Here is a 197,092-nt window from a genome sequence, read left to right on the forward strand (position 1 = left end):
CGCGCCGATCAAATACGAAATCGACAAAGACAGCGATTGCCTGTTCGTTGACCGTTTCATGGCCACCCCGATGTTCTACCCGGCCAACTACGGTTACATCCCGAACACCCTGGCTGACGACGGTGATCCGCTGGACGTGCTGGTCGTAACCCCTTACCCGGTTGCTCCAGGTTCGGTGATCCGCGCGCGTCCAGTCGGCATCCTGAACATGACCGACGACGGCGGCGGCGATGCCAAAGTCATCGCAGTTCCACACGACAAGCTGTCCCAGCTGTACGTGGACGTGAAGGAATACACCGACCTGCCAGCCCTGCTGATCCAGCAGATCGAGCACTTCTTCGCGAACTACAAAGATCTCGAAAAAGGCAAATGGGTGAAAATCGAAGGCTGGGACGGTGCAGACGCCGCCCGCGCCGCGATCACCAAGTCGGTTGCTGCCTACAAAGGCTAAGCCTCGCGACCTGCGACACGCTTGAAGAAAACCCCGGTTGATCCGGGGTTTTTTGTGCCTGCCCGGCAGAGGCTTAAACAGCCTGTTTATGGCGGCCTACAGAAAGGTTTTAGTCTGTGTAATTTCCCACAAGCACGCCTTACATCCCGTCGCAAAATTTGCCCTTATTTTGAACGCAAGGTTTATTCAAACCGCTCTAGGCCGGTCGTAGACTCGTGTTTATGAGAAAGAACACTAGCGGTCCAAGATTCAAGGCACTCCTGGAAGCTGCGAACATCACCACCACGGGATTCGCAAAGTTCTGGGGCACGGAAGCCCAAAACGTTCATAACTGGTACACCCGGGGCGTACCCGCGTACCGCATGGAAGAAGTCGCGCGCCTGCTGTCCGTCAACAGCCAATGGCTGAAGACCGGCGAAGGCCCGAAAGACGCCCCGCACCTGCATACGGAGTCGGGCGACATCCTCGATGCCCATGCCATTCGCGGCGTCTACACGGTGCTAGAAACCAACGACATCGAATTGCCGCTCTACAAAGAAACCCCGGTCGCCCCCGGCTCCGACAAAACCCATGTCATAAAAGACCCGGAGCAAACCATCCGCCTGCCCCGCAGTCACCTCGAAACACTGGAAATCCGCTACACCGACGCCATTTGCACCCACATGATCGGCAACAGCATGGCCGAGAAAATCGAAGACGGCTCCACCCTCGCCATCGACCGCGGCCTCACCCAGGTGGTTGACGGCGAAATCTACGCCATTGAGCACGACGGCATGTTGCGTATCAAATACCTGCACCGCATGCCCGGCAACGCCCTGCGCCTGCGCAGCCACAACAGCGCCGAATACCCGGACGAGATCTTCCGGGCCTCACAGATCGAAGAGCAGAGGATTCATGTGTTGGGGTGGGTGTTCTGGTGGTCGACGCTGGGCAAGCGGCGGCCGGTGGTGCCGTTTCTCTGATCCTCCATCACTCCCGGCCCCAGCACAGAACGTTGTAGGAGCGGGCTTGCCCGAGAAGAGGACCGGATACCCGGTACAAACCTCTGTTTTCTGCCGCAGAAATCGCTCTATTCCGCACTTGAGACTGGGAATCCCCAACAAAACTCAGTATCCTGCGCCCCACATTCGCGCATCGACCCGCCAAGCGGCCCAGATGACGCCTGACGCGGCAGACCACTGTCTGACCAAGTCCCACAGCCGGACGCAAGATCCGGATGTACGTTTTGAAGGCTGGCGCGGTTTACCAAAAATAAACCAAGCCAGTCCCCGAGAAGCCGGCCACAAGCCGGCTTTTTAATGCCTGAAAGAAACCCAGATCTACCGTCCAGAAATCTTCCTTGTTACCGTAACGGCAAAACTCATTACGGTGCTCCATCATGGCCTCCCCCAAAATTCATAATGATGACGGTAAGAAGCCGCACTTCTCTGATCCGGATCAGTTACTGCTGGACGCAGAGTTACGTTGCAAAGAGGATGTGGCGCTTATCGCCGCAGTCAACGAACGTCTTGTCACCCCTCAGCGAGTCAAGATAAGCCTGGATGACTTGTAACGTTGAATCCCGTCGAGCTGCAGTTTCGCGGGAGGTGATCCCGCAATCGGGCAACAGGCTGCTGCCCAACTCAATTGTGCAACAGCCCGTTGCACAATCCCGTCACGGATAGCTAAACGACTTCACCAACGTCAATTCCCCCACCGCCCGCATCGGCACGATGAAAGTCTCCATTTTCTCGCTAGGCGTCCCCTCCTCCGTAATCACCGTCACCTGCGCGGTGGTCAACGGCTGCACCGCCTCTTCCCCACCCTCATCATCACCGCGATACCCACCGCCAAAATAATTCACATACACCAGATACTGCCCCTTGATCGGCGCCGGCATGGCGAAGATTTCCGGGCCGTATCCGGTGGTCACGTCGACATCCAGAGCAGCGCCATTGGGGGCAACGCGATCGCCATACCAGATGTGCGCGCCATCAGGCGTGACCAAGTGCAGGTCGAGGTCAGTGCCATCGCTGTCCCACGCCAGCAACACCCGCAGTTTTGCCGGAGTAGCGCCGCCACTGGTGTTGAGGAACTGCGTGCGGTGCCGTTGCTGGCCGTCCGGGCTGCGGACTTCGACGCTGTTGCTGCCGTTGGGAAAGGAGAACGGGCGGTCGAAGCGGCCGCTGTCGTCGATTTTCAGCGGCATGCTGACGCCGTTGACGATCAGGCGGCCGGGCTCTCTGTTTTTCGGTGTGGCTTTGATTTCCCCGCTGATGCGGGCGGTGTTGGCCTGGCTGAGCGGGGTGTTCACCGAGGAGGCCGGGTAGTTGACGGTCTGGCGAAAGCTCTCGCCCTCGCCTTCAGGCGCGCCGCTGCGCCAGCCGCCGACCGGGGTGTCGAGTTTGACGCCGTCAGCGGCGATCACCGGCGAAACCGCGGTAAATACGCAGAGCAACAGCAAGACCTGTGGATAACGGAGTGTCATGGTCTATTCCAGCAAAAGGTGACGGGCGAGCCCTTCGATATAGGTTTCATCCTGGCCGTTGGGGTGTGCTTCAAAGGCCAGGTGCAGGTATTCGTGAGTCAGGTCGAGGCGGTCCTGCAAGGACACCACGCCGCGCACATAGATGCGCTGGCGTTCGCGGTCGACGAAGGGGCGGCCGAAGGCGAGTTTGCAGACGGCGAAGGTGCTGACTTCGTTGTAGCCGGTTTCGCTTTCCAGCCTGGGACGCCAGCCGCGCCGCTGTTTTTGCAGCCAGTCTTGGGCAGCAGGTAGCGCTTCGCAGGACGCCACCGGGTTGTCCCAACGGCTCAGGCTGGCGCGCGGGTAGGCGTGCAGCAGAATCGCGTCGTAACGCTGGCCGGCATTGGCTTGTTCGACCGCTTGTTGCCAGGCCAGTTTGTCCGGGCCGGGCTGATCGGAGTGATAGGTGACGGTGCTGCCGGCCAACACCAGATCCGCCGTCCATGCGGCGATGTTGCGGGATTCGGCGGAAGCAGGACGCGGGGCGACGCGTTGGCGTGTACTGCTGTCGTCGATGCTCAAACATTCGCCGTTACGCGTGGCGTTCTGCAGCAGATACGTGCGGATTGCCACGGCCAATGCTTTGGCCGCTTCGTGCGGTTCTGGTTTGGCTTCACGCTCCAGCACCCGGGCGACGTACTCTTCACGATCCAGCCGCGCCACAAGCATGTCGTTGAGCAGAAACAGCTCGCCGTCGCTGTGGATATCCAGCGCATTGCCGTTGGCGAATTCGACGCGGTAATCACCCTGCAACGGGCCGGAGGTCACCGCTCGATTACCGGCCAGAACCCGCGAAACCGGATATCGCGAGAACAGTCCGACTTCGACACAACGCCCTGCTTCCGCCGGCCACGATGTGGGCAACACCGTCGCCAACGCCGAACCGTAACGCCGCAAAACCATCTGACTGGTGCCCCGGCCACCGGCCCAGATCGGCGAGCCGTCCGCCGTCCATCCAGCGAATCCACCCTGGCGTGATTGAGGGTCCTGATCGCCGAGCCAGCTCCAGGTCTTCACCCGCAAGCGTCCGCCGAGCTCACCGACGACATTGCCGTCCGCCGCGTTCAGCACCACGTCGAGCAGCACACGACGCATCTGATCCTGAGCCGGCAGCCAAGACAGAACCTTCAGCAAGTCAGCCACGGACACCCGAGTAGCCGGCTGCACCGATGGCAGGTCCAGCAACCACGACGGCGCCTGTCGCGCCTGCCAATAGGTTCTCCAATCGCCAGCGGTGATGCCCAACCGCGCCGGCTCGAAATACAGCCCGCAGGATTTCACCAGCGCCTGATCACGCTCGATCTTGCCGCCAGCGGTGCAGCAATAGACTTCTTCCTTCGACTGCCCGCGACATTCATAAGCAGGCTCCCGCGCACCGGTATCCACCAACCACGCATAAACGAACAGCTTCCACAGACTGCCCAGCGGCGTATCCAGCGACGAAGACATTGGCTCGCGCGCCGTCAATTGCGAGGTATTCAGCGACAGCAGTTCGCCCTTGTAAGCCACGCGCAACGGCTCATCCTGCGCCATCGCCAGCGCAGGAATCACACACATCAGCAGCCAGACCAGCGGCCGGATCATGTCAGTTGACCGTGACCTGACCAAGGGCCGCTTTCGCTTCGCGGGCCTGATGCTGCGGCGCGTAAACCTGAGTGAAACGCACCGGCGGCAGGTTGAACTGGCCCTTCTGCGAGAACCGAACCAGATGGCGCAGACGCAATTCACCGCTCAGTGCATCCACCGGAACCGCGTAGGCCAGTTGGCCCGGTTCGAACCGCGCCTTCTCCAGCGCGGTCGGCTCGGTGCCGTCCTTGCCCTGCAACTTGATGCCCCACGTGGTGCGCTCGACATCGGCGCCCGGCGGCAACGGCACTTCGAGCATGCCGTAGCGCAACGGTTTTGGTGCCTTGCTGGTGAGGATCACCTCGTCCAGATACAGACTGTCGCTCGACAACGGCTTGCTGCCGACCGGCTCCAGTTTGAAAGTGAAGGCTTCGTCACCCGGTACCAGACGCGACAGGCGACGAGTGATGGTCACCGCCATCGGATCGACCGCCGGTTGTTGAGTCTGGAAGCTCAGCGCGGCACGCAATGGACGCTCCTGAGTGCCCGATACCGACAACACGCTCGGCACCGGCGCAGCACCCTGCCACGTCCAGAACATCTCGCCGGTCGCGCCATAGTTTTTCTTCCAGCCTTCGCCCGGTGCCAGCGCGATGGTCGGCGATGCCTGGGCGATGCTGCGTTGCAGCCAGGTCAGCGCCAGCGCACGTTCGAGGGTCGATTGCTGCGGCAACAGGCGTTGCAGCAGCGCGTTCGCACGAGCCTGATCGAACGGTTGCAGCGAAAGGTTCAGCGCCTCGGCAAACGGCTGCGAGCTGACCGACAAGCGCTGTTGCGCAGCGCCCAGCTGACGATTGAATGCATCCGGCAAAGCAACTTTCGACTGGGTCGCCAGCGATGCGGTCAAGACCCGCGCCGCCGCCAGACCCAGCGCCGAATCCGGATCGCCCATCACCAGACTGTCTTCGCCGTCGTCCATCAGGGTTTCGGCATTGCCTTCCCCGGCCTTGGCCAGATCGTCCAGCAAACCGCTGAGCAGCGTGTTGACCGGCAGATGCATCTGCTTGGCGAACGACAGAATCAGCGCCCGTTGCAGCAATGGCGTGTTCGGCGCCTGCTTGGCGTAGACCTCCAGCACCCGCTGCCAGTGCTCCGGCGGCAAGGTCAGATCCAGCACCTGACTGGCGTTCCAGTCGGCGTAATAGGCGTAAGCGGTGAGGAACGCATCCGGCTCGCCATCGAAGCCCCACCAGGTGAAACTCGCCGACGGCCCGGCCATTTGCACCAGGCGCAGACGGCTGTTCTGCATGATCAGGCGCAAGCGATCGCGGATCTGCGGGCTCGACGCCAGCGACGGATAAGCGATGCTCAGCGGCAGCAAACGGCTGGCGGTCTGCTCGACGCCGCCGTACGGATAGCTGAGCAGATCGTCGAGGGCCGAACGGAACAGCGCTTGCGGGCTGTCGTCCAGACGCAGGCGAATGTCGGTGGCGTCCGCCGGCAGGCTCAACGGCGTATCGCCGCTGGCCACGTCGAGACTCTGGGTCTGCGTCACTTGCCAGCCTTCGCCGGTGGCGGTCAGGCGCACCGCGAGGGCGTCGGCGGTCTTGCCGTCCTGCACCAGCTCGGCGGTCCATTCGCCGGTGGCCAATGCGAAGGCTGGCAGCGGCAGGTAGTTGATGCCGTTGTTGAGGGTCACCGGCAGGCGTTGTTCGGCGCCGGCGTAGTGCGTCACCAGTTCAGCCTTGACCGGTTTCTCGGCCTGGCTGAAGGCAAACACACCGAGTTGCGGCTGATCGCCCTTGCGGAATTTGCTCGGCCCGCTCCACTTCAGGTACAGCGGTTTTTCCGAACGGACGAACTGCTTCTTCTGCCCGACCTGACCGTCATCGGCAATCGCCCGCGCAGTGATGCGCCAGCGGGTCAGCGAGTCCGGCATCTTGAACGTGAAACGTGTCTTGCCGTCGGCATCGGTCAGCAATTCCGGTTGCCATGCTGCGGTGTCGACATCTTCGCGACGCGGCCGCTCCAGCACTTTCACCCCACGCTCGCTGCGGTTGGCCTTGCCCGGTGCGCCGGGGCTGCCCGGCAAGGCCACGTCGTAGCTGATGAACGACAGGCTGGCGCTGGTGCGCACGTTGTTGCGACGCGGGTGGTAGAAGAACTGGTCGATGGTCGGCGCGACTTCCGGTTGCAACGCGTAGACCATTTCATCAACCACGCTGACCGTCAGGTGCGCCGGCACTGCCTTGCCGGCGAACTGCGTAGTGAGGTCGACCGTCACGGTATCGCCCGGCTGATAGGTGTCTTTGTCGGTTTTGATCGCCACGTCGATCTGCGGCGCAACAACCTTGATCCCGGCATTCTGGAAGCTGTACTGACCGCCCTTGGTGTAGAGCACCGAGAACGTCAGGTTCGGCGCGAAGGTGTCCTTCACCGGAATACGTGCGCGGTATTGGGTGTCGCTGAGTTTTTCCAGTTTCAGCCAGTCGCCGCCCTTGGCCAGCAGCGCGGTGGCTTCGACCTTGTCGCGCTCCAGCGACAGCAGTGCATCACTGACTGGTTCGGGGAAGGTGATCAGCGCCAGCGCTTCGTCGCCGGCCTTGTATTCGGGTTTGTCGAGGACGATTTCCACAGTGCCCGGCACAGCCTTGACGCCATCGCCGGTGACCGAATGACCGGTCGCACCCAGCACTCGGCCGTGCTGATCTTTCAGCGACAGGTTGTAGGTGCCCGGGCGATCAAACGTCACGCTGAAGCCTTTGTCCTTCGCCGCCAGTTTGCCTTCGCCGGTGGTCTGGTCTTCCAGACGCACCCAGCTGTAGCTGCTCGGCACCACGGCCTGAGCCTGTTGGCTGCCGCCCTCGTTGGCGAAGCTGAACGCGACCTTGTCACCGACCGCGCTGAAACGCTGCGGCGCGGTCAGACGGAAGCTGGCAGCGCCGCGGTCGATGAGGATTTCCTTGGTGGTCTTGACCCGATACGCCGCGCCATCGCTGGCAAACACGGTGAGCATGTAGCGGCTGGGCTTTTCGGCGGCCGGCAGGTCGAGGGTCGCGTTGCCTTTGCTGTCGGTGGTCAGTTCGGTGCTGGTCAGTTCCACCGGGAATTGCCCGAGGTATTGCAGCTCGTTGTCGACCATCGACAGTTGCTGGGCGCGCAGGCTCAGGGTCAGCTTGGCATTGGCCACCGGTTTGCCGTCCGGGTACAGCAGCACCAGGCTGCCCTTCACCGGTTCGCCGGTTCGGTAATCCTGCTTGGCCAGATTCAGCGAAATTTCAAAGTGCGGCTTGATGTACTCGGCTACACGGAACGCGCTGCTGTAGGCCTGATCCTTGTAGTTGAAACGCAGCTCGTAACCACCGGCCACGGCGTTGTCCGGCAACTGGAAACGGCCCTGAGTACCGGCCTTGGAATCGAGTTTCAGGTCGAGCCGCTGCAACTCGGTACCGGTGGCATCGAGCACGCTGACATTGACGTCCGCCGCCCCCGGCAATACCGAGTCCCGCGCATTCTTGAATTCGCGGCCGACGATTTTCAGCGACACCCAATCCCCCGGGCGATACAACGGCCGGTCGGTGAACGCGTAGAGTTTGGTGTCGTAGATTTCGCTGTCGTAATAGAAGTTTTCCGAGACGAATACGCCGCCCTCTTCGTCCTCGCCGATCACGAACGAACGCTCGGGGCTGACGTGTTTCAGGCGCAGCAGACCATCGGTGTCGGTGGCGCCGCTGCTCATCACGCCGAGGCCGTCGGTCCACAGCACATTGACCTTCGACACCGAGCTGCCTTCGTGCTTGCGTGCGGCCCACACCAGCAATTCATCACCGGCAATCTTGCTCACCGCGACGGTGTTGGAAACGAAAACCATGGTGGTCGCGCGGTACTTGCCGATCAGCGCTTCGACCAGATACAGACCCGGTTTCAGGTTGCCCAACGGGATGTAGACGTTGCCCGGCGCGACGCTGACGAACTCGCTGGAAGACCCGGCCAGATTGACGCCTGTCGGCGGCTGGATCGGTTTGGCCTGCCACAGTGGATAGCGGAACTGGCTGACCACCGGCAGGCCCGGAATCAGGGCGAACTGCGGTTGCGCGTCGTACGGCGTCGGCGCAGCGATGGCATTGCCCATCTTCAGCTCCGGCACTTCCTCGGTGACTTGCTGACGCGACTCGTAAGAGAACGCACGCTGCATCACCCGACGGGATTTGCGGTACCAGTTGTCCCACAGGTACGCCAGGGTGTTCGACAGGCCTTCGCCCTTGAACTGGCCGTCGCTGACCACGCGGTGCAGGTTCTTCTGGCGCTTGAGGAAGTCCAGCGGCTTGTCGATCTTGTACACACGGATGTCGGCGCCGCCGTAGGGTTCCATGCGGAATCGACGGTAGTCGCGACCCGGCGCTTCGAGGCGTACCACCGCCTGTTCATCGGCGGCGAAACTGCTGTCGGCCAAAAGGAAAAAGCTCTCACCGGACACCGGCGTGTAGCCGCTTGGCTCCACGGTGTCTTCGGCATTCACGGCCGAAAACGGCAGGGTCAACAGCAACAGAAAAGGCAGTAAACGCAGCATGCGGGCACCGGTCATTGGGAGAGAAAATTCAGTCGATAGACGCCGATGAAGTTGGGGTTGGCTGCGTCGGGTATCCATCGGGTGTCCTTCCATGTCATGAGTTGCTGCAGGCTTGCCGAACGCATGCCGTTGTCGGTTGGGGTGGTCGTGCCGGTGTGATAGGCGATGTAGCGGCCCATCCAGATCATCAGGTGCTGGTCGTCGCCCTGATCGAAAAACATCAGATCGCCGGGCCGTGCCTGGGACACGTCGCGGCCGATCAGATGGCTGTTGAACTGAATCAGTTTGATCGCGTTGACGTAGGGCCCGACCTTGCCGCCGCCCTGCTGCCATTGCTGGGCGAGCTTGCGCTGATCGGCGCTCAGGTCCAGCTCCGGCGGCAGGTAGCGGTTGGACACGCCATTGCTGCGCAGCCATTTGTCGTCATGGACTTTCAGTGCTTCGTTGGCGGCGAAACGCACCAGCCCCGCGCAGTCCTGCTGATACCAGCGCGGACTCGGGCCTTTGCTCAACTGCTCCTGAGCGATGCGCACGAACCAGGCGCGAAAGACCTGGGACTGCGCGGGATCGAGGGCCGGCGCCTCAGCGGCTCGGGCGCCGGCACTGAGCAAAAGCGCCAGCAAGCCGAGGCTGCGAATCAGTCCGGTCACAGCGCTTTCCACTCCAGCGGCAGCCATTGCCAGTGACCGTCAGGCTCGCTGCCTTCCGGCAAGGTCAGGGCGTATTTGCCCATGCCGCCGAGGGTGCGCAGTTTCGGGATCAGGTAGGTTTGTGCGGCGTTGTAGAACACCGGCTCCATGTCCTGCGGCAGGCTGTCGAGGGTTTCCTGCTGGATCAGTTGCGCCATTGAGTCCGGGCCGAAGTAGATCGGCATCAGCACGTCTTTGGGCAGCACGTCGGCCATCGGCGGGAAGCGTTTGTCGAGGGTGCCGAGGGCCTTGTCGACCAGTTTGTCGTCGAGGGAAAACAGCAGCGTCGAACCGTGGCGCGCCAGGCTGACTTTCATGAACGCACGGCCGGTGATCGCGTCCGGGTTCTCGGCATCCTTGGCCGCGTACGGGCCGAAGTTGGAGCTGACCTGACGTTGCCAGAGGTGGCTCTGGCCTTCCTGTTTTTCCACCACGGGGAACGCGTGCTCGTCGACCTTGCCTTCGTAAGCGCCGACCATCGAATCGAACAGCGTGCCGATATCAGCGTCGAGCTTGCCGTTGTCTTCGTCGTTCAGACTGGCCACCAGCAAGGGCGTGTACAGCCGCGAATCGGCGTACCAGCACAGGCCCGCCGCGCCGGCCACGTGCTCGGTGAGTTTCTGCGCTACCGCTTCTTCGGCGCCGAGTTTCACCAGCAACGGTTTTTGCGGCTCGGCTGCGACCGGCAGCGTCACGCAGGCACTGGCGCCCAGCGGCATGGCTTGCCAGACCGGTTTGAAATCGAAGTCCGGCTGGTTCTCCAGCTCATCCATGGCGAGATAGCTGTGCCAGCCCTTGTCGTCCATGTCGAAACGCAGGCCGGCGAAATTCGGGATGAAGCGTTGATAACCCATGGCCAGGACGCTGGAATTGACCGACAGGCGCTGCTTGGTTTCCGGCGTCTTGGCCGGCAACCCGAACGCTTCGGGGAACAGTTTTTCGCCATTGAGCAACGCCGCCAGCGCCTGCGGCGAAACATGGCCGGACTCCTCGGAAGCACCACTTTCCGGGTCGTAGAATTTGGCCGGATTGGACAGCACCACCAGTTTGTCGCCACGGGAGGCGAACAGCAGGGATTTGCCGGCGTTGTAGGTCAGTTGATACAGCGGCACTTCGTCGCCGCCGACTTTCAGGGTGCTGAGCACGCTCAGTTGCGAATCATCCAGGGCGACTTTCGCCAGCGGCTCCAGCACCTTGGCCAGACCGCCGCGATCCATCACCAGCAGGAAATCTTTCAGCCGACCATCGGCACCGCGCCACAACGCTACGTCTGCCGGTTGATCGAAGAGCTGCTCGATCAGGCTGTCCTGCAGCTTCAGGTCATGCTCGTAGATGATCCGCCGCAGACTGCCGATCAGCCCGAGGCGGTCGGCGTGGGTTTCGTAATAGAAGACGAAATCCTCGGTCAGCGTGGCCTTGAGGAACGGCACCGTCAGCAGGTCCTTGGGCAACTGGCTCAGGGAGCGGGTTTCCAGCAGCGCGTCCGGGCGGCTCAGGCCGAGCTTGTCACTGGCCAACTCCGCTGGTGGTGCCTTGGGTTTGTGCATCAGCCAGCCGAGGCCGCCCGCCACGCCGGCCACCAGGCACAGCCCGACCGCCAGCAACGGCCAGCGCCGGGAAGGTTTGGCGACGGGCGCGTCGGTAGCCGGGTTCGCAGTGTTATCGCTCATCTTCTCGCTCATGTTCCCAAAGCTCGGCAGTTCATCCGTGGTGCGGGATGCTTAATAGTTGAAAGTCTTGACCAGCAGCAGATCACCGATGGCCCGCAGGGGCACGATGAACGTTTCGCGTTTTTCGTCGACGGTGTTTTCGTTGAGCACCAGCGTGATCTGCGAGGTGATGACCTCGTTCTGGTTGCTGGTCTCCTCGAAGTTATAGCCGCCGTTACCGAAGTTGCCCCAATAGTTGACGTAAACCAGATAGGTGCCGTGCAGCGGCGCGGTCATGGTGAACATTTCCGGGCCGGGGCCGTCGACACCGTCCGGATCGAGGCCGCCGCCGTTGCTCATCGCCGGCCGCGCCCAGAAGGCGTGCTGGCCGTCAGGCGTAATGACGTGCAGGTCGAGTTCGGCTTTAGGGTCGTCCCAACCGAGCACCACGCGGATCCGCGCCGGCGTGCGCAAATTGTTGGCTTCGTAGAATTGAACGCGCTTGAGCGACTGGCCGTCGGCGCTGATCACCTCGACACTGTTGGAGCCGGCGCCGAACGCATACGGCCGGGCGAAACGCCCATCGTCGTCGGTGTACAGATTCAGTGGATTGCCATTCACCGCCAGGCTGTGGGGCGGGCGCAGATGCCCGATCGCCTTGAGCTGGCCCTGAATCATCGTGCGATTGCGCTGGATGCCGCGATCGATGGGCGGCGTGGGATAGGCGACCTGCGGGTTTTCCGTGCGATCGAGCAGCCCGTGATAGCGCCAGCCGCCCACCGGCTCCGACAGCTCCGCGCTCGGCGCCGCCAGCAGCGCGGGCGCGCAGGCCAGGCCGATCAGCAGCAAAAGAAGTGAACGCATGTGATGCCTCCTGCCATGCCTGAACGAAACCTTGCACCCGATCCTCGGCGCTTCACAGTGGGCGATACTGCGTTTCGTCTGAAAGACCCGTGACTGTCGGGTCGTAGAAGGCGCGAAGGTTAGCGATTCGGCAGTTTTTTAACAATCGGATACATCTTGAAATGCGGTAGTAATCACGGCGACTAGTGGACGATGAGCCGAATAGGCGTCATATTCGGCTCACGAAATGAGCCGAATAGCACTTCTATTCGGCTCACGCACTCAGGAACGGCATTTCATGGCAACTCACTGGATCTGGCAGCAACCCGATTGGCCCGACTTCAACTGGCAGGCAGAGCATCTCACTGCGCTGTTGCGCGAATGCGTTCAGGCGCAGGGACAATTGATGGGCATGGCGGGATCAGTGGGCAATTCACTGAGCGCTCAGACTGAGCTGGACGCGTTGCTGCAGAACATCGTGACCTCCTCGGCCATCGAGGGGGAGCAGTTGAATATTGAATCCGTGCGTTCTTCATTGGCACGACGTCTGGGGCTGGAATCACCGGATGGCGACAACGTCAGCAAGCGCAGCGAGGGGCTGGCGCAACTGATGCTCGATGCCACTCAACGTTTTGCCGAACCGCTGACGCTGGAACGATTGCTGGAATGGCACTCATGGCTGTTTCCAGAACAGGAGAGTGGTTTCCTTTCGCGAGCAATCAATGTAGGCGCATTACGCGGCGATGAGCCGATGCAGGTGGTTTCCGGGCGAATCGACCGCCCGACCGTGCACTTCGAGGCGCCACCGCGACAAGGGCTTGAGCGACAACTCGACAGTTTTCTCAAATGGTTCGACGCCAGTCAGCATCAGGCAGGCCTCGATCCTTTACTGCGAGCCGGTATCGCACACTTCTGGTTCGTCACCTTGCACCCATTCGACGACGGCAATGGGCGCCTGACTCGCACCCTCACCGATCTGGCATTGGCTCAAGGCGAAGCGCAGGCCATTCGTTTTTATGCGATGTCCGCCAGCATTCTCGACGACCGCGCGGGCTATTACCGGATTCTCGAATCGAGCCAGAAAGCCACGCTGGACATCACAGACTGGCTCGCATGGTTCCTGCAAACCCTGCTGCGCAGTCTGCAACAGGCCATCGCGCGGATTGAAAGTGTGTTGGGAAAATCACGCTTCTGGCAGGCGCACCGGGAATCCGGGCTGTCGGCGGAGCAGATCAAAGTGCTCAATCGTTTGCTCGACGGTGGTGAGCGCGGTTTCGAGCACGGTATCAGCGCAGCGCAGTATCAGTCGGAAACAAAACTGTCCAAGGCCACAGCAACCAGGCATTTGGCTGAATTGGTCAAGAAAAAATGTTTGAAACGGACAGCCGCAGGAGGGCGGAGCAGTCGCTACCAAATCAACTCTCCAGACTGAGTGCGCTGCCAAGCATTATCCAGTTTCAATTCAAGATTTCGACTGGAGCTCAATGTCATCTCATGGTCAACTACGGCCAGAAAATCCGTCGGCAAGGACGGGAAAAATAGAGGTACTCCTGTGAAGCTGCGCAAACTGAAACTAAAGGATTTCCGTCGATTTGAAGACATTGAAATCGACTTCCATCCTGAGCTGACGGTCATTGCCGCACGTAACGGGCAGGGTAAAACCACAATACTTGAAGCCATTGCCACCGCGCTGGGGCCATTTGTCGGCGCATTCGATATGGGCAAATCCAAGCACATTGAGCGAACCGATGCTCGTTACGTTCGTCTCGGCAACAGCTTCGAAAACGAACAGAGATTTCCAGTCATCATTGATGCTGTCCTCGATGATCCCGCCATCCAATGGCAACGAGCACTGCATGGCCCCAAAAGCCGTACGACTACAAAAGAAGCCACCTCACTGGCCAACTGGGGCAAAAACCTTCAAGAGTTAGCACGAACCAAGGCTGCAACTGCTTTGCCGCTAATCAGCTATTACCCAGCTGGACGCCTTTGGATCACACACAACAACAGCTCACGAAAAGCGGTGGTTAGTGCCAGTAGAACCATGGGGTATGAAGACTGCCTGTCTTCTGCATCAAATTTTGTGCAAATGCAGCAATGGATGCGGAAGGCGACAATGGCCTTGCTTCAACAACAAGAGTTGCCGGGTTACGAGCAATCGGATCTGAAGCCAAGAATCACCGGCATTCAAAATGCAGTAAATCTGGTTCTGGAGAATGAAGGCTGGAGTAACTTTCACTACAGCCTTGGCTATGAAGATCTCGCAATGTCTCATCCTGATCATGGGCTTCTGCCAATCAGCCTGCTGAGTGATGGCGTTCGAGCGATGATTTCATTGACTGCCGACATGGCATTTCGCTGCGCGCGCCTGAATGGTCAGTTTGAGGATCAAGCCCCATTGCTCACAGAAGGTATTGTTCTGATCGACGAGGTCGATTTGCATCTACATCCTGCCTGGCAACAACAGGTCCTGGCAGCACTTCGCAAAGCGTTCCCGAAAATTCAGTTCATCGTTAGCACACATAGTCCTCAGGTCTTGACGACGGCGAATCGTGAGCAGATCCGTGTCATTCACAAGGACGAGCAAGGCTGGGTTTCAGAACAACCGGCTATGAGTCCCTTGGCACAGGAATCCGGAGATGCGTTGGCGGGCGTCATGAATGTCAACACCCGCCCTCCGATGGCGATCGTTGAAACTGCCCACGCGTACGAACAATTGTTCCGGGATGGTGCCGGTAACAGCCCAAAAGCTACCCAGTTGAAACAGGAACTGGATAACGCTGGTTACGAAATCTCCGAGGCTGACATGACGCTCTGGACGTTCCTCGCGGCGCAGGTCAGGAAGACGCGTAATGATTGAGTTGACTCACAACCCCGCTCCCCCAAAAGCACTGCTGGATTTCAACGAAACTTATCCCGGCGCGGGACCAGATGATTTTGATGGAGAGGCTTTCCGCCCGGTGAAAAAAATCGTGAAGGCGAGCCTCCATAATGATCAAGGTGGACTTTGCGTTTACTGTGAAATGCCGCTGCAACCCGACACAGGTCAAATTGACCACATCAAGCCCAAGCGCGGTAGTGATGGCCACCCTCACTTGACCTTCTCTTACACCAACTATGCACACGGGTGTATCCGGTCAGACGGATGTGGCCAGCGAAAAGGAGATCGGCTTCTCCCGATTGAGCCTGCTCCCGGTTGCAATGAGCAGTTCTCTTTATCGTCAGATGGTTCACTGGAACCCATGCCCGATCTCAACAGGAGAAATAGGCATTTGGTTCGTCAAACGCGAGATATGCTTGGGCTCCATAGTGCAGCACTCATTCGAGAACGGGAAAAGTGGATAAAAGCGTTCGTCAGCTTGCTCAAAGAACACCCGCAATTGGCGAGAGACTTTCTGAAACAAGCCCCTTTCCGTCATATTTTGCTCAGGTTAATCAGCTAGCGCCTTCGCCATTTCAAGGCTTTGACCCGCCCCGCTCATTTGCCCATACCCCCCCTATCTGCTAGTGTCGCGCCGGTTTAACGTCAACCGGAATTAGCCGCCATGGCCCGCAAAAAAGCTGCACTGGATTTCGAACAGTCCCTCGCCGACCTGCAAACGCTGGTGGAGCGTCTGGAGAACGGTGAATTGTCGCTGGAAGACTCGTTGACCGCTTTCGAGCAGGGCATCGGCCTGACCCGTGACTGCCAGGCGGCGCTGGCCCAGGCCGAGCAGAAGGTCCAGGTGTTGCTGGAGCGCGATGGCGAACTCGCCGAGGAACCCTTCGACGCGGATCAGCCAGAATGATTGCAGCGTATTCGGCCACCAGCCAGGCACGGGTCAATGCGGCACTGGAAACCCTGTTCAACGCTCCGCTGCCAGAACTGGCGCGGCTTTACGAAGCCATGCGCTACAGCGTGATGAACGGCGGCAAACGCGTGCGCCCGCTGCTGGCCTACGCCGCATGCGAAGCCCTTGGCGGCAAGGCCGAACAGGCCAACGGCGCAGCGTGTGCGGTTGAGCTGATCCACGCGTATTCGCTGGTGCACGACGATTTGCCGGCGATGGACGACGACGATCTGCGTCGCGGCCAGCCGACGACTCACAAGAAATTCGACGAAGCCTGCGCAATCCTCGCCGGCGACGGCTTGCAGAGCCTGGCGTTCAGTGCCCTGCTCGACCCGCGCCTGAGCGACCTGAGCGCGGACATCCGCCTGCAGCAGGTCACAGCACTGGCGCACGCGGCGGGCCCGGCTGGCATGGTCGGCGGTCAGGCCATCGACCTCGGTTCGGTCGGCCTCAAGCTTGATCAGAAAGCGCTGGAACAGATGCACCGACACAAGACCGGCGCGCTGATCGAAGTCAGCGTCAGGCTCGGCGCCCTGGCCAGCGGCTCTGCCGAGAAGGATGAACTCAAGTCCCTGCAGACTTATGCACAGGCCATCGGCCTGGCATTCCAGGTCCAGGACGACATTCTCGACGTCGAAAGCGATACCGAAACCCTCGGCAAACGCCAGGGCGCCGACATCGCCCGCGACAAGCCGACCTACCCGGCACTGCTCGGTCTGGACGCCGCCAAGGCCTATGCGCTGGAACTGCGCGATCAGGCCCTGCACGCGCTGCGACCGTTTGACGCGGCTGCCGAGCCGTTGCGCGATCTGGCCCGGTATATCGTCGACCGGCGCAACTGAAGGCTTATCTGCCAAAAAAGACCAACGCGTGGGCAGGGGGCGATGCATCAGGTAAACTGCCGCATCTTTTATACCTATAACGATTCGCCTGATGCCCACGACGTTTCATGAGATTCCCCGCAAGCGCCCGACCACGCCCCTGCTCGACCGCGCTAACACGCCGGACGGCCTGCGCCGGTTAGGCGAAGCCGAGCTGGAAACCCTGGCTGATGAGTTGCGCCTGGAATTGCTCTACACGGTCGGCCAGACCGGTGGGCACTTCGGTGCCGGCCTGGGCGTCATCGAGCTGACCATCGCGTTGCATTACGTCTTCGACACCCCGGACGACCGGTTGGTGTGGGACGTCGGTCATCAGGCCTATCCGCACAAGATCCTCACCGGTCGTCGCGAGCGCATGGAAACGCTGCGCCAGAAGGACGGCATCGCCGCCTTCCCGCGCCGTTCCGAGAGCGAGTACGACACCTTCGGCGTCGGCCACTCCAGCACCTCGATCAGTGCCGCGCTGGGCATGGCCATCGCCGCCCGCCTGCAGAACAGCGATCGCAAGGCGATTGCGGTGATCGGCGACGGCGCCCTGACCGCCGGCATGGCCTTCGAGGCGCTGAACCACGCGCCGGAAGTCGACGCCAACATGCTGGTGATCCTCAACGACAACGACATGTCGATCTCGCGCAACGTCGGCGGTCTGTCGAACTATCTGGCGAAGATCCTTTCCAGCCGCACTTACGCGAGCATGCGTGAGGGCAGCAAGAAAGTGCTGTCGCGCCTGCCCGGTGCCTGGGAAATCGCCCGTCGTACCGAAGAGTACGCAAAAGGCATGCTGGTCCCCGGCACCCTGTTCGAAGAATTGGGCTGGAACTACATCGGCCCGATCGACGGCCACGACCTGCCGACCCTGATCGCTACCCTGCGCAACATGCGCGATCTGAAAGGCCCGCAGTTCCTGCATATCGTCACCAAGAAAGGCAAAGGCTTCGCACCGGCGGAAGTCGACCCGATCGGTTACCACGCCATCACCAAACTCGAACCGCTGGACGCCCCTGCCGCTGCGCCGAAAAAGGCCGGCGGGCCGAAGTATTCCGGCGTGTTCGGTGAGTGGCTGTGCGACATGGCCGCTGCCGACCCGCGTCTGGTGGGCATCACCCCGGCGATGAAGGAAGGCTCGGATCTGGTGGCGTTCAGCGAACGCTTCCCGCTGCGCTACTTCGACGTGGCGATTGCCGAGCAACACGCCGTGACCCTCGCCGCCGGCATGGCCTGCGAAGGCGCGAAACCGGTGGTGGCGATCTACTCGACATTCCTGCAACGCGGTTATGACCAGTTGGTGCATGACGTCGCGGTGCAGAACCTCGACGTGCTGTTCGCCATCGACCGCGCCGGTCTGGTGGGCGAAGACGGCCCGACCCACGCCGGCAGTTTCGACCTGTCGTTCCTGCGCTGCATCCCGGGCATGGTGATCATGACCCCGAGCGATGAAAATGAACTCCGCAAGATGCTCACCACCGGCCACCTGTACAACGGCCCGGCGGCGGTGCGTTACCCGCGCGGCACCGGCCCGAACGCGACCATCGAGAAAGACCTCGAACCGATCGAGATCGGTAAGGGCGTGGTGCGTCGTCAGGGCAGCAAGGTCGCCCTGCTGGTGTTCGGCGTGCAAATGGCCGAAGCCCTGAAAGTCGCCGAGACGCTGGACGCGACCGTGGTCGACATGCGTTTCGTCAAACCGATGGACGAAGCGCTGGTACGCGAGATCGCCAACAGCCACGACCTGCTGGTGACCATCGAAGAGAACGCGATCATGGGCGGCGCCGGTGGCGCGGTCAGCGAATTCCTCGCCCGCGAGAACATCCTCAAGTCGGTGCTGCACCTGGGCTTGCCGGACGTTTACGTCGAGCACGCCAAACCGGCGCAGATGCTGGCCGAGTGCGGACTGGATGAAGTGGGGATCGAAGCGGCGGTGCGGGAGCGCCTGGAACTGCTCAACAAGTAATCACCATCCCTGTGGGAGCGGGCTTGCCCGCGATGAGGTCGGCACAGTCAACATTGATGTTGGATGTACCGACGCCATCGCGGGCAAGCCCGCTCCCACAGGGATCGCGTAGATCTTGTGGGAGCGTGGCTTGCCCGCGATGCTTTTAAGCCTGGCTGAACTGCGAAGCCAGTTCCCGCAGCAGCACTTCCGCCTCAAGCACTTTGCTGACCACATCATTGGCCTTGTCGCGGCTCAAACCAACGCGCTCCAGCAGCGCATCCGGAATGTCTTCATCCGGCCCGGAGCCGATTCCGCGACTGCGCAGCAGGCGCACGGCCAGGCAGACGAGGTTCGGGTATTCGGCGTAGGCGCCGTCGTAGTTCGGGTCGTGCTGGAAGCGCAGAGCGGTGGCCAGTTCGTCCGGCATGTCCCAGTAGCGCATCAGCCAGGAGCCGATCTGTTCGCGGCTGATGCCCAGCAGGTGTTGCTCGACATAGCTGTGGCACAGGTGAGGGTTGACCTCCAGGTGGCGGCAGATCAGCGAGAAGTGCGGCGGGAACACGTGGGCCAGCAGCAGGTAGCCGAAATTGTGCAGCAGACCGGCGAGGTAGGTCAGGCCGGATTCCGGACGCTGGGCACGCGGCATGGCGCGGGTCAGGCCTTCGATGACGGCGGCGGTGTAGATCGACTGCTGCCAGTACGGCGTGGTGTGTTGCGGGTGGTCTTTCGGCAGGCTCAGGGTCTTGCCGAGGGCCAGGCCCAGCGCCAGGTTGATCACCAGATCGAAGCCCAGCACGCGGACGATCGCGTCTTCCACCGAACGGATCTTGCCCGGCGACGCGTAGTACGGCGACGCCGCCCAGCTCACCACTTGCGCAGCCAGCGCCGGGTCGGTTTCGACCACGCCGGTGATGTCGTCGATGGTGGCATTGGGGTCGACGCGCAGCTTGATGATTTTTTGTGCGGTTTCGGCCAGCGGTGGAATCTCGATGGTCGCTTCCAGACGCTGCTGGATGCGTCTCGCGGTGAACGCCTGAACGGCCTGGGTGATTTCCTCGCGGTCATCGTCCGGGCGGTCGAGGTTCGGGCGGATGCTGCTCAGGGCTTCGCCGAAGTTGGCGGCGCTGGCCTTGGTCAGCATGGTCTTGAAGTCTTCGCTGGCGATTTCCAGCAGCAGGCCCGGCTCGCCGGAGTTAATCAGCAACTTCGGTTCACGCAGCAGGCTTTCTTCGTAGAGGCACGGCGAACTGGTCAGCGCCGGCAGGCCCGGCAACAGGCTCAGGCTGTGTTTGCCGAGCATCTTTTCCAGGCGCTCGGTGGACACGGCGGTCAGGCGACGGCCCGTCAGTTCGGCGAGGCGGTTGAGATCCAGCAGCTGGCTCTGTGGAAACAGCACCATCAGCGCACCGACCGCGTCGTCCAGCAACACCGCCTGCACTTTGCGCGAGGCGTTGAGGCCGTGGTGGTCGAGCACTTCTTCGTAGGCGACGCCCAGCTTGTTGAGCAGCAGCCGAATAACAGACGGAGCGTGCGGTGATTCGGGGGCGAGAGCAGCTTCGGTCATGGTCTGTATCCGTTTTTGAAACAATTGCTGGAGTATAACCAGCTTGGTTGGAACGAGCTGTCAGAAACTGCGACGGTGCTCACACTTGGCCGTATTGCTGCCCGTGTCGCAGCCAGCGGTCGAGCAACGGGCTGACGTGGGTAGGCCAGCGTTCGAGCAAGGCCTGGGCGGCATCGCGCACGGCAGGCAACAAATCGGCGTCGCGCATAAGGTCCGCGACCTTGAATTGCAGCAGGCCGGTCTGGCGGGTGCCGAGCATTTCGCCGGGGCCGCGCAGTTCGAGGTCTTTTTCGGCGATGACGAAACCGTCGTTGGTCTCGCGCATGATGCCCAGGCGCTGGCGACCGATCTGCGACAGCGGCGGATGGTAGAGCAGCACGCAATGGCTGACCGCGCTGCCCCGGCCGACACGACCGCGCAACTGGTGCAGTTGCGCAAGGCCGAGACGCTCAGGGTTCTCGATGATCATCAGGCTGGCGTTGGGTACGTCGACGCCGACTTCGATCACGGTGGTGGCGACCAGCAGTTGCAGGTTGCCGGCCTTGAATTCGGCCATGACGGCGGCTTTTTCGGCAGGTTTCATGCGGCCGTGGATCAGCCCGACCTTCAACTCGCCGAGGGCGGCGGTCAGGTCTTCGAAAGTGGTTTCGGCGGCCTGGCAGGTCAGCTCTTCGGACTCTTCGATCAGCGTGCACACCCAGTAGGCCTGACGGCCTTCGGCGCAGGCGCTGCGCACCCGTTCGATGACTTCGACGCGGCGGGTGTCGGTGACCAGCACGGTGTTGACCGGAGTTCGGCCGGGCGGCAGTTCGTCGAGGATCGAGGTGTCGAGGTCGGCGTAGGCGCTCATCGCCAGCGTCCGCGGAATCGGTGTGGCGGTCATGATCAGTTGATGCGGACACATGCGCCCGCCGACGCCTTTCTGCCGCAGCGCCAGACGTTGCTGCACGCCGAAGCGGTGTTGTTCGTCGATGATCACCAGCGCGAGGTTCTTGAACTGCACTTCGTCCTGGAACAGCGCGTGGGTGCCGACCACCATCGGCGTGCCGCTGGCGATCTGTTCCAGCGCGGCGACGCGGTTCTTGCCCTTGAGCTTGCCGGCCAGCCACGCCACGTCGATGCCCAGCGGTTCGAGCCAGCGTTTGAAGGTGATGAAGTGCTGCTCGGCGAGGATCTCGGTCGGCGCCATCAGTGCGACCTGATAACCCGCCTCAAGCGCTTGCAGCGCAGCGAGGGCGGCGACCACGGTTTTGCCCGCGCCGACGTCGCCCTGAATCAGCCGCAGCATCGGCTCGTGCTGACTGAGGTCGTAGGCGATTTCGTTGCCGACTCGTTGCTGAGCGCCGGTCGGATTGAAGCCGAGGTTGGCCAGGTATTTCGCCGGCAGCTTGGTGGCTTTCGGCATCGCCGGCGCGCGCAGGGAGCGCATGCTTTCGCGCAGGCGTTGCTGCGATAGCTGGTGAGTCAGCAGTTCTTCGAAAGCCAGGCGATGCTGGGCCCAGTGATGGCCGAGGGCGAGTTCGTCGACGTCGGCATCGGCGGGCGGGTTGTGCAGGTAGCGGATCGCATCGGCCAGCGGCGCCAGTTGATAGTCGCGAGCCAGTTCGGTCGGCAGCCAGTCGGGCAGGGTGGATGGCTTGAGCAGGGTCAGGGTCTGCATGCACAACTGACGCAGGCGCGCCTGGGTCAGGCCTTCGGTCAGCGGGTAGACCGGGGTCAGGGTTTCATCCACCGGCGGCGGCTCGTCGCCGTTGATGGCGCGGTATTCCGGGTGGTAGATCTCCAGCCCCGAAGCGCCGGGCCGGGCTTCGCCGTAGCAGCGAATCCGCGTGCCGCGCTTGAGGCCTTCTTTCTGCGCGTTGCTGAAGTGGTAGAAGCGCAGGCTCAAGCCGCCGGTGCCGTCCTGCAAACGCACGACGAGGCTGCGACGCCGGCCCATGACCACGTCGGCGCCGCTGACGGTGCCTTCGACCACGGCGTCCTGCCCGGGACGCAATGCGCCGATCGGCACCACGCGGGTGCGATCCTGATAACGCAGCGGCAGGTGGAACAGCACGTCCTGAAGGTTTTCCAGGCCGACCTTGGCCAGTTTCTCGGCCATGGCTTCACCGACACCCTTGAGTGCGGTGACCGAGACCTGCGACAGCTCAGTCATGACGCTGACTTACCCGGCCGTAACCGGCGCGGCAGGCTTGGCGACCGAGCACAGGCGAATGGAGTCGGCGAGGATCTCGATGGCTTTCGGCCGTGGGAAGCTGGCGCGCCAGGCGATGGCCACGGTGCGGAACGGCACTGGTGCCGACAGCGGGCGCACTTCGATCACGCCGGGGGCGTAGTGGTGGCTGTCTACCGCCGACAGCGGCAGGATCGAGATGCCCAGACCGGACGCGACCATGTGACGAATGGTTTCCAGCGAGCTGGATTCGACCGTGGTGTGCTTGGCGCCGTCGTTGCCCTTGGTCAGGGTAGGGCAGGCTTCCAGCACCTGATCGCGGAAGCAGTGGCCTTCACCGAGCAGCAGCAGGCTCTTGTCGTTGAGCAGCGCGGCGTCGATGGATTCTTTCTGCGTCCACGGGTGCTGGGCCGGCATCAGGACGTAGAACGGCTCGTCGTAGAGTTGCAGGGTCAGCACGTCGGCTTCGTTGAACGGCAGGGCGATGATGATCGCGTCGAGCTCGCCGTTGCGCAGTTTGTCGCGCAGCACGTGGGTGAAGTTTTCTTCGATGTACAACGGCATCTGCGGGGCGACCCGGTGCAGTTGCGGAATCAGGTGCGGGAACAGGTACGGGCCGACGGTGTAGATTGCGCCGACTTTCAGTGGGGCGGTCAGCTGGTTCTTGCCGGCCTGGGCCAGCTCGCGGATGCCTTGGGCCTGCTCCAGCACTTTCTGCGCCTGGGCGACGATGCCTTCGCCGACCGGGGTCAGGCGCACGGCGCTTTTGCTGCGCTCGAAAATCAGCACACCGAGTTCGTCTTCAAGCTTTTTCACGCCCACCGACAGGGTCGGCTGGCTGACGTGGCAACGCTCGGCCGCGTGGCCGAAATGCTGCTCTTGGGCGAGGGTAACGATGTAGCGTAATTCTGTGAGAGTCATAGCAAGCGTCCATGAAGATGCGGGCCAAGCATACCGGCTGCAATCGATAGACGCACGTTATCAGACTGAGTGATGAATGCGACACCGGGCAATGCCGGTTTGCCGTGGATGGATAAGCAAAAGGCACCTTTCGGTGCCTTTTTGGCTGAATCAGGCCGAGCTGCGTGAGTGCGAATCAGCGGCGGCGTTCCAGCGAGTACACAAACGGCGCAACGATTTCGATCGCGCCATTGGTCAGCATGTCGGCCGGTGGCTTGGGCAGCGGTTGGGCGCGGCGGATCATTTCCAGGGTGGCCCGGTCCAGATCGGCGTTGCCGGAGCGCCCCACCAGTTCGAACGACAGCACGTTGCCTTCGCCATCGACCACGAAACGCAACCGGTTCAAGCCTTCCTTGCCCCGTGCCTGAGCACTGGCCGGGTACTTCTTGTACTTGGCCAGGTGCGCGAGCAGGGTGCCTTGCCAGCTGGCCTTGGCGGCCAATTGTGCAGGCGACGGGCCCGGTGCAGGCTGGGCGGATTTCTCCGTCGGGGCCTGAGTCGGCTGGGTATCGGCGGGCTTCTCTTCGGACGGTTTCTCCTTCGGCGGATCGGGCAGTTTCTTCTCGATCGGCTTCGGCGGTTTTGGTTTCGGCTTAGGCTTCGGTTTCTGCACCGCGATCTCGGCTTTTGGCGCTTCAGCCAGTTTCGGGATCGGCAGTTCTTCAACCGGAGCCGGTGGCTGCGGTGGCGTGACGACTTTCGGCGGTGCGGGCGGTGGCGGGGCCGGAACCGGTGCCAGCTCGACCATCATTGCCTGCGGCGGCAATTCGATGGGCGGGCGGGCGGTCCAGTTCAGCGCCAGCGCGATGGCCAGCGCGTGAACACCCAGCACCACGGCCAGGCTACCGCTGTAACGCGTCAGCTTATGGCGCGTCGTGATCATTTCTTGACTGCGCTCTCAAGTCCGACCAGGCCGACCTTCAGGTAACCGGCGGCGCGCAGGTTATCCATCACGCTCATCAGGTCGCCGTAATCCACGCCTTTGTCGGCCTGGAAGAAGATCGTCGTGTCTTTCTTGCCCTGGGTCTTGGCGTCGAGTGCGGCGCCGAGGGTTTCGGCTTTCACTTCGTCATCGCCCAGGAACAGGCGCTGGTCAGCCTTCACGCTGAGGAACACCGGTTTCTCCGGCCGCGGTGCCGGTTTGGCGGTCGAGGCAGGCAGGTCAACCTTGATGTCCACGGTGGCCAGCGGCGCGGCCACCATGAAGATGATCAACAGCACCAGCATCACGTCGATGAACGGCGTGACGTTGATTTCGTGGTTCTCGGCCAGATCGTCGTCTGCGCCTTCTTTCAAATGCAGGCCCATGGCCGATTACCCCACTTTCACCATGTGCGGATGCGAGCTGCTGCGCTCAGGCTGGTGGTCGAGGTCGCGGCTGACCAGCAGCAGCACCTGAGCCGACGCATCGGACACCTGAGCCTTGTAACCGGCGATGGAGCGGGCAAAGACGTTGTAGATGACCACGGCAGGAATCGCGGCCACCAGACCCAGTGCGGTAGCCAGCAGCGCTTCAGCGATACCCGGTGCTACGACGGCAAGGTTGGTGGTCTGGGTTTTGGCGATGCCGATGAAGCTGTTCATGATGCCCCACACGGTACCGAACAGGCCGACGAACGGTGCGGTGGAACCGATGGTGGCGAGGACGCCGGTGCCGCTGCTCATGTTGCGGCCACAGGCTGCGACCAGGCGCTCGAGGCGGAAGCTTACGCGCTCCTTGATGCCTTCTTTTTCGCGGGCGTTGGTCGACAGGCGCATTTCTTCCAGCGCGTCGTGCACCAGCAGGTTGGCGAGGGTGCCTTCCTTCGCGGCGGTGGCGCTGGCTTCTTTGAGGGTGGCGGCTTTTTTCAGGGCGGCGATCTCGCCACGCAGGCGGCGTTTGGCGCCCATCAGCTCGAAGCCCTTGGCGATCCAGATGGTCCAGGTGATGATCGAGGCGATGGCCAGGCCGATCATCACGGCTTTAACGATCACGTCGGCGTTCTGGTACATACCCCATGGCGACAGATCGTGGGCCATGCCCAGAGTGTTGTCGGCTTCGAGGGCTTCCGGTGCGTCGGCGGCGCTGGCGTCTACGGCCTGCACCGGGTCGGTCGCGGCAGGTGCGGCGGCCGGAGCGCTTTGCTCGGTGGCGGCTGGCGCGGCCGGGGCTTGTGCGTCAGCGAAGGCGGCGACTGGCGCCAGCATCAGGCTGAGCAGCAGGGCAGCCACGGCGCTCCAGGCGCGAGGTCGGTTGGTTGGCGAAGCGGAGTTTTGAATGCGTGTCATGCTGGCCGGACCTGAGATAGAAAAACGGTAATGCTCTTCCAGGCCTCGTGAGGCCGAGAACAAAAGTGGCGTGCATTATTGCAAGTAATTCTTGTTAACAGAAGTAATAGAGTTGCTTTTTTTCCTTCATTGCTAGCCGCTCGTCCCTTGTCGAGGCTAGTCTGTCGCTTTCCGATGGGAGATTTTTGATGTCCGCGCCTTCTGTTTTGATCGCCGGTTGCGGTGATGTCGGCAGCCGTCTGGCCACGCAATTGCTGGCTGCCGGCTTCCAGGTCTATGGCCTGCGCCGTGATATTTCGCGTTTGCCGGACGGCGTTATCGGTGTCGCCGGTGACTTGTTCAATGAAGATTGCCCCGAGACCTGGCCGGTGGGCGCTATCGATTACCTGGTGTATAGCGCGGCGGCCACCGATCACGATGAGGCCGGTTATCGCGCGGCGTATGTGCAGGGTTTGCAGCATGTGCTGGGTTGGCTGAACGATTACGGTCAGGAGCCTGAGCGGCTGCTGTTCGTTTCCAGCAGCAGTGTTTACGGGCAGCAGAACGGCGAATGGGTCGATGAAAAATCCGAAACCGTCGCTGCGGGTTATTCCGGTCGGGTGATGCTGGAGGCCGAGCAGGTTGCGCTCAACAGCGGCATTCCCGCGAGCATCGTGCGCCTGACCGGCATTTACGGCCCCGGCCGTGAGTGGTTGCTGACCCAGGTGCGTCGGGGTTATCGCGTGGCGGTCGATCCGCCGCTGTATGGCAATCGCATCCATGCCGATGACGCGGCGGGGTTGATGGCGTTCTTGCTGCAGGCGGATCGCAAGGGCGTGACGCTGGATGACATCTATATCGGCGTGGACGATGCGCCGGCGCCGCTGGCCGAAGTGGTGGCATGGCTGCGTGAGTATTTGAGTGTCACCGAGTGGTCGGAAGACGAGAGCGTGCGTCGCACCGGCAGCAAGCGTTGCAGCAATGCCCGGGCGAAGGCGCTGGGTTGGGTGCCGAAGTATCCGAGTTATCGCGAAGGGTATGCCGCGATTCTTGAGGGGCGCTGCTGATCTTCGGGCGTAAAAAAGGCGGGAGCAAATGCTTGCCCCCGCCTTTTTTGTCTCAGGCGCCGATCACTGCTTCTCGAGCAACCACTTGCGTTCGCCCGGGGTGAACTGCGGTTGTTCGTCCGCCAATGCCGTGTTCACGGCCTGCAGGATTTCCAGCTCTTTGCCCTTGCGCACAAAGATCCAGTTGTTGCCCTGACCGTTCTGCTGCAACCACATGCTGTCGTTGCCGCTGCTCATCGATGCGCAATCGCCTGCGAGGCACAGCGCATAGCGGTCGGCACCCGGTAGACCGGAGACTTGACCGTCCGCCTGGAACTGCACGGTGGCGCCTTCGCCCTGTCCGCTGGTGATCGTCCAGTTGCCGCCCAGATAAGCGGAATACAGCGCGCGTTCGAAGCTGGCGCCGATCGGTGCGCCTTCCGGCACCGGAATCTGTGCCCGGTCGAAGACCTGTTCCGGTTCATTTTCGTTGGCGGCTTGTTGCAGTTGGCCACCGTCGCGTTTCAGCTCGCTGGCGGAACTGCCATAGAAATCGACTTTCCAGGCACCGGACTGTTCGCCGAGCAAGCGACCTTCGACGTTTTCGAAACCGTTGGTGTAGCGGGCCTGACCGGCCTTGGTGTTGACGTCCCACTCCAGGTTCGGGCCGTAAGCCTGAAGCGCTTCGCGCAGGGGGCCGCCCTTGGCAGCGGCATCGATGGCGACCTGATTGATCCAGGTGCCGCTGATGTCACGGTCGGCAGGGTTGCTGGCGCAACCGCCGAGGAAAATGGCGAGCAGCGAGAGAGCAAGCGCTTTGCGCATGGTGGAATCCTTTCAAAACCTTTTCTTTACCGCAGAGCAGTCGGCGCGGCGTCTGAGGCCGCGCCGTGCGCATTACTCGATGACCAGAATGGCATCCATTTCAACCTGCGAACCCTTTGGCAGGGCTGCCACACCGATGGCGGCGCGCGCCGGGTACGGCTGGTCGAAGTACTTGCCCATGATCTCGTTGACCTTGGCGAAGTGGCTCAGGTCGGTGAGGAAGATGTTCAGCTTGACGATGTCCTTGAACGAACCACCGGCGGCTTCTGCCACGGCTTTCAGGTTCTCGAACACCTGGACTGTCTGGGCTTCGAAGCCTTCGACCAGTTCCATGGTTTTTGGATCGAGGGGAATCTGACCCGACATGTAAACGGTGTTACCGGCCTTGATCGCCTGGGAGTAAGTACCGATGGCGGCCGGGGCCTTGTCGCTGGTGATAACGGTTTTGGTCATGAATGACTCCTTGTAATGGGGTGGTTATGCACGCATGCGGGTGATGCGGATCACCCCGGTCAGGGCGCGCAGTTTCTTGATCACGCGGGCCAGGTGCACACGGTCGTGGACGCTGACCACCAGTTGGACAACGCTGATGCGGCCATCGCGTTCGTCCATGCTGATTTTCTCGATATTGCCGTCGGCTGCGTTGACGCTGCTGGCTAGCAGGGCGATCAGGCCGCGCTGGTGTTCCAGCTCGACGCGCAGTTCGACGTTGAATTCGCCGGTGACATCCTTGGCCCACGAGAGCTGGATGCATTTTTCCGGGTTGTGACGGATTTCGCTGATGTTGCGGCAGTTGTCCAGGTGCACGACCATGCCTTTGCCTGCCGACAGGTGACCGACAATCGGGTCGCCCGGGATCGGTGTGCAACATTTGGCGTAGCTGAGGACCAGACCTTCGGTGCCGCGAATCGCCAGCGGGCCTTCCGGGCTTGGCAGTTGCTCGCCTTCGCCGAGCAGGCGGCGCGCCACGACGTAGGCCATGCGATTGCCGAGGCCTATGTCTTCGAGCAGGTCTTCGATCAGTTCGAGGCGGTACTCGGTGAGCATCGCCTTCACGCGTTCGGCCGGAATCTGTTCCAGCGCGCTGTCGAAGCCGTTGAGCACCTTGTTCAGCAGGCGTTCGCCGAGGCTGATGGATTCGGAGCGGCGCTGCAGTTTCAGCGCATGGCGGATGTGTGTGCGCGCCTTGCCGGTGACCACGAAGTTGAGCCACGCCGGGTTCGGCCGTGCGCCGGGGGCGCTGACGATCTCGACCGTGGAGCCGCTTTGCAGCGGTTCGGACAGCGGCGCGAGACGACGGTTGATCCGACAGGCGATGCAGCTGTTGCCGACGTCGGTGTGCACCGCGTAGGCAAAGTCGACCGCCGTGGAGCCTTTGGGCAGCTCCATGATCCGGCCTTTGGGCGTGAACACGTAGACCTCGTCCGGGAACAGGTCGATCTTCACGCTCTCGATGAATTCCAGCGAGTTGCCGGCGCGTTGCTGCATTTCCAGCACGCCCTTGACCCACTGACGGGCGCGGGCGTGAGTGCCTTTCGGCTGCTCGTCGCCGCTGGACTTGTACAGCCAATGGGCGGCGATGCCGTTGTTGGCCATCTCTTCCATTTCGCGGGTGCGGATCTGGATTTCGATCGGTACGCCGTGCATGCCGAACAGCGTGGTATGCAGCGACTGATAGCCGTTGGCCTTGGGGATCGCGATGTAATCCTTGAAGCGTCCCGGCAACGGTTTGTACAAATTATGTACAGCACCCAGCACGCGGTAGCAGGTATCGACCTTGTCGACGATGATCCGGAACGCATAGACGTCCATGATCTCGTTGAAGGCCCGACGCTTGCCGCGCATTTTCTTGTAGATGCCGTAGAGGTGTTTCTGGCGACCGCTGACTTCACCCTGGATGCCGTCGATGGCGAGGCAGTGGCCGAGGGATTCTTCGATCTTGTTGACGATTTCCTTGCGGTTGCCCCGGGCGCGCTTGACGGCCTGGTAGATCCGCGCGGAACGCATCGGGTGCATCGCCTTGAAGCCGAGGTCTTCGAATTCGATGCGGATCGCGTGCATGCCCAGCCGGTTGGCGATAGGGGCGTAGATCTCGAGGGTTTCCTTGGCGATGCGCCGGCGTTTCTCGCCGGACAGCACTTCCAGCGTGCGCATGTTGTGCAGGCGGTCGGCGAGCTTGACCAGGATCACGCGAATGTCGCGTGCCATCGCCATCGCCATCTTCTGGAAGTTTTCAGCCTGGGCTTCGGCCTTGGTCTCGAAGTTCATCTGGGTCAGTTTGCTGACCCCGTCGACCAGTTCGGCCACGGTTTCACCGAACTGCGCTTGCAGCGCTTCCTTGGCGATACCGGTGTCTTCGATCACGTCATGCAGCATCGCAGCCATCAGGCTCTGATGGTCCATGTGCATGTCGGCAAGAATATTCGCCACGGCAAGAGGATGCGTGACGTACGCCTCGCCGCTGCGGCGGCGTTGGCCGTCGTGGGCTTGTTCGGCGTAGAAATACGCTCGGCGGACCAGGTTGACCTGGTCGTTGCCGAGGTAGGTCGATAAGCGATCGGCGAGGGCGTCTATGCTCGGCATGATGTCTCCTGCCGTAGGCTGTGATCCCGCGCCGTGCTACGTCGACCAGGCATAGGCTTAGACGGCCTCGTTGGACTCGTCCTCGAACGCAGCGAAGACCGGGTCTTCGTGGACGATTTCCTGCTCGGCGATGAACTCGTAGCTCATCAGGCCTTCAGCGATTTCACGCAGCGCCACTACGGTCGGTTTGTCGTTTTCCCACTGAACCAGGGGCTCTTTGCCGCCGGTGGCCAGTTGACGGGCACGCTTGGTAGAGAGCATGACCAGCTCAAAGCGGTTTTCCACGTGTTCTAGGCAGTCTTCAACGGTTACGCGGGCCATGGTATTCCTCGGAGCGAATGCAATATGCGCGCTGCCCGGTTGGGCGAGCGGACTCAACAGTTTAAAAAATCACCAGCGATTAGGGAAGCGCTGATTTTTTGACCAGACTCTTCAACGCGCTGCAAGTGCCAATGTAAAGCCCTTGCAGCGGTTTTGGGAAGTGCTGTTTCAGCCCAGCAATTCAGCCAGCAATTTGCCGAAACGCACTTGCTGACGTTTCTGTTGCAACTGATTGGCGCGGAAAATCGCCTTCAGATCGTCCAGCGCATGGGCGAAATCGTCGTTGATGATCAGGTAGTCGTACTCGACGTAGTGGCTCATTTCGCTGACCGCTTCACGCATCCGGCCATCGATGATCTCGTCGCTGTCCTGGCCACGGTTGGTCAGGCGCTGGTGCAGGGCCTGCAGTGATGGCGGCAGGATGAAGATCGAACGGGCCTGCGGCATCAGCTTGCGCACTTGCTCGGCGCCTTGCCAGTCGATTTCCAGAATCAGGTCGTGGCCTTCGTCCAGGGTCTGCTGCAGGCGGCTTTGCGAGGTGCCGTAGAAGTTGCCGAAGACTTCGGCGCGTTCCAGAAAATCGCCGTGCTCGCCCATTTTCACGAACTCTTCGCGGGTCACGAAGTGATAGTTCACGCCGTCCACTTCACCCGGGCGCATGGCGCGGGTGGTGTGGGAAATCGAGACGCGAATGTCCGGATTGGTGTCGGTCAGGGCCTTGACCAGACTGCTCTTGCCCGCACCCGAAGGGGCGGAAATGATGTACAGGGTGCCGGTGCTGTGGGTCATGTCGGGGTAGCCTTACTCAATATTCTGCACTTGTTCGCGCATCTGCTCGATCAACACCTTGAGGTTGACCGCTGCCTGTGTGCTGCGCGGGTCGAAGGCCTTGGAGCCCAGTGTGTTGGCTTCGCGGTTGAGCTCTTGCATCAGGAAGTCCAGGCGCCGGCCGGCGGCCCCGCCGGATTTCAGCACCCGGCGAACTTCAATGATGTGGGTGCTCAGGCGATCCAGTTCTTCGGCCACGTCGCTCTTCTGCGCGAGGATGACCATTTCCTGTTCCAGGCGCTGCGGGTCCAGTTCGGCCTTCATGTCGGCAAAGCGGTCGAGGACTTTCTGACGCTGGGTGGCGAGCATCTGCGGAACCAGTTCTCGCAGGGTCACCACATCTTCCTCGATGGAGGTCAGGCGATCATTGATCAGGCGGGCAAGCTCCGCGCCTTCGCGCTCGCGGCCGGCCTTGAGGTCTTTCAGAGCCTGATTGAACAAGGCCAGCGCCTCGGCGTTCAGCGCCTGCGGGTCGGTGGCGTCGGCGACCAGTACGCCTGGCCAGGCCAACACTTCCAACGGGTTCAGCGCCGCCGGATTCTTGATCAGGCCGGCAACCGTTTCGGCCGCGGCGACCAGTTGCGCGGCGCGTTCGCGATCCACCTGCAACGGCTTGCCGGTGCTTTCCTCGGTGAAGCGCAGGGTGCATTCCAGTTTGCCGCGAGACAGGCCCTGGCGGAGGGCTTCGCGGACGGCGCCTTCGAGGTCGCGGAACGACTCAGGCAGGCGCAGGTGGGGTTCCAGGTAGCGGCTGTTGACCGAGCGCAGTTCCCAGCTCAGGGTGCCCTGAACGCCGGCTTTTTCGACGCGGGCGAAGGCGGTCATGCTGTGCACCATGGGGTGACCTCGCGATACAGATCGGCGCGAATTGAAGCTCCGCAGCTCGATATCAATGAATTTAAGCTGACTGGCAGCAAAGGCGCAGGATTGTAGCGCAGTGCGGCAGATGCGCCCAAACACACGGTGTGACAAACGGCTGCAGGCCGTCGGCAAAGCGCGTTTCAGGGCCTTCGGTCGTCGGCCGGATTTTTTAACGAGTGCCCAGGCGCGGTGCACAGCTCTATAATGCTCCGCAGTTTTCCGTCCCCAGTACAGGTATCTCCTATGAAACGTCCAAGTGGTCGCGCTGCCGATCAGCTCCGCTCGATCCGCATTACCCGCAACTACACCAAACACGCCGAGGGATCGGTACTGGTCGAATTCGGTGATACCAAAGTCATCTGCACCGTCAGCGTCGAGAACGGCGTGCCGCGTTTCCTCAAAGGCCAGGGCCAGGGTTGGCTGACCGCCGAATACGGCATGCTGCCGCGCGCCACCGGCGAGCGTAACCAGCGTGAAGCGAGCCGCGGCAAGCAGGGCGGCCGTACCCTGGAAATCCAGCGCCTGATCGGTCGTTCCCTGCGCGCCGCGCTGGACATGTCCAAGCTGGGCGACGTCACCCTGTACGTCGACTGCGACGTGATCCAGGCTGACGGTGGCACCCGCACGGCGTCGATCACCGGCGCCATGGTTGCGCTGGTCGATGCACTGAAAGTGATCAAGAAGCGCGGCGGCCTGAAAGGCGGCGACCCGCTCAAGCAAATGATCGGTGCTGTTTCCGTGGGCATGTACCAGGGCGAGCCGGTGCTGGATCTGGACTATCTTGAAGACTCCGCCGCCGAGACCGACCTCAACGTGGTAATGACCAGCACCGGTGGTTTCATCGAAGTGCAGGGCACTGCCGAAGGCGCGCCGTTCCAGCCTGAAGAGCTGAACGCGATGCTGGAACTGGCGAAGAAAGGCATGAACGAAATCTTCGAACTGCAAAAGGCTGCACTGGCCGACTGAGCAGGTTCGTAACCCGCAAGGAGGACGCGATGAGTGATGAGCAAGAGTTGCTGCCCAAGCCGAGCCAGGAGGTTCGCCAATGGGCCATGTTTTGTCACTTGTCCGCCTTGCTGGGGATCTGGATTCCGTTCGGCACGCTGATCGGGCCGCTGGTCCTGTGGCAGATGAAACGCGAGACCGATCCGTTCATCGACGCCCAGGGCAAGGAAGCGTTGAATTTCCAGATCACCGTGGCGATCGCTTCGATGATCTGCTTCGTGCTGATGCTGTTGCTTATCGGGTTCGTGCTGTTTGGCCTGCTGGCCATCGCGGCGCTGGTGTTGACAATTATCGGTGGGGTTAAAGCCAACGAGGGTTTCCCTTACCGCTATCCGTTCACCTGGCGGTTGATCAAATAACGAACGATCGCCCACAAAAAAACCGACAATGATGTCGGTTTTTTTGTGTCTGCGAAAGGCCGCTCAGATGGTCAGCGTCCAGTCGTAGTCGACGATCAGCGGTGCATGCTGCGAGAACCGTGGCTGACGTGGCAGGCGTGCGCTGCGCACGAAGCGCCGCAGTCCCGGAGTCAGGATCTGGTAGTCGAAGCGCCAGCCCAGATTCAACATCTCGGCCTGTTCGTTGTCCGGCCACCAGCTGTACTGGTCGCCTTCGCGGCTGACTTCGCGCAGGGCATCTACGTAGCCCATGTTGCCGACAATCTCGTCCATCCAGGCGCGCTCCGGCGCCAGGAAGCCCGGGGATTGCTGGCTGTCGCGCCAGTTCTTGATGTCGAGCTTCTGCTGCGCGACGTACAGCGAGCCACAATAAATGTACTCGCGACGTTTGCGCCGCTGTTTGTCCAGGTACTTGCCGAAGTCGTCCATGAGCTTGAACTTCTGGTTCAAGTCCTCATCGCCGTTCATCCCCGAAGGAAGCAGCAAGGTGGCAATACTGACTTTGTCGAAATCTGCTTGCAGGTAGCGCCCGTAGCGGTCGGCCGTCTCGAAACCGAGACCGCTGATGACAGCCTTCGGTTGCAACCGCGAATACAAAGCCACGCCGCCTTGGGCAGGGACTTCAGCATCGCAGGCATAAAGGAAGTAGCCGTCCAGTTGGAAGGCTGGGTCATCCAGTTCAAAGGCGGAGGCACGGGTGTCCTGCAGGCAGATGACGTCGGCATTCTGTGCTTGCAGCCAACTGAGCAAACCGCGCTCGACTGCAGCCTGAATACCATTGACGTTCACACTGATGATCCGCATAAATGGCCCCAAAAATCGCGTGCGTGTATGATACACGGCGTCAAGCTAATTAGCTAAATCCGTGGTATTTGGGGTTTTTTTCATGCAAGCGTATCAGCGCGATTTCATTCGTTTTGCCATCGATCGCGGCGTTTTGCGCTTCGGTGAGTTCACCCTGAAGTCCGGGCGTACCAGTCCTTACTTCTTCAATGCGGGCCTGTTCAACTCGGGTTCCGCGCTGGCGCAGCTGGGTCGTTTCTACGCCGCAGCCATCGCCGAGAGCGGCATTCCGTTCGACGTGCTGTTCGGCCCGGCCTATAAAGGCATCCCGCTGGCGGCAACCACTGCCGTGGCACTGGCCGAACACCACAACCGTGACTTGCCATGGTGCTTCAACCGCAAGGAAGCCAAGGCCCACGGCGAGGGTGGCAGCCTGGTCGGCGCACCGCTGACCGGCGACGTGCTGATCATCGACGACGTGATCACCGCCGGCACCGCGATCCGTGAAGTGATGCAGATCATCGCTTCCCAGGACGGCGCCAAGGCCGCCGGCGTGCTGATCGCCCTGAACCGTCAGGAGCGCGGCAACGGCGAGCTGTCGGCAATCCAGGAAGTCGAGCGTGATTTTGGCATCCCGGTCATCAGCATCGTGTCGCTGAACCAGGTACTGGAATTCCTGGCAGACGACCCGCAACTCAAGCAGCACCTGCCAGCCGTTGAAGCCTATCGCGCCCAGTTCGGCGTCTGATCGCTTCTTCAAGGGCAAAAAAAGACCCCGCTCAGCCAGGCTGAGCGGGGTCTTCTTGTTTGCGCTATCGCTTACGGACGCTTGCGATTGCTGATCAGCGTACCCACACCGGTGTCGGTGAAGATTTCCAGCAGGATCGCGTTCGGTACGCGGCCGTCGATGATAAGCGAGCTGCCCACACCGCCCTGAACCGCTTCCAGCGCGCAACGGATCTTCGGCAGCATGCCGCCGTAGATGGTGCCGTCGGCGATCAGGTCGTCGACCTGCTGGGTGCTCAGGCCGGTCAGCACGGTGCCCGACTTGTCCATCAGGCCGGCGATGTTGGTCAGCAGCATCAGCTTCTCGGCTTTCAGCGCTTCAGCAACCTTGCCGGCCACCAGGTCCGCGTTGATGTTGTACGACTCGCCGTTTTCACCCACGCCGATCGGTGCGATCACCGGGATGAAATTGCCTTTGACCAGCAGGTTCAGCAGTTCGGTGTTGATCCCGACCACTTCGCCCACATGGCCGATGTCGATGATTTCCGGCTGGGTCATCTCCGGGGTCTGGCGGGTGACGGTGAGCTTCTTCGCGCGAATCAGCCCGGCGTCTTTACCGGTCAGGCCGATGGCGCTGCCGCCGTGACGGTTGATCAGGTTGACGATGCTTTTGTTGACCTGACCGCCGAGGACCATTTCCACCACGTCCATGGTCGCGGCGTCGGTGACGCGCATGCCATCGACGAAATGGCTTTCAATCGACAGGCGCTTGAGCAGATCACCGATCTGCGGGCCACCCCCGTGCACCACTACCGGGTTGATGCCCACGGCCTTCATCAGCACGATGTCGCGGGCGAAGCCGGTTTTCAGCTCCTCGCTTTCCATCGCGTTGCCGCCGTATTTGATCACCAGGGTCTTGCCGACGTATCGGCGGATATAAGGCAGCGCTTCGGACAGGACCTTGGCAGTGTTGGCGGCGGCATCGCGTTCGAGGGTCATTCAGGGCTCCGGGTGAATCAGCAATCAGAACGGTAGTTGGAGATCAGGTGCAACGCGTTTCAGTTGGGCATGGAACACAGCCTTGATGCGCTGCAGTTCAGCCTCGTCATCGGCCTCGAAACGCAGCACCAGCACCGGTGTGGTGTTGGATGCGCGCACCAGGCCCCAGCCTTTGGCGTAGTCGACCCGCACGCCGTCAATGGTGGTCAGGTCGGCGCCTGGGCCCCACTGCGCATCGTGCAGTGCATCAATGATGCTGAATTTGCTCTCTTCGGTCACATGGATATTGATTTCCGGCGTGGAAATATCGTTCGGGAAGGTCGCGAACAGCTCCTCGGCCGAAGATTTTTCCTTGCTGAGGATTTCCAGCAGCCGTGCGGCGCTGTAAATGCCGTCGTCGAAACCGAACCAGCGTTCCTTGAAGAAAATGTGCCCGCTCATTTCGCCGGCCAGCAGTGCGCCGGACTGTTTCATTTTCTTTTTGATCAACGAGTGACCGGTCTTCCACATTAGCGGCCGACCGCCATATTCCTTGATCAGCGGGATCAGGCGACGGGTGCATTTGACGTCGAAGATGATTTCCGCGTCCGGGTTGCGCGCCACCACGTCACGGGCGAACAGCATCAGCAGGCGATCCGGGAACACGATGGTGCCGGTGTTGGTCACCACGCCGACGCGGTCGCCGTCGCCGTCGAAGGCCAGGCCGATGTCGGCGTTGGTTTCCTTGACCTTGGCGATCAGGTCGACGAGGTTCTCAGGCTTGCCCGGGTCCGGGTGATGGTTCGGGAAGTTGCCGTCGACTTCGCAGAACAGCGGGATGACTTCGCAGTTCAGCGCTTCGATCAGTTGCGGGGCGATCACGCCGGCTGCGCCGTTGCCGCAGTCGACCACGACTTTCAGGCGGCGGGCCAGTTTGATGTCCTGGACGATTTCAGTGGTGTAGCGGTCGAGGATCTCGACCTGGGTCACGCTGCCCGTGCCGCTGCTCAGATTACCGGTCTTGATGCGTTCATGCAGGACCTGAATCTGTTCGTTGGCGAGGGTGTCGCCGGCGATAACGATCTTGAAGCCGTTGTAGTTCGACGGGTTGTGGCTGCCGGTGAGCATCACGCCGGATTTGCCGGCCAGCACGTTGGCGGCATAGTACAGCGCCGGCGTCGGCACCAGGCCGACGTCGCTGACATGGCAACCGCTTTCGGCGATGCCGCGGATCAGTTCGGCAACCAGTTCCGGACCGGACAGACGGCCGTCACGGCCGACGGACACGTTCGGTTCGCCCTGGGCCAGGCTCTGGGAGCCGATGGCGCGGCCGATCCAGTAGGCGGTTTCGCCATTGAGGAATTCCGGCACGGTGCCGCGAATGTCATAGGCGCGGAAGATGCTGTCGGGAAGCTTCGGGGCGACTTGGGCGGGGGTGCTCATCTGCGAAAATGCTCCATCTCGAAAGTGGCTGGACACACCGACGACTATTCGACGGCAAGTTCAAACTGAAGGGTATGACGGCGGTTTTCACAGAGAGTTCGTGGTGTGAAAGGGCCATGACGCCTTGTCCGGCGTGGTGTTGGCCTGCCAATGCGTTGATTTTCAGCGCTAAACCTTGCAGATGACATTTTGAAGTTCGTGGCGGGGAATGCCTCCTCGCCACGACGGGTTTTCAGCCGATCACTTGGTGCCGGAATGGCCGAAACCACCCGTGCCGCGCTCGGTCTCGACGAACTCTTCAACCATTTCGAAGTGCGCCTGCACCACGGGTACCAGTACCAGTTGAGCCAGGCGCTCGCCGACCGGCATGGTGAATTCGGTCTGGCCACGGTTCCAGCAGGACACCATCAACGGGCCCTGGTAGTCGGAGTCGATCAGGCCGACGAGGTTGCCCAGCACGATGCCGTGCTTATGGCCCATGCCCGAACGCGGCAGGATCAACGCGGCGAGGTTCGGATCGCCGATATAGACCGACAGACCGGTAGGGATCAGCACGGTTTCACCCGGCTTGATCACGATGTCCTCTTGCAGCATGGCGCGCAGGTCGAGGCCGGCGGAGCCCGGTGTGGCGTATTGCGGCAGCGGGAATTCGGTACCGATGCGTGGGTCGAGGATCTTGGCTTGCAAAGCGTGCATGTAAATTAAACCTGGTTCAGACGTTCGGCGATAAAAGTGACCAGTTGGCGAGCGATCTTGCTCTTGCTGGTCTGGGCGAAAACCGTGGCGTGCAGCGCACGGTCGATGACGCTGCAGGCGTTTTCTTCGCTGTTGAAACCGATGCTCGGGTTGGCGACGTCGTTGGCGACGATCAGATCGAGATTCTTGTCCTTCAGCTTGCGCGCAGCGTAGTCGAGCAGGTGTTCGGTCTCGGCGGCGAAGCCGACACTGAACGGACGGTCGGGACGGGTCGCGATGGTGGCCAGGATGTCCGGGTTACGCACCATTTGCAGGACGAAGCCGTCGCCGCTCGTAGGGTCTTTCTTCAATTTTTGCGGGGCGACGACTTCCGGACGGTAGTCCGCAACTGCCGCCGAGGCGATAAAGATGTCGCAAGGGATCGCGGCTTCACACGCGGCGAGCATGTCGCGGGCGCTGACCACGTCGATGCGGGTGACGCGATCCGGCGTCGGCAAATGCACCGGGCCGCTGATCAGCGTGACGCGGGCGCCGGCTTCCACCGCCGCTTCCGCCAGGGCGAAACCCATTTTGCCGGAGCTGTGGTTGGTGATGTAGCGCACCGGGTCGATGTTTTCCTGGGTCGGGCCGGCGGTGATCACTACGTGTTTGCCGGTCAACGCCTGACGCTGGAAGCAGTCCGCCGCGAGCTGGGCCAGGTCGGTGGCTTCCATCATGCGGCCCATGCCGACGTCGCCGCAGGCCTGGCTGCCGGAGGCCGGGCCGAAGGTCTTCAGGCCGCGACTTTCAAGGAGTTGCAGGTTGGCCTGGGTCGCCGGGTCGCGCCACATGGCCTGGTTCATGGCCGGAGCGACCGCGACGATAGCATCGGTGGCCAGCACCAGCGTGGTCAGCAGGTCGTTGGCAATGCCTTGGGCCAGACGGGCCAACAAGTCGGCGGTCGCCGGGGCGATCAGCACCAAATCGGCCCATTTGGCCAGTTCGATGTGGCCCATTGCGGCTTCAGCAGCCGGGTCGAGCAAGTCCAGGTGAACCGGGTGGCCGGACAGGGCCTGCATGGTCAGCGGGGTGATGAATTCGCTGCCGCCGCGGGTCATGACCACGCGCACTTCGGCGCCCTGGTCGATCAGGCGGCGCACAAGGTCGGCGCTCTTGTAGGCAGCAATGCCGCCGCCGACGCCCAGAACGATGCGTTTCCGATACAGCCGCTGCATAGGTCTGCCTTTCATTTCGTTGGTGACATACGTGGCGAAACCCCCTCCCCAGAGTGAATTCGCCCGCAAAAAAGATGGGCTACGATATCACAGCGACCGCTACGGAACAGCGGCGCCCACAGACAAGGAATGTGTATGAGTATTCGCGATTGGCCGGCGGCGGAAAGGCCGCGGGAAAGGTTGTTGGAACAGGGCTCTGCGAGCCTTTCGGATGCGGAACTGCTGGCGATTTTTCTGCGAACCGGCGTGCCGGGGAAAAGTGCAGTTGATCTGGCGCGGCACTTGTTGAATCAGTTTGGCAGCTTGAGATTGTTGCTTGAGGCCGATCAGGAAGCATTCAGCAAGCAATTGGGTCTCGGCCCTGCAAAGTTCGCCCAGCTGCAAGCTGCTCAAGAAATGAGCAAGCGACATCTGGCCGAGCGTTCACGGCAAAAAACAGCGCTTGAAAACCCACAAGTGGTTCGTGATTACCTCAAAGTCATGCTGCGCCACGAGCCGCACGAGGTATTTGGTTGCTTGTTTCTGGATTCCAAGCATCAAGTGCTCACCTTCGAGGCTCTGTTTCGCGGCTCGATCGACAACACCGCCGTGCATCCCCGGGAAGTCGTGAAGCGTTCCCTGGCCAACAACGCGGCAGCGGTGATCCTGTGTCATAACCATCCGTCGGGAAACAGCGATCCGAGTCAGGCTGATCGATTATTGACCAAGCGTTTGCAGAAGGCTTTGGAGCTGATCGATGTGCGGGTGCTCGACCACTTCATCGTTGGCGATGGGGAACCGTTATCGATGGCGGAGTGTGGCTGGATGTAGCTTGCAGCGACTGTAGTCGCTGCAAGCCGGGGCGGATTACTTGAGGGTGACCTTGGAGTAGTCCTGCCGCCCGAACGGGCTCACCGAGTAACCCTGCACGTCTTTACGCGTCAGCGCATACGCAGTCGGATGCGCCAGCGGCAGCCACAAGGCCTGCTGCTGGATCTGCGCCTGTGCCTGTTCGTACAGTTTGGTACGTACGCCTTGTTCGCTGGTGGTCTTGCCGGCGCTGATCAGCTTGTCCAGGTCGGCATTGCAATAGCGGGCGAAGTTGGTGCCGGATTTGACCGCCGCGCAGGAAAACTGCGGGGTGAGGAAGTTGTCCGGGTCGCCGTTGTCGCCGGCCCAGCCCATGAACAGCAGGTCATGTTCGCCAGCCTTGGCGCGACGGATCAGTTCGCCCCATTCGATCACGCGGATTTCCGCCTGAATGCCGATTTCTGCCAGATCCGATTGCAGCAGTTGTGCGCCGAGGCTCGGATTCGGATTGAGCAGGCTGCCGGACGGGCGCGTCCAGATGGTGGTCTGGAAACCGTCCTTCAATCCAGCCTTGGCGAGCAGTGCCTTGGCCTTGTCCACGTCGTGGGCGTAACCCGGCAGGTTTTTCGCGTAGCTCCAGGTATTCGGCGGATACGGACCGTTGGCGGCTTCGGCGGTGTCTTCGAATACAGCCTTGAGGTAGTTGGCCTTGTCGAAGGCGAGGTTGATCGCCTGGCGCACTTCCGGTTTATCCAGTGGTGGATGCTGGCTGTTGATGCCGACGAAGGCGGTCATGAACGCGTCAGTCTTTTCGACTTTCAGCGTCGGCTCCTGCTTCGCGGCCTGTACGTCCAATGGTTTTGGCGACAGGGCGATCTGGCACTCGTTGCGCCGCAGTTTTTGCAGGCGCACGTTGGCGTCCGGGGTGATGGCGAAGATCAGCGGGTCCACTGCCGGTTTGCCGCGGAAGTAGTCCGGGTTGGCCTTGTAGCGGATCGAGGCGTCTTTCTGGAAGCGGGTGAACACGAACGGGCCAGTGCCGACCGGTTGGCTGTTGAGCTTATCGGTCGCGCCAGCCTTCAGCAGCTTGTCGGCGTATTCAGCAGAATAAATGGAGGCGAATCCCATGCTCAGGGTGGCCAGAAATGTCGAGTCCGGGTGGTCGAGAGTGAAACGTACGGTCAGCGGATCCAGTGCGTCGATCTTCTTGATCAGGCTCGGCAACTGCATCGACTGGGCGTGCGGGAAGCCGCTCTGGGCGACCTTGTGCCACGGGTTGGCCGGGTCGAGCATGCGGTCGAAGCTGAATTTGACGTCTTCGGCGGTCAGTTCGCGGGTCGGCTTGAAGTAGTCGGTGGTGTGGAACTTCACCTGCGGGTGCAGTTTGAACACATAGCTCAGGCCATCGGTGCTGACTTCCCAGCTGTCGGCCAGGCTCGGGACGACCTTGCCGCTGGCGGTGTCGAAGTCCACCAGCCGATTCATCAGCACGTCGGCCGAGGCGTTGGTGGTGGTCAACGAGTTGTACTGCACCACGTCGAAGCCTTCGGGACTGGCCTCGGTGCAGACGCTCAAGGCGGCGGCCTGGGCCAGTGGACTCAGTAACAGCGGGGCGAAGAGCAGGGGGAGGGCAGCGAGGCGCATGGTCGGCTTCCTTTACAGATCGAAGGCCCATCTGCAAGTGCAGTCTGGAAAAAGCCTACCCTAGTGGTCGCGATTGCAAATGACTATCCCCTTTTTGCATTTTCGGGACTGTGCGGCTGAGGATTTGTCGGAAGAGGCGATGGGAAAAGTCTCGATCGCGGGTATGATCGGTTTTCTTCGACGAATGGTAAAAATTGCCGGCAGCCTTTGCCCAAAGCGCTTTCAGCCGGAAAAAGCGGCTTTTTAGCCATTCTTTCCACACGGAAAGTTGTTGCTCCGTGGTCTTTCTGGTATAAAGCAGCGCTCTTTTCTAGGGGCCCGGTTCCTTCGCTTGTAGGTGTAGCCGGTAAGACCTCTAAAGAATCGCGGCGCCTGGCGCCACAATGACTAGAGATTAAGCGGCCAACCCATGCCGGGTTGGGCATGTGGTTTTAGAGGGCTGAGGCATGTCTAGAGTATGTCAAGTTACCGGTAAGGGTCCGGTGACTGGGAACAACATTTCCCACGCAAACAACAAAACCCGTCGTCGTTTCCTGCCGAACCTGCAGCATCACCGCTTCTGGGTTGAAGAAGAGAAACGTTTCGTACGCCTGCGCGTTTCCGCCAAAGGCATGCGTATCATCGACAAGCGTGGCATCAGCGTTGTGCTGGCCGAGCTGCGTCGCGACGGCAAGGTTTAAGGGAGCTAATCATGCGTGAATTGATTCGTTTGATCTCGAGCGCCGGTACTGGTCACTTCTACACTACCGACAAGAACAAGCGTACTACCCCGGACAAAATCGAGATCAAGAAATATGATCCGGTTGTTCGCAAGCACGTGATCTACAAGGAAGGCAAAATCAAGTAATTGATTTTTCCCGACTTACGAAAAAGGCCCGTATCTCACGATACGGGCCTTTTTTGTTGCCTGGCGAAAGGCCTCAGGCCTTCTGTTCGAAGATCACATAGACCTTGCGGCAGGCTTCCAGCACTTCCCAGGTGCCACGGAAACCGGCCGGAATCACGAAGCGATCACCGACGCGCAGGGTCTTGGCATTGCCTTCGCCGTCACGCAGCACCGAAACGCCTTGCAGGATCTCGCAGTATTCGTGCTCGGTGTAGTTCACCGTCCACTGCCCGACCGCACCTTCCCACACGCCGACGCCCATCTGCCCGCAAGGGCTGTCGTACTGATTGAACACCGCTTGTTCGGGATCGCCCTTGAGCACTTTGGCCGGGTCCGGGCGATAGCGTTCGGCTTCGGTTGTGGTCAGGCTGATGTCGACGACGTTCTGGATGTTCATTGTTGTTTTCTCCCGTAATGACGGCGCGATGGCGTGAAAGGGCCAAAGTCTATGTTGATTAAATTGAACGCCGCAAGGCCGTATGGCGAGCTTATGTCAAATATATTGAAACAACCCCGGCCGCTGGTTTAGGGTGGCGGATGCCTTGGGCCGAAAGCAGGCTGGCCGGGCAGTATTCCTGAGGACGACCGCGACGATCGCGGCGCTCGTATTGAACAAGAGGAGGACACTCGAATGACCACCCTGACTCGTGCCGACTGGGAACAACGCGCCCGCGACCTGAAGATCGAAGGCCGCGCCTACCTCAATGGCGAGTACACCGATGCCGTCTCCGGCGAGACCTTCGAGTGCATCAGCCCGGTCGATGGCCGTCTGCTGGGCAAGATTGCCAGCTGTGACGCCGACGACGCCCAGCGCGCCGTGGAAAACGCCCGCGCCACCTTCAATTCCGGCGTGTGGTCACGCCTGGCACCGACCAAACGCAAAGCCACCATGATCCGTTTCGCCGGCCTGCTCAAGCAGCACGCCGAGGAACTGGCCCTGCTCGAAACCCTCGACATGGGCAAGCCGATCAGCGATTCGCTGTACATCGACGTGCCGGGCGCTGCGCAAGCCCTGAGCTGGAGCGGTGAGGCGATCGACAAGATCTACGATGAAGTCGCCGCCACCCCGCACGACCAACTGGGTCTGGTAACCCGCGAACCAGTGGGCGTGGTTGGCGCCATCGTGCCGTGGAACTTCCCGCTGATGATGGCCTGCTGGAAACTCGGCCCGGCCCTGTCGACCGGTAACTCGGTGATCCTCAAACCGTCGGAAAAATCCCCGCTGACCGCCATCCGCATCGCCGAACTGGCGGTCGAGGCCGGCATCCCGAAAGGCGTGCTGAACGTGCTGCCGGGCTACGGCCACACCGTCGGCAAGGCGCTCGCGCTGCATAACGACGTCGATACCCTGGTGTTCACCGGCTCCACCAAGATCGCCAAGCAGCTGATGATCTACTCCGGCGAATCGAACATGAAGCGCGTCTGGCTGGAAGCCGGCGGCAAGAGCCCGAACATCGTGTTTGCCGATGCACCGGACCTGCAGGCCGCCGCCGAATCCGCCGCCAGCGCCATCGCCTTCAACCAGGGCGAAGTCTGCACCGCAGGTTCGCGTCTGCTGGTCGAGCGTTCGATCAAGGACAAATTCCTGCCGATGGTGATCGAGGCGCTGAAAACCTGGAAACCCGGCAACCCGCTGGATCCGGCCACCAACGTTGGCGCGCTGGTCGACACCCAGCAGATGAACACCGTGCTGTCCTACATCGAGTCGGGCCACTCCGATGGCGCCAAATTGGTGGCCGGCGGCAAGCGCATTCTTCAGGAAACCGGTGGCACCTACGTCGAGCCGACGATTTTCGACGGCGTGAGCAATGCGATGAAGATTGCCCAGGAAGAAATCTTCGGCCCGGTGCTGTCGGTCATTGCGTTCGATACCGCCGAGGAAGCGATCAACATCGCCAACGACACGCCTTACGGCCTGGCGGCAGCGGTGTGGACTCAGGACATTTCCAAGGCGCACCTGACAGCCAAGGCCCTGCGGGCCGGCAGCGTGTGGGTCAACCAGTACGATGGCGGCGACATGACCGCACCGTTCGGCGGCTTCAAGCAGTCGGGCAACGGCCGTGACAAGTCGCTGCACGCGTTCGACAAATACACCGAGCTGAAGGCGACCTGGATCAAGCTGTAAATCGCTGAGGGAGCCTGCCGATGCGGGCTCCCGAACGATACAAAGATCCCTGTGGGAGCGAGCGTGCTCGCGAAAGCGGTGTATCAGTCAGCACATTTGCTGAATGTGAAACCGTTATCGCGAGCAAGCTCGCTCCCACAGTCTTTTGTGGTGCACATAAAAATTATCCACAGGAGCGTGGAACATGCGTTGGGCGACGTATTTCGCCGTGTTGGCGTCTGTCTTGAGTGTTGGCCTGGCCCTTGGGGTCAGCATGCCGCTGGTGTCGTTGCGCCTGGAGAGCTGGGGCTACGGCTCGTTCGCCATTGGCGTGATGGCGGCGATGCCGGCCATTGGCGTGTTGCTGGGGGCGAAGGTTTCCAGTCATCTGGCCGCGCGCTTCGGCACCGCGAACCTGATGCGCCTGTGCCTGTGGGCCGGGGCGTTGTCCATCGGGTTGCTGGCGCTGCTGCCGAGCTATCCGGTCTGGCTGGTGCTGCGGCTGATGATCGGGGTGGCCCTGACCATCGTGTTCATTCTCGGCGAGAGCTGGATCAATCAACTGGTGGTCGAGCACTGGCGCGGGCGATTGGTCGCGCTGTATGGCAGCAGTTATGCGCTGAGCCAACTGTCTGGTCCGTTGCTGTTGGGCGCACTCGGCACCGATCACGATTACGGTTTCTGGGTGGGTGTCGCTCTGCTGATCGCTTCGCCGTTTCTGCTGCTGGGCCGCAGCGGCGCGCCAAGCAGCGAGGCCAGCAGCGTGACCTTCGGCGATCTGTGGGGCTTCGCTCGCGAGCTGCCGGCCATCGCCTGGGCGGTGTCGCTGTTCGCCGCATTCGAAGCAATGATCCTGACGCTGTTGCCGGTGTATTGCCTGCAACAGGGCTTCACCGCTGAAATCGCGCTGGCGATGGTCAGCACCGTGGTGGTGGGCGATGCGCTGCTGCAATTGCCCATCGGTGCGCTGGCCGATTATCTGTCACGGCGAACCCTGTTTACCGGTTGCGCCGTGGTATTGATGTTGTCGAGTCTGGCGATTCCGATGCTGCTCGACACCTTGCTGATCTGGCCGTTGTGGGTGCTGTTCGGCGCCAGTGCGGGTGGCCTGTTCACCCTGTCGCTGATTTTGATTGGCGAGCGCTACCGCGACGATGCGCTGGTGCGCGCCAACGCGCACGTCGCGCAGCTGTGGGGCGTCGGTTGTCTGATCGGGCCGTTGATGGCGGGGGCTGGCAGTCAGTGGATCAGCGGGCATGCATTGCCGTGGCTGATGGCGGCCGGGGCGTTCGGGCTGGTGATACTGCTGTCGCGGCAAGGGGCGTTCGGCAAGGTGCCGGAGCCCGCTTGATAAGCCGGCTGGAGCGGGTTGCTACAGCATCCGCTCCAGTCCCACCGTAGTGCTGAACCACGCATTGAAGCGCCGCCACCAGTTGCCGGGCTCCTTGGTCAGCGTGTGCATCTGGCCGTTGTCCTCGGTGACCCACACCACTTTTCCGTCCTGCAATTTCGCTTCGTAGCTCAAGGCAGGAGCCATGCCTTGCAAGGCCAGTTCGCGCACGTGGGCTGCCAGTTCGGGACTGTCCACCAGCACCCCGACTTCGGTGTTCCACAGCACCGAGCGCGGGTCGAAATTGAATGAGCCGATGAACGATTTCTTCCCGTCGAAGATCATCGCCTTGCTGTGCAGGCTCGAATCCGAGCCGCGATAGGACTTGCTGTAAAACAGGTGCGGGCCGCTGCCGTCGTTATCCCCAGGCTGACGCCGGAGTTCGTAGAGCTTCACGCCATGTTCCAGCAGCGCCTTGCGATACGGCGCATAACCACCGTGCACCGCTGGCACGTCGGTGGCTTCCAGCGAGTTGGTCAGCAGGCTCACCGCCACCCCGGCATCGGCGCGGCCGGTCAAGTAGACCAGCCCCGGCTGCCCCGGCACGAAGTAGGCAGAAATCATCACCAGGTCCTTGCTGACGCCGATCAGCTCCGGCGCCAGTTGGGTCGTCAGCAGCAATTGCGGATCGGGTTCGCCCTTGGCCAGCACTTTGCTCGGTGCATCCCACAGCGCCTGGTTCCAGGCCCAGATCAGCTCTTTGCGCCAGATGTCCATGCGCGGATCGGTGCGGTAGGTCATCAGTTGCTGATACAGCGCGTGATTCTGTTTGCGGGTCTCTTCCAGGGATTCTTCCAGGCGCGTGCGGGTGTTCTGCAGGTCTTTGGCCGAGGGTTTGCTGGAGAGGAACTCGTCGATCGGCTTGCTCAGGGCGCTGTTCCAGTACTGATCGAAACTGTGCCCGAGCTGCTCGGCGACCGGCCCGACACTGAGCATGTCGATATCGGTGAAGTTCAGGTTGGGCTCGGCATCGAAGTACTCATCGCCCAGATTGCGTCCGCCGACGATGGCCGCGCTGTTGTCCGCCAGCCACAACTTGTTGTGCATCCGCCGGTGTTGCAGCGACAGATTGAACAGCCGCCCGGCCGCCCGGGTCACGCCGGTACTGCGCCCCAGGTGCAGCGGATTGAACAGACGGATCTGGATCTGCGGATGCGCCGCCAGCGTGGCGATGATCAGATCGAGGCCGTCACTGGTGGTGTCGTCCAGCAGGATCCGCACCCGCACGCCACGATCGGCCGCCTTCAGCACTTCTTCCACCAGCATTCGCGTACTGATGCCGTCATGGACGATGTAGTACTGCAAGTCGAGGCTGCGTTGCGCGTTGCGGATCAGTTCGGCGCGGGCGGTGAAAGCTTCGGTGCTGTTGGACAGCAGGCGAAAGCCGGACTGGCCCTTGTAGGGCGCCGCCTGGGCCAGGATCGAACGGCCGAAAGCGGAGTCGGAGGCCGGCAAGGCCTGGCTTGGTTCGCGCGGTACGTCGAGGGACGCACAACCGCCCAGGAACGAGGCGAGCAGCAGCAGAGCGAGTAGGGGCTGTCTGAAACTCACGTGGGATCGTTCCGGTTGGCGGCAGAGTTGGGCATATGGACGCTTTTTGCTCGGTAAAAGTCAGTCGGCCTCGGCCAGCAGTCTGATCGCTGCCGCACCGACCTTGCGCACCGCTTCTTCGATCAGCGGTGTCGGTTTGGCAGCGTAGTTCATGCGCAGGCAATTGCGGTACTTGCCCGAGGCGGAAAAGATGCTGCCGACGGCAATCTGTACGCCCTGATCGTGCAGCGCACGATTCAGTTTCAGCGTATCGAAACCGTCCGGCAATTCGACCCAGAGCATGAAGCTGCCCTGCGGGCGGCTGGCGCGGGTGCCGGCCGGGAAGTAGCGGGTCACCCAGTCGATCATTACGTCGCGGTTGCGCTGGTATTGCGTGCGCATCCGCCGCAAATGCGGTTCGAAGTGTCCGGACTTGAGAAATTCGGCGATGGCAATCTGCGGCTGGGGCGCGGTGGAACCGGTGCTGATGTATTTCATGTGCAGCACCCGCTCAAGATAACGACCCGGCGCGACCCAGCCGATGCGCAGCCCCGGCGCGAGGGTCTTGGAGAACGAACTGCACAGCAACACACGACCGTCTTCGTCGAAGGATTTGATCGTGCGCGGACGCGGGTAGGTGTAGGCCAGTTCGCCATACACGTCGTCCTCGATGATCGCCACGTCGAAGCGCTGGGCCAGGTTGAGCAGGGCGCGTTTGCGCGACTCCGGCATGATGTAGCCGAGCGGGTTGTTGCAGTTGGGCGTGAGCTGGATGACCTTGATCGGCCATTGTTCCAGTGCCAGTTCCAGCGCTTCGAGGCTGATGCCGGTGAGCGGGTCGGTGGGGATTTCCAGGGCTTTCATGCCCAGCCCTTTGAGGGTCTGCATGGCGCCGTGGAAGCTCGGCGAATCCACCGCGACGATGTCACCGGGCTCGCAGATTGCGTGGATGCTGGTAGACAGCGCTTCATGGCAACCGGTGGTGACCACCAGATCGCTGGCGCTCAACTGGCAGCCGGAATCGAGCATCAGTCGGGCAATCTGTTCGCGCAGTTCGAGGGTGCCGTGGATGTTGTCGTAATACAGACCGGGCATGTCCTGACGGCGGCTGATACGGGCCAGCCCACGCAGCAGCGGTTTCATCGTCGGCGACGAGATGTCCGGCATGCCGCGACCCAGCTGCACCACGTCCTTGCGCGGCAGGGCGCGAATCAGTTCCAGCACCTGATCCCACTGGGAAATCTCCACCGGCCGCTGCGCGGGACGCCCGACTGCCGGCAGTTCAGGCAGCTCTCGACCCACTGGCACGAAGTACCCTGACTTGGGTTTCGGCGTGGCCAGGCCGCTGTCTTCCAGCATCCGATAGGCCTGCTGCACCGTGCTCAGGCTGACCCCGTGTTCGACGCTCAAGGCGCGCACCGACGGCAGTCGGTCGCCGGGGCGGTAGAAGCCTTGTTCGATGCGGGTGCCGAGCAGTTCGGCGAGATTCACATAGAGCGTCATGGCACTGCCTCGATGCAGATGATTCGTTAAACCAGTACAGATGTGGCGTAAATCGACAATTCAGTCGCAGAGACAGCAAATCTGTATGGAAATAATACAGATGTGTTGAATCTGTAATGCTTTTGCTCGCCCGCGCATCATGGAATCTCTGGCTACCCAAGTAAACAGGAGCAACGAAAATGAACGGCTTGAGCGATGTGCGGCTGACGTTACACAGTCAGGAACTGGAGGCAGGGCAACAGGACAACGCGCGCAACGAGAGCATGCGCAACGCACCGTCCGGCCTGAGTCGCTGGGACCTGTTCTGGCATCGTCTGCACACGCGCAAGGTGTTGCTGCGTCTGACACCGGAACAGCTCAAGGACATCGGGTTGACCCGGGAGCAGGCGCTGGAGGAGGGGTTGAAGCCGTTCTGGCGGGTCTAGAAAGGAGCGTTCCCACGCAGGAGCGTGGGAACGATCTCAGACCAGCTCTTTAAGCCGATGCCACAACATCCCCAACGCCAACAGCGGCGAGCGCAGATGCTTGCCGCCGGGGAAGGTGATGTGTGGCACTTTGGCGAACAGGTCGAAGCCGCCGCTGTGCTGGCCGCTGATGGCTTCGGCCAACAGCTTGCCTGCCAGGTGCGTGGCATTCACGCCGTGGCCGGAATAGGCCTGGGCGTAATATACATTCGGCTGATCGGCGAGCCGGCCAATCTGCGGCAGACGGTTGGCACCGATGCCGATCATCCCGCCCCACTGATAATCGATCTTCGCTGACGCGAGCTGCGGGAACACTTCAAGCATCTTCGGCCGCATGTACGCGCCGATGTCCTTCGGATCGCGCCCTGAGTAATGGCAGGCGCCGCCGAACAGCAGGCGACGGTCGGCCGAGAGCCTGTAGTAATCGAGCGCCACCCGCTGATCGCAGACCGCCATGTTCTGCGGCAGCAGGGCGTGGGCCTGCTCTTCGCTCAGCGGTTCGGTGGCAATGATGTAGCTGCCGGCTGGCAGTACCTTGCCGCTGAGTTGCGGATTGAGGTCATTGAGATAGGCGTTGCAGCCGAGCACCAGGGTTTTCGCCCGCACCGAACCTTGCGCCGTATGTACGCGGACTTCGGGGCCGTAGTCGATGCGGGTGACCGCCGATTGCTCGAACAGCTTCACCCCGAGTTGTTGCGCCGCTGCGGCTTCGCCGAGTGCCAGGTTCAACGGGTGCAGATGCCCTGAGCCCATGTCGATCAGACCGCCGACATAGCGTCTGGAGCCGACCACAGTGTGCATTTCGTTCGCTTGCAGCAGTCGGGTTTCGTAGCGGTAACCGAGGCTGCGCAATTCTTCGGCGTCTTCGGCAAAGCCTTCCAGGTCGGAAGGTTTGTTGGCGAGGTCGCAGTAACCCCAGGTTAGGTCGCAGAGGATCTGAAATTTTTCGACGCGCTGGCGGACGATTTCCACCGCTTCCAGGCCCATGAGCTTCATCTGACGCACGCCGTCGGCGCCGATCACGTTGGCGAACTGATCGAGACCGTGACCAACCCCGCGAATCAGTTGCCCGCCGTTGCGACCGCTGGCGCCCCAGCCGACCCGGTGCGCTTCCAGCAACACCACGCTCAAGCCGCGCTCCGCCAGCTCCAGCGCGGTGTTCAGCCCGGAGAAACCGCCGCCGACCACGCACACGTCGGCGATCAGTTCACCTTGCAGCACCGGATGGTCGGGTTGCGGCAGGCTGCTGGCGGCGTAATAAGAGGCAACGTGGGGTTGGCTCGCGGTGGCGTGGGCGCGGGCATTCATGGGCGTCATCCTGAGCGGGTGTCGAGAAAATTTGACGGAGCATAAGCCGCAGGCCCGAGGACGGGCAACATTGGTCGGCCCGTGGTGTCTGGATCACGGCTTTTGCGGCACAATTGCCGCCTATTTCGCTCCGGTTACCGCTGCAATGAGCTGCAACAGTCAGACAATCCGCACCCTGCGTCAGCAGATTCCCACGTTCGAATGCGTGCCGGGCTGTCATGACTGTTGCGGGCCGGTGACCACCTCACCCGAAGAAATGTCCCGCCTGCCGCGCAAGACGCACGCCGAGCAGGACGCGGCCATGGACGCACTTGACTGTGTGCACCTAGGGCCGAATGGCTGCACGGTGTATGACGAGCGGCCGTTGATCTGTCGGTTGTTCGGAACGACCCAGACCTTGCCGTGCCCCAACGGCCGGCGGCCGGTGGAGCTGATTCACCCACGAGTCGAGAAACAGGTGTTCGAGTACATGGCCGAAAACCGGCAGGTGCTGGTCTGAGCTCAGTCCGGAATCGGCAGGCTCAAGCTCTCTTTCACTTCTTCCATCACGATGTAGCTCTTGGATTCGCGCACGTGCGGCAGCTTGAGCAGGATGTCGCCCAGCAGCTTGCGGTACGAGGCCATCTCGGAAATCCGCGCCTTCACCAGATAGTCGAAATCCCCTGAAACCAGATGGCATTCCAGCACGTGGGGCAATTTCAGCACCGCACGTCGGAACTCTTCGAAAGTATCGCCGGATTTGTAGTCGAGACTGATCTCGACGAAAACCAGCAGACTACCCTTCAAATGCTGGGGATTGAGGCGGGCGTTGTAGCCCATGATGATCCCCTCGCGCTCCAGGCGCCGCACCCGCTCTGTGCATGGCGTGGTGGAGAGCCCGACCTTTTCGCCCAGTTCGGTGAATGAAATCCGCCCGTCCGCCTGCAGGATCCGCAAGATGTTGCGGTCGATCTTGTCCAGCTCACGTTTGGTCTGAGTGTTGGTACGCATAGGGGATGCGCCTCCGTGAAAAGGGTTTTTGCCGAGAATTGTCGCCAAATATAGGCGCTTATACAGTGAAAAGCACTGGCAAATCTTTTTTACACTGCGCGCATCATTGCTCTGACAACACACATGCGCGGCACGCCGCGATGAGGGATACAAAAATGCGCGTTATGGTCTTGGGTAGCGGCGTCATCGGTACCGCCAGTGCTTACTATCTGGCCCGTGCCGGGTTTGAAGTGGTGGTGGTCGACCGGCAGCCTGCCGCGGCCATGGAGACCAGTTTCGCCAACGCAGGCCAGGTTTCGCCGGGCTACGCCTCGCCGTGGGCGGCGCCGGGCGTACCCCTCAAAGCCATCAAGTGGCTGCTGCAACGCCACGCGCCGCTGGCGATCAAGGCCACCGCCGACATCGACCAGTACCTGTGGATGGCGCAGATGCTGCGCAACTGCACCGCCAACCGTTACGCGGTGAACAAGGAGCGCATGGTGCGTCTGTCCGAGTACAGCCGCGACTGCCTCGACGAACTGCGCGCTGAAACCGGCATCGCCTACGAAGGCCGCAGCCTCGGTACGACCCAGTTGTTCCGCACACAAGCGCAACTGGATAACGCCGCCAAGGACATCGCCGTATTGAAAGAGTCCGGCGTGCCGTTCGAAGTCCTCGACCGCGCCGGCATTGCCCGCGTCGAACCGGCGCTGGCCGGTGTCACCGACATCCTCGCCGGTGCCCTGCGCCTGCCGAACGACCAGACCGGCGACTGCCAGATCTTCACCACCCGCCTCGCCGAAATGGCCATCAAGCTCGGTGTGGAATTCCGTTTCGGTCAGGACATCCAGCGCCTCGACTTCGCCGGTGACCGCATCAACGGCGTGTGGATCGACGGCAAGCTGGAAACCGCCGACCGCTACGTGCTGGCCCTCGGCAGCTACTCCCCGCAACTGCTCAAGCCGCTGGGCATCAAGGCCCCGGTGTATCCGTTGAAGGGCTACTCGCTGACTGTGCCGATCACCAACCCGGCCATGGCCCCGACTTCGACCATTCTCGACGAGACCTATAAGGTCGCGATCACCCGTTTCGACAACCGCATCCGCGTCGGCGGCATGGCGGAGATCGCCGGTTTTGACCTGTCGCTCAACCCGCGTCGGCGCGAAACCCTGGAGATGATCGTCAACGACCTTTATCCTCAGGGCGGCAATCTGGCCGAAGCGAGTTTCTGGACCGGCCTGCGTCCAACTACCCCGGATGGCACGCCGATCGTCGGCGCCACCCCGTTCAAGAACCTGTTCCTGAACACCGGTCACGGCACCCTCGGCTGGACCATGGCGTGCGGTTCCGGTCGCTTGCTGGCCGACCTGATGGCGAAGAAAAAGCCACAGATCAGCGCCGAAGGCCTCGATATTTCCCGTTATGGCAACACCACCCAGGAGTCCGCAAAGCATGGCAATCCAGCGCCAGCTCACCAATGAGCGCATGAGTCAGATCGTCAGCCACAACGGTACGGTGTACCTGTCCGGGCAGGTCGGCGATGACTTCAACGCCGGTGTCGAACAGCAGACCCGTGACGTACTCGCCAACATCGAGCGCCTGCTCGATCTGGCCGGCACCGACAAACAGCACCTGCTGTCGGCGACGATCTACCTGAACGACATCGAGGCGCACTTTGCCGGCATGAATTCAGTGTGGGACCAGTGGCTGCCCAAAGGCGCCGCTCCGGCCCGTGCTACGGTTGAAGCGAAGATGGCCAAGCCGAGCATTCTGGTCGAGATCTCCATCGTCGCCGCGTTGCCGTAACCCGTTGTAAAGATCCCTCTCCCGGTGCTGTTGGCGGTTCACGCCGCCAGCCAGCGCCGGTTTTTATTCCCATGACCGCCAAGAAGTCTGCTGCCATGCGTCCTGCCCGTGCCCTGATCGACCTTCAAGCCCTGCGTCACAACTACCGTATCGCCCGTGAAGTCACCGGTGCCAAGGCGCTGGCGGTGATCAAGGCCGATGCCTACGGCCATGGCGCGGTACGTTGCGCCCAGGCGCTGGAGGCTGAAGCGGACGGCTTCGCGGTGGCATGCATCGAAGAAGCCCTGGAGCTGCGTGCCGCCGGGATTCGCGCGCCAGTGCTGCTGCTCGAAGGCTTTTTCGAGGCCGACGAGCTGGCGCTGATCGTCGAGCACGACTTCTGGTGCGTGGTGCATTCGCTGTGGCAGCTCGAAGCGATCGAGCAGGCGACGTTGAGCAAACCGATCACCGTGTGGCTGAAGCTCGATTCGGGCATGCACCGGGTCGGCCTGCATCCGAAGGATTACCCGGCGGCTTACCAGCGTTTGCTGGCCAGCGGCAACGTGGCGAAAGTCGTGCTGATGAGTCACTTCGCCCGGGCCGATGAGTTGCACGAGCAGAGCAGCGCCGATCAGGTTGCAGTGTTCGAAGCTGCGCGTCAGGGCCTGGCGGCCGAAGTCAGCCTGCGCAATTCGCCGGCGGTGCTGGGCTGGCCGCAGATTCACAGCGACTGGGTGCGTCCGGGCATCATGCTCTACGGCGCTACCCCGTTCGAAGAAGCCAATGCCGTGGCCGAGCGCCTGCAACCGGTGATGACCCTGGAGTCGAAAGTCATCAGCGTGCGCGAATTGCCGGCCGGCGAACCGGTGGGTTACGGTGCGAAATTCATCACCGACAAACCGATGCGCATCGGCGTGGTTGCCATGGGTTATGCCGACGGTTACCCGCGTCAGGCACCGACCGGCACGCCGGTGCTGGTGGCCGGCCAGCGCAGCCGCATTCTTGGCCGGGTGTCGATGGACATGCTGTGCATCGACCTGACCGATGTGCCGCAAGCCGGCCTCGGTTCGACCGTCGAGTTGTGGGGCAAGAACATCCTCGCCAGCGACGTGGCGAAGTGGGCGGACACCATTCCGTACCAGATTTTCTGCAACCTGCGGCGGGTGCCAAGGCTCTATTCCGAGGGTTGAAGCGCAAGCGGGGCCCAAGTGTTGTAAATACTGAACGCTGTCGCCATGATAACGCTCAATATTTCTACAACATCAGGAGGCTCCAGCCTTGGACGTCGGTGAACGACTGCAATCGATCCGCAAGCTCAAAGGGCTTTCCCAGCGTGAACTCGCCAAGCGCGCGGGCGTCACCAACAGCACCATTTCGATGATCGAAAAGAACAGCGTCAGCCCTTCGATCAGTTCGCTGAGGAAAGTTCTGGGCGGGATTCCCATGTCCATGGTCGAGTTCTTTTCCGAAGAAATCCTGCAGGAAAAACCGACCCAGATCGTCTACAAGGCCAACGAGCTGATCGACATTTCCGACGGCGCCGTGACCATGAAACTGGTCGGCCGCGCGCACCCGAGCCGGGCCATCGCGTTCCTCAATGAAATCTACCCGCCGGGCGCGGATACCGGCGAGGAAATGCTCACCCACGAAGGCGAGGAAACCGGGATTCTGGTGGAAGGGCGCCTGGAGCTGGTGGTGGGCCTTGAAACTTTTATCCTCGAAGCCGGCGACAGCTACTACTTTGAAAGTACCAAGCCGCATCGTTTCCGCAATCCGTTCGATGCACCGGCGCGACTAATCAGCGCAGCCACGCCGGCGAATTTTTAAACAAAGAGGCGCCAGGCCATACCGGCGAAGGCACCCGAAACGTTTTTCCACAGCGCGATATAACCCCTTCGACTTTGGGGTTGTTTCAGTGAAGCGGGCTAACCGCTATACTTGCGCCCGCCTGCGAACCGTGGCCGCAGGCGTGAATAGCCACCATTGAGGGTGAACGCGTGAACCTAATTATGAAAATGCTGGCTGCACCAGCAACCGTACTGGCCCTCTGGGCTGTCAGCGCTCAAGCTGCGACGAATGACGACATTGCCAAACGCCTTGAGCCGGTCGGCCAGGTGTGTGTTCAAGGGCAAGAGTGCAAGGGGATGGAAGTCGCTGCTTCGGCAGGCGGCGGTGGCGGCGCCAAGACGCCGGACGAAGTGATTGCCAAACATTGCAACGCTTGCCACGGCTCCGGCCTGTTGGGCGCGCCGAAAATCGGTGACACCGCGGCCTGGAAAGAGCGCGCCGATCACCAGGGCGGCCTCGACGGCATCCTGGCCAAGGCCATCACCGGCATCAACTCCATGCCGCCGAAAGGCACCTGCGCCGACTGCTCCGATGAAGAGCTGAAGGGCGCCATTCAGAAGATGTCCGGCCTGAAATAAGCCGCGCTTCTGACGAAAAAAACCGTCTCCGGACGGTTTTTTTGTGCCCGCGGTTCAGGCCCGAGGCTGTTCTTTGCAGCAAACAACCGGCAATCTCGGTCGTACCTCTATTCACGGAACGGGCAGGAGGCTTCAGATGGTGCAGTTGTGTTCTATCGAACAGGCTGTGGACGACGTGCTGGCGCGGTTGCCGGCGCACATCCACATGGGTCTGCCGCTGGGGCTGGGCAAACCCAATCCCTTCGTCAACGCGCTGTACCGGCGGGTCGCCGGATTGCCCGAACGTCAGCTGACGATCTACACCGCCCTGTGCCTCGGCCGCCCGACCCTGGGCGATGGTTTGCAGAAGCGCTTCATCGAGCCCTTCGTCGAGCGGGTGTTCGGTGATTACCCGGAACTGGAATTCCTCGCCGATCTGCACCGCGATAGTCTGCCGGCCAACATCCGCATCGAGCAGTTCTTCATGCAGCCGGGCAGCCTGCTCAACAGCGCGCCGGCCCAGCAGGATTACGTCAGCAGCAATTACAGCCACGCCGCCCGCGACATCAACGCCGCCGGCCTGAACCTGGTGGCGCAGTTGCTCGCCAGCAGCAGCGAACATCCGGATCGTCTTAGCCTGAGCTGCAACCCGGACATCACCCTCGACCTGTTCCCGATGATCGCCAAACGCCGGGCGGCGGGGGAGACCATTCTGCTGGTCGGCCAGGTGCACACCGAGTTGCCGTACATGCCGGGCGACGCCGAAGTCGACATCGATACCTTCGACCTGCTGATCGACGAGAAGGACAGCAGCACACTATTTTCCACGCCGAACATGCCTGTCGGCTTTCAGGATCACTTCATCGGATTGCACGCCAGTACCTTGGTGCGCGATGGCGGCACCTTGCAGATCGGCATCGGTTCAATGGGCGACGCGTTGACCGCCGCATTGCTGGCGCGTCAGGCCGACAACGCCGGTTACCAGGCCTTGCTGGCCGATGTGAACCTCAGCCAGTGGGCACAGTTGATCGAACGCGAGGGCGGTGTCGAGCCATTCGCCAAGGGCCTGTACGGCTGCAGCGAAATGTTTGTCAACGGCCTGCTGGTGCTGGCCGAAGCCGGGATCATCCGGCGCAAGGTTTACCCGGATGTGCAGACCCAGCAGCAGGCCAACGCCGGGACCCTCGACGAGTCTGCGCAAACCGACGGCCTGTCGATCCATGGCGGTTTCTTCCTTGGGCCGCGCAGTTTCTATGAGCGCTTGAGTGAGTTGCCGCTGAGCAAACGCCTCGAATTCAACATGACCCGCATCAGCTATATCAACGAGCTGTACGGTCAGGAAGAGCTCAAACGCCTGCAGCGTCTGGATGCGCGGTTCATCAACACCGTGTTCACCATGACCCTGCTGGGTGCCGGGGTGGCGGATCAGCTGGAAGACGGGCGAGTGCTCAGCGGCGTCGGCGGGCAGTACAACTTCGTCGCTCAGGGCCATGCCCTGCACGATGCGCGGTCGATTCTGCTGCTGCGCAGCTGGCGCGAATCCGGCGGTGACGTCAGTTCGAACATCGTCTGGGAATACGGCCATTGCACGATTCCACGGCACCTGCGCGATATCGTGGTCACCGAGTACGGCATCGCCGATCTGCGTGGCAAGTCGGATGCGGTGGTGATCGAGGCGCTGCTCAATATCAGCGACTCCCGCTTCCAGCAGGGCCTGATCGAACAGGCGCAGAAGGTCGGCAAGCTGCCGAAGGATTTCCGTCTCGATCCGCGCTTTACCGACAACATCCCGCACCGCTTGCAGGCGATTGCCGCGGGGCATTCGAACCTGTTTCCGGAGTATCCGCTGGGCTGCGATTTCACGGAGGTCGAGAAGGATCTGTTGCGGGCGCTGAACTGGCTCAAGAGCAAGTTCAAGCTGACGGAGATTCTGGAGCTGGGCAAGGCAGCGCTGGGTGCGCCTGAGGCTTCGCTGTATCCGGAGCATCTTGAGCGGATGCAACTCACGAACCCGGAAGGTCTGAAGGAAGACCTGTTTCAGCGGTTGTTGCTTACTGGCCTGAAGGCCACCGCGCAGTAGCATCCGCCGCATCCCGGGGATGCGGCGGCAAGCTTGTGCTTTTCAGCGATTAGTCGATGAAGGTAACCACGCCATCCTTCAGCGACTTCACGCGAGCCAGCGACTCGACGCGGTAACCCTGCGAATCCAGTTCCGCACGGCCTCCCTGGAACGATTTCTCGATCACGATGCCCAGACCCGCGACGGTGGCGCCGGCCTGCTTGATGATCGAAATCAGCGCCTGGGACGCCTTACCGTTGGCCAGGAAGTCGTCGATGATCAGCACGCGGTCGCTGCTGGTCAGGTGGCGCGGGGAGATGGCCACGGTGCTTTCGGTCTTCTTGGTGAACGAGTAAACGGTCGCCGACAGCAGGTTTTCAGTCAGGGTCAGGGACTGTTGCTTGCGGGCGAAGATCACCGGCACGCCGAGGTTCAGACCGGTCATGATCGCCGGGGCGATGCCCGAGGCTTCGATGGTGACGATCTTGGTGATGCCCGAATCCTTGAACAGCGTGGCGAATTCGTCGCCGATCAGCTTCATCAGGGCCGGGTCGATCTGGTGGTTCAGGAAGGCGTCGACCTTCAGGACCTGGTCGGAAAGCACAATGCCTTGTTCGCGGATTTTCTGGTGCAATGCTTCCATGAAGCTGTCCTCATTTGACGCTTTGTGCGTCGAAGGTCTAGTAAAAAGTGGTCAATTCTAGCGCTTTAACATCGCGCGTATATCAGCCAGTGCGCTGTTGCCCCGCACGGCTTTGACTTCGGTCGGTGTGTCGTCGTTGCCTTCCCAGGCCAGGTCGTCCGGGGGCAGCTCATCGAGGAAGCGGCTGGGCGCGCAGTCGATGATCTCGCCGTACTGTTTGCGCTTGGCGGCGAAGGTGAATGCCAGGGTCTGGCGCGCGCGGGTGATGCCCACGTAGGCCAGGCGGCGTTCTTCTTCGATGGTGTCGGCTTCGATGCTGGAGCGGTGCGGGAGGATTTCCTCTTCCATGCCCATGATGAACACGTAAGGGAATTCCAGGCCCTTGGACGCATGCAAGGTCATCATCTGCACGCCTTCGGCACCCTCTTCCTCTTCCTGCTGACGTTCCAGCATGTCACGCAGGACGAGTTTGCCGATGGCGTCCTCGACGGTCATTTCGCCGTCTTCGTCTTTTTCCAGGGTGTTCTTCAAGGCTTCGATCAGGAACCAGACGTTGCTCATCCGGTAGTCCGCGGCCTTGTCGCTGGAACTGTTGGTGCGCAGCCAGTTCTCGTAGTCGATGTCCATGACCATGCTGCGCAGGGCGGAGATCGGGTCTTCGCCGGCGCACTGCTCGCGCACCTTGTCCATGAAGCGCTTGAAGCGCGACAGGCGGTCGGTGAAGCGGCTGTCCAGATGCTCGCCCAGGCCGAGTTCATCGGTGGCGGCGTACATCGAGATCTTGCGTTCGGTGGCGTAGTTGCCGAGTTTTTCCAGGGTCGTCGAGCCGATTTCCCGGCGCGGCACGTTGATCACCCGCAGGAAGGCGTTGTCGTCGTCCGGGTTCACGATCAGGCGGAAGTAGGCCATCAGGTCTTTCACTTCCTGACGGCCGAAGAAGCTGTTGCCGCCGCTCAGACGGTACGGCACCTGATGGTGCTGCAGTTTCAGCTCGATCAGCTTGGCCTGGTAGTTGCCGCGATAGAGGATCGCGAAATCGCTGTACGGGCGGTCGGTGCGCAAGTGCAGGCTGAGGATTTCCATGGCCACGCGCTCGGCTTCGGCGTCCTCGTTGCGGCAGCGGATCACGCGGATTTCGTCGCCGTGGCCCATCTCACTCCACAGCTGTTTTTCGAATTCGTGCGGGTTGTTCGAGATCAGCACGTTGGCGCAGCGCAGGATGCGGCTGGTGGAGCGGTAGTTCTGCTCGAGCATCACCACTTTCAGGGACGGATAGTCGTCCTTGAGCAGCATCAGGTTTTCCGGCCGCGCGCCGCGCCAGGCGTAGATCGACTGGTCGTCGTCGCCCACCACGGTGAACTGGTTGCGTTTGCCGATGAGCATTTTCACCAGCAGGTACTGGCTGGCGTTGGTGTCCTGGTATTCGTCGACCAGCAGGTAACGCACCTTGTTCTGCCACTTTTCGAGGATGTCGGCGTGCTCTTCGAAGAGTTTCACCGGCAGCAGGATCAGGTCGTCGAAGTCCACCGCGTTGAACGCCTTGAGCGTGCGCTGGTAGTGGGTGTAGACGATGGCGGCGGTCTGTTCCTTGGGGTTGCGGGCGTTTTCCAGGGCCTGGGCCGGCAGAATCAGGTCGTTTTTCCAGGCGCCGATCATGTTCTTGATCTCGTCGACGCCGTCGTCGCCTGCATATTCCTTCTGCATGATGTCGGTCATCAGCGACTTGACGTCGGTTTCGTCGAAGATCGAGAAACCGGGTTTGTAGCCCAGCCGTTCATGTTCCTTGCGGATGATGTTCAGGCCCAGGTTGTGGAAGGTGCAGACCGTCAGCCCGCGTCCTTCACCTGGACGCAGCAGGGTGCCGACCCGCTCCTTCATCTCGCGCGCGGCCTTGTTGGTGAAGGTCATGGCGACGATGTACTGGGCGCGGATGCCGCAGTTCTGGATCAGATGCGCAATCTTGCGCGTGATCACGCTGGTCTTGCCGGAGCCAGCACCGGCGAGCACCAATAGAGGGCCGCCGACGTAGTTCACGGCTTCTTGCTGCCGGGGATTGAGTCGGGACATACGAAAATTCGGGAGTCGTTGACGAAATGGGCCGGCATTTTAACAGGCTCAGCGATTTGTGCTGCTCTCTCCGACTTGTGACGCAGCACGCGATTCAAATTTGCCGGTTTTGTTACTTTCACGCAGGATGCGCGGTGATTTTGCGGCTAATGTTCTCATTCGTGACACAAAATAACGTTTTGCTTACCGTTGTCGTTTGGTCATTGGTTGCCGCAACGGCATAATGCCCGCCGCCCACATCATTGCAGAGTCTAGGGAGTCAGCTTGACTACGCCTGTCGAACCCTTGCGTTTGCTGCTACTGGCCGAAGAGCCAGCGTGGACAGCGTTATTGCGCGAGTGTCTGGCTCCGTTGGGGAGTGCGGCGGTGCTGATCAGCGCGCCGAGCTGGGAGTCGGTCAGCAGCCTGTTCGAAGACAACCGCCATGCGGTGCTGTTGACCGTTCCCGCGTTGCAGCCGGCGCCCGGCCGTTGCAGCCTGCCGACAGTGTTGCTGCTGGAGCACGAACCGGCAACCGCGCCCGACGGCGTCAGCGACTGGCTGGTGTTCGATGCCCTCGATACCGACATGCTCCGGCGTTGCCTGCGGCATGTGCGCGAACGCGGCGTGCTGGAAAACACCCTGCAACGCCTGGCCGAGCAGGATCCGCTGACCGGCATCGCCAATCGTCAGGGCTTCCAGACCCTGCTCACGGCGCGTCTCGCCGAAAACGACGGCCGCGGCCTGGCCCTCGGGCACCTCGATCTCGACAACTTCCGCCACGCCAACGATGCTCTCGGCCACCAGGCCGGCGACCGCCTGATCCTGCAAGTCGTCGCACGGCTGAAAAGTCAGCTGGAAATCGGCGATCAACTGGCGCGCCTCGGCAGCGACGAATTCGCCCTGCTGATCGACACTCGCCGCGCCCCGCAACGGGCAGAATGGATGGCCGAACGCATCACCGAAGCGCTGGCTGAACCTTACTGGGTCGATGGCGAAAGCCTGCTGATCGGCTCCAGCCTCGGCATCGCCCATGCGCGGGCCCAGGGCGGCGCCGATCCGTTGATGTGGCACGCGCACATCGCCATGCAGCAGGCCAAGAGCACTCAGGGCTGCACTTTTCACATCTTCAACGAGCGGATCAACCGCAACGCGCGGAGCATGGCCGACCTCGAAAGCGAGCTGCGCCGGGCTTTGCGTCGCGATGAATTGGAGCTGCATTACCAGCCGCGCCTGAACCTGCAGGACGGCCAGATCGTCGGCCTCGAAGCGCTGGTGCGCTGGCGTCACAGTGAGCGCGGCCTGCTGCCGCCGAGTGAATTCGTGCCGCTGGCCGAGCAGAGCGGTCTGATCGTGCCGCTGGGTTACTGGGTGATTTCCCGGGCCCTGCGCGACATGCAGGCGTTGCGCGAGCGCGGACTGCCGGCGCTGCACATGGCGATCAACCTGTCGTTTCGCCAGTTTCAGGACAGTCAGTTGCTGCCGACGCTCAGTCGTCTGATCGCCGAGCGCGGCGTCGAGGCGCAGTGGCTGGAATTCGAACTCACCGAAACCGCCGTGATGCGCCGCAGCGATCTGGTCAAGCAGACCATGGACGCCCTCGGTCGCCTCGGCGTGCGTTTTTCGCTGGATGATTTCGGCACCGGGTTCTCATCGTTCGTGCACCTCAACAGCCTGCCGATCACCTTGCTGAAGATCGACAAGAGCTTCGTCGGCGGCATGGAGCAGCGCGAAGAGAACCGCAAACTGGTGCACGCGATGATCAATCTTGCGCACAACCTGCACCTGGAAGTGGTGGCCGAAGGGGTGGAAACCCGGGAGCAACTGGATCTGTTGCGCGGGTTCGGCTGCGATCAGGTGCAGGGCTACCTGATCAGCAAGCCGCTGCCGTTGGCGGAACTGGTTGATTACCTGGTGGCTGATGCCAGTCAGCCTCCGCTGGGCATTGTGGTCTGACGAACCAATAAGCGGGAGCGAGGTTGCTCTCGCCGACCTGTCATTCCGGCTGAGCGATCTTGAAACCTTGAGGTTGCGGTTCGAGCCGAATCATCCGCTTCATCTTCCATTCGAACGCCAGCGTCAGGCTCACCGCCGCACACGCCAGCCCCAGCGCCAGACCCCACCAGACGCCGGTCGGCCCCCAGTGCAGATGAAACGCCATCAGCCACGCCGCCGGCGCGCCGATCAGCCAGTAGCAAACAAGCCCGACCAGGAATGTGGTCTTGGCATCCTTGAGCCCGCGGATGCAGCCCATGGCAATCGTCTGCGTGCCGTCGAACAGCTCGAACCAGGCCGCCACGGCCAGCAGGCTCACGGCCAGACGAATCACTTCGGCAAACGCCGGGTCGTTATGGTCGAGGAACAAACCGACCAACTGATTCGGCAGCAACCAGAACACCATCGCAAACCCCAGCATCACCACTGCACCGAAGACGATGCCGACCCGCCCGGACATCCGCGCATCACTCAATTGCCCGGCGCCGTAATGCTGGCCGACACGCATGGTGATCGCATACGACATCCCCGCCGGCACCATGAACGCCACCGAGACGATTTGCAGGGCGATCTGGTGCGCCGCCAGTTGCGTGCTGCCCATGGTGCCCATGCACAGCGCCGCGAAGGCGAACAGCCCGACTTCCACCGCGTAGGTCCCGCCGATCGGCAGGCCCAGGCGCCAGAGTTCTTTCAGGTACTGCCGGTTTGGCCGCGACAGACCCTCGCGCAACGGGTAGGCGTCGTAGGCCGGATGCCGACGGATATGCCAGGCCAGCGCCAGTGCCATGCAGTTGGCGACAATCGCCGTGACCAGGCCGATACCGGTCAGCCCGAGTTTCGGCAGGCCGAACAGGCCGGTGATCAGCGCGTAGTTGAGCAGGAAGTTGGCCACCGTGCCGGCGAGGCTGATGACCATCACCGGTGTCGCCCGGCCGATGGCGCTGGTGAAACCGCGCAGGGCCATGAAGCTCAGGTAGCCGGGCAGGGCGAATGGCAGGGCGATCAGAAACTGCCCGGCGGCGTTGACGTTGGTCTCGGTCTGGCCGAACAGCAACAGCACCGGTTTCAGGTTCCACAACAGCAACCCGGCACCGAGCGCCATCAGCCACGCCAGCCACAGCCCGGCCTGAGTCAGGCGGGCGGCGCCGATGATGTCGCCGGCGCCCTGACGAATCGCCACCAGAGTGCCGACCGCCGCGATCACGCCGATGCAGAAAATAGACACGAATGAATAAGTGGCCGCGCCCAGACCACCGCCGGCCAGCGCTTCGGGACTGAGGCGCGCCATCATCAGGGTATCGGTCAGCACCATCAGCATGTGCGCCAACTGCGAGGCGATCAACGGCCCCGCCAGCCGCAGGATGGCCCAGAGTTCGGTACGCACAGGACGCTGCATGTTTTCACATCCTTTTAAAAGAGGGGGCAAGAGACCGTCGATTCTCAGGGTTTGGCGCAGGTTGCACAAAGGGATAAAAAGGATGGGTGGCATGATTAAAACTCATCCTGCCGCGATTCTGCTAAGTTGACGCAATCCCGCCATTGGAGCGTTGTGCATGTCCCGTCGTCTTCCACCCTTGTATGCCCTGCGCGCATTCGAAGCGGCGGCCCGCCACAGTTCGTTCACCCGGGCGGCTGAAGAATTGTCGATTACCCAGAGTGCGGTGAGCCGGCACATCCGTACGCTCGAAGAGCACTTCGCCTGCCGCTTGTTCCACCGCAGCGGGCGCAACCTGCAACTGACCGAGTCGGCGCGCCTGCTGCTGCCGGGCATCCGCGAAGGCTTCGCCGCGCTGGAGCGAGCCTGCAATACCTTGCGAGCCGAAGATGACATCCTGCGCATGAAGGCCCCGTCGACCCTGACCATGCGCTGGTTGCTGGCGCGGCTCAGTCGCTTCCGCCATTTGCAGCCCGGCAATGAGGTGCAACTGACCAGTGCGTGGATGGATGTGGATTCGGTGGACTTCAACAACGAGCCCTTCGATTGCGCAGTATTGCTGAGCGACGGGCATTTTCCGCTGGACTGGGAAGCCAGTCTGCTGTTTCCCGAAGAGCTGATTCCGGTCGGCGCGCCGAACCTGCTCAACGATCAGCCCTGGGATGTGGCGCGACTGGCCAGCGCCGAGTTGCTGCACCCGACGCCGGATCGCCGGGACTGGCGTAGCTGGCTGGAGCACATGGGGCTGTCGGATCAGGTGTCGCTCAAGGGCGGGCAGGTGTTCGATACGCTGGAACTGGGCATGATCGCGGCGGCCCGGGGCTATGGGGTCTCCATGGGCGATCTGCTGATGGTGGCCGAGGATGTCGCGCAAGGGCGCCTGAGTCTGCCTTGGCCGACGGCGGTCGCCAGCGGACTGAATTATTACCTGGTGTGGCCAAAGACCCGTCCGGGAGGTGAACGTTTGCGCCGCCTCAGCGACTTCCTGCAAAACGAAGTGCGCGCCATGGCGCTGCCGGCGGTCACGCGCTTGAGCTGAAACGTTCGAGCCTGCACAATGCCGGCCTTTCGCTATACCCCTGCTGATCGCTCAAGTATTCGGTTTCACCGCCGAATACGTGCATGTGGGACCGTCGTGCCGGTCTCCACGATTCACCCCCCATTAGAAAATTATCCGAGCTGCGATCAAGGAGGATCGGAAGTTCGGCCAGGAGCTGTCCATGTCTCAACCTCGCGCTCGGATCGCCTCGCAGCTGGGCCTCGCGCTCGCCGTGATACTGGCGATAGTCATCAGCGGCAGTACGGTGTTCGCCCTGCGTTCGCTGGATACCGCCAACCTCGCCACCCGTGAAGAACACCTGGCCAGCGAGGCACGCCTGCTCGCCGATCAGTTGAGCACTTTCCACGGCACGCTGCGTGAAAGCACCCAGCGCCTGAGCGGGCTGTTCGAGAAACGCTTCAGCGCCGGCCTGAGCATTCATCCGAGCGAGCCGGTCAACGTCGCCGGCACCCAGGCCCCGGGCCTGCACCTGGGCAGCGAAGTGTTGAACAACAACTTCAAGGAAGTCGACGAGTTCAAACAGATGACGGCGGGTGTCGCCACGCTGTTCGTGCGCAGCGGCGAAGACTTCATCCGCGTCAGCACCTCGCTGACCAAACAGGATGGCACTCGCGCCATCGGCACCGTGCTCGATCACGCCCACCCGGCCTACGCGAAGTTGATGGCAGGGCAGGGCTACGTCGGTCGTGCTCTGCTGTTCGATCGCTCCTACATGACCCAATACACCCCGGTGCGTGACAGCAGCGGCAAGGTGATTGCGGTGTTGTTCGTCGGCTTCGATTACACCGACGCGCAGAACGCCCAGTTCGACAACCTCAAGCGCTTCCGCATCGGCCAGACCGGTTCGCTGGCATTGCTGGACGAGAAAAACCAATGGCTGGTGGCGCCGGCGGGCGTGCAGGCGCTGGATCAAGCGATTCCTGTGGTCAACGATTTGGCGAAGGCGCCGGGTAAAGGCCGGTTCTGGAGCGACAAGTCCGAAGATTTCTACAGCATTGCCGTGCCTTTCGAAGGCGGCCCGTGGTCGGTGGTGGCGAGCATGCCGAAGGCTGAGATCCGCGCGGTGACCTGGAGCGTCGGCACTCAGCTGGCCATCGGCAGTCTGCTGGCGATGTTGCTGGCGGTCGGTTCCGTGGTCTGGTTGCTGCGCAGCAAACTGGCGCCGCTGGGCGATCTGGTCCGTCAGGCCGAAGCCTTGGGCGCCGGTGATCTGAGTGTGCGTCTGAACGTGTCGAGCAATGACGAAATCGGCCAACTGGCCCGTGCGTTCAACCAGATGAGCCAGGCCTTGTCGACCATGGTCGAGCACATCCGCCGCGCCTCGGAAGAGGTCAACCGTCGGGCTCAAGCGCTGTCCGGTCTGTCTGGCGGCGCCTATGAAGGCATGGAGCAACAGTCTGGCGAAATTACCAGCATGGCCGGTGCGGTTGAAGAGTTCTCCGCCACGTCGCTGAACATTGCCGACAACATGGGCAACACCCAGCGTCTGGCTCAGGAAAATGCCCAGCAGACCCAGATCGGTCGCACCTCGATGGAAGAAGCATCTTCCTCGCTGGAGCAGATTGCCGGTGCGCTGAACACCACCGCGACCGTGATCAACACCCTGGGTCAGCGCTCCCAGGAAATCGGCGGCATCGTCAGCGTGATTACCTCGATTGCCGAACAGACCAACCTGCTGGCACTCAACGCTGCCATCGAAGCGGCCCGCGCCGGCGAGCAGGGTCGCGGCTTTGCCGTGGTGGCCGACGAGGTGCGCAGCCTGGCCTCGCGTACCCGTCAGGCGACGGATGAAATTTCCAGCATGATTCACAGCATTCAGCAGGAAACCGGCAACGCCATCAGCAACATGGAGCAGGGCAACCTGCTGATGCAGGAAGGCCTGTCGCGCAACGCCAACGTCGCTTCGGCGCTGGCGCGGATCGATGAGCAGAGCCGTTCGGCAGGCCAGCAGTTTGCGGCGATTACCACCGCGACCCAGGAACAGAGCAGTACCGCGACGCTGTTGAGCAGCAACCTGCAAAGCATCGCGATGGCCAACAGCGAGCAGCGCGAAGTGGTGTCGAACCTGGCAATCACCGCCAAGGAACTGGAAGGCCTGGCAGCCGACCTGCGCCAGGAAGTCGACCGCTTCCGTTGAGGCGCCGTGCCCGCTTACTGGTAAGCGGAGAGGTCTTCGCTGGAGTCGACCTCTCCCCATTCTCCGCTGTAGGCCACGGCCGCGACCGGAACCCGACCCGCATCGATGACACGTTGCAGGGTGTTGGTCATGTGCATCTTGTCGCGTTGTTCCGGGGTCAGTTCGGCTCGTAGCCGAACGACTTCTGCCCAACCCTCAGGGGTGAAGCGCAGCAGCCCCATGTACTGACCCTGAACTTCGTCCACCGATTGCGGCTTGTTGCCGATTTCGGCCAGCGTACCTGCGTCGGTCAGGCGGAACGTTTCGGCATCCAGCAACGGATCGCCGAAACGCTGCGTCCACAATTTCAGCCAATGGGGGTCGTAGGTGACGGCCAGCGATGCTTCGTTGGTCACCAACGAACGAACGGCGTCCGGGCTGTAGAAAATATCGGAATAACTCACGATGCACGGCTGGCCCTGCAGCCAGGATTCGGCGCACGCCAGCGACGACACCATGTTGGTGTCCGCCCAGCGTGGGTTGTGGAATTCGATCAGGTCACGCTCGGCCAGCCACTCTCTTTTATAGCCGGTCACTATGGCGATTTCGCTGATGCCCGCCGCGCGCAAGGATTCCAGCTGCCATTCGAGCAGGGCTTTGCCTCGCAGCTCGACCAGGCACTTGGGGCGCTCATCCGTGAGGCTTTTCATGCGACTGCCACGTCCGGCAGCCAGAATAATGGCTTTCACAACACGTCTATCCCGTGGGTTATTGAATGGAGTCAGGTTCGCCGAACAGCTGCCGGATACGTTCTAGGTCGTGGGTGGCAAAATCCGCTTCGCGCTCCGGGTGCCACATCCAGCCTTCCCAAGGCAGTTGAAGGTGGCGGATGGCTTCGATTTCACCGTCCTCGCTGCGCGCCATGACGTCGAAACCCTGCGGGCAACCGGCAAGAGCGAGGCCATGATAGCTGTTCACCTCGGCGACGATCCGGCCGGACAGCTGATGCCGGGTTCGCACATGACCGGTCACCGGTTTCAACTCGCCGCCAGCCTCGTGCGCCAGCATCTGCATGCCGCGACAAATGCCCAGTACCGGCAACTGACGTTCGCGAGCGTGATCCAGTAACTCGCTCTCGGTACGGTCGCGGGCCGGCCACTGACCGATGTCATTGCCACCCGACAGCACGATGGCGTGTGGCGCGACGGCCGCCAGCCAGTGATCGAGCGGAAAGCCGTTGGGTACTGGCACCGGGATGAAGCCGGCTGTCAGAAGGAACCCGATCAGTCGCTGATCCAGTGCATCACGGGTTTCTTCGCGCTCGGGATGGCTGTCCACCCGTTGACTGACTGCGACCACCTTCATGTCATCATCTCCACCCGGCGGCCCGGGCAATCCAGGTGCAGGAAGTCCGCGGTCGACCAGCGCCGGTAAAGCACTTCACCCGCACCAATGACGGCCGGCAAGCCCAGTTCGCCCGCACGAATCGCCATGTGCGAGTTGGCGCCGCCCCAGGCGGTGATCAATCCGGCAATCGGGTAGGCGAACAGCCAGTCGAACCCCGGATCGGCATTGGGAATGCAGACGATCGCCCCGGCGAGTTTGTCCCGGTCATCGCACAGCACAACCGGCGCGGTCACGCGTTTCTGGGTGATGAAATTGGGCGCCGTTTCCGGCCACTCGAAGCTCCAGACATCTTCCGGGCGGGTGATCACCGGCGGCAGGGAGACCTTGAGCGTCTCGGCATAACGCGCCTTGCCCTGTTCGATGCTGCGCAGCAGCACCTCTTTCGGATCCGCCGCCGCCACGTGCAGTTCGGTGAAGGCGCGGATGTCGCAGTAAGCCAGGTCTTCGCGATCGATGCCGTGCTCGGCACCGACTTGTGCAATCAGGGCAAGGGCATCGGAGAGATTGCGGGTGAAGTGAAACTTGGCCAGCTCCCGCAGTTCGATACCGTTCTGCAGGAAGTCCAGCAAACCCACTGGATCAGGCTGCAAACCATGGGCTTCCAGCAGCTTCACGATCTCGCGCATCTGCGGCAGCGTCAGCGAAAACGGCTGAAGGGGTTCCGGGGCGGAGGGACGCTGTGTCCAGTCGAAATAGAGTTCCGGTGCTTCATCGTAACGGGGAGACAGAATGTCGTAGGTGCCCGGTCGCAAATGGCCGTAACGCGCAAGGAATTCTGACTTGCCGAGCGTCGCCCGGTCGCGCGCCAGCTGCCCGCTGACGGTTGAAACACCGGCCATGAACGCATCGTAGTCGGCCTGAGAGAACACGCCCACGGACACCAGCGACCTGAGCATCTGCACGGCGACGAAACCCGCACGGGCCAGACCGGCGAAGGGCAGGGTGCCATAGCGTTTCGCATCTTCCAGCAGCCAGTAAATGCGCTCCAGCGGATCGGCATCGGAAGCCAGCAGCTCCTCACGACGTGCATTGAGCACATCCAGCTTGTTGGCATCGCTGCGCCACAGACCGTCCTTGGGATGGACGATGCGGTTGGTCAGCTGGCGCAGGCTGGTGCTGATCGCTTCCAGCTCGTGGGGCTGAAAGCCTGCATCGGCGAGGCGTTCCAGCTGCTGCGAGAGGTCCAGGGTGTAGCACGAGAACACGATCTCGAACTCCACCTTGTCGTGGAGTGTCGGTTCGGCCAGCAACCGGTCGATGTAATAGTCGACCAGTCGTCCCGCCAGATCCTCATCGAGGTCCGCCGGAATGAACGAGTTGAACGACAGGCGCACATCGATATAAGGCAGGCCGAAAAAGTGCGGCATCAGCGGAAAGCTGCGCAGGTTGCGGTAGCCGTAGTTGTGCCGCTGGTAAGCCCAGATGGAATCGGTCACCAGGTCCCGGTACAACGAGAGCGCCAACGGTTTGGGCCGGATACCGATGATTTCCGCCGGGTTCCAGTCAGGCATCACGCCATAGACGGTGCGCTGTCCGATCAGGAACGGATGCGGTCGCATGCCGCGCGCCACTTTGCGCTGAATGCTGTCCAGCCGGGCCGATTGCTCGGCATCGGTCTCTGGACGGGAAGGCAGGATCAGGGGTCGGGCCTGCAACAGCCAGAGCACTTCGCCTTCGGCTTCCCGTGTGACGGCAAACTCACAGTCGACGGGCTCGCCACCGAACAGTGCCAGCAGCTCTTCGAGCAGGCCAACCACGGGCGCGAGGGCGGCGGGCGCTGCAACCTTGCTCTGGGCAGCCTGCTGCCAGAGCCGACCGCCCATGCCACCGGTCACCGAGGCCGTGTCGTTGCCTTCCGACCAGTTAACCACGCGATAGGGCGCGCAGGTGTTGGGGTCATGGGAAAACGCCACGCCGGATCGCAGCACATTCTCCAGCATGGGCTGGATCAGTATTTCATCCGCCGGACACGCCTCGCCATAACTGGCGATGACCTGTTCCACCGCCGGGCTCAGCCCTGCATCGTCGACATTCGGGATCGACAGGAAGGCGCCCGCTAAGGACGCTTGGGCACTGTCCTCGCGCCCGCAACTGGAGCGCACGATCCACGGGGCGGCCGGCAGTCGTTCCCGGATCGCCTGGACACAGGCTTGCCGGTCCCGCCGCCAGTCCGCCACTGTGAATGCCAATAGCGGAGCAATGCAGGCCGAGGTGAGCCGTCCTTGCAGGCTGGACAGCGTCCCGGCCTTGGTAGAGAAATGCAGGGCCATCAGGCGTTATCTCAGCTGGGCGACCCAAATGTTCGTCGAGTACGGAATCTGGATCGAAGGCGTCTTCAGGCCCTTGAGGTAGTCGTCGATGGCGCTGATCACTTCATGGAAATTCGCACCGGCCTGACGCTCCAGCGTGGCGTGGGAGCGCCAGGCTTCCAGGCATTCTTCGATGCTCTGCTGGTGAACGACGCGGGCATCCAGATGCACGACCGGGCCGAACAGTTCGCTGGCGTCGATCACGGCCGTCTGGTCTTCGCGGCGGGTGCCGTAGCCATAACCGGGTACGCGTTCCTTGATGATCGCTTCGATTCGGGCCTGGATCGGGTCTTCCAGGTTGCGGTGGTTCCACATGCAGGCGAACCAACCCCGTGGCTTGAGAATGCGCGCGGTTTCCTTGAGGGCCTGCTGGCGGTCGCAGACGTTGAACGAGCTGCCGAAGGTGACCATGTCGAACGCCTGGGTCGCTTGCCCGGTCGCTTCGCCGGTGCCTTCGTGCCATTTGACATTGGTCAGTTCGGCAGTGCGCTTGATGCCGTTGCCGCGCATTGCATCGTTGGGCTCCACGGCGGTGACGTCCAGACCGCGAGCGGCCAGCATCAGCGTCAGGTGCGCAACGCCGGCGCCGACGTCACAGAATTTGTCGCCCTGTTCGGCACCTGCGATCGAGAGCATGGCATCGATGGCAGCATCGGCGTAGTCAGGACGCTTCAGGTAAGCGTCGGCCAGGGTGGTGTAATCCCATTCGGTTTTCATGCCGGATTCCTTGTATTGATTTTATTGAGTAGATCGTCTGCCAGGTCGTGCCTGGAGCGCAGCGGGTCGAATTCAACCAGCCAGTCCGCTGCCTGCGGTTCATCCACAGGCAGGTCGAGACCGGCAACGTTGTGCAGTTCACCGGCATGAAACCGACGGTAGATGCCCTTGGGATCCCGGCGACCGAGTTCCTCTAACGGTACTTTGAGATAAACCTCGAAATAGCCGGGCAGGTGGGCACGGTTCCACGCATGAACTTCACGAAACAGCGAAATCGTTGCGATCACCACGGTGTGGCCTTGTGCGGCGATCATTCTGCAGAGGTGGGCGTATTGCATGGCCAGCGCGAGTCGCCCTTCGCGGCCATGGTTCTGCGAGCTGGCTGCGGTGGCGCCGAACACCTCGCGCAGCTCGTCGCCGTCGAGCATCACGACCGATTCGCCGCGGCTGCGCAGACGGTCAACGAGATCACCGGCCAGCGTTGATTTGCCGGCGCCTGAAAGGCCCGTAATCCAGATCACCTGCGCGTGAGGGTTACATTTCATAGCATTCTGACCAGTGTCCGGTTTGGATACCTGGCGTGATGAACCTGCACCGGTTCAATACGCGATACAAGTATTCAGTCACGTTCTTTGATGTTGCCAAAAGAGTCGATGGTTAGTTGGCAGAACATCGAGTCGTGCCTGTTTTCAATCAAGTCGTGAAACACATCCTGCGGTAATGGCAAGTTGCTGTATTGACTCTCATAGAACTTCTTGTAAATGAAGTAGCAGTCTTCAGGGGGCATCAGGCTGAAACCGAGTGCCAGCTCTTTGAGTTCTTCGCCGTTCTTGGCGATGGGCAGCAAGTTGTTCATTTGCTGCAACCAGACGTCGACGGTCGGGTTGGACTCGTCGGTCGTCGGAACGTAATAGATTGGCAGCCTGCACGTGTTGAGCATGAACGAGACACCGCCGGTCGAGGCATCGGTAATGATGGTGTCGCACTGCTGGTAGAAAACCGTGCTGCTGGTGCCCGTCGTGTCGATGGTGATCCATTCATACGCCGAGAGCTGGTTGCACAGGTCCTTCAGGGTTGGATGCTGAAGGTCGGCCATGTACGGACGCAGGATGAACCGGGCGTGAGGGATCTGTGATTTGACCGCGTTGATCACGGTTTGCAGGTTCTCGTACAGGGAGGCGCCGCTTGGGCAGATTCCCAGTTGGGTCGGCAGCAGTCCGACAACGAAATCATCCGACGCCTTGTTTGACCCGGGAGCGGATTCAAAGAATTTCGGAACCTTGATGGGCAGAGTCGCGACCGGACTGGTCTTGCGCAGGTCGGAGCGCAAGGCTATGCCATCGGCAATCAGCGATTTCAGGGCCTTTCTGTCGGGTCTGTAGCGTTGCAGGCCCGATCTGATCAGATCAAAACCCGATCGGGACGAAGAAATGACCACATCCCAATAGGACGTCAGTTCGGCGTAGTAATACTTGTCTTTGGTCGGCATTCCCACATTGCCGTGGGTCAGGAAAATACCGAAGTTCGAATCGTCGAGCAGTCGGCCAATCCAGGCATCGTTTGAAATGACGACTTGCGAGGCCAGGTTCGCGATGACTTCGACTTCAACCTGCTCAACCGGATAGTCAAGGATCTCTTCTGCCTCCTGCCTGCTCAGGCCGGTCTTGTCGGTCTGCAGCACGATGCAGTTGTAGGCGTGGCGCAGGGCATTGAGCGCCGGGATCAGGTATTCGAGGTAGGTTTTTCCGCCACGGGTGACATTGCTGATCAAATAGACGTTTTTCATTATTGACTTGTACTTTTAAAATTTGCCGTGGCAAAAAAGTTGGATCAGCTGGATTGCGCGTAGACAACTGATTGATATTGTCTTGACGCGTTCGCCATTGAAGATCTGTCATCGGCAGTTGTTTTAAGTCCGCCGTCTCATGACGATTTTATTGATCAAGTGTATTGCGCCCGCTGGGCTGAAGAGTTCTTTTCCATGATGTGTCGCCTCCATTTTATATTGCTTTAAAGTTTGAAGTTTTTAACTAAAAGCTCTGGCGCCTGATGAAAAGCGCCGTCGTTATATCACATCTTGGCTAATGGCTATCAGCGCGCGCGGACTTTATTTTCAGCTGGCACAGGTCGCCTGTAAGCTGCCTGTCCATCCCGTCATTGCGTCGCTGGGCGATATTGCAGCGCTTCGGCCAGATGCTCACGTGATATGGCATCAACCTTCTCTATATCGGCCAGTGTCCGTGCAACCTTGAGCAGCCGATGTGCTGAACGCAGCGACAGGGTCAGTCGCTCACAGGCTGACTCCAGCCAGGTTTCATCGGCTGTGGATAACTTGCAGTGCTTCTTCAGCCCCGGCAAATCGAGAAACGCATTGGCACAGCCCTGACGTTTTTGCTGACGCTCGCGGGCCTCGGCGACCCGCGTGGCCGCGCTGGCGCTGTCCTCTCCCGGTTTCACCGCAGGGTTCAACGCTGTGGCCTCCCGCGCCACCGTCAGGTGCAAATCGATCCGGTCCAGCAACGGCCCCGACAGTTTGTTGCGATAGCGCTGCACCATGTCCGGCGTGCACGAGCACTTGCCGCTCGGTTCGCCAAGATATCCACAGGGGCAGGGGTTCATCGCCGCGACCAGCTGGAATCTCGCGGGAAACCGCACCCGTTCCTTGGCCCTTGCGATCACGATGCAGCCGGATTCCAGCGGTTCGCGCAGAACCTCCAACACCTTGCGATCAAACTCGGGTAGCTCATCGAGAAACAGCACGCCGTGATGGGCGAGGGTGATTTCACCGGGTTGCGGTTTTGAACTGCCGCCGACCAATGCCGGCCCGGAGGCCGAGTGATGCGGTTGGCGGAACGGGCGCTGCGGCCAGTGGGTCAACGGTGCGCCGCTGGCGACGGATTGAATCGCCGCCACTTCCAGCGCTTCACTCTCGGCCAGCGGTGGCAGCAATCCCGGTAATCGGCTGGCCAGCAACGTCTTGCCCGTCCCCGGTGGCCCGCTGAACAGCAGATTGTGCGCACCGGCGGCGGCAATCAGCAGCGCCCGTTTGGCGGCCAGTTGGCCCTGTACCTCATTCAAGTCGGGATAGGGTTTGGCGGCATGGATCAACCCATCCGAGACATAAGGCTCGACCGGTGTATGCCCGTTGAAATGCGCCACAGCCTCCAGCAGATGATCCACTGCGATCACCCTCAGTCCTGACGCCAGACACGCCTCCTCGGCATTCGCCCGCGGCACCACCAGCGTCCGCCCTGCCTTGCGCGCCGCCAGCGCCGCTGGCAACACCCCACGCACCGCCCGCACTGCACCGGATAACGCCAGCTCACCCAGGCATTCCACGTCATCCAGGGTCAACGTCGGCACCTGCACACTCGCCGACAGAATTCCCAGCGCAATCGCCAGATCGAACCGCCCGCCATCCTTGGGCAGATCCGCCGGCGCCAGATTCAAGGTGATCCGCCGCGCCGGAAACTGCAGCCCGGAATTGATGATCGCACTGCGCACCCGGTCCTTGCTCTCCTTCACTGCCGCTTCGGGCAGGCCGACCATGGTCAGCGAGGGCAAGCCGTTGGCCAGGTGAACTTCGACGGTGACGGCGGGGGCATCCACGCCTATCTGGGCGCGGCTGTGGACGATGGCGAGGGACATGGTCGTTCCTTGAGTTGAATCGGGGGCCGCTTCCTGCGGTTTTTTAAGGGTAGTCGGGGAGGAGAGAGTTGGAGGGACGGCTGCCTGGGCAAACCTTCACTGGATGTTGCTGGAGTCGAAATGATTAATCGTCAGGCGTAAAAAAACCGCCTACTAGGCGGTCTTTTAATTCGGGATTCAGGTTCCGCCACCGGCGAGCCAGCCATCTGGCTCCAATTCTTTGCCATAGGTCGCGGCGACCTTCAAAAAGTGCCGCTGACTGGCAGAAATCGTATCGGCCAAACTGGGCGCAAACCCAGTGCTGAACATTCAGCATTGGGTGAGCTTAGGAATCTGGGCTTCACGACGCAATCGGACGGCGGGGTTGCCAGCTGTAGGATTCTGCCGAGATTCGGCAGCGAATCCTGAATGGCGGGAAGGTCGTTCCGACCTTCATTCGCGGGCAAGCCCGCTCCCACAAGGGGCCGCATTCACAAAGACACGAGGTGTTACTCCGCCGGCGGCGTCAGCTTCGCTTCCAGCTCGGCCACCTTCGCCTCAAGACTCTCCAGCCTGGCCCGAGTGCGCGCCAGCACCACCATCTGACTGTCAAACTCTTCGCGGCTCACCAGGTCCAGTTTGCTGAAGGCGCTTTGCAGCAGCATCTTGAACTGGCTTTCGATTTCGGCTTTTGGCAAGGGCGTGTCGCCGCTGAACAGGCGGGAGGCGGTGCCGCTCAGGGCGTCGAGGAAGTCTTTGGGCGCGAGCATGGGATATGTCCTGGAAACTATGGCCGGCAGTGTATCACGCAGTGTCTATAGTCATTTGCGCAGGCACGGATGCACGCTTTTCGCGCAACTGGATGCACGGCCACGCACCGTTGTTGTGCGTATCCCGAGTGCCATTTGGGTGATGGCATCTGCCGCAGCGGCCAAGGGATTGAAATCAGTGGTTTTTGGCGAGATGGCAAGCTTTCTGCTTAGACACCTTCGACCCATGCACTGATGCAGTCGCTGTGACGAATGCAGTGCGGCAGACGGAGCGGGGAGTTTCGTCTGGAGCGGTTAGCTGGCGTCGACAACGAAGCGTTACAAAGCCAGGCACTGCGCTTAGACTTGAGTCGGGTTTGTTTTCCTGGGGCAAGTCCACCAATTCGGGAGAGAGTTTCATGAAGCTAGTCACTGCCATCATCAAGCCGTTCAAGTTGGACGACGTGCGCGAGTCGCTGTCCGAAATCGGCGTGCAGGGCATTACCGTTACTGAAGTCAAAGGCTTCGGTCGGCAGAAGGGTCACACCGAGCTGTATCGCGGCGCGGAGTATGTGGTCGATTTTCTGCCCAAGGTGAAAATCGACGTTGCCATCGACGACAAGGATCTGGATCGGGTTATCGAGGCGATAACCAAGGCTGCCAACACCGGCAAGATCGGTGACGGCAAGATCTTCGTGGTCAATCTGGAACAGGCGATCCGCATCCGTACCGGCGAAACCGATACCGACGCGATCTAAGCGCCGCCACAAACCCAACGCCCCAGGAGAAAACAATATGACTCTGCGTAAATTCGCAGGGCTAGGAGCCCTGTTGTCTATCGTAATGCCCGGCCTGGCCATGGCGGCAGACGAAGTGGCAGCTCCAGTCCTGAACTCCGGCGACACCGCCTGGATGCTCACCTCCACAGCCCTCGTGCTGTTCATGACCATTCCCGGCCTCGCGCTGTTCTACGGCGGCATGGTCCGGTCGAAAAACATTCTTTCCGTGATGATGCAGTGCTTTGCCATTACCGGTCTGATCAGCGTCCTGTGGGTCATTTATGGCTACAGCATCGCGTTCGACACCACCGGCATGGAGCAGGGCGTCGTCAACTTCAATTCGTTCGTGGGCGGTTTCGGCAAGGCGTTCCTGGCCGGTGTCACGCCAGCGAGCCTGACCGGCCCGGCGGCGCTGTTCCCCGAGGCGGTCTTCATCACCTTCCAGATGACCTTCGCGATCATCACCCCGGCGCTGATCGTCGGTGCATTCGCCGAGCGGATGAAGTTCTCCGCGATGCTGATCTTCATGGGCATCTGGTTCACCCTGGTTTATGCACCGATCGCGCACATGGTCTGGTCCGGCAACGGCGGCCTGATGTGGGACTGGGGCGTACTCGACTTCGCGGGCGGCACCGTGGTGCACATCAACGCCGGTGTGGCCGGTCTGATTGCCTGCCTGGTACTGGGTAAACGCAAAGGCTTCCCGACCACGCCGATGGCGCCACACAATCTGGGTTACACCCTGATGGGCGCGGCGATGCTGTGGGTCGGCTGGTTCGGCTTCAACGCCGGTTCCGCTGCGGCCGCCAACGGCACCGCCGGCATGGCGATGCTGGTGACCCAGATCGCGACCGCCGCTGCTGCACTGGGCTGGATGTTCGCCGAGTGGATCACCCACGGCAAACCTAGCGCACTGGGTATCGCATCCGGCGTCGTTGCAGGTCTGGTGGCGATCACTCCGGCCGCTGGCACCGTGGGCCCGATGGGTGCCCTGGTCATCGGTCTGGCGGCAGGCGTGGTGTGCTTCTTCTGCGCCACCACCCTGAAACGCAAACTCGGTTATGACGACTCCCTGGACGCCTTCGGCGTGCACGGTATCGGCGGTATCCTCGGCGCGATCCTGACCGGTGTGTTCGCCGCACCGTCGCTGGGTGGCTTCGGCACCGTCACCGACATCGCCGCACAAGTCTGGATTCAGTGCAAAGGCGTCGGCTTCACCGTGATCTATACCGCGATCGTCACCTTCATCATCCTCAAGGTGCTGGATGCCGTGATGGGTCTGCGCGTGACCGAGGAAGAAGAATCGGTCGGCCTGGATCTGGCACAACACAACGAGCGTGGCTACAACCTGTAAGCACGCGCCGCAAAAAACTTGCCCGGCTCGCCGGGCATTTTTTTGTCTGGAATTTGTCTTCCCCGATACAGCTGAAAGGATTTTTCGTACTGCTTTGGTCGTGTTTACGACGAGTGTTTTTCTGCGGCCAAAGGCTTACATCATTGAAGGAATATTAGGGCCTTTGTTTTTTTCCAGAGCGCGCTAGAATGCGCCCCGAACGTGCGGAGAACTGTATGTGGCAACAGACTCTGATAACCCTGCGGGCACGGCCCCGGGGCTTTCATCTGGTGACCGACGAGTTGCTCGCCGGCCTGCCTGAACTCAAGGCATGCCGGGTCGGTCTGTTGCATTTGTGGCTGCAGCATACCTCGGCGTCGTTGACCATCAACGAGAACGCCGATCCGGCGGTACGTCGCGACTTCGAACGATTTTTCAATCGTCTGATCCCACAAGGAGCAGACGGCTATGAGCATAACGACGAAGGCCTGGACGACCTCCCGGCGCACTTCAAGGCCAGCGTGCTGGGCTGTCAGATCAGTTTGCCGGTAACGGCGGGCCGACTGGCACTGGGTACCTGGCAAGGCGTTTATCTGGGCGAGCACCGTGATCATGGCGGTGCCCGTAAAGTCCTCGCCACCTTGCACGGTGAAGGGGCATAAACCGTTGGTCACCAATGGTTACCGATTTTTTTCCGGCGACTTTCGACAGTCGCCAAAGCTGGTCTATAACTAATCTGCTTTTCGCAAGTCATGAGGTAGAACATGAGCGACGATGATCTGGAAAACGACGACCTCGAAGTAGGCGACGAAGACGAGGCCGAAGACGGTCTGGAAGCAGCAGCGGAAGACGTTGCTGAAGACGATGGCGGTGACGATACGCCGGCCCCGGCTGCCAAAGGCAAGGCCAAGGCTGCGGTGTCGGTCGACGAGTTGCCGAGCATCGAAGCCAAGAACAAGGAGCGCGACGCCCTGGCCAAGGCCATGGAAGAGTTCCTTGCACGCGGCGGCAAGGTGCAGGAAGTGGAGGCCAACGTGGTCGCCGATCCGCCCAAGAAACCGGACAACAAGTACGGCAGCCGCCCTATCTGAGGCGTGTCGCTCGCTTGCTGAAAAAGCCCGCCGTCGCTGCGGGCTTTTTCATGGGCGAAAGAAAGTTAGCTGCGGCTGTTCCAGCGGGCGAGCACCGCGGGCAGATCGTTCAGGCTGCGAATCTCGGCATCCGGCAGGCGCTCCGCTTCCCAGACCTTGCCGGCGGGGTTGAACCAGATCGCTCGCAGACCGGCCTGCTGCGCCCCGGCGATGTCATCCCCCGGGTGATCGCCAATATGCACCGCCGCTTCGGCGCTGACGCCGCCGCGCTGCAACGCTTCATGGAACAGTCGCGCATCCGGTTTGGCGATGCCGATGTCTTCGGCGCACAGCGCAAACTTGAAGTAATCCGCCAGCCCCAACCGACGCACATCGGCGTTGCCGTTGGTGACCACGCCGAGGGCGTAGTGTTTGGCCAGGGTTTCCAGGATCGGCTCGACTTCCGGGAACACCTCGATCTGATGCCGCGCATGCAGGAACACTTCAAAACTCTTGTCTGCCAGCTCCGACGCTTCGCCGTGGGCGTACCCGGACTCTTCCAAAGCATGGAACAGCACTCGCCGGCGCAGCGCGCTGATGCGGTGCTTGAGTCCCGGTTCGCTGCTCAGCACGCGCTCGCGGATCGACCACAGATGTTCCACCGGCACCGCGCCCAGCTTCGGTGCATGTTCGCTCAGCCATTCGCGCAAAACCGCTTCGGCGCTGACGATCACCGGGGCGGTATCCCACAGGGTGTCGTCGAGGTCGAAGGTGATCAACTGGATGCTCATGAATCATCGCCTTTCATGCGTTTGGCCCGTGGATGGGCGCTGTCATAGACCGCCGCCAGGTGCTGGAAGTCCAGGTGGGTATAGATCTGGGTGGTCTTGATATCCGAGTGGCCGAGCAATTCCTGCACCGCGCGCAGGTCCTGGGAGGACTCGAGCAAATGGCTGGCGAAGGAGTGCCGCAGCATGTGCGGGTGCAGGTTCTGCCCCAGTTCGCGCTCGCCGGCCAGTTTGACCCGCACCTGTATCGCGCGCGGGCCGAGGCGTCGGCCTTGCTGGCTGACGAATACGGCGTCGTCTGCCGGATTGGTCAGCGCCCGCAGCGGCAGCCATTGCTCCAGCGCTTCCCGAGCCTTTTTGCCGACGGGCAGCAGGCGTGTCTTGCTGCCCTTGCCGAGCACCTGGACCATGCCGTCGGCCAGATCGAGCTGATCGAGATTGAGCCCGGTCAGCTCCGACAGCCGCAGGCCGGAGGAATAGAACAATTCCAGAATCGCCTGATCGCGCCGGGCCAGAAAGTCGTCCTCGACTGCGCCTTCGAGCAGTTGCAGCGCTCGGTCGGTATCGAGGGTTTTCGGCAGGCGACGTTCACCTTTCGGTGGTGCGAGACCCGTTGCGGGATCGTGATCGCAGAGACCTTCGCGATTCAGATAGTGATAGAGCCCGCGCACCGCCGAGAGCAGGCGGGCCAGACTGCGCGAGGACTGGCCTTGGGCATGCAGGCGGGCGATCAGGCTGCGCAGGCGCTGGATGTCGAGCGCCTGCCAGCTGCCGATGTTCTGTTTGATGCACCAGCCGAGGACTTTATCGAGATCGCGCCGGTAGGCCGACAGCGTATGCGGCGACACCTGCCGCTCACTGCGCAGGTGTTCGCAGTAAGCGTCCAGTTGCCGTTCCATGGTCAGCGTACCGAGCGCAGGGAGCTGTTGACCCGTGGCAGCACGCGACCCATGACTTCGGCGATGTAGCTGAGGAACAGCGTGCCGACCGAACTCTTGTAGTGCTGCGGGTCACGGCTGGCGATGGCCAGGATTCCGTGGATGCCCTGGTGGCTGACGGCGACCACGGCGGTGGAGCCGATCTGCTTGCGCTGCTCTTCGCCGAACAGGAAGTCCAGTTCATGTTCGCGCAGGCTGCCGCTGACGCTCTTGCCTTCAGTGAGCAATCCGCCGATGGCGGTTTGCGCGTCGGCGTGGGTCACCCAGCGGCCGACCGGGGCCGGGTTGTCGCCGAGCAGGATCAGGCTGACGAAGGGCACTTGGAAATCCTGGCGCAGGCTGTCTTCGACGCTGATCACCACGTCTTCCAGGGTGGCAGCGTCCATCAGTGCAAGGATCAGGCGACGGGTCTTGTCGAACAGGCGATCGTTGTCCCGGGCGACGTCCATCAAATGCGAGAGGCGATGACGCATCTCGATGTTGCGGTCGCGCAGGATGGCCATCTGGCGCTCGACCAGCGAGACGGTATCGCCGCGCTGATGTGGGATGCGCAGGGACGGCAACAGTTCTTCATGTTCGACGAAGAAGTCCGGATGAGCCTCCAGGTACGCGGCAACTGCTGCCGCCTCCAGGCTCTCGGACGCTGATTCACCGGACTGTCGGGCGGGTACCTGAGGCTTATCGGTCATGGCTTCTGCTCACTCAAAGACGCACTTGTCCTTCGTATACGCGCACTGCCGGGCCGGTCATCAACACCGGTTGGCCGGGGCCTGCCCACTCTATGGACAAACGCCCGCCCGGCAGGTCGATCAATAGTGGCGAATCCATCCACCCCTGACTGATCGCCGCTACAGCAGCAGCGCAGGCACCGGTGCCGCAGGCCTGGGTTTCCCCGGCGCCACGTTCCCACACGCGCAGTTGCGCGCGATGGCGGTCGATGACCTGGAGAAAACCGACGTTGACCCGCGCCGGGAAGCGCGGATGGTGTTCGATTTTCGGCCCCAGTTCATGCACCGGTGCAGTGTTGATATCGCTGACCCGCAGCACCGCATGGGGGTTGCCCATGGACACCGCCGCCAGATCGACCGGCGTACCGTCGACATCGACCTGATAACTCAGGGCCTGCTCCGGCGCCTGGAACGGGATGTCCGCCGGCACCAGGCGCGGGGCGCCCATGTTCACGCCGATCTGGCCGTCGTTACGCACGTCCAGCTCAATGATGCCGCCCTTGGTCTCGACGCGGATCTGCCGTTTGGCGGTCAGGCGTTTGTCGAGCACGAAGCGGGCGAAGCAGCGCGCACCGTTGCCGCACTGCTCCACTTCGGAACCGTCGGAGTTGAAGATCCGGTAACGGAAATCCACATCCGGGTTGCTCGGCGCCTCGACGATCAGCAACTGGTCGAAACCGATGCCGGTGTGCCGGTCGCCCCACATTTTCGCGTGCTTGGGCTGAATATGCGCGTGCTGACTGACCAGGTCGAGAACCATGAAGTCGTTGCCCAGGCCATGCATCTTGGTAAAACGCAGCAGCATGGGGTCACTCCGGCAGCAGGCTTTCGCCGGCAAACAGCTCGGCCACGGTTTCGCGGCGACGCACTTCAAAGGCCTGATCGCCATCCACCAGCACTTCGGCGGCGCGGCCGCGGGTGTTGTAGTTGGAGCTCATCACGAAACCGTAGGCACCGGCCGAATGCACGGCCAGCAGATCGCCTTCTTCCAGCGCCAGTTCGCGTTCCTTGGCGAGGAAGTCGCCGGTTTCGCAGATCGGGCCGACGACGTCGTAGGTACGCGCAGCGGTCTCGCGTGGCTTGACCGGGGTCACGTCCATCCAGGCCTGGTACAGCGCCGGGCGGATCAGGTCGTTCATGGCCGCGTCGACGATGGCGAAGTCTTTGTGTTCGGTGTGCTTGAGGTACTCGACCTGGGTCAGCAGCACGCCGGCGTTGGCGACGATGAAGCGGCCCGGTTCGAACACCAGCGCCAGATCACGGCCGACCAGTCGCTCGCGCACAGCCTTGATGTAATCGGCGGCCAATGGCGGCTCTTCATCGCGATAACGCACACCCAGGCCGCCACCGAGATCGATGTGGCGCAGGTGGATGCCGCAATCGCCGAGGCGATCGACCAGATCCAGCAGGCGGTCGAGGGCATCGAGGAACGGAGGCAGAGTGGTCAGTTGCGAACCGATGTGGCAGTCGACGCCGACCACTTCCAGGTTCGGCAGGTGCGCGGCACGCACGTACACGTCTTCGGCGTCGGCGATGGCGATGCCGAACTTGTTCTCTTTGAGACCGGTGGAAATGTACGGGTGGGTGCCGGCATCGACGTCCGGGTTCACGCGCAGCGAAATCGGCGCGCGAACGCCCAGCTCGGCGGCGACCACTTGCAGGCGCTCGAGCTCGTCAGTGGATTCGACGTTGAAGCAATGCACGCCGACTTCCAGCGCACGGCGCATGTCGTCACGGGTCTTGCCGACGCCGGAGAACACGATCTTGTCCGGGCTGCCACCGGCGGCCAGAACGCGTTCCAGCTCGCCACGGGAGACGATGTCGAAACCGGCGCCGATACGCGCCAGGACATTCAGGACGCCGAGGTTGGAGTTGGCCTTGACCGCAAAGCACACCAGGTGCGGCATGCCGGCCAGCGCATCGGCGTAGGCCAGGTACTGGGCCTCGATGTGCGCGCGGGAGTAAACGTAGGTGGGAGTGCCGAAGCGATCGGCGATGGCGGACAGCGCCACACCTTCCGCGAACAGTTCCCCGCCACGGTAGTTAAAAGCGTCCATGGCGATCCCTTAGTAAACGTCGTGCTTGTGTGCCTTGGAGGCAGGCTGCTTTTGCGAAGACTGGGCTTGCTCGGCCGGGTCCTGATCTTCATCGGGCAGGTACAGCGGGCCTTTCTGACCGCAGGCCGAAACGAGACAGGCAACCGCGACGAGCGCAGCAAGGGAAGAGATCAGGCGCTTCATGGCGAAATCCTTGAAAATGCGTTAATTGCGCCGGAGTATACCGGCCACCCGGCAGCTTGCCTATGCGACGGAACTCCCGTCCGGCGGGGCTCGGGCTGTGGCGCGGAAACTATTCCCGCGTGGCGGGTGGATATTTCGTCGCCGGGCAGGGCGCTTGGTCGTTATCCTTTGCAATCGGCTGGCAGCGTCCGTATCTTGCGGCGCTTGAGCCTGATCAGACATTTTTTGAGGTTGCCGCAATGAGTTTGTCCGAAGCCCGTTTCCACGATCTGGTCGATGAAACCCAGGAAAAACTGGAAGACATCTTCGACGACAGCGACCTGGACATCGACATGGAGAACTCGGCCGGTGTGCTGACCGTCAAGTTCGAGAACGGCACCCAGCTGATCTTCAGCCGTCAGGAACCGTTGCGTCAGCTGTGGCTGGCCGCGGTGTCCGGTGGTTTCCACTTCGACTACGACGAAGAAAGCGAACGCTGGATGTGCGACAAGAGCGAAGAGCAACTGGGCGAAATGCTCGAGCGCATCGTCAAGCAGCAGGCTGGCACCGAATTCGATTTCGAAGGCCTGTGATTTCGTGACTGATACTGCGCCCGTTCGTCCGCCGAAGCCGCTCTACAGCAACGTCAGCCCGGCCGTGCCCTCGCCGTGCACCGGCGTGTGCCGGTTGGATGAGCAGAAGATCTGCCTCGGTTGCATGCGTCATGTCGAAGACATCCGCGAGTGGCGCTCGGCCGATGACGCGCGCCGCCGGGTGATTTGTGCGCAGGCGGCTCAGCGCCGGCAGCTCGCCGGAGCGTAGCTTGTATATTTTTTGAGCTGTGATAGTGTCCGGAAACGCCTCAACCCATCGAGGCCTGGTGAGAACCCCGTCTTTTTTGGCGGGGTTTTGCTTTTTTTGTGTGCAGAAGAAAGGAGTCTGCCCGGATCATGACCGCACCTTCCATCACCCTTACCCGTCTGGACGTGCAACGTCTGGAGCGCCTGATCGACAGCCTGGATGACACGCTGCCGGGCGTGATCGCGCTGCAAACCGAACTGGACCGCGCCGATACCCTGGTCGGTCACGATGAAGTGCCTGCCGATGTCGTGACGATGAATTCCCGCGTGCACTGCCGTGAAGAGAGCAGTGGCAAGGACTACCACCTGACCCTGGTCTATCCGAAGCACGCCAATGCCGACGAAGGCAAAGTCTCGATCCTGGCTCCGGTCGGCAGTGCGCTGCTGGGCCTGAAAGTCGGTCAGCACATCGACTGGCCGGCTCCGGGTGGCAAGACCCTGAAACTGACTTTGCTCGAAGTCGAATCGCAGCCGTCCAACGGCGGTGATTTCCCGGAGTAACCCGCCTCAGACCTGCTCGAGCGCCTCGTTCAGAGAGCGTTCCAGGTCGGCTTTGTAACGCAGATACAGATTGCTCGAACTCTGCCCGTCACCGATCACACCCGACAGGTCCAGGTCGGTGATGTAGCAGCGGTAGCGCTCGGTTTCCCGGCGCTGTCCGACGATCTCCCGGGCGACCACGCTGAACAGCTGGTCGCCATGTTCCAGCTCGCTGAATTCCCGTTGATTGCAATACAGCGTGACCTGCACTTCGCCGGGCGCGGCTTTGCCGACGATCGCCTGCACGTCGTAGAACGGTTTGTTGACCGGCGTCTGTGGTGCCGGGCGCATTTCGACCCGTCGCGCGCGCCCCGGCCCTGATGGCAATAACTGGTAATACAAGATTTCAAGGCTGGCGGCATGACCCGAATCCATCGGCAGCAGCGCTTCGCGGCGGAACTGGATCGATTGCAGGAACCGCTGCAACGGCACCAGCAGGCTTTGCTCGTCGTGATAGGGCAAGTGCTGTTGCCACAGCGCATTGAACTCGTCGAGCACGTACAGCTCGGCGGTTTGTTCGGTGATCCGGTAGAACACCTGAATGCATTCAGGCTGGCCCATCGGCAGGATCAACGCCAGGTCGTGGTCTTCCAGCGCCATCGGATCCAGGTGCAGCGGGCTGTAGCGCGGCTGTTCCTCGCCAAGGTAATCGAGCAGTGCCGGCAGGGTGGCGAGGGCCACATGGCTGACCTGGCCCGGCACCAGTTCCAGCACGTGGTAATGCTGCTGCACCTGGATCAGGTAGCGGTGATTCAGGTCGCTGAGCAACAGGGTCTGCGCGGTGTCGACGATTTCTTCCACCCGGCGCGCAATGAATTGCGCGCGGTTGTGACAGAAACAGCGCACTCGCAGCGATGGTTGTTGCGACCCGCGCGGCAGGTTGTTGAGGTAATCGCGCAGGCAGTCCATCAGGGCATGCGGGCCATCGAAGCGGTTGACCAGCACTTCGTTCCAGCTGTTGAGCGTGACCTGATCCAGGGTCAACACCAGGTTCTCGCGCACACCGGCGTAGCTCAGCGAATCGGTACGCTCGGTGGTCATCAGGATGTTCAGGTCGCGGTGATGCTTGAGCGGATCGACCCCGACGTTCACCAGCATCAGCACTTCGCTCGGTACGGCAGCGCGCAGCAGCGGTTCTTCGGCAACGGTTGACAAGGGCAGGGCGATGCTCTGTTGCAGGCTGCCGAGCAGGTTGAACAGCTCGAACTCGCTCATATCGCTGGTGCCGGGGTGCAGCGCCAGTCGGGTGCTGCTGTCGATCACGCCGTTGCGGTGGCACCAGGTCAGCAGTTCCAGCAACTCGCGGCTGCGCTTGATCGGCGCGAAGTGTTCCCACTCCAGCGCCGTCAGGCTGCCGTTGTACAGGCCCCACTGGGTTTGGCCCGGTTCCTTTTTGTTCGGCGATTGCACCAGGGTCAGGGTGTCTTCGGCCAGATCCGGGGCGATGCCGGGGTTGATGAACTCGACCTTGTCGGCCTTGCGTTCGAACGCGGCATACAGCCGTCGTCCGAGAACGTTGAGGTCGCGCTTGTTGATCAGGCTGACAGTCTGTTCGGTGCGGGCGAACTGGGTCAGGAAGCGGTAGCTGTAGTTCAGCTCGTTGACCAGCGCCCGGCGCTCGGCGCTGACCTGGCGGACTTTCCACTGGCTGCGGCTGTCGAGCAGCGCCAGTTGCCGCTGATCCCAATGCCATTCGCTGGCCAGCCTTTCCAGCAGTGAGCGTTGCCAGCTCTGGGTGCGAGTGTTGCCGGTGAGCTTGCGGTTGATCTTGAGGTACAGCGCCCGGCGTACCAGCTCAAGCCGTTCCGGCTCGTTGCGCGCAGTGAGGTATTCCTCGATCCGGCGGTAGACCACCATGTACGGGTCGAGCTCGTCGAGGTCCAGCCGGTTGGCAAATACGGCCTGCTTGAAGCGCAGGCTCAGGCACTGCACCTGGGGATGTTCGCTGGCGTAGACCTCGGTCAGCAGCAGCTTGAGCACCGATTTGTAAGGCGATTCGATGCCCTTGAACAGTTGCCACAGCCCGGCGCCGACAAACTCGCCCGGCGGAATGTGCGCCATCGGCCCCAGGTCGAGGGTTTCATCGTTGCGGATGAAACGCTTGGAAATCAGGGTGTGGGTGTACGCATCGTAGGCGCGTTCTTCATAGACCGGCACCAGCCACCAGATCGGCGTGCGCCCGGCGAGCCAGATCGCGGTGCGGTAGAACTCGTCCAGCAGCAGGTAATGCTGGGTGGTGCCGCAATCTTCGGAGCTGAGCTGGGTGTCGCGTTCGCCTTTGACGAAGCGCACCGGGTCGATCAGGAAAAAGTGCGCCTCGGCCCCCTGGCTGGCGGCCCAGGTTTCGAGCAGCTGGCATTTCTTGCGCAGCTCGGCCAGATCACTGTCGCTAAGGTCGGGGGCGTGGCAGACCCACACATCCATGTCGCTCTGGTCGGCCTGGGCCAGCGTGCCGAGGCTGCCCATCAGGAACAGCCCGTGAATCGGCCGTGGCGGGTTGCTGCCGTGACGCGGCTTATAGGAGAACGAGCGCGTCAGGCGCTGAGCTTCGGCCAGCACATCGGCGTCGGGTTCGTAATTCGACAGCCCGGCCGGCGTACTGCCCGAGACATAACCGGGCAACAGCGGATGATTGACGTGGAAAAACAGTGGCAGCAGCGTGAGCACGCTTTGCTGGCGCGTCGACAGACCTTCCAGCGCCCGGTTCAGGCGGCCTTCATTGAGTTTCAGAAAACGCGCGCGTAGCTGGCTGAGTACCTTGCGGTCGATGCCTTCGTCCAGGTCGGGGCGGATTTCATGGGTGCGGGTCATGTCGGCTCAAACCGGCGCGCAGGGCTCGGAGGCAAGGGGTCTCGGGTGTCCGGGAGTTTAGCGCCTGAGCGGCAGGAGTTTTAAGCTGAATTTGTTTTTTGACGTCAGATTTCTATCGCGCGGCGATGGGGGACGTTCATGGCTGGCCCGCGGAAATCCCGTGGCAGGGGTTTCCGTGGGCAAAGTCGGGAGGATCAGGCGGTTTGCTGCTCTCTGAGAATCGTCAGTACGGTTTGCACGTTTTGTGCGGCATCGCGACCGAGGCTGGTCAGGTAACCGCCATCAGGCTGGTCTGTCAGTTCTTTTTCGAACAGGCGTTGTGCGGCGGCAATGTGCTTCGGGGCAGCGGTCTGATGAATTTTCAGACCTTCCTGGGAACTGTCCAGGTTGAAGAGTGCGAGGACTTCCAGTTCGGCAACCAACTCAGGGGTAAGCGACATAAGGACTCCAGACTTTCTAGGAATTGGACGACAGCGCCCCTAAGGTGAACCTGCCGGCGCGGCCTGTCCAGTGCGCGTGTCAGGGTTTTTGTCCCGGGGTGGATTCCAGTGTAGTCAGGGGGTGGCGGAAGGCCGCAGAGATGGGTGACAAATTGTGTGGGAGCAGGCCTGCTCCCACGGGGCAGGGCCGTTTACTGCTTTTCCGGTGGCAGTTCCGGCAGCGCGCGCAGCGCGGTTTCGTACCACTCGGTATTGAACGCGCGGTCTTCGTCGAGCATCGCGTCGATTTCGTAGGCCAGCACGTGGGCCATCAGATTCAGGATGTCGTCACGCTCGTAGCCGACCAGCGTCAGCTTGTTGAAGGTTGCCTTGGCCGCTGGCGGGTTGTCACTTTCGATCTGGTTCTCGATCGCTTCGATCAGCGTCGATTCGGTGAACTCTTCTTCATCATTGTCGATGTCAGTCGGCTCGCTCATGGCAGGCTCCTCAAGGAAAGGCGCCAGTTTACCCGCATTCAGCGGCGTGATGCTGCTGGCGCGAATCCCCGGTGCAATCTATAAACAGGCACTGCCCACCCCGCACGGCCTGGAGGCTATGTGATGTTCAAGCTCTATGGATTCTCCGTCAGCAACTACTACAACATGGTCAAACTGGCGTTGCTGGAAAAAGGCCTGCCGTTCGAAGAGGTCACGTTCTACCCGACGCCTACGCCTGAATCTCTGGCCATCAGTCCGCGCGGCAAGGTCCCGGTGCTGGGGGCCGAAGGCGGCTACATCAATGAAACGATGGTGATGCTCGAATACCTCGAAAGCAGCCAGAAGGGTGTCCCGCTGCTGCCGACCGAGCCGTTTGCCCGCGCTCAGGTAATGGCGGTGGCCAAGGAGATCGAACTGTATATCGAGCTGCCGGCCCGTGCCTGTTACGGCGAAGCGTTTTTCGGCACGGCGCTGCCGGAGGCGATCAAGGAGAAAACCAAGGCTGAATTACTGCTGGGCTTTGCGGCGTTGGGACGTCACGGCAAGTTCGCCCCGTATGTGGCGGGCGACCGCCTGAGCATTGCGGATTTGTACTTTCTCTACAGCGTGCCGCTGGCGGCTGCGGTGGGGCACAAACTGTTCGGTCTGGATCTGCTGGCGGACATGCCGAAGGCCAAGGCGCTGCTGGAGCGGCTTGAGCGGAATCCTCATGTGCAGAAGATTGCAGCGGACAAGGATGCGGCGATGCCGGCGTTTTTGGCGATGATCGCCGCCAAAAAGTAGAAAACCTTGAGCAAGTTCGCGGGCAAGTCGAAAACTCGACTTGCCCGCGATGCTTTTAGCGGCTGGCGATCAACGCCTGACCACGAACCACGGCAGCCTTGACCTGCGCCGGCGCAGTGCCGCCGATGTGGTCACGGGCATTTACCGAACCTTCCAGGGTCAGCACTGCAAACACGTCCTGCTCGATCTGGTCGCTGAACTGACGCAGTTCTTCCAGGCTCATTTCCGCCAGATCCTTGCCGGTGTCGACGCCGTACTTCACGGCATGACCGACGATCTCGTGGCAATCACGGAACGGCAGGCCACGGCGTACCAGGTAGTCGGCCAGGTCGGTGGCGGTGGAGAAACCGCGCAGTGCCGCTTCACGCATGATCGCGTGCTTTGGCTTGATCGCCGGGATCATGTCGGCAAAAGCCCGCAGCGAGTCGCGCAGGGTATCGGCGGCGTCGAACAACGGTTCCTTGTCTTCCTGATTGTCCTTGTTGTAGGCCAGTGGCTGGCCTTTCATCAGGGTCAACAGGCCCATCAGGGCGCCGAACACACGGCCGGTCTTGCCACGTACCAGCTCTGGCACGTCGGGGTTTTTCTTTTGCGGCATGATCGAGCTGCCGGTGCAGAAACGGTCTGGCAGATCGATGAACTGGAATTGCGCGCTGGTCCACAGCACCAGCTCTTCGGAGAAGCGCGACAGGTGCATCATCGCGATGCTCGCGGCCGAGCAGAATTCGATGGCGAAGTCACGGTCGGACACGTTGTCCAGCGAGTTGCCGCCGACGGCGTCGAAGCCCAGCAGTTGTGCGGTGTATTCGCGGTCGATCGGGTAAGTGGTGCCGGCCAGTGCGGCGCTGCCCAGCGGCATGCGGTTGGTGCGCTTGCGGCAGTCGACCAGACGCTCGTAGTCGCGGCTGAGCATTTCGAACCAGGCCAGCATGTGGTGCCCGAAGGTCACCGGCTGAGCGGTCTGCAGGTGAGTAAAGCCCGGCATGATGCTGGCGGCTTCACGCTCGGCCTGCTCCAGCAGGCCTTTTTGCAGGCGGGTGATTTCGCTCAGGATCAGGTCGATTTCGTCACGCAGCCACAGGCGGATGTCGGTGGCGACCTGGTCGTTGCGGCTACGGCCGGTGTGCAGCTTCTTGCCGGTGACGCCGATGCGGTCGGTCAGGCGTGCTTCGATGTTCATGTGCACGTCTTCGAGGTCGACGCGCCAGTCAAACTGGCCGGCCTCGATTTCGCCCTGGATGGTCTTCAGGCCATCGATGATGCTGTCGCGCTCGGCATCCGTCAGCACGCCGACCTTGGCCAGCATGGTGGCGTGGGCGATCGAGCCCATGATGTCGTGGCGATACAGGCGCTGGTCGAAAGTGACGGAGGCGGTGAAGCGGGCGACGAAGGCGTCGACGGGTTCACTGAAGCGGCCGCCCCAGGACTGATTGGTCTTGTCAGTGCTCATGAATTCGCTCGTATCGGCTTGAAGAAAGAAGGCGTGAAACGCTGGCGCGGATAATAACAGGGTTGCCAATCCTGTCGCTGACACTGGTCGATACGTTTTTTTCTCATCTCCTCCTCCATAGTCGCCGGTGTCGCGGGAGGATTTGCGCAAGGATATTTTCCGATTGAGCAATATCGGTCCGACGAGCGTCTACAGTAGGACATAGGGGTCGACGTGGCGGCGGATCGCGCAAAGGTCCGGCCACCGACTATAAGAAGAGAGAGGGGTGGGTGTATTGGCCATTGGCATACCCTGCGTAAAACGCAGTCGGCGACGGGCTTCAGGCGGTACGTTGCAGGTGTCGGCAAATATTGCCAGCCGACGTACGGCACTTTTTGGCGCTCGCGCTAGTCTTAGCGTGGATCGCGGTGACGGACGTCACTCCACTTGTCTACGCTATCCTTGTGCGAGACTCACGCAGGAATCCAGCGCAATATGAATGTCCTGATCGTTGATGACGAACCACTGGCCCGCGAGCGACTCAGCCGAATGGTGAGCGAGCTCGAGGGCTACACAGTCCTGGAGCCCAGCGCCACCAATGGCGAAGAGGCGTTGGCACTGATCGACAGCCACAAGCCGGATATCGTACTGCTCGATATCCGCATGCCGGGCCTCGATGGCCTGCAGGTGGCTGCCCGTCTGTGCGAACGCGAAACCCCGCCGGCCGTGGTGTTTTGCGCAGGTCCCGATGAATTTGCCGTGGAAGCCCTGCAGGCCAGCGCCGTGGGCTATGTGGTGAAACCCGTGCGAACCGAACATCTGCATGACGCCCTGAAACGGGCTGAACGTCCCAACCGGGCCCAGCTCTCGGCCCTGACCCGTCCTGCCGCCGAAAGCGGTAACGGCCCGCGCAGCCACATCAGCGCCCGCACCCGCAAAGGCATCGAACTGATTCCGCTGGATCAGGTGGTGTACTTCATTGCCGACCACAAATACGTGACATTGCGCCACGAAGCTGGCGAAGTCCTTCTGGATGAGCCGCTCAAGGCGCTGGAAGACGAATTCGGCGAGCGCTTCGTGCGGATCCACCGCAACGCGCTGGTCGCCCGCGACCGCATCGAGCGTCTGCAACGTACACCGCTGGGCCACTTCCAGTTGTTCCTCAAGGGCCTCAACGGTGACGCGCTGATCGTCAGCCGCCGGCATGTGGCGGGCGTGCGCAAAATGATGCAGGGGCTTTAGTCCGCAGGCTCCGGGCGGTTCTTCGTTCTTTTCACCAGGCATTGCAGGCCAGGGAGGCCACGCCGTTTCTGATTCAGGTCAAAGTGGATTTGGCTGAGCTGTTATTATCCGCCGTATCTATTCAGTACGGATTGATCCATGTCCTCTCGCGAAATCCGCATCGCCACCCGCAAAAGTGCTCTGGCCCTCTGGCAGGCCGAATACGTCAAAGCCCGTCTGGAAGCAGCCCACCCGGGCCTGCTGGTGACGCTGGTGCCCATGGTCAGTCGCGGCGACAAGCTGCTTGATTCGCCCCTGTCGAAAATCGGTGGCAAGGGCCTGTTCGTCAAGGAACTGGAAACCGCGCTGCTGGAAAACGAAGCCGACATTGCCGTGCACTCGATGAAAGACGTGCCGATGGATTTTCCCGAAGGCCTTGGTCTGTTTTGCATCTGCGAGCGCGAAGATCCGCGTGACGCGTTTGTCTCCAATACGTATTCCAGCCTCGATGCGTTGCCAGCCGGCAGCATCGTCGGCACGTCCAGCCTGCGCCGTCAGGCGCAGTTGCTGACGCGCCGTCCTGATCTCGAGATCCGTTTCCTGCGCGGCAACGTCAACACCCGTCTGGCCAAGCTCGACGCCGGCGAGTACGACGCGATCATCCTCGCGGCAGCGGGCCTGATCCGCCTCGGTTTCGAAGATCGCATCACCTCGGCCATCAGCGTCGACGACAGTCTGCCGGCCGGTGGCCAGGGCGCCGTCGGTATCGAATGCCGCAGCGCCGACACTGAAATCCATGCCTTGCTTGCGCCCCTGCATCATGCCGACACCGCTGACCGTGTCACGGCCGAGCGTGCCCTCAACAAACACCTGAATGGCGGCTGCCAAGTGCCGATCGCCTGCTACGCCGTGCTCGAAGGCGATCAGTTGTGGCTGCGCGGGCTGGTGGGCGAGCCGAGCGGCGGCAAGCTGCTCAACGCACAAGCCCGTGCACCGCGTGCGGCAGCCGAGACGCTGGGCGTGCAGGTGGCCGAAGACCTGCTCAGCCAAGGCGCCGACGATATTCTCAAGGCAGTCTACGGCGAGGCAGGTCACGAGTGACCGCCTGGCGCCTGCTGCTGACGCGCCCGGCGGAGGACTGTTCGGCGCTCGCCGCCGTGCTGGCCGAACAAGGGTTTTTCAGCAGCTGTCTGCCGCTTTTGGAAATCGCCCCTCTGCCGGTCTCTGACACAATGCGCCGCACGATCATGCAACTGCCGCGCTACAGCGCGGTGATCGTGGTCAGCAAGCCAGCGGCGCGGATCGCGGTGGATCTGCTCGACGCTCTGCGGCTGGCGACGCCGACGATGCCGTGGTTCAGCGTGGGCGCGGCGACCGCCGCTATCCTTCGGGATCGGGGGCTGGATGTGAGCTTCCCGGACGCGGGCGACGACAGCGAAGCCTTGCTGCAATTGCCGCGTCTGCTTGAGGCGGTGGCCATGCCCGGTTCACAGGTATTGATCCTGCGCGGGGAGGGCGGACGCGAGCTGCTGGCCGAGCGCCTGCGCACGCTTGGTGCTAGTGTCGAATACTTGGAGTTGTACCGTCGCGACCTGCCGGACTATCCGCCGCAGGAGCTGCCCCGCAGGATTGCAGCGGAACGCCTGAACGGGCTGGTGGTCAGCAGTGGACAGGGTTTCGAGCACCTGCGCCAACTGGCCGGCGACAGCTGGCCTGCACTGGCGCAGTTGCCGTTGTTTGTTCCAAGCCCAAGGGTTGCCGAGCAGGCAAGTGCCGCCGGGGCCCGAACAGTTGTGGATTGTCGCGGCGCCAGTGCTGCGGCCTTGCTGACGGCGTTACGGGAGCATCCCGTGCCCGTTCTCTAATGCAAAGGATGGATACGTGAGCGAAACAGCCTTGCCTAAAGATGACGTTCAACCTGTGATCGATACACCGGTTGATGCACCGCCACCGGCCGCGGAACCGCGCCGAGGCAACGGATTGGCCATTCTCGCGCTGCTGCTCGGCGCCGCCGGTGTTGCGGTGGGTGGCTGGGGTGTCTGGCAGGTGCGACATCTGCAGGCCAACACGCAAAATCAATTGAGTCAGGTTCAGGCATTGAGCGATCAGGCCCAGACCCTGAAGCTCAACGAGCAACGACTGACCGAGCGCCTCGGGCAATTGCCTGGCGCCGATGAGCTTGCTGATCGCCAGCGTCTGGTGTCGCAACTTCAGGGCGATCAGCAGCGCCTCAATCAACGCCTGGAAACCGTCCTCGGCGCCAGCCGCAAGGACTGGCGCCTGGCCGAGGCCGAGCACTTGCTGCGTCTGGCCAGCCTGCGTCTTTCCGCCCTGCAGGACATCAGCAGCGCCCAGGCGCTGGTCCAGGGTGCCGACGAAATCCTGCGCGAGCAGAACGATCCCGGCTCGTTCGCCGCCCGCGAGCAAGTGGCGAAAACTCTTGTAGCGCTGCGCAGTACCGAGCAGCCGGATCGCACCGGGCTGTTCCTGCGCCTGGGCGCCTTGCGCGATCAGGTCGTCGGTCTCACCGAGCTGGCGCCGGAGTACAAGGATCGCGGCGATTCGCTGTTGGGCCTGACTTCCGATGGCGACGGTGCCAGTCGTTGGGCGCAGTGGTGGGATCAGATCTCGCGCTATATCCGCATCGATTTCAACGCCGACAAAAACGTTCGGCCGCTGCTCGCCGGCCAGAGCCTGAGCCAGGTGCGTCTGGCCCTGAGCCTTGCGCTCGAGCAGGCGCAATGGGCCGCGCTCAACGGTCAGGCGCCGGTGTACACCCAGGCCCTGGCCGAAGCGCGTGACGTCCTCGCGGGCAACTTCAACCCGGACAACCCGCAGAGCAAAATCATGCTCGAACAGGTCGCGGAACTGAGCAAGCAACCGGTTACCGTCAACACACCGGATCTCACCGGAACCTTGAGCACGGTGCAGGCCTATCTGGAGCGCCGTAACGTCAACGCCGAAGACTCGGTGAAACCCTTCGCCAAACCGGCCGCAAGTACCGCGCAGGAGGCGACACCATGAAGCGCCTGTATGTGATCGTGTTTCTGGTGATCGCGGCAACGGCGGCGCTGGGTCTGGCGATTGCCGAGCATTCCGGTTACGTGCTGGTCGCCTACAAAAGCTTTCGTTATGAATCGAGCCTGTGGGCAACCCTGGCAGTGGTGGCGGTGCTGTGGCTGCTGGTCTGGGGTATCAAGGCGCTGGTCGAACTGGTGCTGACCTCCGGCGGCGTGGTCAATCCATGGTCGCGTCGCAACCGCAGCCGTCGCGTGCAGGTGGCGATCGAGCACGGTCAGCTCGACCTGGCCGAAGGTCGCTGGGCCAGTGCCCAGCGTCACCTTTACCGGGCCGCCGAAGCCGAGCGTCAACCGTTGCTGTATTACCTGGGTGCCGCCCGCGCCGCCAACGAACAAGGCAACTACGAGGAAAGCGATCGCCTGCTGGAGCGCGCGCTCGAGCGTCAGCCGCAGGCCGAACTGGCGATCGCCCTCAGCCATGCGCAGTTGCAGACCGATCGTGGCGATACCGATGGTGCGCTGGTCACATTGCAGGCGATGCACGAGCGCCATCCGCACAATGTCCAGACCTTGCGTCAGTTGCAGCGCCTGCATCAGCAGCGCGGTGACTGGTCGTCAGTGATCCGGCTGTTGCCGGAGCTGCGCAAGGACAAAGTTCTGCCACCGGCCGAACTGACCGAACTCGAGCGTCGTGCCTGGGGAGAAAACCTCTCCCTGGCGGCGCATCGCGAAGAGGATGGTGCGGTGGGTTTGCAGTCGCTGAACCGGGCCTGGCAGCAACTGACGTCTGCCCAGCGTCAGGAGCCTGCGCTGGTGCTGGCATACGCCGAGCAACTGCGTCAGCTGGGCGCTCAGGTCGAGGCGGAAGAAGTTTTGCGCACGGCGCTCAAGCGCAAGTACGACAGCCATCTGGCGCGCCTCTATGGTCTGGTACGTGGCAGTGACCCGGCGCGGCAGTTGCAGACGGCGGAAGGCTGGCTCAAGGATCATCCGGGCGATGCCAGCCTGCTGCTGACGCTGGGACGTCTGTGCCTGCAAGCCAGTCTTTGGGGCAAGGCGCGGGATTACCTGGAAAGCAGCCTGCGCGTGCAGCGCAATCCGGAAGCGTGCGCGGAACTGGCTCGTCTTCTGGCACGGCTTGGCGACACTGACCGTAGCAACATGTTGTTCCAGGAGGGCCTCGGTCTGCTGGACGAGCGCTTGCTCGCAGCACCGCTGCCGGTGGCGGCTCGCGCGTGATCGGGATGGAGGAGCTTGCTCCTCCGTTTCTTCCCGAGTGATTGAATAACCTTCGGAAAACCACCTCCGGAACAAAGTCCTACAGCGGACTTCGCAGAATCCTCTCGTCTCTGTCGGGATTTCCCTACACCTCTGGTGAAGTGTCGCCATTACCCTGTCTTGAAAGCCCGAGGCCCTTTCCTCTACCGTAACTGCCTGTCTTTATTGTTACGGATAAGCCATGTCGTTGGCCTGCTCACGCTCCCTGTTCTTTATGGCTTTCACTGCGGGGATTCTAGCCCTGGGAGCTTCCTATTACCTCGAATACGCGGTTGGTCTGGTGCCCTGCAGTCTGTGCCTGGTCCAGCGCCTGTTCATGAGCGTTCTCACCTTGTGTTGTGGTTTGGCTGCGGTCCATGGTCCGCAGCGTGTCGGCCTGTCGCTGTATTGGATGGTGACGTTGCTGAGCAGTCTCGGCGGCACGACGGCGGCGTGGCGGCAGGTGTTATTTCAAAGCGATTCACTGCAGGAACTGGCGCACTGTGCGCCCAATCCAGAAGAAATGTTCAGCAGTCTGCCGTGGTTATGCGCGCTGATGCGGATGTTCAACGACACTGCCGATTGCGCGGAATTGTCCTGGACGCTGTTCGATCTGAGCATTCCGGAGTGGAGTCTGCTGTTTTTCGTGGGGATGTCGATCCTCGCCGTTTACCAGTTATTGCGACAGGTCTGGATGGCTTTGCAGCGACCACTCAGCGGCCAACCGTCGCACCCGGCGCTGGTCAGGGATTAAACACTTGTATGAACTTTCTCTCCTGCGTACCTTGAAGCCATAGGCGTGCGGGCATAATCTGGCCCGCACGTGTCATTGGAATTGTGTTGCTCGATGACGCTCTGCCCGGCCTCCTCTCAAAGCAATATTCACAAGAAGAGGCGCGGGTGTAGAGCAGCATGACCCACAAGGGAAGAGAGATCGCCATGCTCGAAAGTTGTCAGAATGCTCAGGAACGTTGGGGTGGAGTTCATCTGCTGATCGACCGCTGGCTGCAGGAGCGTGAGGAATTGATCGCTGCCTATGACAGGCTGGGCGCCAAACCTCAGGCACTGTCCGAGGATCGAAAGCCCTTGCAGGAATTCTGCGGCGTGCTGGTCGATTACGTCTCGGCCGGGCACTTCGAGATCTACGAACAGCTGACGGGCGAGGCCAAGGCCTTCAACGACAAGCGCGGCCTGGAACTGGCCGAGACGATCTATCCACGGATCGATGTCATTACTGAAAAGCTGCTCGCGTTCAACGACCTTTGCGATGAAGGCAAATGCGTTGCCGAGAAGTTCAAGGAGTTGGGCGGTCTGCTCCACGAACGCTTCGAACTGGAAGACTGCCTGATCGAAGTGTTGCATACCGCACACAAGGAAGAGGATTCGGTTCAGGCCTGAATCGAACCTCGCAAGACACAAAAACGGTGCGCCCCAGGCGCACCGTTTTTTATTGGGCGATCAACTGGTCGCGCCGCGCAATTCCACTTCGAACACCAACGGTGTGAACGGCGCGATCAAGTCACCGGCACCGTCGGCGCCATAAGCCTGATCCGATGGAATCACCAGTCGCCACTTCGCGCCGACCGGCATGTTCTGCAGCGCGGTGCGCCATCCGGCGATCACGCTGTCGAGATTGAACCACTGCGGCTGACTGTTCTGATCGAACACGGTGCCGTCAGGCAGTCGACCGATGTACAGCACCTGCACTTTTCCATCCGGGCCGGCCTTCGTGCCATTTCCCGGTGTCAGCTCGGTCAACAGGATGCCGTCGGCCAGCTCCTTTACACCCGGCTTGGCTTTTTCGGCGGTGAGAAACCGTCGCTCGTTTTCCATCGCGGCTTCAGTCGAAGGCATGGCTGCCTGCTCGGCTGTCTGCGATTCGTGATCGGCGAGGATCTGCTCGATACGTGCTTCGCTCAATGCCAGCGGCTTACCTTGATAAGCCTGTTGCAGACCTTCGATCAGTGCCTGGATCTGTAGCTGCGGCACTTCCTGACGCAGTCGTTCACCGAGGCTGGCACCGAGGCTGTAAGCCAGATCATGGGCATCGTTCGCGGTGGTTTTTTCGTCGGCCTGAGCCATGGAGAAAATCATGCAGAGGGATAAAAAAAGGTAGCGCGACATGGGCACTCTCCGTCCTGAATTGCGGAGGATTATGCCAGCGCGAACGTCTGCAACGGTGAACTGCTTTTGCCAAGGTGCAGAAGTTTTTCGCAAGCCTGCAACCGAGTGCTTTCGATACTGTCAACATGCCCTAGCGGCGGTAGCAGCAGAGGTCTAGTATGAGCCGCACTCACGTCAGCCAGGAGGTAAACCATGTCGGCCACCAAGAAGCCTGTAAACACTCCGTTGCATTTACTCCAACAACTCTCGGGCAGCCTGCTCGAGCATCTGGAAAACGCTTGCTCCCAAGCCTTGGCTGATGCTGAAAAACTGCTCGCCAAACTGGAAAAGCAACGCGGCAAGGCGCAAGAAAAACTGCACAAATCCCGCACCAAATTGCAGGACGCAGCAGCAGCCGGTAAAGCCAAGGCGCAGACCAAGGCCAAGGCTGCCGTGAAGGAACTCGAAGATCTGCTCGATGCGCTGAAGGAGCGTCAGTCCGATACTCGCAGCTACATTCTGCAACTCAAGCGCGATGCCCAGGAAAGCCTGAAACTGGCCCAGGGTGTCGGTCGTGTTCAAGAAGCTGTCGGCAAGGCGTTGTCCCTGCGTTCGGCTAAACCTGCAGCGGTGCCTGCGAAAAAAGCGGCCGCCAGACCTGCTGCAAAAGCACCGGCCAAAGCGTCAGTGAAAGCCGCTGCAAAACCAGCCGCGAAGAAACCCGCAGCCAGCGCTGCCAAACCTGCGGCTAAAACCACAGCGGCCAAACCGGCTGCTGCAAAACCAGCCGCCAAACCTGCGGCGAAAACCGCTGCTGCGAAAGCGGCTCCGGCAAGAACTGCCGCTGCAAAACCAGCTGCCAAGCCAGCCACCAAAGTGGCCGCTAAACCGGCAGCAAAACCAGCCGTTAAAGCGGCTGCTAAACCAGCTGCCAAAACTGCTGCTGCCAAGCCTGCGGCGAAAAACGCTGCCAAGCCGGTTGCTGCCAAACCAGCAGCCAAAGCGGCGGCGAAACCAGCGGCCAAGCCTGCGGTAAAAGCTGCGGCCAAACCTGCTGCTGCAGCGAAGCCTGCAACGACCGCAGCCAAGCCAGCGACCGCTGCCAAACCGGCCGCCAAGCCAGCCGCGAAACCTGCGGTGAAAAAACCTGCCGCTGCCAAGCCGGCTGCCGCCAAGCCAGCAGCAAAACCAGCTGCAGCAAAACCGGCCACTGCGCCTGCTGCCAAACCTGCCGCACCGGCAACCCCGGCTCCGACCGCAGCACCGGCATCCGCCGCCCCTACCTCGACCACCGCAACCACGCCATCGTCGGCGCCGGTGTCGAGCGTCGCCAGCAACCCGTCCAGCGCTTCCTAAGCGCCGGTCGCCGCGACGCGCCGCCCCCGCCGCGCGGCGCGGTTCAGGTTGGCCGCAGGGCCGGCCAGTACTTCCAGCCAGTCACTCGATTCTTTCGAATGACGCTTCCAGCCTTGCGCGGCGCCTTCCAGTCGTGACAGCAGAGCGCGCTCCGCCTCCAGCTCCAATCCCTTGATCTGCTCGCGCATCCCCTTGAGCACCGGATCGGTGTCGGCCAGGGTTTTCCACTGCATGCGCAATGCACGCAACGGTTGGACCACTTCCCGGTCCCAGGGCTCTGTCAGTTCCAGAAGCTGCCGCGCACGCGCCTCGTCACAAGTCGCATCGCGTTGTTCCAGCCATAAACCGCACAGCATCAGGCACACGTTGGCCCCCGCCGATTGCAGGCGCAGGCAGGCATCCTCCACGCCGGGACGGGCGTAGACGGCAAGGGCAAAGCTCCACAGGTCAGAGGACATCGTGCTACTCGCGCCAGTTGCGGGGGAAGCTGGTAGACTCCGCCGCCATTATGATCCGACTTCAGAACCTGACTTTACAGCGTGGCCCGCAACGTCTGCTAGAAGACGCCGAGCTGACCCTGCACGCCGGCCACAAAGCCGGCCTCATCGGTGCCAACGGCGCCGGCAAATCCAGCCTGTTCGCCTTGCTCCGCGGTGAGTTGCACCCGGACTCGGGCGACTGCCTGCTGCCGGCCGACTGGCGTATCGCCCACATGCGCCAGGAGGTCGACACACTCGAGCGTCTGGCGGTCGACTATGTGCTCGACGGCGACCTGCGCCTGCGCGAAGTGCAGCGTGAGCTCGCGGCAGCCGAAGAGGCCCACGACGGCACCGCGCTGGCCCGTCTGCACGCCGAACTCGACAGCGCCGACGGCTACACCGCCGATGCGCGTGCACGCAAGTTGCTCGCCGGCCTCGGATTCACCAACGAGCAGATGGATCGTCAGGTAGGAGATTTCTCCGGTGGCTGGCGGATGCGTCTGAACCTTGCGCAGGCTTTGATGTGCCCATCAGACCTGTTGCTGCTCGACGAACCGACCAACCACCTGGATCTCGACGCCATCATCTGGCTCGAAGAGTGGCTGAAAAGTTACCCCGGCACCTTGCTGCTGATTTCTCACGACCGGGACTTCCTCGATGAAGTGGTCGATCACGTGGCCCACGTCGATCAGCGCAAGCTGACGCTCTACCGTGGCGGCTACACCGCGTTCGAACGCGCCCGTGCCGAGCGTCTGGCCCAGCAGCAACAGGCCTACGAGAAGCAACAGGCGCAGCGTGCGCACATGGAAAGCTACATCGCCCGGTTCAAGGCCCAGGCGACCAAGGCCCGTCAGGCCCAGAGCCGGATCAAGGCGCTGGAGCGCATGGAAGAGCTGTCGGCTGCCCACGTCGACTCGCCGTTCGATTTCGTGTTCCGCGAGTCGACCAAGATCTCCAGCCCGCTGATCGATCTGTCCGATGCACGTCTGGGTTATGGCGAGAAAACCGTGCTGGAGAAGGTCAAGCTGCAACTGACCCCCGGCGCGCGGATCGGCTTGCTCGGCCCCAACGGCGCGGGTAAATCGACCCTGATCAAGAACCTTGCCGGCGAGCTGTCACCGCTGGCCGGGCGCCTGACTCGCGGTGAGAACACCGTGGTCGGTTACTTCGCTCAGCATCAACTCGACTCGCTGGATTCCAAGGCCAGCCCGTTGCTGCACTTGCAGCGTCTGGCGCCGACCGAGCGCGAGCAGACCCTGCGCGATTTCCTTGGTGGTTTCGACTTCCGTGGCGCACGGATCGACGAACCGGTGCTGAATTTCTCCGGTGGCGAAAAGGCCCGTCTGGCCCTGGCGCTGATCGCCTGGGAACGGCCGAACCTGCTGCTGCTCGACGAACCGACCAACCACCTCGACCTGGAAATGCGCCTGGCGCTGACCATGGCGTTGCAGGAATTCAGCGGCGCGGTGTTGGTGGTTTCCCACGATCGGCATCTGCTCAAGAGCACCACCGACAACTTCTTCCTGGTCGCGGACAGCAAGGTCGAGGAGTTCGATGGCGACCTTGAGGACTACGCCCGTTGGCTGGTCGAGTACCGTCAGCGCAACGCCCCGGTCAGCAACACACCGGTCAACCCGGACAAGACCGACAAGAAGGCCCAGCGTCAAGCCGCCGCTGCGTTGCGTCAGCAACTGGCGCCGCACAAGCGCGAAGCCGACAAGCTCGAAGCCGAGCTCGGCAAGCTGCACGAGAAGCTGGCGAAGGTCGATGCCAGCCTTGGCGACAGCGACCTCTACGAGCCGGCGCGCAAGAACGAATTGCGTGACTTGCTGGCCGAACAGGCCAAGCTGAAAGTCCGCGAAGGCGAACTTGAAGAAGCGTGGATGCAAGCCCTGGAAACCCTGGAAAGCATGCAGGCGGAGCTGGAGGCGTTGTCCTGATGGAAGCCTTCAAACTTCCATTGCCGGCGATGTGGGTCGAGCCGATCTGGCTCGGCGTGCAGATTCTGCTGATCCTGTTGGCCGGCTACTTCGCCCAGCGAGTCGTCGCCCGATTCCTGACTCGCCTGGGCGAGAAGTATCCGTTCCCGCCGCAGTTGCTGATGCCGCTGCGCGGTGGTCTGCGCTGGCTGATCATGGGCAGTGCGCTGATCTTCGTGCTGGAACGACTCGGGGTGTCGGCCACGGTGCTGTGGACCGCGTTGTCGGGTTTCGTCGCAGTGGCGGCGGTGGCGTTCTTCGCCATGTGGAGTGTGCTGTCGAACCTGCTCTGCGCGATTCTGATCTTCACCGTCGGCCCGTTCCGTCTTGGCGATGTGGTCGAACTGGTCGACACCACCGACAAGCCCGGCGTCAAAGGCCGCGTGGTGGCGATCAATCTGCTCTACACCACCTTGATCGAAGCTGAAGAGCTCGGCACCGGCAGCGCCATGGTGCAAGTACCCAACAGCCTGTTCTTCCAGCGTTCGGTGCGACGCTGGCGCGGCACGGATGTCTTCCCTTCCAGCGGTTTCGAAAAGTGACCGGGCGCCGGCCACGTTGGTCGGCGGCCACAACATCCGACAAAAAAACGGTAGTCATCCAGTCCAATCCGCATTAGTTTTGAGGATTGTCACGAGTCCGAGTCGAGGTGTGCGATGGAGCTTCAAACATGGCTGGCGTTTTTTGCCGCCTGCTGGGTGATCAGTCTTTCTCCGGGTGCCGGCGCCATTGCGTCGATGTCCAGCGGCCTGCAATACGGTTTCTGGCGTGGTTACTGGAACGCCCTGGGCCTGCAGATCGGCCTGGCCGTGCAGATTGCCATCGTCGGCGCCGGTGTCGGCGCGATCCTCACCGCTTCCGCCACAGCGTTTCACGCGATCAAATGGTTTGGTGTCGCCTATCTGGTTTATCTCGCGATCAAGCAATGGCGCGCACAGCCGATGGACATGAGTGACGACGCGGCGGTCCGGCCGATCGGCAAACCGCTGGCTCTGGTGTTCCGTGGCTTTCTGGTGAATATCAGCAACCCCAAGGCGCTGGTGTTCATGCTGGCGGTGCTGCCGCAGTTCATCAATCCGCATGCGCCGTTATTTATCCAGTACGTGGTGATCGGTGTGACCATGATCGCGGTCGATCTGATCGTCATGGCCGGCTACACCGGTCTGGCGTCGAAGGTGCTGCGTCTGCTGCGCACACCGACCCAGCAAAGACGTATGAACCGCACCTTTGCCGGGCTGTTCATCGGCGCGGCGGCGTTCATGGCGACGTTGCGCAAAGCGGCCGCATAAAGCGTACAGGCACAAAAAAGGCGACCTTTTCAGGTCGCCTTTTTCGTTTCCGGCGGTTGATCAGCGCAGGATTACCGGCGCGGTATCTCGCGGCAGATTGTTGCGTTGCTGCGGCTCACGCGGCTGCTCGTAGCTTCCACCGCCCAGCTGCATGCTCAGCTGTCCGGCCACGTCTTCGCCCAGCGCCTTCGACACGTCACGCACCACCCGCGGGCGGTTGAGCGAGATCTTGATGTCGCGGTGGTTCACCAGTTTGGTGTCCTGCGCTTCACCCATCGCCGTGAAGGCCGAAGTGATTTCGAAGGTCTTGGTGTTGATCAGGCTGAAATCGGCCACCAGCGTCAGGCCCAGTACGGCGGAATAGCTGTCGGTGTTCGCCAGCTCATTCACGTCCTGGGTGAAGTCGATGTCCGACACCGTGCCGAACAACACGTAGTCGGCACCCTTGAAGTTGCCGGCCTTGATCCGCTTGATCACGTCGTAGACGTCACCCTTGGACGACGCGGTGTACGGCGTGCCCTGCACCAGCTGGAACATGCCGGTGCGCAGGATTTCACCCTTGATGTCGCCGGTGAACTTACGCAGCTCGGTCTGTTCGATGTAGCTGGTGGTGGCTTCGAGCTCGTTATAGCTCGAAGACCCACTGGCGCTGTAATAACCCTCGCGGTAATTGCTCTGGGCCGAAACGATGTGGATGTATTGCTCCACACGTTCCTGGTACGCCAGATCCGTCACCGCGACTTTCGGGGCCGCTTGCACGCTGAACGCGCAAGCCAGGGCCAACATGCCAATCCATGTGCGCATCGATTAACGCTCCGTGGTTTTGCGGATCTCTTTCTCGTCCATCCACTCGGCCAGACCGCTTTCAACGTCGATCAGTTGCAGGCTGAATTTGTAGAAGACGTCCTTGTAGTCGCTGCTGCGCTTGACGATCGAGCTGATCGAACCTTCAAGACGGTATTTGGCGGCGATCATGTTGCCAGTCTTGGCCACGGTGCTCTTCTTGTACAGGCCGCTCTGGTTTTGCAGCTTGAGCTGGTCGACCTGGCTCTGCATCGCGGTGTTGTCGCTGGCGAAGCGGGCGGTGCCGGACTTCATCAGCTGGGTCTTGATGCTGGTGGTGATTTCGCGAGTGTCGATGTATTCGCTGGTCTTGTTCTTGACGTCGTAAACCTGGACCACAGGGCGACCCTGCAGAATGCCGGACTGGGCCAGAGAACGGGTCATCGACTCGGCGATCATCTGCAGGTCGGTCGAACCGAACTCGTTGGTTACGGTTTCAACGGCCTTGGTGTCGCCGTAGCTGATGTTCTTGCTGCCCAGGGTCGGCGAAGTGTTGGCGCAACCGCTGGCCAGCAGGGCGAGGACGGCGATGAAGGAAAAGCGTGCAAACATGGGAATGCTCTCTGAATCGGGAATAGGGTGTCGGGCTTACGGCGTTTTGAGTTCCAGACGGAAATCCACGGCTTTCGGCGTCGGGGCAATGCCCTGGATGAAGCTGGTCTGGGCGCCGTACATCATCTGGCTTTTCCAGACTTCTTCTTCGGCGATCGGGAAACCTTCCGCGCCGAGCCAGGCGAAGCGGTAGTAGAACGTCTTGTTGCTGTTGAGGGTGTTGCTCAACTGCACGTTGACGGTCATGAAGCCGTTTTCGCGAGCCACGCGCATCGCGCCGACCACGATGTGTTTCTGCGGGCCCATGGCCACGACCTTGCTCGCGGCACTGCCCGGCTCCGGTGGTGGCGGTGTGGCGCAACCGCTCGCCAGCAGGGCGAGGGCGGCGACGGCGATGAGTTTGAAGCGCATGCAAAGACTCCGTTCTTAAGGTTGTTTGAGGCTGGCCACGGCGGTGGCGCCAGCGCTCGGGGTGACGTGGGCGGCGATGCCGGCAGCGAACACCTGATTGCCGACGGCGCGCAAGGTGATCACCTGATAACGCTGGTCGACGGTGATCTTGACCTGAGAGCCACCGACGGCGCTCGGCAGAGTGACTTGGTGCTCACCTTTCTTCAAGCGCAGACGGACCACTTGTGTGGTGTCCGGCAGGGTACGCCACGTACGGGTATCGGCACCTTCGAGCACAGCTGAAGAAATACCCACCGCCAGACCCGCCAGCGGGTTGGTTTCGTTGATCTTCTTCTGCGCCACACCTTTGGTGATCGCGCGCACGGTGGTGCGCAGGATGATCCCCGGCATGTCATCGCGCAGGGCGCGACGGGACATGGCGGTGGTGCTGTTCAGTGCGGTCAGGTCGACCTGTTGGCCATCGACGCCGATCTGCGCGAACGTCGCGGTGGAGGTGTCAGGCTTGATGATCGGGAACGACAGCGGAGTAATCACTACGTTGTTGGAGATTGGCAGCGGCAACGGCACGCGGATCGAATCGCGGGCCGGCGCCAGACCGCTTTGCACCACGATCAGAATGTCGCTGTCGTCGCTCTTGACCGGCTTGTCGAGATTGACCAGCGCCTGCTCCAGCAGCGGGGTGTTCGGGCGCAACTCGGCAGCCTTGCGGTAGCCCGGCGCAGCGAGGTCTTTCTCGCCCAGGGCTTCATAGACGAAACCGGCCAGGTAATGGCTGAACGCACTCTGGTAGCTGTTCTTCAGGCCGACCACTTCCGGCGCGTCGAGGCTGGCGACCGGGTAGCCCTGCAAGTCCTTGTATTCGGTCTTGATGCCTTCTTTCTCGGCTTCCTCTTCGCTCTTGAGGTATTCCTTGTCGCGCAGGTCGGCGATCACCGCTTCGCGTTCATGAGTCTTCTTGATCGCGGTGCGGGCGCCGTCGAAATCGTTGACCGCCAGCAGGTTCAGGGCCATCTGCGTGGTCAGCATGACTTTTTCGTAGTCGTAGCCTTCGTAGCGGCGCACCTTGTCGTTGACCAGGAAACTGCCGAACTGGGCCAGGTACTTGTCGGTGTCGAGCTTGACCGAGTCTTCCCACTTGCCCACCACCTGGTCGGCGCTGGTCCAGGCATTCTGGCTGCCGGACAGATCGCCCTTGGCGCGCAGCAGTTCACCCTTCTCGAAGTAATAGAGCAGGTCCTTGTCCGGGCCGGTGTTGTTCTTTTCCAGCAGGGTCAGGGCGGCGTCGACGTTGCCGGTAGCCAGTTGCTGGTTGGTCTGGGCCAGTTCGGAATCGTAGTTGCGAAACGCCGAACAGCCGGACAGCAGGGTGACAGCGCTGAGCGCGATCAGAGTGGGAGCGCGGAATGCCATGGGGGTACTTCTTCCATGAGTAGCGACAGCCTCGGGTGCGGGTCGGGCTGCTGGGACCGATCGGCAGTGGCGCTGGCCTCCTGCCAATTCCTCATAAAAAGAGGAGCTTTAATGCCGCAACGCGATAGCGCGGGCGCGGCATTATAAGCGGGCGATGCTGGCTATGTAATAGCTTTTTAATTGCATGGTTTAGTTGGGTGCCATTACTTATCCGGCAATCTGGCATTGCCGATGACGTTGGCGACATCTCTCAGAACTCGCAGGTTGACCAACTGGTGATCGCGGTCGATGCGCAGGATGACCGATGACGCTCCGGGCGCATTGGGTGCATTGAATCGATGATCGCCTTTCTTCAGTCTAATGCGTGCCACCAGTGTCTTGTCGGGGAGCGTGCGCCAGGTTCTGGTATCGGCCTCCTCAAAGGGGTCGTGCTCGGTGACAACCAGCGAGGCCTTGGCCGGATTGCGTTCGTTTTCCTGGGCCTGGGAAATGGCGGCCATGTTGGCGCGGAACATCGCCCGGGAAATGATCGCCGGCATGTCATCGCGCAGCGTACGAAACGCCATGTCGGTGACGCTGTTGATCACGGTCAGCGGGCGTTTGCGGCCATCCACCAGGATGTGGTCGAACGCCGGTGTGATGGTGTCCGGCACCAGGATGGGAAACGAGATCGGCGCGGTAATGACCAGGTTTTCATTGAGCCGCACCGGGATCGGCACCGTTACCGAGCTGCGGGCCGGCGCCAGACCGCTCTGGACGACGATCAGAACATCGCTTTCATCATCCTTGGCCGGCGGTTTGTCGAGATTGCGCAACGCCTGTTCGAGGAAGGGCGTGTTCGGGCGCAACTCGATCGCCTGGCGATAACCCGGTGCGGCCAGATCCCGTTCACCCAGCGCTTCATAGGTGAATCCGGCCAGGTAATGGCTGAAAGCACTCTGGTAGCCGTTCTTCAGTTCAATCACCGCCGGCGCATCCAGGGTGGTGACGGGATAGCCCTGCAGATCTTTGTATTGCACGATGATGCCTTGAGCTTTGGCCTGTTCCTCGAGCTCTTCATACTGGCGCTCCCGCTGGCGGGCGATCAGTGCTTCACGTTCGTGGGTCTTCTTGATGTCTGCCCGGGCGCCGTCGAAATCACTTTCACCCAATTGGTTGAGGGCCATCTGTGTGGTCAGCATGACTTTTTCGTAGTCATAGCCTTCGTAGCGGCTGAGCTTGTCATTGACCAGCATGGTGCCCATTTCATAGGCAAACCGGTTGAGCAGCTTCATGGGGGCGGAAGGCACGGCTTCTTCACGCTGGAACACCATCCGGTCGGCGCTGCGCCAGGCTTTCTGGCTCTGCGGGCGGGCGTTGGCGAAGCTGAGAATCGAACCCTTCTCGAAGTAGTAGAGCAGGTCCTTGTCTTCCCACGGGTTGTGCCACTCCAGCACATCCAGGGCGCCCTGATAGTCGCCGAGCATCAACCGGTCATTGGTCTGCTGCATTTCCAGATCGTAATTGCGATAAGCCGCGCAGCCGCTCAGTTGCAGGATCGCGCTGATTAATACCGGGAGCAGCAAGCATTGGCGCATGGAGTGCAGCTCTTCCTTGAACAGAGAGGCGATAGGTGACGGATTATAGGGGCGGGCAATGGCCATGTGCCGGGTATTGGAGAGAAAGCTTGAGGGAATCGCGCTCGAAGTGAACAATATGTAACTTCGCATTTCCACTTGAGACTCATTCATGACTGCCGCGTCCCGATTTCTGGCCTGGCTGGTGTTCCCGTTGTGCGCCCTGAGCAGCTTCAATCTGCTGGCCGACACCGTGGAAGGCGCGCCGCAAGCGCTGCACCTGCTCGATTACATCAGCGCCGATTACCCGCCGACGGTTGAGGCAGGCAAGGTCACTGACGACGGCGAATACCGCGAGCAGCTGGAATTCACCCAAGTGCTGCAAGGGCTGATCGCCGGCCTGCCGGCCAAGCCGGAGAAAGTGGCGCTGGAGCAGGGCGTCACTGCCTTGCACGCCGCGATCACGGCGAAACAGGATGGCGCGGACGTCGCCCGTCAGGCCCGGCAACTGGGGGCGAAACTGGCGGTGGCCTATGAAGTCAGCCAGGCCCCGATCATCACGCCTGATCCGACCCGTGGTGCGCCGCTCTACGCGCAAAACTGCTCGGTGTGCCACGGCGACGCGGGTGCCGGCGACGGCCCGGCGGGCCTCGGCATGACGCCGGCACCGGCCAATCTGCGCGACGCTGCGCGGATGGATCACCTGAGCCTGTATGCGATCTACAGCACCCTCGGCCAGGGCGTCGAAGGCACTGACATGCCAGCCTTTGCCGATCAACTGGACGACCGTCAGCGCTGGGATCTGGCGACCTATATCGCGCAGTTCAGCGCCGATCCGGCCACGGCCAAATCCGACAAGACCTACAATATCGCCGACCTGGCCCGCCAGACCCCGGCCGAAGTGCAGGCCGCCGAAGGCCCTGAAGCCGCGGCGATCTTCCGTGTACAACGGGCGCAGCCGCCGCAGGTCAAACGCGGCCCGGCGCAGTTGCTCGACTACACTGCCGCGACGCTGGACAAGAGCCTGGCGGCGTACCGCGCCGGTGAACACGATCAGGCTTACGACCTGTCGGTGGCGGCGTATCTGGAAGGCTTCGAACTGGTCGAGAGCTCGCTGGACAACGTCGACGCCAACGTGCGCAAGGACACCGAAAAATCCCTGATGGCCTATCGGCAATCGCTGCAGGACGGCTTGCCGGTGGAGCAGGCCGAACAGCGTCTTGACGCGGCCAAGGCCAAACTCAAGGAGTCCGCCGGCTTGCTGGGCAGCGACGGTCTGAGCTGGTCCCTGAGCTACATCTCCGGTCTGTTGATTCTGCTGCGCGAAGGCCTGGAAGCGATTCTGGTGCTGGCGGCGATCCTCGCGTTCCTGCGCAACACCGGCCAGCAATCGGCGGTGCGCAGCGTCAACGTCGGCTGGGGGCTGGCGCTGCTGGCTGGCCTGGGAACCTGGGCGCTGGCGGCCTATGTGATCGATGTCAGCGGCTCCCAGCGTGAGCTGTTGGAAGGCGCCACGGCGCTGTTCGCCAGCGTCATGGTGTTGTGGCTCGGGGTGTGGATGCACGACCGTCGGCACGCGGCGGCCTGGCAGGATTACATCAAGCAGAGTCTGGTTGGCGGAGGCGGGCGTTTCGGGTTTGCGATCCTGGCATTCTTCTCGGTGTACCGCGAACTGTTCGAAGTGATCCTGTTCTACGAAACCCTGTGGCTGCAGGCCGGTCCCGCCGGGCATAACGCGGTACTTGCTGGTGGTGCGACGGCATTGGTGTTGCTGTTCGGTCTGGCGTGGGTGATCCTGCGCGGCTCGGCGAAACTGCCGCTGGCGCTGTTCTTCAGCATCAACGCAGCGCTGCTGTGCGCGTTGTCGGTGGTGTTTGCCGGCCACGGCGTGAAGGCGCTGCAGGAAGCCGGGATCTTCGGTACCCGGCCGGTGGCGTTCTTCGATTTCGACTGGCTGGGGATTCACGCCGATGCGTATTCGCTGACGGCGCAGGCCGTGGCGATCGCGGCGATCATCGTGCTGTACGGTCGCAGTCGGGTGGCTGAAAAGCGCCGAGTGGCGGCTTGAGATGATGCGCGTATGGATCGATGCCGACGCTTGCCCGAAGATGGCCAAGGAGTTGGTGGTCAAGTTCGCCCTCAAGCGCCGCTTCGAAGTGGTGCTGGTGGCGGGGCAGCCGCAGAGCAAGCCGGCGCTGGCGCTCGTCAAGCTGATCGTGGTGCCGAGCGGCCCGGATGCGGCGGACGATTATCTGGTGGAACACGCGGTGCCGGGCGAACTGGTGATCTGCAGCGACATCCCGCTGGCCGACCGACTGGTGAAGAAGGGTGTGGCGGCGCTGGACCCGCGAGGCAAGGAGTTCGACGCGCAGAACATGGGTGAACGGCTGGCGACTCGCAATCTGTTCACCGACCTGCGCGAGCAGGGCCAGGTCAGCGGCGGCCCGGCACCGTTCGGTGACCGGGAAAAGCAGGCGTTCGCTAATGCGCTGGACCGGATACTGACGCGGCTGGCGCGCCAATCCTGAGTCTTTGATCGTTCCCACGCTCTGCGCGGAAACGATCACCGCCGCCAATCAGGCGTCGTTTTCGTGGGTCAGTTCCAACACCCGATCCACCAGTTTGTTGATCCCCGAAGCCGCCTCACTGATCGACTGCGCCAGCATGTAGGCCGGGGTGGTCACCAGTTTGCGCGCCTTGTCTTCGATGATGTCGGTCACCGCGCAGTCTTCGTGGGTGGCGCCCATCTTGTTCATGACGGCGGCCGTGTCGGCGTCGTTGCCGATGGTGCAGGTCACGCCCGGGCCATAGATCTTCGCGGCCAGCGCCGGCGAGATGCAGATCAGACCCACCGGTTTGCCCGCTTCGGCAAAGGCTTCGGCCAGCGCCAGCACTTGCGGCTGCACGGTGCAGCCGGCGCCTTCGATGGCGAAGTTCGACAGGTTCTTCGCCGCACCGAAACCACCGGGCACGATCAGCGCATCGAAATCCTCGACATCGGCCTCGCGCAGATCCTTGACGTCGCCCCGGGCGATGCGTGCCGATTCCACCAGCACGTTGCGCGATTCGGGCATCTCTTCACCGGTCAGGTGGTTGATTACATGCAATTGCGCGATGTTCGGGGCGAAGCACTGCACCTGAGCGCCGCGCTGGTCGAGGCGCAAAAGGGTGATAACGCTCTCGTAGATCTCGGCGCCGTCGTACACGCCGCAACCGGACAGGATCACTGCAACTTTTTTGCTCATGGGTTTCTCTCCAGATTCATGGCGTTAAATGTCCTCTAATTTGTCGTTCGTTGCCATAGGATCAAGCCGCGGCTACACCTAGGATCTGTGCTACAGATTCCGACCAGGGCGCGTCATGAACTTCATCCTGTATGCGGTACCGTTTTTCTTCGTATTGATTGCGGTGGAGCTCATCGCCGACCGTTGGCGCGGGGTGAGCAACTATCGCCTGGCCGATGCGGTGAACAGCATCAGCACCGGGGTGTTGTCGACCACCACCGGCCTGTTGACCAAGGGCGTGGGCCTGGTGACCTATGGGTTTGCCCAGGAGCATCTGGCGCTGTTCAGCTTGCCTGCGGACAGCGTCTGGGTCTGGGTGTTTGCCTTTGTCCTCTATGACTTCTGCTATTACTGGCTGCACCGCATGGGCCATGAGCGCAACATCCTCTGGGCCGCGCATTCGGTGCATCATCAGAGCGAGGACTACAATCTTTCCACGGCCTTGCGTCAGACCAGCACCGGGTTTCTGCTGAGCTGGATCTTCTACCTGCCGATGGCCGTGTTCGGGGTGCCGTTGCTGGTGTTCGTCAGCGTTGCGGCGCTGAATCTGCTCTATCAGTTCTGGGTCCATACCCGGCACATTCCCAAGCTCGGCTGGTTCGAGTGGTGCTTCGTCACGCCGTCCAATCATCGGGCCCACCATGCACAGAACGCTCTCTACATGGATCGCAACTACGGCGGGGTGTTCATTATTTGGGACCGTCTGTTCCGCTCGTTCCAGGAAGAGGACGACAACGAGCCGGTGATTTTCGGCGTGACCACGCCGCTGGCGAGCTGGAATCCGTTGTGGGCCAACCTGCAGTTTTACGCGCAGCTGTGGGACGACGCGCGTCGGGCCGAGCGTACGTGGGACAAGCTCCGGATCTGGTTCATGCGCACTGGCTGGCGTCCGGCGGACGTCGCGGCGAAGTACCCGATGAGCAAGCCGGACCTGAGTCAGTTCCGCAAATTCGAGGTGCCGCTGAACAGCCGTCAGCAGTGGTACGTGGGGTTGCAGTTTGGCGTCTATGTGGCGCTGGGCAGTTATCTGATGAATCTGGAACACAGTCTGCCCACCCGTGCATTGGTACTCGGCTGGGGCGCGGTGGCGTTCGGTTTGTTCGTGTTGGGCGTGGCCCTGGAGAATCGCCCGTGGGCGGGTAAGCTGGAAGTGCTGCGGCTGGCATCGAACCTGCCGCTGGTGTGGCTGGCGCCGCTGGTCGGGCTGTGGCCGGCCAGCCCGGGGATGTGGGTCGGCCTGCTCAGTTACAGCGTGCTCAGCGGCATCGGGCTGTATGGCTGTCGCCAGCGACTTACTCGGCTGGCGTCTTAGGATCGGCGGCGTTGGTCATTTCGGTTTTGTGTCGTTCGGCCTTGGCCAGCAGCTCGGCCTGTTCTTCCTCGTAAACCTTTTTCGCCAGCCGGGCATTCTTGAACCGGCGGCGCAGCCACAGGCCCAGGCCGAGTACCAGCAGCGCGCCCAGCACCCACAACTCATACTTCTTGATGCTGCCGAGCATGCCTTCGAGCACGGCGCCGAAATGGTAAGCGGCGGCGGCCAGGGCGGTGGCCCAGATCGCGGCGCCGATACCGTTCAGCAGCAGATAGCGTCCCGGCGGATAGCCCGAGAGGCCGATTGCCACCGGCATCACCGTGCGCAGTCCGTACACGAAGCGAAAGCTCAGGACCCAGATGTCCGGGTGCTTGCGGATGTGTTCCAGCGCGCGGTCGCCCATCATCTGCCAGCGCGGTTTGCGCGCCAGCAACTTGCGCCCGTGCTTGCGGCCCAGGAAGTACCACAGCTGATCGCCGGCATAACTGCCGAAGAACGCCACGACCACCACCAGTTTGATGTCCATGTATTCACGGAACGCGAGGAAGCCCGCGAGCACCAGGATGGTTTCGCCTTCGAAAAACGTCCCGAGAAACAGGGCAAAGTAGCCGAAGTCATGCAGAAATTGTTGGAGCATTGTCTGGGTGCTGGCGAAATGAACGCGCAGCCTAACCCTTCGGACACATTCAGGAAAGTGTCGAAATGTGTCTCGACGTGAACATTTCCTACACGGACAATGGAAAGCGACTACCTGTCGCAGGGGTGCACATAACTGTCATACGACCGTCATAATGGCCATCTATAACTGTCACGCTCGCCCGTTTGCGCGGGCTCAGGAGTCTGCCGTGAGCTTTACCCCAGCCAACCGTCTGTTCCCTGCCACCCGCCTGCGTCGCAATCGCCGTGATGATTTTTCCCGGCGGCTGGTGCGTGAGAATGTGTTGACGGTCGATGACCTGATCCTGCCAGTGTTCGTGCTCGACGGTGAAAATCGCCGCGAAGCTGTGGCTTCGATGCCGGGTGTCGAGCGCCTGACTATCGATCTGCTGCTTGAAGAAGCCGCCAAATGGGTCGAGCTGGGAATTCCGGCGCTGGCGCTGTTCCCGGTCACCCCGCCTGAACTCAAATCCCTCGATGCCGCCGAAGCGTGGAATCCCGAAGGTATCGCTCAGCGCGCCACCCGTGCGCTGCGTGACCGATTCCCCGAGCTGGGCGTGATCACCGACGTCGCCCTCGACCCGTTCACCACTCACGGTCAGGACGGCATTCTCGATGAAGAAGGCTATGTGCAGAACGACATCACCGTCGACGCACTGGTCAAACAAGCCTTGTCCCACGCCGCTGCGGGCGCCCAGGTGGTTGCCCCGTCGGACATGATGGACGGCCGCATCCAGGCGATCCGCGAAGCGCTGGAGCTGGCCGGTCACGTCAACGTGCGGATCATGGCCTACTCGGCCAAATACGCCAGCGCCTATTACGGCCCGTTCCGCGATGCCGTGGGTTCGGCGGCGAACCTGGGCAAGGCGAACAAGGCCTCCTATCAGATGGACCCGGCCAACAGCGACGAAGCCCTGCACGAAGTGGGCGCGGACTTGTCTGAAGGCGCGGACATGGTCATGGTCAAGCCCGGCATGCCGTACCTGGATATTTTGTTCCGGGTAAAAGATGCCTTCAAAGTGCCGACCTTCGTCTATCAGGTCAGCGGCGAATACGCCATGCACATGGCGGCGATCCAGAATGGCTGGTTGAGCGAAGGCGTGATCCTCGAATCCCTGACCGCCTTTAAACGTGCCGGCGCTGATGGCATCCTGACTTACTTTGCTGTCCGTGCCGCTCAATTGTTACGAGAGCAGAAATAGCCCTCCCAGGAACATTCGATGAATACCGAAGGACTCACTGAAGTTGCCGTAAAAGACGCTCAACCCGTGGTCGAGCAGATTACCGAAACCCCGCCGGAACTCGAGCCTGCGCCACCCGCGCAGGCGGCAGAGCCCGTCGTGGCGGTTCCGGCGATCGCGATTCCCGGTCTGGATGACAGCAGCCTGTACATCCACCGGGAATTGTCGCAACTGCAGTTCAACATCCGCGTGCTGGAACAGGCGCTGGACGAGTCCTACCCGTTGCTGGAGCGGCTGAAGTTCCTGCTGATCTTCTCCAGCAACCTCGACGAATTCTTTGAAATCCGCGTCGCCGGCCTCAAGAAACAAATCACCTTCGCCCGTGAACAGGCCGGCGCCGATGGCCTGCAACCGCATCAGGCCCTGGCCCGCATCAGCGAGCTGGTGCACGGTCATGTAGACCGCCAGTACGCGATCCTCAACGACATCCTGCTGCCGGAGCTGGAAAAGCATCAGGTGCGCTTCATCCGCCGGCGCAACTGGACAACCAAGCTCAAGACCTGGGTGCGCCGCTATTTCCGCGACGAGATCGCGCCGATCATCACCCCGATCGGCCTCGACCCGACGCACCCGTTCCCGTTGCTGGTGAACAAGAGCCTGAACTTCATCGTCGAGCTCGAGGGCATCGACGCCTTCGGTCGCGATTCCGGTCTGGCGATCATCCCGGCACCGCGTCTGCTGCCGCGGATCATCAAGGTGCCGGAAGAAGTCGGCGGCCCTGGTGACAACTATGTGTTCCTGTCGTCGATGATCCACGCCCACGCCGATGACCTGTTCCAGGGCATGAAGGTCAAGGGCTGCTACCAGTTCCGCCTGACCCGAAACGCTGACCTGGCGCTTGATTCCGAAGACGTCGAAGACCTGGCCCGCGCCCTGCGTGGCGAGTTGTTCTCCCGCCGTTACGGTGATGCCGTGCGTCTGGAAGTCGCCGACACCTGCCCGAAACACCTGTCGGACTACCTGCTCAAGCAGTTCAACCTGAGCGAGACCGAGCTGTATCAGGTCAACGGTCCGGTGAACCTGACGCGTCTGTTCAGCATCACCGGCCTGGACAGCCATCCGGAGCTGCAATACACGCCGTTCACGCCGCAGATCCCGAAACTGCTGCAAAACAGCGAGAACATTTTCAGCGTGATCAGCAAGCAGGACATCCTGCTGCTGCACCCGTTCGAGTCGTTCACCCCGGTGGTCGATCTGCTGCGCCAGGCCGCCAAGGACCCGCACGTTCTGGCCGTGCGCCAGACTCTGTATCGCTCCGGCGCCAACTCGGAAATTGTCGATGCGCTGGTGGACGCCGCGCGTAACGGCAAGGAAGTGACGGCGGTCATCGAGCTGCGTGCGCGCTTCGACGAAGAATCCAACCTGCAACTGGCCAGCCGTCTGCAAGCGGCCGGGGCGGTGGTGATCTACGGCGTGGTCGGCTTCAAGACCCACGCCAAGATGATGCTGATCCTGCGCCGCGAGCAGGGCGAGATCGTGCGTTACGCGCACCTCGGCACCGGTAACTACCACGCCGGCAACGCCCGCCTGTACACCGACTACAGCCTGCTGACTTCCGACGACGCCTTGTGCGAAGACGTCGGCAAACTGTTCAGCCAATTGATCGGCATGGGCAAGACGCTGCGGATGAAGAAGCTGCTGCATGCGCCGTTCACCCTGAAGAAGGGCATGCTCGACATGATCACCCGCGAGACGCAATTCGCGCTCGACGGCAAACCGGCGCACATCATCGCCAAGTTCAACTCGCTGACCGATCCGAAGATCATCCGCGCGCTGTACAAGGCCAGCCAGTCCGGCGTGCGCATCGATCTGGTGGTGCGCGGCATGTGCTGTCTGCGTCCGGGCATCGCCGGGGTTTCGCACAACATTCACGTGCGCTCGATCATCGGCCGCTTCCTTGAGCACACCCGAGTGTTCTACTTCCTCAACGGTGGCGAGGAGCAGATGTTCCTGTCCAGCGCCGACTGGATGGAGCGCAACCTCGACAAGCGCGTCGAGACCTGCTTCCCGGTGGAAGGCAAGAAGCTGCTGACCCGGGTCAAGAAAGAGCTGGAGCTGTACCTGACCGACAACACCCACAGCTGGAGCCTGCAATCGGACGGCCGCTACATTCGCAACACGCCAACCGGCAACCAGAACCCGCGCAGTGCGCAGGCGACGTTGCTGGAGCGATTGGGCAGCCCGATTCTGCCGGTGAGCAGCTGACCGCAGGTTTCATAGCCATAAAAAAGGCGATCCATCCGGATCGCCTTTTTTGTGCCTGCCCGTTACTCAATGCACGGTCAGGACAATCCCCACCCGCGTCAGCCATTCGGCCTCAAGCCCGAAATCCGCCTGGGTCAGCTGATTCTCATCCAGCCAGTTCTCAGGGAATTCCACGTCGAGGTGGTTGCCGTTGGCATGCAGCGTCACTTGCGGCATCGCCTGGGTGCCACGAATGTGGTGGAACAGGATGGCGAAACGCAGCAGCACACACAGACGGATCAGCTTGTCGCCGTCGTCTCCGAACTCGGCGAACTTGTCTTTGGGGATGTTGCGACGGTGGCCACGCACCAGCAGCGCAAGCATCTGCTGGTCTTCGCGGGAGAACCCGGCGAGGTCCGAGTGTTCGATCAGGTAGGCACCGTGCTTATGGTAGTGATAGTGAGCGATGTCGAGCCCGACTTCGTGCACTTTCGCCGCCCAGCCCAGCAGTTCGCGCCAGATACCGTCGTCCAGCTCCCAGTCCACGGCCACTTGATCGAACGCGTGCAGGGCTTTGCGCTCGACCCGCGCGGCCTGTTCGAGGTCGACGTGGTAGCGCTCCATCAGCGAGGTCAGAGTACGTTCGCGCACGTCTTCGTGGTGATGGCGGCCGAGCAGGTCGTAAAGTACGCCTTCACGCAGCGCGCCTTCGCAGTGATCCATGCGTTGCAGTTCGAGGGCGTCGAAGATCGCTTCGAGAATCGCCAGACCGGCCGGGAAGATCGCCCGACGATCCGGCTTGATGCCTTCGAAATCGATCTTGTCGACATCGCCGAGCTTGAACAGGCGACGCTTGAGCCACGCCAGACCTTCGGCATTCACTTCGCCGGTGCCGTGACCGCCGGCCTTCAGCGCCAGGCCGATGGCGCGGATGGTGCCCGAGGAGCCGATGGCTTCATCCCAGGTCAGGCGATGCAAGGCGTGTTCGATGCTCATGATTTCCAGCCGCGCCGCCGTGTAGGCCTGGGCGTAGCGGGCCGGGGTGATTTTGCCGTCCTTGAAATAGCGCTGGGTGAAGCTCACGCAGCCCATTTGCAGGCTTTCGCGCAGCAGCGGTTCGAAACGCTGGCCGATGATGAATTCGGTACTGCCGCCGCCGATGTCGGCGACCAGGCGTTTGCCCGGGGTGTCGGCGAGGGTGTGGGACACGCCGAGGTAGATCAGGCGGGCCTCTTCACGGCCGGAGATGACTTCCACCGGATGGCCGAGGATTTCTTCGGCACGGCGGATGAATTCGCCACGGTTGCGCGCCTCGCGCAGGGCGTTGGTACCGACGATCCGCACGGCGCCCAGCGGCATGCCGTTGATCAGTTGGGCAAAGCGCTTGAGGCAGTCGAGGCCGCGCTGCATGGATTCTTCGTTGAGCTGGCGCTCATCGTCGATGCCGGCGGCCAGCTGAACCTTTTCCCCGAGCCGTTCGAGAATACGGATTTCGCCGTTCTGGGCCTTGGCCACGACCATATGGAAGCTGTTGGAGCCCAGGTCGATCGCGGCGATCAGGGACAGATTCTTGGCTTGGGATTGCGGCATGGTCAGGGGGTCTCGGTCGATAACCCCGACATCGTGCCACGATCAAACGCTGCCGCCAACGCGCATGGTTCAAACCCTTGATTCAGCGCATAAAGTCTCAAGACCGCGGCGCGGCCATTCGCGGGCTTGGTCCGGGCGGCGATCCGACGATGAGGCCAGAAAAGTCTCTGAGAATCCTTCAGGCAGTCGCTTCCACGGTGCCAATGAAATTCGCCAGTTCCGGCGTCTGCGGATCGGCAAACAGCACTTTCGGATCGCCCACCTCGTGCACCTTGCCCTGATGCATGAACACCAGTTTGTCCCCGACCTCCCGGGCGAAGCGCATTTCGTGGGTGACCATGATCAGCGTCATGCCTTCCTTCGCGAGCTGGCGGACCACGCTGAGCACTTCGTTGACCAGCTCCGGATCCAGCGCCGAGGTGATCTCGTCGCACAGCAGCACCTTCGGCGACATCGCCAGCGCCCGGGCAATCGCCACGCGCTGTTGCTGACCGCCGGAGAGACGCTCAGGGAAGGCATCGAACTTCTCACCCAGACCCACACGTTCCAGCATCCGCCGCGCGAGTTCCTGCGCTTTGGCCTTGGGCACTTTCTGCACCACTTGCGGCGCGAGCATCACGTTTTCGCCCACCGTCAGGTGCGGGAACAGGTTGAACTGTTGGAACACCATCCCGACCTTTTGTCGCAGGCTGCGCAGGTCGGCGCGGGCGGCATCCAGGTATTCGCCGTCGACTTCGATCACGCCGTCGTTGATCGATTCCAGACCGTTGAGGGTGCGCAGCAGGGTGGACTTGCCCGAGCCGCTGCGGCCGATGATCGCCACCACTTGGCCTTCCTCGACGCTCAGGTCGATGCCTTTGAGCACGTGGTGATCGCCGTAATATTTATGCAGGGCGGAAATTCTAAGCAGAGGCATGCAGTCTCCTTTCCAGGTAGCGCGCACTGAGGGACAGGGGGTAGCAGAGCAGGAAGTAGCCCAGGGCGACGAGGCCGTAGACCATGAACGGTTCGAAAGTGGCGTTGGCGAGCATGCCGCCGGTCTTGGTCAGTTCGGTGAAGCCGATGATCGAGGTCACCGCGGTTCCCTTGACCACTTGCACCGAAAAACCCACGGTTGGCGCTACGGCGATGCGCAGCGCCTGCGGCAGGATCACGTAGCGCAGTTGCTCCAGCGGATTCAGCGCCAGGCTCGACGAAGCTTCCCACTGACCGTGGGGAATCGCCTCGACGCAGCCGCGCCAGATCTCCGCCAGATAAGCACTGGTGAACAGCGTCAGGGCAATCGCCGCCGCCATCCACGGCGAAATCTCCACCCCGGCCAGCGCCACGCCGAAAAACACCAGAAACAGCTGCATCAACAGCGGTGTGCCCTGAAACAGTTCGATCCAGGTGCGGGCGATGCTGCTGGGCAGCGGGTTTTTCGAGATGCGCATGATCAGGATCAGCAACCCGACGATCCCGCCGCCGATGAATGCCACCAGCGACAGCGCCAGCGTCCATTGCAGGCCGGTGAGCAGGTTGCGCAGGATGTCCCAGAACGTGAAGTCGCTCATTGGCTGCTCCTTGCGCTGCTTTTCGAGAGGTAGCGCCGACCGAGCCAGTTCAGCAACTGCCGGATCAGCAGCGCCATGCACAGATAAATGAGGGTGGTCAGAGCGTAGGTTTCAAAGGCGCGGAAGTTGCGCGACTGAATGAAGTTGGCAGCGAAGCTCAACTCCTCGGTGGCGATCTGCGAACACACCGCCGAACCGAGCATGACGATGATGATCTGGCTGCTCAGCGCCGGCCACACTTTGCCCAGTGCCGGCAGCAGCACCACGTGGCGGAACGCTTCGAAACGGCTCATCGCCAATGCCGCCGCTGCTTCCAGCTGACCGCGCGGAATCGCCTGGATGCCGGCGCGGATGATCTCGGTCGAGTACGCACCGAGGTTGATCACCATCGCCAGCACCGCCGCCTGCCACTCGGAAATCTGCACGCCGAGGGACGGCAGGCCGAAGAAGATGAAGAACAGCTGCACCAGGAACGGCGTGTTGCGGATCAACTCCACGTACACGCCGAAGATCGTCGAGAACGGGCGGATCTCCCACGCCCGCACCAACGCCCCGACGATGCCCACGCCAACCCCGAACAGCGCGCCGATGGCCGTCAGCTCAAGGGTGAACAACGCCCCGCGCAGCAGCAGGTCGGTGTTTTCCACCACCGGCAAGAAATCGAACTGATAGGCCATGAAAGTCTCCCGCGGCGCCGATCAGAGGTCGGCCGGCAGCGGCTCTTTGAGCCAGGTCTGCGCGTTCTTTTCCAGCGCGCCGTCAGCCTTGGCGGTAGCCAGGATCTCGTTGACCTTGCCCAGCAGCGCCGGCTCGTTCTTGTTCACGCCGACGTAGACCGGAGAATCCTTGAGCTTCACTTTCAGCGCGGGCACGCGTTTCGGGTTCTTTTCGCTGATCGCGACCATCACCACGTTGCCGCTGGCGATCAGGTCGACCTGGCCTGCGAGGTAGGCGGCGATGGTCGAGTTGTTGTCTTCGAAGCGCTTGATGGTCACGCCTTCGGGGGCGACCTTGGTCAGCTCGATGTCTTCGATGGCACCACGGGTGACGCTGATGGTTTTGCCCTTGAGATCGTCGAGGGTGCTGACGGCTGCGTCCGGCGGGCCGAACACGGCGAGGTAGAACGGCGCGTAGGCGCGGGAGAAGTCGATGACCTTCTCCCGCTCGGGGTTCTTGCCGAGGCTGGAAATCACCAGATCGACCTTGCCGGTGGTGAGGAACGGGATGCGGTTGGTGCTGTTGACCGGGGTGAGTTCGAGTTTGACCTTGAGCTGTTCGGCCAGCAGTTTCGCGGTGTCGATATCGAGGCCGCGCGGCTTCATGTCCGGGCCGACCGAACCGAACGGCGGAAAGTCCTGAGGCACGGCGACTTTCAAGGTGCCGCGTTTGACCACGTCATCCAGACCGTCGGCATGGGCGGGGGCCTGGCTCAGCATCAGACCGGCAAACAGGGCGGCGAGGAGGGCGCTGTAACGCTTCGTCATGGACAATCTCCGGATCGGCGGGAAGTGAATTCTGCGATCGGACAGAGCACGGGGCGTGCCAAAACGCCGATTTCGCTATGCAAAGCCACGGGTTTAGCGGGTTTGTTCGGTCTTACTGGTCTGAACAGTCAGGTCGGGTTTCGCACTGCGATAGCGCATCGGCTTGCGCCGCCGAACCCCGCTGGGGCACGACTTGCCTGATCCTTCGAATAGCATTACAACTGGCCGCACCTTGGCCTGGTCCGTCTGGAAAACCATGAACTCGATCTCCCGCGCCGTACCCGAAGTGGCGCTGCAAGCGATCCGCAAACTGATTACCGAGCAGGGCTTCGGCCCCGGCGATGCGTTGCCCTCGCAACGGGATCTGGCGGTTCAGCTGGGCGTCAGCCGCGCTTCGTTGCGTGAGGCGTTGTCGTCATTGAGCGCGCTGGGTGTGGTCAGCATCCAGCCGGGCAAAGGCGTGTTCGTGCAGGCACCGGTGGAGCTGCCGCGTGGCGAGGGCGCGCCGGCCTGGCCGTTTGCCGCCCAGGCTTCGCCGCTGGAAATCTTTCAGTTGCGCTATGCGCTGGAAGGGTTTGCGGCCGGTCTGGCGGCGGTGACGCTGAGCACGTTTGATCTGGACGAACTGGAAGACAACGTTGCCGCCATGCGCGAGCAACTGCGCGTCGGTGACTTCGAGGCAGCGGCGAAACTGGATTTCGAATTCCACCGGCGGATCCTGCTGGCCAGCGGCAATCAGGCGATGCTGAGCATCCTCACCGCCAGCGCCGACATCTTTCTGGAGAGCCAGAAACTACCGTTCATCCGCGCCGAGCGGGCCATGGAAACCTGGCAGGAACACCGCAAGATCCTTCGCGCACTGGCCCGTCGGGCGTCAGCCGCTGCACAGAAAGCCATGCAGGAGCACGTGCGCAACGCGGCCCTGCGTACCGGAATTTCCTTCATCGCCCCCGCCAGCGCGTGACTTGAGCTATACCCAAACTCATCGAGTGCCATAGCAAGACTCAATCATCTGCGGCTTCCTGAACAAGGGAAGGGCGGCTATGATGGGCCACGTTTTTTTGCTTACAACCTGGAGAATTCCATGAGCAGCGATCTGATCAAACACGTTAGCGACGCTAGCTTCGAAGCCGACGTACTCAAGGCCGAAGGCGCTGTCCTGGTCGACTACTGGGCTGAATGGTGCGGCCCTTGCAAAATGATCGCTCCGGTTCTGGACGAGATTGCAGAGACTTACAAAGGCAAGCTGACCGTCGCCAAGCTGAACATCGACGAAAACCAGGAAACCCCTGCCAAGCACGGCGTACGTGGTATTCCGACCCTGATGCTGTTCAAGAACGGCAACGTGGAAGCGACCAAGGTCGGCGCTCTGTCGAAGTCGCAACTGGCTGCTTTCCTCGACGCCAACATCTAAGCGTCGCGGTAAAGATTGTCCGCAAAAAGCCCCGCAAATTGCGGGGCTTTTTGCGTATTCAGGGCTAGACGCTCCGAAACTCAGGTGGTACATTCGGCCCCGCACTGGTTTCTCCACTGCCCCCTGCTAGCCGTCGCCGACGCACTCCTTTTCGAATAAGTACGCGATCCTGTCGCCTTCTCCGCGGCGCGGCCTCATTAAGCCAAAAGCTTAATTTCCCCCCCTCCATAAATGATTACGTCATTCCTATATGAATCTGACTGAACTCAAGCAAAAGCCGATTACCGAACTGCTCGAATTGGCCGAACAGATGGGCATAGAAAATATGGCCCGTTCGCGCAAGCAGGACGTGATTTTCTCCCTGCTGAAAAAGCACGCTAAAAGCGGTGAGGAAATCTCCGGTGATGGCGTGCTGGAGATTCTCCAGGACGGCTTCGGCTTCCTGCGCTCCGCTGACGCTTCCTACCTCGCCGGCCCTGACGACATCTACGTCTCGCCGAGCCAGATCCGCCGTTTCAACTTGCGTACCGGTGACACCATCGTTGGCAAGATCCGCCCTCCTAAGGAAGGCGAGCGTTATTTCGCCCTGCTCAAGGTTGACACGATCAACTTCGATCGTCCTGAGAACGCGAAGAACAAGATTCTTTTCGAGAACCTGACCCCGCTGTTCCCGAACGTGCGCATGAAGATGGAGGCCGGCAACGGTTCCACCGAAGACCTGACCGGTCGTGTGATCGACCTGTGCGCTCCGATCGGCAAAGGCCAGCGTGGTCTGATCGTTGCACCGCCGAAAGCCGGTAAGACGATCATGCTGCAAAACATTGCAGCGAACATCGCCCGTAACAATCCTGAAGTTCACCTGATCGTGCTGTTGATCGACGAGCGTCCGGAAGAAGTGACCGAAATGCAGCGCACCGTGCGTGGCGAAGTGGTTGCCTCGACCTTCGACGAGCCGCCGACCCGTCACGTGCAAGTGGCTGAAATGGTGATCGAGAAGGCCAAGCGCCTGGTCGAACACAAAAAGGACGTGGTGATCCTGCTCGACTCCATCACCCGTCTGGCCCGTGCCTACAACACCGTGATCCCGAGCTCCGGCAAGGTGCTGACCGGTGGTGTCGATGCCCACGCCCTGGAGAAACCGAAGCGTTTCTTCGGCGCCGCGCGCAACATCGAAGAAGGCGGCTCGCTGACCATCATCGCCACCGCGCTGGTTGAAACCGGCTCGAAGATGGACGAAGTGATCTACGAAGAGTTCAAGGGCACCGGCAACATGGAGCTGCCACTGGACCGTCGTATCGCCGAGAAGCGTGTGTTCCCGGCCATCAACATCAACAAGTCCGGTACCCGTCGCGAAGAGCTGCTGACCGCCGACGACGAACTGCAGCGTATGTGGATCCTGCGCAAACTGCTGCACCCGATGGACGAAGTGGCGGCCATCGAGTTCCTGGTCGACAAGCTGAAAACGACCAAGACCAACGACGAATTCTTCCTGTCGATGAAGCGCAAGTAACATCGCCGGTTGATTCAGAAAATGGCGCCCCTTTGGGGGCGCCATTTTTTTGCCTGTTTTTTGTCCGGCCGGCAGGAGGTTTGCGATCTGGTAAGGTCAGTGACTTGGCAAAACAACAAGCAGCGTTCGATGCTGTACAAAAAACAACCATCTGATTGGCATTAGAGATTTATGAGCACACTCGCTTATCGAAGGGATATCGACGGCTTGCGGGCAGTCGCGGTGATTGCCGTGGTGCTGTTCCATTTTGGCGTCCCGGGTTTCACCGGCGGTTTTGTCGGTGTGGACGTGTTTTTCGTGATTTCCGGTTACCTCATCACCTCGATCATCTGGAACCAGCGCCAGACCGGCCGTTTCAGTTTCGTCGAGTTCTGGTCGCGGCGTGCGCGGCGGATTCTGCCTGCGCTGTTTGCGATGATCATCGCGGTGCTGGCGGTGGGCTGGTTTCTCATGGCGCCCAAGGACTACGAAGAGCTCGGGCGCTCGGTGCGTTATCAGGTGATGTTCGTCTCGAACATCCTGTTCATGCGCCAGGACGGCTATTTCGATGTCGCCTCGGACCTCAAACCGCTGCTGCACACCTGGTCGCTGGCGGTGGAGGAACAGTTCTATATCGTCTTCCCGCTGTTGCTGACGCTGATGTCGAGTCGCTTGAAACACTGGCGGCTGGCGTTGTTCGGCGTACTGCTCGTGTCGTTCGGGCTGAGCGTCTGGGCGGTCCATCAGCACCCGGAAAAAGCCTTCTTTCTGTTACCGATGCGAGCGTGGGAGCTGCTGGCCGGAGCGATGCTGGCGATCGCGCCGATGCATGGCTGGCGCCTCAAGCCGATGGCGGCGCAATTCTTGAGCTTGCTCGGCATGGGCCTGATTCTGTTGGCGGTGTTCGGTTTCGACAAGCGCACGCCGTTTCCCGGTGCGGCTGCATTGCTGCCGGTGCTTGGCGTTGTGCTGCTGATTCTGGCCAACGGTCATCGCCAGACCTGGGTGGGTCAATTCTTGAGCAGTCGGGCCATGGTCGGCCTGGGCCTGATTTCCTATTCCTGGTATTTGTGGCACTGGCCGGTGTTCGTGTTTTCCAGCTACGCCAGCGTCGAGGAACCGGGCGCCTTCGACAGCGCCGGGATGATCCTGCTGACGCTGGTGCTGGGTTATCTGTCATGGAAACTCATCGAGACGCCATTTCGCGAGCGTCGCGTCTTGGCCGGGCGTCGGCAGATTCTCCTGGCCGGTGCCTGCGGCGTGCTGGTGCTTGGGTTGGCCGGACAAACCCTGCGCTGGACCGATGGGTTGCCATGGCGGTTGTCCGATCAGGCGCTGCAATACGCCAAGGGCCGTGAATGGCGGCCGGAGTTGATGGCATGCCTGGCCGACGACAAGACTCCCGATGACAAGCTGTTTTGCCATTACGGATTGCAAAACCGTGCTTCGCGGGCGCTGGTCTGGGGCGACAGTCATGCCACGGCGTTGATCCCGGTCTTTGATGACGGGGCAAAAGCCCATGGCGTCAGCGTGATGCTCGCCAGTTCGCCGGGCTGCATACCGGTGGAAGGTCTTGAGCATGACGCCCGCTGCGCGCGGTTCAACCAACGAGTGGTGCAGGCAATCAAACCGCAAGCCGTCAGTGATGTGGTGCTGGTTGCGCGCTGGAGTCTGTATCTCTATGGCGATGCCAAAGGTGATCTGGGCCATGTCTTGAGAACGCCTGACGGGCAATACGACCGTGCCGTCGCCGAGCAACGCCTGACTGATGGTCTGCGCGCGCGGGTGGCGCAGTTGCGGGCCGGTGGGCATCGGGTCTGGCTGGTAAAAGAGGCGCCGTTGCAGGACTTCAGCCCGCCATACCGTCTGACGCGGCTGGCGATGCTCGATCGTCCTGTGGACGACGTCGGGTTGAACGTCGCTGAACACCACAAACGCCAGGCTTTCATCAGTCAGCTGTTCGCTGATCTGGCGAAGGATCCGGCGGTACGCGTCATCGATCCGGCGCCGAAGCTGTGCGATGAGAGCGGTCTTTGCCGTGCAGAGCTCGGTGGTTACTCGCTGTACACCGATGACAATCACCTGTCGGAGGTCGGCGCACGTTTCGTGGCACCGATCCTCGAACCCTTGTTTGTTAGCCTGCAGGCCAGGACAAATCTTGGAAAAGGTCAGGCGAATGCAGCCAAGTAAGCAGTGACGGGCTGCCAGCGACCGGCATAGCAGGTAGGATGTACGCCTATTTTGAGGGTGCCATCGTCAATGAAATTCAAGGATCTTCGGGATTTCGTGCAGCAGCTTGAGCAGCGCGGAGAGTTGAAACGCATCCAGATTCCCGTCTCGCCGGTGCTGGAAATGACCGAGGTGTGCGACCGCACGTTGCGGGCCAAGGGCCCGGCGTTGCTGTTCGAAAAACCGACCGGCTATGACATTCCGGTGCTTGGCAACCTGTTCGGCACGCCCGAGCGGGTCGCCATGGGCATGGGTGCCGAGTCGGTCAGCGAGCTGCGCGAAATCGGCAAGCTGCTGGCGTTCCTCAAGGAACCTGAGCCGCCGAAGGGCTTGAAAGACGCGTGGTCGAAGCTGCCGATCTTCCGCAAGATCATCGCGATGGCGCCGAAAGTCATCAAAGACGCACCGTGCCAGGAAGTGGTCATCGAAGGCGACGACGTCGATCTGGCGATGCTGCCGGTGCAGACCTGCTGGCCGGGCGACGTGGCGCCGCTGATCACCTGGGGCCTGACCGTCACCAAAGGTCCGAACAAGGATCGGCAGAACCTCGGCATCTACCGTCAGCAAGTGATCGGCCGCAACAAGGTCATCATGCGCTGGCTCAGCCACCGTGGCGGTGCGCTGGATTTCCGTGAGTGGTGCGAGAAGCATCCGGGCCAGCCGTTCCCGGTGTCCGTGGCTCTTGGCGCGGATCCTGCGACCATTCTTGGCGCGGTGACGCCGGTACCGGACAGCCTCTCCGAATATGCCTTCGCCGGTCTGCTGCGCGACAGCCGCACGGAGCTGGTGAAGTGCCGTGGCAACGACCTGCAAGTGCCGGCGACTGCCGAAATCATTCTCGAAGGCGTGATTCATCCGGGTGAAATGGCCGATGAAGGCCCGTACGGCGATCACACCGGTTACTACAACGAAGTCGACAGCTTCCCGGTGTTCACCGTCGAGCGCATCACCCACCGGATCAAGCCGATCTACCACAGCACCTACACCGGCCGTCCGCCGGATGAGCCGGCGATTCTCGGTGTGGCACTGAATGAAGTGTTCGTGCCGATCCTGCAGAAGCAGTTCCCGGAGATCACCGACTTCTACCTGCCGCCGGAAGGCTGCTCGTACCGCATGGCCGTGGTGACGATGAAGAAGTCGTATCCGGGCCACGCCAAGCGCGTGATGCTGGGTGTCTGGTCGTTTTTGCGACAGTTCATGTACACCAAGTTCGTTATTGTCACCGACGACGACATCAACGCGCGGGACTGGAACGACGTGATCTGGGCCATCACCACGCGCATGGACCCCAAGCGCGACACGGTGATGATCGACAATACGCCGATCGACTACCTCGACTTCGCTTCGCCGGTGTCGGGGCTCGGCTCGAAGATGGGCCTGGACGCCACCCACAAGTGGCCGGGCGAAACCACTCGCGAGTGGGGCCGCGTCATCGTCAAGGATGACGCCGTCACCCAACGGATCGATGCCATCTGGAATCAGTTAGGAATAGATTGATGCGTGTAACCCTGCAGCCCTCCGGAGCGGTGCTCGAGATACAGCCCGGAGAGCGGATTCTCGATGGCGCGCGGCGCCTGGGCTACGAATGCCCGCGAAGCTGCCGCAATGGCAATTGCCATGTGTGTGCGGCACTGCTGGTGGAAGGCCGGGTCGAACAGGCCGGCAAGGTGCACGACCACGGCGAGTTCTACACTTGCATAGCGGAGCCGCTGGAAGACTGCATCGTGCTGTGGGATGGCGTGCTCGCGCTGGGAGAACTGCCCGTGCGCAGCGTGTCGTGTCAGGTCATCGAATGCCGGGACGTCGGTGGCGATACCTTTCGTGTGCGCCTGCGGGCACCGGCCGGCAAGCCGCCGCGCTATCACGCCGGTCAGTATTTGATGATCGAGCGCGAGAATGGCGAGAAATCGGCGTTCTCCATGGCTTCGGCGCCTCACGGCGGGCGCGATCTGGAAATCCATGTGCTGGCGCGCGAATCCAGTGCGCTGAGCCTGATCGATCAGCTCAGGCGCAACTCGATGGTGCGGGTCGAACTGCCGTTCGGCGATACCCACCTGGCGGAACTGCCGGACGGGCCGCTGGTGCTGATCGCCGCTGGTACTGGCATGGGCCAGATCCACAGCCTGATCGAGCATTGCCGGGCCACGGGCTTCAAACACCCGGTGCATCTGTATTGGGGCGTGCGTCGTCCGGAAGATTTTTATGAAATCGAGCATTGGGACGAATGGCTGAAGTTGCCCAATCTGTTCCTGCACAAAGTGGTCAGTGACCAGTGCGGCTGGGAGGGGCGCTGCGGCATGTTGCACGAAGCGGTATGTGAGGATTTCCCTGATCTGAAATCGCTGCACGTCTATGCCAGTGGCTCTCCGGCCATGGTCTACGGCACGCTGGATGCGCTGGTCGAAGCCGGGATGGATGCCCATCAGATGCGTGCGGATGTATTTGCTTACGCACCCCGCTCCTGAGTTCTTTATAACTCTCCATATAACCTACCGGTATTTATGTAATTACATAAATACCGGTAGGTTATATATCCATCAGGCAATCAATTAAGAACTGTGCCATGGCACTCAAATTGCCTTAAAACATATGTGCCTTATTGTTACAGCGGTGCGTTCTATTAAGTAATTCTTCACCCGCGGGGAGCTGAACGCTATTCGCCATGAGCGCCATTGAAAACGCTTTTCTGAACCTGGCTTACCCTCCGCGGCTCGATCTTGGGCCGCAGCTGACGCACGAACAACTTCTCGCTTCCATGCAATCGACCATGGCACGCCACAAGGGCGGGCCGGTGTGGCTGTTCGCCTACGGTTCGCTGATCTGGCGGCCGGAATGCACAGCCGTCGAGCGGGTGCGTGGGCGCGTGCATGGCTATCACCGTGGCTTGTACTTGTGGTCTCACGAGCATCGCGGCACGCCGGAAATGCCGGGTCTGGTCTTTGGTCTGGACCGTGGCGGTTCGTGCAGCGGCTTCGCCTATCGGTTGCCGGAAGAGAACCTGGACCGCGCGCTGTATGCATTGTGGAAACGCGAAATGCCGTTCCCGTCCTATCGGCCACACTGGCTCAACTGCCGACTCGAAGATGGCAGCCAGGTTCAGGCCTTGGGATTCGTATTGGAGCGACACCTGCCCAGCTATGCCGGCAACTTGCCGGATCATGTGCTGAGCCAGGTGTTCGAAAGCGCTTGCGGACGTTACGGCACTACTCGCGATTATGTCGAGCAGACCGCTCACGCCCTGCGCAGCCACGCCATGCCAGACCGGAATCTGGAGGCGCGGCTCAAGCGCTGTAAGTCAAAGGCCGATCAGGCGACCGCTTCACGGCTCTGACTGGCGACTTGCTTGTGCCACAGGGTCGGGGCCAGGAAGGCCATCGACAGCAGGCAAGCGCCCACCAGCAGCACGAAACCACCATCCCAGCCGAAATGGTCCACGGTGTAGCCCATCGCTGCACTGGCCGCGACCGAACCACCCAGATACCCGAACAGACCGGTGAAGCCTGCGGCAGTGCCGGCGGCTTTCTTCGGCGCCAGTTCCAGCGCTTGCAGGCCGATCAGCATCACCGGGCCGTAGATCAGGAAGCCGATTGAGAACAGCGCGATCATGTCGATGGTCGGGTTGCCGGCCGGGTTCAGCCAGTACACCAGCGTCGCGACGGTCACCAGGGCCATGAACACCATGCCGGTCAGGCCACGGTTGCCACGGAAGATCTTGTCCGACATCCAGCCGCACAGCAGCGTGCCCGGAATCCCCGCCCATTCGTAGAAGAAATAGGCCCACGAGGTTTTATCCACGGTGAAACCCTTGGCTTCTTTCAGGTAGGTCGGCGCCCAGTCCAGCACGCCGTAACGCAGCAGGTAGACGAAGACGTTGGCCATGGCGATGTACCAGAGCATTTTGTTGCGCAGCACGTATTTGACGAAGATTTCCTTGGCGCTGAATTCGTCTTCGTGGCTGGCGTCGTAGCCTTCCGGGTAGTCGTTCTTGTACTTCTCGATCGGCGGCAGGCCGACCGATTGCGGGGTGTCACGCATGGTCACGAAAGCGAACACCGCTACTGCCAGAGCCACGGCGGCCGGGACGTAGAACGCTGCGTGCCAGTCGTTGAACAGGCCCATGCCGATCAGGAACAGCGGGCCGATCAGACCGCCACCGACGTTATGCGCCACGTTCCACACCGACACCACGCCGCCACGTTCCTTCTGCGACCACCAGTGCACCATCGTGCGTCCGCTCGGCGGCCAGCCCATGCCCTGGGCCCAACCGTTGATGAACAGCAGGATGAACATCATGGTCACGCTGGAGGTTGCCCAAGGCGCGAAACCGAAAATGAACATCACCCCGGCCGATACCAGCAGGCCGAACGGCAGGAAGTAACGCGGGTTGGAGCGGTCGGAAACCAGGCCCATGAGGAACTTGGACAGACCGTAGGCGATGGCGATGGCCGACATTGCCAGGCCCAGATCGCCACGGCTGTAGCCTTCGTCGATCAGGTACGGCATGGCCAGCGAGAAGTTCTTGCGCAGCAGGTAGTAACCCGCGTAACCAAAGAAGATGCCGGCGAAGATCTGCCAACGCAGGCGTCGGTAGGTGCTGTCGATTTTTTCTTCAGGCAATGGAGCCTGATGTGCGGCAGGACGAAAGAAAGCAAACATTCAAGAGCTCCAGATTTCTTGTTTTGACTGCGGATGCGAATGTTACAGTTTCGTTACCGAAAATAGCACCGCTTACCATCGGCAAAACAGTGGAAAATGTTGGAAGTCGCACGTTCTTTTACGAACCTGTCGCTCTGCTGTAAGAACAGGGCGTTTTCACTACTTGTGAAGGTGGGCTGGCTTAGACTCGCGATCCGTCGACCGATCGATCAGCAGAGATGAATGATGGCTTTGAAGGTTCGCATGCTCATGCGTCGATTATTGGCGGCGGCGGTTATCGCCGTTGCGGTGCTGGGATTGATTTACGCCGATCACCCGGCCCAGTCCGGTTTGCGTAATGCCACGGTGCTGATCATCCGTCATGCGGGAAAACCGCAAGTTCAGGAGCGCTTGTTGCTGGGAAATGCCGGGACGGCAGCCAGAGAGAGTGGTCTGTCAGAAAAATTACCTGCGAACGTTTACGCAGCGTTTTCGATCAATTTCCCGTCGCAGCTTAGGCAATGTCCTGCATCCAAAGCAGAAGCTGCGCCATTCAGTTGAAAGCCATTGCTCCGTAGTCTTTGTGCTGTTGCCGGTTCGGCATTTCAGCTTGAAGGGGTGGGTCATGCGGTGGTTTTTTGCTCTGGTTCTACTGGCGTTGATGGGGATTGCAGGAGCAGCAGAGGTGGTGTTGATCCCCGATAATAATCCGGGTCCGGTTTATCCTCGCGAACTTGCCAAGGCGGGGGTCATGGGTGAGGTTCGTGTGCGTTTCACCGCCAATGCAGATGGCTCGGTGAGTGACATCGCTATTCTGGAAAGTGAGCATCCTGATTTTTCCGCAGCGGTCACTGATGCCCTGCGGCAATGGCGATTCAGGTCATGGACGGTAGAGGCGGGCAAACCCGCAGAAATGGAAGTCATCGCCCCCATGTTTTTTCGACTGGATATTGACTCTCCGATTCATGCAAACCAATGGCTGCGCAGAGTGCGATGTGTCGATCTCCACCAATACGCCATTCGCCGTCCGGTTTCTTCCTGGGTTCACTTGCCGGTCTTTCATTACACGCGGGCGTATTTATCCAGCGTGGTTTATACAAGTCAGCTTTCGAACGAACGTCGACTGGGCTTGATTGCCAAGCTCAATGAGCGTGCCCGCTACATTATTGATCGCTGTGGAAAAAGCCCGAATAGTCGGTATGTGAATTTGTTGCCGGAGGATATTCGCGAATTGCTTTAGTAAAAAGCCAGACAGTGTCGCTGTAGGTGTGACACTGTCTGATTTATGAATTATTCAGCCTTGAATCCGGGCTTGCCGTTTGCCTGGCGCCATTTTTTGATTTCTTCTACTACTCCAGCGGCACTGTCCTCACGGTCGGGTGTCGGTCGGAAAATTACCGCGCGCTTTCTCGGGTGCTCGGTTATTTTCTCAAAATGAAGTGCGAGATTACTTGTGTATGCGCTTAGTGCGTCGCCGGTCAGGCTGTTTGTATTCTCGAAAAACTCCGTTACGAAAAGCAGAAATTCAGTTTCGGTATAATCTTCGATTTTGTCTTTTAATTTCATGGTTCTATACCATTCTTGTGTAGTTCTATATGTGCGCGAGGGGTGATTATGGTTAAGTTGTCAATATTGTAAACTTCGCCACCATCTTTGATGTGATGTATATGGTGGATTTCGTATTTGTCCCTTCGGCCAACAGAGTCTACCTCGTCCGTGCTAGGAGCTGCTCCATTCGTTAATAACTTTAGGTCAGCCTTACCGAACTGTTTTGAAAGTTCCGAGTCAGCAGCGACTGCACGCCAGAACCCTTCCCTGAATCTGTCGAAATTCCTGAAGTCCTTACCACGCAACTTATCTGCGATCTGCGCGGGAATCGGGGCGCCACCTGATTCTGCCGCGCTACCCAACCAATTACCCCCGACCTCCTTACCCCTGCCGATTACCGTACCCGGTTCGTTACGCGGGCCGCCGCGGGTGGCCATCATGTAGATGGATTCGATTCCCGACTCGATGGGAAACGTCAGGATGTAGTCATCAGGGTCGTCTATTTCACAGGCAGGGTGCTCGTCTAGCCGGCCTTCAATCTGGGTAACGCGGGCTCCGGAATAAATTCTGGTTCCAGAGTCGGTTGCGGGCAATTCAGTGGTGGCGGGAATGTCGTCTCCAGGAGGCGTCTTGGGCGTCCAGGTCAACGTGATTGGGAACAAACCCTCGGTCGTGAAGGTGTAGAGATTGTCCGAGCGATTAAACTTTGCTTGCCTGACTCTGACCGTTTGACCTGGATCGGCTGAGCGTAAATAGAGCTGCGTGTGCTCTCTCTTAACCGACGATACTGCGCGGGCAGGGAGCCAGTTGGCCTCGGCCGGTCCAGGAAGTGCTACACGCCCATCGTTCTGGGCGAGTTGTGATAAAGGGATCGTAAGAATCAACGGGTTGCGCTGCAGTTCGCCATTGCCGAGTGTCGGCGTATAAAAAAACTGAAGCTAGAAACGTACTGACTGGCCCAGCGGAAATTGCCCCGCGTAGGGCGCCGAGGGTGTCGAGCGCCTTGCCTAAGGTGAAAGGCGAGCCTTCAAGTCCCGTAATTAGTCCGTCAGAGCTGATTACCAAGGGGTAAACAGATGTAACAGTACCGTCAACAGTAGGCAGTTTTATCCTTGTGCTGTTTTTTATCTGTCCTGTTAGCTCACTGATTTCTTTTTGTGAGTCCCTAATCGTTTTCCAGCGTCTTTTCCGTCTTTGAAAATTGTAGAAATTTTTGAATGCGCGCTCGGCTTTTGATGCTTCGACATGCGCGGCATACAGCTTTTGATGGGTTTCCTTTAATCGTTGAAGTTTTTCACTTGAGGCTTCTGGCCGATTTACCGTCAGCTGCTTAAGCACTGCATCGAACCGGTCTGCAGCTTCAGAAGCGGCCCTTTGTGCTCTCTGTTCTTCAATCTGCTTCTCCGCTTCGCGTTGCCTGGCTTGCTCCTGTGCTGCGTGTTCGGCAGCAGCACGCGCTGCCTCTGCTCTTGCCGCTTGTTCAGCAGCCGCTCGTGCCGCTGTGGCCTGTTGAACTGCCGCTTGGTGTGCCGCATGTTGTCGAGCCAGCGCAGCCGCGTGAGCAGCGTCAAGCTGTTGAAAACGGTGTGTGAGAATGCGGATAGACTCGGTATACAGCCAGACCGAATAGCCCGCCATATATGATTTTTTCCACTGCCGATGGACTTCTCCAGGCGCCCTCTCATTTCCGATTAAGTGGGTATTGAAAGTATTTATATACTCCTGCGTTGACTTGTGGTGGGGATCACTGCCATAGAAGCTGTTGGCCTGAATCAGGCTACGTTGCCGGCTCTCGTTTTTTAGCTGAATCATCCGAGCTATGGTGTTTTTTTCACGTTCAATAGTGGGGAGGTCAGATGGCAGGCTGGATTCGGTGCTCGTCACTCCATTGTTGATAAGCTCGGAGTTGATTGCGGCTGGTGTTTCAAGAAGTTTTTGACGATATTCACCATCTAACGTATTTCGAACGCTAAGTGTTTGCTGTGCGGTTGCAGCATTTAATCTATATCCCGGCCTCGGGCCACCATAGCCACCACCTTCCAAGCCTTTAAAGTCTTGCTCTTTGTCAGAAATGACGATTGGTGTGTGTATCGTTAGTTTGCCAGGTGTCCAGTCTTGATTGCTCATACAGTTACTCCTTGTGTCTGTATGGCAGAAAACTATCGTGGTTTTTTACAAAGATTGCGGTACATATCTACCGCCAAGTCGTTGAATAAATGTGTGGCTACTTTCCATTGATATAAAAAAGGCCAGAACCGCTAGTTCCGCGATTCTGGCCTTGGGAGAGTTCAGGCTCAGCGCACTTGCACCACGACTTTTCCGACAGCCTTGCGCTGCCCGAGATCATTGATCGCCTGCGCGGCATTGCCCAGCGGATACACCTGTGACACCAGCGGCTTCAGCTTGCCCTCAGCGAACCAGCCGAACAGTTGCTGGAAGTTCGCCGCGTTGTCCTGTGGCTGGCGTTGGGCGAAGGAGCCCCAGAACACGCCGAGTACCGCCGCGCCCTTGAGCAGAGCGAGGTTGACCGGCAGTTCGGGAATGCGTCCGCTGGCGAAACCGACTACCAGCAGGCGGCCGTTCCAGGCGATGGCGCGGATGGCCTGGTCGAACAGGTCGCCGCCGACCGGGTCGTAGATCACGTCGGCGCCCTGGCCGTCGGTCAGGCGCTTGATTTCGTCCTTGAGGCTGGTTTCGCTGTAGTTGATCAGTTCGTCGGCACCGGCAGCCTTGGCCACGGCAAGTTTTTCCGCGCTGCTGGCGGCGGCAATCACCCGGGCGCCCATGGCTTTGCCGATTTCCACGGCGGCCAGGCCAACACCACCGGAAGCACCAAGCACCAACAGGGTTTCGCCCGGTTGCAGGTTGCCGCGCTGCTTGAGGGCGTGCATCGACGTGCCGTAGGTCATGCTGAACGCGGCGGCGGTGTTGAAATCCATCGAGGGCGGGATTGGCAGCACGTTATAGCCCGGCACTGCGACCTGCTCGGCGAAGCTGCCCCAGCCGGTCAGGGCCATGACCCGGTCGCCGACTTTCAGGTGACTGACCTTTTCACCCACTTCGCTGACCACGCCGGCGGCCTCGCCACCGGGCGAGAACGGGAAGGGCGGCTTGAACTGGTATTTGCCCTCGATGATCAGCGTGTCCGGGAAGTTGACCCCGGCGGCGTGCACGTCCAGCAGGATTTCGTTCTTCTTGGCGACAGGACTGGCGACGTCTTCCAGCACCAGCGATTCGGCAGGGCCGAAGGCTTTGCACAGCACGGCTTTCATCAGGGCTATTCCTTTGGGAGTGATGGCCGATAAGTGTAGGTGTGGCAGTCAACGGGTCAACGAGCATGCCCGGCCCTGATAGTCCGCCATAAGCTTGTGCTTGCGCGGCGGGTCGTTATGCTAGGCCGCAAACCGGATAAGGAGCGAATTGTGAAAGCGTGGATCATGTTGTTGCTGGCCCTGTCTCTGCCTGTGGCAGCGCTGGCCGAAGAAGCCAAAGAGGGCGAGGCGCCGAAGGTCAACTACATCACCCTGAGCCCGCCGTTCGTGGGCAACTACGGGCTGGATGGCACTCCGAAGCTCAAGGTCTACAAGGCCGACGTGGCACTGCGGGTGACCGGCGAAGAGGCGACCAAACTGGTCAAGGCCAACGAGCCGCTGATCCGTAATCAACTGGTGGCGCTGTTCACTCAGCAGACCACCGATGCGATGGGCAGCATCGAGGGCAAGGAAAAACTGCGTCAGGAAGCCTTGAAGCAGACCCAGCAAGTGATGAATGACGAGACCGGCAAGCCGGTGGTCGAGGATCTGTTGTTCAACAACCTGATCATTCAGTAAACGTCGTCGCGGTTGTTCACGACGCCAGGCTCTTGCGAAACCGTGCCAGGGCGATGAAAAAGAACAGTAAACCGATCACGACCAGCGCCAGCAAATCAGGCCACACTACGCTCAGTCCGGCGTCGCGAAACAGGATCGCGGTGCCGAGGCTGACGAAGTGGGTGGACGGTGACCCTTGCATGACCCATTGCAACCACTGCGGCATGCTGTCCAGCGGTGTGCTGCCGCCCGACAACAGCAGCATCGGGATAATCACCGGGATGGCCAGCAGGCCGAACTGCGGTGTCGAACGCGCCAGCGTTGCCAGGAAGATACCCAGCGCGGTGCTGGCGAACAGATAAACGGCCGTGACCAGCAAAAACAGGCTCAATGAGCCGGATAAAGGTACGCCCAACGCTCCTTTGACAATCACTTCCAGTGACAGCCAGGTGCATAGCACCACCACCAGCAGATTGCTCCAGACTTTCGCCAGCATGATTTCCAGTGCGGTCAGCGGCAGCACCAGCAAATGATCCAGGGTGCCGTGTTCGCGCTCGCGCAGGAGCGCGGTGCCGGTCAGAATGATCGCCAGAATGGTGATGTTGTTGACGATCTGAATCACGGCCAGAAACCAGCCGCCCTCAAGATTGGTATTGAACAGGGCTCGAGTCGTCAGTTGTACCGCAGACCCGGTCTGCACATCACCCTGGCCTGAATATGCCAATAATTCACGCTGAAATATTCGGCTGATGTAGCCGGCGCCCATGAACGCCTGGCTCATGGCGGTGGCGTCGACGTTGACTTGCAGGGCTGGCTGGCGACCCGCGAGCAGGTCGGTCTGAAAACCGGCGGGGATGTTGATGACGAACGTGTATCGGCCGCTGTCCATGACTTCATCCAGTTGCTCGTAGGGCAGCGTTACCGGCGTCTGGAATTCCGGAGGCTGCAGCGCCTCGGCCAATTGGCGCGAAAGGGCGCTGTGATCCTCGTCGACAATCGCCACGCTGGCGTTATGCACGCCGATCACTGAACCGGCGGCTGGCATATAGATGGCCACGGTGAAGGCGTAGAACAGGAACAGCAGTAACACGCTGTCATGGCGCAGGCTCGTCAGTTCCTTGAGACCCAATCGCAGGATGTGTACGAGTTTGTGCATCAGGCCTCCTGCTTCTTCAGCATGATCAGGCTCAAGCCGGTGAACCCGATAAAAAAGCCGCCCAGCGCCAGACATTGTGGCCAGAGTTGACGCAGGTCCAGAGCTTTGGTGAACGTTCCTACGGCGATGTCGAGGAAGTGACCGGCCGGAAACAGCAAGCCCATCACGGCGGCGGCTCCTTCCAGCGAAGAACGCGGCACGATCAGACCCGAGAACTGGATGGTCGGCAGGCTGGTGATGATCATGGTGCCGAGGATCGCCGCGATCTGCGTTCGGGTGAACGCTGAAATCAGCAGGCCCATGCTGGTAGTGGCCAGTACATACAGCAGCCCGCCGAACGCAAGGGTCGGCAGGCTGCCCTTGAAGGGCACGCCGAACAGCCAGCGATTCATCGCCACGAGCACGGCGAGGTTGACCAGGCTGACCAGCAGATAGGGTAGTTGTTTGCCCAGCAGAAATTCGAGGCGGGTCAGGGGCGTGGCGTAGAAATTGGTGATCGAGCCCAGCTCTTTCTCGCGCACGATGCCGAGCGCAGTCAGCATCGCCGGAATGAAGGCCAGAATCAGCGCCATCACGCCGGGGCCGATGGCATTGACGCTGACCACATCCTGGTTATAGCGAAAGCGGGTCTGCAGCGTGGCTGGGGCTGACAGGGTCAATGCCGGGCTGCTTTGTTCGGCAAGTTGCTCAAGATTGGCCAGATGGACGGCCTCGACGTAGTTGCGACTGGTCTCGGCGCGAAAGGGCATGCCGCCATCCAGCCACGCCGCGACTTCCGGCCGATGTCCGGCGTACAGGTCGCGGCCGAATCCGGGCGGGATCTCCAGCGCCAGTTTGATTTCCGAACGTTGCAGCCGGCGGTGCAGAGCCTGTGCATCTTCGATGGGCGGCTGTTCGGCGAAATAGCGGGAGCCGCGGAAGGCCTCCAGATAGGCGCGGCTTTGTGGCGTTTGATCCTGGTCATACACGGCGAAGGCCAGGTTCTCTACATCCAGGGAAATCCCGAAGCCAAAAATCACCATCATGAAAATGGCACCCAGCAGTGCAAACGCCATGCGCACTTTGTCGCGGATCAGTTCTTTGCCTTCGCGGCGAGCCACTGCCGTCAGACGACCGAAACTGAAAACCCGCTCCCTGACGGAGCTGGCCGGCGCCTTCGGGGCCGGTGACGGCGCGGGAGGCGGGGCGGTTTCGGCACTACCCTGAGCCTGTTCAAGGCAGGTCACGAACGCCGCCTCCAGGGACTTGCCGCCAAACTGTTGTTGCAGTGCCGTCGGCGTGTCACAGGCCAGCACTTTGCCCGCGTGCATCAGGGAAATGCGGTCGCAACGCTGAGCTTCGTTCATGAAATGGGTGGAAAGGAAAATGGTCACGCCTTGATCACGGGACAGTTCGATCAACAGGCGCCAGAAATCGTCTCGCGCCGCGGGATCAACTCCAGAGGTCGGCTCATCCAGAATCAGCACTTCCGGGCTGTGCAAGACCGCGACCGCCAGTGACAGGCGCTGGCGTATTCCCAGAGGCAAGGCCCCGGACGATTGATTGGCGACACCGTGCAGATCGAAGCGTTGAATCAGCGCGTCGATGCGCTGGGCGCTCTCGGTTTTCGGCAAATCGAACAGGCGTGCGTGCAGTTCAAGGTTTTGCCGCACGCTGAGTTCGCCATACAGCGAAAAGCTCTGAGACATGAATCCGACCCGTTTGCGCGTGGCCAGATCCTTCGCATCCACCGGATTGCCCAGCAGCGTTGCGTTACCTTCGCTGGCGGGCATCAGTCCGGTCAGGACTTTCATTGTGGTGGTCTTGCCGCAGCCATTGGAGCCAAGGAAACCGAAAATCTCGCCTCGCCCGATGGCGAAGCTGACGCGATCCACAGCCGTAAAGTTGCCGAAACGCAACGTCAGGTCGTGAGCCTCGATGGCAATATCGGTGTTGCCGGTGTAAGGCGGGATGTGCAGCGGTTGAGTGGCGTGACGGCTTTCACCCTGAAAATGAGTGAAGGCGTCATCAAGCTTGCCGCTGGGCGTGACAGCAGCCAGTTCGCGGCTCAGACCGGTGGCGATCATCCGGCCGCCGTCGAGCATCAGGCAATGCTCGAATTGTTCAGCTTCCTCCATGTAGGCCGTGGCGACCAGCAGGGTCAGCTGCGGTCGTTGGCGCCGAACATCGTCGATCAATTCCCAGAACTTGCGGCGCGAGAGCGGATCGACGCCGGTGGTCGGCTCGTCGAGGATCAACAGATCCGGTTCGTGAATCAGTGCGCAACACAGTCCGAGTTTCTGTTTCATGCCACCGGAGAGTTTGCCGGCCGGTCGATCGGCGAACCTCAGCAGATCAGTGGCGAGCAACAGGTTGTGCAGGCGCTGCGCGCTTTCGTCGGCGGAGAGGCCGAACAAGGTGGCGAAAAAATGCACGTTCTCGCGGATCGACAGTTCCGGGTACAGGTTGCCGCCCAATCCCTGCGGCATGAAAGCGATACGCGCGTACAGCGTGTTGCGGTGGCTGCGATCCTGGATCGGACCGCCAAGCACTTCCAGTTGCCCTTGCTGGAGGGCTTTCACGCCCGCAATCAGCCCCAACAGACTGGATTTGCCCGCTCCGTCAGGGCCAATCAAGCCGCAGCGGGTACCGGCCGGCAGGCCGAACGCGATGCCATCCAGCGCTTGCCGCTCGCCATAGCGGTGAGTGATGGCGTTCGCGTGAACCGCGACGCTGTTCATTGCAGATGCGCCGGCCAGTCGATCGGCGCGGTGCGCACATAGCCCGTGCCGGGCATGCCGGGCTTGGCCTGGGGGACGTCGCCAGGTCGAGTCAGTCGCAGCTTGACGCGAAAGACCAGTTTTTGCCGCTCGTCGCGGGTTTCAACCTCTTTGGGTGTGAATTGCGATTTGGCCGCCACGAAACTGACTTTCGCCGGCAATGCCTGGTCGGGCAGGGCGTCGAGCAGGATCCGCGCTTCATCGCCGACCGCCAGACGCCCGGCGACGGAGGCCGGCAAGTAAAGATTCATGTATTGGTCGCCGGGATCGATCAGCAGCAGGACTCGGCCGCCGGCACCCAGCACTTCGCCGGGTTCGGCCATGCGCAGCTGGATCAGCCCGTCGATCGGCGCGCGCAGACGGCTGTCATCGATCTCGCTGGCCAGTTGCGCAACCTGGGCCTGGGCTGCACCGATGGCCGCGCTGACTGCAGCGACCTGTGCCCGGGCAGCAGTCACAGCAGCGCTAGCGGTGCCGATCCGTGATTGCAGTTGATCGATAACCTGCGCGCTGACAAAACCATGCTTGAACAACGACTGTGAGCGGCCAAGTTCTTGCTGGGCCAGCAGTTGCTCGCTCAGGCGCAACTGTACGTTGGCCTGGGCGGCGGCGAGGTTCTCGCGGGCGCGGATAACCTCGGCTTCGGCCTGATTGCGCTGGGCCTCGAGGGTTCGGGTGTCCATTCGAGCAAGCAGTTGCCCTTTGCTGACCTTGTCGCCTTCATCGACCAAGACCTCGGCAAGACGTCCCGGGGTCTTGCTGGCGATCTGCACTTGCGTGGCCTCGAGTCGCCCGTTTGCGCTGTGAAGCCCCTCGGGAAGGCGGTTGCTCATGGACTTCCAGTAGCCGAAGCCTCCGGCCGCCATCAACAACAGGATGAGGGCGCCGGCGTATAACAGAGAGGAGCGTCGGTACGTTGACATGAGGGCATCCTGCGGCTTGGGCGTTCAGTCTGACGGGTAAAGCGATGGCATCGCTTGATGTCTGTCAAATGATCGGCGACGCAGGCAGCGCTGAGTCATGTCAGCCGCAAGGGGCAACGCCTCTCAGCGCAAACCGAGTACTGCCGCCCACTGCTCGGCCGTCACCGGCATCACCGACAGTCGCGAGCCTCTCTGCACCAGCGGCATCTCGGCCAACGCGGTCTGCTGTTTCAGATAATCCAGCGTCAAGACCCGGCTGAAAGTTTCGACGTGGGCGACATCAATCGCGCTCCAGGGGTTTTTATCCGGGGTGGCTTTCGGGTCGTAGTAATGGCTTTGCGGTTCCAGTGCGGTGGGATCCGGGTACGCGGCTTCGATTATTTTGCCGATTCCGGCAATTCCCGGCTCCGGGCAGCTGGAGTGGTAGAAAAAGAATTCGTCCCCCACCGCCATGGCCCGCAGGAAATTGCGTGCCTGATAGTTGCGAACCCCGTCCCAGCGCGCCTTGCCGAGCTTTTCCAGGCCCTTGATCGAGAGCTCGTCGGGCTCGGATTTCATCAGCCAGTAGGCCATGGTGTGTGCTCCTCAAGCGGTCATTGGGCAGGTTGTCCGGCAATTTTATGACAAACCGACGGTCGGTTGACGTCAGCATTTGCGCAGAGGTTCACGTTGTCGCAAAATGCCGGCCTTTAAAGCTTGACGCTGCTGCACGGCCTACGAATGGAAACCGCTGCTGTCATCGTGATGATGTGCCTTGAGGGGGGCAATCGATGAAACGCAAACCGGATTTGCTGTGGACTTTGGTAATTTTGTTCGGTCTGGGCGTCGTGACCACCGGTTATGCGCAAAGTCTGTGGGCCAACAAGGCCGATGCACCGATTGAAGTAGCGCAACAAGTACAACAGTCGACAGCCTTCAAACGCTGACACTGCCTTTTCGACGCTGCTGATCCGCGCGGCGTCTATCCTGCGAAATACCACGCCTTGTCTGTCACCGTTCCCTGCAACGGTACATCCCAGCTCGCTTGCGCGAGACGTTCGACTTTCTGACATTCATGGGCCAGGCCCAGCAGCGTCGGCTTGCGCCAGTTCTGTCGTCGGGCCAGATACGCCAGGCTGCGATCGTAGAAACCGCCGCCCATACCCAGGCGTCCGCCGACATCGTCAAACCCCACCAGGGGCAACAACACCAGATCCAGCGCCCAGACCTTGCGCTGACGCGCCAGATTGGCGCGCGGTTCAAGAATGCGGAAACGGTTGGGTTTGAGTTTTTCGCCGGGGCGGATTTGCTGAAAGACCATTTTGGTCCGCGGCCAGGCACTGAGCACCGGCAGGTAGGTTTTCTTGCCCCGACGCTGGGCGGCGCGCAGCAACAGGCGCGGGTCGATTTCACCGTCGGTGGGCAGGTACAGGGAAATGTGTTTGGCCCGGCGAAAGTGCGGGTCTTGTGCCAGTTGCCTGTACAGGCCTTCGGCGGCCTGGCGTTGCTGACTCGGTGTCAGCGAGCGGCGGGCCTTGCGCAGCAGGCGGCGCAGTTGAGGACGGGGCAGCAGCGCGGGTTCGGTCATGGTTCGGCTTCGGCAGGGTGGGACGAAAACGTACGCATAAAAAATCCGATGCCGGCATGCACCGGCATCGGATTCGAATCAGGCTCCCCGGATGAGCCGCTGTCGACTTAGCCCTTGAACCCGAGAGTTCAAGGTGGAGGATGCAGTAGGCTTTAAGGCTTTCCGTCTGGCGGACATGCACACCAGCCCAACGTGCAACCCCCAGGGTAGTGCAAATCGGCTCAGGGACATCGTCAACTGGCAAGCACCCCAGGGAGTGCGGCGAGTATAACTCAAGCGGCCTGGCGAATCAGCCCTTGCTGATGTCCGGATCGTCGGCCAGCACCAGATCGACACGATCGAGCAAGTCACGCACCTGTTCACGGGTCGAGCCGCTGGCCTGGATGTCCGGGCGCTCTTCTTTGTGCAAGAGATCGTGGGTGATGTTCAGCGCGGCCATCACGGCGATGCGGTCGGCGCCGATGACTTTGCCGCTGCTGCGGATCTCGCGCATCTTGCCGTCCAGGTAGCGGGCGGCGCTGATCAGATTGCTGCGCTCTTCCTGGGGACAGATGATCGAATACTCTTTGTCGAGGATCTGCACGGTAACGCTATTGCTTGAACTCATGAGTCTTGCTCCAGGGCCTTGAGGCGCGAAATCATCGATTCGACCTTACGCCGGGCGATTTCGTTTTTTTCAATGAGGTGCGCGCGTTCCTCGCGCCAGGTCTTTTCCTGAGCAAGTAAGAGTGCATTTTGACTCTTTAGTTGCTCGACTCGGGTAATCAGCAGTTCGAGTCTGGCCATCAGCGCTTGCAGGTCGGTGTCTTCCATTGTGTCCACTGATTCGGTCTGATGGGTTTGGCTGGCGGACAGCCTTTAATGGTCTTGGCGAGTCTGTCGATGTAGGATACAAGGCCTTCATTCTAGACATAGCGCCGTCTGGCGCCTAGCTGCCCATGCCCATTCAGAATTCCCCGTACCAAGGCTTCGCCACCCTGCTGAACTCCAGCGGTCACTCCGTTTCGCCTGCCGAACTGCACGGCCTGTTGCTCGGTCGCAGTTGTGCCGGCGCCGGCTTCAATGCCGAAGAATGGCTGATCGATGCCGCCGAGCTGCTTGAAAGCGAGCCGCAGGACAACGTCCGCAACGCGCTGATCGGTCTGCAGGAGATGGTCAAGAGCGAACTCACTGGCGACGACGTCACCGTGGTTCTGCTGCTGCCGAACGATGACGCACCTCTGGCCGAACGCGCCGCCGCGCTGGGCGAATGGTGCCAGGGCTTCCTCACCGGTTTCGGCCTGAACTGCCGCGACAGCAGCATGCTGAGCACCGAAGCTACCGAAGTGTTGCAGGATTTGGCAGCGATCTCCCAGGTGCAAGACGCCCTGGAAGAATCCGAAGACGGCGAAAGCGATTACATGGAAGTCATGGAGTACCTGCGTGTCGCGCCGCTGCTGTTGTTCTCCGAAACCAAAAAGGCCGACGTGCCGCCAGCGGCCAAGCCGTCGCTGCACTGATCGCGTGCCAGGGAAAGCCATCTGCCCATGATCCATATCCCGAAAGCGGAATACGCCCGGCGCCGCAAGGCGCTGATGGCGCAGATGGAACCCAACAGCATCGCGATCCTGCCTGCCGCCGCGGTCGCCATTCGCAACCGCGACGTCGAGCATGTCTATCGCCAGGACAGCGACTTCCAGTACCTCAGCGGTTTCCCCGAGCCACAGGCGGTCATCGTCCTGATGCCCGGTCGCGAACACGGCGAGTACGTGCTGTTCTGCCGTGAACGCAACGCCGACCGCGAACTCTGGGACGGCCTGCGCGCCGGCCAGGAAGGTGCGATCCGCGATTTCGGCGCCGATGACGCTTTCCCCATCACCGACATCGACGACATTCTGCCGGGCCTGATCGAAGGCCGCGACCGGGTGTATTCGGCCATGGGCAGCAACCCGGAATTCGACCGCCACCTGATGGACTGGATCAACGTGATCCGCTCCAAGGCGCACCTCGGCGCCCAGCCGCCGAACGAATTCGTTGCCCTGGATCACCTGCTGCACGACATGCGCCTGTATAAATCGGCGGCAGAAGTGAAGGTGATGCGCGAAGCGGCGCGGATTTCCGCCCAGGCCCACATCCGGGCGATGCAGGCCAGTCGTGCCGGGTTGTACGAGTACAGCCTCGAAGCCGAACTGGATTACGAGTTTCGCAAGGGTGGGGCGAAGATGCCGGCCTATGGCTCGATCGTCGCTGCCGGGCGCAACAGCTGCATCCTGCATTACCAGCAAAATGACGCACTGCTCAAGGACGGCGATCTGGTGCTGATCGACGCCGGTTGCGAAATCGACTGCTACGCCAGCGACATCACCCGCACCTGGCCGGTCAACGGCAAGTTCTCCGCCGAGCAGAAAGCGATCTACGAATTGGTGTTGGCCTCGCAGGAAGCGGCATTCGCCGAAATTGCTCCGAACAAGCACTGGAACCAGGCGCACGAAGCCACGGTTCGGGTCATCACCGCCGGGCTGGTGAAGCTGGGGTTGTTGCAGGGCGAAGTCGACGAATTGATCGCTACCGAGGCCTACAAGGCGTTTTATATGCACCGCGCCGGTCACTGGCTGGGCATGGATGTGCATGACGTCGGCGAATACAAGGTCGGCGGCGAATGGCGGGTGCTGGAAGTCGGCATGGCGCTGACCGTGGAGCCGGGCATCTACATCGCCCCGGACAATCAGAACGTAGCGAAGAAATGGCGCGGCATTGGCGTGCGCATCGAGGATGACGTGGTAGTGACCAAGAGCGGTTGTGAAATCCTGACCGGCGGCGTGCCGAAAACCGTCGCCGAGATCGAAGCCCTGATGGCGCAAGCACGGACCTGCGCGGCATGAGTCGGGTCAATCTGGCAATCATCGGTGGCGGTCTGGTCGGCGCCAGTCTGGCGTTGGCCTTGCAGGCCGGGGCCAAGGCCCGTGGCTGGAAGATCGTGCTGATCGAACCGTTCGCCCCCGGTGACACCTGGCAGCCAAGCTACGACGCGCGTTCTTCGGCGCTGTCCTTCGGCTCGCGGCAGATTTATCAGCGGCTGGGCGTGTGGCAGGAAATCTCCCGTCGCGCCGAGCCGATCAAGCAGATTCACGTGTCCGACCGTGGACGCTTTTCCACCGCTCGCCTGTCGGCGATGGAAGAGGGCGTCCCGGCGCTCGGTTACGTGGTGGAAAACGCCTGGCTCGGCCAGTGCCTGTGGCAGCACCTCGACAAAGACGTGATCAGCTGGCGCTGCCCGGCGGAAGTCAGCCGCATGGAACCGTTGCCCGACGGCTATCGCCTGACCCTCAATGACGAGACCACGGTCGAGTGCGATCTGGCGGTGCTCGCCGATGGCGGTCGTTCCGGTCTGCGCGAGCAACTGGGCATCAACGTACGCAAGCGTCCGTATAACCAGAGCGCGCTGATCGCCAACATCACGCCGAGCGAAGCGCACAACGGCATGGCCTTCGAGCGCTTCACCGACGAAGGTCCGATGGCGCTGCTGCCGCTGCCGGAAAACCGCTGCGCGCTGGTCTGGACCCGTCTGGGCATGGACGCGCAACGGCTGGCCGACCTGAGCGAACGAGATTTCCTCAGCGAGCTACAAGGCGTGTTCGGTTACCGTCTTGGCACTCTGAAGCAGGTCGGCGCGCGGCATCTGTATCCGCTGTCGCTGGTGGAAGCCGAAGAGCAGGTGCGCTCGCATCTGGCCGTGCTCGGCAACGCCGCCCACAGCTTGCACCCGATTGCCGGGCAGGGTTTCAACCTGTCCCTGCGCGATGCCGATGCGTTGGCCGCCGCGTTGCTGGCCAGCGACAAACCGCTGGGGGATTTTGCGACCTTGCAGGCCTATCGCGAGCGTCAGCGTCTCGATCAGGACCTCACCGTCGGTTTCTCCGATCAGGTTACGCGCCTGTTCGGCAGCACCCAGCCGCTGGTGTCGCTGGGGCGCAACATCGGCCTGCTCGGCCTCGATCTGCTGCCGCCGGCCAAACGCTGGTTCGCCCGTCAGGCCATGGGGCTGGGGACGCGGCCGGATGCGTGAGTGGCTGATCAGACGGTTTGGCAAGGCGCGGCTGATGCGCTGGATCATGACGCTCTACCCGCCGTACTTCGGCGCCGGTGTCCGGGTGCAGCACATCAGCGATGACTTTCGTGACATCCAGGTCTCGATGGGCCTGGGCTGGTACAACCGCAATTACGTCGGCACCCAGTTCGGCGGCAGTCTGTATTCGATGGTCGATCCGTTCTTCATGTTGATGCTTATGGAAAACCTCGGCTCGAAGTACATCGTCTGGGACAAGGCCGCCGACATTGATTTCCTATCGCCGGGCAAAGGCCCGGTGTTTGCCAGGTTCAACATCGACGACACCCTGCTCGACGAGATTCGTCGGCAGACCGCCAGTGGCGAGAAATACCTGCCGCAGTTGCAGGTCGACATTCATGACGGCGCCGGCAACCTGGTGGCGCGCGTCGGTAAAACCCTTTACGTGCGGCTCAAGCCGCCAGCGAGACAGGCTTAAAGCATGGAAATGCGCGCGGATGTGCTGATTGTCGGAGCCGGAATGGTCGGCAGTGCCCTGGCGCTGGCGTTGCAGGGCAGCGGGCTGGAAGTCCTGCTGCTCGACGGCAGCCCGTTGAGCGTCAAACCCTTCAAGGGCGACGCACCGTTCGAGCCACGGGTGAGCGCACTGTCGGCGGCCAGCCAGCGAATCCTCGATCGCCTCGGCGTGTGGGACGGCATCGTCAATCGACGCACCAGCCCTTACACCGACATGCACGTCTGGGACGGCAGCGGCACCGGGCAGATCCACTTCTCGGCCAGCAGTGTGCACGCCGATGTGCTTGGGCATATTGTTGAAAACCGCGTGGTCCAGGATGCCTTGCTCGAGCGTCTGCACGATTGCGACCTGGGCCTGCTGGCCAACGCGCGGCTGGAGCAGATGCGTCGTTCCGGTGACGACTGGCTGCTGACCCTGGCCGATGGTCGCACCTTGCGCGCGCCGCTGGTGATTGCGGCGGACGGCGCCAACTCTGCCGTGCGCCGTCTGACCGGTGTCGCCACTCGCGAGTGGGATTACCTGCATCACGCCATCGTCACCAGCGTGCGCAGCAGCAAACCGCACCGCATGACCGCGTGGCAGCGTTTCACCGATCACGGGCCGCTGGCGTTTCTGCCGCTGGAGCGTGACGGTCAGCAGGACTGGTGCTCGATCGTCTGGTCTACCACGCCGAGCGAAGCCGAACGACTGATGGCGCTGGAGGAAGCGGACTTCTGCCGTGAGCTGGAGCGCGCGTTCGAAGGTTGCCTCGGCGAGGTCATCAGCGCCGACCCGCGCCTGTGTGTGCCGCTGCGTCAGCGTCACGCCAAGCGCTACGTGGCCGAAGGCCTGGCGCTGATCGGTGATGCCGCACACACCATTCACCCATTGGCGGGGCAGGGTGTGAACCTGGGTTTCCTCGACGCCGCGGTGCTGGCCGAAGTGTTGTTGCAGGCCAACGAACGCGGCGAACGCCTGGCTGACGTGAAAGTCCTGAGCCGCTACGAGCGTCGGCGTATGCCGCACAACCTGGCACTGATGGCGGCGATGGAAGGCTTCGAGCGGTTGTTCCAGGCTGACCCGCTGCCGCTGCGCTGGCTGCGCAACACCGGGCTGAAAATCGTCGAGCAGATGCCCGAGGCCAAGGCGCTGTTCGTGCGTGAAGCATTGGGGCTGACCGGGGACTTGCCGGCCCTGGCCAAGGCCTGACGACTGTCGTGCAACATCTGGTAACTCCTTGGGAAAGTGATCGATTGAGCTGGTAAATGTGAGTCCTTATCATTTGGGCCACTTTTCCCGACCGAGAGACCGCTCCCATGTTGGCATCCAAGCGTGTTCTGATCGCACTGGCCCTGACCCTGATCGGCAGCACTGCCGCCCAGGCCGCCGACGAGGTGGTGGTCTACTCCTCGCGTATCGATGAACTGATCAAACCGGTGTTCGATGCCTACACCGCCAAGACCGGGGTGAAGATCAAGTTCATCACCGACAAGGAAGCGCCGCTGATGCAGCGGATCAAGGCCGAAGGCGAGAACGCCACCGCCGACCTGCTGCTGACCGTCGATGCCGGTAACCTCTGGCAGGCCGAGCAGATGGGCATTCTCCAGCCGTTCACTTCGAAAACCATCGACGCCAACATTCCCCTGCAATATCGCTCGTCCAGCCACGCCTGGACCGGACTGAGCCTGCGCGCACGGACCATCGCCTATTCCACCGAACGGGTGAAGCCGGGCGAGCTGACGACCTACGAAGCATTGGCCGACAAGAACTGGGAAGGCCGCCTGTGCCTGCGCACGGCGAAGAAGGTCTACAACCAGTCGCTGACCGCCACCATGATCGAAGTGCATGGCGCCGAGAAGACCGAGCAGATCCTCAAGGGCTGGGTCAACAACCTGTCCACCGACGTGTTCTCCGACGACGTCGCGGTGCTGGAAGCGATCAACGCCGGCCAGTGCGATGTCGGCATCGTCAACACTTATTACTACGGCCGCCTGCACAAGCAGAAGCCGGACCTGCCGGTAAAACTGTTCTGGCCGAATCAGGCGGATCGTGGTGTACACGTCAACCTGTCGGGCATCGGCCTGACCAAACATGCGCCGCACCCGGAAGCGGCCAAGGCGCTGGTGGAGTGGATGACCACGCCTGAAGCGCAGAAGATCTTTGCCGATGTGAACCAGGAGTTCCCGGCGAATCCAGCGGTGAAGCCTTCGGAAGAAGTGGCGGCGTGGGGGCAGTTCGTAGCCGATACATTGCCGGTTGAAGTGGCGGGCAAGCGTCAGGCTGAAGCGATCCGGATGATGGATCGGGCGGGTTGGAATTGAGTCTTTCCTGACAGCAATGTTTGATCGTTCCCACGTCGAGGCGTCGAACCGTCTGCGTGGGAATGCAGTCCCCGACGCTCTGCGTCGCATCATCGACAGCGTGACGCGGAGCGTCACAGAATGTGTGCCCACGCAAAACGTGGGCACAATCATTTGAACGAGACTGTTTCCTTGGCCCACCCCGCCCAACGCCGCTGGTACCCCATCGTCTTCGCCATCGCCGCGTTGGTGCTGCTCCCCCTCAGCGTGCTCCTGCTCTCATGGCAAACCATCGACCACCAGATCTGGTCGCACCTGTGGGAAACCCAGATGCCACGCCTGCTGGGCAACACACTGACGCTGGTTTTCGGCGTCGGCGTCGGTGTGACACTGATCGGCGTAAGCCTCGCCTGGCTCACCAGCCTCTGCGAATTCCCCGGCCGCCGCTGGCTCGACTGGGCGCTGATGCTGCCGTTCGCAATCCCGGCCTACGTGCTGGCGTTCGTGTTCGTCGGCCTGCTGGATTTCGCAGGCCCGGTACAAACCCTGCTGCGAGAATGGTTCGGCACCGGCCTACGCCTGCCGCGAGTGCGCTCCACCGGTGGCGTGATTCTGGTGTTGGTGCTGGTGTTTTATCCCTATGTCTACCTGTTGGCGCGTACTGCGTTCCTGGCTCAGGGCAAGGGCCTGATGGAAGCCGCGCGAGTGCTCGGCCAGTCACCGTGGCAGGCGTTCTGGCGTGTGGCATTGCCGATGGCGCGGCCCGCCATCGGTGCCGGCGTGGCGCTGGCGTTGATGGAAACCCTGGCGGATTTCGGTGCGGTGTCGGTGTTCAACTTCGACACCTTCACCACCGCGATCTACAAGACCTGGTACGGCTTCTTCAGCCTGCCAAGCGCCGCGCAACTGGCCAGCCTGTTGCTGCTGGTGGTGATGCTGGTGCTGTACGGCGAACGTCGCGCGCGCGGCGCCAATCGGGCAAGTAATGAACGGCCACGGGTCAAGGCGCTGTATCACCTGCGCGGGCCCAAGGCCTGGGCAGCGACAGGTTGGTGCGGTCTGGTGTTCGCCTGTGCGTTTGTCATTCCGGTGCTGCAACTGATGGTGTGGTTCTGGCAGCGCGGGCGATTCGATCTGGATGAACGCTATGCGGGGCTGATTCTCCATACGCTCTATCTGGGCGGCATGGCGGCGCTGATCACGGTCAGCGTGGCGATGTTGCTGGCATTCGCCCGGCGTCTGGCGCCCACCCGGGCGATCAACTCCGCAGTTGGTCTGGCCAATCTCGGTTATGCCTTGCCGGGTTCGGTGCTGGCGGTGTCGATCATGCTCGCGTTCAGTTATCTGGACCGGGAGCTGGTGATTCCGCTGTCCGGCTGGCTCGGCGGTGCGGGCAAACCGTTGCTGCTGGGCAGTCTGGCGGCGCTGCTGCTGGCGTATCTGGTGCGTTTCGTGGCGGTGGCCTATGGGCCGCTGGAAAGCAGTCTGGCGCGTATACGGCCCTCTTTGCCTGAAGCGGCACGTAGCCTGGGTGTCAGTGGGCCGCGACTGTTTTTCAAAGTGTATCTGCCGTTGCTGCTGCCCGGCACGCTCAGCGCCGCCTTGCTGGTGTTCGTCGATGTGCTCAAGGAAATGCCCGCGACCTTGCTGATGCGCCCGTTTGGCTGGGACACACTGGCGGTGCGGATCTTCGAAATGACCAGCGAAGGCGAATGGGCGAGGGCGTCGTTGCCGGCGTTGACCCTGGTGCTGGTCGGTCTGTTGCCGGTCATCGGACTTATTCGCCGTTCGGCGCATCGAAACACTTAGTCGTCAGTCCTGAATCATGCGGCTACAATGCGCGGCATTCGGTGCGGTCCGTCTGACAGACCCTGTCGCTGAAATCGGCTGAAAGCCCTTTTTTACAGGGTTTTCCGAACCGTGCAGCAGCGCTCCGCACCTTCGCCACGCCCGGAAGGAGAAACCCATGGGACAGCGTACGCCTCTGTATGACCTGCATCTCGCCCTCGGCGCGAAGATGGTCGATTTTGGCGGTTGGGACATGCCCCTGCATTACGGCTCGCAGGTCGAGGAGCACCACGAGGTGCGTCGCGATTGCGGGGTGTTCGATGTTTCCCACATGACCGTGATCGATGTCACCGGCCCCCAGGCCAAGGCCTGGCTTCAGCATTTGCTGGCCAATGACGTCGAACGCCTGCACAGCCCCGGCCGTGCGTTGTACAGCACCATGCTCAACGAGCGCGGCGGTATCGTCGACGACATGATCGTCTACCGCCTTGAGGACGGTTATCGTCTGGTGGTCAACGCCTCCACCCGCGATCAGGACCTGGCCTGGATGCAGGCACAATTGGGCAGCTTCGATGTTCAGATGACCGAACGCTCCGAGCTGGCGATGCTCGCCATTCAAGGTCCCCATGCCCGGCACAGGATTGCCGAGCTGGTGACCCAGTCCCGCGCCAACCTGATCCAGATGCTCAAGCCTTTCGAAGGCCACGTCGACGGCGACTGGTTCATTGCGCGCACCGGCTACACCGGTGAGGACGGTCTGGAAATCGCCCTGCCGGCCGATCAGGCCCCCGGATTCTTCAACGATCTGGTGGGCGCCGGCATTTCCCCCATCGGCCTCGGTGCCCGCGACACGCTGCGGGTCGAGGCCGGCATGAATCTCTACGGTCAGGACATCCACCAGGACGTTTCGCCTCTGGCCTCGAACATGGCCTGGAGCATCGCCTGGGAGCCGGCCACGCGTCGGTTCATCGGTCGCGATGCGCTGGAGGCGGAAAAAACCGCCGGCGTGCAGCACAAACTGGTCGGCCTGGTGCTTGAAGAGCGCGGGGTTTTGCGGGCCCATCAGGTGGTTCGTATCGCTGATGTTGGCGAAGGGGAGATCACCAGTGGTAGTTTCTCTCCTACGCTTAGCAAGTCGATTGCCCTGGCGCGTGTACCGATGGCGACTGCCGACCGCGCCGAAGTGGAAATCCGTGGCAAGTGGTATCCGGTACGCGTGGTCAAACCGACCTTTGTCCGTCACGGCAAAACCTTGATCTAAACCTTTTCCGGCGGGCACGACCGCTGACAATTTCTTGAGGACACCGAGCATGAGCAACATCCCAGCTGAACTGCGTTTTGCCGAAAGTCATGAATGGGCGCGTCTGGAAGCCGACGGCACCGTCACCGTGGGCATCAGCGATCACGCCCAGGAAGCGTTGGGTGATGTGGTGTTTGTCGAGCTGGCAGAAGTGGGCAAGGTGTTCGCCGCCGGTGATGCCGCCGGTGTCGTCGAGTCGGTCAAGGCCGCTTCCGACATCTACTCCCCGGTCGGTGGCGAAGTGATCGCCGTCAACGAAGACCTGGCCGGTTCGCCGGAAGAACTGAACAACGATCCGTACGCCGCATGGATCTTCAAGCTCAAGCCAAGCGACAAGGCCGAGCTGGACAAGCTGCTCGACGCTGCCGCCTACAAGGCTGCCATCGGCGAATAAGCTGCAGGCGAGCCCCCAAAGCCCCGACCCGTCGGGGCTTTTTTCTGCCCGGGACTTTTGCCGTCGGGGTGGCTGCTATGCTGGTTTGACCGTGTTGCATTGACGCCGAGCCGCCAGCCAAGAGAGAGCCCGTCATGTCCCAGTTGCCATCCCTGAGCCAGTTACGCGATCCCCATGCCTTTCTGCGCCGCCACCTCGGGCCCGATGCCGCCGAGCAGCAGGCGATGCTCGACAGCCTCGGCCTCGGCAGCCGGGTCGAGCTGATCGAACAGACCGTGCCGCCGGGCATTCGCCTCAACCGCGAGCTGGACCTGCCGCCGGCGCTGGACGAACAGGCAGCGCTGGCCAGACTGCGCGGTTATGCCGAACAGAACCAGGTCTGGACCAGCCTGATCGGCATGGGCTACCACGGCACCCTGACGCCGACCGTCATCCTGCGCAACGTGCTGGAAAATCCCGGCTGGTACACCGCCTACACGCCTTACCAACCGGAAATCGCCCAAGGCCGGCTCGAAGCGTTGCTCAACTTTCAGCAACTGACCATCGACCTCACCGGCCTTGAACTGGCCAACGCTTCGCTGCTCGATGAAGCCACCGCCGCGGCGGAAGCCATGGCCTTGGCCAAACGTGTGGCAAAGTCGAAAAGCAATCTGTTCTTCGTCGACGAAAACTGTCATCCACAAACCATTTCCGTGGTGCAGACCCGCGCCGAAGGCTTCGGCTTCGAGCTGATCGTCGACGCTGTGGATAACTTGAAGCAGCACCAGGTGTTCGGCGCGCTGCTGCAATACCCCGACACCCACGGCGAGATCCGCGACCTGCGGCCGCTGATCGATCACCTGCACGCGCAACAGGCGCTGGCCTGCGTGGCGGCCGATCTGCTCAGTCTGTTGCTGCTGACCCCGCCGGGCGAACTGGGTGCCGACGTGGTGTTCGGTTCATCCCAGCGCTTCGGTGTACCGATGGGTTACGGCGGCCCGCACGCGGCGTTTTTCGCCAGTCGCGAGGAGTACAAACGGGCGATTCCCGGGCGGATCATCGGCGTGTCGAAAGATGCTCGCGGCAACGTCGCGCTGCGCATGGCCCTGCAAACTCGCGAGCAGCACATTCGTCGGGAGAAGGCCAATTCGAACATCTGCACAGCTCAAGTGTTGCTGGCCAATATCGCCAGTTTCTATGCGGTCTATCACGGCCCGGAAGGGCTGAAACGAATCGCCCAGCGGGTGCACCGGTTGACCTGCATTCTCGCCGCCGGGCTCGAACGCCATGGCATCCAGCGCCTCAACCAACACTTCTTCGACACCCTCACGCTGGACGTGGGCGGGGCACAAACCGCGATCATCGAAAGCGCCCAGGCCGCGCAGATCAACCTGCGCATCCTCGGTCGTGGCCAACTGGGTCTGAGCCTCGACGAGGCCTGTGATGAAAACACCGTGGCCAGACTGTTCGATGTGCTGCTGGGCGCCGATCACGGGTTGAGCATCGATGATCTCGACGCCGAAACGCTGGCCTCCGGCATTCCCGAAATGCTGCAACGCAGCACGTCGTACCTGCGCCACCCGGTGTTCAACGCCCACCACAGCGAAACCGAGATGCTGCGCTACCTCAAGCAACTGGAGAACAAGGATCTGGCGCTCAACCAGTCGATGATCCCTCTGGGCTCCTGCACCATGAAACTCAACGCCACCAGCGAGATGATCCCGATCACCTGGCCGCAATTCGCCAATCTGCACCCGTTCGTACCCCGGGAGCAGGCCGTCGGTTACACGCTGATGATCGAGGAGCTGGAGCGCTGGCTGTGCGCAATCACCGGGTTCGATGCGATCTGCATGCAGCCCAACTCCGGCGCCCAGGGCGAGTACGCCGGGCTGCTGGCGATCCGCAAATACCACGAGAGTCGCCAGCAGGGCGGGCGGGATATCTGCCTGATCCCTTCTTCGGCCCACGGCACCAACCCGGCCTCGGCACAGATGGCCGGGATGCGCGTGGTGATTGTCGAGTGTGACGACGCTGGCAATGTCGATCTGGAGGACTTGAAAGCCAAGGCATCCGAGGCCGGGGCCAAGCTGTCGTGCCTGATGGCGACCTACCCGTCGACCCACGGCGTGTACGAGGAAGGCATCAGCGAAATCTGCGAAGTTATCCACAAGCACGGCGGCCAGGTGTACATGGACGGCGCCAACCTCAATGCCCAGGTCGGGCTGGCGCGGCCGGCGGACATCGGCGCCGACGTGTCACACATGAACCTGCACAAGACCTTCTGCATTCCCCACGGCGGAGGCGGGCCGGGCATGGGGCCGATTGGCGTGCGTGCGCATCTGGCGCCGTTCGTTGCCAACCATCCGGTGGTCCCGATCGACGGGCCGCAACCGCAGAACGGAGCGGTCAGCGCCGCGCCATGGGGCAGTGCGAGCATTTTGCCGATCAGCTGGATGTACATCGCGATGATGGGGCCGCAACTGGCGGATGCCAGTGAAGTGGCGATCCTCGCGGCGAATTACCTGGCGCAGCACCTGTCCGGTGCTTTCCCCGTTCTGTATACCGGTCGCAATGAGCGGGTCGCCCACGAATGCATTCTGGATCTGCGCCCGCTCAAGGCTGCCACTGGTATCAGCGAGGAGGACGTCGCCAAGCGCCTGATGGATTACGGCTTCCACGCGCCGACCATGTCGTTCCCGGTGCCGGGCACCTTGATGGTCGAGCCGACCGAGAGCGAGTCCAAGGCCGAACTCGATCGCTTCATCGGCGCGATGCTAAGCATCCGCGCAGAAATCACCGAGGTGCAGAACGGCAACTGGCCGGCCGAGGACAACCCGCTCAAACGGGCACCGCATACCCTGGCCGATATCACCGGCGTGTGGGAGCGGCCGTACAGCATCGAGCAGGGCATCACGCCGGATGCGCACACCAAGGCGCACAAATATTGGCCGGCAGTGAATCGGGTCGATAACGTCTATGGCGACCGCAACCTGTTCTGCGCCTGTGTGCCGGTGGACGATTACCGTTGATCAGCGGACAAAAAAATGCCGCTCGTGTGAGCGGCATTTTTGTCTGTCCGGAAGGTTATTCCGACGCCACGGCGTTCTTCGCCAGAATCGCGTTCGCCAGTTCCATGTCGGTGGCCTGCAGGCCGGGGTTGTCGGCGCGGACTTTCTGCATCGCGGCTTCCAGGTACGGGCCACGGATACCGCCGTCGCTGGCGACGAAGCTGCCGGCATCGTCCTGGGCGGCAACGATCAGTTTGTGATCCTTGAAGGTCAGGTAGGTCGAGCCGGTGGTGGCACCGGACGAAATGACGTTACGCCAAAAGCTGTCGGCCATTGCCGAACCGACGGGCAGAGACAGCAGGGCAAGGGTGGCGACAGCAAGTTTGAGACGCATGTTGGGTGACTCCACTGGTGTTGAATAACCGGTTGGATCGCCGTTTCCCCGATCCGGTTCCGTGAGCACTTATTTCTGCTCGCTCTGTGGTGTCACCCGCAGCACTTCCTCAAGCGTCGTCAGCCCGGCCGCGACTTTCTGCGCGCCGGACAAGCGCAGGCTGCGCATGCCTTCCTTGAACGCCTGCCGGCGGATCGCGGTGAGATCGGTGTCGGGGCTGATCAAGGCCTTGAGGCTGTCGCTCAGTTGCATGATTTCGTAGACCCCGGCACGCCCGTGATAACCGGTGTCGCGGCACTCCAGGCAACCGATGGCCCGTTGCGCATTGCCCGGCAGCGGCGCCTGCCACGGCCGGGTCAGGGTTTGCCAGTCTTCTTCGTCCAGCGTCAGCGGCGCCTTGCAGTGCGGGCAAAGGGTTCGCACCAGTCGTTGCGCCATCACACCGAGCACGGTGGCCTTGATCAGGTAATGCGGCACGCCGAGTTCCAGCAGGCGGCTGATGGCGCTCGGCGCGTCGTTGGTGTGCAGGGTCGAGAGCACCAGGTGCCCGGTCAGCGCCGCCTGGATCGCCATTTCGGCCGTTTCCAGATCGCGGATTTCGCCGATCATGATGATGTCCGGGTCCTGCCGCATCAGCGCACGCACGCCGGCGGCGAAGGTCAGGTCGATGTTGTGCTGGACCTGCATCTGGTTGAAGGCCGGCTCGACCATCTCGATCGGGTCCTCAATGGTGCAGAGGTTGACCTCCGGGGTCGCCAGTTTTTTCAGCGTGGTGTACAGCGTGGTGGTCTTGCCGGAACCGGTCGGCCCGGTGACCAGGATGATACCGTTGGGCTGGCGGGTCATGTCCTGCCAGCGCCGCAGGTCGTCGGTGGAAAACCCCAGTTGATCGAAATCCTTGAGCAGGACTTCCGGGTCGAAGATCCGCATCACCATTTTTTCGCCGAATGCGGTGGGCAGGGTCGACAGCCGCAACTCGACTTCACCGCCGTCCGGGGTCTTGGTCTTGACCCGGCCGTCCTGGGGTTTGCGTTTCTCGGCGACGTTCATCCGGCCAAGGCTTTTCAGGCGGCTGACGATGGCCATCGTCACCTGCGGCGGGAATTGATAGACGTTGTGCAGCACGCCGTCGATGCGAAAACGCACCGTGCCTTGCTCGCGCCGGGGTTCGATGTGGATATCGCTGGCCCGTTGCTGGAAGGCGTACTGGAACAGCCAGTCGACGATGTTGACGATGTGCGCGTCGTTGGCGTCGGGCTCCTGATCGCTGGCGCCGAGGTTGAGCAACTGTTCGAAGTTGCCGAGGTTGCCGCTCTGCGCATCGGCATTGCTGGCGCCGCTGACCGATTTGGCGAGACGGAAGAATTCGACGCTGAAACGCTGAATGTCCGCCGGGTTGGCCACCACCCGTTTGATCGGCAGTTTCAGGACGTGAGTCAGATCGGCCTCCCAGCCGCTGACGTAGGGCTGAGCGCTGGCCACGGTTACTGCATCGCGATCGACCGACACCGCGAGAATCTTGTGGCGCTGGGCGAAGGCATAGGACATCAGCGGCGTGATGGCGGCGACGTTGATCTTCAGCGGATCGATCCGAAGGTATGGCTGGCCGGCCTGCTGCGCCAGCCAGAGGGTCAGGCTTTCCAGGTCGAGGTGTTTGCCCGGACGGCTGAGATCCTCCAGTTGCTGGCTGGCGATGAATTCCAGCGGATGCTTCTGGCCATGGGCGGCATGCCGACGCCGGGCATTCAGCGCCTGCTCGGCCGAGTCCTGGCAGATGAAGCCTTGGGCGACCAGTTCACGCAGTACCTCATTGAGATCCAGCCAGCGATCCTGAGTGGCGAGTTGAACGGACATGCGGGCTCCTTTTGAACGACAGTGCGCAAAGGATAGTCGTGGCCCTGCCGACCGTTGGGCCACTACCCGACGAAGACGTTTCGGTTCTTGTCAGCCGGCCGCCTGCGCCGGTGCATCCCACGCCGCGTCGGGGTTTTGCAGGTCCACCGAGCAGACGCTGATCAGGTTACGAAGTTTTTCCGCGATCACCTGGGCGCGGTGCCAGCTCAGGCCACCCATGACGATGTCGATCGACAGCAGATCGTCCAGCCGCTGGACATTGACCTGCTCCGGCGTGAGGCACTGCAAGGCGAACAGGTTCAGCACCCGCACCAGCAAATCCGGCTCGGCCTCGGCCAGGATCTGGTACTGCGCGAGGCAATGCGCGTTGCTGGCGTTCCACACATCGGCACGGGGCGCAGGGGTGTTGACGGCTTCGAGGTGTGGCATGACAGGTCTCCGGAATCAGTGGAGGAATTTTTACATTCGATGCCGGGCATTTCTTGTCTAAGATGAGCCGAACAGGCGATTGAATAGGTATATCAATTCGCCGCTTGATGAATTTGAGGATTATTTATGCACAGCGATCTGGACGGCTACGACCGGCGCATTCTCGCCCTGCTGCAAGAGGACGCTTCCTTGTCCAGCGCACAGATCGCCGAGCAGGTGGGGCTGTCGCAATCGCCGTGCTGGCGGCGGATTCAGCGGATGAAGGAGGAGGGAATCATTCGGGGTCAGGTAACTTTGCTCGATCGCAAGAAAATCGGCCTGAACACGCAGATTTTCGCCGAGATCAAACTCAACGCCCATGGGCGCTCGAACTTCACTGAGTTCACCGAGGCGATTCGCGGCTTTCCCGAAGTGCTGGAGTGTTACGTGCTGATGGGGGCGGTGGATTTCCTGCTGCGGATCGTCGCGGCGGACATCGAGGCGTATGAGCGGTTCTTCTTCGAGAAGCTGTCGCTGGTGCCGGGGATTCAGGAGGTGAACTCGATTGTGGCGCTGTCGGAGATCAAGTCCACGACGAGCCTGCCGGTACTGCGCTGATGATCGTTCCCACGGATGGGAACGATCATCATGCGGGGATTACATGCGCAGCAGCATTTTCCAGGCACGGTTCTGGTACACCGCAATCGCCTGATGCTTGCGCGCATCGAGCAGTTCGTCGGTGATGGTCGGCTCGTTGGCCAGTTGCGCCAGTTTGTTCAGCTCGCCGTACAGTCGATCCATTTCCGGGATTTCCAGCACGTTGCGCGCGTGGTGCAACCAGACCTGGATGCGCTCGATGCGCGGCAGTTGCTCGGCCAGATCTTCCGGCTGCTGCTGATAGCGCTGCAATTGCAGCGAAGTGGCTTCTTCGCCCAGCAGGCGCGGCAGCCAGCTTTGCAACTGCGCGGCACCCTGGCGATTGCCACGGGTGTTGCGGTCGGCAGCCCAGGTGCGGGCCAGCAACCAGCGCGAAGCGTTCAGCGAGAACAGGCCCCAGCGCGGGTCTTCCAGCTCTTCGAGGAACTGTTCCGGCGCGGCTTTGCGCACGTCTTCGTCTTCGATGCCGACCTGTACCAGCGGACGCCAGTCTTCCAGCAGGGCGTCCAGGGCAACGCGCAGGTCGTGGGTCGACGGACGCGGTGCGGCCTGGCCGAGGCTGCTGAGCAGGGCACGCATTTCCGCGAGGTTCTCGACCCAGTCCTGCAGCAGGCGCCAGTGGCCGTTGAAGCGATACTGTTCGGCCAGACGCTGGCTGCTGCCGAGCAAGTGCCAGGCCAGGGCGGCGAAGGCGTCGTCCAGCGGGGTTTCGGCGGTGATGGCCGGCGCCGGCAGGCTCAGCGAGTAGCTGTTGGCGTCGTATAGACGATAGCCGCGCTCGGCCTTGCTGATGTCGCACGGCATCAGGGCCAGGGTTTCGGCCAGTTCGGCGGCCAGTTCCAGCAGCGCGGCAGGCTCGCCTTCGCGCAGTTCCAGTTCCAGCTCGCAGATTTCTTCTTTCTGTTTGCCGACTACCACGTGGCCCAGATCCAGCGCGGCTTCGATGACCACTTTGGTCTTGCCACGGCCCCACGCGATTTCGGCGCGTTCGCGGACGAAATCGGTGGTGAAGATCGGCTTCAGGGTTTTCTTGTCCAGCTCGGCGAGGGACTCGGGCCAGCATTCGCCGTCGAGTTTCTTCACGTCGAGCTTGGCTTTGGGCAGGTTCCAGTCGTACTCGTTACGCTCGGACAGACCGGCGACGCTCTGGCCACGGGTCTTGAGGGTCTGAATCACCTCTTCGCCGTCCTTGCGCAGGCGCAGGGCAACCTTGGCCCGGGCCAGGTCACGCTCAGGCGTGTCGAAGTACTGATTCATCAACTCACGGCGTTCCCAGCCACTTTTGTTGCGTTTTTTCAGGAGAGGGTGCTCGCGCAGGGCGGCGAGGGTTTCGCGGCTGACGCGGAGTTTGATTTCGGTTTCTTTCTGCATGGCCGGAAAATCCAGGATCGGGAGCGCAGCCGGGGGAATGTGTGGCTGCCAAGGCCGTGCAGTGTACAGGACTGAGCCTTCCTACGCTTTGCGGCGGTTTATTCTCGGCGCCGGATGGTTCTATGATGAACCTCAATCCGGGAGTTGGAGTCAGCGATGCCATTGCCGTCCATGCAAGACCAGTTCGCTGCACTGATCGCAGCGCCGTCGGTCAGCTGCACCCAGCCGGGTCTCGACCAGTCCAACCGGGCGGTGATCGATCTGCTTGCGGGCTGGCTCGGCGACCTCGGCTTCAGCTGCGACATCCAGCAGGTCAGTCCCGGCAAATTCAATCTGCTCGCCAGTTTCGGCAGTGGCCCCGGCGGGCTGGTGCTGGCCGGGCACAGCGACACGGTGCCCTACGACGATGCGTTGTGGAAAACCGATCCGTTGAAACTCACCGAAGTCGATGGCCGCTGGGTCGGTCTCGGCAGTTGCGACATGAAGGGCTTCTTCGCCCTGATCATCGAAGCCGTGCAACCGCTGCTCGCTCAACCGTTCAAGCAGCCGCTGCTGATCCTCGCCACCTGCGATGAAGAAAGCTCGATGTCCGGTGCCCGGGCGCTGGCCGAAGCGGGGCGCCCGCTGGGCCGGGCGGCCGTGATCGGCGAGCCGACCGGGCTCAAGCCGATCCGCATGCACAAGGGCATCATGATGGAGCGCATCGATATCCTCGGGCAGAGCGGCCATTCGTCGGATCCGCGCCTGGGGCACAGCGCCCTCGAAGCGATGCACGATGCCATCGGCGAACTGCGCGGCCTGCGCCTGTTGTGGCAGCGTGAATTCAACAACCCGCAGTTCAGCGTGTCGCAGCCGACCATGAACTTCGGCTGTATCCACGGTGGCGACAACCCCAACCGCATCTGCGGCCAGTGTTCGCTGGAGTTCGACCTGCGGCCGTTGCCGGGGATGGACCCGAAAATCTTGCGCAGCGAGATTCTGCGCAAGCTCAACCCGGTCGCCGAACGGCATAAAGTGAAGATCGATTACGCGCCGTTGTTTCCCGAAGTGCCGCCGTTCGAGCAGGCCGAAGACGCGGAGCTGGTGCGAATTGCCGAAAAACTCACCGGCCACACGGCCGAAGCGGTAGCGTTCGGCACCGAAGCGCCTTATCTTCAGCGCCTTGGCTGCGAAACCATCGTGCTCGGCCCCGGCGACATCGCCTGTGCGCACCAGCCGGACGAGTACCTCGAAATGTCACGTTTGCAGCCTACCGTGCATCTATTGCGGCAGTTGATCGAACATTACTGTCTCAAAACTGTATAAATTGCCCATACACCCACCCGTATTCATGAGGAGAGCGCGCGTGTCGCCAAGCCTGTTCCGACGATAACCATCAGCCCGCTGTGCGTTTTCCGTTTCGCCCCTTTTCCGGCTGCTATTTATTACAGGCCCAGGTTCATGCCCGAATACGTCAATTGGCTTCGCCACGCGTCTCCTTATATCAATGCTCACCGCGATTGCACCTTCGTCGTCATGCTTCCGGGCGACGGCGTGGAGCATCCGAATTTCGGCAACATCGTCCATGACATCGTATTGCTGCACAGCCTCGGCGTGCGGCTGGTGCTGGTTCACGGTTCCCGTCCTCAGATCGAAACTCGCCTCGCCGCCCGTGGCCTGACCCCGCATTACCACCACGGCATGCGCATCACCGATGCCGCGACGCTGGAGTGCGTGATCGATGCGGTCGGCCAGTTGCGCATCGCCATCGAAGCGCGGCTGTCGATGGACATGGCCTCGTCGCCGATGCAGGGCTCGCGTCTGCGGGTGGCCAGCGGCAACCTCGTGACGGCCCGGCCGATCGGCGTGCTGGAAGGTGTCGACTATCACCACACCGGCGAAGTGCGTCGGGTCGACCGCAAGGGCATCAACCGTCTGCTCGACGAGCGCTCCATCGTGCTGTTGTCGCCGCTGGGTTATTCGCCGACCGGCGAGATCTTCAACCTCGCCTGCGAAGACGTCGCCACCCGCGCCGCCATCGATCTGGGCGCCGACAAGCTGCTGCTGTTCGGCGCCGACCTCGGTCTGATCGACGAAAACGGCAAACTGGTGCGCGAACTGCGTCCGCAACAGGTGCCGGCACATCTGCAGCGTCTGGGCAGCAACTATCAGGCGGAACTGCTGGATGCCGCCGCCGAAGCCTGTCGTGGCGGCGTGGCACGCAGCCATATCGTCAGTTATGCCGAGGATGGTGCGCTGCTGACCGAACTGTTCACCCGTGACGGTGGCGGTACGCTGGTGGCCCAGGAGCAATTCGAACTGGTGCGCGAGGCGGCGATTGAAGACGTCGGCGGCTTGCTCGACCTGATCAGTCCGCTGGAAGAGCAGGGGATTCTGGTGCGTCGCTCGCGCGAAGTGCTGGAGCGTGAGATCGAGCAGTTCAGTGTGGTCGAGCGTGAAGGGATGATCATCGCCTGTGCGGCGCTGTATCAGATTGCCGATTCGGATGCCGGCGAGCTGGCGTGCCTGGCGGTGAATCCCGAGTATCGCCATGGCGGTCGCGGCGACGAATTGCTCGAGCGCATCGAGACCCGTGCCCGGGCGCAGGGCCTGAAGACTTTGTTCGTCCTCACCACCCGCACTGCCCACTGGTTCCGCGAGCGCGGTTTCGAGCCGAGCAGCGTTGAACGCCTGCCGGCGGCGCGGGCTTCTCTCTATAACTATCAGCGCAATTCGAAGATCTTCGAAAAGTCTCTGTGATATGCGATTGCCCCCACGGGATGCGTGGGGGCAATTTGTTTACTCCGCTACAAACTTCGCACTGACGTACGGCGAGTAGTCAGGCAAAACGCTTTCGACCTTGCCCTGTTCCTTCAAAAATTTTGCCGTCTCACCAATTGCCTTCGCCGTGCCGCCGTCCAGCAGCGCCGTGGTCTGTTGCGCCTGGGCGTCCGGGAAGGCCGAACCCGCGAGCAGTTCCGGTACGTCGGCAGCATTGGCACCGGTCAGTTTGGCGATTTTTTGTACAGGCACCGAGTCGGCTGTCCAGCTGTCTTTATGGGCGGCGTAATCCGCGAACGAGTCCAGAGTCACCTTGGCGAACTTGGCCACGACTTCAGGATGCTTCTCGGCAAAGTCCTTGCGCGCGACCCAGACTTCGAAGGTCGGCGCGCCCCACTGGCCGACCTGCGCGGCATCGGTCAGGGTCTTGCCGGTCTTGCGGATCTCACCCAGCGCCGGCGACCAGACAAAGGCGCCGTCGATGTCGCCACGTTTCCAGGCGGCCGCGATTTCTGCGGGTTGCAGATTCACCACTTTGACTTTCGAGGTGTCCAGGCCCCAGTGCTTGAGCGCGCCGAGCAGGCTGTAGTGGGAAGTGGAAACGAACGGGGTGGCGATGGTCTTGCCGATCAGGTCTTCGGGTTTGTTGATACCGCTGCCGTTACGCACCACCAGTGCTTCGGCGGCATTGATCTGCGCCGAGACGATGAAGGCAACGATCGGCAGATTGCGCGAGGCGGCGGCTGCCAGCGGGCTGGAGCCGAGGTTGCCGATCTGCACATCGCCGGAGGCAATGGCTGTCACAACTTCCGGGCCGCTGTTGAACCGGCGCCAGTCAATTTTCTCGCCAATGGTTTTCTCGTAGACGCCGTCGGCCTGGGGGACTTTGCTCGGGTCGATACCGGTCTGGTAGCCCACAGTGAGGTTGGCGGCATGGGCTGAAAAAGAAATCAGCGCTGATACACAAACTGTAACAAATTGACTAGATAGTGCGCGTTTGGCCATCATGGCGTCGCCTTTTTGATAGGGATTGACGAATCGGGGTTGCGTCAAAGCTAATCGATCTAAAAAAAGGCTAATAAATACCATTTAGTAATGAGCTTAGTCGCCGATACCTTGTATCCCGGGGAAGATGGCAATTGGCTGGCTATATAGCCGAATGGTATGAAAAAGAATGAATAAATTCTTTTTGGGATTATCAGGAAGTCTTTACCCTGCAGGGACCAAATAACTGCGATTAGACCTTGGTCGTAGACACACAAGGTTACGATTGACTTGTCAGTCACGGTCTGGCGCTAATCGCGCATCTTAGGATCCAGGGGCATCAGACCCCGGACCAGGAACACAAGAATTAGAAACGAGAGGAGCGAAACATGAACAAGTCCACCTTGGCCCTGGCCGTGGCCGTAGGGGTTTTGGCGCAGCAGGCAGGCGCCGCCGGTTTCATCGAAGACAGCAAGGCCACCTTGGGGCTGCGTAACTTCTACATCAACACCGACAACCGCGATGGCGCTGGCGCCAACAAGAACGAAGAGTGGGGCCAAGGCTTCGATCTGCGTTTCATCTCCGGTTACACCCAAGGCACTGTGGGCTTCGGTATCGACGCCATCGGCTTGCTGGGCGTGCGTCTGGATTCGGGCGGCGGCACCAACGGCAACAGCGGCACCGCTTACGGCGGCACTGTGTTCCCGAGCGAGTCCAACGGCAAAGCAGTGGACAACTTCTCCAGCCTGGGTCTGACTGCCAAAGCCAAGATCTCCCAGACCGAACTGAAGCTGGGCACCCTGCAGCCGAAGAACCCGGTCATCGTGACCAACGACGGCCGCCTGCTGCCACAAACCTGGCAGGGTGGTCAGATCACCTCCGGCGAAATCAAGGACCTGACTCTGGTCGGTGGTCAGATCGAAGCCGTGAAAGGCCGTAACTCCAGCAACAACGAAAACCTGTCCATCAGCGGCGCAAACAGCCGTGGCACTGGCTTCCGTGACAGCAACAAGTTCATCTACGCCGGTGGTGACTACAAGATCACCAAAGACCTGACTGCCCAGTACTACTACGGCAACCTGGAAGACTTCTACAAGCAGCACTTCCTGGGTCTGGTACACAACTGGGCCATCGGCCCGGGCGTATTGAAGTCTGACTTCCGTTACTTCAACAGCTCCGACGACGGCAAGAACGGCACTGATCCTGCGTACTTCAGCACCGGTAACTACACCGGCGTGCGTAACGGTCGTGGCGAAGTCGACAACAACCTGTACAGCGGCCTGTTCCTGTACACCGTTGAAGGTCACACCTTCGGTGGCGGTTACCAGGTTTCCAACGGCAGCTCTGACTTCCCTTGGCTGAACCAGGGCGACGGTTCGTCGAACTACACCATCACCGACATGCAGATCCAGAAGTTCGGCCGTGCCGGCGAGAAAACCTGGCAGGCTCGCTACTCGTATGACTTCGCTAAAGTCGGCGTACCTGGCCTGACCGCTGGTGTGGTTTACCTGAAAGGCGATTCGATCGACACCGTTGGCACCAACGGTCGCGAAAGCGCTTCGAACCGTTCCGAGTGGGAGCGCGACTTCACCATCGGTTACGTCGTACCGGAAGGTCCGTTCAAGAACGTCGGCCTGATGTGGAAAAACGCTGTATGGCGCACCGACCTGCCGAACACCCGTTCGCAGGACGAAAACCGCCTGATCGTCAGCTACTCGATCCCGCTGTTGTAATAGCGCGCTCCTGCACTGATGTAAAAAGCCTGATGTAAAAAAAGCCCCGTCCGGCATCGCGCCGGACGGGGCTTTTGTGTTTCCGGGTCCGGCTCACCCCCGTAAGCCTTTCCCGATGTTCCCCTCTTTACAGCAACTCAAGGCCTTCTCGAACCTTGAGGGTGATGTTCGTCGCGATGCTGTCGGGCGTCCAGTGAACAGATGTTTAATATTCAATAAAGATATAAATATCTAGTTATTTATTCTTTTTCAGAAGAACGAATCACGAGCTACAGTTGAGGTCTCCAACCACTCATCAGGAGCCGCACCATGAGCCTCAGACTTGGCGATATCGCCCCCGATTTCGAACAGGATTCCAGCGCCGGCAAGATTCGTTTCCACGAATGGCTGGGCGATAGCTGGGGCGTGCTGTTTTCCCACCCGGCGGACTTCACCCCGGTATGCACCACCGAGCTGGGCTTCACTGCCAAGCTCAAGGACGAGTTCACCAAACGTGGCGTGAAAGCCATTGCACTGTCGGTCGACCCGGTGGACTCGCACCACAAGTGGATCGAGGACATCAACGAAACCCAGAACACCATCGTCAATTTTCCGATCCTGGCCGATGCCGATCGCAAGGTGTCCGATCTGTACGATCTGATCCACCCGAACGCCAACGACACCCTGACCGTGCGTTCGCTGTTCGTGATCGATCCGAACAAGAAGATCCGCCTGACCATCACTTACCCGGCGAGCACCGGCCGCAACTTCCACGAGATTCTGCGGGTGATCGATTCGCTGCAGCTCACCGACAACTACAAGGTGGCCACCCCGGCCAACTGGCAGGACGGTGAAGAGGTGGTAATCGTGCCGTCACTCAAGGACGAAGACGAAATCAAACAACGCTTTCCGAAGGGCTACCGCGCGGTGAAGCCGTACCTGCGCCTTACACCACAGCCGAACAAATAACCTACCTCGGATCGTTCCCAGGCTCTGCATGGGGCGATCAGCAAAAACCACGATGCAGGGTTTCAGGCCGTCTTTACGGCCTGTTTTTTTGCCCGCAGGAAAGTGAAATGCATATCTCTATAAAGAATAACCAAATGAATAAATATGATTTATGGATATATGAATCAGCTGGTAAGGTCACTGACATTGAAGCGAGATCGCAACCTGCGAATCGCCTGTAACGCGCAAGGAATCGTCTGAATGCTGGTCGTCTCACTCGGTGGCAGTCCCAGTCAACGTTCCCGCTCCGGGGTGTTGCTGGAGCGCTCGCAACGCTGGTTGCAGCAGCAAGGGGTGGAAGTGGTGAGTTATCAGGTGCGGGACTTCCCGGCCGAAGACCTGCTCCACGCCCGCTTCGACAGCCCGAAGGTGCTCGACCTGCTGCAACAGATTGAAAACGCCGACGGCCTGCTGATCGCCACGCCGGTGTACAAGGCGTCGTTTTCCGGCGCCCTGAAGACCGTGCTGGATCTGCTGCCCGAACGTGCGCTGAACCACAAGATTGTTCTGCCGATGGCCACCGGCGGCAGCATCGCCCACATGCTGGTGGTCGATTACGCCCTCAAGCCTGTGCTGTCGGCGTTGAAGGCCCAGGAAATGCTGCAAGGGATTTTTGCCGAGGACAGCCAGATCGCCTACGGCGAAGGCAGTGCCCAGGCGCAGTTGGCACCGGCGCTGGAGCAGCGACTGCATGAAGCGCTGGACCAGTTTGTCAGCGCCATGGCCCGCCGGCCCAAGCCGCTGGAGCCGGGATTGTTGAACGAACGTTTGTTGAGTGCTCGCTGGAGCATTTGAGCCACACCGAAACTTGAAGTACTCACCTTACTCAGCCGCCAACGGCCAAGCAGGTGCAGCCAAAACCCAACAGCAAAAAGGAGAGCGCTATGCGCACTGTATTTTTGCGTCGTGGTCTGGTCGCTCTGTTTGCTGCGGCTGTGTCCTTCGGCGCCATCACTCAAGCTCAAGCCGAGACGCTACGAATCGGTTATCAGAAATACGGCACGCTGGTGCTGCTCAAAGCCAAGGGCACCCTGGAAAAACGTCTCGCCGCCCAAGGCGTCGACGTGCAATGGACTGAATTCCCCGGCGGCCCGCAACTGCTCGAAGGCTTGAACGTCGGCTCGATCGACTTCGGCGTCACCGGCGAAACCCCGCCGGTCTTCGCTCAGGCGGCCGGTGCCGATCTGCTCTACGTGGCTTACGAGCCGCCAGCGCCGAACAGCGAAGCGATCCTGGTACCGAAAGATTCGCCGATCAAATCGGTGGCGGATCTCAAGGGCAAGAAAGTCGCCCTGAACAAAGGCTCCAACGTTCACTACCTGCTGGTGCGTGCGCTGGAAGATGCCGGTCTCAAGTACAGCGACATTCAAACCGTATTCCTGCCGCCGGCCGATGCCCGCGCCGCGTTCGAGCGCGGCAGCGTCGACGCCTGGGTCATCTGGGACCCGTACCAGGCGGCCGCCGAGAAACAGCTGCAAGCGCACACCCTGCGTGACGGCAAAGGCATCGTCGACAACCACCAGTTCTACCTGGCAACCAAGCCCTACGCACAGAAAAATCCCGAGGTGATCAAGACCCTCGTGGAAGAAGTGCGCGCTGTCGGTGAATGGTCCAAGGCCAACCCGGAAGACGTGACCCAACAGGTGTCGCCGCTGCTCGGCCTGCCGGCAGACATCACCCTGACCTCGGTGAAACGCCAGGGCTACGGCGCGCTGTTCCTGACCCCGGAAGTGGTCGCCGCACAACAGAAAATCGCCGACACCTTCTACCAGCTCAAGCTGATTCCCAAGCCGTTGAGCATCAAGGACGTGATCTGGACCCCGCCGGCCGCTGTGGCCCAAAGCTCGGTCACCCAAGCCCAGTAAATCGAATCCCCAAGGAGACCACTCCATGAGCCTCAACATCTTCTGGTTCCTGCCGACCCACGGCGACGGCCATTACCTTGGCACCGCCGAAGGCGCCCGCGCCGTCGACCATGGCTATCTGCAACAGGTCGCGCAAGCGGCGGATCGACTGGGTTTCGGCGGCGTGCTGATTCCCACTGGCCGTTCGTGCGAGGACTCGTGGCTGGTGGCAGCATCGCTGATCCCGGTGACCCAGCGTCTGAAATTCCTTGTCGCCCTGCGCCCCGGGATCATTTCCCCGACGGTGGCGGCGCGTCAGGCGGCAACGCTGGATCGTCTGTCCGGCGGTCGTGCGCTGTTCAACCTGGTGACCGGTGGCGATCCGGAAGAGTTGGCCGGCGACGGTCTGTTCCTCGATCACGAAGCGCGCTATCAGGCCTCGGTGGAATTCACCCGGATCTGGCGCCGCGTGCTGGAAGGTGAAACCGTGGATTACGATGGCGAGCACATCAGCGTGAAGGGCGCCAAATTGCTCTATCCGCCGATCCAGCAACCGCGTCCGCCGCTGTATTTCGGTGGCTCGTCGGAAGCGGCGCAGGATCTGGCCGCCGAACAAGTGGAAATGGTCCTGACCTGGGGCGAGCCGCCCGCAGCCGTGGCCGAGAAGATTGAACAGGTGCGCGCCAAAGCCGCCAAGCTCGGCCGCACCGTGCGCTTCGGCATTCGCCTGCATGTGATCGTGCGGGAAACCAACGCTGAAGCCTGGCAAGCGGCAGATCGCCTGATCTCGCATCTGGACGACGACACCATCAAACGTGCCCAGGCTTCGCTGGCGCGGTTCGATTCGGTCGGCCAGCAACGCATGGCCGCGTTGCACGGTGGCAGCCGCGATAACCTCGAAGTCAGCCCGAACCTGTGGGCCGGCGTCGGTCTGGTACGCGGGGGGGCCGGGACGGCGCTGGTCGGCGACGGCCCGACCGTGGCGGCGCGGGTGAAGGAGTACGCGGATCTGGGCATCGATACCTTCATTTTCTCCGGTTATCCACACCTCGAAGAATCGTATCGGGTGGCTGAACTGCTGTTCCCGCACCTCGACGTCGAGCGTCCGGAATTGCCAAAAAGCGCCGGTTACGTCAGCCCGTTCGGCGAGATGGTGGCCAACGACATTCTTCCCAAAGCCGCGTCCCAGAGCTGAGGCGCCGCCATGAAGAAATTTATCCACAGCCTCGCGCCCTGGGCGTTGCCGGTGCTGTTGCTGGCGGTGTGGCAGTTGTCGGTGTCGGCCGGTTGGCTGTCGACACGGATTCTGCCGGCGCCGGTGGCGGTGATCGAAGCCGGCGTGAGTCTGGTGCGCAGCGGCGAAATCTGGACGCACTTGGCAATCAGCGGCTGGCGCGCCGCGCTGGGCTTCACCATCGGTGGCAGCATCGGCCTGGTGCTGGGCTTCATCACCGGCCTGTCGAAGTGGGGCGAACGCCTGCTCGACAGCTCGGTGCAGATGATCCGCAACGTGCCGCACCTGGCGCTGATTCCGCTGGTGATCCTGTGGTTCGGCATCGACGAGTCGGCAAAGATTTTCCTGGTGGCATTGGGCACATTGTTCCCGATCTACCTCAACACCTATCACGGCATCCGCAACGTCGATCCGGCGCTGGTGGAAATGGCCCGCAGTTATGGCCTGTCCGGTTTCAGCCTGTTCTGGCAGGTGATTCTGCCGGGTGCGCTGCCTTCGATTCTGGTCGGCGTGCGCTTCGCCCTGGGCTTCATGTGGCTGACGCTGATCGTCGCGGAAACCATTTCTGCCAGCTCCGGCATCGGTTATCTGGCGATGAACGCCCGCGAGTTCTTGCAGACCGACGTGGTGGTGCTGGCGATTCTGCTGTACGCGGTGCTCGGCAAACTGGCCGACCTCGCGGCCCGTGGCCTTGAACGTGTGTGGCTGCGCTGGCATCCGGCGTATCAAGTGGCGAAAGGAGGTGCGGCATGACCGCTCAACAACCTCCACGCCTGCTGCGCGGGATTCCGCTGGCGGTGCGCAATCTGCAAAAGACCTTCGGCTCGCGGCAAGTGCTGCGCGGTATCGACTTGCATATTCCGGCGGGGCAGTTTGTCGCCGTGGTCGGGCGCAGTGGCTGCGGCAAAAGCACGTTGCTGCGCTTGCTCGCCGGCCTCGATCAACCTACCGGCGGCGATTTGCTCGCCGGGGCTGCACCGCTCAGCGATGCGCGGGATGACACCCGGTTAATGTTCCAGGAAGCACGGCTGCTGCCGTGGAAAAAGATCATCGACAACGTCGGTCTCGGTCTCAAGGGCAACTGGCGTGCGCAAGCCTTGCAGGCGCTGGATGCAGTCGGCCTCGCCGATCGCGCCAACGAATGGCCGGCGGCTCTGTCCGGCGGGCAAAAGCAGCGTGTGGCGCTGGCCCGGGCGCTGATCCATCAACCGCGTCTGCTGCTGCTCGACGAGCCGCTGGGCGCGCTGGATGCGCTGACCCGGATCGAGATGCAGCAACTGATTGAACGTCTCTGGCAACAGCATGGTTTCACCGTGTTGCTGGTGACCCACGACGTCAGCGAAGCGGTGGCGATTGCCGACCGGGTGATTCTGATCGAGGACGGCGAAGTCGGCCTCGACCTGCAAGTGGAGCTGCCGCGCCCTCGGGTCCGCGGCTCCCATCGCTTGGCCGCGCTGGAAACCGAAGTGCTCAACCGTGTGTTGTCCCTGCCCGGCGAGCCGCCGGCGCCGGAACCCGTTTCACCCTTGCCTACGCAACTGCGTTGGGCTCAATAACTCAAGCAAACGACAGGAATCAATGCCATGACTATCAAAGCCATCAACGTACGCAACCAGTTCAAAGGCGCGATCAAGGAGATCGTTCTCGGCGACGTGCTGTCGGAAATCGACGTGCAGACCGCTTCCGGCATCGTCACGTCGGTGATCACCACCCGTTCGGTCAAGGAGCTGGAACTGGAGGTCGGCAGCGAAGTGATCGCCTTCGTGAAATCCACCGAGGTGTCCATCGCCAAGTTGTAAGGGCGTGGGACAAAAACAACCCCGAAGGGTGTGAGCCCTTCGGGGTTTTTTGTTGTTCGCTGATCGCTGATGTTGATCGTTCCCACGCAGAGCGTGGGAACGATCATGTCTCAGCGCTTGGGCAGATACGGCGGCAGATACAGCCCGATATAGGCATCGAACACCCGCATGCCTTCCTCGGCCATGCGCGGGGTGATCTGGCCGTGCTGCTGCACCGAGCGGGCGTAGACGCGGTCGCCCAGTTCCATGGCCAGCGCGAACACGTCGACGTCATCCGGCAGTCGCGGCAGTTCGAAGTGATGGTCGAACAGCTTGTGCATCAGGTCGCCCAGCTCAAGATCGTGCTGACGGTCGGCCTGGGTGACTTCGGTCAGGCCGTGCTGCGCGAGAATGAGCTGGCGAGCGGCGGCATCCTCGCCGTAGATTTCCAGCATCCGCTCTTCGACCAGCCGTGACAGGTCGCGCCAGTCGCGCAGGGCATCGTGATCGATCGGTGCTTGCAGGCAGGCACGGAAGGCCGCGTGCACATCTGCGGTCAGCGCTTCGAGCAGCGCCGGGACGCTGGCGAAGAAGTGGTAGACCGAAGAGGGCGGAATCTGCGCGCGCTCGGCCACGCTGTAGATCGACAGGCTCGCCACGCCCTCGGCGGCCAGCAGCGTGCGCGCGGCGTCGAGTATCGAATCGATCCGCGCCTGACTGCGGGCACGGGGTTTGCGGACGGGGGCGGGACGCGTCATGAAAGTCTCCTGCGGGGCAGCGGGCATTGTACGCAGAGCTTGAATGTCTGCCACAGAGGCCAATAAAAAAACGCCGCTGGCTGAGAAGCCAACGGCGTTTTCCTTTGCTGCAGTCCGCTTAAACGGTGTGCAGGTACCAGTTGTACTCGAGGTCGGAGATGGAGTGTTCGAACTCCTCCAGTTCGCTCTCTTTGCAGGCGACGAAGATATCGATGTATTTCGGATCGATGTACTTGGCCATCACCTCGCTGTCGTCCAGCTCGCGCAGGGCATCGCGCAAGTTGTTCGGCAGGCTCTGCTCGTTCTGCTCGTAGCTGTTGCCTTCGGTCGGAGCCGGTGGCTCGATCTTGTTGGTCAGACCGTGGTGCACGCCCGCCAGCACCGAAGCCATCAGCAGGTACGGGTTGGCGTCGGCGCCGGCAACGCGGTGTTCCAGACGGACCGCGTCGGCGGAGCCGGTCGGTACGCGCAGGGCCACGGTGCGGTTGTCCAGGCCCCAGCTCGGCGAGTTCGGCACGTAGAACTGTGCGCCGAAACGACGGTAGGAGTTGACGTTCGGGCAGAGGAAAGCCATCTGCGCGGGCAGGGTCTCGAGCACACCGCCGATCGCGTGACGCAGCGCGGCGTTCTGCTCGGGATCCTCGCTGGCAAAAATGTTTTTGCCTTCTTTGTCGAGAACCGAAATGTGGACGTGCAGACCGTTGCCTGCCTGGCCCGGGTACGGCTTGGCCATGAAAGTGGTGTCCATTTCATGGTCGTAGGCGATGTTCTTGATCAGACGCTTGAGCAGGACCGCGTAGTCGCATGCCTTGATCGGGTCGGCGACGTGGTGCAGGTTCACTTCGAACTGCGCCGGGGCACTTTCCTTGACGATGGCGTCGGCCGGAATACCTTGCTCTTTGGCGCCTTCCAGAATGTCCTGGAGGCAGTCGACGTATTCGTCGAGGTCGTCGATCAGGTAAACCTGAGTCGAATGCGGGCGTTTGCCGGAGATCGGCGAGCGTGGCGGCTGAGGGCGGCCGTTCACGTTTTCCTGGTCGATCAGGTAAAACTCGAGTTCGAACGCGGCGCAGATGGTCAGGCCGAGCTCGTCAAACTTTGCAACAACTTGACGGAGCACTTCGCGCGGGTCGGCGAAGAAAGGGTCACCTTCGAGTTCGTGCATGGTCATCAACAGTTGCGCGGTCGGGCGCTTCTGCCATGGCTCGTTGCACAGGGTATCGGGGATTGGATAGCAGATACGGTCGGCGTCGCCGATGTCCAGGCCCAAGCCGGTGCTTTCCACCGTGGAGCCATTGATATCCAGAGCAAATAGAGAGGCCGGCAGGTTGATGCCTTTCTCGTAAACCTTGTGGAGGCTGGTGCGTTCGATGCGCTTGCCGCGCACCACACCATTCATATCCGCAATCAGAAGGTCAACGTACAGAACCTCAGGATGTTCCTTAAGGAACGCGTTCGCTTCGTTAAGCTGAACGGCACGCGGGGGTACCGACATGATGCAACACCTTTGTTGTTAAAAATATCAATCATTGATCTTTTCTGGTTTCAGTCAACCCGAACGGCCTGCCGAAGTCAAGCGAGGCCTTTTGTGCCCTGAAAAAGCGCTGCGAGGGCATTTATGGGGCACTTTGGGGCATTTTTTTATCCGTGAAAGACGCGCCACCCGCAGGCTTGAGCAGGCCGTGTTGTATTTTTTACGGGGGTGTTGTGTAAAAAAATGAACAAGGCTAAGCTCCGATCAAACCCATAACAGCAATAATACCGGGGTGCTTCATGTCTCGCCTGCCGTTAATCGGCGTCACCGACTGCTCTTTGCAGTCAGGTCTGCATGCTTATCACATCAGTGGCGACACGTCCGTCCGCAGCGCGGCCAGCAAGGCCTGCAACGTGTCAGCGATCTCCCAGCCCGTGGCAGATCGAGCGACAGCGTCCGATATTCTGGACGTGTGCGAGGGCATCCTCTTTAGCGGTTCTCCTTTCAATATAGATCTCTTTCCCTCTCCCGGCCTGCACCGCGTCCGTCGTCGTGCCCGTGATTCTGCACGCCCGGGATGTGCACAGGAAATGCAACGCCAGCGTAAAGGGCAGGTAAGCTCCTCCTTCATTGTCTATGCGCGGTGCCGGGCGTAAGCCGGCACTGCGCGCAAGCAAGGCCCTTTAACGCGACGCTTGGTGCGTCAAACATTGCCTGACATCTGTCAGGAGACTCAGCCCAGAGGCATTTATGAGTAACAACCTCGACCAGCTCACCGATTGGTTGAAAGACCACAAGATCACAGAAGTCGAATGCATGATCGGCGACTTGACCGGCATCACCCGGGGCAAGATCTCGCCGACCAACAAGTTCATCGCCGAAAAAGGCATGCGCCTGCCAGAGAGCGTTCTGTTGCAGACCGTGACCGGCGACTACGTCGAAGACGACATCTATTACGAACTGCTCGACCCGGCCGACATCGACATGATCTGCCGTCCCGACCAGAACGCCGTGTACCTGGTGCCCTGGGCCATCGAGCCGACCGCCCAGGTGATCCACGACACCTACGACAAGCAAGGCAACCCGATCGAGCTGTCGCCGCGCAACGTCCTCAAGAAAGTCCTGAAGCTCTATGCCGACAAGGGCTGGCAGCCGATCGTGGCGCCGGAAATGGAGTTCTACCTGACCAAGCGCAGCGACGACCCCGACTATCCGTTGCAGCCGCCGGTCGGCCGTTCCGGGCGCCCGGAAATCGGTCGCCAGTCGTTCTCCATCGAAGCGGCGAACGAATTCGATCCGCTGTTCGAAGACGTCTACGACTGGTGCGAATTGCAGGAGCTGGACCTCGACACGCTGATCCACGAGGACGGCACGGCGCAGATGGAAATCAACTTCCGTCACGGCGATGCCCTGTCGCTGGCCGACCAGATCCTGGTGTTCAAGCGCACCATGCGCGAGGCCGCCCTCAAGCACAACGTGGCCGCGACCTTCATGGCCAAGCCGATGACCGGCGAGCCGGGCAGTGCGATGCACCTGCACCAGAGCATCATCGACATCGAGACTGGCAAAAACGTGTTCTCCAATGACGACGGGACCATGAGCCAGCTGTTCCTGCACCACATCGGTGGCCTGCAGAAACTGATCCCTGAGCTGTTGCCGCTGTTCGCACCGAACGTCAACTCGTTCCGCCGCTTCCTGCCGGACACCTCGGCGCCGGTGAACGTGGAGTGGGGCGAAGAAAACCGCACCGTGGGCCTGCGCGTACCGGATGCCGGCCCGCAGAACCGCCGGGTGGAAAACCGCCTGCCGGGCGCCGACGCCAACCCGTACCTGGCGATTGCCGCGAGCCTGCTCTGCGGCTACATCGGCATGGTCGAAGGCATCAACCCGAGCGCGCCGGTCGTGGGCCGTGGTTACGAGCGCCGCAACCTGCGCCTGCCGCTGACCATCGAGGACGCGCTGGAGCGTATGGAAAACAGCGCGACCATCGAGAAATACCTGGGCAAGACCTTTATCACCGGCTACGTCGCGGTCAAGCGGGCCGAGCATGAAAACTTCAAGCGCGTGATCAGTTCCTGGGAGCGTGAGTACCTGCTCTTCGCCGTCTGATACGCCGGGCGCGGTGGCCAGCCGCCGCGCCTTCACCGATAACAAGGAGAATTGGCATGACCAGCAACAACCCGCAAACCCCTGAGTGGCAAGCCCTCAGCAGCGATCACCACCTGGCTCCGTTCAGCGACTTCAAGCAGCTGAAAGAAAAAGGTCCACGGATCATCACCAACGCCAAGGGCGTGTATCTGTGGGACAGCGAGGGCAACAAGATCCTCGATGGCATGGCGGGTCTGTGGTGTGTGGCGATCGGTTATGGACGCGACGAGCTGGCCGATGCGGCCGCCAAGCAGATGCGCGAACTGCCTTACTACAACCTGTTCTTCCAGACCGCCCACCCGCCAGCACTGGAGTTGGCCAAGGCCATCGCCGACGTGGCGCCAGAAGGCATGAACCACGTGTTCTTCACTGGTTCCGGCTCCGAAGGCAACGACACCATGCTGCGCATGGTTCGCCACTACTGGGCGATCAAGGGTCAGCCGAACAAGAAAGTCATCATCAGCCGCAAGAACGGCTACCACGGCTCCACCGTGGCCGGCGCAAGCCTGGGCGGCATGACTTACATGCACGAACAGGGCGACCTGCCGATTCCGGGCATCGTCCACATCGCCCAGCCGTACTGGTTCGCCGAAGGCGGCGACATGACCCCGGAAGAGTTCGGGATCTGGGCGGCCAATCAGCTGGAGGAAAAGATTCTGGAAGTCGGCGTGGATAACGTCGGTGCCTTTATTGCCGAGCCGATCCAGGGCGCTGGCGGCGTGATCATTCCGCCGGACACCTACTGGCCGCGCATCAAGGAAATCCTCGCCAAGTACGACATTCTGTTCGTGGCCGATGAAGTGATCTGCGGTTTCGGCCGTACCGGCCAATGGTTCGGCAGCGATTTCTACGACCTCAAACCACACATGATGACCATCGCCAAAGGCCTGACGTCCGGCTACATCCCGATGGGTGGCCTGATCGTGCGCGATGAAGTGGTGGCGGTACTCAACGAGGGCGGCGATTTCAACCACGGCTTCACCTACTCCGGTCACCCGGTGGCGGCGGCGGTGGGTCTGGAAAACATCCGGATTCTGCGCGAAGAGAAAATCATCGAACGCGCCCATGAAGAAACGGCACCGTATTTGCAGAAACGTCTGCGCGAACTGAACGATCACCCGTTGGTGGGTGAAGTGCGCGGAGTCGGCCTGCTGGGGGCCATCGAGCTGGTGCAGGACAAGGCCACTCGCAAGCGTTACGAAGGCAAGGGTGTGGGCATGATCTGCCGCCAGTTCTGCTTCGACAACGGGCTGATCATGCGTGCCGTGGGCGACACCATGATCATCGCGCCGCCGCTGGTGATCAGCAAGGCGGAGATCGATGAGCTGGTGACGAAGGCACGCAAGTGCCTGGACCTGACCCTGAGTGCGTTGCAGGGCTAAGTGCTAGGCTCTGAGCGATGGAGCTGTTGCGCTGTCGCTCGGAGCTGTCAGAAAGGCTGGTCTTTTCTTGAAAGACCGCCTCGGATCTTGCCAGACTAGCCGCGGTTCCAGTTGTCCGGGTTCGGCCGCTGAACAAAGTGGTTCAAAAAAGAAAAATTTGGAGCATTAACGCATGAAGGCATTAGGCAAAAAGCTCGCTGGCAAGACTCTGCTCGCCATGTCCCTGATGGGCGTGATGGCGGGTGCGGTTCAGGCGGACGACAAGGTGTTGCACGTTTACAACTGGTCCGACTACATCGCGCCGGACACGGTTGCCAATTTCGAAAAAGAGACGGGCATCAAGGTCGTCTATGACGTTTTCGACAGCAACGAAACCCTGGAAGCCAAGCTGCTGGCCGGCAAATCCGGTTACGACATCGTGGTGCCTTCCAACAACTTCCTGGCCAAGCAGATCAAGGCCGGCGTTTATCAGGAACTGGACAAGTCCAAGCTGACGAACTGGAAGAACCTCGACGAAGACCTGCTCAAGGCCGTTGGCGACGCCAGCGACCCGGGCAACAAACACGCGTTCCCGTACATGTGGGGTTCGATCGGCATCGGCTACAACCCGGCCAAGGTCAAGGCTGCCCTGGGCATCGACAAGATCGATTCCTGGGACATCGTGTTCAAGCCTGAAAACATCGAGAAGCTGAAAAGCTGCGGCGTGAGCTTCCTCGACGCACCGACCGAAATGATTCCGGCGGCTTTGCACTACCTGGGCAAACCGACCAACAGCAAAGACAAGGCTGACCTGAAAGCCGCCGAAGACCTGTTCCTCAAGATTCGTCCTTCGGTGGCTTACTTCCACTCCTCGAAGTACATCTCGGACCTGGCCAACGGCAACATCTGCGTAGCGGTCGGCTACTCGGGTGACCTGGAGCAATCCAAGACCCGCGCCAAGGAAGCCGGTGACAAGGTCAAACTGGCCTACACCATTCCAAAAGAAGGTGCCGGTACTTTCTACGACATGGTCGCCATTCCAAAGGATGCCGAAAACGTCGAAGCCGCCTACAAGTTCATGAACTACCTGCTCGAGCCGAAAGTGATGGCCGAAATCACCAACGCCGTGCGTTTCCCGAACGGCAACAAGGCGGCCACCGCCCTGGTGGACAAGGAAATCACCAGCGATCCGAGCATCTACCCTTCGGCTGAAGTGAAGAAGCAGCTCTATGCGATCAGCGATCTGGACGCAGCCACCCTGCGCCTGATCACTCGCAGCTGGACCAAGATCAAATCCGGTAAATAAGCCGGTTTGAAGCAGCCACCGCTGGCCGTCGCCTTCACCCGGGCGGTCAGCGGTGCAATTAAATGACAGAAAGTTTTGCTGGAACGGTTTTTCGAAGGTAAGTTGCGCGCCGGTTTTGTTGCCGGGCAACCGTGACTGTCATGCAGCACGGGGCAACTTGGGCCCAACTAAATCAGAGGACCTCCACTTGCCTGTTTTTTCTTCTTTGCGCAATGCCCTGCTGGCCGCTGCCGGCCTGACGTTCGCTGTCGGTGCCCAAGCCGCCGGTACTGTGCATATTTATAACTGGTCGGATTACATCGGCGAGACCACCCTGGCCGATTTCCAGAAAGAAACCGGGATCAAACCGGTCTACGACGTGTTCGATTCCAACGAAACCCTGGAAGGCAAGCTGCTCGCCGGGCGTACCGGCTACGACGTGGTCGTGCCGTCGAACCACTTCCTCGGCAAGCAGATCAAGGCGGGCGCGTTCCAGAAGCTCGACAAGGCGCAACTGCCGAACTATTCCAACCTCGATCCGGTGCTGCTCAAGCGCCTGGAACAGAACGATCCGGGCAACCTGTACGCCGTACCGTACCTGTGGGGCACCAACGGCATCGGCTACAACGTCGATAAAGTGAAGGCCGTGCTCGGCGTCGACAAGATCGACTCCTGGAGCGTGCTGTTCGAGCCGGAGAACATCAAGAAGCTGCACAGCTGCGGCGTGGCGTTCCTCGATTCGGCCGATGAAATGATGCCGACCGTGCTCAACTACATGGGCCTGAACGCCAACAGCACCAATCCCAAGGATTACGAGAAGGCCACAGCCAAACTGCTGGCGGTGCGTCCGTACGTGACTTACTTCCACTCCTCGAAATACATCGGCGATCTGGCCAACGGCGACATCTGCGTGGCCATCGGTTTCTCCGGCGACATCTTCCAGGCCAAGAATCGCGCCGAAGAAGCCAAGAAGGGCGTGAACATCGCCTACTCGATCCCGAAAGAGGGCGGCGCGCTGTGGTTCGACATGCTGGCGATTCCGAAGGATTCGGCCAACGTCAAAGAGGCCCACGCCTTCATCAACTATTTGCTGAAACCTGAGGTGATCGCCCAGGTCAGTGATTACGTCGGTTACGCCAACCCCAATCCGGGTTCGGACAAGCTGATGGAGCAGTCCATCCGCACCGACGAGTCGGTTTATCCACCGCAGGCCGTGCTCGACAAGACCTACGTGTCGATCGAGTTGCCGCCGAACATTCAGCGTTTGATGACCCGCAGCTGGACCAAGGTCAAGTCGGGTAAATAGCTTCAACGTACAAACTATCCTGGGTTCGTCTTGCGTGGGCGAACTGCACTCTTTTTTTCTGGGAGTTTTGTAAATGGCAGTTGCCTCCGGCGCCTATAAGAAAGCCCTCGAGGGCGACCAGACACCGAAACAGGTGCTGGTCAAAATCGACCGGGTCACGAAGAAGTTCGACGAGACGGTTGCCGTGGACGATGTGTCCCTGGAAATCAAGAAGGGCGAGATCTTCGCCCTGCTCGGCGGTTCGGGATCGGGCAAATCCACTCTGCTGCGGATGCTGGCAGGGTTCGAACGGCCCACGGAGGGGCGCATTTTCCTCGACGGTGTCGACATCACCGACATGCCGCCGTACGAGCGACCGATCAACATGATGTTCCAGTCCTACGCCCTGTTCCCGCATATGACCGTGGCGCAGAACATCGCGTTCGGTCTGCAACAGGACAAGATTCCCAAGGCCGAGATCGACGCCCGCGTGGCCGAGATGCTCAAGCTGGTGCAGATGAGCCAGTACGCCAAGCGCAAGCCGCACCAGTTGTCCGGCGGTCAGCGTCAGCGTGTGGCATTGGCGCGTTCGCTGGCCAAGCGGCCGAAACTGCTGCTGCTCGATGAACCGATGGGTGCACTGGATAAAAAACTGCGTTCGCAGATGCAGCTTGAGCTGGTTGAGATCATCGAGCGCGTGGGTGTGACCTGCGTGATGGTGACCCACGACCAGGAAGAGGCCATGACCATGGCCGAGCGCATCGCGATCATGCACCTGGGCTGGATCGCCCAGATCGGCAGCCCGATCGACATCTACGAAACCCCGACCAGCCGCCTGGTCTGCGAATTCATCGGTAACGTGAACATCTTCGAAGGCGAAGTGATCGACGACGCCGAAGGCCACGCGACCATTACCTGCAAGGACCTCGACCGGCAGATCTACGTCGGCCACGGCATCAGCACCTCGGTGCAGGACAAGTCCGTGACCTACGCGATCCGTCCGGAAAAACTGCTGGTCACCGCCGATCAGCCGACCTGCGAGTACAACTGGTCGAGCGGCAAGGTGCATGACATCGCCTACCTCGGCGGTCACTCGGTGTTCTACGTCGAATTGCCGAGCGGCAAGCTGGTGCAGTCGTTCGTGGCCAACGCCGAGCGCCGTGGTGCACGTCCGACCTGGGGCGATCAGGTCTATGTGTGGTGGGAAGACGACAGCGGCGTGGTACTTCGCTCATGAACATGCGCAAATTCAAACGCCGGCTCAATCGAATAATTCCCGGTGGCCGCCAGTTGGTCATCGGGGTTCCGTTCATCTGGCTGTTCCTGTTCTTCATGCTGCCGTTCTTCATTGTCCTGAAGATCAGCTTCGCCGAAGCGGACGTGGCCATTCCGCCGTACACCGAGATCTACACTTACGCCGAGCAGAAGCTGCAACTGCTGCTGAACCTGGGCAACTACGCGATGCTCGGCGACGACGAGCTGTACATCGCCGCCTACCTCGGCTCGCTGAAGATGGCATTTTTCAGCACGCTGCTGTGCCTGTTGATCGGTTACCCGATGGCCTACGCCATCGCCAGCGCCCGCAAAGAGCTGCAAACGGTGCTGGTGCTGCTGATCATGATGCCGACCTGGACCGCGATCCTGATCCGCGTCTATGCCTGGATGGGCATCCTCAGCAACAACGGCCTGCTCAACGGTTTCCTGATGAGCATGGGCTTGATCGACGAGCCGCTGCAGATCCTCAACACCAACCTGGCGGTGTACATCGGCGTCGTCTACTCGTACCTGCCGTTCATGATCCTGCCGCTGTACGCCAACTTGGTGAAGCACGACACCAGCCTGCTGGAGGCCGCTTCCGACCTCGGTTCGAGCACCTTCAACAGCTTCTGGAAAATCACCGTGCCGCTGTCCAAGAACGGCATCATCGCCGGCTGCATGCTGGTGTTCATCCCGGTGGTGGGCGAGTTCGTGATCCCGGAACTGCTCGGCGGTCCGGAAACCCTGATGATCGGTAAAGTGCTCTGGCAAGAGTTCTTCAACAACCGTGACTGGCCGGTGGCGTCCGCCCTGGCGGTGGTGATGCTGGCGATCCTGATCGTGCCGATCATCCTGTTCAACCGCAGTCAGGCCAAGGAAATGGAGGGTAAAGAATGAAGCGCTTCCGTTTCTCCAGCCTGATGCTGGTGCTCGGTCTGTTGTTCATCTACCTGCCGATGCTGATCCTGGTGATCTACTCGTTCAACGCCTCGAAACTGGTGACGGTGTGGGGCGGCTGGTCGGTGAAGTGGTACGTCGGCCTGCTCGACAACTCGCAACTGATGGGCTCGGTGGTGCGCTCGCTGGAAATCGCCTGCTACACCGCGATTGCCGCGGTGGCGCTGGGTACGCTGGCAGCCTTCGTGCTGACCCGCATCACTCGCTTCAAGGGCCGCACGCTGTTCGGCGGCCTGGTCACCGCGCCGTTGGTCATGCCTGAGGTGATTACCGGTCTGTCGCTGTTGCTGCTGTTCGTGGCCATGGCGCAGATGATCGGCTGGCCGCAGGAGCGTGGCATCGTCACGATCTGGATCGCTCACACCACGTTCTGTGCGGCCTATGTGGCGGTGGTGGTGTCGGCGCGTCTGCGTGAGCTGGATCTGTCGATCGAAGAAGCGGCGATGGACCTCGGTGCACGTCCGTGGAAGGTGTTCTTCCTGATCACCATCCCGATGATCGCGCCGTCGCTGGCGGCGGGCGGCATGATGTCGTTCGCCCTGTCGCTGGACGACCTGGTATTGGCGAGCTTCGTCTCCGGCCCGGGTTCGACGACCCTGCCGATGGAAGTGTTCTCGGCGGTGCGTCTGGGCGTGAAGCCGGAGATCAACGCCGTGGCCAGCCTGATTCTGCTGGCGGTATCGCTGGTGACCTTCCTGGTCTGGTTCTTCAGCCGCCGTGCCGAAGAAGCCCGCAAGAAAGCGATTCAGCAGGCCATCGAAGAGGGCGCTGCGGATTCGTGGAAGCAACCGGACGTGCGCCGGGCGCCGACGCCGGAAGCGGCTTAAGTCTGCGGATACAAAAAACCTCGCGACCGGTCACGGTCGCGAGGTTTTTTTATGCCGGTCAGGAAACCCAGGGCGACTGGCGAATCACCTCGACGAAATTCATCGGCTTGAAACCCGGTACCTGATCCTTCAGCACATCGGTCTTCACATTGCCGAACGTGGTCTGCGGACGATGACGCAAGCCGTCGGCGAACGCGCAGATGATGCATTCCTTGAAGCCCTCGCCCCGTGGATGCGCATGCACCACCGCCTCACGCTGCACCGTGGTGAATGCCGCGTAGTCCATGCCCAGCACGTCCATCTCGACGCCTGCGGTCACCAGCGCCACGGTCGGACGCAGATGCTTCGGCACCCCCGGCGTGGTGTGCAGGGCAATCGACAGCCACACCTGCTCGATGTCGTCGTCACTCAACCCGTACGGTTTTAGAAACGCGGCGGCTGCGTTGGCGCCATCCACTTCGAAACGCTCGTCATCGCTGCGATGCCCTTCGACCAGACCCAGGTCGTGGAACATCGCGCCGACGTACAGCAGCTCCGGATCGTAGGCCAGTTGCTGACGCTCACCGCTCAAGGCGCCGAACAGAAATACCCGGCGCGAGTGGTGGTAAAGCAGGTCGGATTCGATGTCGCGGATGTACTCGGTGGTGGCCCGGGCGAGGGCGCTGTCGGGGATCCGGATACCGGCGATGGTCGTGGTCATGTTGAGCTTCCTCGTCGAAAACGCCGTCACGGCGCTGATGGAGAAAGTCTGTTCCCGGGGGCCAGACCGGACAATCGATCCATGGCTGCGATCCTTGCCATTCCACCTGCAAATCGTGCCAGCTCGCTTCTGCGGCGAGGATTGGCTAGGGTTGGCGCTGATCCGCCATTCCCCGGGAGCCTTCATTGCCATGAACAGAACCGTCGCCATCGTGGTGTTCCCCGGCGTGCAGGCGCTGGACGTCAGCGGGCCGATGGACGTGTTTGCCGAGGCCAACCGCTTCCTGGCGCCGGAGGATCATTACCGGCTCGACGTGATCGGCGTCGAGCGCGGGCCGATGGCGTGTTCCAACGGGCTGACCCTGAGTGCGCATCGGCACTTCAGCGACGTGCAGGACGCTTACGACCTGCTGCTGGTGGCCGGTGGGCCGCAGTTGCCGTTCCTGGATTTCGGCGAGACGTTCGATGCCTGGCTGCGCGAGGCCTGTGGACGGGCGCGGCGATTCGGCTCGATCTGCAACGGCGCGTTCATGCTCGCCCGTGCCGGGTTGCTGGACGGGCGCACGGTCACCACCCACTGGAACGACGCCGAGGCGCTGGCGCAGTTGTGCCCGTCGAGCCGGGTCGAGGCTGATCGGTTGTATGTCGAGGACGGCCAGCTCTACACCTCGGCGGGGGTGACGGCGGGGATCGATCTGTCGCTGTACCTGCTGGCGCGTGATCACGGGGCCGAGGTCGCGCTGAGCGTGGCCAAGCGGCTGGTGGTGTTCACCCAGCGCTCGGGCGGGCAGTCGCAGTTCAGCCCGTTCCTCACGCCCCATGCCGAGCCGACGTCGGCGGTGGCGATGGTGCAGTTGTACGTGCTGGCCAATCTCACCGGCGACCTGACCATTGCCGACCTGGCAAACGCGGCGAACATGAGTGCGCGGAATTTCTCTCGGGTGTTTGCGAGGGAGGCGAAGGTCACCCCGGCGGAATTCGTCGAGCGAGCGCGGGTGGATGCGGCGCGGGTGATGCTCGAAAGCACCACGGCGCCGCTGAAGACCGTGGCGTATCAGTGCGGGTTTCGCGATGCGCAACATATGCGCAGTGTGTTCAACCGGCGGCTGGGGGTGACGCCGCAGCAGTTCCGGCTGAATTTTGCGGCGATGGTTTGAGCGGCGCTTATTGCGCCGCTCGCGCCGGCAACAGCTTCAAGGTACTGCGCGTATTCGCCGTCACCTCTTCCTCACTGAAATGCGCCTGCACATACATCCCGTCCACATACGCCTCTGCCTGATCGTCATAGTGGCTGTCGAACGGCACGCCGCTCTGGCCCACCGGGTTGATGGTCAGGCTGTGAGCCGGATCAGCGAAGTCCACCAAGCGCCGGGTCGACGGGCCGTAGGTCACCGGCCACGGCGCCGGGCCGATCTTCGCCGAGAGGTTGTTCGGCACTTCATGTGAGCCCGGTGCGGCGAAGGGGCCGACGTTGAAAATGCGATCCAGCGGCTTCTGCTGACCCAGCGGATGACCATGGGTCAGCGTGTGGGCCTTGCCCCATTGCCAGCCGGAAGCGTCGTCGCCGAGGGTCGACTTCAGGTGGGCCATGCTCGCCTGCCACGCGGCGCGCACGGTGTCGACGCGGGTCTCCTTGTTCGGCGTGCTGCGGTTGTCCCACCACGGTGAATCGGCATTCGCCGCGAGCCGGGGCAGTGCCGCATCGATCACCCGGGTCGACAGCAGGGTTTCGAAGAAATCATTGCCCAGCTCATCGCGCATTGCCGCGTCGGCGAGGTTGAACAGGAACTGGTTGAACACCGTCGCACTGACCGAATCCAGCGGATAGTCGCCTTGCCACTGGGCCAGTTGCTCGATCAGCTTCTGCTCGGCGGGATTGCCCGCCACTTCACGCAGCACCGGCAGCAACGGCGCCAGCAGACGCGGACCGTAACCGGTGGTGGTGCCCAGTTGCAGCTTCTGGTTGGCCTCGTTGTCCCATTTCACGTTCTTGTCGGCGAGCTGGCGGTTGAGCTGCTGGCCACGGTCGGCGAGGTTGTAATAACCGGGAATCTCCATGCCGGTCGGCGACACGGGCTGGAAGTTGGCCGAGACGATATAGCCCCGCGCCGGGTTCTCTTCCTGCGGGTTGGCGCTGAACGGGAAGTAGCCGTCCTTGTCCGCCTGATTGCCGCTGCCGTCGAGAATGAACCCAGGCTTCACCCCGGCCGGCCGTTTGGGCAGCAGCGCCGAGGCCCACCACGCGATATCGCCCTTGGCGTTGGCGTAGACGATGTTCAGCCCCGGTGCCTGCACCTTGGCCGCTGCGGCGCGGGCCTTGGCCAGGGTGTCGGCGCGGTTGAGCTGGTAAAAACCTTCGAGGATCGGGTTCGGTGTTTCGAGGAACGCCCACCACATCGCAATCGGGGTTTTCCCGGCGGCGCTGCCGAGAGCATCGTTGATGATCGGGCCGTGGGGCGACTGGCGCAGGGTAATGGTCACCGGCGCCTGGCCTTTCACCGCAATCTGTTGCTCGGTCTTGACCATGTCGGTCCACTGGCCGCGATACCAGACCTGATCCGGGTTGTCCGGATTGACCTTCTCGGCGATCAGGTCGAGGTCATCGTTCTGGAACATGGTCAGGCTCCAGCCGAAATCCAGGTTGTGGCCGAGAAACGCGAACGGCACCAGCGCCTGATGATGACCGTAGAGTTCAAAACCCGGCGCCGACAACTGCGCCTCGTACCACACCGACGGCACCGAAAAACGAATGTGCGGATCGCCCGCCAGCAAAGGCTTGGCGCTCTTGCTGTGGCTGCCGGCGATCACCCAGGCGTTGCTGCCTTCGAACTGCGGCAGGCCGTTGTCGATCAGCGCCTGTTGGCTGACGCGGGCCAGAGTGTTCAGGTCTTTCCAGTCTTCGGCGGCGAGGACCGGTGCGCTGCTGGCGTGGCCCTTGGCGAGCACGCCCTTGGGCTGCCAGTCGAGATCGAAGACATTGAGGTAGTCGGCGCCCAGTTGATCGCGCACGTAGGTCAGCAGCGGTTCGTTGCGGAACGCGGCGGCAAAGCTGTAGGCCATGTAGCCGGCGACGCTGATGCTGTCTTCGGCGGTGAACGGCCGCTTGGGGATGCCCAGCACGTCGAACTCGACGGGGGCGGCGTGCGAGTCCTGATATTGATCGATGCCGTCCAGATAGGCTTGCAGGGCCGTCCACGCCGGCGACTGCTTGTCGAGGCCGGCCACGTAACTGGCGGCCCGCTCGCGGATGCGCAGGCTGCGGAACAACTTGTCGGTGTCGAGCAGTTTCGGCCCGAGCACTTCGGCCAGTTCGCCACGGGCGAGACGGCGCATGGCCTCCATCTGAAACAGGCGATCCTGGGCGTGCACATAACCGAGGGCGCGGTAGAGGTCGGTCTCGTTTTCCGCGCGGATGTGCGGCACACCGCGCTCGTCGTAACGCACGGTCACCGAGCCTTGCAGGTTGCGCAACTCCACCTGGCCCTGACGCGTCGGTTGCTTGCTGTAGAGGTAACCGCCGACCCCGATGGCGGGAATGACGATCAGCAACGCAAGTACGGTCAGGCCTTTTTTCATGAAAAATCTGCTCCCTGTCGTTCATATTTATATGAAGGCATTGATGCTGCTGATCTAGTTGAAGATCGCAACCGGGATTTCATAACACAGTATTTCTTGAATAGGAAGTTTCCTTCAGGTTTTCGGGAAGTGCACTACAAGTTTGTTGTTGCTGCGTTTAACGGGGCGGGCCTATAAAAGACCTCGAGAAAAAGCAGAGGAATAAAACGAATTTTGCGAATTCGATACATGGAATAACTGACATGGAGAAGTCGTATGAGTGATATTGAAAATTATCTTGGACCTCACAAGCAGACCGGGCCGGGCAGATATGAACTGGCGCCAATACCCGTCAAGGGGGTGACGCCAGTTCGATTGGGACAGGGTGGGTTTTTCTCGGGAAGTTGGGGGTTGAATGAAGGGCCGCATAGAGGGACGGGCCAAGGGTCTGGAAAACTTGATCCGTTAACTCCATTCATCTGGAATGATTTGATGCAGGAGCAACAGAATGCTCAGGCATATATTGATCTTGAGTATGCTGGAGTATTCAGCAATATCGGCGCGGCATCAAATAATGAAGTAGAGAGGGCGAGGCAAGCAGCCAGTGCTGGACTTTCTGCGGCTCAGAAGGTCAAGGCTGATCAGGAAATAACCATTCAGGTTATTCATTCAAAGTTGTTGGAGTATCGGGCTCATACCGAGATCGCTTACTCGCTGTATGGACATAATCCATTTTTCCTGATGAAGGATTTGTCCTTCAAGAAGATACGAGACAGTCTGGCATTGCCGGTTCCGGATGTTTCCGTCGCCTATGCGGCCATCGACAGGGCCTATCGCTCGGCAATGGAGCTCCGGCGCCTTTCCTGGGTGATGGCCATTATCGCCAATCAACTTCCGGAACTGGCCGCAAGAAGAAGCCAGGTTGAAGCCGCGACTCAAACCACGAGGGACGCCCAGCAGATTCTTTCTGCCGAAAGGTTATCCGTGGTGAATCTGGAAACGAATATTCGCCTGCATTTCCTGCCGGGTTTTCTGGTTGAAAGAGTCGCCGCTGCAGCGGGCTCAACCGGAGGCAGTCTCTCTCAAACACTCACGAATTATAAAATCGCAGCGGACAACATTCGTGCTGTCGAGCAGGCAGCCGTCCGGCCCTATGCAATCGCCAATCCGGCGATCAACGCCCCGTTGAGCAAGCCTGAGCTCGAAGCGCTGAAGAACCTGGTCGACTTGCAGGCCACTACCGATCTGGGCAAGCGCTGGCAGGACTATCACGCTTCACTCCTGCACTCGGAAAGTGCCCGGCATATGGCAGCGGCGGCGGACGCATTTGCCGGTCTGATTGCCCGCGCCCAAGAGGCGGAGCGTCTGCAGGAGCAGATACGCATTGCCCGGGAGCTAGAGGCCCGGCATTTGCAGGAGCAGGCGCGTATAGCCGCGGAGGTTGAAGCCAGGCGTGTTGCCGAGGAACAGGCACGTATTGCCGCCGAAGCAGAGGCAAGGCGCCTTGCCGAGGAACAAGCGCGCATGGTGGCAGAAGCCATTCGCAACGCCCATACCTTCCGCGCGCCAAGTGCCGCTTCGGCGACAGGGCCGTTGTTCATGACTTCAGCTGGAGTCGTGGCAGTTGCCGAGGCTGCTGCGGCCAGTCTGCAAGCGGCGGTTCGCAGCGCCATCGCCGGGTTGGGCAGTCTTGCGGCCAGTGTCGGGGCTGGCGCGGTCGTCGGTGTTTCAGCGTTGGTCTACTCGTCGAAACTGGGCAACGGCGAATTGCCGGACCGTTACGCCTTCAGCACGCCGCTGTCGGACCTCGCGCCCGACTTCGCGCCAGATCTGCACGCCATCGCGGCGGCTGGCGGTACGGTTGACATGCCTTTCCGCGTCAGTTCAAAGACCGACGCGTACGGGCAGTCAGAGGTTTTTGTCGTCAAGACCGATGGGCGGAATATTCCGTCGGCCGTCAGGGTGGTGGCGGCTTCCTACGACACCGAACGCAACGTCTACACCGCGACCACCTCCGATGTTCCACCACGCACCCTGACGTGGACCCCGATCGTCAATCCGGGAAACAGCTCGACGACCTCACCGGCCGGGCAGCCGGATGTGCCTGCCTATACTGGGGCGACGGTAGTCCCGGTAGAGGGACGCCTCGATTCGTTCCCGGGCGTTTTCGAAGCCGGATTCGATGACTATGTTCTGGTGTTCCCGCAGGACTCCGGGCTGCCACCGAACTACACGATGTTTCGGGATCGGCGGGAGGATCCGGGTGTCGCTTCAGGTGTGGGGCAGGCGGTATCGGGCAACTGGCTCGGAAGCGCATCGCAGGGCGAAGGCGCGCCGGTGCCGGCGCAGATTGCCGATCAGTTGCGAGGGCGGGAGTTCAGGAATTTTCGGGCGTTTCGGGAGGCGTTTTGGAAGGCGGTGGCCGATGATTCTGAGCTAGTAAGTCAATTTAACAATAGTAGTGCTTTTGAAATGAAAAATGGTCGAGCACCGTTCGTTCGAAAAATTGATAGGGTGGGAGGGCAAGTGAAGTTTGAGCTTCATCATTCCGTCTATATATCTAGAGGAGGGGAGGTTATGGATGTAGATAACGTTCGAGTAGTTACTCCTAAACAGCACGGCGCGATACATTCGGAGGGGGATTGATATGAGCGCAAAAGAGTTCGAGGACTACACTGAGGAAGATTTTTTGTTGTTTGTTAAAAAAATCTATAATTCTTCGTATTCGACGGAAGAGCAGCAAATAGAAGCTGTTTTTGAGTTTGAGCGTTTAACTCAGCATCCAGATGGTTCGGATTTGATCTATTATCCTCGCGATGGTAGGGAAGATAGTCCAGAGGGAGTCGTTAAAGAAGTTAAGGAGTGGCGGGCTATCAGCGGTAGGTCAGGATTTAAAACGGAATAGGTTTTTGGCAGTGCCCTTGCTATTCGAGTAATAGTAAGGGCACTTTTTGTGTTTGAGTTTTAATTTGGAGGTATTGTCGTGTCGGTAATGAATAAGCGTGTAAGTGATCTGTTGGAATCAGATTTTTTGAGCTTTGTTACGAGGGTTTATAATAATGACTACGATACTGAGGAACAGCATATTGATGCTGTTTTAGAGTTCAAGGCCTTGAGCGAGCATCCATCCGGCTCGGATCTGATCTTTTATCCGGAGCCAGGAAAAAGTGGGCCAACAGCAGTGGTTGAAGAGGTGAAGGCGTGGCGGGCTGCCAACGGCAAGCCTGGTTTCAAAGTAGTTTAGTTTTGGAGTATGGCGAAATTCTCACTCCCCACTCAACCACGGGCAGTAGCAACCGACCGCCAACGTATGAGTCGCATTGACCGGGCGATCATCACTCAACGCTTGCAGGATCGGTTCGATAAAACTGTTGCTGGAGTTGCACGTCAGGCCTTCGCTGTACGGGCCAAAGTACGCCAGTCTGCCGCTGCGGTCCCAGATCGCCACGGCCGGGCTCGCGGGAATCTGCTCGGAGCCGGGCAGCACCGCGATGGTTTTAAGATTGCTGAGGGTGGCGGGCAACTGGCCGTGGCTGCCGGCCTTCTGCACCGCGAAGAATTCCACGCCCTTGGGGCCGAACTGTTCGACCATCTCGGTCAGGTGCTGCTGGTTGCCGACGTTGCATGGGCAGGCCGGGTCCCAGAAGTGCACCAGACGGATGTTGCCGGGGCCAGCGAGGTCGGCGGGCAGGCGCAGCGGGTCGCCGGAAAACACCGCCGTGTGTTCGCTGAAAGCCCTCAGGTAGCGGCCCTGAAACCAGTCGTATGCGGCCCACAGCACGCCGGCGCAAACGATGGCGAGCAGGCTGGCAAACAGTGCGGTGCGGTAGGGCGAACGCATGGTTTTGATTCCTTGGGAGCGCGCTAGCTTGCCATGCTTGCCGCGACAGATGAATATCGCAGGCCGATAAAGTCCGTTTACCGTTCTGGAATTGCCCATGTCTGTTGCTTTCGATCCCGATCATCTGCGTGCGAGCCTCAAGCCTTTGGCCGAGTGGCAGCCGTTGTCCGAGGAGGCGAAGGCGTATCAGCGGTTCTACAAGACCGACTTTCCGGAGCGCGATGTCTGGCGCGGCATGGGCCGGTTCGACATCGATGGCTATCAACTGGTCAGTCATTGCTGGTGGCCTGCGGAAACGGCCAAGGCCACTCTGTTTCTGGTGCACGGTTTTTATGACCACACCGGCCTGTACCGGCATGTGATCGAGTGGGCGCTGGATCAGGGCTTTGCGGTGATTGCCTGCGATCTGCCGGGGCATGGTCTGTCCAGTGGCGAGCGGGCGAGCATCCGCGACTTCTCCGAGTATCAGGATGCGCTGCAAGGCCTGTTCGCCGAGGCGCGTTCGATTGCACTGCCGCAGCCGTGGCATTTGTGCGGGCAAAGCACCGGCGGGGCGATCATTGTCGATCACGTGCTCAATCATGGCGAAAACAGCCCGGCGCAGGGGCAGTTGATTCTGCTGGCGCCGTTGGTGCGTCCGCGTGCCTGGGGCTGGTCGCAGTTCAGTTATTACCTGCTCAGGCCATTTGTCAGGGGCATCGCCCGGCGTTTCAGCGAGAACTCCAACGACCCGGATTTCCTGCCGTTCCTGCAGGCCGATCCGTTGCAGCCAAAACGCTTGCCGACCGCGTGGGTCGGGGCGTTGTCGCGTTGGATCAACCGGGTGGAATACGCGAAGAAAAGTCCACGCCGGCCACTGATCGTTCAGGGTCAGGCAGACATGACCGTGGACTGGCAGCACAACCTGCAAGTGTTGAAATGGAAGTTCGACCGGCCACAGATTCTGCTGCTGGCCGAGGCGCGCCATCACCTGGCCAATGAAACGGCGGAAATGCGCGAGGAGTATTTCGAGTTCTTGAGCAAACGGATCAAGGGCCGCAACCCCTAGATCACTGGCTGAGGTTCGAGGTGCTCTGGCCCACGGCGAGCCCGGCGCGGATCGCTGCCAGCGCGGCCTGATAGTAGGCCTTGCCTTCGGTGGATTCGGCAAAGGTCGCGAACTCTTCCAGCTCTTCATCCGACAGGTCGCGATAGACGTAGAGCAGCGTGTTGTTCAGGTCGGCGCCGATCTGATCCATCAGGCGCTGGCGTTGACCGTTCAACATGCCCTGGGCCTGACCGCCGCCGAGCAGGCCGGGGATCATCGAGCTCAGGCTGTCCGCCGCCACGCCGGCAATCGCCAGGCTGACTTCGGCACCGGCTTCACGGGCGGGCAGGGCCTGGGCGAGGTGGCCGATGATCAGCAGGCGGCTGTCGCTGGCCGGCATCTTCGGCAGGCCCTTGGCGTTCTTTGCCAATTGATCGCGGCGGGTCGCCAGCAGTTCGGCGGCGACGATCTTCTTGCCCAGCGGTGACTGAAAGAACGACAGGGCCGGTTGCGGATCGGCAAGGTTCTTGCGCAGTTGCGCTTCGGCCCGTTGATCCACAGCCTGAGGGGCGAAGCGCTGGTTGCTGTTGTTCACCAGCGCCTGAAACACCGCCGGCGGCAGGCTGTTCTGGTAACGCTGCTGCGCGGCACTCAGGGCGTCGTTGAAATGCGCGCGTTGTTCTGGCCAGCCGGCGACCTTGTACAGCTGGTCGTGGCCGTCCGCCCAGGCGGGCAAAACGCAGAACATCAACAGTGAAAAAAGCAAACGGCGCATAAGGACTCCTGTCGGCAGCCGACTATTCTCCGTGCGGTGCCAGTACTTGTCGAGAATTCGTATCAAGCCGCCGCGTGGCTCTGTCGGATTTCTTGCCGCAGGCATACTATGCGCGCCATGCAAATATCCTCTGATCACCCGCTGCTGTTACGTATCGTCGACGACCTGGCCGAGCGCGGCTGGTCGCAGCAGAACATTTTCCTGCCTGCGGATTTGACCCGCGCACTGGCGGCCGAGTGCCGCAAACGTGACGCCGAAGGTGAACTGGCGCCGGCGGGGGTCGGACGTGGCCCGTTTACGGAGATCCGCGAGGGGATTCGTGGCGACCATATCCAATGGATCGACCCCGGTCAGGCCGAGGCCAGCGACCGCTACCTGAACCTGATGGACAGCTTGCGCGAAGCGCTCAACCGGGGCCTGTTCCTCGGTCTGGAAGACTTCGAGTGCCACTTCGCCCTGTACCCGCCGGGTGCTTTCTATCGCAAGCATGTCGACCGTTTTCGCGACGATGACCGGCGCATGGTCTCGGCGGTGATCTACCTCAATGACGGCTGGCTGCCGGAGGATGGCGGGCAACTGCGCATGTACCTGGAGCATGATCGCGTTCATGACGTGCAGCCTACGGGCGGTTGTCTGGTGGTGTTTCTCTCCGGCGAAGTCCCTCACGAAGTATTGCCAGCCAGCCGCGAGCGGCTGTCGCTGACCGGCTGGTTCCGCCGCCGTGGCAACGAGCCGTTCTGAGATGCACAGGATTCTTGTGAGCCGCTGCCTGCTGGGCCATCGCGTGCGTTACGACGGTGGGGCCAGCGGGCCGTTCGATCTGCTGGAGCAGTGGATCAGCGAAGGCCGGGTAGTGCCGCTGTGCCCGGAAGTCGCCGGTGGTTTGCCGACGCCACGAGCGGCGGCGGAAATTCCGGGCGGGCAGGGCAGCGAGGTGCTGGACGGGCACGCCTCGGTGATCACCTCCGAGGGCGAAGACGTCAGTGCGCAGTTTCTCGACGGTGCGCGGCAGGCGTTGGCGCTGGTGCAAAAGCACGGGATTCGGGTGGCGGTGCTCAAGGCCAACAGCCCGTCGTGCGGGAATCTGTTGACCTATGACGGGACGTTCAGTGGGGTGAAGGTGAGTGGCGAAGGTGTCACGGCAGCCTTGCTCAAGCACCATGGGGTGCAGGTCTTCAGCGAACTCGAGCTGCCGCAAGCCGCACAGGCCCTCAGCTTGCTCGACTAGTCACGTTCACTTCAGTTTTCCGTAGCCTGCACGCTCAACCATTTTTTCGACAACGCCTCCAGCCGCCCATCCGCCCTGATCCGCTGCAAGGCATTCTCCAGGCTCGCGTGAAACGCCGGATTGCCCTTCTGGAACGGGATCGCCAGTTCAACCGGTGGCCCGATCTTTGGTTTCTCTTCCGTCAGCGTCTGTACCAGCACCATCGGCCGGGGTTGTTCGTCCTTCTTCGCCAACAATTGCGCATTGACCTGCGTGTAAGGCTCGCTGACGTCGAAACGATCCTTGAGTTCCGGGGTCAGTGCTATGTGGTTGAGCGCGACGTCGTACTTGCCGCTTTCAACGCCCTGGAGCAGATCGGCCTCGTCGGTGACGATGAAGTCGGCGCGCACATCCAGTTCGTTGGCCAGCAGTTGCCCAAGCTCGACCTCGAACCCCGTGAGCGTGTCGCCGTCCTTGAAGTTGAAGGGCGGTGTATTAGCCTCAAGGGCTATGCGCAACTCGCCACGGTCGTTGACGTCATCAATCAGTTCGGCGTGAGCCAGAGGGCTCAGAAGGGGAAGCAGGCAGATCAGGCCAGGCAGAAAACGCATGGTCACTCCTTTGAAATCATTGTCGCGGCCTGTTTTCCAGGCTCGCTTTGCTATGGTTGTCGAGTGCCTTCGACAACGAATGGTCATGAAGTTGTCATGACCGTGCGGATTTTACGGAAAAACTGGAGAAGAAAATGAAAAGCTTTATGTCACGTGCAGCGTTGGCCGGTGTGCTGATGGGTGTTTCGGTACTGGCCAGTGCGGCCACACCGGCACCGAAGGGCGCCGAAGTGTTCATCGTTTCTCCCGAGGACGGAGCCACGGTTCAGCAGACCTTCACGGTCAAGTTCGGTGTAAAGGACATTGCGCTGGCACCGGCCGGTGACGTCACCAAGAACACTGGCCATCACCATCTGCTGATCGATGCCAAGGAAATCGTTCCGGCCGGCTCCGTCGTGCCGACCGATGCCAACCACATGCACTTCGGCAAGGCGCAGACCCAGGCCGACATCAAACTCGCGCCGGGCAAGCACACCTTGCAGCTGGAGTTGGGTGACAGCGGCCACATGGCCTTCGATCCGCCGATCGTGTCGAAGAAGATCACCGTCAACGTCGAATGACGTTTTCGCGTTGTCTAGTCCTGAAATAGGTTTACACCTGTTTCAGCCTCAAAACGCCCGATGCACCGCATCGGGTGTTTTGTATTTCAGCGACAGATGAGGCCGCTCGTTGTTATAGATCTGCACCGACTCGTCCAC

At 61.2% G+C, this 197,092-nt stretch carries 189 protein-coding genes, 1 other RNA gene and 1 pseudogene (1 of these 191 cut by a window edge); 101 read left to right on the plus strand and 90 right to left on the minus strand.

Translation table 11 applies throughout. From position 1 onward, the window contains the following. From ppa to JKA62_RS17220, 3 genes are all read left to right on the plus strand, one after another. Positions 1 to 451, plus strand: partial view of an inorganic diphosphatase gene (gene ppa, locus JKA62_RS17210; RefSeq protein ID WP_007933577.1) — the 3' portion only. 77 nt of this gene lie to the left of the window's left edge; only the last 451 of its 528 coding nucleotides appear in the window; its start codon lies off the left edge, out of view; its stop codon occupies positions 449 to 451. A 221-nt stretch (positions 452 to 672) separates the two neighbouring features. Beyond that, on the plus strand, positions 673 to 1,413 hold the full coding sequence (locus tag JKA62_RS17215; protein ID WP_011336120.1) for a S24 family peptidase: 741 nt from the start codon (positions 673 to 675) through the stop codon (positions 1,411 to 1,413). Between the two features lie 416 nt (positions 1,414 to 1,829). Next, a complete protein-coding gene (locus JKA62_RS17220) occupies positions 1,830 to 2,003 on the plus strand; it encodes a hypothetical protein (RefSeq protein WP_181457899.1) in 174 nt (57 codons plus the stop codon). 102 nt (positions 2,004 to 2,105) lie between these two features. On the opposite strand, the gene JKA62_RS17225 is transcribed toward JKA62_RS17220, so the two are convergent. The 6 genes from JKA62_RS17225 to JKA62_RS17250 are packed head-to-tail and all read right to left on the minus strand — an operon-like array spanning position 2,106 to position 12,295. Beyond that, positions 2,106 to 2,918: a YfaP family protein gene (locus JKA62_RS17225; RefSeq protein ID WP_201818764.1), complete on the minus strand. Its 813-nt coding sequence runs from the start codon at positions 2,916 to 2,918 to the stop codon at positions 2,106 to 2,108. Positions 2,919 to 2,921: 3 nt separating this feature from the next. Beyond that, complete coding sequence (locus JKA62_RS17230; protein WP_201818767.1) at positions 2,922 to 4,541, minus strand: DUF2300 domain-containing protein; 1,620 nt, start codon at positions 4,539 to 4,541, stop codon at positions 2,922 to 2,924. Position 4,542: 1 nt separating this feature from the next. Next, the gene (locus JKA62_RS17235; RefSeq protein ID WP_201818769.1) at positions 4,543 to 9,108 is read right to left on the minus strand and encodes an alpha-2-macroglobulin family protein; all 4,566 of its coding nucleotides are present in this window, start codon (positions 9,106 to 9,108) and stop codon (positions 4,543 to 4,545) included. Next, positions 9,105 to 9,770 carry a DUF1175 domain-containing protein gene (locus JKA62_RS17240; RefSeq protein WP_085654922.1) on the minus strand — a complete coding sequence of 222 codons (666 nt, stop codon included), beginning with the start codon at positions 9,768 to 9,770 and terminating at the stop codon, positions 9,105 to 9,107. The genes JKA62_RS17235 and JKA62_RS17240 overlap by 4 nt, the downstream gene beginning before the upstream one ends. Further along, positions 9,740 to 11,452: a DUF2138 domain-containing protein gene (locus JKA62_RS17245; RefSeq protein WP_201818771.1), complete on the minus strand. Its 1,713-nt coding sequence runs from the start codon at positions 11,450 to 11,452 to the stop codon at positions 9,740 to 9,742. Before JKA62_RS17245 ends, JKA62_RS17240 begins: the two co-directional genes overlap by 31 nt. A 51-nt stretch (positions 11,453 to 11,503) precedes the next feature. Continuing rightward, positions 11,504 to 12,295 (minus strand): YfaP family protein, encoded by a 792-nt coding sequence (locus JKA62_RS17250; RefSeq protein ID WP_064599718.1) that lies wholly within the window; start codon positions 12,293 to 12,295, stop codon positions 11,504 to 11,506. 277 nt (positions 12,296 to 12,572) lie between these two features. Between JKA62_RS17250 and JKA62_RS17255 the strand changes: the two genes are divergently transcribed. The 6 genes from JKA62_RS17255 (at position 12,573) to dxs (ending at position 18,936) form a co-directional block, all read left to right on the plus strand. Next, positions 12,573 to 13,706, plus strand: a complete 1,134-nt coding sequence (locus JKA62_RS17255) for a Fic family protein (protein ID WP_201818774.1) — start codon at positions 12,573 to 12,575, stop codon at positions 13,704 to 13,706. 120 nt (positions 13,707 to 13,826) lie between these two features. Continuing rightward, entirely contained in the window at positions 13,827 to 15,134 is a 1,308-nt protein-coding gene (locus JKA62_RS17260) for an AAA family ATPase (RefSeq protein WP_064382206.1), read from the plus strand. Continuing rightward, a complete protein-coding gene (locus JKA62_RS17265) occupies positions 15,127 to 15,717 on the plus strand; it encodes a retron system putative HNH endonuclease (protein ID WP_084777013.1) in 591 nt (196 codons plus the stop codon). The genes JKA62_RS17260 and JKA62_RS17265 overlap by 8 nt, the downstream gene beginning before the upstream one ends. Positions 15,718 to 15,819: 102 nt before the next feature. Next, positions 15,820 to 16,062, plus strand: coding sequence for an exodeoxyribonuclease VII small subunit (locus JKA62_RS17270; RefSeq protein WP_007894317.1), 243 nt, complete (start codon positions 15,820 to 15,822; stop codon positions 16,060 to 16,062). After that, a complete protein-coding gene (ispA, locus tag JKA62_RS17275) occupies positions 16,059 to 16,946 on the plus strand; it encodes a (2E,6E)-farnesyl diphosphate synthase (protein WP_201818776.1) in 888 nt (295 codons plus the stop codon). The genes JKA62_RS17270 and ispA overlap by 4 nt, the downstream gene beginning before the upstream one ends. Before the next feature lie 91 nt (positions 16,947 to 17,037). Then, complete coding sequence (gene dxs, locus JKA62_RS17280) at positions 17,038 to 18,936, plus strand: 1-deoxy-D-xylulose-5-phosphate synthase (protein WP_064382210.1); 1,899 nt, start codon at positions 17,038 to 17,040, stop codon at positions 18,934 to 18,936. Between the two features lie 145 nt (positions 18,937 to 19,081). On the opposite strand, the gene JKA62_RS17285 is transcribed toward dxs, so the two are convergent. From JKA62_RS17285 to exbB, 6 genes are all read right to left on the minus strand, one after another. Next, entirely contained in the window at positions 19,082 to 20,482 is a 1,401-nt protein-coding gene (locus JKA62_RS17285) for an aminoacyl-tRNA deacylase and HDOD domain-containing protein (RefSeq protein ID WP_011336567.1), read from the minus strand. Positions 20,483 to 20,561: 79 nt separating this feature from the next. Further along, positions 20,562 to 22,637, minus strand: a complete 2,076-nt coding sequence (gene recG / locus JKA62_RS17290; RefSeq protein ID WP_074689971.1) for an ATP-dependent DNA helicase RecG — start codon at positions 22,635 to 22,637, stop codon at positions 20,562 to 20,564. Positions 22,638 to 22,646: 9 nt separating this feature from the next. Then, the gene (locus tag JKA62_RS17295) at positions 22,647 to 23,576 is read right to left on the minus strand and encodes a hydrogen peroxide-inducible genes activator (RefSeq protein WP_007954418.1); all 930 of its coding nucleotides are present in this window, start codon (positions 23,574 to 23,576) and stop codon (positions 22,647 to 22,649) included. Positions 23,577 to 23,751: 175 nt separating this feature from the next. Continuing rightward, positions 23,752 to 24,498 (minus strand): TonB family protein, encoded by a 747-nt coding sequence (locus JKA62_RS17300; protein WP_085606139.1) that lies wholly within the window; start codon positions 24,496 to 24,498, stop codon positions 23,752 to 23,754. After that, positions 24,495 to 24,923 (minus strand): TonB system transport protein ExbD, encoded by a 429-nt coding sequence (gene exbD / locus JKA62_RS17305; RefSeq protein ID WP_011336565.1) that lies wholly within the window; start codon positions 24,921 to 24,923, stop codon positions 24,495 to 24,497. Before exbD ends, JKA62_RS17300 begins: the two co-directional genes overlap by 4 nt. A gap of 6 nt (positions 24,924 to 24,929) precedes the next feature. Next, positions 24,930 to 25,883, minus strand: a complete 954-nt coding sequence (gene exbB, locus JKA62_RS17310; RefSeq protein WP_201818778.1) for a tonB-system energizer ExbB — start codon at positions 25,881 to 25,883, stop codon at positions 24,930 to 24,932. A 188-nt stretch (positions 25,884 to 26,071) separates the two neighbouring features. Here exbB and JKA62_RS17315 point away from each other — a divergent pair, with 188 nt between their 5' ends. Further along, positions 26,072 to 26,929 carry an SDR family oxidoreductase gene (locus JKA62_RS17315; protein ID WP_201818780.1) on the plus strand — a complete coding sequence of 286 codons (858 nt, stop codon included), beginning with the start codon at positions 26,072 to 26,074 and terminating at the stop codon, positions 26,927 to 26,929. A 63-nt stretch (positions 26,930 to 26,992) separates the two neighbouring features. Here the strand turns inward: JKA62_RS17315 and JKA62_RS17320 are convergent, their stop codons facing one another. The 6 genes from JKA62_RS17320 to JKA62_RS17345 all read right to left on the minus strand — a co-directional run bounded on the left by JKA62_RS17320 (position 26,993) and on the right by JKA62_RS17345 (position 32,302). Next, the gene (locus JKA62_RS17320; protein WP_007954437.1) at positions 26,993 to 27,733 is read right to left on the minus strand and encodes a hypothetical protein; all 741 of its coding nucleotides are present in this window, start codon (positions 27,731 to 27,733) and stop codon (positions 26,993 to 26,995) included. Positions 27,734 to 27,805: 72 nt separating this feature from the next. Beyond that, positions 27,806 to 28,186 (minus strand): RidA family protein, encoded by a 381-nt coding sequence (locus tag JKA62_RS17325; protein WP_003229509.1) that lies wholly within the window; start codon positions 28,184 to 28,186, stop codon positions 27,806 to 27,808. A 24-nt stretch (positions 28,187 to 28,210) separates the two neighbouring features. Next, on the minus strand, positions 28,211 to 30,316 hold the full coding sequence (spoT, locus tag JKA62_RS17330) for a bifunctional GTP diphosphokinase/guanosine-3',5'-bis pyrophosphate 3'-pyrophosphohydrolase (protein WP_007954439.1): 2,106 nt from the start codon (positions 30,314 to 30,316) through the stop codon (positions 28,211 to 28,213). A 57-nt stretch (positions 30,317 to 30,373) separates the two neighbouring features. Further along, complete coding sequence (rpoZ, locus tag JKA62_RS17335) at positions 30,374 to 30,637, minus strand: DNA-directed RNA polymerase subunit omega (protein ID WP_003229503.1); 264 nt, start codon at positions 30,635 to 30,637, stop codon at positions 30,374 to 30,376. A gap of 168 nt (positions 30,638 to 30,805) precedes the next feature. After that, positions 30,806 to 31,426: a guanylate kinase gene (gene gmk, locus JKA62_RS17340; protein ID WP_011336561.1), complete on the minus strand. Its 621-nt coding sequence runs from the start codon at positions 31,424 to 31,426 to the stop codon at positions 30,806 to 30,808. Positions 31,427 to 31,438: 12 nt separating this feature from the next. Then, positions 31,439 to 32,302 (minus strand): YicC/YloC family endoribonuclease, encoded by an 864-nt coding sequence (locus JKA62_RS17345; protein WP_011336560.1) that lies wholly within the window; start codon positions 32,300 to 32,302, stop codon positions 31,439 to 31,441. Positions 32,303 to 32,569: 267 nt separating this feature from the next. On the opposite strand from JKA62_RS17345, the gene rph reads away from it, so the two are divergent. Both rph and JKA62_RS17355 read left to right on the plus strand, forming a co-directional pair. Further along, positions 32,570 to 33,292 carry a ribonuclease PH gene (rph, locus tag JKA62_RS17350; protein WP_003229494.1) on the plus strand — a complete coding sequence of 241 codons (723 nt, stop codon included), beginning with the start codon at positions 32,570 to 32,572 and terminating at the stop codon, positions 33,290 to 33,292. Between the two features lie 29 nt (positions 33,293 to 33,321). Then, positions 33,322 to 33,690, plus strand: coding sequence for a DUF4870 domain-containing protein (locus tag JKA62_RS17355; protein WP_007954441.1), 369 nt, complete (start codon positions 33,322 to 33,324; stop codon positions 33,688 to 33,690). A 63-nt stretch (positions 33,691 to 33,753) separates the two neighbouring features. Here the strand turns inward: JKA62_RS17355 and JKA62_RS17360 are convergent, their stop codons facing one another. After that, entirely contained in the window at positions 33,754 to 34,533 is a 780-nt protein-coding gene (locus JKA62_RS17360) for an exodeoxyribonuclease III (protein ID WP_007920349.1), read from the minus strand. Between the two features lie 82 nt (positions 34,534 to 34,615). Here JKA62_RS17360 and pyrE point away from each other — a divergent pair, with 82 nt between their 5' ends. After that, a complete protein-coding gene (pyrE, locus tag JKA62_RS17365; protein WP_011336558.1) occupies positions 34,616 to 35,260 on the plus strand; it encodes an orotate phosphoribosyltransferase in 645 nt (214 codons plus the stop codon). A 71-nt stretch (positions 35,261 to 35,331) separates the two neighbouring features. On the opposite strand, the gene argB is transcribed toward pyrE, so the two are convergent. The 4 genes and pseudogenes from argB to coaBC all read right to left on the minus strand — a co-directional run bounded on the left by argB (position 35,332) and on the right by coaBC (position 39,569). Continuing rightward, the gene (gene argB / locus JKA62_RS17370) at positions 35,332 to 36,237 is read right to left on the minus strand and encodes an acetylglutamate kinase (RefSeq protein ID WP_007954443.1); all 906 of its coding nucleotides are present in this window, start codon (positions 36,235 to 36,237) and stop codon (positions 35,332 to 35,334) included. A gap of 24 nt (positions 36,238 to 36,261) precedes the next feature. Further along, positions 36,262 to 37,638: pseudogene (locus tag JKA62_RS17375) on the minus strand (phosphomannomutase/phosphoglucomutase); the annotation flags it as partial. 261 nt (positions 37,639 to 37,899) lie between these two features. Beyond that, positions 37,900 to 38,355: a dUTP diphosphatase gene (dut, locus tag JKA62_RS17380; protein ID WP_011336556.1), complete on the minus strand. Its 456-nt coding sequence runs from the start codon at positions 38,353 to 38,355 to the stop codon at positions 37,900 to 37,902. 5 nt (positions 38,356 to 38,360) lie between these two features. After that, complete coding sequence (gene coaBC / locus JKA62_RS17385; protein ID WP_085606127.1) at positions 38,361 to 39,569, minus strand: bifunctional phosphopantothenoylcysteine decarboxylase/phosphopantothenate--cysteine ligase CoaBC; 1,209 nt, start codon at positions 39,567 to 39,569, stop codon at positions 38,361 to 38,363. A gap of 135 nt (positions 39,570 to 39,704) precedes the next feature. Between coaBC and radC the strand changes: the two genes are divergently transcribed. Further along, on the plus strand, positions 39,705 to 40,379 hold the full coding sequence (radC, locus tag JKA62_RS17390) for a RadC family protein (protein ID WP_011336554.1): 675 nt from the start codon (positions 39,705 to 39,707) through the stop codon (positions 40,377 to 40,379). Between the two features lie 36 nt (positions 40,380 to 40,415). Here radC and JKA62_RS17395 read toward each other — a convergent pair whose 3' ends face one another. Beyond that, positions 40,416 to 42,002, minus strand: a complete 1,587-nt coding sequence (locus JKA62_RS17395) for an ABC transporter substrate-binding protein (protein WP_201818782.1) — start codon at positions 42,000 to 42,002, stop codon at positions 40,416 to 40,418. A 446-nt stretch (positions 42,003 to 42,448) separates the two neighbouring features. Between JKA62_RS17395 and rpmB the strand changes: the two genes are divergently transcribed. Next, complete coding sequence (rpmB, locus tag JKA62_RS17400) at positions 42,449 to 42,682, plus strand: 50S ribosomal protein L28 (protein WP_003177273.1); 234 nt, start codon at positions 42,449 to 42,451, stop codon at positions 42,680 to 42,682. Positions 42,683 to 42,693: 11 nt separating this feature from the next. Beyond that, positions 42,694 to 42,849, plus strand: coding sequence for a 50S ribosomal protein L33 (gene rpmG / locus JKA62_RS17405; RefSeq protein WP_003177274.1), 156 nt, complete (start codon positions 42,694 to 42,696; stop codon positions 42,847 to 42,849). 73 nt (positions 42,850 to 42,922) lie between these two features. On the opposite strand, the gene JKA62_RS17410 is transcribed toward rpmG, so the two are convergent. Continuing rightward, positions 42,923 to 43,285, minus strand: coding sequence for a cupin domain-containing protein (locus JKA62_RS17410; RefSeq protein ID WP_007954453.1), 363 nt, complete (start codon positions 43,283 to 43,285; stop codon positions 42,923 to 42,925). Positions 43,286 to 43,519: 234 nt separating this feature from the next. On the opposite strand from JKA62_RS17410, the gene JKA62_RS17415 reads away from it, so the two are divergent. Both JKA62_RS17415 and JKA62_RS17420 read left to right on the plus strand, forming a co-directional pair. Beyond that, the gene (locus tag JKA62_RS17415) at positions 43,520 to 45,013 is read left to right on the plus strand and encodes an aldehyde dehydrogenase (RefSeq protein WP_201818784.1); all 1,494 of its coding nucleotides are present in this window, start codon (positions 43,520 to 43,522) and stop codon (positions 45,011 to 45,013) included. A 184-nt stretch (positions 45,014 to 45,197) separates the two neighbouring features. Beyond that, entirely contained in the window at positions 45,198 to 46,343 is a 1,146-nt protein-coding gene (locus JKA62_RS17420; RefSeq protein WP_201818786.1) for an MFS transporter, read from the plus strand. A gap of 21 nt (positions 46,344 to 46,364) precedes the next feature. Here the strand turns inward: JKA62_RS17420 and JKA62_RS17425 are convergent, their stop codons facing one another. Next, on the minus strand, positions 46,365 to 47,933 hold the full coding sequence (locus JKA62_RS17425) for a phospholipase D family protein (RefSeq protein ID WP_201818788.1): 1,569 nt from the start codon (positions 47,931 to 47,933) through the stop codon (positions 46,365 to 46,367). A 60-nt stretch (positions 47,934 to 47,993) separates the two neighbouring features. Beyond that, positions 47,994 to 49,415, minus strand: coding sequence for an aminotransferase-like domain-containing protein (locus tag JKA62_RS17430; RefSeq protein WP_201818790.1), 1,422 nt, complete (start codon positions 49,413 to 49,415; stop codon positions 47,994 to 47,996). Between the two features lie 179 nt (positions 49,416 to 49,594). Here JKA62_RS17430 and JKA62_RS17435 point away from each other — a divergent pair, with 179 nt between their 5' ends. After that, a complete protein-coding gene (locus JKA62_RS17435) occupies positions 49,595 to 49,840 on the plus strand; it encodes a DUF1127 domain-containing protein (RefSeq protein WP_201818792.1) in 246 nt (81 codons plus the stop codon). Positions 49,841 to 49,876: 36 nt separating this feature from the next. Here the strand turns inward: JKA62_RS17435 and JKA62_RS17440 are convergent, their stop codons facing one another. Then, the gene (locus JKA62_RS17440; protein WP_201818795.1) at positions 49,877 to 51,187 is read right to left on the minus strand and encodes an NAD(P)/FAD-dependent oxidoreductase; all 1,311 of its coding nucleotides are present in this window, start codon (positions 51,185 to 51,187) and stop codon (positions 49,877 to 49,879) included. Positions 51,188 to 51,332: 145 nt separating this feature from the next. Here JKA62_RS17440 and JKA62_RS17445 point away from each other — a divergent pair, with 145 nt between their 5' ends. Next, on the plus strand, positions 51,333 to 51,686 hold the full coding sequence (locus JKA62_RS17445; protein WP_201818796.1) for a YkgJ family cysteine cluster protein: 354 nt from the start codon (positions 51,333 to 51,335) through the stop codon (positions 51,684 to 51,686). A 2-nt stretch (positions 51,687 to 51,688) separates the two neighbouring features. Here the strand turns inward: JKA62_RS17445 and JKA62_RS17450 are convergent, their stop codons facing one another. After that, positions 51,689 to 52,177: an Lrp/AsnC ligand binding domain-containing protein gene (locus tag JKA62_RS17450; protein WP_003177284.1), complete on the minus strand. Its 489-nt coding sequence runs from the start codon at positions 52,175 to 52,177 to the stop codon at positions 51,689 to 51,691. Positions 52,178 to 52,332: 155 nt separating this feature from the next. On the opposite strand from JKA62_RS17450, the gene dadA reads away from it, so the two are divergent. The 6 genes from dadA (at position 52,333) to JKA62_RS17480 (ending at position 58,426) form a co-directional block, all read left to right on the plus strand. Next, a complete protein-coding gene (gene dadA / locus JKA62_RS17455; RefSeq protein WP_011336544.1) occupies positions 52,333 to 53,637 on the plus strand; it encodes a D-amino acid dehydrogenase in 1,305 nt (434 codons plus the stop codon). Further along, positions 53,609 to 53,962 carry a RidA family protein gene (locus tag JKA62_RS17460; protein ID WP_039765240.1) on the plus strand — a complete coding sequence of 118 codons (354 nt, stop codon included), beginning with the start codon at positions 53,609 to 53,611 and terminating at the stop codon, positions 53,960 to 53,962. Before dadA ends, JKA62_RS17460 begins: the two co-directional genes overlap by 29 nt. A gap of 95 nt (positions 53,963 to 54,057) precedes the next feature. After that, positions 54,058 to 55,131, plus strand: a complete 1,074-nt coding sequence (alr, locus tag JKA62_RS17465; RefSeq protein ID WP_201818877.1) for an alanine racemase — start codon at positions 54,058 to 54,060, stop codon at positions 55,129 to 55,131. A gap of 88 nt (positions 55,132 to 55,219) precedes the next feature. Beyond that, entirely contained in the window at positions 55,220 to 55,768 is a 549-nt protein-coding gene (locus JKA62_RS17470; RefSeq protein ID WP_003229444.1) for a cupin domain-containing protein, read from the plus strand. A 182-nt stretch (positions 55,769 to 55,950) separates the two neighbouring features. Continuing rightward, on the plus strand, positions 55,951 to 56,367 hold the full coding sequence (locus tag JKA62_RS17475) for a c-type cytochrome (protein WP_039765242.1): 417 nt from the start codon (positions 55,951 to 55,953) through the stop codon (positions 56,365 to 56,367). A 136-nt stretch (positions 56,368 to 56,503) separates the two neighbouring features. Beyond that, on the plus strand, positions 56,504 to 58,426 hold the full coding sequence (locus JKA62_RS17480; protein WP_201818798.1) for an acetyl-CoA hydrolase/transferase family protein: 1,923 nt from the start codon (positions 56,504 to 56,506) through the stop codon (positions 58,424 to 58,426). Between the two features lie 49 nt (positions 58,427 to 58,475). Here the strand turns inward: JKA62_RS17480 and JKA62_RS17485 are convergent, their stop codons facing one another. Both JKA62_RS17485 and rep read right to left on the minus strand, forming a co-directional pair. Continuing rightward, positions 58,476 to 59,048 carry a xanthine phosphoribosyltransferase gene (locus JKA62_RS17485; RefSeq protein ID WP_150734030.1) on the minus strand — a complete coding sequence of 191 codons (573 nt, stop codon included), beginning with the start codon at positions 59,046 to 59,048 and terminating at the stop codon, positions 58,476 to 58,478. Between the two features lie 57 nt (positions 59,049 to 59,105). Next, positions 59,106 to 61,115, minus strand: a complete 2,010-nt coding sequence (rep, locus tag JKA62_RS17490; RefSeq protein WP_011336539.1) for a DNA helicase Rep — start codon at positions 61,113 to 61,115, stop codon at positions 59,106 to 59,108. Between the two features lie 264 nt (positions 61,116 to 61,379). Between rep and JKA62_RS17495 the strand changes: the two genes are divergently transcribed. Then, positions 61,380 to 63,050: a putative bifunctional diguanylate cyclase/phosphodiesterase gene (locus JKA62_RS17495; protein ID WP_201818800.1), complete on the plus strand. Its 1,671-nt coding sequence runs from the start codon at positions 61,380 to 61,382 to the stop codon at positions 63,048 to 63,050. A 40-nt stretch (positions 63,051 to 63,090) separates the two neighbouring features. On the opposite strand, the gene JKA62_RS17500 is transcribed toward JKA62_RS17495, so the two are convergent. Next, positions 63,091 to 64,485, minus strand: a complete 1,395-nt coding sequence (locus tag JKA62_RS17500; RefSeq protein ID WP_201818802.1) for a NorM family multidrug efflux MATE transporter — start codon at positions 64,483 to 64,485, stop codon at positions 63,091 to 63,093. 157 nt (positions 64,486 to 64,642) lie between these two features. On the opposite strand from JKA62_RS17500, the gene JKA62_RS17505 reads away from it, so the two are divergent. Both JKA62_RS17505 and JKA62_RS17510 read left to right on the plus strand, forming a co-directional pair. Beyond that, positions 64,643 to 65,563, plus strand: a complete 921-nt coding sequence (locus tag JKA62_RS17505) for a LysR substrate-binding domain-containing protein (RefSeq protein WP_011336536.1) — start codon at positions 64,643 to 64,645, stop codon at positions 65,561 to 65,563. 181 nt (positions 65,564 to 65,744) lie between these two features. After that, a complete protein-coding gene (locus JKA62_RS17510) occupies positions 65,745 to 67,721 on the plus strand; it encodes a methyl-accepting chemotaxis protein (protein ID WP_011336535.1) in 1,977 nt (658 codons plus the stop codon). Between the two features lie 14 nt (positions 67,722 to 67,735). On the opposite strand, the gene JKA62_RS17515 is transcribed toward JKA62_RS17510, so the two are convergent. From JKA62_RS17515 to JKA62_RS17550, 8 genes are all read right to left on the minus strand, one after another. Continuing rightward, a complete protein-coding gene (locus tag JKA62_RS17515; RefSeq protein ID WP_201818805.1) occupies positions 67,736 to 68,449 on the minus strand; it encodes a phosphocholine cytidylyltransferase family protein in 714 nt (237 codons plus the stop codon). A 19-nt stretch (positions 68,450 to 68,468) separates the two neighbouring features. Beyond that, complete coding sequence (locus JKA62_RS17520) at positions 68,469 to 69,065, minus strand: gamma-glutamyl-gamma-aminobutyrate hydrolase (protein WP_011336533.1); 597 nt, start codon at positions 69,063 to 69,065, stop codon at positions 68,469 to 68,471. Further along, positions 69,062 to 71,377 carry a PEP-utilizing enzyme gene (locus JKA62_RS17525; RefSeq protein WP_011336532.1) on the minus strand — a complete coding sequence of 772 codons (2,316 nt, stop codon included), beginning with the start codon at positions 71,375 to 71,377 and terminating at the stop codon, positions 69,062 to 69,064. The genes JKA62_RS17520 and JKA62_RS17525 overlap by 4 nt, the downstream gene beginning before the upstream one ends. 6 nt (positions 71,378 to 71,383) lie before the next feature. Next, the gene (locus JKA62_RS17530; protein WP_011336531.1) at positions 71,384 to 72,133 is read right to left on the minus strand and encodes a class I SAM-dependent methyltransferase; all 750 of its coding nucleotides are present in this window, start codon (positions 72,131 to 72,133) and stop codon (positions 71,384 to 71,386) included. After that, the gene (locus tag JKA62_RS17535) at positions 72,130 to 72,678 is read right to left on the minus strand and encodes an adenylyl-sulfate kinase (protein ID WP_011336530.1); all 549 of its coding nucleotides are present in this window, start codon (positions 72,676 to 72,678) and stop codon (positions 72,130 to 72,132) included. The genes JKA62_RS17530 and JKA62_RS17535 overlap by 4 nt, the downstream gene beginning before the upstream one ends. 74 nt (positions 72,679 to 72,752) lie before the next feature. Then, positions 72,753 to 73,904: a hypothetical protein gene (locus JKA62_RS17540; RefSeq protein ID WP_236676576.1), complete on the minus strand. Its 1,152-nt coding sequence runs from the start codon at positions 73,902 to 73,904 to the stop codon at positions 72,753 to 72,755. A gap of 383 nt (positions 73,905 to 74,287) precedes the next feature. Further along, positions 74,288 to 75,781, minus strand: a complete 1,494-nt coding sequence (locus JKA62_RS17545) for a YifB family Mg chelatase-like AAA ATPase (RefSeq protein WP_011336528.1) — start codon at positions 75,779 to 75,781, stop codon at positions 74,288 to 74,290. Positions 75,782 to 76,269: 488 nt separating this feature from the next. Beyond that, complete coding sequence (locus JKA62_RS17550; RefSeq protein WP_011336527.1) at positions 76,270 to 76,530, minus strand: accessory factor UbiK family protein; 261 nt, start codon at positions 76,528 to 76,530, stop codon at positions 76,270 to 76,272. 398 nt (positions 76,531 to 76,928) lie between these two features. Here JKA62_RS17550 and glnK point away from each other — a divergent pair, with 398 nt between their 5' ends. The 4 genes from glnK to sutA all read left to right on the plus strand — a co-directional run bounded on the left by glnK (position 76,929) and on the right by sutA (position 79,712). After that, on the plus strand, positions 76,929 to 77,267 hold the full coding sequence (glnK, locus tag JKA62_RS17555; protein WP_002555808.1) for a P-II family nitrogen regulator: 339 nt from the start codon (positions 76,929 to 76,931) through the stop codon (positions 77,265 to 77,267). Between the two features lie 37 nt (positions 77,268 to 77,304). After that, the gene (locus tag JKA62_RS17560; protein ID WP_007951904.1) at positions 77,305 to 78,642 is read left to right on the plus strand and encodes an ammonium transporter; all 1,338 of its coding nucleotides are present in this window, start codon (positions 77,305 to 77,307) and stop codon (positions 78,640 to 78,642) included. A gap of 215 nt (positions 78,643 to 78,857) precedes the next feature. Then, positions 78,858 to 79,283, plus strand: a complete 426-nt coding sequence (locus tag JKA62_RS17565; protein ID WP_011336526.1) for a secondary thiamine-phosphate synthase enzyme YjbQ — start codon at positions 78,858 to 78,860, stop codon at positions 79,281 to 79,283. A gap of 102 nt (positions 79,284 to 79,385) precedes the next feature. Then, on the plus strand, positions 79,386 to 79,712 hold the full coding sequence (gene sutA, locus JKA62_RS17570) for a transcriptional regulator SutA (protein ID WP_007951900.1): 327 nt from the start codon (positions 79,386 to 79,388) through the stop codon (positions 79,710 to 79,712). A gap of 65 nt (positions 79,713 to 79,777) precedes the next feature. On the opposite strand, the gene JKA62_RS17575 is transcribed toward sutA, so the two are convergent. From JKA62_RS17575 to lptM, 6 genes are read right to left on the minus strand one after another with little or no spacing between them, the layout of a single operon-like run. Beyond that, positions 79,778 to 80,482: an HAD family hydrolase gene (locus JKA62_RS17575; RefSeq protein ID WP_201818810.1), complete on the minus strand. Its 705-nt coding sequence runs from the start codon at positions 80,480 to 80,482 to the stop codon at positions 79,778 to 79,780. Further along, the gene (gene xerC / locus JKA62_RS17580; RefSeq protein ID WP_103385881.1) at positions 80,479 to 81,378 is read right to left on the minus strand and encodes a tyrosine recombinase XerC; all 900 of its coding nucleotides are present in this window, start codon (positions 81,376 to 81,378) and stop codon (positions 80,479 to 80,481) included. Before xerC ends, JKA62_RS17575 begins: the two co-directional genes overlap by 4 nt. 2 nt (positions 81,379 to 81,380) lie before the next feature. Further along, entirely contained in the window at positions 81,381 to 82,106 is a 726-nt protein-coding gene (locus JKA62_RS17585; RefSeq protein ID WP_007951894.1) for a DUF484 family protein, read from the minus strand. Positions 82,107 to 82,119: 13 nt separating this feature from the next. Beyond that, on the minus strand, positions 82,120 to 82,950 hold the full coding sequence (gene dapF, locus JKA62_RS17590) for a diaminopimelate epimerase (RefSeq protein ID WP_011336523.1): 831 nt from the start codon (positions 82,948 to 82,950) through the stop codon (positions 82,120 to 82,122). 4 nt (positions 82,951 to 82,954) lie between these two features. Continuing rightward, positions 82,955 to 84,202 carry a diaminopimelate decarboxylase gene (lysA, locus tag JKA62_RS17595; RefSeq protein ID WP_007951889.1) on the minus strand — a complete coding sequence of 416 codons (1,248 nt, stop codon included), beginning with the start codon at positions 84,200 to 84,202 and terminating at the stop codon, positions 82,955 to 82,957. A gap of 9 nt (positions 84,203 to 84,211) precedes the next feature. Then, positions 84,212 to 84,385 (minus strand): LPS translocon maturation chaperone LptM, encoded by a 174-nt coding sequence (gene lptM, locus JKA62_RS17600; protein ID WP_082934452.1) that lies wholly within the window; start codon positions 84,383 to 84,385, stop codon positions 84,212 to 84,214. 239 nt (positions 84,386 to 84,624) lie between these two features. Here lptM and cyaY point away from each other — a divergent pair, with 239 nt between their 5' ends. The 3 genes from cyaY to rnk all read left to right on the plus strand — a co-directional run bounded on the left by cyaY (position 84,625) and on the right by rnk (position 85,725). Then, positions 84,625 to 84,957 carry an iron donor protein CyaY gene (gene cyaY / locus JKA62_RS17605; protein WP_007951887.1) on the plus strand — a complete coding sequence of 111 codons (333 nt, stop codon included), beginning with the start codon at positions 84,625 to 84,627 and terminating at the stop codon, positions 84,955 to 84,957. Positions 84,958 to 84,961: 4 nt separating this feature from the next. Then, the gene (locus JKA62_RS17610) at positions 84,962 to 85,186 is read left to right on the plus strand and encodes a DUF1289 domain-containing protein (RefSeq protein ID WP_201818812.1); all 225 of its coding nucleotides are present in this window, start codon (positions 84,962 to 84,964) and stop codon (positions 85,184 to 85,186) included. A 128-nt stretch (positions 85,187 to 85,314) separates the two neighbouring features. Further along, on the plus strand, positions 85,315 to 85,725 hold the full coding sequence (gene rnk, locus JKA62_RS17615; RefSeq protein ID WP_011336521.1) for a nucleoside diphosphate kinase regulator: 411 nt from the start codon (positions 85,315 to 85,317) through the stop codon (positions 85,723 to 85,725). Between the two features lie 6 nt (positions 85,726 to 85,731). Here the strand turns inward: rnk and JKA62_RS17620 are convergent, their stop codons facing one another. The 3 genes from JKA62_RS17620 to JKA62_RS17630 form a co-directional block, all read right to left on the minus strand. Then, positions 85,732 to 88,575, minus strand: a complete 2,844-nt coding sequence (locus JKA62_RS17620; protein ID WP_201818814.1) for a class I adenylate cyclase — start codon at positions 88,573 to 88,575, stop codon at positions 85,732 to 85,734. A 194-nt stretch (positions 88,576 to 88,769) separates the two neighbouring features. Further along, entirely contained in the window at positions 88,770 to 89,015 is a 246-nt protein-coding gene (locus tag JKA62_RS17625; protein ID WP_127648051.1) for a TIGR02647 family protein, read from the minus strand. Between the two features lie 191 nt (positions 89,016 to 89,206). Further along, positions 89,207 to 89,491: a hypothetical protein gene (locus JKA62_RS17630; protein ID WP_027610447.1), complete on the minus strand. Its 285-nt coding sequence runs from the start codon at positions 89,489 to 89,491 to the stop codon at positions 89,207 to 89,209. Positions 89,492 to 89,614: 123 nt separating this feature from the next. On the opposite strand from JKA62_RS17630, the gene JKA62_RS17635 reads away from it, so the two are divergent. Next, positions 89,615 to 90,274: a glutathione S-transferase family protein gene (locus tag JKA62_RS17635; RefSeq protein ID WP_201818816.1), complete on the plus strand. Its 660-nt coding sequence runs from the start codon at positions 89,615 to 89,617 to the stop codon at positions 90,272 to 90,274. A 55-nt stretch (positions 90,275 to 90,329) separates the two neighbouring features. Here JKA62_RS17635 and argH read toward each other — a convergent pair whose 3' ends face one another. After that, a complete protein-coding gene (gene argH / locus JKA62_RS17640) occupies positions 90,330 to 91,724 on the minus strand; it encodes an argininosuccinate lyase (protein ID WP_011336517.1) in 1,395 nt (464 codons plus the stop codon). A gap of 474 nt (positions 91,725 to 92,198) precedes the next feature. Between argH and JKA62_RS17650 the strand changes: the two genes are divergently transcribed. The 7 genes from JKA62_RS17650 (at position 92,199) to JKA62_RS17680 (ending at position 98,599) form a co-directional block, all read left to right on the plus strand. Next, positions 92,199 to 92,945 carry a LytR/AlgR family response regulator transcription factor gene (locus JKA62_RS17650; RefSeq protein ID WP_011336516.1) on the plus strand — a complete coding sequence of 249 codons (747 nt, stop codon included), beginning with the start codon at positions 92,199 to 92,201 and terminating at the stop codon, positions 92,943 to 92,945. Between the two features lie 138 nt (positions 92,946 to 93,083). Beyond that, positions 93,084 to 94,025: a hydroxymethylbilane synthase gene (gene hemC, locus JKA62_RS17655; protein WP_011336515.1), complete on the plus strand. Its 942-nt coding sequence runs from the start codon at positions 93,084 to 93,086 to the stop codon at positions 94,023 to 94,025. Beyond that, positions 94,022 to 94,789, plus strand: coding sequence for a uroporphyrinogen-III synthase (locus tag JKA62_RS17660; RefSeq protein ID WP_201818818.1), 768 nt, complete (start codon positions 94,022 to 94,024; stop codon positions 94,787 to 94,789). Before hemC ends, JKA62_RS17660 begins: the two co-directional genes overlap by 4 nt. Positions 94,790 to 94,805: 16 nt before the next feature. Beyond that, positions 94,806 to 95,948, plus strand: a complete 1,143-nt coding sequence (locus tag JKA62_RS17665) for a uroporphyrinogen-III C-methyltransferase (protein WP_201818820.1) — start codon at positions 94,806 to 94,808, stop codon at positions 95,946 to 95,948. Then, the gene (locus tag JKA62_RS17670; RefSeq protein WP_011336512.1) at positions 95,945 to 97,183 is read left to right on the plus strand and encodes a heme biosynthesis protein HemY; all 1,239 of its coding nucleotides are present in this window, start codon (positions 95,945 to 95,947) and stop codon (positions 97,181 to 97,183) included. The genes JKA62_RS17665 and JKA62_RS17670 overlap by 4 nt, the downstream gene beginning before the upstream one ends. A 220-nt stretch (positions 97,184 to 97,403) precedes the next feature. Beyond that, positions 97,404 to 97,955 (plus strand): disulfide bond formation protein B, encoded by a 552-nt coding sequence (locus JKA62_RS17675; protein WP_011336511.1) that lies wholly within the window; start codon positions 97,404 to 97,406, stop codon positions 97,953 to 97,955. 185 nt (positions 97,956 to 98,140) lie between these two features. Beyond that, positions 98,141 to 98,599, plus strand: a complete 459-nt coding sequence (locus tag JKA62_RS17680) for an Rsd/AlgQ family anti-sigma factor (RefSeq protein WP_041475458.1) — start codon at positions 98,141 to 98,143, stop codon at positions 98,597 to 98,599. A 60-nt stretch (positions 98,600 to 98,659) separates the two neighbouring features. Here the strand turns inward: JKA62_RS17680 and JKA62_RS17685 are convergent, their stop codons facing one another. Next, the gene (locus JKA62_RS17685; protein WP_011336509.1) at positions 98,660 to 99,325 is read right to left on the minus strand and encodes an FKBP-type peptidyl-prolyl cis-trans isomerase; all 666 of its coding nucleotides are present in this window, start codon (positions 99,323 to 99,325) and stop codon (positions 98,660 to 98,662) included. A 192-nt stretch (positions 99,326 to 99,517) separates the two neighbouring features. Here JKA62_RS17685 and JKA62_RS17690 point away from each other — a divergent pair, with 192 nt between their 5' ends. After that, on the plus strand, positions 99,518 to 100,660 hold the full coding sequence (locus tag JKA62_RS17690) for an AlgP family protein (protein WP_201818822.1): 1,143 nt from the start codon (positions 99,518 to 99,520) through the stop codon (positions 100,658 to 100,660). Here the strand turns inward: JKA62_RS17690 and JKA62_RS17695 are convergent. Next, on the minus strand, positions 100,657 to 101,118 hold the full coding sequence (locus JKA62_RS17695; protein WP_201818824.1) for a TIGR02444 family protein: 462 nt from the start codon (positions 101,116 to 101,118) through the stop codon (positions 100,657 to 100,659). The two genes, JKA62_RS17690 and JKA62_RS17695, sit on opposite strands and share 4 nt — an antisense overlap. A 50-nt stretch (positions 101,119 to 101,168) precedes the next feature. Here JKA62_RS17695 and JKA62_RS17700 point away from each other — a divergent pair, with 50 nt between their 5' ends. The 3 genes from JKA62_RS17700 to JKA62_RS17710 all read left to right on the plus strand — a co-directional run bounded on the left by JKA62_RS17700 (position 101,169) and on the right by JKA62_RS17710 (position 104,407). After that, complete coding sequence (locus tag JKA62_RS17700; RefSeq protein WP_011336506.1) at positions 101,169 to 103,079, plus strand: ATP-binding cassette domain-containing protein; 1,911 nt, start codon at positions 101,169 to 101,171, stop codon at positions 103,077 to 103,079. Then, positions 103,079 to 103,660, plus strand: coding sequence for a mechanosensitive ion channel family protein (locus JKA62_RS17705; protein ID WP_011336505.1), 582 nt, complete (start codon positions 103,079 to 103,081; stop codon positions 103,658 to 103,660). The genes JKA62_RS17700 and JKA62_RS17705 overlap by 1 nt, the downstream gene beginning before the upstream one ends. 114 nt (positions 103,661 to 103,774) lie before the next feature. Further along, the gene (locus JKA62_RS17710; protein WP_011336504.1) at positions 103,775 to 104,407 is read left to right on the plus strand and encodes a LysE family transporter; all 633 of its coding nucleotides are present in this window, start codon (positions 103,775 to 103,777) and stop codon (positions 104,405 to 104,407) included. Between the two features lie 60 nt (positions 104,408 to 104,467). Here the strand turns inward: JKA62_RS17710 and JKA62_RS17715 are convergent, their stop codons facing one another. The 5 genes from JKA62_RS17715 to JKA62_RS17735 form a co-directional block, all read right to left on the minus strand. Further along, positions 104,468 to 105,211 (minus strand): penicillin-binding protein activator LpoB, encoded by a 744-nt coding sequence (locus tag JKA62_RS17715; protein WP_201818826.1) that lies wholly within the window; start codon positions 105,209 to 105,211, stop codon positions 104,468 to 104,470. Between the two features lie 3 nt (positions 105,212 to 105,214). Continuing rightward, positions 105,215 to 105,802 carry a penicillin-binding protein activator LpoB gene (gene lpoB / locus JKA62_RS17720; RefSeq protein WP_007951848.1) on the minus strand — a complete coding sequence of 196 codons (588 nt, stop codon included), beginning with the start codon at positions 105,800 to 105,802 and terminating at the stop codon, positions 105,215 to 105,217. A 36-nt stretch (positions 105,803 to 105,838) separates the two neighbouring features. Further along, on the minus strand, positions 105,839 to 106,213 hold the full coding sequence (locus JKA62_RS17725) for a YcfL family protein (protein WP_064379914.1): 375 nt from the start codon (positions 106,211 to 106,213) through the stop codon (positions 105,839 to 105,841). A gap of 15 nt (positions 106,214 to 106,228) precedes the next feature. After that, positions 106,229 to 107,623: a COG3014 family protein gene (locus JKA62_RS17730; RefSeq protein WP_011336501.1), complete on the minus strand. Its 1,395-nt coding sequence runs from the start codon at positions 107,621 to 107,623 to the stop codon at positions 106,229 to 106,231. Between the two features lie 203 nt (positions 107,624 to 107,826). Further along, positions 107,827 to 109,200: a COG3014 family protein gene (locus JKA62_RS17735; protein ID WP_201818828.1), complete on the minus strand. Its 1,374-nt coding sequence runs from the start codon at positions 109,198 to 109,200 to the stop codon at positions 107,827 to 107,829. A 151-nt stretch (positions 109,201 to 109,351) separates the two neighbouring features. Here JKA62_RS17735 and JKA62_RS17740 point away from each other — a divergent pair, with 151 nt between their 5' ends. Both JKA62_RS17740 and JKA62_RS17745 read left to right on the plus strand, forming a co-directional pair. Then, positions 109,352 to 111,247, plus strand: coding sequence for an FTR1 family protein (locus tag JKA62_RS17740; RefSeq protein WP_201818830.1), 1,896 nt, complete (start codon positions 109,352 to 109,354; stop codon positions 111,245 to 111,247). A gap of 4 nt (positions 111,248 to 111,251) precedes the next feature. Beyond that, positions 111,252 to 111,707 (plus strand): YaiI/YqxD family protein, encoded by a 456-nt coding sequence (locus JKA62_RS17745; protein WP_041475621.1) that lies wholly within the window; start codon positions 111,252 to 111,254, stop codon positions 111,705 to 111,707. A gap of 48 nt (positions 111,708 to 111,755) precedes the next feature. Here the strand turns inward: JKA62_RS17745 and elbB are convergent, their stop codons facing one another. Further along, entirely contained in the window at positions 111,756 to 112,424 is a 669-nt protein-coding gene (elbB, locus tag JKA62_RS17750) for an isoprenoid biosynthesis glyoxalase ElbB (RefSeq protein ID WP_201818832.1), read from the minus strand. Positions 112,425 to 112,539: 115 nt separating this feature from the next. Here elbB and JKA62_RS17755 point away from each other — a divergent pair, with 115 nt between their 5' ends. Then, positions 112,540 to 113,775, plus strand: coding sequence for a sterol desaturase family protein (locus JKA62_RS17755; protein WP_201818834.1), 1,236 nt, complete (start codon positions 112,540 to 112,542; stop codon positions 113,773 to 113,775). Here the strand turns inward: JKA62_RS17755 and JKA62_RS17760 are convergent. After that, entirely contained in the window at positions 113,756 to 114,412 is a 657-nt protein-coding gene (locus tag JKA62_RS17760; RefSeq protein ID WP_011336495.1) for a DedA family protein, read from the minus strand. The genes JKA62_RS17755 and JKA62_RS17760 overlap by 20 nt on opposite strands. Before the next feature lie 208 nt (positions 114,413 to 114,620). On the opposite strand from JKA62_RS17760, the gene hemB reads away from it, so the two are divergent. After that, positions 114,621 to 115,634, plus strand: a complete 1,014-nt coding sequence (hemB, locus tag JKA62_RS17765) for a porphobilinogen synthase (protein ID WP_007951836.1) — start codon at positions 114,621 to 114,623, stop codon at positions 115,632 to 115,634. Positions 115,635 to 115,652: 18 nt separating this feature from the next. Next, on the plus strand, positions 115,653 to 117,878 hold the full coding sequence (ppk1, locus tag JKA62_RS17770) for a polyphosphate kinase 1 (protein ID WP_201818836.1): 2,226 nt from the start codon (positions 115,653 to 115,655) through the stop codon (positions 117,876 to 117,878). A 66-nt stretch (positions 117,879 to 117,944) separates the two neighbouring features. On the opposite strand, the gene ppx is transcribed toward ppk1, so the two are convergent. The 5 genes from ppx to JKA62_RS17795 form a co-directional block, all read right to left on the minus strand. Continuing rightward, the gene (gene ppx / locus JKA62_RS17775; protein ID WP_201818838.1) at positions 117,945 to 119,447 is read right to left on the minus strand and encodes an exopolyphosphatase; all 1,503 of its coding nucleotides are present in this window, start codon (positions 119,445 to 119,447) and stop codon (positions 117,945 to 117,947) included. Between the two features lie 178 nt (positions 119,448 to 119,625). Further along, positions 119,626 to 120,363 carry an amino acid ABC transporter ATP-binding protein gene (locus tag JKA62_RS17780; protein WP_011336491.1) on the minus strand — a complete coding sequence of 246 codons (738 nt, stop codon included), beginning with the start codon at positions 120,361 to 120,363 and terminating at the stop codon, positions 119,626 to 119,628. After that, positions 120,350 to 121,000, minus strand: coding sequence for an amino acid ABC transporter permease (locus tag JKA62_RS17785; protein WP_011336490.1), 651 nt, complete (start codon positions 120,998 to 121,000; stop codon positions 120,350 to 120,352). Before JKA62_RS17785 ends, JKA62_RS17780 begins: the two co-directional genes overlap by 14 nt. Next, positions 120,997 to 121,677, minus strand: coding sequence for an amino acid ABC transporter permease (locus JKA62_RS17790; protein WP_201818840.1), 681 nt, complete (start codon positions 121,675 to 121,677; stop codon positions 120,997 to 120,999). Before JKA62_RS17790 ends, JKA62_RS17785 begins: the two co-directional genes overlap by 4 nt. 21 nt (positions 121,678 to 121,698) lie before the next feature. Further along, complete coding sequence (locus JKA62_RS17795; protein WP_085689913.1) at positions 121,699 to 122,484, minus strand: transporter substrate-binding domain-containing protein; 786 nt, start codon at positions 122,482 to 122,484, stop codon at positions 121,699 to 121,701. Positions 122,485 to 122,740: 256 nt separating this feature from the next. On the opposite strand from JKA62_RS17795, the gene JKA62_RS17800 reads away from it, so the two are divergent. The 7 genes from JKA62_RS17800 to JKA62_RS17830 all read left to right on the plus strand — a co-directional run bounded on the left by JKA62_RS17800 (position 122,741) and on the right by JKA62_RS17830 (position 130,947). Beyond that, positions 122,741 to 123,448, plus strand: coding sequence for a FadR/GntR family transcriptional regulator (locus tag JKA62_RS17800; RefSeq protein WP_011336487.1), 708 nt, complete (start codon positions 122,741 to 122,743; stop codon positions 123,446 to 123,448). A gap of 120 nt (positions 123,449 to 123,568) precedes the next feature. Beyond that, positions 123,569 to 123,898 (plus strand): thioredoxin TrxA, encoded by a 330-nt coding sequence (gene trxA / locus JKA62_RS17805; protein ID WP_003206727.1) that lies wholly within the window; start codon positions 123,569 to 123,571, stop codon positions 123,896 to 123,898. Between the two features lie 250 nt (positions 123,899 to 124,148). After that, positions 124,149 to 125,408 carry a transcription termination factor Rho gene (gene rho / locus JKA62_RS17810; protein ID WP_007951825.1) on the plus strand — a complete coding sequence of 420 codons (1,260 nt, stop codon included), beginning with the start codon at positions 124,149 to 124,151 and terminating at the stop codon, positions 125,406 to 125,408. Positions 125,409 to 125,579: 171 nt separating this feature from the next. Next, a complete protein-coding gene (locus JKA62_RS17815) occupies positions 125,580 to 127,577 on the plus strand; it encodes an acyltransferase family protein (protein ID WP_201818842.1) in 1,998 nt (665 codons plus the stop codon). Positions 127,578 to 127,646: 69 nt separating this feature from the next. Continuing rightward, a complete protein-coding gene (ubiD, locus tag JKA62_RS17820; RefSeq protein WP_064379935.1) occupies positions 127,647 to 129,113 on the plus strand; it encodes a 4-hydroxy-3-polyprenylbenzoate decarboxylase in 1,467 nt (488 codons plus the stop codon). Next, positions 129,113 to 130,081, plus strand: a complete 969-nt coding sequence (locus tag JKA62_RS17825; protein ID WP_011336483.1) for a CDP-6-deoxy-delta-3,4-glucoseen reductase — start codon at positions 129,113 to 129,115, stop codon at positions 130,079 to 130,081. Before ubiD ends, JKA62_RS17825 begins: the two co-directional genes overlap by 1 nt. Before the next feature lie 197 nt (positions 130,082 to 130,278). After that, positions 130,279 to 130,947, plus strand: a complete 669-nt coding sequence (locus JKA62_RS17830) for a gamma-glutamylcyclotransferase (protein ID WP_011336482.1) — start codon at positions 130,279 to 130,281, stop codon at positions 130,945 to 130,947. On the opposite strand, the gene glpT is transcribed toward JKA62_RS17830, so the two are convergent. Continuing rightward, on the minus strand, positions 130,923 to 132,272 hold the full coding sequence (gene glpT, locus JKA62_RS17835; RefSeq protein WP_011336481.1) for a glycerol-3-phosphate transporter: 1,350 nt from the start codon (positions 132,270 to 132,272) through the stop codon (positions 130,923 to 130,925). The two genes, JKA62_RS17830 and glpT, sit on opposite strands and share 25 nt — an antisense overlap. A gap of 222 nt (positions 132,273 to 132,494) precedes the next feature. Here glpT and JKA62_RS17840 point away from each other — a divergent pair, with 222 nt between their 5' ends. Further along, positions 132,495 to 132,812, plus strand: coding sequence for a hypothetical protein (locus JKA62_RS17840; protein ID WP_201818845.1), 318 nt, complete (start codon positions 132,495 to 132,497; stop codon positions 132,810 to 132,812). 64 nt (positions 132,813 to 132,876) lie between these two features. Beyond that, on the plus strand, positions 132,877 to 133,491 hold the full coding sequence (locus tag JKA62_RS17845) for an energy transducer TonB (RefSeq protein WP_041475457.1): 615 nt from the start codon (positions 132,877 to 132,879) through the stop codon (positions 133,489 to 133,491). Positions 133,492 to 133,541: 50 nt separating this feature from the next. Here the strand turns inward: JKA62_RS17845 and JKA62_RS17850 are convergent, their stop codons facing one another. The 4 genes from JKA62_RS17850 to JKA62_RS17865 all read right to left on the minus strand — a co-directional run bounded on the left by JKA62_RS17850 (position 133,542) and on the right by JKA62_RS17865 (position 137,071). Beyond that, positions 133,542 to 133,817, minus strand: a complete 276-nt coding sequence (locus JKA62_RS17850; RefSeq protein WP_011336728.1) for a bacteriocin immunity protein — start codon at positions 133,815 to 133,817, stop codon at positions 133,542 to 133,544. After that, positions 133,814 to 134,683, minus strand: a complete 870-nt coding sequence (locus JKA62_RS17855) for an S-type pyocin domain-containing protein (RefSeq protein WP_050761175.1) — start codon at positions 134,681 to 134,683, stop codon at positions 133,814 to 133,816. The genes JKA62_RS17850 and JKA62_RS17855 overlap by 4 nt, the downstream gene beginning before the upstream one ends. Beyond that, positions 134,574 to 135,926 (minus strand): hypothetical protein, encoded by a 1,353-nt coding sequence (locus tag JKA62_RS17860; RefSeq protein WP_201818846.1) that lies wholly within the window; start codon positions 135,924 to 135,926, stop codon positions 134,574 to 134,576. Before JKA62_RS17860 ends, JKA62_RS17855 begins: the two co-directional genes overlap by 110 nt. A 167-nt stretch (positions 135,927 to 136,093) precedes the next feature. Continuing rightward, positions 136,094 to 137,071, minus strand: coding sequence for an NADPH:quinone oxidoreductase family protein (locus JKA62_RS17865; RefSeq protein ID WP_011336478.1), 978 nt, complete (start codon positions 137,069 to 137,071; stop codon positions 136,094 to 136,096). Between the two features lie 150 nt (positions 137,072 to 137,221). On the opposite strand from JKA62_RS17865, the gene JKA62_RS17870 reads away from it, so the two are divergent. Next, a complete protein-coding gene (locus JKA62_RS17870; RefSeq protein ID WP_007951814.1) occupies positions 137,222 to 137,629 on the plus strand; it encodes a flagellar basal body-associated protein FliL in 408 nt (135 codons plus the stop codon). A gap of 16 nt (positions 137,630 to 137,645) precedes the next feature. Here JKA62_RS17870 and JKA62_RS17875 read toward each other — a convergent pair whose 3' ends face one another. The 4 genes from JKA62_RS17875 to JKA62_RS17890 all read right to left on the minus strand — a co-directional run bounded on the left by JKA62_RS17875 (position 137,646) and on the right by JKA62_RS17890 (position 143,019). Then, positions 137,646 to 138,764 carry an ABC transporter permease gene (locus tag JKA62_RS17875; protein WP_064379942.1) on the minus strand — a complete coding sequence of 373 codons (1,119 nt, stop codon included), beginning with the start codon at positions 138,762 to 138,764 and terminating at the stop codon, positions 137,646 to 137,648. Then, positions 138,764 to 141,484 (minus strand): ribosome-associated ATPase/putative transporter RbbA, encoded by a 2,721-nt coding sequence (gene rbbA, locus JKA62_RS17880; RefSeq protein WP_011336475.1) that lies wholly within the window; start codon positions 141,482 to 141,484, stop codon positions 138,764 to 138,766. Before rbbA ends, JKA62_RS17875 begins: the two co-directional genes overlap by 1 nt. Further along, the gene (locus tag JKA62_RS17885; RefSeq protein ID WP_011336474.1) at positions 141,481 to 142,446 is read right to left on the minus strand and encodes an HlyD family secretion protein; all 966 of its coding nucleotides are present in this window, start codon (positions 142,444 to 142,446) and stop codon (positions 141,481 to 141,483) included. The genes rbbA and JKA62_RS17885 overlap by 4 nt, the downstream gene beginning before the upstream one ends. 123 nt (positions 142,447 to 142,569) lie before the next feature. Further along, the gene (locus JKA62_RS17890; protein WP_201818847.1) at positions 142,570 to 143,019 is read right to left on the minus strand and encodes an EVE domain-containing protein; all 450 of its coding nucleotides are present in this window, start codon (positions 143,017 to 143,019) and stop codon (positions 142,570 to 142,572) included. Between the two features lie 197 nt (positions 143,020 to 143,216). Between JKA62_RS17890 and JKA62_RS17895 the strand changes: the two genes are divergently transcribed. Continuing rightward, positions 143,217 to 143,372: a hypothetical protein gene (locus tag JKA62_RS17895; protein ID WP_007911192.1), complete on the plus strand. Its 156-nt coding sequence runs from the start codon at positions 143,217 to 143,219 to the stop codon at positions 143,370 to 143,372. 35 nt (positions 143,373 to 143,407) lie between these two features. Here the strand turns inward: JKA62_RS17895 and JKA62_RS17900 are convergent, their stop codons facing one another. The 4 genes from JKA62_RS17900 to JKA62_RS17915 form a co-directional block, all read right to left on the minus strand. Then, positions 143,408 to 144,013 (minus strand): 5-formyltetrahydrofolate cyclo-ligase, encoded by a 606-nt coding sequence (locus JKA62_RS17900; protein WP_201818848.1) that lies wholly within the window; start codon positions 144,011 to 144,013, stop codon positions 143,408 to 143,410. Positions 144,014 to 144,093: 80 nt separating this feature from the next. Beyond that, positions 144,094 to 144,272: non-coding RNA, 6S RNA (ssrS, locus tag JKA62_RS17905), on the minus strand. Positions 144,273 to 144,302: 30 nt separating this feature from the next. Next, complete coding sequence (locus tag JKA62_RS17910; protein ID WP_007951811.1) at positions 144,303 to 144,620, minus strand: cell division protein ZapA; 318 nt, start codon at positions 144,618 to 144,620, stop codon at positions 144,303 to 144,305. After that, on the minus strand, positions 144,617 to 144,826 hold the full coding sequence (locus tag JKA62_RS17915) for a TIGR02449 family protein (RefSeq protein ID WP_007940359.1): 210 nt from the start codon (positions 144,824 to 144,826) through the stop codon (positions 144,617 to 144,619). The genes JKA62_RS17910 and JKA62_RS17915 overlap by 4 nt, the downstream gene beginning before the upstream one ends. 125 nt (positions 144,827 to 144,951) lie before the next feature. On the opposite strand from JKA62_RS17915, the gene JKA62_RS17920 reads away from it, so the two are divergent. From JKA62_RS17920 to gcvP, 10 genes are all read left to right on the plus strand, one after another. After that, positions 144,952 to 145,512, plus strand: a complete 561-nt coding sequence (locus JKA62_RS17920) for a YecA/YgfB family protein (protein ID WP_007951810.1) — start codon at positions 144,952 to 144,954, stop codon at positions 145,510 to 145,512. 27 nt (positions 145,513 to 145,539) lie between these two features. Then, positions 145,540 to 146,874, plus strand: coding sequence for a Xaa-Pro aminopeptidase (gene pepP / locus JKA62_RS17925; protein WP_201818849.1), 1,335 nt, complete (start codon positions 145,540 to 145,542; stop codon positions 146,872 to 146,874). Next, complete coding sequence (gene ubiH / locus JKA62_RS17930; RefSeq protein WP_011336470.1) at positions 146,871 to 148,058, plus strand: 2-octaprenyl-6-methoxyphenyl hydroxylase; 1,188 nt, start codon at positions 146,871 to 146,873, stop codon at positions 148,056 to 148,058. The genes pepP and ubiH overlap by 4 nt, the downstream gene beginning before the upstream one ends. Then, complete coding sequence (locus JKA62_RS17935; protein ID WP_201818850.1) at positions 148,051 to 148,536, plus strand: DUF4442 domain-containing protein; 486 nt, start codon at positions 148,051 to 148,053, stop codon at positions 148,534 to 148,536. The genes ubiH and JKA62_RS17935 overlap by 8 nt, the downstream gene beginning before the upstream one ends. 9 nt (positions 148,537 to 148,545) lie before the next feature. After that, on the plus strand, positions 148,546 to 149,763 hold the full coding sequence (locus JKA62_RS17940) for a 2-octaprenyl-3-methyl-6-methoxy-1,4-benzoquinol hydroxylase (protein ID WP_201818879.1): 1,218 nt from the start codon (positions 148,546 to 148,548) through the stop codon (positions 149,761 to 149,763). 107 nt (positions 149,764 to 149,870) lie between these two features. Beyond that, entirely contained in the window at positions 149,871 to 150,875 is a 1,005-nt protein-coding gene (locus JKA62_RS17945; RefSeq protein ID WP_201818852.1) for an extracellular solute-binding protein, read from the plus strand. 171 nt (positions 150,876 to 151,046) lie between these two features. After that, positions 151,047 to 152,663, plus strand: coding sequence for an ABC transporter permease (locus JKA62_RS17950; RefSeq protein WP_201818853.1), 1,617 nt, complete (start codon positions 151,047 to 151,049; stop codon positions 152,661 to 152,663). 157 nt (positions 152,664 to 152,820) lie between these two features. Continuing rightward, complete coding sequence (gene gcvT / locus JKA62_RS17955) at positions 152,821 to 153,903, plus strand: glycine cleavage system aminomethyltransferase GcvT (RefSeq protein WP_011336465.1); 1,083 nt, start codon at positions 152,821 to 152,823, stop codon at positions 153,901 to 153,903. Positions 153,904 to 153,952: 49 nt separating this feature from the next. Next, positions 153,953 to 154,336 carry a glycine cleavage system protein GcvH gene (gcvH, locus tag JKA62_RS17960; RefSeq protein WP_085689882.1) on the plus strand — a complete coding sequence of 128 codons (384 nt, stop codon included), beginning with the start codon at positions 153,953 to 153,955 and terminating at the stop codon, positions 154,334 to 154,336. 134 nt (positions 154,337 to 154,470) lie between these two features. Continuing rightward, positions 154,471 to 157,344, plus strand: a complete 2,874-nt coding sequence (gcvP, locus tag JKA62_RS17965) for an aminomethyl-transferring glycine dehydrogenase (RefSeq protein ID WP_201818854.1) — start codon at positions 154,471 to 154,473, stop codon at positions 157,342 to 157,344. Positions 157,345 to 157,399: 55 nt separating this feature from the next. On the opposite strand, the gene JKA62_RS17970 is transcribed toward gcvP, so the two are convergent. The 3 genes from JKA62_RS17970 to JKA62_RS17980 all read right to left on the minus strand — a co-directional run bounded on the left by JKA62_RS17970 (position 157,400) and on the right by JKA62_RS17980 (position 160,000). Then, a complete protein-coding gene (locus JKA62_RS17970) occupies positions 157,400 to 157,717 on the minus strand; it encodes a DUF2388 domain-containing protein (RefSeq protein ID WP_007951791.1) in 318 nt (105 codons plus the stop codon). Positions 157,718 to 157,786: 69 nt separating this feature from the next. Next, positions 157,787 to 159,571, minus strand: coding sequence for a GspE/PulE family protein (locus JKA62_RS17975; RefSeq protein WP_201818855.1), 1,785 nt, complete (start codon positions 159,569 to 159,571; stop codon positions 157,787 to 157,789). A gap of 90 nt (positions 159,572 to 159,661) precedes the next feature. Then, positions 159,662 to 160,000, minus strand: a complete 339-nt coding sequence (locus tag JKA62_RS17980; protein WP_201818856.1) for a hypothetical protein — start codon at positions 159,998 to 160,000, stop codon at positions 159,662 to 159,664. A gap of 126 nt (positions 160,001 to 160,126) precedes the next feature. On the opposite strand from JKA62_RS17980, the gene JKA62_RS17985 reads away from it, so the two are divergent. Continuing rightward, entirely contained in the window at positions 160,127 to 160,597 is a 471-nt protein-coding gene (locus JKA62_RS17985) for an Lrp/AsnC family transcriptional regulator (protein ID WP_011336460.1), read from the plus strand. A 39-nt stretch (positions 160,598 to 160,636) separates the two neighbouring features. Here the strand turns inward: JKA62_RS17985 and JKA62_RS17990 are convergent, their stop codons facing one another. Continuing rightward, complete coding sequence (locus tag JKA62_RS17990; RefSeq protein ID WP_129972269.1) at positions 160,637 to 162,007, minus strand: CYTH domain-containing protein; 1,371 nt, start codon at positions 162,005 to 162,007, stop codon at positions 160,637 to 160,639. Positions 162,008 to 162,163: 156 nt separating this feature from the next. Between JKA62_RS17990 and argE the strand changes: the two genes are divergently transcribed. Both argE and argA read left to right on the plus strand, forming a co-directional pair. Further along, positions 162,164 to 163,312, plus strand: a complete 1,149-nt coding sequence (gene argE, locus JKA62_RS17995) for an acetylornithine deacetylase (RefSeq protein WP_201818857.1) — start codon at positions 162,164 to 162,166, stop codon at positions 163,310 to 163,312. Positions 163,313 to 163,447: 135 nt separating this feature from the next. Continuing rightward, the gene (argA, locus tag JKA62_RS18000; protein ID WP_007951778.1) at positions 163,448 to 164,746 is read left to right on the plus strand and encodes an amino-acid N-acetyltransferase; all 1,299 of its coding nucleotides are present in this window, start codon (positions 163,448 to 163,450) and stop codon (positions 164,744 to 164,746) included. Positions 164,747 to 164,785: 39 nt separating this feature from the next. Here argA and tauA read toward each other — a convergent pair whose 3' ends face one another. Next, entirely contained in the window at positions 164,786 to 165,775 is a 990-nt protein-coding gene (gene tauA, locus JKA62_RS18005) for a taurine ABC transporter substrate-binding protein (protein WP_409438522.1), read from the minus strand. Positions 165,776 to 166,140: 365 nt separating this feature from the next. On the opposite strand from tauA, the gene JKA62_RS18010 reads away from it, so the two are divergent. The 8 genes from JKA62_RS18010 to JKA62_RS18045 all read left to right on the plus strand — a co-directional run bounded on the left by JKA62_RS18010 (position 166,141) and on the right by JKA62_RS18045 (position 173,348). Further along, a complete protein-coding gene (locus tag JKA62_RS18010) occupies positions 166,141 to 167,484 on the plus strand; it encodes an OprD family porin (protein ID WP_011336456.1) in 1,344 nt (447 codons plus the stop codon). Positions 167,485 to 167,793: 309 nt separating this feature from the next. Next, positions 167,794 to 168,432, plus strand: a complete 639-nt coding sequence (locus JKA62_RS18015; RefSeq protein ID WP_011336455.1) for a peroxiredoxin — start codon at positions 167,794 to 167,796, stop codon at positions 168,430 to 168,432. A gap of 240 nt (positions 168,433 to 168,672) precedes the next feature. After that, positions 168,673 to 169,266 carry an NADPH-dependent FMN reductase gene (gene ssuE, locus JKA62_RS18020; RefSeq protein ID WP_011336454.1) on the plus strand — a complete coding sequence of 198 codons (594 nt, stop codon included), beginning with the start codon at positions 168,673 to 168,675 and terminating at the stop codon, positions 169,264 to 169,266. Positions 169,267 to 169,355: 89 nt separating this feature from the next. Next, the gene (locus JKA62_RS18025; RefSeq protein WP_011336453.1) at positions 169,356 to 170,336 is read left to right on the plus strand and encodes a sulfonate ABC transporter substrate-binding protein; all 981 of its coding nucleotides are present in this window, start codon (positions 169,356 to 169,358) and stop codon (positions 170,334 to 170,336) included. A gap of 25 nt (positions 170,337 to 170,361) precedes the next feature. Beyond that, positions 170,362 to 171,510, plus strand: a complete 1,149-nt coding sequence (ssuD, locus tag JKA62_RS18030; RefSeq protein ID WP_011336452.1) for an FMNH2-dependent alkanesulfonate monooxygenase — start codon at positions 170,362 to 170,364, stop codon at positions 171,508 to 171,510. 9 nt (positions 171,511 to 171,519) lie between these two features. After that, complete coding sequence (gene ssuC, locus JKA62_RS18035) at positions 171,520 to 172,302, plus strand: aliphatic sulfonate ABC transporter permease SsuC (protein ID WP_011336451.1); 783 nt, start codon at positions 171,520 to 171,522, stop codon at positions 172,300 to 172,302. After that, positions 172,299 to 173,105 carry an aliphatic sulfonates ABC transporter ATP-binding protein gene (ssuB, locus tag JKA62_RS18040; RefSeq protein ID WP_201818859.1) on the plus strand — a complete coding sequence of 269 codons (807 nt, stop codon included), beginning with the start codon at positions 172,299 to 172,301 and terminating at the stop codon, positions 173,103 to 173,105. Before ssuC ends, ssuB begins: the two co-directional genes overlap by 4 nt. A 27-nt stretch (positions 173,106 to 173,132) precedes the next feature. Then, positions 173,133 to 173,348, plus strand: a complete 216-nt coding sequence (locus JKA62_RS18045) for a TOBE domain-containing protein (RefSeq protein ID WP_007953520.1) — start codon at positions 173,133 to 173,135, stop codon at positions 173,346 to 173,348. Between the two features lie 110 nt (positions 173,349 to 173,458). Here the strand turns inward: JKA62_RS18045 and JKA62_RS18050 are convergent, their stop codons facing one another. Then, positions 173,459 to 174,085: a TetR/AcrR family transcriptional regulator gene (locus JKA62_RS18050; protein ID WP_007953517.1), complete on the minus strand. Its 627-nt coding sequence runs from the start codon at positions 174,083 to 174,085 to the stop codon at positions 173,459 to 173,461. A gap of 118 nt (positions 174,086 to 174,203) precedes the next feature. Then, on the minus strand, positions 174,204 to 175,580 hold the full coding sequence (locus tag JKA62_RS18055) for a glutamine synthetase family protein (RefSeq protein WP_011336449.1): 1,377 nt from the start codon (positions 175,578 to 175,580) through the stop codon (positions 174,204 to 174,206). Positions 175,581 to 175,858: 278 nt separating this feature from the next. Here JKA62_RS18055 and JKA62_RS29075 point away from each other — a divergent pair, with 278 nt between their 5' ends. The 8 genes from JKA62_RS29075 to JKA62_RS18090 all read left to right on the plus strand — a co-directional run bounded on the left by JKA62_RS29075 (position 175,859) and on the right by JKA62_RS18090 (position 184,679). Next, positions 175,859 to 176,215: a gamma-glutamyl-gamma-aminobutyrate hydrolase family protein gene (locus JKA62_RS29075; RefSeq protein ID WP_330932849.1), complete on the plus strand. Its 357-nt coding sequence runs from the start codon at positions 175,859 to 175,861 to the stop codon at positions 176,213 to 176,215. Between the two features lie 94 nt (positions 176,216 to 176,309). Next, entirely contained in the window at positions 176,310 to 177,668 is a 1,359-nt protein-coding gene (locus JKA62_RS18060; protein ID WP_011336448.1) for a glutamine synthetase family protein, read from the plus strand. A gap of 56 nt (positions 177,669 to 177,724) precedes the next feature. Then, positions 177,725 to 179,089, plus strand: coding sequence for an aspartate aminotransferase family protein (locus JKA62_RS18065; protein ID WP_201818861.1), 1,365 nt, complete (start codon positions 177,725 to 177,727; stop codon positions 179,087 to 179,089). 172 nt (positions 179,090 to 179,261) lie between these two features. Next, positions 179,262 to 180,374, plus strand: coding sequence for a polyamine ABC transporter substrate-binding protein (locus JKA62_RS18070; RefSeq protein ID WP_011336446.1), 1,113 nt, complete (start codon positions 179,262 to 179,264; stop codon positions 180,372 to 180,374). A gap of 187 nt (positions 180,375 to 180,561) precedes the next feature. Further along, positions 180,562 to 181,659, plus strand: coding sequence for a polyamine ABC transporter substrate-binding protein (locus tag JKA62_RS18075; protein ID WP_201818863.1), 1,098 nt, complete (start codon positions 180,562 to 180,564; stop codon positions 181,657 to 181,659). A gap of 73 nt (positions 181,660 to 181,732) precedes the next feature. Then, positions 181,733 to 182,875 (plus strand): ABC transporter ATP-binding protein, encoded by a 1,143-nt coding sequence (locus JKA62_RS18080; protein WP_007953506.1) that lies wholly within the window; start codon positions 181,733 to 181,735, stop codon positions 182,873 to 182,875. A 35-nt stretch (positions 182,876 to 182,910) separates the two neighbouring features. Then, positions 182,911 to 183,792, plus strand: a complete 882-nt coding sequence (locus JKA62_RS18085; protein WP_170844921.1) for an ABC transporter permease subunit — start codon at positions 182,911 to 182,913, stop codon at positions 183,790 to 183,792. Then, positions 183,789 to 184,679: an ABC transporter permease subunit gene (locus tag JKA62_RS18090; RefSeq protein ID WP_007953503.1), complete on the plus strand. Its 891-nt coding sequence runs from the start codon at positions 183,789 to 183,791 to the stop codon at positions 184,677 to 184,679. Before JKA62_RS18085 ends, JKA62_RS18090 begins: the two co-directional genes overlap by 4 nt. 58 nt (positions 184,680 to 184,737) lie before the next feature. On the opposite strand, the gene JKA62_RS18095 is transcribed toward JKA62_RS18090, so the two are convergent. After that, complete coding sequence (locus JKA62_RS18095; RefSeq protein WP_074690083.1) at positions 184,738 to 185,379, minus strand: HD domain-containing protein; 642 nt, start codon at positions 185,377 to 185,379, stop codon at positions 184,738 to 184,740. Between the two features lie 190 nt (positions 185,380 to 185,569). Between JKA62_RS18095 and JKA62_RS18100 the strand changes: the two genes are divergently transcribed. Beyond that, positions 185,570 to 186,535: a GlxA family transcriptional regulator gene (locus tag JKA62_RS18100; protein ID WP_201818865.1), complete on the plus strand. Its 966-nt coding sequence runs from the start codon at positions 185,570 to 185,572 to the stop codon at positions 186,533 to 186,535. Positions 186,536 to 186,542: 7 nt separating this feature from the next. On the opposite strand, the gene JKA62_RS18105 is transcribed toward JKA62_RS18100, so the two are convergent. Continuing rightward, a complete protein-coding gene (locus JKA62_RS18105) occupies positions 186,543 to 188,954 on the minus strand; it encodes a penicillin acylase family protein (protein ID WP_201818867.1) in 2,412 nt (803 codons plus the stop codon). Between the two features lie 255 nt (positions 188,955 to 189,209). On the opposite strand from JKA62_RS18105, the gene JKA62_RS18110 reads away from it, so the two are divergent. The 3 genes from JKA62_RS18110 to JKA62_RS18120 all read left to right on the plus strand — a co-directional run bounded on the left by JKA62_RS18110 (position 189,210) and on the right by JKA62_RS18120 (position 192,177). Then, complete coding sequence (locus JKA62_RS18110) at positions 189,210 to 191,579, plus strand: S-type pyocin domain-containing protein (protein WP_201818869.1); 2,370 nt, start codon at positions 189,210 to 189,212, stop codon at positions 191,577 to 191,579. Position 191,580: 1 nt separating this feature from the next. Next, positions 191,581 to 191,838: a bacteriocin immunity protein gene (locus JKA62_RS18115; RefSeq protein ID WP_011336439.1), complete on the plus strand. Its 258-nt coding sequence runs from the start codon at positions 191,581 to 191,583 to the stop codon at positions 191,836 to 191,838. Between the two features lie 87 nt (positions 191,839 to 191,925). Continuing rightward, a complete protein-coding gene (locus tag JKA62_RS18120; RefSeq protein WP_111539326.1) occupies positions 191,926 to 192,177 on the plus strand; it encodes a bacteriocin immunity protein in 252 nt (83 codons plus the stop codon). A 21-nt stretch (positions 192,178 to 192,198) separates the two neighbouring features. Here JKA62_RS18120 and JKA62_RS18125 read toward each other — a convergent pair whose 3' ends face one another. Beyond that, positions 192,199 to 192,774 (minus strand): DUF6436 domain-containing protein, encoded by a 576-nt coding sequence (locus tag JKA62_RS18125; protein ID WP_011336437.1) that lies wholly within the window; start codon positions 192,772 to 192,774, stop codon positions 192,199 to 192,201. Positions 192,775 to 192,871: 97 nt separating this feature from the next. On the opposite strand from JKA62_RS18125, the gene JKA62_RS18130 reads away from it, so the two are divergent. Continuing rightward, positions 192,872 to 193,822, plus strand: a complete 951-nt coding sequence (locus tag JKA62_RS18130) for an alpha/beta hydrolase (protein WP_011336436.1) — start codon at positions 192,872 to 192,874, stop codon at positions 193,820 to 193,822. 1 nt (position 193,823) lies between these two features. On the opposite strand, the gene JKA62_RS18135 is transcribed toward JKA62_RS18130, so the two are convergent. Further along, on the minus strand, positions 193,824 to 194,576 hold the full coding sequence (locus JKA62_RS18135; protein WP_011336435.1) for a DUF2059 domain-containing protein: 753 nt from the start codon (positions 194,574 to 194,576) through the stop codon (positions 193,824 to 193,826). A 108-nt stretch (positions 194,577 to 194,684) separates the two neighbouring features. On the opposite strand from JKA62_RS18135, the gene JKA62_RS18140 reads away from it, so the two are divergent. Next, positions 194,685 to 195,317, plus strand: a complete 633-nt coding sequence (locus JKA62_RS18140; RefSeq protein ID WP_011336434.1) for a 2OG-Fe(II) oxygenase — start codon at positions 194,685 to 194,687, stop codon at positions 195,315 to 195,317. 1 nt (position 195,318) lies between these two features. Beyond that, positions 195,319 to 195,804, plus strand: a complete 486-nt coding sequence (locus tag JKA62_RS18145; RefSeq protein WP_011336433.1) for a DUF523 domain-containing protein — start codon at positions 195,319 to 195,321, stop codon at positions 195,802 to 195,804. An 11-nt stretch (positions 195,805 to 195,815) separates the two neighbouring features. Here the strand turns inward: JKA62_RS18145 and JKA62_RS18150 are convergent, their stop codons facing one another. Next, positions 195,816 to 196,394 (minus strand): transporter substrate-binding domain-containing protein, encoded by a 579-nt coding sequence (locus JKA62_RS18150; RefSeq protein ID WP_011336432.1) that lies wholly within the window; start codon positions 196,392 to 196,394, stop codon positions 195,816 to 195,818. 134 nt (positions 196,395 to 196,528) lie between these two features. On the opposite strand from JKA62_RS18150, the gene JKA62_RS18155 reads away from it, so the two are divergent. Continuing rightward, positions 196,529 to 196,954, plus strand: coding sequence for a DUF4399 domain-containing protein (locus tag JKA62_RS18155; protein ID WP_011336431.1), 426 nt, complete (start codon positions 196,529 to 196,531; stop codon positions 196,952 to 196,954). A 48-nt stretch (positions 196,955 to 197,002) separates the two neighbouring features. Here JKA62_RS18155 and JKA62_RS18160 read toward each other — a convergent pair. Next, a partial coding sequence (locus tag JKA62_RS18160; RefSeq protein ID WP_146615305.1) for an integrase core domain-containing protein occupies positions 197,003 to 197,092 on the minus strand: 90 nt, incomplete at its 5' end.

This window comes from Pseudomonas sp. B7 (assembly GCF_016735645.1).
GTDB lineage: Bacteria > Pseudomonadota > Gammaproteobacteria > Pseudomonadales > Pseudomonadaceae > Aquipseudomonas > Aquipseudomonas glycinae.

Coding starts and splice junctions, on each gene's coding strand:
- JKA62_RS17215 (WP_011336120.1), top strand. CDS start 673: ATGAGAAAGAACACTAGCGGTCCAAGATTCAAGGCACTCCTGGAAGCT.
- JKA62_RS17220 (WP_181457899.1), top strand. CDS start 1,830: ATGGCCTCCCCCAAAATTCATAATGATGACGGTAAGAAGCCGCACTTC.
- JKA62_RS17225 (WP_201818764.1), bottom strand. CDS start 2,918: ATGACACTCCGTTATCCACAGGTCTTGCTGTTGCTCTGCGTATTTACC.
- JKA62_RS17230 (WP_201818767.1), bottom strand. CDS start 4,541: ATGATCCGGCCGCTGGTCTGGCTGCTGATGTGTGTGATTCCTGCGCTG.
- JKA62_RS17235 (WP_201818769.1), bottom strand. CDS start 9,108: ATGACCGGTGCCCGCATGCTGCGTTTACTGCCTTTTCTGTTGCTGTTG.
- JKA62_RS17240 (WP_085654922.1), bottom strand. CDS start 9,770: ATGGCTGCCGCTGGAGTGGAAAGCGCTGTGACCGGACTGATTCGCAGC.
- JKA62_RS17245 (WP_201818771.1), bottom strand. CDS start 11,452: ATGAGCGATAACACTGCGAACCCGGCTACCGACGCGCCCGTCGCCAAA.
- JKA62_RS17250 (WP_064599718.1), bottom strand. CDS start 12,295: ATGCGTTCACTTCTTTTGCTGCTGATCGGCCTGGCCTGCGCGCCCGCG.
- JKA62_RS17255 (WP_201818774.1), top strand. CDS start 12,573: ATGGCAACTCACTGGATCTGGCAGCAACCCGATTGGCCCGACTTCAAC.
- JKA62_RS17265 (WP_084777013.1), top strand. CDS start 15,127: ATGATTGAGTTGACTCACAACCCCGCTCCCCCAAAAGCACTGCTGGAT.
- JKA62_RS17270 (WP_007894317.1), top strand. CDS start 15,820: ATGGCCCGCAAAAAAGCTGCACTGGATTTCGAACAGTCCCTCGCCGAC.
- ispA (WP_201818776.1), top strand. CDS start 16,059: ATGATTGCAGCGTATTCGGCCACCAGCCAGGCACGGGTCAATGCGGCA.
- dxs (WP_064382210.1), top strand. CDS start 17,038: ATGCCCACGACGTTTCATGAGATTCCCCGCAAGCGCCCGACCACGCCC.
- JKA62_RS17285 (WP_011336567.1), bottom strand. CDS start 20,482: ATGACCGAAGCTGCTCTCGCCCCCGAATCACCGCACGCTCCGTCTGTT.
- recG (WP_074689971.1), bottom strand. CDS start 22,637: ATGACTGAGCTGTCGCAGGTCTCGGTCACCGCACTCAAGGGTGTCGGT.
- JKA62_RS17295 (WP_007954418.1), bottom strand. CDS start 23,576: ATGACTCTCACAGAATTACGCTACATCGTTACCCTCGCCCAAGAGCAG.
- JKA62_RS17300 (WP_085606139.1), bottom strand. CDS start 24,498: ATGATCACGACGCGCCATAAGCTGACGCGTTACAGCGGTAGCCTGGCC.
- exbD (WP_011336565.1), bottom strand. CDS start 24,923: ATGGGCCTGCATTTGAAAGAAGGCGCAGACGACGATCTGGCCGAGAAC.
- exbB (WP_201818778.1), bottom strand. CDS start 25,883: ATGACACGCATTCAAAACTCCGCTTCGCCAACCAACCGACCTCGCGCC.
- JKA62_RS17315 (WP_201818780.1), top strand. CDS start 26,072: ATGTCCGCGCCTTCTGTTTTGATCGCCGGTTGCGGTGATGTCGGCAGC.
- JKA62_RS17320 (WP_007954437.1), bottom strand. CDS start 27,733: ATGCGCAAAGCGCTTGCTCTCTCGCTGCTCGCCATTTTCCTCGGCGGT.
- JKA62_RS17325 (WP_003229509.1), bottom strand. CDS start 28,186: ATGACCAAAACCGTTATCACCAGCGACAAGGCCCCGGCCGCCATCGGT.
- spoT (WP_007954439.1), bottom strand. CDS start 30,316: ATGCCGAGCATAGACGCCCTCGCCGATCGCTTATCGACCTACCTCGGC.
- rpoZ (WP_003229503.1), bottom strand. CDS start 30,637: ATGGCCCGCGTAACCGTTGAAGACTGCCTAGAACACGTGGAAAACCGC.
- gmk (WP_011336561.1), bottom strand. CDS start 31,426: ATGACCCACAGCACCGGCACCCTGTACATCATTTCCGCCCCTTCGGGT.
- JKA62_RS17345 (WP_011336560.1), bottom strand. CDS start 32,302: ATGGTGCACAGCATGACCGCCTTCGCCCGCGTCGAAAAAGCCGGCGTT.
- rph (WP_003229494.1), top strand. CDS start 32,570: ATGAAACGTCCAAGTGGTCGCGCTGCCGATCAGCTCCGCTCGATCCGC.
- JKA62_RS17355 (WP_007954441.1), top strand. CDS start 33,322: ATGAGTGATGAGCAAGAGTTGCTGCCCAAGCCGAGCCAGGAGGTTCGC.
- JKA62_RS17360 (WP_007920349.1), bottom strand. CDS start 34,533: ATGCGGATCATCAGTGTGAACGTCAATGGTATTCAGGCTGCAGTCGAG.
- pyrE (WP_011336558.1), top strand. CDS start 34,616: ATGCAAGCGTATCAGCGCGATTTCATTCGTTTTGCCATCGATCGCGGC.
- argB (WP_007954443.1), bottom strand. CDS start 36,237: ATGACCCTCGAACGCGATGCCGCCGCCAACACTGCCAAGGTCCTGTCC.
- dut (WP_011336556.1), bottom strand. CDS start 38,355: ATGCACGCTTTGCAAGCCAAGATCCTCGACCCACGCATCGGTACCGAA.
- coaBC (WP_085606127.1), bottom strand. CDS start 39,569: ATGCAGCGGCTGTATCGGAAACGCATCGTTCTGGGCGTCGGCGGCGGC.
- radC (WP_011336554.1), top strand. CDS start 39,705: ATGAGTATTCGCGATTGGCCGGCGGCGGAAAGGCCGCGGGAAAGGTTG.
- JKA62_RS17395 (WP_201818782.1), bottom strand. CDS start 42,002: ATGCGCCTCGCTGCCCTCCCCCTGCTCTTCGCCCCGCTGTTACTGAGT.
- rpmB (WP_003177273.1), top strand. CDS start 42,449: ATGTCTAGAGTATGTCAAGTTACCGGTAAGGGTCCGGTGACTGGGAAC.
- rpmG (WP_003177274.1), top strand. CDS start 42,694: ATGCGTGAATTGATTCGTTTGATCTCGAGCGCCGGTACTGGTCACTTC.
- JKA62_RS17410 (WP_007954453.1), bottom strand. CDS start 43,285: ATGAACATCCAGAACGTCGTCGACATCAGCCTGACCACAACCGAAGCC.
- JKA62_RS17415 (WP_201818784.1), top strand. CDS start 43,520: ATGACCACCCTGACTCGTGCCGACTGGGAACAACGCGCCCGCGACCTG.
- JKA62_RS17420 (WP_201818786.1), top strand. CDS start 45,198: ATGCGTTGGGCGACGTATTTCGCCGTGTTGGCGTCTGTCTTGAGTGTT.
- JKA62_RS17430 (WP_201818790.1), bottom strand. CDS start 49,415: ATGACGCTCTATGTGAATCTCGCCGAACTGCTCGGCACCCGCATCGAA.
- JKA62_RS17435 (WP_201818792.1), top strand. CDS start 49,595: ATGAACGGCTTGAGCGATGTGCGGCTGACGTTACACAGTCAGGAACTG.
- JKA62_RS17440 (WP_201818795.1), bottom strand. CDS start 51,187: ATGAATGCCCGCGCCCACGCCACCGCGAGCCAACCCCACGTTGCCTCT.
- JKA62_RS17445 (WP_201818796.1), top strand. CDS start 51,333: ATGAGCTGCAACAGTCAGACAATCCGCACCCTGCGTCAGCAGATTCCC.
- JKA62_RS17450 (WP_003177284.1), bottom strand. CDS start 52,177: ATGCGTACCAACACTCAGACCAAACGTGAGCTGGACAAGATCGACCGC.
- dadA (WP_011336544.1), top strand. CDS start 52,333: ATGCGCGTTATGGTCTTGGGTAGCGGCGTCATCGGTACCGCCAGTGCT.
- JKA62_RS17460 (WP_039765240.1), top strand. CDS start 53,609: ATGGCAATCCAGCGCCAGCTCACCAATGAGCGCATGAGTCAGATCGTC.
- alr (WP_201818877.1), top strand. CDS start 54,058: ATGCGTCCTGCCCGTGCCCTGATCGACCTTCAAGCCCTGCGTCACAAC.
- JKA62_RS17475 (WP_039765242.1), top strand. CDS start 55,951: ATGAAAATGCTGGCTGCACCAGCAACCGTACTGGCCCTCTGGGCTGTC.
- JKA62_RS17480 (WP_201818798.1), top strand. CDS start 56,504: ATGGTGCAGTTGTGTTCTATCGAACAGGCTGTGGACGACGTGCTGGCG.
- JKA62_RS17485 (WP_150734030.1), bottom strand. CDS start 59,048: ATGGAAGCATTGCACCAGAAAATCCGCGAACAAGGCATTGTGCTTTCC.
- rep (WP_011336539.1), bottom strand. CDS start 61,115: ATGTCCCGACTCAATCCCCGGCAGCAAGAAGCCGTGAACTACGTCGGC.
- JKA62_RS17500 (WP_201818802.1), bottom strand. CDS start 64,485: ATGCAGCGTCCTGTGCGTACCGAACTCTGGGCCATCCTGCGGCTGGCG.
- JKA62_RS17505 (WP_011336536.1), top strand. CDS start 64,643: ATGTCCCGTCGTCTTCCACCCTTGTATGCCCTGCGCGCATTCGAAGCG.
- JKA62_RS17510 (WP_011336535.1), top strand. CDS start 65,745: ATGTCTCAACCTCGCGCTCGGATCGCCTCGCAGCTGGGCCTCGCGCTC.
- JKA62_RS17520 (WP_011336533.1), bottom strand. CDS start 69,065: ATGAAGGTGGTCGCAGTCAGTCAACGGGTGGACAGCCATCCCGAGCGC.
- JKA62_RS17525 (WP_011336532.1), bottom strand. CDS start 71,377: ATGGCCCTGCATTTCTCTACCAAGGCCGGGACGCTGTCCAGCCTGCAA.
- JKA62_RS17530 (WP_011336531.1), bottom strand. CDS start 72,133: ATGAAAACCGAATGGGATTACACCACCCTGGCCGACGCTTACCTGAAG.
- JKA62_RS17535 (WP_011336530.1), bottom strand. CDS start 72,678: ATGAAATGTAACCCTCACGCGCAGGTGATCTGGATTACGGGCCTTTCA.
- JKA62_RS17545 (WP_011336528.1), bottom strand. CDS start 75,781: ATGTCCCTCGCCATCGTCCACAGCCGCGCCCAGATAGGCGTGGATGCC.
- JKA62_RS17550 (WP_011336527.1), bottom strand. CDS start 76,530: ATGCTCGCGCCCAAAGACTTCCTCGACGCCCTGAGCGGCACCGCCTCC.
- glnK (WP_002555808.1), top strand. CDS start 76,929: ATGAAGCTAGTCACTGCCATCATCAAGCCGTTCAAGTTGGACGACGTG.
- JKA62_RS17560 (WP_007951904.1), top strand. CDS start 77,305: ATGACTCTGCGTAAATTCGCAGGGCTAGGAGCCCTGTTGTCTATCGTA.
- JKA62_RS17565 (WP_011336526.1), top strand. CDS start 78,858: ATGTGGCAACAGACTCTGATAACCCTGCGGGCACGGCCCCGGGGCTTT.
- sutA (WP_007951900.1), top strand. CDS start 79,386: ATGAGCGACGATGATCTGGAAAACGACGACCTCGAAGTAGGCGACGAA.
- JKA62_RS17575 (WP_201818810.1), bottom strand. CDS start 80,482: ATGAGCATCCAGTTGATCACCTTCGACCTCGACGACACCCTGTGGGAT.
- xerC (WP_103385881.1), bottom strand. CDS start 81,378: ATGGAACGGCAACTGGACGCTTACTGCGAACACCTGCGCAGTGAGCGG.
- JKA62_RS17585 (WP_007951894.1), bottom strand. CDS start 82,106: ATGACCGATAAGCCTCAGGTACCCGCCCGACAGTCCGGTGAATCAGCG.
- dapF (WP_011336523.1), bottom strand. CDS start 82,950: ATGCTGCTGCGTTTTACCAAGATGCATGGCCTGGGCAACGACTTCATG.
- lysA (WP_007951889.1), bottom strand. CDS start 84,202: ATGGACGCTTTTAACTACCGTGGCGGGGAACTGTTCGCGGAAGGTGTG.
- lptM (WP_082934452.1), bottom strand. CDS start 84,385: ATGAAGCGCCTGATCTCTTCCCTTGCTGCGCTCGTCGCGGTTGCCTGT.
- cyaY (WP_007951887.1), top strand. CDS start 84,625: ATGAGTTTGTCCGAAGCCCGTTTCCACGATCTGGTCGATGAAACCCAG.
- rnk (WP_011336521.1), top strand. CDS start 85,315: ATGACCGCACCTTCCATCACCCTTACCCGTCTGGACGTGCAACGTCTG.
- JKA62_RS17620 (WP_201818814.1), bottom strand. CDS start 88,575: ATGACCCGCACCCATGAAATCCGCCCCGACCTGGACGAAGGCATCGAC.
- JKA62_RS17625 (WP_127648051.1), bottom strand. CDS start 89,015: ATGTCGCTTACCCCTGAGTTGGTTGCCGAACTGGAAGTCCTCGCACTC.
- JKA62_RS17630 (WP_027610447.1), bottom strand. CDS start 89,491: ATGAGCGAGCCGACTGACATCGACAATGATGAAGAAGAGTTCACCGAA.
- JKA62_RS17635 (WP_201818816.1), top strand. CDS start 89,615: ATGTTCAAGCTCTATGGATTCTCCGTCAGCAACTACTACAACATGGTC.
- argH (WP_011336517.1), bottom strand. CDS start 91,724: ATGAGCACTGACAAGACCAATCAGTCCTGGGGCGGCCGCTTCAGTGAA.
- JKA62_RS17650 (WP_011336516.1), top strand. CDS start 92,199: ATGAATGTCCTGATCGTTGATGACGAACCACTGGCCCGCGAGCGACTC.
- hemC (WP_011336515.1), top strand. CDS start 93,084: ATGTCCTCTCGCGAAATCCGCATCGCCACCCGCAAAAGTGCTCTGGCC.
- JKA62_RS17670 (WP_011336512.1), top strand. CDS start 95,945: ATGAAGCGCCTGTATGTGATCGTGTTTCTGGTGATCGCGGCAACGGCG.
- JKA62_RS17675 (WP_011336511.1), top strand. CDS start 97,404: ATGTCGTTGGCCTGCTCACGCTCCCTGTTCTTTATGGCTTTCACTGCG.
- JKA62_RS17680 (WP_041475458.1), top strand. CDS start 98,141: ATGCTCGAAAGTTGTCAGAATGCTCAGGAACGTTGGGGTGGAGTTCAT.
- JKA62_RS17685 (WP_011336509.1), bottom strand. CDS start 99,325: ATGTCGCGCTACCTTTTTTTATCCCTCTGCATGATTTTCTCCATGGCT.
- JKA62_RS17690 (WP_201818822.1), top strand. CDS start 99,518: ATGTCGGCCACCAAGAAGCCTGTAAACACTCCGTTGCATTTACTCCAA.
- JKA62_RS17695 (WP_201818824.1), bottom strand. CDS start 101,118: ATGTCCTCTGACCTGTGGAGCTTTGCCCTTGCCGTCTACGCCCGTCCC.
- JKA62_RS17700 (WP_011336506.1), top strand. CDS start 101,169: ATGATCCGACTTCAGAACCTGACTTTACAGCGTGGCCCGCAACGTCTG.
- JKA62_RS17705 (WP_011336505.1), top strand. CDS start 103,079: ATGGAAGCCTTCAAACTTCCATTGCCGGCGATGTGGGTCGAGCCGATC.
- JKA62_RS17710 (WP_011336504.1), top strand. CDS start 103,775: ATGGAGCTTCAAACATGGCTGGCGTTTTTTGCCGCCTGCTGGGTGATC.
- JKA62_RS17715 (WP_201818826.1), bottom strand. CDS start 105,211: ATGCGCACATGGATTGGCATGTTGGCCCTGGCTTGCGCGTTCAGCGTG.
- lpoB (WP_007951848.1), bottom strand. CDS start 105,802: ATGTTTGCACGCTTTTCCTTCATCGCCGTCCTCGCCCTGCTGGCCAGC.
- JKA62_RS17725 (WP_064379914.1), bottom strand. CDS start 106,213: ATGCGCTTCAAACTCATCGCCGTCGCCGCCCTCGCCCTGCTGGCGAGC.
- JKA62_RS17730 (WP_011336501.1), bottom strand. CDS start 107,623: ATGGCATTCCGCGCTCCCACTCTGATCGCGCTCAGCGCTGTCACCCTG.
- JKA62_RS17735 (WP_201818828.1), bottom strand. CDS start 109,200: ATGCGCCAATGCTTGCTGCTCCCGGTATTAATCAGCGCGATCCTGCAA.
- JKA62_RS17740 (WP_201818830.1), top strand. CDS start 109,352: ATGACTGCCGCGTCCCGATTTCTGGCCTGGCTGGTGTTCCCGTTGTGC.
- JKA62_RS17745 (WP_041475621.1), top strand. CDS start 111,252: ATGCGCGTATGGATCGATGCCGACGCTTGCCCGAAGATGGCCAAGGAG.
- elbB (WP_201818832.1), bottom strand. CDS start 112,424: ATGAGCAAAAAAGTTGCAGTGATCCTGTCCGGTTGCGGCGTGTACGAC.
- JKA62_RS17755 (WP_201818834.1), top strand. CDS start 112,540: ATGAACTTCATCCTGTATGCGGTACCGTTTTTCTTCGTATTGATTGCG.
- JKA62_RS17760 (WP_011336495.1), bottom strand. CDS start 114,412: ATGCTCCAACAATTTCTGCATGACTTCGGCTACTTTGCCCTGTTTCTC.
- ppk1 (WP_201818836.1), top strand. CDS start 115,653: ATGAATACCGAAGGACTCACTGAAGTTGCCGTAAAAGACGCTCAACCC.
- ppx (WP_201818838.1), bottom strand. CDS start 119,447: ATGCCGCAATCCCAAGCCAAGAATCTGTCCCTGATCGCCGCGATCGAC.
- JKA62_RS17780 (WP_011336491.1), bottom strand. CDS start 120,363: ATGCCTCTGCTTAGAATTTCCGCCCTGCATAAATATTACGGCGATCAC.
- JKA62_RS17785 (WP_011336490.1), bottom strand. CDS start 121,000: ATGAGCGACTTCACGTTCTGGGACATCCTGCGCAACCTGCTCACCGGC.
- JKA62_RS17790 (WP_201818840.1), bottom strand. CDS start 121,677: ATGGCCTATCAGTTCGATTTCTTGCCGGTGGTGGAAAACACCGACCTG.
- JKA62_RS17795 (WP_085689913.1), bottom strand. CDS start 122,484: ATGACGAAGCGTTACAGCGCCCTCCTCGCCGCCCTGTTTGCCGGTCTG.
- JKA62_RS17800 (WP_011336487.1), top strand. CDS start 122,741: ATGAACTCGATCTCCCGCGCCGTACCCGAAGTGGCGCTGCAAGCGATC.
- trxA (WP_003206727.1), top strand. CDS start 123,569: ATGAGCAGCGATCTGATCAAACACGTTAGCGACGCTAGCTTCGAAGCC.
- rho (WP_007951825.1), top strand. CDS start 124,149: ATGAATCTGACTGAACTCAAGCAAAAGCCGATTACCGAACTGCTCGAA.
- JKA62_RS17815 (WP_201818842.1), top strand. CDS start 125,580: ATGAGCACACTCGCTTATCGAAGGGATATCGACGGCTTGCGGGCAGTC.
- ubiD (WP_064379935.1), top strand. CDS start 127,647: ATGAAATTCAAGGATCTTCGGGATTTCGTGCAGCAGCTTGAGCAGCGC.
- JKA62_RS17825 (WP_011336483.1), top strand. CDS start 129,113: ATGCGTGTAACCCTGCAGCCCTCCGGAGCGGTGCTCGAGATACAGCCC.
- JKA62_RS17830 (WP_011336482.1), top strand. CDS start 130,279: ATGAGCGCCATTGAAAACGCTTTTCTGAACCTGGCTTACCCTCCGCGG.
- glpT (WP_011336481.1), bottom strand. CDS start 132,272: ATGTTTGCTTTCTTTCGTCCTGCCGCACATCAGGCTCCATTGCCTGAA.
- JKA62_RS17840 (WP_201818845.1), top strand. CDS start 132,495: ATGATGGCTTTGAAGGTTCGCATGCTCATGCGTCGATTATTGGCGGCG.
- JKA62_RS17845 (WP_041475457.1), top strand. CDS start 132,877: ATGCGGTGGTTTTTTGCTCTGGTTCTACTGGCGTTGATGGGGATTGCA.
- JKA62_RS17850 (WP_011336728.1), bottom strand. CDS start 133,817: ATGAAATTAAAAGACAAAATCGAAGATTATACCGAAACTGAATTTCTG.
- JKA62_RS17860 (WP_201818846.1), bottom strand. CDS start 135,926: ATGAGCAATCAAGACTGGACACCTGGCAAACTAACGATACACACACCA.
- JKA62_RS17865 (WP_011336478.1), bottom strand. CDS start 137,071: ATGAAAGCCGTGCTGTGCAAAGCCTTCGGCCCTGCCGAATCGCTGGTG.
- JKA62_RS17875 (WP_064379942.1), bottom strand. CDS start 138,764: ATGCACAAACTCGTACACATCCTGCGATTGGGTCTCAAGGAACTGACG.
- rbbA (WP_011336475.1), bottom strand. CDS start 141,484: ATGAACAGCGTCGCGGTTCACGCGAACGCCATCACTCACCGCTATGGC.
- JKA62_RS17885 (WP_011336474.1), bottom strand. CDS start 142,446: ATGTCAACGTACCGACGCTCCTCTCTGTTATACGCCGGCGCCCTCATC.
- JKA62_RS17890 (WP_201818847.1), bottom strand. CDS start 143,019: ATGGCCTACTGGCTGATGAAATCCGAGCCCGACGAGCTCTCGATCAAG.
- JKA62_RS17895 (WP_007911192.1), top strand. CDS start 143,217: ATGAAACGCAAACCGGATTTGCTGTGGACTTTGGTAATTTTGTTCGGT.
- JKA62_RS17900 (WP_201818848.1), bottom strand. CDS start 144,013: ATGACCGAACCCGCGCTGCTGCCCCGTCCTCAACTGCGCCGCCTGCTG.
- JKA62_RS17910 (WP_007951811.1), bottom strand. CDS start 144,620: ATGAGTTCAAGCAATAGCGTTACCGTGCAGATCCTCGACAAAGAGTAT.
- JKA62_RS17915 (WP_007940359.1), bottom strand. CDS start 144,826: ATGGAAGACACCGACCTGCAAGCGCTGATGGCCAGACTCGAACTGCTG.
- JKA62_RS17920 (WP_007951810.1), top strand. CDS start 144,952: ATGCCCATTCAGAATTCCCCGTACCAAGGCTTCGCCACCCTGCTGAAC.
- pepP (WP_201818849.1), top strand. CDS start 145,540: ATGATCCATATCCCGAAAGCGGAATACGCCCGGCGCCGCAAGGCGCTG.
- ubiH (WP_011336470.1), top strand. CDS start 146,871: ATGAGTCGGGTCAATCTGGCAATCATCGGTGGCGGTCTGGTCGGCGCC.
- JKA62_RS17935 (WP_201818850.1), top strand. CDS start 148,051: ATGCGTGAGTGGCTGATCAGACGGTTTGGCAAGGCGCGGCTGATGCGC.
- JKA62_RS17940 (WP_201818879.1), top strand. CDS start 148,546: ATGCGCGCGGATGTGCTGATTGTCGGAGCCGGAATGGTCGGCAGTGCC.
- JKA62_RS17945 (WP_201818852.1), top strand. CDS start 149,871: ATGTTGGCATCCAAGCGTGTTCTGATCGCACTGGCCCTGACCCTGATC.
- gcvT (WP_011336465.1), top strand. CDS start 152,821: ATGGGACAGCGTACGCCTCTGTATGACCTGCATCTCGCCCTCGGCGCG.
- gcvH (WP_085689882.1), top strand. CDS start 153,953: ATGAGCAACATCCCAGCTGAACTGCGTTTTGCCGAAAGTCATGAATGG.
- gcvP (WP_201818854.1), top strand. CDS start 154,471: ATGTCCCAGTTGCCATCCCTGAGCCAGTTACGCGATCCCCATGCCTTT.
- JKA62_RS17970 (WP_007951791.1), bottom strand. CDS start 157,717: ATGCGTCTCAAACTTGCTGTCGCCACCCTTGCCCTGCTGTCTCTGCCC.
- JKA62_RS17975 (WP_201818855.1), bottom strand. CDS start 159,571: ATGTCCGTTCAACTCGCCACTCAGGATCGCTGGCTGGATCTCAATGAG.
- JKA62_RS17980 (WP_201818856.1), bottom strand. CDS start 160,000: ATGCCACACCTCGAAGCCGTCAACACCCCTGCGCCCCGTGCCGATGTG.
- JKA62_RS17985 (WP_011336460.1), top strand. CDS start 160,127: ATGCACAGCGATCTGGACGGCTACGACCGGCGCATTCTCGCCCTGCTG.
- JKA62_RS17990 (WP_129972269.1), bottom strand. CDS start 162,007: ATGCAGAAAGAAACCGAAATCAAACTCCGCGTCAGCCGCGAAACCCTC.
- argE (WP_201818857.1), top strand. CDS start 162,164: ATGCCATTGCCGTCCATGCAAGACCAGTTCGCTGCACTGATCGCAGCG.
- argA (WP_007951778.1), top strand. CDS start 163,448: ATGCCCGAATACGTCAATTGGCTTCGCCACGCGTCTCCTTATATCAAT.
- tauA (WP_409438522.1), bottom strand. CDS start 165,775: ATGATGGCCAAACGCGCACTATCTAGTCAATTTGTTACAGTTTGTGTA.
- JKA62_RS18010 (WP_011336456.1), top strand. CDS start 166,141: ATGAACAAGTCCACCTTGGCCCTGGCCGTGGCCGTAGGGGTTTTGGCG.
- JKA62_RS18015 (WP_011336455.1), top strand. CDS start 167,794: ATGAGCCTCAGACTTGGCGATATCGCCCCCGATTTCGAACAGGATTCC.
- ssuE (WP_011336454.1), top strand. CDS start 168,673: ATGCTGGTCGTCTCACTCGGTGGCAGTCCCAGTCAACGTTCCCGCTCC.
- JKA62_RS18025 (WP_011336453.1), top strand. CDS start 169,356: ATGCGCACTGTATTTTTGCGTCGTGGTCTGGTCGCTCTGTTTGCTGCG.
- ssuD (WP_011336452.1), top strand. CDS start 170,362: ATGAGCCTCAACATCTTCTGGTTCCTGCCGACCCACGGCGACGGCCAT.
- ssuC (WP_011336451.1), top strand. CDS start 171,520: ATGAAGAAATTTATCCACAGCCTCGCGCCCTGGGCGTTGCCGGTGCTG.
- ssuB (WP_201818859.1), top strand. CDS start 172,299: ATGACCGCTCAACAACCTCCACGCCTGCTGCGCGGGATTCCGCTGGCG.
- JKA62_RS18045 (WP_007953520.1), top strand. CDS start 173,133: ATGACTATCAAAGCCATCAACGTACGCAACCAGTTCAAAGGCGCGATC.
- JKA62_RS18050 (WP_007953517.1), bottom strand. CDS start 174,085: ATGACGCGTCCCGCCCCCGTCCGCAAACCCCGTGCCCGCAGTCAGGCG.
- JKA62_RS18055 (WP_011336449.1), bottom strand. CDS start 175,580: ATGTCGGTACCCCCGCGTGCCGTTCAGCTTAACGAAGCGAACGCGTTC.
- JKA62_RS29075 (WP_330932849.1), top strand. CDS start 175,859: ATGTCTCGCCTGCCGTTAATCGGCGTCACCGACTGCTCTTTGCAGTCA.
- JKA62_RS18060 (WP_011336448.1), top strand. CDS start 176,310: ATGAGTAACAACCTCGACCAGCTCACCGATTGGTTGAAAGACCACAAG.
- JKA62_RS18065 (WP_201818861.1), top strand. CDS start 177,725: ATGACCAGCAACAACCCGCAAACCCCTGAGTGGCAAGCCCTCAGCAGC.
- JKA62_RS18070 (WP_011336446.1), top strand. CDS start 179,262: ATGAAGGCATTAGGCAAAAAGCTCGCTGGCAAGACTCTGCTCGCCATG.
- JKA62_RS18080 (WP_007953506.1), top strand. CDS start 181,733: ATGGCAGTTGCCTCCGGCGCCTATAAGAAAGCCCTCGAGGGCGACCAG.
- JKA62_RS18090 (WP_007953503.1), top strand. CDS start 183,789: ATGAAGCGCTTCCGTTTCTCCAGCCTGATGCTGGTGCTCGGTCTGTTG.
- JKA62_RS18095 (WP_074690083.1), bottom strand. CDS start 185,379: ATGACCACGACCATCGCCGGTATCCGGATCCCCGACAGCGCCCTCGCC.
- JKA62_RS18100 (WP_201818865.1), top strand. CDS start 185,570: ATGAACAGAACCGTCGCCATCGTGGTGTTCCCCGGCGTGCAGGCGCTG.
- JKA62_RS18105 (WP_201818867.1), bottom strand. CDS start 188,954: ATGAAAAAAGGCCTGACCGTACTTGCGTTGCTGATCGTCATTCCCGCC.
- JKA62_RS18110 (WP_201818869.1), top strand. CDS start 189,210: ATGAGTGATATTGAAAATTATCTTGGACCTCACAAGCAGACCGGGCCG.
- JKA62_RS18115 (WP_011336439.1), top strand. CDS start 191,581: ATGAGCGCAAAAGAGTTCGAGGACTACACTGAGGAAGATTTTTTGTTG.
- JKA62_RS18120 (WP_111539326.1), top strand. CDS start 191,926: ATGAATAAGCGTGTAAGTGATCTGTTGGAATCAGATTTTTTGAGCTTT.
- JKA62_RS18125 (WP_011336437.1), bottom strand. CDS start 192,774: ATGCGTTCGCCCTACCGCACCGCACTGTTTGCCAGCCTGCTCGCCATC.
- JKA62_RS18130 (WP_011336436.1), top strand. CDS start 192,872: ATGTCTGTTGCTTTCGATCCCGATCATCTGCGTGCGAGCCTCAAGCCT.
- JKA62_RS18135 (WP_011336435.1), bottom strand. CDS start 194,576: ATGCGCCGTTTGCTTTTTTCACTGTTGATGTTCTGCGTTTTGCCCGCC.
- JKA62_RS18140 (WP_011336434.1), top strand. CDS start 194,685: ATGCGCGCCATGCAAATATCCTCTGATCACCCGCTGCTGTTACGTATC.
- JKA62_RS18145 (WP_011336433.1), top strand. CDS start 195,319: ATGCACAGGATTCTTGTGAGCCGCTGCCTGCTGGGCCATCGCGTGCGT.
- JKA62_RS18150 (WP_011336432.1), bottom strand. CDS start 196,394: ATGCGTTTTCTGCCTGGCCTGATCTGCCTGCTTCCCCTTCTGAGCCCT.
- JKA62_RS18155 (WP_011336431.1), top strand. CDS start 196,529: ATGAAAAGCTTTATGTCACGTGCAGCGTTGGCCGGTGTGCTGATGGGT.